This window comes from Verrucomicrobiia bacterium (assembly GCA_023953615.1).
GTDB lineage: Bacteria > Verrucomicrobiota > Verrucomicrobiia > Limisphaerales > JADLHS01 > JADLHS01.
In genome coordinates, this window is sequence record JAMLJH010000002.1 from 460118 (window position 1) to 690803 (window position 230686).

At 57.5% G+C, this 230686-nt stretch carries 218 protein-coding genes, 1 other RNA gene, 6 pseudogenes and 1 riboswitch (2 of these 226 cut by a window edge); of the genes and pseudogenes, 131 read left to right on the top strand and 94 right to left on the bottom strand.

Annotation, left to right across the window (positions count from 1 at the left end; all coding sequences use genetic code 11):
- Positions 1-348 carry the 3' end of a hybrid sensor histidine kinase/response regulator gene (locus tag M9920_12215; protein MCO5053056.1) on the top strand. 732 nt of this gene lie to the left of the window's left edge, so 348 of the gene's 1080 nt are visible here — the last part of the coding sequence; its start codon lies off the left edge, out of view; it ends in the stop codon at positions 346-348.
- A gap of 2 nt (positions 349-350) precedes the next feature.
- On the opposite strand, the gene M9920_12220 is transcribed toward M9920_12215, so the two are convergent.
- The 23 genes from M9920_12220 to thrC all read right to left on the bottom strand — a co-directional run bounded on the left by M9920_12220 (position 351) and on the right by thrC (position 12131).
- Positions 351-1262 (bottom strand): hypothetical protein, encoded by a 912-nt coding sequence (locus tag M9920_12220; protein ID MCO5053057.1) that lies wholly within the window; start codon positions 1260-1262, stop codon positions 351-353.
- Between the two features lie 93 nt (positions 1263-1355).
- Positions 1356-2255, bottom strand: coding sequence for a succinate--CoA ligase subunit alpha (sucD, locus tag M9920_12225; protein ID MCO5053058.1), 900 nt, complete (start codon positions 2253-2255; stop codon positions 1356-1358).
- 294 nt (positions 2256-2549) lie between these two features.
- The gene (locus tag M9920_12230; GenBank protein ID MCO5053059.1) at positions 2550-3011 is read right to left on the bottom strand and encodes a hypothetical protein; all 462 of its coding nucleotides are present in this window, start codon (positions 3009-3011) and stop codon (positions 2550-2552) included.
- Positions 3012-3305: 294 nt separating this feature from the next.
- Positions 3306-3569 (bottom strand): hypothetical protein, encoded by a 264-nt coding sequence (locus tag M9920_12235; protein ID MCO5053060.1) that lies wholly within the window; start codon positions 3567-3569, stop codon positions 3306-3308.
- 114 nt (positions 3570-3683) lie between these two features.
- A complete protein-coding gene (locus M9920_12240; GenBank protein MCO5053061.1) occupies positions 3684-4061 on the bottom strand; it encodes a hypothetical protein in 378 nt (125 codons plus the stop codon).
- A 12-nt stretch (positions 4062-4073) separates the two neighbouring features.
- The gene (gene sucC, locus M9920_12245; protein ID MCO5053062.1) at positions 4074-5279 is read right to left on the bottom strand and encodes an ADP-forming succinate--CoA ligase subunit beta; all 1206 of its coding nucleotides are present in this window, start codon (positions 5277-5279) and stop codon (positions 4074-4076) included.
- Between the two features lie 102 nt (positions 5280-5381).
- Positions 5382-6116: a prepilin-type N-terminal cleavage/methylation domain-containing protein gene (locus M9920_12250; protein MCO5053063.1), complete on the bottom strand. Its 735-nt coding sequence runs from the start codon at positions 6114-6116 to the stop codon at positions 5382-5384.
- Between the two features lie 25 nt (positions 6117-6141).
- Entirely contained in the window at positions 6142-6429 is a 288-nt protein-coding gene (locus tag M9920_12255; protein ID MCO5053064.1) for an NIL domain-containing protein, read from the bottom strand.
- Between the two features lie 110 nt (positions 6430-6539).
- Positions 6540-6815 carry a MoaD/ThiS family protein gene (locus M9920_12260; GenBank protein MCO5053065.1) on the bottom strand — a complete coding sequence of 92 codons (276 nt, stop codon included), beginning with the start codon at positions 6813-6815 and terminating at the stop codon, positions 6540-6542.
- A gap of 3 nt (positions 6816-6818) precedes the next feature.
- Positions 6819-7013 (bottom strand): hypothetical protein, encoded by a 195-nt coding sequence (locus tag M9920_12265; protein MCO5053066.1) that lies wholly within the window; start codon positions 7011-7013, stop codon positions 6819-6821.
- Entirely contained in the window at positions 7000-7482 is a 483-nt protein-coding gene (locus M9920_12270) for a type II toxin-antitoxin system VapC family toxin (protein ID MCO5053067.1), read from the bottom strand. Before M9920_12270 ends, M9920_12265 begins: the two co-directional genes overlap by 14 nt.
- Before the next feature lie 121 nt (positions 7483-7603).
- Entirely contained in the window at positions 7604-7981 is a 378-nt protein-coding gene (locus M9920_12275) for a PIN domain-containing protein (protein ID MCO5053068.1), read from the bottom strand.
- Entirely contained in the window at positions 7981-8244 is a 264-nt protein-coding gene (locus M9920_12280; protein ID MCO5053069.1) for a hypothetical protein, read from the bottom strand. Before M9920_12280 ends, M9920_12275 begins: the two co-directional genes overlap by 1 nt.
- A 142-nt stretch (positions 8245-8386) precedes the next feature.
- Positions 8387-8524 carry a hypothetical protein gene (locus tag M9920_12285; GenBank protein MCO5053070.1) on the bottom strand — a complete coding sequence of 46 codons (138 nt, stop codon included), beginning with the start codon at positions 8522-8524 and terminating at the stop codon, positions 8387-8389.
- Complete coding sequence (locus M9920_12290; protein ID MCO5053071.1) at positions 8521-8820, bottom strand: PIN domain-containing protein; 300 nt, start codon at positions 8818-8820, stop codon at positions 8521-8523. The genes M9920_12285 and M9920_12290 overlap by 4 nt, the downstream gene beginning before the upstream one ends.
- On the bottom strand, positions 8802-9041 hold the full coding sequence (locus M9920_12295; GenBank protein MCO5053072.1) for a hypothetical protein: 240 nt from the start codon (positions 9039-9041) through the stop codon (positions 8802-8804). The genes M9920_12290 and M9920_12295 overlap by 19 nt, the downstream gene beginning before the upstream one ends.
- The gene (locus M9920_12300; GenBank protein ID MCO5053073.1) at positions 9038-9178 is read right to left on the bottom strand and encodes a hypothetical protein; all 141 of its coding nucleotides are present in this window, start codon (positions 9176-9178) and stop codon (positions 9038-9040) included. Before M9920_12300 ends, M9920_12295 begins: the two co-directional genes overlap by 4 nt.
- Positions 9179-9196: 18 nt before the next feature.
- Positions 9197-9763 (bottom strand): SMI1/KNR4 family protein, encoded by a 567-nt coding sequence (locus M9920_12305; GenBank protein ID MCO5053074.1) that lies wholly within the window; start codon positions 9761-9763, stop codon positions 9197-9199.
- 93 nt (positions 9764-9856) lie between these two features.
- Complete coding sequence (locus M9920_12310; GenBank protein ID MCO5053075.1) at positions 9857-10072, bottom strand: DUF2283 domain-containing protein; 216 nt, start codon at positions 10070-10072, stop codon at positions 9857-9859.
- Positions 10069-10326, bottom strand: a complete 258-nt coding sequence (locus M9920_12315) for a DUF4258 domain-containing protein (protein MCO5053076.1) — start codon at positions 10324-10326, stop codon at positions 10069-10071. The genes M9920_12310 and M9920_12315 overlap by 4 nt, the downstream gene beginning before the upstream one ends.
- A gap of 83 nt (positions 10327-10409) precedes the next feature.
- On the bottom strand, positions 10410-10601 hold the full coding sequence (locus M9920_12320; GenBank protein MCO5053077.1) for a hypothetical protein: 192 nt from the start codon (positions 10599-10601) through the stop codon (positions 10410-10412).
- Positions 10594-10851, bottom strand: a complete 258-nt coding sequence (locus M9920_12325; GenBank protein ID MCO5053078.1) for a type II toxin-antitoxin system RelE/ParE family toxin — start codon at positions 10849-10851, stop codon at positions 10594-10596. The genes M9920_12320 and M9920_12325 overlap by 8 nt, the downstream gene beginning before the upstream one ends.
- A 20-nt stretch (positions 10852-10871) precedes the next feature.
- A complete protein-coding gene (gene thrC / locus M9920_12330) occupies positions 10872-12131 on the bottom strand; it encodes a threonine synthase (protein ID MCO5053079.1) in 1260 nt (419 codons plus the stop codon).
- Between the two features lie 168 nt (positions 12132-12299).
- Positions 12300-12438: riboswitch (SAM riboswitch) on the bottom strand.
- Positions 12439-12889: 451 nt separating this feature from the next.
- On the opposite strand from thrC, the gene M9920_12335 reads away from it, so the two are divergent.
- From M9920_12335 to M9920_12380, 10 genes are read left to right on the top strand one after another with little or no spacing between them, the layout of a single operon-like run.
- Positions 12890-13558: a cytochrome c family protein gene (locus tag M9920_12335; GenBank protein ID MCO5053080.1), complete on the top strand. Its 669-nt coding sequence runs from the start codon at positions 12890-12892 to the stop codon at positions 13556-13558.
- Entirely contained in the window at positions 13555-16878 is a 3324-nt protein-coding gene (locus M9920_12340) for a TAT-variant-translocated molybdopterin oxidoreductase (protein MCO5053081.1), read from the top strand. The genes M9920_12335 and M9920_12340 overlap by 4 nt, the downstream gene beginning before the upstream one ends.
- Positions 16878-18296 carry a polysulfide reductase NrfD gene (gene nrfD, locus M9920_12345; protein ID MCO5053082.1) on the top strand — a complete coding sequence of 473 codons (1419 nt, stop codon included), beginning with the start codon at positions 16878-16880 and terminating at the stop codon, positions 18294-18296. Before M9920_12340 ends, nrfD begins: the two co-directional genes overlap by 1 nt.
- Positions 18296-18835: a DUF3341 domain-containing protein gene (locus M9920_12350; protein MCO5053083.1), complete on the top strand. Its 540-nt coding sequence runs from the start codon at positions 18296-18298 to the stop codon at positions 18833-18835. Before nrfD ends, M9920_12350 begins: the two co-directional genes overlap by 1 nt.
- Positions 18835-19482 carry a cytochrome c gene (locus tag M9920_12355; protein ID MCO5053084.1) on the top strand — a complete coding sequence of 216 codons (648 nt, stop codon included), beginning with the start codon at positions 18835-18837 and terminating at the stop codon, positions 19480-19482. The genes M9920_12350 and M9920_12355 overlap by 1 nt, the downstream gene beginning before the upstream one ends.
- Positions 19483-19486: 4 nt before the next feature.
- Positions 19487-20776 (top strand): hypothetical protein, encoded by a 1290-nt coding sequence (locus tag M9920_12360; GenBank protein MCO5053085.1) that lies wholly within the window; start codon positions 19487-19489, stop codon positions 20774-20776.
- A complete protein-coding gene (locus tag M9920_12365) occupies positions 20776-21162 on the top strand; it encodes a hypothetical protein (GenBank protein MCO5053086.1) in 387 nt (128 codons plus the stop codon). The genes M9920_12360 and M9920_12365 overlap by 1 nt, the downstream gene beginning before the upstream one ends.
- Before the next feature lie 18 nt (positions 21163-21180).
- A complete protein-coding gene (locus M9920_12370) occupies positions 21181-22599 on the top strand; it encodes a cbb3-type cytochrome c oxidase subunit I (GenBank protein MCO5053087.1) in 1419 nt (472 codons plus the stop codon).
- Positions 22600-22610: 11 nt separating this feature from the next.
- Positions 22611-23468 (top strand): cbb3-type cytochrome c oxidase subunit II, encoded by an 858-nt coding sequence (locus M9920_12375; GenBank protein MCO5053088.1) that lies wholly within the window; start codon positions 22611-22613, stop codon positions 23466-23468.
- Positions 23465-24094 carry a cytochrome c gene (locus tag M9920_12380; GenBank protein ID MCO5053089.1) on the top strand — a complete coding sequence of 210 codons (630 nt, stop codon included), beginning with the start codon at positions 23465-23467 and terminating at the stop codon, positions 24092-24094. Before M9920_12375 ends, M9920_12380 begins: the two co-directional genes overlap by 4 nt.
- Here the strand turns inward: M9920_12380 and queG are convergent.
- From queG to M9920_12395, 3 genes are all read right to left on the bottom strand, one after another.
- Positions 24049-25212: a tRNA epoxyqueuosine(34) reductase QueG gene (gene queG / locus M9920_12385; protein ID MCO5053090.1), complete on the bottom strand. Its 1164-nt coding sequence runs from the start codon at positions 25210-25212 to the stop codon at positions 24049-24051. The genes M9920_12380 and queG overlap by 46 nt on opposite strands.
- A gap of 117 nt (positions 25213-25329) precedes the next feature.
- Positions 25330-25887: a shikimate kinase gene (locus tag M9920_12390; GenBank protein MCO5053091.1), complete on the bottom strand. Its 558-nt coding sequence runs from the start codon at positions 25885-25887 to the stop codon at positions 25330-25332.
- A 100-nt stretch (positions 25888-25987) separates the two neighbouring features.
- Positions 25988-26455: an Rrf2 family transcriptional regulator gene (locus tag M9920_12395; GenBank protein ID MCO5053092.1), complete on the bottom strand. Its 468-nt coding sequence runs from the start codon at positions 26453-26455 to the stop codon at positions 25988-25990.
- Positions 26456-26656: 201 nt separating this feature from the next.
- Between M9920_12395 and M9920_12400 the strand changes: the two genes are divergently transcribed.
- The 22 genes and pseudogenes from M9920_12400 (at position 26657) to M9920_12505 (ending at position 49483) form a co-directional block, all read left to right on the top strand.
- Entirely contained in the window at positions 26657-28045 is a 1389-nt protein-coding gene (locus M9920_12400; GenBank protein MCO5053093.1) for an OprO/OprP family phosphate-selective porin, read from the top strand.
- A gap of 24 nt (positions 28046-28069) precedes the next feature.
- Complete coding sequence (locus M9920_12405; protein ID MCO5053094.1) at positions 28070-29065, top strand: sulfate ABC transporter substrate-binding protein; 996 nt, start codon at positions 28070-28072, stop codon at positions 29063-29065.
- 114 nt (positions 29066-29179) lie between these two features.
- Positions 29180-29290, top strand: a pseudogene (locus tag M9920_12410) (sulfate ABC transporter permease subunit CysT).
- Positions 29291-29683: 393 nt separating this feature from the next.
- A pseudogene (cysT, locus tag M9920_12415) lies at positions 29684-30379 on the top strand (sulfate ABC transporter permease subunit CysT).
- 53 nt (positions 30380-30432) lie between these two features.
- A complete protein-coding gene (gene cysW, locus M9920_12420) occupies positions 30433-31329 on the top strand; it encodes a sulfate ABC transporter permease subunit CysW (protein ID MCO5053095.1) in 897 nt (298 codons plus the stop codon).
- An 81-nt stretch (positions 31330-31410) separates the two neighbouring features.
- Positions 31411-31770: a four helix bundle protein gene (locus tag M9920_12425; protein ID MCO5053096.1), complete on the top strand. Its 360-nt coding sequence runs from the start codon at positions 31411-31413 to the stop codon at positions 31768-31770.
- A gap of 48 nt (positions 31771-31818) precedes the next feature.
- Positions 31819-32922: an ABC transporter ATP-binding protein gene (locus M9920_12430; protein ID MCO5053097.1), complete on the top strand. Its 1104-nt coding sequence runs from the start codon at positions 31819-31821 to the stop codon at positions 32920-32922.
- A 261-nt stretch (positions 32923-33183) separates the two neighbouring features.
- Positions 33184-33498, top strand: coding sequence for a quaternary ammonium compound efflux SMR transporter SugE (sugE, locus tag M9920_12435; GenBank protein MCO5053098.1), 315 nt, complete (start codon positions 33184-33186; stop codon positions 33496-33498).
- A 188-nt stretch (positions 33499-33686) separates the two neighbouring features.
- Positions 33687-34292, top strand: a complete 606-nt coding sequence (locus M9920_12440) for an FHA domain-containing protein (protein MCO5053099.1) — start codon at positions 33687-33689, stop codon at positions 34290-34292.
- A gap of 381 nt (positions 34293-34673) precedes the next feature.
- A complete protein-coding gene (locus M9920_12445; protein MCO5053100.1) occupies positions 34674-34892 on the top strand; it encodes a hypothetical protein in 219 nt (72 codons plus the stop codon).
- A 5-nt stretch (positions 34893-34897) separates the two neighbouring features.
- A complete protein-coding gene (locus M9920_12450) occupies positions 34898-35467 on the top strand; it encodes a hypothetical protein (GenBank protein MCO5053101.1) in 570 nt (189 codons plus the stop codon).
- Between the two features lie 125 nt (positions 35468-35592).
- Positions 35593-37479, top strand: a complete 1887-nt coding sequence (locus tag M9920_12455) for an RHS repeat-associated core domain-containing protein (GenBank protein MCO5053102.1) — start codon at positions 35593-35595, stop codon at positions 37477-37479.
- 7 nt (positions 37480-37486) lie between these two features.
- On the top strand, positions 37487-37969 hold the full coding sequence (locus M9920_12460; GenBank protein ID MCO5053103.1) for a hypothetical protein: 483 nt from the start codon (positions 37487-37489) through the stop codon (positions 37967-37969).
- On the top strand, positions 37966-38277 hold the full coding sequence (locus M9920_12465) for a hypothetical protein (protein ID MCO5053104.1): 312 nt from the start codon (positions 37966-37968) through the stop codon (positions 38275-38277). Before M9920_12460 ends, M9920_12465 begins: the two co-directional genes overlap by 4 nt.
- 9 nt (positions 38278-38286) lie before the next feature.
- Positions 38287-38673 carry a hypothetical protein gene (locus M9920_12470; protein MCO5053105.1) on the top strand — a complete coding sequence of 129 codons (387 nt, stop codon included), beginning with the start codon at positions 38287-38289 and terminating at the stop codon, positions 38671-38673.
- A 233-nt stretch (positions 38674-38906) separates the two neighbouring features.
- Complete coding sequence (locus M9920_12475; protein MCO5053106.1) at positions 38907-39287, top strand: hypothetical protein; 381 nt, start codon at positions 38907-38909, stop codon at positions 39285-39287.
- Between the two features lie 77 nt (positions 39288-39364).
- On the top strand, positions 39365-39805 hold the full coding sequence (locus tag M9920_12480; GenBank protein ID MCO5053107.1) for a hypothetical protein: 441 nt from the start codon (positions 39365-39367) through the stop codon (positions 39803-39805).
- An 845-nt stretch (positions 39806-40650) separates the two neighbouring features.
- Entirely contained in the window at positions 40651-42219 is a 1569-nt protein-coding gene (locus M9920_12485; protein MCO5053108.1) for a hypothetical protein, read from the top strand.
- A 71-nt stretch (positions 42220-42290) separates the two neighbouring features.
- Complete coding sequence (cimA, locus tag M9920_12490; GenBank protein ID MCO5053109.1) at positions 42291-43877, top strand: citramalate synthase; 1587 nt, start codon at positions 42291-42293, stop codon at positions 43875-43877.
- Between the two features lie 13 nt (positions 43878-43890).
- Entirely contained in the window at positions 43891-44301 is a 411-nt protein-coding gene (locus tag M9920_12495; GenBank protein MCO5053110.1) for a GxxExxY protein, read from the top strand.
- A 45-nt stretch (positions 44302-44346) separates the two neighbouring features.
- Positions 44347-47991: a class I tRNA ligase family protein gene (locus M9920_12500; protein MCO5053111.1), complete on the top strand. Its 3645-nt coding sequence runs from the start codon at positions 44347-44349 to the stop codon at positions 47989-47991.
- 37 nt (positions 47992-48028) lie between these two features.
- Positions 48029-49483 (top strand): transglutaminase-like domain-containing protein, encoded by a 1455-nt coding sequence (locus M9920_12505; GenBank protein ID MCO5053112.1) that lies wholly within the window; start codon positions 48029-48031, stop codon positions 49481-49483.
- Here the strand turns inward: M9920_12505 and M9920_12510 are convergent, their stop codons facing one another.
- Positions 49484-51958, bottom strand: coding sequence for a ComEC/Rec2 family competence protein (locus M9920_12510; protein MCO5053113.1), 2475 nt, complete (start codon positions 51956-51958; stop codon positions 49484-49486). It lies immediately after the preceding gene.
- Between the two features lie 140 nt (positions 51959-52098).
- Here M9920_12510 and M9920_12515 point away from each other — a divergent pair, with 140 nt between their 5' ends.
- Positions 52099-52731, top strand: coding sequence for a redox-sensing transcriptional repressor Rex (locus tag M9920_12515; protein MCO5053114.1), 633 nt, complete (start codon positions 52099-52101; stop codon positions 52729-52731).
- A gap of 174 nt (positions 52732-52905) precedes the next feature.
- Entirely contained in the window at positions 52906-53196 is a 291-nt protein-coding gene (locus M9920_12520) for a hypothetical protein (protein MCO5053115.1), read from the top strand.
- Positions 53197-53268: 72 nt separating this feature from the next.
- On the opposite strand, the gene M9920_12525 is transcribed toward M9920_12520, so the two are convergent.
- A complete protein-coding gene (locus M9920_12525; GenBank protein MCO5053116.1) occupies positions 53269-53745 on the bottom strand; it encodes a DUF2314 domain-containing protein in 477 nt (158 codons plus the stop codon).
- 54 nt (positions 53746-53799) lie between these two features.
- On the bottom strand, positions 53800-55266 hold the full coding sequence (locus tag M9920_12530) for a DUF2330 domain-containing protein (GenBank protein ID MCO5053117.1): 1467 nt from the start codon (positions 55264-55266) through the stop codon (positions 53800-53802).
- 206 nt (positions 55267-55472) lie between these two features.
- On the opposite strand from M9920_12530, the gene M9920_12535 reads away from it, so the two are divergent.
- The 5 genes from M9920_12535 (at position 55473) to M9920_12555 (ending at position 63303) form a co-directional block, all read left to right on the top strand.
- Positions 55473-55901, top strand: a complete 429-nt coding sequence (locus M9920_12535) for a hypothetical protein (GenBank protein ID MCO5053118.1) — start codon at positions 55473-55475, stop codon at positions 55899-55901.
- Between the two features lie 164 nt (positions 55902-56065).
- A complete protein-coding gene (locus M9920_12540; GenBank protein ID MCO5053119.1) occupies positions 56066-57520 on the top strand; it encodes a hypothetical protein in 1455 nt (484 codons plus the stop codon).
- Between the two features lie 173 nt (positions 57521-57693).
- Positions 57694-58242, top strand: coding sequence for a peroxiredoxin (locus M9920_12545; GenBank protein MCO5053120.1), 549 nt, complete (start codon positions 57694-57696; stop codon positions 58240-58242).
- A 66-nt stretch (positions 58243-58308) separates the two neighbouring features.
- On the top strand, positions 58309-59691 hold the full coding sequence (locus tag M9920_12550) for a Gfo/Idh/MocA family oxidoreductase (GenBank protein ID MCO5053121.1): 1383 nt from the start codon (positions 58309-58311) through the stop codon (positions 59689-59691).
- Positions 59692-59721: 30 nt separating this feature from the next.
- Complete coding sequence (locus M9920_12555; protein ID MCO5053122.1) at positions 59722-63303, top strand: FG-GAP-like repeat-containing protein; 3582 nt, start codon at positions 59722-59724, stop codon at positions 63301-63303.
- Between the two features lie 36 nt (positions 63304-63339).
- Here the strand turns inward: M9920_12555 and M9920_12560 are convergent, their stop codons facing one another.
- The gene (locus tag M9920_12560; GenBank protein MCO5053123.1) at positions 63340-64818 is read right to left on the bottom strand and encodes a DUF4832 domain-containing protein; all 1479 of its coding nucleotides are present in this window, start codon (positions 64816-64818) and stop codon (positions 63340-63342) included.
- A 154-nt stretch (positions 64819-64972) separates the two neighbouring features.
- Between M9920_12560 and M9920_12565 the strand changes: the two genes are divergently transcribed.
- The 11 genes from M9920_12565 (at position 64973) to rplI (ending at position 73887) form a co-directional block, all read left to right on the top strand.
- On the top strand, positions 64973-66145 hold the full coding sequence (locus M9920_12565; GenBank protein MCO5053124.1) for a hypothetical protein: 1173 nt from the start codon (positions 64973-64975) through the stop codon (positions 66143-66145).
- Positions 66142-67503, top strand: a complete 1362-nt coding sequence (locus M9920_12570; protein ID MCO5053125.1) for a hypothetical protein — start codon at positions 66142-66144, stop codon at positions 67501-67503. Before M9920_12565 ends, M9920_12570 begins: the two co-directional genes overlap by 4 nt.
- Entirely contained in the window at positions 67500-67865 is a 366-nt protein-coding gene (gene queD, locus M9920_12575) for a 6-carboxytetrahydropterin synthase QueD (GenBank protein MCO5053126.1), read from the top strand. Before M9920_12570 ends, queD begins: the two co-directional genes overlap by 4 nt.
- The gene (locus M9920_12580) at positions 67862-68863 is read left to right on the top strand and encodes an FAD:protein FMN transferase (protein MCO5053127.1); all 1002 of its coding nucleotides are present in this window, start codon (positions 67862-67864) and stop codon (positions 68861-68863) included. The genes queD and M9920_12580 overlap by 4 nt, the downstream gene beginning before the upstream one ends.
- Before the next feature lie 65 nt (positions 68864-68928).
- Positions 68929-70011 carry a tRNA 2-thiouridine(34) synthase MnmA gene (mnmA, locus tag M9920_12585; GenBank protein ID MCO5053128.1) on the top strand — a complete coding sequence of 361 codons (1083 nt, stop codon included), beginning with the start codon at positions 68929-68931 and terminating at the stop codon, positions 70009-70011.
- 136 nt (positions 70012-70147) lie between these two features.
- Positions 70148-71092, top strand: coding sequence for a ribose-phosphate pyrophosphokinase (locus M9920_12590; GenBank protein ID MCO5053129.1), 945 nt, complete (start codon positions 70148-70150; stop codon positions 71090-71092).
- A gap of 105 nt (positions 71093-71197) precedes the next feature.
- Positions 71198-71815: a 50S ribosomal protein L25 gene (locus tag M9920_12595; protein ID MCO5053130.1), complete on the top strand. Its 618-nt coding sequence runs from the start codon at positions 71198-71200 to the stop codon at positions 71813-71815.
- Between the two features lie 49 nt (positions 71816-71864).
- The gene (gene pth, locus M9920_12600) at positions 71865-72473 is read left to right on the top strand and encodes an aminoacyl-tRNA hydrolase (protein ID MCO5053131.1); all 609 of its coding nucleotides are present in this window, start codon (positions 71865-71867) and stop codon (positions 72471-72473) included.
- Positions 72470-72775 carry a 30S ribosomal protein S6 gene (locus M9920_12605; GenBank protein MCO5053132.1) on the top strand — a complete coding sequence of 102 codons (306 nt, stop codon included), beginning with the start codon at positions 72470-72472 and terminating at the stop codon, positions 72773-72775. Before pth ends, M9920_12605 begins: the two co-directional genes overlap by 4 nt.
- Before the next feature lie 14 nt (positions 72776-72789).
- Entirely contained in the window at positions 72790-73245 is a 456-nt protein-coding gene (gene ssb, locus M9920_12610) for a single-stranded DNA-binding protein (GenBank protein MCO5053133.1), read from the top strand.
- A 30-nt stretch (positions 73246-73275) separates the two neighbouring features.
- Positions 73276-73887 carry a 50S ribosomal protein L9 gene (gene rplI / locus M9920_12615; protein MCO5053134.1) on the top strand — a complete coding sequence of 204 codons (612 nt, stop codon included), beginning with the start codon at positions 73276-73278 and terminating at the stop codon, positions 73885-73887.
- Positions 73888-74022: 135 nt separating this feature from the next.
- On the opposite strand, the gene M9920_12620 is transcribed toward rplI, so the two are convergent.
- The 3 genes from M9920_12620 to gatB form a co-directional block, all read right to left on the bottom strand.
- Positions 74023-76551, bottom strand: a complete 2529-nt coding sequence (locus tag M9920_12620) for a LamG domain-containing protein (GenBank protein MCO5053135.1) — start codon at positions 76549-76551, stop codon at positions 74023-74025.
- A 40-nt stretch (positions 76552-76591) separates the two neighbouring features.
- Positions 76592-77407, bottom strand: a complete 816-nt coding sequence (locus M9920_12625; GenBank protein ID MCO5053136.1) for a prepilin-type N-terminal cleavage/methylation domain-containing protein — start codon at positions 77405-77407, stop codon at positions 76592-76594.
- Between the two features lie 164 nt (positions 77408-77571).
- Positions 77572-79059 (bottom strand): Asp-tRNA(Asn)/Glu-tRNA(Gln) amidotransferase subunit GatB, encoded by a 1488-nt coding sequence (gatB, locus tag M9920_12630; protein MCO5053137.1) that lies wholly within the window; start codon positions 79057-79059, stop codon positions 77572-77574.
- Positions 79060-79503: 444 nt separating this feature from the next.
- On the opposite strand from gatB, the gene M9920_12635 reads away from it, so the two are divergent.
- Together M9920_12635 and pgl are read left to right on the top strand one after the other, a co-directional pair.
- Positions 79504-80493 (top strand): exo-alpha-sialidase, encoded by a 990-nt coding sequence (locus M9920_12635; protein ID MCO5053138.1) that lies wholly within the window; start codon positions 79504-79506, stop codon positions 80491-80493.
- A gap of 108 nt (positions 80494-80601) precedes the next feature.
- Positions 80602-81327: a 6-phosphogluconolactonase gene (gene pgl / locus M9920_12640; GenBank protein MCO5053139.1), complete on the top strand. Its 726-nt coding sequence runs from the start codon at positions 80602-80604 to the stop codon at positions 81325-81327.
- Here pgl and M9920_12645 read toward each other — a convergent pair.
- Positions 81324-82682, bottom strand: coding sequence for a 3-deoxy-D-manno-octulosonic acid transferase (locus M9920_12645; protein ID MCO5053140.1), 1359 nt, complete (start codon positions 82680-82682; stop codon positions 81324-81326). The genes pgl and M9920_12645 overlap by 4 nt on opposite strands.
- A 254-nt stretch (positions 82683-82936) precedes the next feature.
- Between M9920_12645 and M9920_12650 the strand changes: the two genes are divergently transcribed.
- The 6 genes from M9920_12650 to M9920_12675 all read left to right on the top strand — a co-directional run bounded on the left by M9920_12650 (position 82937) and on the right by M9920_12675 (position 86889).
- Positions 82937-83830: a hypothetical protein gene (locus M9920_12650; protein MCO5053141.1), complete on the top strand. Its 894-nt coding sequence runs from the start codon at positions 82937-82939 to the stop codon at positions 83828-83830.
- 206 nt (positions 83831-84036) lie between these two features.
- On the top strand, positions 84037-84282 hold the full coding sequence (gene rpmE, locus M9920_12655; GenBank protein ID MCO5053142.1) for a 50S ribosomal protein L31: 246 nt from the start codon (positions 84037-84039) through the stop codon (positions 84280-84282).
- A 133-nt stretch (positions 84283-84415) separates the two neighbouring features.
- Complete coding sequence (gene prfA / locus M9920_12660; GenBank protein ID MCO5053143.1) at positions 84416-85495, top strand: peptide chain release factor 1; 1080 nt, start codon at positions 84416-84418, stop codon at positions 85493-85495.
- 35 nt (positions 85496-85530) lie between these two features.
- Positions 85531-85908 (top strand): four helix bundle protein, encoded by a 378-nt coding sequence (locus M9920_12665; GenBank protein ID MCO5053144.1) that lies wholly within the window; start codon positions 85531-85533, stop codon positions 85906-85908.
- A 16-nt stretch (positions 85909-85924) separates the two neighbouring features.
- Complete coding sequence (locus M9920_12670) at positions 85925-86500, top strand: HAD-IA family hydrolase (protein ID MCO5053145.1); 576 nt, start codon at positions 85925-85927, stop codon at positions 86498-86500.
- A complete protein-coding gene (locus M9920_12675; protein ID MCO5053146.1) occupies positions 86497-86889 on the top strand; it encodes a hypothetical protein in 393 nt (130 codons plus the stop codon). Before M9920_12670 ends, M9920_12675 begins: the two co-directional genes overlap by 4 nt.
- Before the next feature lie 96 nt (positions 86890-86985).
- Here the strand turns inward: M9920_12675 and M9920_12680 are convergent, their stop codons facing one another.
- Entirely contained in the window at positions 86986-87477 is a 492-nt protein-coding gene (locus M9920_12680) for a restriction endonuclease (GenBank protein MCO5053147.1), read from the bottom strand.
- On the bottom strand, positions 87474-87701 hold the full coding sequence (locus tag M9920_12685) for a helix-turn-helix domain-containing protein (GenBank protein MCO5053148.1): 228 nt from the start codon (positions 87699-87701) through the stop codon (positions 87474-87476). The genes M9920_12680 and M9920_12685 overlap by 4 nt, the downstream gene beginning before the upstream one ends.
- Before the next feature lie 54 nt (positions 87702-87755).
- On the opposite strand from M9920_12685, the gene M9920_12690 reads away from it, so the two are divergent.
- The gene (locus tag M9920_12690) at positions 87756-88898 is read left to right on the top strand and encodes a site-specific DNA-methyltransferase (GenBank protein MCO5053149.1); all 1143 of its coding nucleotides are present in this window, start codon (positions 87756-87758) and stop codon (positions 88896-88898) included.
- Positions 88899-89086: 188 nt separating this feature from the next.
- Here the strand turns inward: M9920_12690 and M9920_12695 are convergent.
- The 6 genes and pseudogenes from M9920_12695 to M9920_12720 all read right to left on the bottom strand — a co-directional run bounded on the left by M9920_12695 (position 89087) and on the right by M9920_12720 (position 95929).
- Positions 89087-89206, bottom strand: a pseudogene (locus tag M9920_12695) (adenosylhomocysteinase).
- A gap of 106 nt (positions 89207-89312) precedes the next feature.
- A complete protein-coding gene (gene mpl, locus M9920_12700) occupies positions 89313-90707 on the bottom strand; it encodes a UDP-N-acetylmuramate:L-alanyl-gamma-D-glutamyl-meso-diaminopimelate ligase (GenBank protein MCO5053150.1) in 1395 nt (464 codons plus the stop codon).
- Between the two features lie 17 nt (positions 90708-90724).
- The gene (locus M9920_12705; GenBank protein MCO5053151.1) at positions 90725-91105 is read right to left on the bottom strand and encodes a hypothetical protein; all 381 of its coding nucleotides are present in this window, start codon (positions 91103-91105) and stop codon (positions 90725-90727) included.
- On the bottom strand, positions 91102-91680 hold the full coding sequence (locus tag M9920_12710; protein MCO5053152.1) for a DUF6036 family nucleotidyltransferase: 579 nt from the start codon (positions 91678-91680) through the stop codon (positions 91102-91104). The genes M9920_12705 and M9920_12710 overlap by 4 nt, the downstream gene beginning before the upstream one ends.
- A 174-nt stretch (positions 91681-91854) precedes the next feature.
- Positions 91855-94412: pseudogene (locus M9920_12715) on the bottom strand (hypothetical protein).
- 434 nt (positions 94413-94846) lie between these two features.
- Positions 94847-95929: an SGNH/GDSL hydrolase family protein gene (locus M9920_12720; GenBank protein ID MCO5053153.1), complete on the bottom strand. Its 1083-nt coding sequence runs from the start codon at positions 95927-95929 to the stop codon at positions 94847-94849.
- A gap of 125 nt (positions 95930-96054) precedes the next feature.
- On the opposite strand from M9920_12720, the gene M9920_12725 reads away from it, so the two are divergent.
- Positions 96055-97326, top strand: coding sequence for an outer membrane protein transport protein (locus M9920_12725; GenBank protein MCO5053154.1), 1272 nt, complete (start codon positions 96055-96057; stop codon positions 97324-97326).
- A gap of 10 nt (positions 97327-97336) precedes the next feature.
- Here M9920_12725 and M9920_12730 read toward each other — a convergent pair whose 3' ends face one another.
- From M9920_12730 to M9920_12750, 5 genes are all read right to left on the bottom strand, one after another.
- A complete protein-coding gene (locus M9920_12730; protein MCO5053155.1) occupies positions 97337-98221 on the bottom strand; it encodes a hypothetical protein in 885 nt (294 codons plus the stop codon).
- A 173-nt stretch (positions 98222-98394) separates the two neighbouring features.
- Positions 98395-98751 carry a hypothetical protein gene (locus M9920_12735; GenBank protein ID MCO5053156.1) on the bottom strand — a complete coding sequence of 119 codons (357 nt, stop codon included), beginning with the start codon at positions 98749-98751 and terminating at the stop codon, positions 98395-98397.
- Positions 98752-98755: 4 nt separating this feature from the next.
- On the bottom strand, positions 98756-99979 hold the full coding sequence (locus tag M9920_12740) for a hypothetical protein (protein MCO5053157.1): 1224 nt from the start codon (positions 99977-99979) through the stop codon (positions 98756-98758).
- A 43-nt stretch (positions 99980-100022) separates the two neighbouring features.
- Positions 100023-100271, bottom strand: a complete 249-nt coding sequence (locus M9920_12745) for a hypothetical protein (GenBank protein ID MCO5053158.1) — start codon at positions 100269-100271, stop codon at positions 100023-100025.
- Positions 100272-100522: 251 nt separating this feature from the next.
- The gene (locus tag M9920_12750; GenBank protein ID MCO5053159.1) at positions 100523-101569 is read right to left on the bottom strand and encodes a hypothetical protein; all 1047 of its coding nucleotides are present in this window, start codon (positions 101567-101569) and stop codon (positions 100523-100525) included.
- Positions 101570-101651: 82 nt separating this feature from the next.
- On the opposite strand from M9920_12750, the gene M9920_12755 reads away from it, so the two are divergent.
- The 3 genes from M9920_12755 (at position 101652) to M9920_12765 (ending at position 105698) form a co-directional block, all read left to right on the top strand.
- Complete coding sequence (locus M9920_12755) at positions 101652-102365, top strand: hypothetical protein (GenBank protein MCO5053160.1); 714 nt, start codon at positions 101652-101654, stop codon at positions 102363-102365.
- Positions 102366-102700: 335 nt separating this feature from the next.
- Positions 102701-103207: a hypothetical protein gene (locus tag M9920_12760; protein MCO5053161.1), complete on the top strand. Its 507-nt coding sequence runs from the start codon at positions 102701-102703 to the stop codon at positions 103205-103207.
- A gap of 196 nt (positions 103208-103403) precedes the next feature.
- Positions 103404-105698 (top strand): GH92 family glycosyl hydrolase, encoded by a 2295-nt coding sequence (locus M9920_12765; protein ID MCO5053162.1) that lies wholly within the window; start codon positions 103404-103406, stop codon positions 105696-105698.
- A gap of 20 nt (positions 105699-105718) precedes the next feature.
- Here the strand turns inward: M9920_12765 and M9920_12770 are convergent, their stop codons facing one another.
- The 9 genes from M9920_12770 to M9920_12810 form a co-directional block, all read right to left on the bottom strand.
- Entirely contained in the window at positions 105719-107965 is a 2247-nt protein-coding gene (locus M9920_12770) for a tetratricopeptide repeat protein (protein ID MCO5053163.1), read from the bottom strand.
- A gap of 77 nt (positions 107966-108042) precedes the next feature.
- Positions 108043-109548, bottom strand: coding sequence for a GDSL-type esterase/lipase family protein (locus M9920_12775; GenBank protein ID MCO5053164.1), 1506 nt, complete (start codon positions 109546-109548; stop codon positions 108043-108045).
- A gap of 59 nt (positions 109549-109607) precedes the next feature.
- Complete coding sequence (gene gluQRS, locus M9920_12780) at positions 109608-110513, bottom strand: tRNA glutamyl-Q(34) synthetase GluQRS (protein MCO5053165.1); 906 nt, start codon at positions 110511-110513, stop codon at positions 109608-109610.
- A 9-nt stretch (positions 110514-110522) separates the two neighbouring features.
- Complete coding sequence (locus M9920_12785) at positions 110523-111533, bottom strand: M23 family metallopeptidase (protein ID MCO5053166.1); 1011 nt, start codon at positions 111531-111533, stop codon at positions 110523-110525.
- A gap of 21 nt (positions 111534-111554) precedes the next feature.
- Positions 111555-112121 (bottom strand): hypothetical protein, encoded by a 567-nt coding sequence (locus M9920_12790; protein ID MCO5053167.1) that lies wholly within the window; start codon positions 112119-112121, stop codon positions 111555-111557.
- Positions 112122-112345: 224 nt separating this feature from the next.
- Positions 112346-112756 carry a YdgA family protein gene (locus M9920_12795; GenBank protein ID MCO5053168.1) on the bottom strand — a complete coding sequence of 137 codons (411 nt, stop codon included), beginning with the start codon at positions 112754-112756 and terminating at the stop codon, positions 112346-112348.
- 46 nt (positions 112757-112802) lie between these two features.
- Positions 112803-113822: a LacI family transcriptional regulator gene (locus M9920_12800; protein MCO5053169.1), complete on the bottom strand. Its 1020-nt coding sequence runs from the start codon at positions 113820-113822 to the stop codon at positions 112803-112805.
- A gap of 17 nt (positions 113823-113839) precedes the next feature.
- The gene (locus tag M9920_12805) at positions 113840-114724 is read right to left on the bottom strand and encodes an NAD(+)/NADH kinase (protein ID MCO5053170.1); all 885 of its coding nucleotides are present in this window, start codon (positions 114722-114724) and stop codon (positions 113840-113842) included.
- On the bottom strand, positions 114708-115451 hold the full coding sequence (locus tag M9920_12810) for a TlyA family RNA methyltransferase (GenBank protein MCO5053171.1): 744 nt from the start codon (positions 115449-115451) through the stop codon (positions 114708-114710). Before M9920_12810 ends, M9920_12805 begins: the two co-directional genes overlap by 17 nt.
- Before the next feature lie 423 nt (positions 115452-115874).
- Here M9920_12810 and M9920_12815 point away from each other — a divergent pair, with 423 nt between their 5' ends.
- The 3 genes from M9920_12815 to M9920_12825 are packed head-to-tail and all read left to right on the top strand — an operon-like array spanning position 115875 to position 119212.
- On the top strand, positions 115875-117947 hold the full coding sequence (locus tag M9920_12815; GenBank protein MCO5053172.1) for a His/Gly/Thr/Pro-type tRNA ligase C-terminal domain-containing protein: 2073 nt from the start codon (positions 115875-115877) through the stop codon (positions 117945-117947).
- Positions 117944-118372, top strand: coding sequence for a hypothetical protein (locus M9920_12820; GenBank protein MCO5053173.1), 429 nt, complete (start codon positions 117944-117946; stop codon positions 118370-118372). Before M9920_12815 ends, M9920_12820 begins: the two co-directional genes overlap by 4 nt.
- Positions 118373-118414: 42 nt before the next feature.
- Positions 118415-119212 (top strand): IS3 family transposase, encoded by a 798-nt coding sequence (locus M9920_12825; protein ID MCO5053174.1) that lies wholly within the window; start codon positions 118415-118417, stop codon positions 119210-119212.
- Between the two features lie 152 nt (positions 119213-119364).
- On the opposite strand, the gene M9920_12830 is transcribed toward M9920_12825, so the two are convergent.
- Positions 119365-119700 carry a hypothetical protein gene (locus tag M9920_12830; GenBank protein MCO5053175.1) on the bottom strand — a complete coding sequence of 112 codons (336 nt, stop codon included), beginning with the start codon at positions 119698-119700 and terminating at the stop codon, positions 119365-119367.
- A gap of 99 nt (positions 119701-119799) precedes the next feature.
- Here M9920_12830 and M9920_12835 point away from each other — a divergent pair, with 99 nt between their 5' ends.
- The 6 genes from M9920_12835 (at position 119800) to M9920_12860 (ending at position 123006) form a co-directional block, all read left to right on the top strand.
- A complete protein-coding gene (locus M9920_12835) occupies positions 119800-120609 on the top strand; it encodes a hypothetical protein (protein MCO5053176.1) in 810 nt (269 codons plus the stop codon).
- A gap of 43 nt (positions 120610-120652) precedes the next feature.
- A complete protein-coding gene (locus tag M9920_12840; GenBank protein MCO5053177.1) occupies positions 120653-120859 on the top strand; it encodes a hypothetical protein in 207 nt (68 codons plus the stop codon).
- A gap of 90 nt (positions 120860-120949) precedes the next feature.
- The gene (locus M9920_12845) at positions 120950-121123 is read left to right on the top strand and encodes a hypothetical protein (GenBank protein MCO5053178.1); all 174 of its coding nucleotides are present in this window, start codon (positions 120950-120952) and stop codon (positions 121121-121123) included.
- Positions 121124-121309: 186 nt separating this feature from the next.
- Entirely contained in the window at positions 121310-121780 is a 471-nt protein-coding gene (locus tag M9920_12850; protein MCO5053179.1) for a hypothetical protein, read from the top strand.
- Positions 121781-121782: 2 nt separating this feature from the next.
- A complete protein-coding gene (locus tag M9920_12855) occupies positions 121783-121950 on the top strand; it encodes a phosphomethylpyrimidine synthase ThiC (protein MCO5053180.1) in 168 nt (55 codons plus the stop codon).
- A 189-nt stretch (positions 121951-122139) separates the two neighbouring features.
- Positions 122140-123006 (top strand): site-specific DNA-methyltransferase, encoded by an 867-nt coding sequence (locus M9920_12860; protein MCO5053181.1) that lies wholly within the window; start codon positions 122140-122142, stop codon positions 123004-123006.
- Here M9920_12860 and M9920_12865 read toward each other — a convergent pair.
- Entirely contained in the window at positions 122988-123476 is a 489-nt protein-coding gene (locus M9920_12865; GenBank protein ID MCO5053182.1) for a hypothetical protein, read from the bottom strand. The two genes, M9920_12860 and M9920_12865, sit on opposite strands and share 19 nt — an antisense overlap.
- 152 nt (positions 123477-123628) lie before the next feature.
- Here M9920_12865 and M9920_12870 point away from each other — a divergent pair, with 152 nt between their 5' ends.
- The gene (locus tag M9920_12870) at positions 123629-123784 is read left to right on the top strand and encodes a hypothetical protein (protein MCO5053183.1); all 156 of its coding nucleotides are present in this window, start codon (positions 123629-123631) and stop codon (positions 123782-123784) included.
- An 18-nt stretch (positions 123785-123802) separates the two neighbouring features.
- Here M9920_12870 and M9920_12875 read toward each other — a convergent pair whose 3' ends face one another.
- The gene (locus M9920_12875) at positions 123803-124672 is read right to left on the bottom strand and encodes a hypothetical protein (protein MCO5053184.1); all 870 of its coding nucleotides are present in this window, start codon (positions 124670-124672) and stop codon (positions 123803-123805) included.
- A 265-nt stretch (positions 124673-124937) separates the two neighbouring features.
- On the opposite strand from M9920_12875, the gene M9920_12880 reads away from it, so the two are divergent.
- The 3 genes from M9920_12880 (at position 124938) to mnmE (ending at position 129529) form a co-directional block, all read left to right on the top strand.
- Positions 124938-126686, top strand: a complete 1749-nt coding sequence (locus tag M9920_12880) for a hypothetical protein (protein ID MCO5053185.1) — start codon at positions 124938-124940, stop codon at positions 126684-126686.
- 94 nt (positions 126687-126780) lie between these two features.
- Positions 126781-127923 (top strand): P1 family peptidase, encoded by a 1143-nt coding sequence (locus tag M9920_12885; protein MCO5053186.1) that lies wholly within the window; start codon positions 126781-126783, stop codon positions 127921-127923.
- A gap of 196 nt (positions 127924-128119) precedes the next feature.
- Positions 128120-129529, top strand: a complete 1410-nt coding sequence (mnmE, locus tag M9920_12890) for a tRNA uridine-5-carboxymethylaminomethyl(34) synthesis GTPase MnmE (GenBank protein ID MCO5053187.1) — start codon at positions 128120-128122, stop codon at positions 129527-129529.
- 22 nt (positions 129530-129551) lie between these two features.
- Here the strand turns inward: mnmE and M9920_12895 are convergent, their stop codons facing one another.
- The gene (locus M9920_12895; protein MCO5053188.1) at positions 129552-130199 is read right to left on the bottom strand and encodes an alpha/beta fold hydrolase; all 648 of its coding nucleotides are present in this window, start codon (positions 130197-130199) and stop codon (positions 129552-129554) included.
- Between the two features lie 599 nt (positions 130200-130798).
- On the opposite strand from M9920_12895, the gene M9920_12900 reads away from it, so the two are divergent.
- From M9920_12900 to M9920_12930, 7 genes are all read left to right on the top strand, one after another.
- Positions 130799-133087, top strand: a complete 2289-nt coding sequence (locus M9920_12900; protein MCO5053189.1) for a type I restriction-modification system subunit M — start codon at positions 130799-130801, stop codon at positions 133085-133087.
- Positions 133088-133094: 7 nt separating this feature from the next.
- Entirely contained in the window at positions 133095-134606 is a 1512-nt protein-coding gene (locus M9920_12905; protein MCO5053190.1) for a DUF4062 domain-containing protein, read from the top strand.
- Positions 134603-135637 carry a virulence RhuM family protein gene (locus tag M9920_12910; GenBank protein MCO5053191.1) on the top strand — a complete coding sequence of 345 codons (1035 nt, stop codon included), beginning with the start codon at positions 134603-134605 and terminating at the stop codon, positions 135635-135637. Before M9920_12905 ends, M9920_12910 begins: the two co-directional genes overlap by 4 nt.
- Positions 135634-137022 (top strand): restriction endonuclease subunit S, encoded by a 1389-nt coding sequence (locus M9920_12915; protein ID MCO5053192.1) that lies wholly within the window; start codon positions 135634-135636, stop codon positions 137020-137022. The genes M9920_12910 and M9920_12915 overlap by 4 nt, the downstream gene beginning before the upstream one ends.
- 10 nt (positions 137023-137032) lie before the next feature.
- The gene (locus M9920_12920; protein MCO5053193.1) at positions 137033-137848 is read left to right on the top strand and encodes a four helix bundle suffix domain-containing protein; all 816 of its coding nucleotides are present in this window, start codon (positions 137033-137035) and stop codon (positions 137846-137848) included.
- Positions 137848-140850 (top strand): type I restriction endonuclease subunit R, encoded by a 3003-nt coding sequence (locus M9920_12925; protein ID MCO5053194.1) that lies wholly within the window; start codon positions 137848-137850, stop codon positions 140848-140850. Before M9920_12920 ends, M9920_12925 begins: the two co-directional genes overlap by 1 nt.
- A 77-nt stretch (positions 140851-140927) precedes the next feature.
- A complete protein-coding gene (locus tag M9920_12930) occupies positions 140928-141380 on the top strand; it encodes an AP2 domain-containing protein (protein MCO5053195.1) in 453 nt (150 codons plus the stop codon).
- A 269-nt stretch (positions 141381-141649) separates the two neighbouring features.
- Here the strand turns inward: M9920_12930 and nadA are convergent, their stop codons facing one another.
- Positions 141650-142678, bottom strand: coding sequence for a quinolinate synthase NadA (gene nadA / locus M9920_12935; GenBank protein MCO5053196.1), 1029 nt, complete (start codon positions 142676-142678; stop codon positions 141650-141652).
- Positions 142679-142883: 205 nt separating this feature from the next.
- On the opposite strand from nadA, the gene M9920_12940 reads away from it, so the two are divergent.
- Entirely contained in the window at positions 142884-144542 is a 1659-nt protein-coding gene (locus tag M9920_12940) for a putative manganese-dependent inorganic diphosphatase (protein MCO5053197.1), read from the top strand.
- Between the two features lie 25 nt (positions 144543-144567).
- Here the strand turns inward: M9920_12940 and M9920_12945 are convergent, their stop codons facing one another.
- Both M9920_12945 and M9920_12950 read right to left on the bottom strand, forming a co-directional pair.
- Positions 144568-145659, bottom strand: a complete 1092-nt coding sequence (locus M9920_12945; protein MCO5053198.1) for an inorganic phosphate transporter — start codon at positions 145657-145659, stop codon at positions 144568-144570.
- 9 nt (positions 145660-145668) lie between these two features.
- On the bottom strand, positions 145669-146298 hold the full coding sequence (locus M9920_12950; GenBank protein ID MCO5053199.1) for a DUF47 family protein: 630 nt from the start codon (positions 146296-146298) through the stop codon (positions 145669-145671).
- A gap of 340 nt (positions 146299-146638) precedes the next feature.
- Here M9920_12950 and rpsL point away from each other — a divergent pair, with 340 nt between their 5' ends.
- The 7 genes from rpsL to recJ all read left to right on the top strand — a co-directional run bounded on the left by rpsL (position 146639) and on the right by recJ (position 155669).
- Positions 146639-147031 carry a 30S ribosomal protein S12 gene (rpsL, locus tag M9920_12955; protein MCO5053200.1) on the top strand — a complete coding sequence of 131 codons (393 nt, stop codon included), beginning with the start codon at positions 146639-146641 and terminating at the stop codon, positions 147029-147031.
- Between the two features lie 25 nt (positions 147032-147056).
- Positions 147057-147530 (top strand): 30S ribosomal protein S7, encoded by a 474-nt coding sequence (rpsG, locus tag M9920_12960; protein MCO5053201.1) that lies wholly within the window; start codon positions 147057-147059, stop codon positions 147528-147530.
- A gap of 66 nt (positions 147531-147596) precedes the next feature.
- A complete protein-coding gene (gene fusA, locus M9920_12965; GenBank protein MCO5053202.1) occupies positions 147597-149783 on the top strand; it encodes an elongation factor G in 2187 nt (728 codons plus the stop codon).
- 142 nt (positions 149784-149925) lie between these two features.
- Positions 149926-150267 (top strand): preprotein translocase subunit YajC, encoded by a 342-nt coding sequence (gene yajC, locus M9920_12970; protein ID MCO5053203.1) that lies wholly within the window; start codon positions 149926-149928, stop codon positions 150265-150267.
- An 8-nt stretch (positions 150268-150275) separates the two neighbouring features.
- Positions 150276-152810 carry a protein translocase subunit SecD gene (secD, locus tag M9920_12975; GenBank protein ID MCO5053204.1) on the top strand — a complete coding sequence of 845 codons (2535 nt, stop codon included), beginning with the start codon at positions 150276-150278 and terminating at the stop codon, positions 152808-152810.
- 102 nt (positions 152811-152912) lie between these two features.
- Positions 152913-153905, top strand: coding sequence for a TerC family protein (locus M9920_12980; protein ID MCO5053205.1), 993 nt, complete (start codon positions 152913-152915; stop codon positions 153903-153905).
- 12 nt (positions 153906-153917) lie between these two features.
- The gene (recJ, locus tag M9920_12985; GenBank protein MCO5053206.1) at positions 153918-155669 is read left to right on the top strand and encodes a single-stranded-DNA-specific exonuclease RecJ; all 1752 of its coding nucleotides are present in this window, start codon (positions 153918-153920) and stop codon (positions 155667-155669) included.
- A gap of 65 nt (positions 155670-155734) precedes the next feature.
- On the opposite strand, the gene M9920_12990 is transcribed toward recJ, so the two are convergent.
- From M9920_12990 to M9920_13000, 3 genes are all read right to left on the bottom strand, one after another.
- Entirely contained in the window at positions 155735-157807 is a 2073-nt protein-coding gene (locus tag M9920_12990) for an ATP-dependent helicase (GenBank protein MCO5053207.1), read from the bottom strand.
- 90 nt (positions 157808-157897) lie between these two features.
- Positions 157898-158542 carry an HAD family hydrolase gene (locus M9920_12995; GenBank protein MCO5053208.1) on the bottom strand — a complete coding sequence of 215 codons (645 nt, stop codon included), beginning with the start codon at positions 158540-158542 and terminating at the stop codon, positions 157898-157900.
- 92 nt (positions 158543-158634) lie between these two features.
- On the bottom strand, positions 158635-159489 hold the full coding sequence (locus M9920_13000) for a hypothetical protein (GenBank protein ID MCO5053209.1): 855 nt from the start codon (positions 159487-159489) through the stop codon (positions 158635-158637).
- 272 nt (positions 159490-159761) lie between these two features.
- On the opposite strand from M9920_13000, the gene M9920_13005 reads away from it, so the two are divergent.
- The 3 genes from M9920_13005 to M9920_13015 are packed head-to-tail and all read left to right on the top strand — an operon-like array spanning position 159762 to position 162407.
- Positions 159762-160811, top strand: a complete 1050-nt coding sequence (locus tag M9920_13005) for an ABC transporter substrate-binding protein (GenBank protein ID MCO5053210.1) — start codon at positions 159762-159764, stop codon at positions 160809-160811.
- The gene (locus tag M9920_13010; protein MCO5053211.1) at positions 160808-161605 is read left to right on the top strand and encodes an ABC transporter permease; all 798 of its coding nucleotides are present in this window, start codon (positions 160808-160810) and stop codon (positions 161603-161605) included. Before M9920_13005 ends, M9920_13010 begins: the two co-directional genes overlap by 4 nt.
- Positions 161592-162407 (top strand): ABC transporter ATP-binding protein, encoded by an 816-nt coding sequence (locus tag M9920_13015; GenBank protein ID MCO5053212.1) that lies wholly within the window; start codon positions 161592-161594, stop codon positions 162405-162407. Before M9920_13010 ends, M9920_13015 begins: the two co-directional genes overlap by 14 nt.
- A 30-nt stretch (positions 162408-162437) precedes the next feature.
- Here the strand turns inward: M9920_13015 and M9920_13020 are convergent, their stop codons facing one another.
- Positions 162438-163937 (bottom strand): long-chain fatty acid--CoA ligase, encoded by a 1500-nt coding sequence (locus M9920_13020; GenBank protein MCO5053213.1) that lies wholly within the window; start codon positions 163935-163937, stop codon positions 162438-162440.
- 60 nt (positions 163938-163997) lie between these two features.
- Here M9920_13020 and M9920_13025 point away from each other — a divergent pair, with 60 nt between their 5' ends.
- Positions 163998-165137, top strand: coding sequence for an HRDC domain-containing protein (locus M9920_13025; protein ID MCO5053214.1), 1140 nt, complete (start codon positions 163998-164000; stop codon positions 165135-165137).
- Here the strand turns inward: M9920_13025 and lnt are convergent.
- The 3 genes from lnt to M9920_13040 all read right to left on the bottom strand — a co-directional run bounded on the left by lnt (position 165128) and on the right by M9920_13040 (position 169282).
- Positions 165128-166774 carry an apolipoprotein N-acyltransferase gene (lnt, locus tag M9920_13030; protein MCO5053215.1) on the bottom strand — a complete coding sequence of 549 codons (1647 nt, stop codon included), beginning with the start codon at positions 166772-166774 and terminating at the stop codon, positions 165128-165130. The two genes, M9920_13025 and lnt, sit on opposite strands and share 10 nt — an antisense overlap.
- 160 nt (positions 166775-166934) lie before the next feature.
- Positions 166935-167831: an ornithine carbamoyltransferase gene (gene argF, locus M9920_13035; GenBank protein ID MCO5053216.1), complete on the bottom strand. Its 897-nt coding sequence runs from the start codon at positions 167829-167831 to the stop codon at positions 166935-166937.
- Between the two features lie 161 nt (positions 167832-167992).
- Entirely contained in the window at positions 167993-169282 is a 1290-nt protein-coding gene (locus tag M9920_13040) for an acetylornithine transaminase (protein MCO5053217.1), read from the bottom strand.
- A 199-nt stretch (positions 169283-169481) separates the two neighbouring features.
- Here M9920_13040 and M9920_13045 point away from each other — a divergent pair, with 199 nt between their 5' ends.
- The 5 genes from M9920_13045 (at position 169482) to M9920_13065 (ending at position 175868) form a co-directional block, all read left to right on the top strand.
- Positions 169482-170201, top strand: coding sequence for a hypothetical protein (locus M9920_13045; protein ID MCO5053218.1), 720 nt, complete (start codon positions 169482-169484; stop codon positions 170199-170201).
- Between the two features lie 65 nt (positions 170202-170266).
- Positions 170267-171481 carry a COX15/CtaA family protein gene (locus tag M9920_13050; GenBank protein MCO5053219.1) on the top strand — a complete coding sequence of 405 codons (1215 nt, stop codon included), beginning with the start codon at positions 170267-170269 and terminating at the stop codon, positions 171479-171481.
- Between the two features lie 6 nt (positions 171482-171487).
- Entirely contained in the window at positions 171488-172387 is a 900-nt protein-coding gene (gene cyoE, locus M9920_13055; GenBank protein MCO5053220.1) for a heme o synthase, read from the top strand.
- Between the two features lie 213 nt (positions 172388-172600).
- On the top strand, positions 172601-175174 hold the full coding sequence (locus M9920_13060) for a TIGR03790 family protein (protein MCO5053221.1): 2574 nt from the start codon (positions 172601-172603) through the stop codon (positions 175172-175174).
- A gap of 28 nt (positions 175175-175202) precedes the next feature.
- Entirely contained in the window at positions 175203-175868 is a 666-nt protein-coding gene (locus tag M9920_13065; protein MCO5053222.1) for a hypothetical protein, read from the top strand.
- A 13-nt stretch (positions 175869-175881) separates the two neighbouring features.
- Here M9920_13065 and M9920_13070 read toward each other — a convergent pair whose 3' ends face one another.
- Positions 175882-176892, bottom strand: coding sequence for a UPF0236 family protein (locus M9920_13070; protein ID MCO5053223.1), 1011 nt, complete (start codon positions 176890-176892; stop codon positions 175882-175884).
- Between the two features lie 23 nt (positions 176893-176915).
- Entirely contained in the window at positions 176916-177212 is a 297-nt protein-coding gene (locus tag M9920_13075; GenBank protein ID MCO5053224.1) for a hypothetical protein, read from the bottom strand.
- A gap of 67 nt (positions 177213-177279) precedes the next feature.
- Here M9920_13075 and M9920_13080 point away from each other — a divergent pair, with 67 nt between their 5' ends.
- On the top strand, positions 177280-178059 hold the full coding sequence (locus M9920_13080) for a S8 family serine peptidase (protein MCO5053225.1): 780 nt from the start codon (positions 177280-177282) through the stop codon (positions 178057-178059).
- A 21-nt stretch (positions 178060-178080) separates the two neighbouring features.
- Here M9920_13080 and M9920_13085 read toward each other — a convergent pair whose 3' ends face one another.
- Positions 178081-178236: a hypothetical protein gene (locus M9920_13085; GenBank protein MCO5053226.1), complete on the bottom strand. Its 156-nt coding sequence runs from the start codon at positions 178234-178236 to the stop codon at positions 178081-178083.
- Positions 178237-178481: 245 nt separating this feature from the next.
- Between M9920_13085 and M9920_13090 the strand changes: the two genes are divergently transcribed.
- Entirely contained in the window at positions 178482-178772 is a 291-nt protein-coding gene (locus M9920_13090) for a hypothetical protein (GenBank protein ID MCO5053227.1), read from the top strand.
- A gap of 61 nt (positions 178773-178833) precedes the next feature.
- On the opposite strand, the gene M9920_13095 is transcribed toward M9920_13090, so the two are convergent.
- On the bottom strand, positions 178834-180339 hold the full coding sequence (locus M9920_13095) for a family 10 glycosylhydrolase (protein ID MCO5053228.1): 1506 nt from the start codon (positions 180337-180339) through the stop codon (positions 178834-178836).
- Positions 180340-180515: 176 nt separating this feature from the next.
- Between M9920_13095 and M9920_13100 the strand changes: the two genes are divergently transcribed.
- Complete coding sequence (locus M9920_13100) at positions 180516-181961, top strand: Gfo/Idh/MocA family oxidoreductase (protein MCO5053229.1); 1446 nt, start codon at positions 180516-180518, stop codon at positions 181959-181961.
- A 142-nt stretch (positions 181962-182103) separates the two neighbouring features.
- Here M9920_13100 and pgm read toward each other — a convergent pair whose 3' ends face one another.
- A complete protein-coding gene (gene pgm, locus M9920_13105) occupies positions 182104-183744 on the bottom strand; it encodes a phosphoglucomutase (alpha-D-glucose-1,6-bisphosphate-dependent) (protein MCO5053230.1) in 1641 nt (546 codons plus the stop codon).
- A 206-nt stretch (positions 183745-183950) separates the two neighbouring features.
- On the opposite strand from pgm, the gene M9920_13110 reads away from it, so the two are divergent.
- The 3 genes from M9920_13110 to M9920_13120 all read left to right on the top strand — a co-directional run bounded on the left by M9920_13110 (position 183951) and on the right by M9920_13120 (position 185383).
- Positions 183951-184274, top strand: coding sequence for an EamA family transporter (locus tag M9920_13110; protein ID MCO5053231.1), 324 nt, complete (start codon positions 183951-183953; stop codon positions 184272-184274).
- Positions 184275-184302: 28 nt separating this feature from the next.
- Positions 184303-184845, top strand: a complete 543-nt coding sequence (locus tag M9920_13115; GenBank protein MCO5053232.1) for a DMT family transporter — start codon at positions 184303-184305, stop codon at positions 184843-184845.
- A 112-nt stretch (positions 184846-184957) separates the two neighbouring features.
- A complete protein-coding gene (locus M9920_13120) occupies positions 184958-185383 on the top strand; it encodes a hypothetical protein (protein ID MCO5053233.1) in 426 nt (141 codons plus the stop codon).
- A 23-nt stretch (positions 185384-185406) separates the two neighbouring features.
- On the opposite strand, the gene M9920_13125 is transcribed toward M9920_13120, so the two are convergent.
- Together M9920_13125 and M9920_13130 are read right to left on the bottom strand one after the other, a co-directional pair.
- Positions 185407-185736 (bottom strand): hypothetical protein, encoded by a 330-nt coding sequence (locus M9920_13125; GenBank protein MCO5053234.1) that lies wholly within the window; start codon positions 185734-185736, stop codon positions 185407-185409.
- Positions 185737-185788: 52 nt separating this feature from the next.
- Positions 185789-186490, bottom strand: a complete 702-nt coding sequence (locus M9920_13130) for a YggS family pyridoxal phosphate-dependent enzyme (GenBank protein ID MCO5053235.1) — start codon at positions 186488-186490, stop codon at positions 185789-185791.
- A 43-nt stretch (positions 186491-186533) separates the two neighbouring features.
- Here M9920_13130 and M9920_13135 point away from each other — a divergent pair, with 43 nt between their 5' ends.
- Positions 186534-186950 carry an EVE domain-containing protein gene (locus M9920_13135; protein MCO5053236.1) on the top strand — a complete coding sequence of 139 codons (417 nt, stop codon included), beginning with the start codon at positions 186534-186536 and terminating at the stop codon, positions 186948-186950.
- A gap of 109 nt (positions 186951-187059) precedes the next feature.
- Here the strand turns inward: M9920_13135 and M9920_13140 are convergent, their stop codons facing one another.
- The 13 genes from M9920_13140 to M9920_13200 all read right to left on the bottom strand — a co-directional run bounded on the left by M9920_13140 (position 187060) and on the right by M9920_13200 (position 200729).
- Positions 187060-187623, bottom strand: coding sequence for a hypothetical protein (locus M9920_13140; GenBank protein MCO5053237.1), 564 nt, complete (start codon positions 187621-187623; stop codon positions 187060-187062).
- A 37-nt stretch (positions 187624-187660) separates the two neighbouring features.
- Positions 187661-188068, bottom strand: a complete 408-nt coding sequence (locus M9920_13145) for a hypothetical protein (protein ID MCO5053238.1) — start codon at positions 188066-188068, stop codon at positions 187661-187663.
- A 145-nt stretch (positions 188069-188213) separates the two neighbouring features.
- The gene (locus tag M9920_13150; GenBank protein MCO5053239.1) at positions 188214-190319 is read right to left on the bottom strand and encodes a UvrD-helicase domain-containing protein; all 2106 of its coding nucleotides are present in this window, start codon (positions 190317-190319) and stop codon (positions 188214-188216) included.
- A gap of 107 nt (positions 190320-190426) precedes the next feature.
- Positions 190427-191350, bottom strand: a complete 924-nt coding sequence (locus tag M9920_13155; protein ID MCO5053240.1) for a bifunctional riboflavin kinase/FAD synthetase — start codon at positions 191348-191350, stop codon at positions 190427-190429.
- 105 nt (positions 191351-191455) lie between these two features.
- Positions 191456-192172, bottom strand: coding sequence for a tRNA pseudouridine(55) synthase TruB (gene truB, locus M9920_13160; GenBank protein MCO5053241.1), 717 nt, complete (start codon positions 192170-192172; stop codon positions 191456-191458).
- Positions 192173-192178: 6 nt separating this feature from the next.
- A complete protein-coding gene (locus M9920_13165) occupies positions 192179-193162 on the bottom strand; it encodes a bifunctional oligoribonuclease/PAP phosphatase NrnA (GenBank protein MCO5053242.1) in 984 nt (327 codons plus the stop codon).
- Positions 193162-193551, bottom strand: coding sequence for a 30S ribosome-binding factor RbfA (gene rbfA, locus M9920_13170; GenBank protein MCO5053243.1), 390 nt, complete (start codon positions 193549-193551; stop codon positions 193162-193164). The genes M9920_13165 and rbfA overlap by 1 nt, the downstream gene beginning before the upstream one ends.
- Before the next feature lie 17 nt (positions 193552-193568).
- Positions 193569-196103, bottom strand: coding sequence for a translation initiation factor IF-2 (infB, locus tag M9920_13175; protein MCO5053244.1), 2535 nt, complete (start codon positions 196101-196103; stop codon positions 193569-193571).
- Positions 196104-196188: 85 nt separating this feature from the next.
- Entirely contained in the window at positions 196189-197448 is a 1260-nt protein-coding gene (gene nusA / locus M9920_13180) for a transcription termination factor NusA (GenBank protein MCO5053245.1), read from the bottom strand.
- A gap of 229 nt (positions 197449-197677) precedes the next feature.
- Positions 197678-198154 (bottom strand): redoxin domain-containing protein, encoded by a 477-nt coding sequence (locus M9920_13185; GenBank protein ID MCO5053246.1) that lies wholly within the window; start codon positions 198152-198154, stop codon positions 197678-197680.
- 130 nt (positions 198155-198284) lie between these two features.
- A complete protein-coding gene (locus tag M9920_13190) occupies positions 198285-199295 on the bottom strand; it encodes a UPF0236 family protein (GenBank protein MCO5053247.1) in 1011 nt (336 codons plus the stop codon).
- A 23-nt stretch (positions 199296-199318) separates the two neighbouring features.
- The gene (locus tag M9920_13195) at positions 199319-199615 is read right to left on the bottom strand and encodes a hypothetical protein (protein ID MCO5053248.1); all 297 of its coding nucleotides are present in this window, start codon (positions 199613-199615) and stop codon (positions 199319-199321) included.
- 727 nt (positions 199616-200342) lie between these two features.
- Complete coding sequence (locus tag M9920_13200) at positions 200343-200729, bottom strand: rhodanese-like domain-containing protein (protein MCO5053249.1); 387 nt, start codon at positions 200727-200729, stop codon at positions 200343-200345.
- 450 nt (positions 200730-201179) lie between these two features.
- Between M9920_13200 and M9920_13205 the strand changes: the two are divergent.
- The 9 genes and pseudogenes from M9920_13205 (at position 201180) to bcp (ending at position 211830) form a co-directional block, all read left to right on the top strand.
- Positions 201180-201275: pseudogene (locus tag M9920_13205) on the top strand (prepilin-type N-terminal cleavage/methylation domain-containing protein).
- A 1468-nt stretch (positions 201276-202743) separates the two neighbouring features.
- Positions 202744-202848 (top strand): annotated as a pseudogene (locus M9920_13210) (prepilin-type N-terminal cleavage/methylation domain-containing protein).
- 1025 nt (positions 202849-203873) lie between these two features.
- Positions 203874-206198, top strand: a complete 2325-nt coding sequence (locus tag M9920_13215) for a YfhO family protein (GenBank protein ID MCO5053250.1) — start codon at positions 203874-203876, stop codon at positions 206196-206198.
- Between the two features lie 746 nt (positions 206199-206944).
- Positions 206945-207703, top strand: coding sequence for an ABC transporter ATP-binding protein (locus M9920_13220; protein MCO5053251.1), 759 nt, complete (start codon positions 206945-206947; stop codon positions 207701-207703).
- Positions 207700-208479 carry an ABC transporter permease gene (locus M9920_13225; protein MCO5053252.1) on the top strand — a complete coding sequence of 260 codons (780 nt, stop codon included), beginning with the start codon at positions 207700-207702 and terminating at the stop codon, positions 208477-208479. The genes M9920_13220 and M9920_13225 overlap by 4 nt, the downstream gene beginning before the upstream one ends.
- A complete protein-coding gene (locus M9920_13230; protein MCO5053253.1) occupies positions 208476-209351 on the top strand; it encodes a hypothetical protein in 876 nt (291 codons plus the stop codon). The genes M9920_13225 and M9920_13230 overlap by 4 nt, the downstream gene beginning before the upstream one ends.
- A gap of 635 nt (positions 209352-209986) precedes the next feature.
- Positions 209987-210772: a prepilin-type N-terminal cleavage/methylation domain-containing protein gene (locus M9920_13235; GenBank protein ID MCO5053254.1), complete on the top strand. Its 786-nt coding sequence runs from the start codon at positions 209987-209989 to the stop codon at positions 210770-210772.
- A 17-nt stretch (positions 210773-210789) separates the two neighbouring features.
- Entirely contained in the window at positions 210790-211200 is a 411-nt protein-coding gene (locus tag M9920_13240; GenBank protein MCO5053255.1) for a hypothetical protein, read from the top strand.
- Between the two features lie 156 nt (positions 211201-211356).
- Positions 211357-211830 carry a thioredoxin-dependent thiol peroxidase gene (gene bcp / locus M9920_13245; protein MCO5053256.1) on the top strand — a complete coding sequence of 158 codons (474 nt, stop codon included), beginning with the start codon at positions 211357-211359 and terminating at the stop codon, positions 211828-211830.
- On the opposite strand, the gene M9920_13250 is transcribed toward bcp, so the two are convergent.
- On the bottom strand, positions 211827-212933 hold the full coding sequence (locus M9920_13250) for a pyridoxal phosphate-dependent aminotransferase family protein (protein MCO5053257.1): 1107 nt from the start codon (positions 212931-212933) through the stop codon (positions 211827-211829). The two genes, bcp and M9920_13250, sit on opposite strands and share 4 nt — an antisense overlap.
- A 173-nt stretch (positions 212934-213106) precedes the next feature.
- Here M9920_13250 and rnpB point away from each other — a divergent pair.
- Both rnpB and M9920_13260 read left to right on the top strand, forming a co-directional pair.
- Positions 213107-213520: RNase P RNA component class A (gene rnpB, locus M9920_13255), an RNA gene on the top strand.
- Between the two features lie 160 nt (positions 213521-213680).
- Positions 213681-213968 carry a hypothetical protein gene (locus M9920_13260; protein ID MCO5053258.1) on the top strand — a complete coding sequence of 96 codons (288 nt, stop codon included), beginning with the start codon at positions 213681-213683 and terminating at the stop codon, positions 213966-213968.
- Between the two features lie 241 nt (positions 213969-214209).
- On the opposite strand, the gene M9920_13265 is transcribed toward M9920_13260, so the two are convergent.
- Complete coding sequence (locus M9920_13265) at positions 214210-214488, bottom strand: hypothetical protein (protein MCO5053259.1); 279 nt, start codon at positions 214486-214488, stop codon at positions 214210-214212.
- Between the two features lie 215 nt (positions 214489-214703).
- On the opposite strand from M9920_13265, the gene hrpB reads away from it, so the two are divergent.
- The 3 genes from hrpB to M9920_13280 all read left to right on the top strand — a co-directional run bounded on the left by hrpB (position 214704) and on the right by M9920_13280 (position 219578).
- Complete coding sequence (gene hrpB, locus M9920_13270) at positions 214704-217331, top strand: ATP-dependent helicase HrpB (protein ID MCO5053260.1); 2628 nt, start codon at positions 214704-214706, stop codon at positions 217329-217331.
- Positions 217331-217708: a hypothetical protein gene (locus tag M9920_13275; protein MCO5053261.1), complete on the top strand. Its 378-nt coding sequence runs from the start codon at positions 217331-217333 to the stop codon at positions 217706-217708. Before hrpB ends, M9920_13275 begins: the two co-directional genes overlap by 1 nt.
- A 235-nt stretch (positions 217709-217943) precedes the next feature.
- Positions 217944-219578, top strand: coding sequence for a hypothetical protein (locus M9920_13280; GenBank protein ID MCO5053262.1), 1635 nt, complete (start codon positions 217944-217946; stop codon positions 219576-219578).
- Here M9920_13280 and M9920_13285 read toward each other — a convergent pair whose 3' ends face one another.
- A complete protein-coding gene (locus M9920_13285) occupies positions 219579-220637 on the bottom strand; it encodes a DUF362 domain-containing protein (protein MCO5053263.1) in 1059 nt (352 codons plus the stop codon).
- Positions 220638-220685: 48 nt separating this feature from the next.
- Here M9920_13285 and M9920_13290 point away from each other — a divergent pair, with 48 nt between their 5' ends.
- From M9920_13290 to dnaG, 3 genes are all read left to right on the top strand, one after another.
- Positions 220686-222161 carry a tetratricopeptide repeat protein gene (locus M9920_13290; protein ID MCO5053264.1) on the top strand — a complete coding sequence of 492 codons (1476 nt, stop codon included), beginning with the start codon at positions 220686-220688 and terminating at the stop codon, positions 222159-222161.
- 65 nt (positions 222162-222226) lie between these two features.
- The gene (locus M9920_13295; protein MCO5053265.1) at positions 222227-222847 is read left to right on the top strand and encodes a CvpA family protein; all 621 of its coding nucleotides are present in this window, start codon (positions 222227-222229) and stop codon (positions 222845-222847) included.
- Positions 222848-222870: 23 nt separating this feature from the next.
- A complete protein-coding gene (gene dnaG / locus M9920_13300; protein MCO5053266.1) occupies positions 222871-224682 on the top strand; it encodes a DNA primase in 1812 nt (603 codons plus the stop codon).
- Positions 224683-224740: 58 nt separating this feature from the next.
- Here dnaG and M9920_13305 read toward each other — a convergent pair whose 3' ends face one another.
- On the bottom strand, positions 224741-225181 hold the full coding sequence (locus M9920_13305; GenBank protein MCO5053267.1) for a hypothetical protein: 441 nt from the start codon (positions 225179-225181) through the stop codon (positions 224741-224743).
- Between the two features lie 136 nt (positions 225182-225317).
- Between M9920_13305 and M9920_13310 the strand changes: the two genes are divergently transcribed.
- From M9920_13310 to M9920_13335, 6 genes are all read left to right on the top strand, one after another.
- Positions 225318-226154, top strand: a complete 837-nt coding sequence (locus tag M9920_13310; GenBank protein ID MCO5053268.1) for a cobalamin biosynthesis protein CbiX — start codon at positions 225318-225320, stop codon at positions 226152-226154.
- A complete protein-coding gene (locus M9920_13315) occupies positions 226151-227230 on the top strand; it encodes a Gfo/Idh/MocA family oxidoreductase (protein MCO5053269.1) in 1080 nt (359 codons plus the stop codon). The genes M9920_13310 and M9920_13315 overlap by 4 nt, the downstream gene beginning before the upstream one ends.
- A 59-nt stretch (positions 227231-227289) precedes the next feature.
- Entirely contained in the window at positions 227290-228180 is an 891-nt protein-coding gene (locus M9920_13320) for a prephenate dehydrogenase/arogenate dehydrogenase family protein (GenBank protein MCO5053270.1), read from the top strand.
- Positions 228181-228325: 145 nt separating this feature from the next.
- Entirely contained in the window at positions 228326-229714 is a 1389-nt protein-coding gene (locus M9920_13325) for a 3-phosphoshikimate 1-carboxyvinyltransferase (GenBank protein MCO5053271.1), read from the top strand.
- A gap of 105 nt (positions 229715-229819) precedes the next feature.
- Positions 229820-230476, top strand: coding sequence for a (d)CMP kinase (cmk, locus tag M9920_13330; GenBank protein ID MCO5053272.1), 657 nt, complete (start codon positions 229820-229822; stop codon positions 230474-230476).
- Positions 230473-230686: the 5' portion of a 1-acyl-sn-glycerol-3-phosphate acyltransferase gene (locus M9920_13335; protein MCO5053273.1), read on the top strand. Its footprint extends 440 nt past the window's final position; only the first 214 of its 654 coding nucleotides appear in the window; its start codon is at positions 230473-230475; its stop codon lies off the right edge, out of view. Before cmk ends, M9920_13335 begins: the two co-directional genes overlap by 4 nt.

The window sequence follows — 230686 nt, forward strand, 5'->3', positions numbered from 1 at the left end:
GTCCTCGTTGCCATTTCCGATGAGTACTGGGTGAAGTTGGTGGGCGAAATTATTCATAATGCGTTCCGCTTTTCTACCGCCGGCCAACCAGTCCACGTCAGCTTGATCACTTCCGGAGACCTCGCGGTATTACAGGTGACGGATCGGGGCCGCGGGATGAGCGCGGATCAAGTATCCCGCATCGGCGCGTTCATGCAGTTCGATCGCCACAAGCACGAGCAGCAGGGGTTGGGTTTGGGATTAACCATCGCCCGGCGGATTGCTGAACTGCACGGGGGCAGTTTGGTGGTGCAGAGCGAATTGAAGGCCGGCACCACGGTCACGGTAAAATTGCCACTTGCGACTTGAGCTTATCGCGTCGTGCGCGCGTAAAGGTCCACTAATCCTGGAAGGTTCACCAATCGTCCGTCCGGTTTGCCTGCCGCGTTGTAGCGCAGGGGAGTTTTGATTCCATTTTCCACCGCGTGCGCCACGAGCAGCGCCCCCGCAATGGCCACCACCGGCGCAAAATCAATCCGTCTGAATTGCAGCGGCAACCGGCGCAGCGGTTGCAACAACTGCCGTCCAATCTGGTCAAGATAACGCCAGAAAATGTGGCGACCGAAGAACACGTAAGTGTGAATTACGTAGAGCGCCAAAACAATTGCCAGAGGATATTTCAGCGTGAGATAGCTGCCCAGTCCGACCAGCAGCGCCTGTTCAATTCGGACCCCGGCGCTTGCCGGCGGCGGTAACAGGTGAAAGTGATTCAAGGGCCAGCTTGCCAGCCACCAAAGCGCGCTGACGACCAGCAGCGGCAGCAGCGCCTTTGACAAAAATGGCCAGTTGACGATTTTTCCAAGCTGGAGGTGCAACAGAAAACGGAAGGAGTCGGGTTCGGTCGTTGTGGTTTTCAGCGTGGAAAAAAACAAGGTCCAAATCAGAAACACCACCCACACGATGCCGAAACTGAAAACCGAATAGAGCAGCATGAGATTCGTACCGGTATCGGTGCGAAAGGGTACTGAGATCGGCCCGACATCAATTTTGCCCGTCCACCCGAGGGCGGCGCCAAAGGTTTCGTAAAGCGGCGCGCGCAAGAGCAGCAAGCCAATGAGCAGCAGGGGCAGATGCCAGCGTCGCAAGGGACGGTCTCCAGCCCGGCGGATCGTGCCCGTCAGCGTGGCGGGCCGGGTGCGGGCCACCAGATCAAAGCGGCGCGCCCGCCAGTTACACCAGAGTAACAGCCCGATCAGGTTTAGAATGAAATCGAGCAGGACCATGTAAGTTTTCGCATCTCCAGCGGGGCGGACCGTTAATCGGTCGGTTCACACGGTTTCCGTTTCCTCCGCCAGCGCGCTGGTGACCTTCGGCGCTTACATCATTTTCAACAAGGTTTCGGCCATGTCGCTGGGCGTCGCGGCAACGCCGATTCCGGCGGCACGGAAAGCAGCAATCTTGGCTTCCGCCGTGCCTTTGCCACCGCTGACAATCGCTCCCGCGTGCCCCATGCGGCGACCTGCCGGCGCGGTCGTGCCGGCGATGAATCCCGCCACCGGTTTTCGGCAATGCTTTGCGATCCATTCAGCGGCTTCTTCTTCCGCGCTGCCGCCGATTTCGCCGATCAAAATGATGCCGGTGGTTTCCGGGTCGTCATTGAACAGTTTGATGACATCCAGGTGCGACGTGCCATTCACCGGGTCGCCACCAATGCCGACGCAGGTGGATTGTCCCACGCCGCGCGAAGTAAGTTGCCACACCGCTTCATAGGTTAACGTGCCCGAGCGCGACACCACGCCGATGTTGCCTTTTTTGTGAATATAACCGGGCGAAATACCGATGCGACAGCCACCGTGCGAATCCGGGCCTGTGCCGGGTGTCACGATGCCGGGGCAATTCGGACCGATGAGCCGCGTGGTTTTACCTTCCATGGCGCGTTTCACCTTCACCATGTCGTTGACCGGAATGCCTTCGGTGATGGCGACGACGAGTTCGAGTCCGGCGTCCACGCCTTCGAGGATGGCATCGGCGGCGAAGGGCGGGGGCACGAACACGGCGCTGGCGGTTGCGCCCGTTTGTTTCACCGCTTCGGCCACGGTGTCGAAAATGGAAACTTTTTTGGCACCGTGCTCGAAGACTTGACCGCCTTTGCCGGGCGTGACGCCGGCGACGACTTGCGCGCCGTAATCAATGGAGAGTTGGGCGTGCCGCGCGCCGAAGCTGCCGGTGATGCCTTGAACGAGAACTTTGGTGTTGGGTTGAACGAGGATGGCCATGTCAAATTTACGATTTCAGATTTGTGATTTATGAGTCGGTCGCACGAATTGCTAAAAATCTAACAACTCGCACAGGCACAGTCAGCATTTCGTTTTCGGGTGTACCTTTGTGAGGAAGATGTAATCTTTCATTAGCCCCCGGCTTCAGCCGGATGTAACGGTCAGCAACAGAGAGAAACGGTTTCAACCGTTTCCCCACGCGGCTGGAGACAAAGCTGTTGAAACAGCTCTGCTGGGTCGTTGCGACCAACCCCGGGCTGAAGCCCGGGGCTAATGAGATACGCCAGGAACCTTTCATCGTAGGTTGAATAGGTAAAGAACCGCCGCCCATCCGCTCGGCATTTGGTCGGGGGGCGTGTTCAATTGCTTGCCGTATTTGACCATCTGCTTGAGAAAGAAATAAGAATGAAACGCCGCTTCAACTATCGGGCGTGTATGCCGAAGCCAGTTGTCGTTGTGTGCGAGTTCAAACTCATGGTCTGTTCCTTGGGCGACTATTTCAAGATACCAGGAATTCAGTGGCTGCCCTGGCAGCAATAGCGCGAACGCTTCTCGGATTTCAATCGTCATCAATTGCAATCCATACACCTTGAACGACTGGTGGTAGAAGCGATAGAAGCTGTCCTCCATTCCCCACTCGTCTTCCAGATTGGTCAGCATCACTTCCAATTTCGGCAGGTCGCGTTGGATGGCACGCAATAACTCGTCCGCCTTCTCGATTCTTTCAGCGGATTTATTCAAAAGCGTCGGCTTCATCTCACGTTGGGCAAAATCAAAGATGCCCAGCCTTCCGCTTGTGGATGCAAACCGTGTTGCTGTCTGGATCGAAAATCATCGCCATCTGGCACGACGGACATTCCCGGCCAACAGCCGGTGGTCAGCGCATACGAGCTAAATCCGGATTCAATCCACTGGCCTTCGCGCCTGGTCGCGGATTCTCTCGATCCACCTTTGTTAAACTTACGCATGCGAGGAATGTCCGTGACAGCGTAACAACAAAATGCGATTTCAGTGACTTTCAACATGACGGGCCTTTCGGTTGTTTGTGGTTCAGGAAAATAATTGGCGCGCGAGGGCGATGGGTGAACGCTTGAACAACTTGGTCGCGGACACTCGCAGCCGTCCCAGCAAACCTTGGCGGGCGACGGCCTCCCGCGCGACCGCATCGCGGAGCGCTTCGCATTCGCGCCGGGAACATTCGTGCCGCTGGGACAGTTCAATCATCTGTTTCTGCAATTTAATCAAGCGACGATACGACGCCAAGTCGTTCGCTACCGGCTTGGGTTGTTCCCATTGTTCGCCTTTCCGTGCCATTGCGCCCTGTTGACTATACCTGTGCTATATTTCGTAAAACTTCTGCGCTCACGCCATGTCAATGACGAGATAACAATTAAAAGCGATTTCGGTGACTTCAAGCATGATTCTATCTCATTCTGTAAGAACTCGCTCAATCCCTGACTTTGGGTGTTGGACGGCTAAGACCGCCGAAGCGATGTTGTTCACGCGAAGGTAGGCGCCAAGCATCTTCAATTGAGTCCAAGCGATCTCTTCCTGGACCTTGGACTGAACAGGCATCTTCCTGACTTCGAGGACGTAAGGCCATTCCGCCACTTCTGCGAATTGAACAGGATCGGAATTTCGATAAAGCACCAGTTGGCCTATATCCGGTGGCATCAAGTATCCCACAGGTGCTTTACCAGAATTATTTTCGAGATGTACGGGTGCATGCTCTTCCGAAGTGCGAAGCTCATTAAGTTTAGTGGTCAAGCGGTACATATCCATTTCGGTCTTGATCAAGAGCAACATATCCGTACGCCTTTACGAGGTTACCGCCTTTACCACCTTCTGCGCGGCGTCGGCCATCGTGTCGCCGGTGATGAGTGTGAGGCCGGATCCCGCCAAGGTTTTTTTGCCGGCGACGACGTTGTTGCCTTCGAGTCGCACGACGAGCGGCAGCTTTAATCCCGTTTCTCGCACGGCCGCAACGATGCCGCTGGCGATGATGTCGCAATCCATGATGCCGCCGAAGATGTTGACAAAAATGCCTTTCACATTCGGGTCTTGCAGGATGATTTTGAACGCGGCCGTGACCTGATCCTTGCTTGCGCCGCCGCCGACGTCGAGGAAGTTTGCGGGCATCCCCCCGTAATGCTGGATGATGTCCATCGTTGCCATCGCGAGACCAGCCCCGTTCACAAGGCAGGCGATGTTTCCGTCGAGCTTGATGTAATTCAGCGCATACTTGCTGGCTTCGATTTCCAACGGCGCTTCTTCGCCCAGATCACGCATCGCTTGAATATCTTTGTGACGATAGAGCGCATTATCATCGAGGCCGATCTTGGCGTCCACGCAGGACAACGTTTCCTTGCCATCCGCACCGACGACGATGCAGAGCGGGTTGATCTCCACCATGCTCGCGTCGCATTCCCACCACGTCTTGTAAACGCCCATGAGCAGTTTCACGCCGCTGTTGAAGGCGTCACCCTTCAAGCCGAGCGCCGCCGCGATTTTGCGCGCCTGATACGGCATGATACCGACGGCGGGGTCAATGTGTTCCTTGATGATTTTCTCGGGATGCTTCTCGGCGACTTCTTCGATGTCCATGCCGCCCTCGGTGCTAGCCATGAGGAGCGGACGCGACGTGGCGCGATCCAGCAGGACCGCAAGATAAAATTCTTTTTTGATTTCTTCCGCCGCTGCCACGAGCAGCTTTTTCACAAGGCGGCCGTCCGGTCCGGTCTGTTTGGTGACCAGCACCTGGCCGAGCATGGCCTGGGCTTTTTCATGAACTTCTGCCGCGCTTTTGCATAATTTCACGCCGCCTTGAAAGCCGCTCTTGAACGTGCCTTTACCGCGTCCGCCGGCATGGATCTGCGATTTCACCACGACGAGTTTATTGCCGCCGGCAAAAAGTTTTTCGGCGACCGCCTGAGCTTCCGCCGCCGTGGTGCAAACTTCACCGGGAGGCACCGTGACTCCGTGTTGAGCGAGTAATTGTTTGGCCTGATATTCGTGAATGTTCATTTCAAAAGCGGTTTTCATTGAACGCCGCTTTGGAAACAAAATCAATCTTTAACCCAAGCTGAAAGCTTGGTGATGCAGCGGCGTCGCGGTGGCGTGGCGGTTTTACCACCAGAGGTAATTGGGATCCGGAACGATATTTTCGTCGGCCGGCGAATAGTTTTCCGGGAAGGTAAAATAGACGGCGTGGCCATCCGCAAACGAAAGGTTCAGGATCCGTTTGCGGGTTCGGGTGTGCCACTGAGTGCGGCGATCGGAGGTGGGGCGATTGCCGTGGATGGGCCAATCGCCCACGATGACCTTGTTGTCCGTGCGGGTGAAGCGGCTCGATTTTACCGGCGGACTGATGTTGATCAGACTCTTGGCGGCGGTCACGTATTTCATCCGGAAACTATCCAGGGCAAAGGGCACGAGATAACTATTGCCGTAAGCCACCCAGACCGGGTCGCTCATGTTGTTGAGCGCATCGCCTTTATCGCGCGGACAGTGAAAGACCTGCAGGTTTTGCGCATAGACGTTTAGCGGGCGGTTGGTGGGCCAGACACTACTGGCAATATATTTCGGATCATTGCCACGCTGACCGCCGTACGTGGGCCAGTCATCATGGATGGGAAACGTGTCCGCGTTATCGTCCGCGTACAGGCGCATGGCCAGATTGATCTGCCGCAAATTATTCAGGCAATAAATCCGGGCGGCCCGGTCCTTGGCCGCGCTCAACGCGGGCAGCAACAGCGCCGCCAGGATGGCAATGATCGCGATGACCACCAACAGCTCGATCAACGTGAAGGCGAGCGTTGTTGCTTTGCGCGAGGCGGCAGCGTTGGCGGCGGGCGAGGACATGCTCGCAGTCTTTTCGGAGTCGAGTTTAATTGGCGATGACGCCAATCTCGACCGGCTCGACGCTGACGCCGGTTTTTTCCAGCCACTTGATGGCGGCCTTTACTTCCGCGCGTTCACCCGCCAGTTCCAAACACACAATGCCAATTTCGTCCGTAACGCTGGCTTGGCGGATATTGGTGACCAGTTGAAATTTCTGCCCCAACTGCCAGACGAGCGGTTTGGTGATGAGCCGGGGCGGATACATCAGCCAGAGACGCGTGCGTTGTGGCGTTTGCGGAGTGGTGCGAACTGATTTTTTCTTTTTGGCTGCCATGACAATTAATAGTTCAGAGTTAAAAATTCAAAAGGCCCGGGTAGATAGTGGCCGCCTCGTGCCCCGTTCGCCACTCGTAATTTTACCTGCTGCAGCTGGAGCGGTTGACTTTAACCGCCGGCGATTGCCGGAATGATGCTGATTTCGTCGCCGTCCTTGAGCGGGGTCTGTGAATTCTGGAGGAAGCGGATGTCTTCCTCGTTCACATAGATATTCACGAACCGGCGGACTTCGCCTTTTTCGTCCACCAACCGCTCGGCGATGCCGGGGTAGCGGGACTGCAATTCGGTGATCGCCTCGCCAATGGTGGCGGCGTTGACTTCGACCAGCTCCTCGTTGTGGGTCAACTTGCGGAGCGGCGTGGGGATGCGGACTTTCTTTGCCATAAATCAAGAATTAGTGCGGCGCTTTACGGGTAGCTTGGCGACAGGATGTTTTGAATTTTGTTCCCGTTTGCGGGTTTCGACAAACAGCTTGTCCAGGTCATGACCGTAAGACGCGGAAAGCGTATCCTTCGCACGCCACACTTCTTTGAGCACCAGATCGCCGGTTTCGTCTGTTGATTTAATGTCAGTCGCTTTCATAATCGCCATCCATCAGTTCTTCCGGCGTGCAAATGACCGGGAGCTCGAAACCTGCCGACTCCATCAAACGTCGCAACCTTGTCTGAATGGCTGCATTGGCGATGTGCCGACAGTTCCAACTCAAAAGTATATCCAGGTTATAGGCACTGGCGAGAGCAATATGCACGGCATCACGGTCAGCGGTGATGGGCAGGAGTCCTGAATGTTGAATCTTGCGGGCGACTTCCTTGATTTCATCGGTCGCTAAAAGTAACGGTACACTTTGCAGAGTTTTGAGGCGAAGTTGGGCCATGGCTGGCTCGCCAAACGCGACTTCATCCAGCACAACTTGCGAGGTGTAAAGTTCATGGCTGCCGCGTTTCATCTCCCACCAATCCTTGGTGAGCTGTTGGCGGGCGGCTTGCAGGAGGTCATGGGCCGGGCGCGCGACAATATAGCTCGGAATGGTGCTTTCGATGTAGATGCGCACGGTTTGCTGAATTGCAAATCACTCGCCAATGGTGGCGGCGTTGACTTCGACCAGCTCCTCGTTGTGGGTCAACTTGCGGAGCGGCGTGGGGATGCGGACTTTCTTTGCCATAAATTCAATTTCAATTTTTCAGCTTCAATCCTTGCGGAACAAACGGAGCAAAATCTTTCTCATTTTCGGTGGCCAACTCAGCGTTGGATGCAATCGCTGTGGCGGCGATCAAACAATCAAATCGCGAACCACGGCGACGACCAGTCTGATTGAACAACTGTGCCGCCAGGGCTGCGGTGGCTTTTTCAAACCCCACGACGTTCCCGCCAATAACTGTTTCCACCAAGGCGATTTCATTCGCGCTTACCGGTCCGTTCAAAAATTCCGTCCACGCTGGCGCGCTCGCCCCCCAAGTTTCCCCATCGGCCAGCCATTGATCCACATGGGCTGCCGGAGTCGCGCCGCGCACTACGAGACCGATCAGATAATTCGTATCCAGATGGATCATTATCGGCTGACATTTTCGTGGGCCAGACGTTCGGCATGTAATTCTCGTAGGTAGCTTTTAGCCAGACTGGATGTGAGCCGCGACCGGGATTGCAACCGTCGCAGCGCCTCGCGTCCTCTGGTGAGGTCTGTGGCGGTCTGGGAAACCGGTTGGAGTAAAACTGTGCAACCACCATCATTGATGGCGACCGCTTCGCCTTCAACAGCGCGGTGAACCCACTCTTTCAAGTTGCGGCTGGCTTCCTGCACAGTCAGAGTTTTCACGATTGCAACCTAACACGTTCAAATCTTGCCTGCCAAGCCGCAATCGCCAATGGTGGCGGCGTTGACTTCGACCAGCTCCTCGTTGTGGGGCAACTTACGGAGCGGCGAGGGGATGCGGACTTTCTTTGGCATAAATTTAATTTCAACTTTGCTTCGCTATGAGCTCTAGAAACTCGCTGGCGCGGACAATCTCAATGCTCTGAAACTTCTTCAAATCCAGTAAATCCTTGTCGCCACTGAGGACATAGGTTGCTTTGCCCGCAATGGCACATTCAATCACCGCATTGTCATCCGGGTCGCACGGCACCGCCTCAAGCGTCCTGGGATTTTGACGAGACGGACAAAGCTCAAATAGCGGGCGATTGTTTCGGCGCTTTGTTCGGCGGTAAAACCAAATTTGAGTTCCAGTTTCTCGGCCCACTCATCCATCAACTCGGCGCAAGTGACCGCTTGGATTTTTCCCGCTCGCGCCAGCTCCACACATTCAAATGGCTTGCCCCGCCAGCCGGTTGCTGAAAAAAGAATGTTAGTGTCAAAAACGACGGTAAGCGCCACAATCAATCCTCGTGCAACCATCGGTCCACGAATTCCTCACGTTGATCTTCGGAGAGGCGATCCCAGTTCAGTCCACGTTCAGCGCACTGACGACGTAATTGTGCCTCGGCGAAGCGCATCCGCTCCTCATGGCGGGTTTCCGCTTCCTCGGCCAAGGCCAGCAGGGCTTTGCGTTTGCGCGCGGAGGGCAACTGACGCACCAGCGACAGTACCTGATCGTCGGTTAATTCCAAAACGCTCATGTCGCAAAAATACCAGCAAATGCACGAATCACAACCTCACTCTGCGCTTCGCCAATGGTGGCGGCGTTGACTTCGACCAACTCCTCGTTGTGGGTCAACTTGCGGAGCGGCGTGGGGATGCGGGCTTTCTTTGCCATAAATCTTTTACTTGCCTGTTACTGTGTTGTGTAAGGTCGAAATGCTGGTTGTCTGATTGGGAAAAAATCTGGGGCAAAAGTTTTAGGTGAAATCTTTTCACTTATCAGGGAATCAAGAAAGCCTGTCAGCGTCATGTCAAATACATCATATTCTTCAGACAGTTTTCCGTCGAGACAGACGATCCGCCATGAATCTGGATTGCCCGAAGTCTGCCAACACAGAGTGCCCCCATTATCGTCATAACCAAATGCAAGCAGACCATCTGGAGCAGGATGTATTTGGAACGGTGCGTTATACTTGGGATACTTCCGTTGTTGCTCGCTGAATCCCGTGAATCGCATTTGCATCCATTCGCGCCAACTCTCTTGTGCTTGCGGATGCTTCCACTTGTAAAATGGATTCAGCACTCCGAAGAAATCACCCCACTGGCCAGCCCCATAGATTTGAATGTAGTCTTTGAAATCTTGGGGCAGCGGTGTGGCCATTTCGCACTCAATTTGCTGCCAAGCATCTGATGATCCGGGTGCAACCGGATTGACCGGCGGTGGCGCCAGCTTTATCAAGTTTTGAAGGGACTGATTCACAAATGCACGAAGACTACACCCTCACCTTTTCCGCACTCGCCAGCATCACATCAAACTTCCGCAGGCCCGGCTTGATTTCACGCGTCTTGTCCTTCATTGACTCAGGGCCACGCCTTCCAGTTGTACTTCGCGCACATTGGCTTTGCCGCCGAGGCGTTTTTGCGCGTCAAGGATTTCCACGCCCACCACGTTGCCGTCCTTGTCGTAATCAAGAATGACGCCGGGTTTGTCCTCGTCGCTCTCCTCAATAGGCGCGTTGCTGAAAAGCACGTGGAGCACGTCCACTTTGGAGTCGTAGATAACTTTCATGGCTTCCAGTATTTGTTGATTTTGCTCGTCCGGTACAACGTCACTACGATAGCAGGTTCCACGGTGTCGTCCACAATCACTCGCAGCAGAAACGTCCGGCCATCGCCGAAATCCACTTTGGATTGATAGGCCTTTCGCGGCGGATGTTCCGGCACGATTTGCTGCGGCTGGCGCAGAACGACTTCAACCGTTGCTCGCGGAATCTGCCGCAAGCTGAGTTCAGTTTCCGCGTGCTTGGAAAACTGAAAGTTCATCTTGGTTTACGCGCTGACCTTTTCCTCACTCGCCAGCATCGCCTCGAACTCCCGCAGGCTCGGCTTGATTTCACGCGTCTTGCTCAAGCGAGGCCCAGTTGTTTGCGAATTTCGTCGGTCGAATAAGAGCGTTTGCCTTTGTTCTGCGCACGCGCTTCCAGCACGTCGAGATAGTCGTGCAAATCCTCCACTTGCTCGCGCAGGGAGGAGATTTGTTTAATCACCAGTTTTCGCTGCTTTTGCGCAGTCGGTTTCTCTGCTATCGCATTACTCATAAACGTCCTTCCGGTTGCCGATTCTTTGAACCAAAATCCTGTCGCCAACCACGTCAAATAGAATCCGATAGTCGCCCATGCGCAACCTAAAAGCCACATCGGCATTTTGCAGCCGCTTGATGTTGCCGAGCAAACCTTGTTCAAGTCGCTGAATCTTCCGGAGAATTTGCTCCGCTTCCCGCTTCGGGATGGAACGTAAATCATCCAGCGCGGACTCCGCGTATTTGATTTGGTAGCGTTGAGCGGCCACGGGCTTTCTTTCAGCGCAGGTTACGCTGAGACTTTCTCCTCACTCGCCAGCATCGTCTCGAACTCCCGCAGGCTCGGCTTGATTTCGCGGGTCTTGCCGACGTGGCCCACGACGGCGTCGAGTGTTTTCAGGCCGTTGCCGGTGATGCAGAGGACGGCGGAATCATTCGCCGGAATTTTCCCGAACGCAATGAGTTTCTTCGCCACGCCCACGGTCACGCCGCCCGCCGTTTCCGCAAAGATGCCTTCGTGTTCGGCGAGTAGGCGGATGCCTTCGCGGATTTCGTCGTCGGTCACGTCGTCGGCCGCGCCGCCGGTTTCCTTCATCACGCGCAATGCGTAGAAGCCGTCCGCCGGCGTGCCGATGGCGAGCGATTTCGCAATCGTGTTCGGTTTGACGGGCTTGAAGAAATCCAGTCCCGCCTTTTGTGCGACCGAGATCGGCGAGCAACCGGTCGCCTGCGCGCCGTGAATGGAATACTTCGTTTCACTCACGAGGCCGAGTTTCACGAATTCCTGATAGCCTTTGTGAACCTTCGTCAGCAATGAGCCGGAGGCCATCGGCACGACGGTGTGTTGCGGGATTTTCCAGCCGAGTTGTTCGATGATTTCGTAAGCCTGACTCTTCGAGCCTTCGGCGTAGTAGGGGCGCATGTTCACGTTTACAAACGCCCAACCGAACTTACCCGCGATCTCGGCGCAGAGCCGGTTCACTTCGTCGTAATGACCTTTGATACCGATGACGTTCGCGCCATAAACGAGCGAGTTGACGACCTTGCCTTGTTCCAGATCGGACGGGATGAAGACGTAGGATTTCAGGCCCGCGCTCGCGGCATTGGCGGCGACGGAATTGGCGAGGTTGCCCGTGGACGCGCACGCGACGGTGGTGAAACCGAGTTCGCGCGAGCGGCTCAACGCGACGCTGACGACGCGGTCTTTGAACGAGAGCGTGGGGTAATTCACCGTGTCGTTCTTGATCCAGAGTTCGCGAATGCCAAGCGCTTTGGCGAGGCGATCCGCCTTCACGAGCGGCGTGAAACCGACTTGCGTGCCGACGGTGGGTTCATTTGCGACGGGCAGCAATTCGCGATAACGCCACATCGCCTTCGGGCGCGATTGGATGGCGGCCTTGGTCAAAGACTTCTTGATGCGGTCGTAGTCGTAGGCGACCTCGAGCGGGCCGAAGTCGAACTCGCAAACGTGGGTCGCTTCGAGCGGATATTCGCGGCCGCACTCGCGACACTTGAGCGCCTTCATGTAACCATCGTGTTTTTCACTCATAAATCTTTTCGTGGCGGCGACGCCCTCGTCGCAATGTTTCATCTATCTGTCATACTCGTAATTGGCGGCGAGGGCGTCGCCACCACGCTTAAGCGACGGGTCGTCGCTTCTACAGGCAAACAAAAAGCCCTGACTCATGGAGAGACAGGGCGGAAATTTTTTACGCTCATCTCATTTTTCTCGTCGGCTGCGTGGATTCAACATCCGCGCCTGCAGCGAGCTGGAATTGGCACCTGCATTGAAACTCGCGCTTCAACCGGTTGCCGTGGCGTCATCGGGCCAGTCCCTCAGCCACTCTACATGAGACCGTTGTTATCAACGGATGCGGATAGATTGATGAGGCGGTTAAACATTGTCAAAAGATTATTTCCGCACGGGTGTCGCGCTGAGAATCCGATCGAGTGGCCAAGCGCAGAGATTCGCAGGGCTGGCGATATTCGGTTGAGGGCGGCATGGACGATGAAGAAGCCGAATTACGAGAAAAAGTTGTTCAGTGAGTTTCCGAAACGGAGCGGTGGTGCGTTCATCAAAAACTTATTGGTTGCATTACTCCGACCGAAAGTAGTGAAAAATTTCACAAAGAGTCTTGCAGTCGGGTGAGGGGCTTAGTAATCATTTTTTGTCGTTGCGGGGTTGGTTGGGTTGAATTATTCCTTCCCCCGCGATTTTTTCCTGTGAAGTCGGCTTGGCGTTGAGCCGATTTTTCTATGGGTGTTTTGTATTCATTAGTTATTGCGACGGACTGAAAGCGATTTGCGATGTCAGCCATTTTTCCGAAGTGGACCAACAAGCTGCCGTTGATGATCATCATAGGCGGCACGTTGACAGCCGGAGCTGTCACGGCGGGCGTGTGGTATTATTTCACGCCGAAATATTTTCGAGTTGGCTATCAGCCCATCCAGCCGGTGGCCTTCTCTCATGCCACGCACGCGGGGCAATTGGGCATTGATTGCCGGTATTGCCATAGCGCGGTGGAAAAATCCTGGTTTTCCAACATCCCCTCCAGCTCGACGTGCATGAACTGCCACAACCAGGTGCTGAAGGACGATCCACGGCTGGCGCTGGTGCGCGAGAGCGCCGCCACCGGCAAGCCGATTCCGTGGGTGCAGATTCATCGCGTGCCGGATTTCGTGTATTTCAATCACGCGGTTCACGTCAACCGGGGCATCAGTTGTGTGGAATGTCATGGGCGCGTGGATCAAATGGAGGAAGTTTATCACGCCAAGCCGTTGAGCATGTCGTTCTGCCTGGATTGCCATAATAATCCCGCGTCCAAAGTGCGTCCGGCGGATAAGATTACCGATCTCAGTTGGACTCCCAGTGAAGATCCGAACGAAGCTGCCAAACGGCAGGAGGCCTTCGGCAAGAAGTTCGTCCACGATTTTCGCGTCGAGTCAATGAACAACTGTTCAGCCTGTCACCGATGAAAAATCCTCCTGCTCCTGATCGCCAACTCCAGTCCGGTCGCGTCTATTGGCGCGGCTTGGAGCAACTGTCCGAAACGCCCGAGTTCAAAGAGTTTTTGGAACGTGAATTTCCCGCGAACTCCGATGATTTCTCCGATCCGGTTTCGCGCCGCCACTTTGTCAAAATCATGTCCGCCTCGCTGGCGCTGGCCGGCATCGGGTTGGGCGCAACGGGTTGTCGGCGTCCGGAAGACAAGCTGATGCCCTTCGGCAAAGCGCCGGAGAATTACATCCACGGTACCGCGCAATATTTTGCCACCGCCATGCCGACGCGCAGCGGTGCGATTCCGCTCGTGGCCAAGTCGTATGAGGGTCGTCCGATCAAGCTGGAGGGCAATCCGCTGTTCCCTGGTGGCAACGGCGGCACGGATCAGTTTGCGCAGGCATCCATTCTGAATTTGTATGACCCCGACCGCGCCATGCGCTTCGCCAAAGGGGCGGGCGGGGGGCGCGCGGTGGCGACGGCCAGTGAAGCGACGGATTTTCTGGATGGGCAGGCGCGCCAGTTCAGTGCAAATCAGGGTCAAGGTTTGGCGATCCTGGTCGAGCAGACCCATTCGCCCTCGCGGGAGCGTTTGCGGCAGGAGATAACGAAGAAATTGCCGCAGGCCAAGTGGTACACCTACGACGCGGTGGACACGGGAATTTATCAGCGCGCCGCCAGTCAGGCGTTCGGCAAATCCGTGCGGCCCATTTTCCATTACGACGCGGCGGATACGATTTTGTCGCTTGATTGCGATTTCTTAGGGAACGAGGACGAAGCGTTCAGCAGCATTCGTAAATTCACGAGTCGCCGGAAAATTGCTTCGCCAAAAGATAAATTAAATCGGCTCTACTCGGTGGAATCGTTGTTCACGGTGACCGGCATGAACGCGGATCACCGGTTGCGCGTTCCGGCGAGCACGGTGCTTTCAGTCACTGCCGCGATTGCGGCTGAGCTGGGAATTGCCGTGGGTAATCTGGCGGCGGCGGCCAAATCGCAGGTGGATCCCAAATGGATTTCAGAATGTGCCAAGGACTTGAAGGCGAGCGCCGGTAAAGCGTTGGTCGTGGTGGGGGTGGGACAGCCGTTGGTGGCGCACCTGCTTGCTGCGGCCATCAATGAGAAGTTGGGGGCGATTGGGAAGACTTTGGCATTGGTTGAAGCGCCGTCCGTTATTTCTGCCGGGTTGAGTGAGTTGGCGCAGTCGTTGAACCGTGGTGAAGTGGAGACGCTGGCGATTCTTGGTGGAAATCCGGTGCATAACGCGCCTGCGGATTTGAATTGGGCCGCCACGCAGCGCAAAGCCAAAACGGTCGTTCGCCTGGGCTATTACGAAGATGAAACGGGCGAGCAGGCTGACTGGCATTTTCCCGAGACGCATTATCTGGAATCATGGAGTGACGCGCGCGCCAATGATGGCACGCTAGTGCCGATTCAGCCGCTGATTGCGCCGCTGTTTGGCGGGGTGACGGATCTGGAATTTTTGTCGCGGCTCGCTGGATTGGCGGAGCTAAACCCAAACCGGATCGTGCGCGCGACGTTTGCCAGCCTCACGGGCGATGCGTCTGAAGCGGCATGGAACAAGTTTCTCCATGATGGTTTCGCGGCTGGCAACGGGTTGAAGGCCGTCAGCGCGAGCGTGGTGAGTTCCGCGGTCAGCGCCGCCGTGCAGCAAGCCAATAGCGTGACTGTCGGCAAGGACAATTTGGAAGTCGTCCTGTATCGGGATGCGAAAGTGGACGATGGCCGCTTCGCCAACAACGGCTGGTTGCAGGAGTTGCCGGATCCCGTCACGAAGATTACCTGGGATAACGCGGTGTTGGTGAGCCGCAAGACGGCGCGCGAGTTGGGCGTACAAAACAACGAAGTCGTCGAGGTTTCCATTGGCGATCGAAAAGTGGTCGGGCCGATTTGGACGCAGCCCGGCATGGCGGATTTCTCGCTCGGCATGGCGATTGGTTACGGACGTCGCAAGGCGGGTCGGGTCGGCGTGGGCGCCGGGTTCGATGCCTATCCGTTGCTAAGCACCCAGACCGGCTATATCGCCACCGGCGCCAAAGTGCGCCGGCTCGGTCATAAATATCCGATTTCCTGCACGCAAACGCACTGGAGCATGGAAGGGCGGGCGATTGTCCGCGAGGCGAACCTGGATCAGTTCAAGACGCATCCGGATTTTGCGCAGCGGATGAACGCGCCGGAAGCGCCGGACGAATCGCCGATGTATCCCAATCCGTTGGACGATCCCAAGCGCCGATCGAAGTTACATCAGTGGGGCATGGCGATTGATCTCAACACTTGCGTCGGTTGCGGCGCGTGTGTGCTGGCCTGTCAGGCGGAAAATAATATTCCCATCGTCGGCAAGGATTTGGTGGCGCGCGGTCGCGAGATGCAGTGGATGCGGATTGACCGCTATTTCTCGGCGAGTTCCAAGGAACACACTTGGGGCCAGTGGTTCAATGACGAGACTTTCAAGCGCGATCAGGATCAGCAGTTCAACGAGTGGATTGACAACGTGCAGGCGGTGAACCAGCCGATGTTGTGCCAGCACTGTGAAGCCGCGCCGTGCGAAAACGTCTGCCCGGTCAACGCCACCGTGCATGACAGCGAGGGATTGAACGTGATGGTTTACAACCGGTGCGTCGGCACCCGGTATTGTTCCAACAACTGTCCGTACAAGGTGCGCCGTTACAATTACCTGGATTACAACAAGCGCCCGCTGTCCGAGTTGAAAGGCCCGTTCTACGCCACAGCGCTGTTGCACTCCACCGATGATGAATGGGACTTGAAGCGCTGGTGGCGCGACCCGGAATCCGGCATGCGTTCGGAGCAGGAGTGGGATTTGATCCGGATGCTCAAAAATCCGGACGTCACGGTTCGGATGCGGGGCGTCATGGAAAAATGCACGTTCTGCGTGCAACGCATCGAGGCCGCGAAAATCGCGCAAAAGATCAAAGCGGGCGAATCGGGCGACGTCGTGGTGCCCGACGGCGTCATCAAGACCGCCTGCGAACAGGCCTGTCCGGCCGGCGCGATTGTTTTTGGCAACACGTTGGACCCGAAGAGTCAGGTTTCGCAGCTCAAGGAGCAGCAGCGCAATTATGCGGTTCTGGACTTCCTGAAGACCAAGCCGCGGGTCACGTATCTCGCCAAGGTGCGCAATCCGAATCCGGCCATGCCGGATTACACCGCGCCGTTTACGTTCGAGGAATTTGAATTAAAGAATGGAAATCCATTTACTCATGGAGACAGTGAAACGTCGTCACATTCCGGCGCGAAGATTAACGAAGGAGCGCTCTGATGTCTGAAGCCGCCACACGCACAAAAGTGCCCGTCACTCCGCTGGAGTTGGTGCGGGAGCCGTTGGTTGCGAACCAGCGCAGTTTTGGCTGGATTTCCGACCGCGTCAGCGCCGTAACCGAGGGCCGGACGCCCAAATGGTGGTGGGCGGCGTTCGTGCCCAGCCTCTGTCTGCTCGGTTTATTGGGCGCCATGCTGTACTACCAAATCGCCACGGGCGTTGGCGTTTGGGGCAACCAACATCCCACGATGTGGGGCTGGGATATTGTCAATTTCGTGTGGTGGATCGGTATCGGCCACGCGGGCACGTTGATTTCCGCGATTCTCTATCTGCTGCGGCAGAAGTGGCGCACGGCGGTGAATCGCGCCGCCGAGGCCATGACCATTTTTGCGGTGATGTGCGCCGGCATTTATCCAGCCATCCACGTCGGCCGCGTCTGGTTTGACTGGTGGCTGTTTCCGATTCCCACCTATCAAGGTCTGTGGCCGCAATTCCGTTCGCCTTTGATGTGGGACGTGTTTGCGGTTTCCACTTATTTTACCGTCTCCGTTTTGTTCTGGTACGTGGGGCTGATTCCCGATCTCGCCATGTTGCGTGACCGGGCCAAGACCAAGATCAAACAATTCCTGTTCGGCCTGTTCTCGTTCGGCTGGACCGGCTCCAACCGGCACTGGAGCAACTACGAAAAGGCCTATTTGATTTTGGCCGGTCTCTCCACGCCGCTGGTGTTGTCCGTTCACTCGATCGTGTCGCTGGACTTCGCCGTCTCGCAGTTGCCGGGCTGGCACACCACCATCTTTCCGCCGTACTTCGTGGCGGGCGCGGTCTTCTCTGGGTTCGGCATGGTGCTGACGCTTTTGATTCCGCTGCGCAGCATGTGCCATCTGGAAGACATCATCACCAAGCGTCACATTGATGTGATGTGCAAGGTGACGCTGGCAACGGGCTGCATCGTCAGCTACGCCTACATCATGGAATTCATCATCGCCTGGTACAGCGGTTCGGCGATGGAGCGCTTCCACTTCATGAACCGCGCGCTGGGGCCGATGTGGTGGGGCTGGGTGATGATGATGAGCTGCAACATGCTTGTGCCGCAGTTGTTCTGGTTCAAAAAAATCCGCCAAAACCTGGTCGTGGTCTGGATTCTTTCGATCTTTGTGAACATCGGCATGTGGTTCGAGCGGTTCGTGATCGTGGTGGTGGGATTGTATCGCGATTTCCTTCCCTCCAGTTGGGATTATTACAAACCGACGTGGGTGGACGTTTGCACCTACCTCGGCACATTTGGCTTGTTCTTTACCTTGTTCCTATTGTTCATGCGCTTCCTACCCATGATCGCCGTATCAGAAATTAAAGGCGTTACGCCCCAGGCGGATCCGCATCATCCCGAGGCGGGCGTCAACGGAGGACATCATTGATGAGCACTCACGCAAAAGCTTTTGGCATTCTTGCTGAATTTGAAAATACCCCGACGGTATTACACGCGGCGGAAAAAATCCGCGACGCCGGCTTCCGCAAATGGGACGTGTTCACGCCGTTTCCCATCCACGGCATGGATCGCGCCATGGGCGTGAAAAACTCCAAGGTCGGCTGGTTCGCGTTCCTGGGCGGCGTGACCGGTTACACGACGGGCATGTTGATGATCTGGTGGATGAACGCGGTGGATTACCAAATCATCATCGGCGGCAAACCGATGTTCAGTCCGTTCGGCGCCTTCCCGCCTTCCTACGAATTAACCATTCTGTTCGGCGCGTTTGGCGCCATCGGCGGCATGTTATTCCTGAACCGCCTTCCGAAACTGCATCATCCGTTGCTGAAGCACCGTCGCTTTGCGTTGGTGACGCATGACAAGTTTTTCGTGGTGATCGAAACGTCCGATCCCAAGTATTCTGAAACCGAAACCCGCAAGCTGCTTGAAGGCGCCGGCAGCAAGCGCATCGAAATGGTGGAGGAATAATGCGCTACTTTATCATCACTTTGGGCATTTTGGTGCTGGGCGTCATGCTGATTGCCGGGCGGCGCGGAGATCTATCGCGCAATCGCCCGATCCAGATTTTCCCGGACATGAAGCGTCAGGCCAAGTTGCGCCCGCAAACCGCCAACGGATTTTTTCCGAACGGACTCAGTTCGCAATTGCCGCCCGACGGCACCATCGCCCAGGAAAAACCGCTGCAAGTGGCGGGACGCGAGGTTTACTCGTTTGAAGACGCGCCGATGAACACGGGGCGCCAGACCGGCACGACTAATTTCATTGAGTTGAATCCGTTCCCGATAACGGGTGGATTCCTCGCGCGCGGCGAACGCGAATTCAACATCTATTGCGCACCGTGCCACGGGAAGACCGGGGAAGGCACGGGCATCACCAAAAAAATTGGGGCGATGGCGGTGGTCGCCAACCTGCACGACAAGCGCATCGTTGAACTGACGGATGGGGAGGTCTTTCACATTATCAGTCATGGCAAGGGCGTGATGCAGGGGTATGCGTCACAAATTTCCGTCACCGATCGCTGGGCGATTGTCGGTTATTTGCGCGCGTTGCAGCTCAGCCAGCTCGGCACCGTGGATGACCTTTCACCGGAACTGCGGGCCACACTCAACAAGTAAGCGTATGAGTCAACAAGACGAATTTTCCAATACTGACCCGGTGGCCCGCCCGTTGGACTTGGCGCGCTGGCGCAACCTGCCGCTCAAGTTGATCGGCGCGGGTTTGCTCATCGGTTTGATCGGGCTGGGCGTTGCCCTGACCCGACAGGCGGCCACCAGTTTCCTGCTGGCGTATGTGGTGGCGTTCATGTTCCTGCTCAGCCTGGGCGCGGGCGCGTTGTTCCTGGTGCTGGTGCATCATTTGTTTGATGCGGGGTGGTCGGTGCCGATCCGCCGTTGTTGTGAACATCTTTCGGTCTCGGTCTTCAGTCTGGCGCCCGGGTTCTTTCTCCCCATCGGAATTTTTGCAAAACAGATTTATCCGTGGTTGAGCTGGAATCCGCATCTGAATCATGCGCTGCATGCCAAACAACCCGTTTTTACCACCACAGGTTTCTGGCTGGTATCCATCGGGACGCTGGCAATCCTCTGGTTTCTATCCTGGCGGTTGCGTTCGTTATCCGTCAGCCAGGATCAGGATGGGGCGGCGCATTGGACCCACAAGATGCGCGTGACGGCGTGCATCGGAATTTTCCTCTACGGCTTCTCGCTGACTTTCGGCGCGATCATGTGGATGAAGGCGTTGGAATTGGAATGGTTCTCCACCATGTATGGCGTGTATTACTTCGCCGGTTGCGTGTGGCTGGTCTTGGCGACGGTTTACGTCATTACGATGATTCTGGATCGGCAGGGCATCATCTCCGACGTGTTGCATGAGCACCAATACTACTACCTGGGATCGCTGCTGTTCGCGTTTACGGTGTTTTACGCCTACGTCACCTTCTCGCAGTATTTCATCATCTGGAATGCCAACATGCCCGAGGAAACGTTCTACTTCGTGGTGCGCGAAAAGGGCACCTGGTTCTGGGTGGGCATGGTCATTATTTTCGGGCATTTCTTCCTGCCGTTTCTCGCGCTGCTGCGCATTGATGTGAAGAGCAATTTTGCCATCATGGTCCCGCTGGCAATCTGGTCCTGGCTGATGCATTTCGTGGACATGATCTGGTGCGTGTTCCCGCCGCATTTCCGCGCGGGCTTCCCGGTGGGCTGGAGCTTCGTCGCGTTCGGTTTGACTGCGGCCATGGTTGGAGTTTTGATGCTGAAATTTTTGAAGGAGTTCAAGCGCACCGCGCCGTTCCCGCAAAAAGACCCGCGTCTGATCGAGGCGATGGGCCTGTATCATCCGACGGTTGCCCCAAGCGCCGCCGCGGGTGGCAGATTGGGGGCGACCGCGCCAACGGGAGGAAATCACTGATGACAGACGCCTACGAATCTGAAGGACACGGCTGCGGCAAGAATCTGCCGCGAATTCTCGCGGTGGTGAGCGCCTGTTTGATCTTCGCCGCGCTCGTGTGGAAGACCCGCCAGTACACCACGCCCGCGCCCTTGGATGCGCAACGCGCCGCGGAACGCGCCGCGGCTCTGGCCGAACTGCGCGGGGCGGAGGCGCAAACGCTCAATCATGTGGGCTGGGTGGATCAAGGCAAAGGGGTCGTGCGCTTGCCGATCGCCGACGCCATGAAGTTGGCCGAGCGCCAATGGCAAAACCCGGCGCAAGCTCGCGCGATTTTATTGGAACGGGTGGAAAAGGCGTTTTATGTGGCGCCACCACCACCGCCGCCGCCCAGTGACTTTGAATAAATTCCGGTTTGTGTCTCAATGACCGCGACTATTTCTCCAGTACCCGGCCCGATTGATCGTTCGTGCCGATTGCCGCTGTTTGCGCTCTTCGGTTGTGCCGCTGGCTGGCTGGTACTGAGTTCGATCTTCGGCTTGGCGGCCGCGATGACTTTTCATAATCCATCGCTGCTGGCCAATTGCCCGTTACTTACGTTTGGCCGGGCTTATCCAACTTGGGCGTATCTGTTCATCTACGGCTTCGGCGTTCCTACGGCTTGGGGAGCGGGCCTCTGGTTGATGGCCCGATTGGGGCGCATCAAGGCGATGAACCCAACCTTGATCACCGTGGGCGCAAAACTGTGGCATGTGGGCGTGCTGGTGGGGTTGATCGGCATATTGAGTGGAGACAATTCCGGTTTCGAGTGGCTCGAGTTGCCCCGCTACGCCGCCGTCATTCTGTTTCTGGCGTTCATGCTGATGACCGTCTGGCTGATCATGACTTGTTCCTGGCGGAACGAATCCAATCTCTATCCGTCCCAGTGGTTCGTTTTGGGCGCTGCGCTCTGGTTCATCTGGATTTTCTCCACGTCCGTTTTTCTGTTGCAAATGCACCCGGTTCGAGGCGTGGTGCAAGCCGCCATCGCTTGGTGGTTCGCGGGCAACCTGCTGAACGTCTGGCTGACGTTGGCGGGGCTGGCGGTGACCGTGTATGTGCTGCCCAAGCTCGCCGGAAAACCGTTGCACAGCTACTATCTGGCGCTGTTCATCTTCGTAACGGTGGCGTTGTTCGGCTCGTGGACCGGCCTGCCGGTGCATGCGCCGCTGCCTGCCTGGATGGGAGTCTTCAGCAGCACGGCGGCTGCGTTGATGATTGTGCCCGCGCTCGCCTTGGGCATTCTGGTGGTGAAAACCACGAGTGGTGAGGGACAGACCGCCTGCATGGGCGGCGTGCTTTGTTTCGCCAAGTTCGGCGCGTTCATGTTGGTTCTGGCAACGCTGGTTTCCGCTGTGGCCGCGTGTCCAGTGGTGGCCCGGACGACGGATTTTACCTGGTTTACGGAAGGGCAGATCATGCTGCGGCTTTACGGCTTTTTTGCCATGACCATGTTTGCCGCCGTGTATCACATTTTACCGCGCGTCTCCGGATTGGAGATCGGCCTGTGCCGCATTCGCGCGCATTTCTGGCTGGCCATGCCCGGGAGTTTGCTCCTGGCACTGCCGTTGCTCGTCGGTGGAGTGCGTCAGGGCTTGCGCCTGGCGGATGCCACGGTGCCGTTTGAAGCCACGGCGCAGGCGGCCGTGCTGTGGGTGCGGATCAGCACGTTGGGAGAAACCCTGATCGCGCTCGGCACCCTGGTCTTTTGCGTCAACGTCGGTTGGTTGATCCTGACGTATTATCGCACACTGCTGAAACAGCAGGTGGCGCTGGCGCTGCAACCTGTGGAGGTGAAGTCGTGAAGTCCGGCAGCATGGTATTTCTAACCGCCTTCGTTGCGCTGGCGATTTCGTGGAGCGGCTTCGTGCTGGTGACGCAACTGCAGTTGGGGCGCGTGGATCAGGCCAAGACCATTCCCGCCGGAGATGCTTATCCACTGGCGCGTTCCGGGCAGGCGATGCAGGGCGCGGAAGTTTATCGCTCGCTCGGTTGCGTTTATTGTCATAGCCGGCAGATCAATCAGCAGGGCACAACGGTTGAAGTCACTTTGGTCAATGCCGGAACGAACTCCGCCAACGTGTTGGACGCGATTCGAACGGTTGCGCCACAGTTTGGTCAGATTGAATCGCTGGCGAATGTTCCCAAGGTATTGGGGCAGGTGGCCGACACCGCCGCTGCGGATAGTCTGGTCACGGCCATTTCCGAGGCGGGTGGTCAGGCCACGGTGGAAATTTTGCCGAGCGGTCCGGACATCAGCCGCCACTGGGGTTCGCGTCGCAGCGTGGCGCAGGATTATATTTACGATCCGGTGGTGCAGCCGGGCATCCGCCGCTTCGGTCCCGACCTGACGGATGCGGGCCGCATGCACCCCGACGCACAATGGCAATTGTTGCACCTCTATGCGCCGAAAACGGTGGTGAAAGATTCCACCATGCCGGGTTACTGTTTTCTTTTTGAGCAACGCAAGCGGGGACGGAACCCAACGCCGGAGGCGCTGCCGTTGACCGGCGATTTTGCCCCTCCCGCCGGATATGAAATTGTTCCGACGGAAGCGGCCCGATCACTGGTGGCGTATTTGTTGAGTTTGCGGGCCGATGCGCCGCTGTATGAGTCACCGGTGACTCCGCCAGTCCCGCCGGCCACCAATGACGTTGCCGTTGTCACGAAATGAAAACCGATGCTTCCAACAAATCGGATCGAGCCGAAGCTGAACCCACGGTGGCGATGGCGCCCATTCCCGTGTGGTTGATGGCGGCACTGTTGGTCCTGTTGTATTTCGGCGCGTGGTATTTCGACCTGTACGGCGGTTGGTTCGACGCCAAAGTGTATGCCCCGTATCGGTCCATTCCGGACCTGGCGCGTTACCAGCCCAACAGCGATCCGGATGCAAATTTCATCGCCTTCGGCAAAAAGCTCTACGCCGCGAATTGCGCGGTTTGCCACATGGATACTGGCGTGGGCAATCCGGCAAACGGTTGTCCGCCTTTGATTGATTCCGAATGGGTTGACCACGAAACGCCGGATCGAATGATCATGCTGATTTCCAAGGGCTTGACCGGGCCAATTACGGTGAATGGCAAGGTGTACAATACCGGCACGATGTTGGCCGTGGGCGACTCATTGCCGGGTGATGAAAAGGAAAAATCTACGCAGATCGCCGCGATCGCATCCTACGTGCGACGTCATTTTGCCGATCTTCCGGGCGCGGTGAAACCCGCTCATGCCGAGGCGGTTCGCGCCAGCATCAAAGATCATCCCGGCAATTTTACGCCCGAGCAATTGCTGAAGGTCCCTTGAGCCGGTTGAGCGGTTGCGTCCGGCGCCGGATTTTTTGTGGCTTCACCACAACGCGCTTTGATGGCGGCAATGGCCCAGAGCGCGTGTTCGACGATCAGCGGCTCCACATCCTGCGCGGCTTTTTCCAAGGCGGGCAGGGCGCGTTCATCGCCGACATTTCCCAAGGCCACACACACGTTGCGTAAAACGCCGCGCCGTTTCGTGCGGATCAGCGGAGTTCCGGCGAAGCGTTGCTTAAAGCCGGCGTTGTCCAACGACAGTAATTCAATGAGGTCTTGAGTGCCCAGATTGGGTTGGGCGTGAGCCTTCATGATTTTTCCGGATTGCGCGAATTTATTCCACGGACAAGCGGCGAGACAATCGTCACAACCAAAAATGCGATTGCCAATCAGCGGCCGCAGCTCCACCGGAATGGCCCCTTTAAGCTCGATGGTCAGGTAGGAAATGCAGCGGCGCGCGTCCAGTTGGAACGGCGCGGTAATCGCGCCCGTCGGACAGGCGGTGATGCAACTGGTGCAGGTGCCGCAGCGGTTTTTTTCCGGCTCGTCGGGCGGCAGTTCCAGGGTCGTGATGATTTCCGCCAGAATGATCCAGTTGCTCAGTTTGCGGCTGATGACATTGTTGTGTTTGCCGATGAAACCGATGCCGGCGCGTTGCGCCATTTCGCGTTCCAAAATCGGCCCCGTATCCACGTACCACAACGATCGCGTTTCCGGCCCGCCTTGTGCATTCACAAATTCGTTGAGCGCCTTGAGCTGGTCCTTGAGCACATCGTGATAATCGGTGTAACGCGCGTAGCGGGCGATCACGCCGTGAGGCGAACCGGTCGGGGCGGGGGAGGTTGCGGCAGTTGAGTGGTCTTTGCTGTCGGAGCGAACTTCATTTTCGTCGGCGTACGAAATGGCCAAGGCGATGATGGTTTTGGCTCCGTTCAGGACCAGGTCCGGATTGACCCGTTTTTCTGCGTTGCGGGCCATCCATGCCATCTCGCCATTTTTATTGTCCTGCAGCCAGGCTTGGAAATACAACGCACCGGCGGTCGGGGCCGCAGTGGTAAAACGACAGTCGTCGAAACCCAATGCCAGCGCGTGCTGGCGGATCAGCTCTTTCATTTCCATAAAGCAAATTGAGCGTCGCAAGCGATGTGGCGGAGACGAAGCATTGCGATCATTTTATGGTTTTCAAATTGGGTTCGGTGTGGCGAAGTGGCAAGGGCGGCGGCGCGGTGCGGCGGTTCAAAGATTGGTGGGCGCGCGTTCACTCGTGGCCGGGCCGAGGCGGAATTGGTTGACAATCTGTTGGGCCACTTCCCGCGCGGAACGGAAGTCGCAGTTGATCAGAATGTCCGCCTGCCGGTAGAACGGTTCGCGTTCCGCAAGGAGCGCGCGGATTTTGCCGGAGGGGTCCGGATCATTCAGGAGTGGGCGATGGGACTGTTCGCGGACGCGATCGTAAATCCGTTCGGGCGAAGCCCAAAGACAGACGACCAAAGCGTGTGATTTGAGACTTTCCAGATTGGCCGGGTGGATCGGCAGCCCGCCGCCCGTGGCGATGACGGTGCGATCGCGATTCGCCAATTCGGTGACCAGTTGCGCCTCCAATTTGCGGAAGGTTGGTTCGCCGTGTTGCGCGAAAATTTCGGTTATCTTTTTACCGCAGCGTTGTTCGATCAGAAAGTCCGTATCGAGGAAATCGAATTTGAGCTGCTCGGCCAGCAATCGGCCCACGGTGGATTTACCGGTGCCCATGAAACCGATGAGGGCAAGATTCCGATAGTGACGCTCAGTGGACACGCGCACAGCTTAAAGGAATTTTACCCGCAAACCAATCGGAAAAGCGCGGTTGGACCGCTTGGGAGTGTCAGGAATTTTTTTTGAGAGGGAGGCGCGGATTTCAAATGACGAAGTCGTAGGAGTTTTGCGATTGCTGTTCGAGTTTGCGCGCGCGTTCCACCAGATCATTCAACGTGGTGTTTTCCATCATTTCGGCGACGCAATCGCGCACTTCTTTCATCACTCCGTGAATGGCGCAGCGCGCTTCGTCCGGGCAGGTGCATTTTTCGTAAAAGTATTTGCTGACACAACTGACCGGCGCCAATGGTCCCTCGATGTGACGGATGATTTCCGCGAGGCTGATCTGTTGCGGCGGACGCTTGAGCCGGTAGCCACCGGCAACGCCGCGCTTGCTCACGACCAGTCCGGCGGATTTGAGATCATTCAAGATTTGTTCCAGGAAGCGCTTGGGAATTTTCTGTTTGCTGGAGATCGCTTGAATCCGGATCACGGTATCGTCGTTCCGAAAATTATGGGCGAGCACCTGCATGGCGCGCAAAGCGTATTGGCCTCGGACCGTTAACTTCATACAAAAAGTTAGTAATCTACACACATGAAGTCAAGATTGGCCGGACAGTGCGGCTTGGGTGTTAGCATTATATTGTTCTAAATACATTGATTTACTGTAGATTTAATATAATCTCGTCGGTGCCAGGCATTTTAGGCTGTTATACGTCCGGTGATGGTAGGTGATAAGGACGAAGATCCAACGGATTGTCAGCTTCGCCAAATGAACGTAAAAATTATCGCAATCTTACTAATGGGAGCATGGATTGGAATCGGAGACGCGGTCGCGCAGCCGTCGGAGGTGGACGTAAACGCGCTGTTGCAACGATTGCAAGAATTGGAGCAGCGAGTGAAGCTCCTGGAGCGCAACGCGGAATTGAACCAGGAAGCCGCGACGGACCAGGCCCAAGCGGCGCCGACGGTTTCCGTCGGTGCCGACGGATTGGTGGTTCGTTCAGCGGATACCAATTTCGTGTTTGCCCTGCACGGCTTGTTGCAGGTGGACAGCCGGACGTTTTTTGATGACGGTGGCATTGCGGGCAATGATGGCTTTTTGCTCCGGCGCGCGCGGCCGATTTTTTCCGGCACGATCTATCGCGATTTTGATTTTAATTTCTCGCCGGACTTCGGCGGCCCCACCGTGCAGATTTTCGATGCCTACCTGCACTACCGGTATCAGCCGTGGTTACAGGCGCGCATCGGAAAATTCAAAACTCCCATCGGCTTGGAATATCTGCAGCCGGATCCGGTGACCGCGTTCAATGAGCGCGCCCTGCCAAGCGGGTTGGTGTCCGGTCGAGATGTTGGTTTCCAGCTTGGCGGCGAGGTCAACGGCGGGACGTTGAGTTACGCGGTGGGGATTTTCAACGGCTTGGGCGACGGCCGCAATTCCGGCAATATGGATTTTGACGACAGCAAGGAATTTGCGGGGCGGTTATTCACGTTGCCGTTTTTGCAAGGTGAAGTGGCTGGCTTGCGTGGTTTGGGTTTGGGCGTGGGCGGAAGCTGGACGGATTATTCCCCGGCGAGCGCAACCGGTTTGCCTGAGGGCCATGGCTATAACACGGTTGGGCAGCAACAATTTTTCGCTTACAACACGACGACGGTGGCTGACGGAGCGCACTGGCGGGTGGCGCCGCAGAGCTATTATTATTTCGGTCCGTTCAGTCTGCTGGGGGAATATACTCTCTCTGCGCTGAAGGTTCGTCAGACGGTCGCGCCGTTCCAATCCGCGCTGTTGCGTCACACGGGTTGGCAGGTGACGGTGGGTTGGGTGCTGACGGGCGAGGCGGCGGCGTTTAACGGCGTGACGCCGCGTCGCGCCTTTGATCCGCGCCATGGCAACTGGGGGGCGTTCCAGATTGTGGGTCGGTATGGTGAACTGAATCTGGATGAGGCGGCGTTTCCGATTTACGCCGATCCGGCAGCGGCCGCCAGGTCGGCGCAGGTCTGGACGGTGGGCTTGAACTGGTATCCCAACAAGAATCTGACCGTCAAAACCAGTTACGCGCGCACGACGTTTGACGGTGGCGGCACGGGCGCAACTCCGCTGGCTGCGATCACGCGGCAGCCGGAACAAGTGCTTTTCACCCGGGCGCAACTGTCATTCTAAATCAATTTCAAAAAGCCAAACCTAATGAGAACAATCTGGAGTCTGCTGTGGTTGGGAATCGCGCTCAGCGTTTCTGCCAAGGACGTCAAGTTGCTCAACGTCTCGTATGACCCGACCCGCGAGTTGTATCAGGAGTACAACGTCGCGTTCGCAAAATACTGGAAGGAAAAGACCGGCGTCACGGTGAAGATTGAGCAATCGCACGGCGGCTCGGGCAAACAGGCGCGCGCGGTGATTGATGGACTGGAAGCCGACGTGGTCACTCTTGCGTTGGCGTATGACATTGACGCCGTGGCGCGAAGAGCGCGCCTGCTGGCCCCTGACTGGCAAAAGCGATTGCCTCAAAATGCATCGCCCTACACTTCGACGATTGTGTTTCTTGTGCGCAAGGGCAATCCCAGGGGCATCAAGGATTGGGCGGACCTTGTGAAACCGGGCATTCGAATCATCCCGGCCAATCCGAAAACCTCGGGGGCGGCGCGTTGGACGTATCTCGCCGCTTGGGGTTACGCGTTGAAGCAGAATGGCGGCGATGAAACCAAGGCCCGGGCGTTCGTGCAACAGTTTTACAAGAACGTGCCGGTGCTGGATACCGGCGCGCGTGGCGCGACAACAACCTTCGTGCAACGCGGCATCGGCGACGTGCTCGTAGGCTGGGAAAACGAAGCCATCCTCTCGATGAAAGAATCGGGCCGCGGCGAATTTGAGCTGGTCGTGCCCTCCATCAGCATTCTGGCGGAGCCGCCGGTGGCGGTGGTGGATAAGAATGTCAAACGCCACGGCGCGACGGACGTGGCGCAGGCGTATCTCGAATATCTTTACACGCCGGAAGGGCAGGAGATTGCGGCCAAACATCACTTTCGACCGCGTCATCCAGCCCCGACCAGTCAATTTGCGGCCCAGTTCACGAAGCTGGAACTTTTCACAATTGACGACGTATTTGGCGGTTGGCAAAAGGCGCATAAGACGCACTTTGCCGATGGCGGTTTCTATGACCAAATTCAACAAGCCAACCGCTAGAAGCCCGATGGAATTGATGATTCGAATCTCAAAAAATCTCCGGCTTGGCGGCGGGATCGTTCGGGGCGAAAGGTTTTGCCGCTGATTTGATTTTACCTAGACTTTCGCGATCTGATGGCAGGAAAAAAAACTAATGTGCTCCCGGGCTTCGGCCTGACGATGGGATACACGGTGCTCTATCTGAGCTTGATCGTGTTGATTCCGATTGCCGCGCTTTTTCTGCGGGTGTTTCAGGCGGGCGCCAACACGGCGGCGTTCACCACCGCGGATTTCGACGATTTGCCCGAACTGATCGAGCGCGTTCAGGAGCATCCCGACCAACTCTCGCTGTTCCTCTGGGAAAAGTTGCCGGCGGCCACGCGCCAGCAAATCGCTGCCGACGGCGCGACCCAGGCCGTGGCGCAACAGGATTTCATCAGCGCCTTAAATCAACTGGTCGCGGGAGAGACGATTTACAGCGCCGCGCGGTTTGATGGAATCGTTCTGAGTGATAAAGCTCAATGGTATCTCCGGCACGGCGGCTCCGTGGAGTGGTTGAACCGGACGCTTTTGGAAGACGCCTTCCATTTCAACATCAACAAGAAAACGAACTGGGTGGACCTTTGGCTTTCGGCCGTAAGCCCGCGAGCGTTGGCTGCCTACCGATTGACGTTTGGCGCTTCTTTAATCGCGGCATTGATCAACGCGGTGTTTGGCACGCTGGTGGCCTGGGTATTGGTGCGCTACGAATTTTACGGACGTCGTTTCATTGATGCGCTGGTGGATTTTCCTTTTGCGTTACCAACCGCCGTGGCGGGTTTGACGCTGGCGAGTTTATTTGCTGCCAACGGTTGGCTGGGCGGATTTTTAGCGCAGACGACGGCGGACGGTCGGCGGGAGGGCATCACGCAGTACCTGTCGTGGTTTGGCGTGGTGGTCGCGTTGATTTTCGTGGGACTGCCGTTTGTGGTGCGCACCCTGCAACCCATTCTCAAAAATTTTGAACGTGAAGTTGAGGAAGCTTCCGCCATGCTCGGGGCCGGGCGGCTGCACACCTTTCGCAGCGTTATTTTGCCGTCTTTGCTGCCCTCGATTCTCACCGGATTTGCCCTGGCCTTTGCGCGTGCAATCGGAGAGTTCGGTTCGGTCATTTTTGTATCCAGCAACCTGCCGTATCGGAGCGAGATCGCCCCGTATCTCATCGTGGTGCGACTCGAACAATATGATTACTCGGGAGCCATGACGCTCGCGGTGGTGTTGTTGGTATTCTCTTTTGGTTTGTTGGTGGGCATCAACATCATCGAGCAATGGGCCGGCAAGTTTGTAAAGGAATGAGCCGCCACCTTCTGATCATGAAAAGCTTTTTGAGGTGAACCAGCGAGTGACGTATGGCCGGAATTCTGAAACGACAAAATATCACCGGGTGCGCAAAATCTCAGCGCGGCGCGGAGGAATCGGCGTTGACCAAGTGGATGCTCATCGGCGTCGCGATGGTTTTCTGTCTCGTGTTTCTGTTGCTACCGCTGGCCAACGTGTTTGTGCAGGCTTGCGCCAACGGCGTGGGCGGCTACTGGCGGGCCATATCGCATCCGGACGCCTGGGCGGCCATGAAACTCACCCTGTTGATCGCGGCCATCAGCGTGCCGCTGAATGTCATCTTTGGTCTGGCGGCGGCCTGGGCGATTGCCAAATTTGAATTCCGCGGCAAAGCCTTGCTCATCACGCTGATTGATCTGCCGTTTTCCGTGTCCCCGGTGGTGGCGGGGCTGATGTTCGTGGTCTTGTTCGGGTTGCAGGGTTACTTCGGAGCCTGGCTGCGCGAACATGATTTGCAAGTCATCTTTGCCGTGCCGGGGATGGTGCTGGCCACAGTGTTTGTCACGTTTCCGTTTGTCGCGCGCGAATTGATTCCCACGATGCAATCCACCGGCTCGGACCAGGAACACGCGGCGCTGGCGTTGGGGGCCAGCGGGTGGCAAACCTTCTGGCACGTCACGCTGCCCGGAGCCAAATGGGGTTTGCTGTACGGCGTGATTTTGTGCAACGCGCGAGCGATGGGCGAGTTTGGCGCCGTGCGCGTGGTCAGCGGCAATATCGCCGGTAAAACGCAGACCATGCCGTTGCGGGTCGAGAGTTTGAATGACGAGTTTCAAGGACAGGCGGCGTTTGCCGTCGCCAGTTTGTTGGCGTTGCTCGCCCTGGTGACCTTGGCGTTCAAGACCTTATTGGAATGGCGTCAACAGCGGGAATTTGAACGGGCGCAGCAGGAGCAAGTAGATGGTTGATGGTGGATGGTGGAAAGGCGGAGTCGGCGCGCGCGGCCCGGCCCGTCCGTGGCAGACCAGCGCTGGAACGAAAGGAAAAACATGTTTGTTTTTGAACGATTGGACACGTGGCGGAAGGCGATTGATTTCGCCGATTTGGTTTATCGGACGACCAGTTCCTTTCCCGGGGAGGAGCGCTTTGGTCTGACCAGCCAGATGCGCCGCGCGGCCGTCTCTGTTTCCTCGAACATTGCCGAGGGCAGTTCACGTTTTTCCAAGGCGGATTTTGCCCGGTTCCTGGAGCTTGCCACGGGCTCCGTTTTTGAAGTGGTTTCACAATCATTCCTCGCCCGGCAGCAGGGTTTCTTGAACGACGCCGATTTTCAAAAACTTTATGCTGCGGCGGAAGAACAAGGGCGCATGTTAAGCGGTTTGCGCAACTCACAGTTAAAGGCCAGATGATCGGCACGGCCGTCCCATCCACTATCCACCATCAACCCTCTACTTTCCATGAGCATCGAACTTAAACAGATCACCAAAAAATTTGGCGAAGTGACGGCCGTGGCGGAGGTGAACTTTACCGTCCAGGAAGGTGAATTGGTCGGTTTGCTGGGGCCCAGCGGCGGCGGCAAAACCACCGTGCTCCGCATGATTGCCGGACTGGAGGAGCCGACGGCCGGGGATATTTTTATTCGCGGACAACGGGTGAACGACGTGTCGGTCCGGCAGCGCAACATCGGCTTCGTGTTTCAAAATTATGCGTTGTTCCGGAACATGAACGTGTTCAAGAACATTGCGTTCGGCTTGAAGGTTAAAAAGTGGAAACGCGCCGACATCGTGGCGCGGGTCGGCGAATTGTTGGCGCAGTTTGATTTGCAAGGCTTGGACAAGCGTTATCCGCACCAGTTATCGGGCGGACAACGCCAGCGGGTGGCGATTGCGCGCGCCTTGGCGCCCAAGCCCAGCGTGTTGTTGCTGGACGAACCGTTCGGCGCCGTGGACGCGAAGATTCGCCAGGAGCTGCGGGAGTGGTTGGTCACCTTGCATCACGATCTGAACGTGACCACGATTTTTGTGACGCACGATCAGGAGGAGGCGATGGAAGTCTCCAACCGGATCGTCATTTTCTCGAAGGGCCGGCTCGAACAAACCGGGGCGCCGCGGGAAGTGTATGAACAGCCGGTCAACGAGTTTGTGGCGCGATTTGTCGGCGTGATGAATGTGTTGGAGGCGGAAGTGCAGGGCGGCGTGGCCCGCGTCAACGAATTGCAATTCATCACTCCTGGTTACGCTGAAGGCGCGCGCCTGCGTCTCGGTTTCCGTCCGTACGCCGTGCAAATTTCCACGAATCTGAATCTGCTTCCCTATCGCGCGGTCCTGCGGCGCACGTACTTCCTGGGGATCATGCTCCGGCTGGAATTGGAGCTGGCCAGTGGGCTGGTGCTGCGCAGTCGCATGACCAAGGAGGAGTATTCGCAGTTGGGACTATATGACGGAGTGAAAGTCTCTCTGCGGATCAAAAACTACCGGGTGCTGGCCACTGAACATTCCCGTCTGACTCCGGAGTTGGAATCCGAGTATCAACCGCCCCCGACCTTTGGCGAAAATATCTGAGCGCGGTTCTTTCCGCCGGATTGGCCGCCCGGCTCTACGACCGGCAAGAATGTCTGTCGCTACCGGCAAGCATCGGCGACCTCATCGCGTTTCCGAAGCTCGCGACCGGCGCAGATGCGGTGACGGGACAAAAGTACAGAGTGCATAAGCCATTGACCACCATCGTCTTTTGAACCAACCTGCTGCCTGTCTGCATCGGGGACGACCCCGACGCTTTAACCTGTAAAATCAGGGACGACCCTGGCAACCAAAAGAAGATGTATGTCATGGGTCATTCTTATCATCGCGGCGCTATTCGAAATCACCTGGGCGGTCAGCCTCAAATTCACTGATGGGTTTACTCGTTTGTGGCCGAGTGTGGGCACCATCGTCGCATTGGCCATCAGCGTTGGATTGCTTGGCGTCGCGACCAAGTCATTGCCTATTGGCACCGCGTATGCCGTTTGGACTGGAATTGGAGCGGTCGGCACGGTGCTCTGCGGCATCGCCTTTCTCGGAGACCCGACCACGCCGATCCGACTGGTGTGCGTTGGGTTCATCATTCTCGGCATCCTCGGCCTTAAAATCACCTCGTAAAAGTAACAGCCAATTCCGCTTGAGCCGATGACGCAAGGCCTCGGTCAGGGGCGGGTGGTTGGCTTCAAACCACCGCGACTTGCTTGCGCCAGACCGCGGGGCTGCCTCGCGAAAGGTTGCGCGGTCGGCAAAGTAATCGACAGAAACCCCGTCGGCTGTCAGCATGGCGCAAATCCAGCCAAGTCCGCATGGCGCGTTTGCGAAAACTGAATGACGGCGGCCCGGCCGAAATCCTGGAGTTGCACCTCGGAGCGAACCTCTTCGGGCGCGACCAGGAATGTGATTTTCCCATCAACCATGCGTCCGTGTCAGCGCGCCATTGTGAATTGATTTTATCCGCCGATGGAGTGTTATTGCGCGATTTCGATTCCACCAATGGCACTTTTGTCAACGATGCGCCGGTGCGTCAGGCGGTTTTGCTGCCCGGCCAAATCCTGCGGGTGGGCAGTGTGGCTTTCGTAGTCGAGGACGTGGAAGTAAAGATTACGATTCCGGCCATTGATCACGTCGTGCCGGCGCCGCCCGTGGTTTTGCCCGATGGGGTGATGCTCTGCCAACGCCATCCGAACGCCAAAGTGACCCATCGCTGCTCGCACTGTCATTCCGTCTTGTGCGACCACTGTGTCACGCGAATCCGCCGCAAAGGCGGCAAGACACTTAAACTTTGCAAGCTGTGCAGTCATCCGGTTGCGGCGCTGGATTCCGACTGGTCCAAGTCGAAATCGTTTTGGTCCAAGCTCCGGCGCATCGCCACGCATAAATTCCCTTTTATCCACCGTGGAAAATCTGAATGACGACGGATCAGGTTCATGGGTAAATGGTCCATAGCCCATTGAAGCCACCATCAGGAAAACAGACATTGAATAGCGGCCGCGCCGGAGTGAGTCGGCCACCCGCGCCTGCTGCGCAGCTTGGCCGGAAAGATGCAGTTGGCCCAGGTGGAACGGCCAACTTGGCCGTTCTGGGCGGCAACCTGCCGCCCAGCCGAGCGCACGGAGATCGCACACCATGGGGTTCGTACTATTTGCGTTCGACTATCGGGCTGGTAGCCCGACAGAGCGGGCCAGTGGCCCGTTCCACCCAAACTCCAATCGAACCGTTCCGGCTTAGGTGCTGCGGAGTTTGAGTTGAATTGAAAGTTGGTTTGAGTTGAAATGGCCAATAAGTAATCGCGCATGAAGTTGTTGAATCAATACACCAGCCGCGAGGTGCCGGGGTTTGTGAACGTGCTGCGCACGGCCACGAACACGGCGACGGTTAGTTTGTGGAGCAAGGACAGCACGGCGTTGTTCACGCCTACCACGCGCAAGGGAGATTCGTGCTTTCAGTCTTCGCAACGCGGGACGCCTGTTCAACGCGATACTGGCTCAACCACTAATCCTTGGATTCCATAATTCGTATGCGGACTGGCATCGTGACAAAACTTGTTGGAACATTGCTTCGAGTAGTGGTGCTCTCACCTGCTCTCATGATTTTGGGCGCAGCGATTGAAAGTGTGTATCGCCCAAGCTTGTGGATTACGCCCATGAGCCGTTTCTGGTATTTGCCTTTGTTCAGCGGCCTCTTTGCACTCCTTTGCATACTTCCCTATCCGGACATTTTGTTCAAAAGGGCGGTCAAGCCACTTGTTCTCGGCGTGATTCTTTTGGTCTGCGCCTTCAAACTCCGTCACGAGTTTTTGCCGTTTCATTACGCCGCGCCGGAGTTGGCGAACCATCCTGCATATGTGGCCGAATTCGAGGCGGCGAAAAAAGAGCCGAACGGTTTGGGCTTTTCCTCAGAACGCAAAGAAGGAGGAAGGCTGCTTTGGATAGTCAACAAAGCCAACTATACCCCGCAGAACATCGTCATCATGGGAAGTTTTTGTCTAGTGCCACTCATTTTGTTCCTTCTGAGAAACCATGAGGTTTGTCGCGGCATCACTTGGCGCAACTTCACATTGCCGCCGCAAAAGGTCACAGCCAAATGAACCGTAATAAAGGGAAGTGAACCGTACGCGACCAACCACTGCACTGAACGTGCCATGAATTTTGCACTGGCGCAGCGTTCCGGCTGCACCCGGTGGCGTATTCGTATCTTGCCAATTCACCGTTGGTGGAGAAACTGTGGTTCACGAACAACACGACGCTGCGGATGACGACGACCAAGAGTTATGATTATCTGAACCGGTTGACGGGCAACACCAGCGCCGCCGGTGGCTCGAATGTGGCGGTGTTCAATTACGCCAACAACGCGGCCAACCAGCGCACGGCCATCACCAACGTGGACAGTTCCCGCTGGGTGTATCAGTACGACGCCCTCGGACAGGTGGTTTCCGGCCGGAAGTATTGGAGTGACGGCACACCCGTTGCGGGGCAGCAGTTCGAGTATGGCTTTGATGACATTGGCAACCGGAAGAGCGCGGCGGCGGGCGGAGATGCCGTGGGCGCCAACCTGCGTTACGCCAGTTACACGGCCAACAACTTGAATCAATACACCAGCCGCGAGGTGCCGGGGTTTGTGAATGTGTTGGGGACGGCCACCAATACTGCCACGGTTTCGTTGTGGGGTGACAATGGGGCGTACAGTGCGACGTCGCGCAAGGGGGATTATTTCCGGGGCGAACTGGGCGTAACCAACACGGCCAATCCGGTGTGGTTGACCATCACCAATCTGGCGGTGCTCAATAACGGCAGCAACCCGGACATTGTGACCAATACGATTGGGAAGACCTACGTGGCCAAAACCCCCGAGGCGTTTTACTACGACCTGGACGGCAATCTGACCAACGATGGCCACTGGACCTACACATGGGACGCCGAGAACCGATTGACCAAGGTGGAAAGTCTGAGTGGTGCGCCTACGGCTTCCAAACGCAAAGTGGTTTGGGAGTTTGACGGCAAAGGGCGGCGCATCCGGCAAACGACCTACAATGGTAGCAGTGGCAGTTACGTAGCGACTGAAGACTTGAAGTTCCTTGCGGACGGCTGGCGGCATATTGCCGAACTCAACGCCACGAACAATGCGCTGCTGCGCTCTTACTCTTGGGGACTGGATATGGGCCGGACACTGGATGCTGCGGGGGGCGTGGGGGGCTTGCTGATGTTGAGCAGCGTGGCCAATGGCGTGCATTTTTATGCTTATGATGGCAACGGAAATGTCGCTGCTTTGGTGAAAACCACCGACGGTAGCGTGAGCGCGAATTACGAGTATGACCCCTTTGGCGGCGTCTTGCGCAGCACGGGATTGATGGCGGATGAGAACCGCTTCCAGTTCTCGACAAAGCGAACTGATCGCACAACCGACCTTGAACTGTACGAATATCGCGTGCGGCATTTTATCTGGTTGAGCCGGGATCCAATCGAGGAGGATGGAGGTGAAAATTTGTATGGTTTTGCATGTAACAACGGCATAGGACTGATTGACCCCATTGGCCTAAAGGCGATTCGGCTCGCTTTCGGATTTGATTCAAGCGCTAGAGCCGATAAGAAGACAATGGCCTTTATACTTGAAAGCGTAATCTATTTAAAAACGAAACTTAGTGAATGTGCTAAAAAAGCGGATTGCGATTGTCCCGACCTAAAAGGCGATTTCACCGTTGCGACATCATACGACTACGATACTAAAAACAAACCAAAGCCAACCGACAACGATTACGACATGGACACGAGCGATCGTCAACTGAGAGACGATAATCTCGGGAAAATCAAAATTGCCAATTACACAATCCGGATTCTGATTACGAGATCATCAATTCACCAAACTTGGCTCGGGGAGCGCACTGGGGCACGCGCAAATACTGATAAGAACGGCACATTGTTGGCTGTCGGTTTAGCTGTGCCACATACGATAGCCCATGAAATTGGGCACTTTGCTGGTTATGTCGGCGACGCTCCTGGTGATACTTCTCATGCCAAAGACGTGGAGAATTTGATGCACTCCCCCGGGGGAGAAAAAGTTGATTGTCAATGGTGTCAAAAAGTTTCGGCTTTAGCGAAATAAGACAATTATGTTTAAGCAAGTCATCATCGTTCTGATTTTGGGCTGCCTTTTGGGCTGCGAAAGGCAAAGACAAAGTGTTTCAAAAACAGACGGGAAAATAGCACCAAGCACATTTATGCTTTCAAACGACAGCGAAATTAGGGTTCTGATATACCAACACCTGATTCGGAATTTGCTCCCATCCGGATCGAATCTTGTATTTTTTGTCAAACTAAACGAGGAAGAAAAGCGCCTATTGTTGTCGCGGGTGGAAGGCGGCGAAATCAAGTCCCCTTCGGAAGCAAAACGGAGTTCGGACGGTCCATTTGTCGACAAGGCTACTGGAGCAAATGGTGTTGCTTTGGAAATCAAGAGCTTGAGTGTTGAGGGGCAGAAAGCTCACGTACGTGCAGGTTATTTTGCCACTGCTGGGATTGTATTCGATTTCGAGTTGGAGAGGGATACAGCGTGGAAAATCATGAAGTGCAGTTCTCCCAACATTACGGAGTGAATAGCGCCAAAGATTATCTGAATCCGTTGACCGGCATCACGAGTGCCGCCGGCGGCTCGAACGTGGCCGTGTTCAATTACGCCAACAACTTGGCCAACCAGCGCACGGCCATCACCAACGTGGACAATTCGCGGTGGGTGTATCAATACGACTCTCTCGGGCAGGTGGTTTCCGGCAAGAAGTATTGGAGCGATGGCACACCCGTTGCGGGGCAGCAGTTCGAGTATGGCTTTGATGACATTGGCAACCGGAAGAGCGCGGCGGCGGGCGGGGATGCCGTGGGCGCCAACCTGCGTTACGCCAGTTGATTGAACGTTATGTTGAAGTCGCGAGGCATCCAAGTTTTGAGTTTAATGCTTGTAGTTTCGTCCATTGGACGCGCCGGGGATCAACAGGCGGCGGCGGAAGCTGTCGCTGGGAAAATCCTGGGGAAGGTCAACTTGGAGGACTATGGCGGAAACCCAGATGGCATGGAGTTCTCAAGTGATGGGAAACGTATTCTGTGTTGGTGGCTTCCACAGCCCTCTGTTGGTGATTACGACAAAATCCTCGGTCGGTCCGTTGTTTTTGACCTTGCAGGCGCGGCGGTAGCGTCTGCAACTGATTCCGGTCAGCATCTTGCTGCGGAGCAGATTATGCAGTTCCCGACCACAGCATCGCGCCAACATTTTGCGTGGTTCCTGACAGCAATGCTCTTGCCTTAATAAGAGGGCATTGGCTTGAAATCACCGCATTCCGAAAGTAAGTTGAACTCGCCACGCCAACCAATGCAGCCACGCTTCAAAATCTTGCACTGGCGCAGCATCCGGGTTTACGAACCCGCTCAAATGCGGAAAGCTGGTGAACAATGTTTGGTTCACGAACCACACGACGCTGCGGATGACGACGATCAAGAGTTATGATTAACCGGCTTCACGCTCTGGTTCACTCCGAAACCATGAACAAGATGAATGTTTTCTGTTGCCCTCATGTTCACCGGTTATCTTATGCGATTCTGGCAGGAACGGTACTCTTGCCAGTGCTTTTCGTAACCGGGTGTGTTGCGCCTAGGATCATCAACAAGGGGGACTTTGACCGCTTAACCCAGCGTCAAGGGATGGGACATTTTTATTACATTGGAAGCGATGCCGGGTTTCACTACTTTGCCAGTTCCTACTTCACTGAACGAACCGGGTTCTACCGCTATCCCAAAACTGACTATCTAATAACTTCCACTTTTCCCAAGACAAAACAGGAATCACAGTGGATTCCTTTTTTGTTTGATCTGAACACCAACACCAAAGGGTTTAAGGGTGAACCGCGACAACCAATCAAGTAAACCTGCTGGTCAGGCTGCGGATGACGACGACCAAAAGTTATGATTATCTGAATCGGTTGAGCCAATGCTCGAAGTGTTTGGCCGTTTTGCTGTTGAGCAGCATTCTGGTGTCGTGTTCGCCCGAAACGCCTGCTCCGAAAGCGGTGACAATTTCTCGGCTGAAGAATGTGCAGCGCGCCATTCAGGTTCTTGAAGAAGCAAATCGAGCGACCATCGGTCAGCAACTGCATGGAATTTCGGGAGACACAACGCTTCAACGCAAATGGGAACTCTTGCTTTTGGAGGACGCTGGGCGGTTGCAGATGGAGGAGAAAGACATTCGGGAGTTCCTCTGCCGCGATGGCTACGGAAACCTATTGAACGTGGACTTCACGACCAATGTCGTCGCGCATGGGGCTTCGCCAGGACTGACAAGTACGGCCTGCGATGTGGTTGTGTGGTCGAGCGGGCGCAATGGAACAAACGAATTCGGCAACGGAGACGATGTTGTCTGGTCGCCACCGACGGCGAGCAGGTGAACGCAAACCCGCTGATGGCTCGAATGTAGCGGGGTTCAATGGGTGACTTCTGAGTTTGGGCTTGTCTGATCACGCTGTCCTTGGTGGGCGTGTGGGGGTAGGTGCAGTTGGCGAGACGCCAACCGCCGGCACACGCGAGGCGCGTATGCTCCCCCAAACCTACGCTCACATCGTCACGACCTTCATAAATCGTAAATCGTGAATCGTCTTCCTATATTCTGTCGCGCTTTGTCTTCGATCTACCATCCTTCATCTTCTATCGTCGTTTTGTAATGTTACCCGTGAACGGGGCTTGACTGTTTGGATTGCCGATGGCGTTGGACGCATCAGGTCCAACTCTTGAGTCGGAACGATGCAGTGGATTCGGGGAGCGCATCCGCCTCGGATGCAGTTCGACGCGCCTCGCGGCGAACACCGGATGATTCGGATTAGGCTAAGCCGGTGTGATTCGATTGGAGTTTGGGTGGAACGGTCCACTGGCCCGTTCGGTCGGGCTACCAGCCCGGCAGTCGGACGCCAAGAGTGCGAAACCGATGGGGTGCGATCTCCGTGTACTCGGCTGGGCGGCAGGTTGCCGCCCAGAACGGCCAAGTTGGCCGTCCCACCTGAATCAACCGCATCGTTCCGGTTAAGCTGGTGCGGTTTCTGTCGGACGCGGCGTCCGCCAGCACACGCGAGGCGCGTATGTTTCCTGGTCGCAGTTGCACCCCGCGCGCTGAGGCTTGTGGTAGCGGTGCAGATAGTTCTGGTTGCGGGCGAGGGCGAAGTGTAGAACAAGGCGGATTCAGTCGCCTTGATGGAGAGTGGTCACGGCGTTCAACACACGAATTAAGATCCGATCAGCCATGAACAAAAAATCAAAAAGAAAGCGGTCGCAATCGGGCGTCAGCCGTCGCGAGGCCATCAAGGGATTTTTGGGAGTCGGCGCCCTTTCCGCGTTGGCGGGTTGCGCCACGTCGTCTGATTCGTCTTCGCGCGTAAAAACTGGTGCGGGCCTTCTGCGCCGGGAGAATCAACGTCTCGGCACTCGCGATTGGATGCTGACCACCACGCGGATTGATCCGGCCACCCAATATCGGTGTCCCTGGATCGAGGGGTATTGTTCCCACACCAGCATCCGGTCGGGCGAGCGACTCAAGCTTTACGTCAGCACCAATCCAGCGTCGGCGTTTCGATTGGAGCTGTTTCGCATGGGTTACTACGGCGGCGCTGGGGCGCGGCAGGTTGCGAGTCTCGGTCCGTTCGCCGGGCAGACCCAACCCGATCCTCCGGTCGGACCCAAGCGCGTGCGTGATTGCCGGTGGGAAGCCAGCACGGAGCTGACAATTCCGGCGGATTGGCCCAGCGGCATTTACGTCGGCAAACTGACCGCCGCGCGCGACGGGCTGCAAAGTTATGTCATTTTCATCGTGCGGGATGATCGTCCGGCGGATTTGATTTATCAGTGTTCTGATACGACCTGGCAGGCGTACAACCGCTGGCCGGACCGATACGCCCTCTACAATGACGACGAGAATCAGTGGTATTGGGGCGGCGACGTGCAGGTAAGTTTCAATCGGCCGTACGGAAAATACTGTCAGATTGTGGATGCGCCGTTATCCACCGGCACGGGTGATTTTTTCCTCTGGGAATTTCCGTTTGTTTACTGGTTGGAAGCGCAGGGCTACGACGTCACTTACACTTCCAATTTCGACACCCATTCCGATCCACGCGGTCTGTTGCGCGCGAAAGGTTTTCTCTCGGTCGGGCACGATGAATATTACACCATCGAGATGTTCCGGAATTTGCAGGCGGCAATGCGCGCCGGAGTGAGTCTGGGCTTTTTCTCGGGCAACACTTGTTGCGGTCGCATTCTGCTTGCGCCGGACGCGGGCGGAATTCCCCGCCGCGCGTTTGAACGCATCGGCGTGTTCGGCCCACCCGCCGGGATGCGCGATTTTGTGGCCATGAAAACGCTGTTGCACGAACGACCGTACGCCAATGAATTGGTCGGCGCGCACAGCACGGGGGTGGTGACCGGCGGCGCGGACTGGGTGTGCGTGAAGCCGGAGCACTGGATTTTTGCGGGCACGGGCCTGCAGCGGGGCGAGGGGATTCCCGGTCTGGTGGGTTGGGAATGGCATGGCGATCCGGCGGACATTCCGGGTCTGGAAATTGTGGCCAGCGCGCCCACCCAGGATAAACCCGGCTCGCCCAATGGCGGCGTGTTCACGGCCACGGTTTATCCCGGACCCAAAAGGAATTTCGTCTTCAACGCCTCCACCTGCTGGTGGGCCGATGGATTGAGCGAGCCGCCGGGTTACGTGCGACCCTCGGTTTACACGTCTCCCCAGGGACCGGATCCGCGGGTCCAGCGGATCACGCGCAACATCCTGGATCGCATGATTCAGCCGCCGGGCGGAGCTGGACGGTAATACGAGTCGCGCTTCCGCTTCCGGAGGGGAGCGGGTTTGGAGTTTGCCAATGTGCCGGTTTTCCGCGCATAATGTCCATCCGTAACTACGGATGTTTCATGAAATCTCGAGTTGAAATCTACGATACGACGCTGCGCGATGGCGCGCAGGGTGAAGGCATAAATTTTTCGGTGGGCGATAAATTGCGCATTGCCGAGAAGCTGGATTCATTCGGGATTCATTACATTGAGGGCGGCTGGCCGGGGAGCAATCCCAAGGACTTGGAATTTTTTCAGCAGGCCGCGCGCCGCAAGTGGAAGCACACCAAGATCGCCGCTTTCAGCATGACGCGCCGTAAAGGGGTGACGGTGGAGCGCGATGAATTGATGCGGCTGATTCTCGAGGCGGAAACGCCCGTCGTCACCATCGTGGGCAAGACCTGGCTGTTGCACGTTACCGAGGTGTTGCGGGTCAAGCCGGACGAAAATCTCGCCATGATCCGCGATACCATCCGTTACCTGAAAGATCAGGGTAAAAAAGTGTTCTACGACGCGGAGCACAGCTTTGATGGTTACGCCGCCGAACCCGAGTACGCGCTGGCGACGTGGCAGGCGGCGGAGCAGGCGGGCGCCGATTGCCTGGTGCTGTGTGATACGAACGGCGGACGATTGCCCAGCGAGATTGCGCGGACGGTGGCTTTGGCGAGATCGAAATTGAAGTGCGCCATCGGCATTCACACGCACGATGATTGCGGATTTGGCGTGGCCAATGCGATCGCGGCGGTGGAAGCGGGGGCCGCGCAGGTGCAGGGCACCATCAACGGCTTTGGTGAACGTACCGGGAATTGCAATTTGACCAGCGTGATTCCCACGTTGGCGCTGAAGATGGGCGTTTCCAGCGTGGCGGCCCGTTCCTTGCCGAAACTCAAAAAGCTTTCCGAGTTCGTAAATGAAGTGGCCAATATCCGTTCCAATTCGCGCGCGCCGTGGGTGGGTGAATCCGCGTTTGCGCATAAGGGCGGTATGCACGTGCATGCGATCGAGCGCCTGACGAAAAGCTACGAGCACATCAATCCCGAGGCGGTGGGCAATGTCCGGCGCGTGCTGGTCAGTGACATGTCGGGGCGCACGAATGTCTTGATGAAGGCCAAGGAACTCGGTTTCCAGTTGACGCCAGACATGCCGGAATTGAAGGCCATGACGGCGCGGATCAAACAATTGGAAAGCGAAGGTTACGAGTACGAGGCGGCGGAAGGTTCGCTGGCGTTGCTGATTGGGAACGCGCTGAAGCGGCGTGAAAAGCCGTTTTTGGTCAATGCGTATCACGTTTCCATGCGGCGTGATGGTCCGGACAACATTTGCGAGGCCACGATCAAAGTTCACGTTGGCGCCGAGGAATCGCACACCGTGGCGGATGGCGACGGACCGGTGAACGCCTTGGATGAGGCGTTGCGCCTGGCGCTGGCCCGGTTTTTCCCGAAATTGAAAAACATCGCTTTGACCGACTACAAAGTGCGCATCATCAACGGCACGACCGGCACCGCCGCCAAGACGCGGGTGTTGATCACCTCCAGCGACGGCAAGCGCGAGTGGGGCACGGTTGGCGTGAGCAAAAACATCATCGAAGCAAGTCTCCAAGCCTTGGTGGATTCGATGGAGTATGCGCTGCTGAAGAAGTAATGTTTAACCACGGATGGACACGGATTCTAAAATTGATCTGCAACATCCCGAAAACACCAAGCTGCTGCTCAAAGAGGAGACGCATCAGATTCTCGGGTGTGCGTTTGCTGTCTTAAACGAAATTGGCCACGGTTTCCATGAGAAGGTTTATGAGAATGCGCTGGTGGTTGAGTTCAAGGTGCGTGGCATTCCCTACGAACAGCAAAAGCGTTTTCCGATCATCTACAAAGGCGTCTTGGTCGCTGAGTTTGTCCCGGACCTGATAGCGTTCCGTTCGGTCATCGTGGACACCAAAGTGATCGAGAAAATTACCGATCACGAGCGCGGTCGGATGAACAACTATTTGAAGATTACAAAACTACGGGTTGGCCTGACGCTGAATTTTAAAACTCCGCGTCTCGAATGGGATCGGCTGGTTTTATGATTTCATCCGTGTTTATCCGTGTCCATTCGTGGTTAAAATTTTAGCATGAGTGAGATTCCCAAAGCATACGAACCCCAATCTGTTGAGGACAAATGGTACGACTTCTGGCTGAAGCAAGGTTGCTTCACCGCCGATCCCGCGCGCGTCAGCGAAAAGCGTCCCGCGTACGCCATCGTGATTCCGCCGCCGAACGTCACGGGCATGTTGCACATGGGGCACGTGCTCAACAACACCATCCAGGACATTCTCAGTCGCAAGGCGCGCATGGATGGCAAGGAAGTCCTCTGGTTGCCGGGCACGGATCACGCCGGCATCGCCACGCAGGTGATGGTGGAAAAACAACTCAAGAAGGAGGAAAAGAAATCGCGGCACGATCTCGGGCGCGAAGAATTTCTCAAACGCGTCTGGGCGTGGAAAGAGAAGCACGGCGGCATCATCATCAACCAGCTCAAGAAACTCGGTTGCTCGTGTGATTGGACGCGCGAACGGTTCACGATGGATGCGGAGTATTCGCGCTGCGTGCAGAAGGTTTTTGTCGAGTTATACCGGAAAGGTCTGATCTATCGCGGCAAACGGATGGTCAACTGGTGTCCGGTATCGCAAACCGCGCTCTCGGATGAGGAAGTGGAAATGAAACCGCAAAAGGGTTTCATGTATTACTTCAAGGTGCAGGTGGTAGATGCGACGCCTTCGTCGCATGACAAAGTGGTCGCGACGTCTGCGGCGCTGGTTGCAGAAAAGCGCGACGGGGGCGTCGCGACCACCTCCGGCGACGGGGGCGTCGCCGCTACGTGGCTCACCATTGCCACCACGCGACCGGAAACCATTCCCGCCGATACCGCGGTGGCGGTGAATCCGAAGGACCCGCGTTACGCGCATCTCATCGGCAAACACGTTTATCGGGCTTTGCCGCTCGATCAACCGAAAGAGCAACGGATCATTCCCATTATCGGTGATGAGCAGGTGGATTTTGAATTCGGCACCGGCGTGTTGAAGGTGACTCCCGCTCACGACAAGACCGACTTCGAGATCGGGCAACGCCACCAACTGCCGTTGATTGACATCATCACGCCGGACGGAAAGATGGCGGCCGGAGCCGGAGCGGATCTGGTCGGATTGGATCGGTTTGTGGCCCGGAAAAAATCCGTCGAACTCCTGGAAGCTGCGGGCACCCTGGTTAAAACCGAACCTTACGAGAATAACGTGGGTTTCAGCCAACGCGCCGGTGTGCCGATTGAGCCGCGGCTGAGCGAGCAATGGTTTTTGAAGTATCCGGCGGTGGAGCAATCCAAGGCGTGCGTGGAGCAGGTTGCAACGGGGAGCACGCCCGCCCCGGGCGTGGCTGACCGCGCCCTCGCGGGCAGCATTGGTGGGGTGAAAGAATCTGGAAGTGTTGCTACGTCCGCGCGGGCTCGTGCGGCAGACGGGGCGTCCGCCGCTGCACGCGAGGCGCGTGCGCTCCCCGGCAAAATGCGGTTTCATCCGCAGCGGTGGGCGAAGGTTTATGACCACTGGCTGACGAACATTCAGGACTGGTGCATCAGCCGTCAGCTTTGGTGGGGGCATCGGATTCCGGTGTGGTACAACCGACCGGGCCTGGCGATCTTGAACCAAAAGAGCGTGGTCGTGGTTGAGGTGGATCAGACGCCGATTCCGCACAGCACCGTACGGGTTGCCCGGGAGGCGGCCTGGCAGCATCTCGAAGAGCAGGGTTGGCTAAATCAGTCATTTCGCAATTTGGATACCGGTTATGATTTCATTGTCACCCGGGCCGGACTCAAGCATGCCTTCAGTCATCCGGGAGTCGAAAATGTCGTCGCGGCCACGGTTCTCCCGGATTTGATTCGTACGGCGATTTTTGTTGGTGAGACCTGGCACGAACCACGGATTCCAGAAATTAAACGGGTGCTGCAGTTGTTTGCCGCCATGCGTTTCGAGGGGGCGCTGGTCGCGGTGAAGATAACCGTAAAGGAATATCAGGATGGTTCACGCGTTTACGATCATGAGACGGAAAAAATTAGAGCGTCTGACGGTCAATCTCTGGGGCGGCGCTCCGCGGACGGAGTGTTGCGCGACCAGCCTACATCAGACGCTGGAGTACCTTTACGCCAGTTGATCCGGGACGTCAACCGCGAGGGTGCTTTTACACGAGTCCAAGAGAGCCAGCCGGGCGACGGTTGGGAACAAGACCCCGATGTCCTCGACACATGGTTCAGTTCCTGGCTCTGGCCGTTTGCCACGATGGGGTGGCCCGAGCAGACCGAGACGTTGAAGAAATTTTACCCGACCACCGATCTCGTCACCGGGCCGGACATCATTTTCTTCTGGGTCGCGCGCATGATCATGGCGGGCTACGAGTTCATGGGAGATTTGCCGTTCCGCAACGTCTATTTCACCGGCATCATCCGCGACAAGCAGGGGCGTAAGATGTCCAAGACGCTCGGCAATTCGCCCGACCCGCTCGAACTCATCGCGAAATACGGCGCGGATGCGTTGCGCTTCGGCACGATGCGGAGCGCGCCGCTTGGTCAGGACGTGTTGTTCGACGAGAAGGACGTCGAACTGGGCCGCAACTTCTGCAACAAGCTGTGGAACGCGTGTCGCTTCCGGCAAATGGTCGGTGGCCAAGGTGGCGGCGACGCCTCGTCGCCGCAGGGCAGGGAACGCGACGGGGGCGTCGCGGCCACTTCCGGCGATGGGGGCATCGCCGCCACGCGCACGACTACCTACGAAGTGCAGGGTGAAATCAATCCGGCGTTGCTGACCAACGATGATAAATGGATTTTGCTCAAGCTGAGTCAGGCGATTCAGGAAATCACCACGGCCTTGCACACCTATAATTTCAGCACGGCGGTACAAACGCTCTACCGATTCTTTTGGAACGAGTATTGTGATTGGTACGTGGAGGCGAGCAAGGCGGTGTTGACGCGGCCCGTTACAACGTTGAATCGTGAAAACGTTACAACAGAGGACGCGGTAACGTTGCAATGCTTTAACGATGTAACAGCACAACAAGCCAATACCCTCGCCGTGATTGACTTTGTCCTGAGCCATACGCTGCGGTTGTTTCATCCGTTTCTACCGTTCATCACCGAGGAGTTGTGGCACGGGATGGGTTACGCCACTGACATGCCCGAGCATCAAGGCGGTCAAACCATCATGAACGCGCCGTGGCCCAAACCGTTTGACGCGGATTTTTGCGAGGCGTACGGGTTGGATGAAGCGCATCTGGAGTTTGCCAGCCAGAAATATGAGGTCGTGACGCTGGGGCGCAATCTCCGCCGTATTGGCAACATTCAATCCGGCAAAAAGGTGAAGTTCGTGCTCAAGCCGAGTCGCGAAATTCCCGCGCCCGATGGTGAAGTGATCAAACTACTGCTCAACGCCGAAGCCCTGGATTTTGCGGAAGATTATGTGGCGAAGAAGGGAACGCCGACGGTGCATACCGCGTTCGGGGATTTATATCTGCCGTTGGACGGATTGATTGACGTGGCGGCGGAACGGGCGCGGTTGACGAAGGAGAAGGAGAAGATTCAACTCGAGATCACCAAGGTGGAACAGAAGCTGGCCAATCCCAATTTCACCCAACGGGCGCCGGCGGAGGTGTTGCGCGATCACGAACAGCGCCTGGCGGATTGGAAGGAAAAATTGGCGCACGTTAAGATGGCGCTGGAGGCTCTGGGTACGTAAGCTGCGCAAGTTGACCAACCAAAAACGGAGAACGCTTATGAAACGCTGGATCGGATTTTTGAGTTTATGGCTGCTGCTCGTCGCGCCCGTCGCCGGCGAACCAGCCGCGGTCATTCGCGCCAGCATGTTGGAAGCCCAAGGTCGGTTTCTGGCGGCGTCCAACACGCTTTACACGGCGGCGGCTGATTCCGCGCTGAGCGCGGCGGAGCGGCGGCGGCTGGCGTTTGAACTCGATCGGCTGGAGCGCATCCGCAAGGATTATCCCTTCACTCAGGCCAGCTTGTTCAAACGCTTGCAAGATGCCGTGCGGGATTTGACGGAAAGCGAGTTTGAAACCTGGGTGGCCAAGGGCTGGTTTGATGCGCGCGATTTCGACGGTGAACGGCGTTACATGAGCGCGAGCGTCAGCAATTTGTTCTTTCGTCATCCGGAGTTGAATCCGCGCCGGTTGCCACTTCGAGATACGAGCAAACACGATCAAGCCAGTCTGGCCACCTGTCGCGCGATCCGTAAGGCTGCGCGTCAGGAAGGGCGACCTTATGTGTTGTCCAAGCGGTTGAATGCGGTCATGACCGTGACCGTGGACGCGGACGCGGTGCCGGATGGAGAAGTGGTTCGCGCGTGGTTGCCGATTCCCCGCGAGTACCCGTTTCAACAGGGTTTTGCGTTGCTGAACACCTCCTCGCCGGTGCGACATCTGGATGGTGCGGACAGCTCGATTCGGTCGGTTTATCTGGAACAAAAAGCGCAGGCGGGCGCGCCCACCAGGTTCAGCATCGAATACGAGTATAAAATTTCCGGCGTGTCATTTGACATCAATCCGGAACGGGTGCGCCGCGTGGACGCACTGGACCCCGCCTTGAAACCGTTTTTACGGGAGGAACTGCACGTCGCGTTCACTCCGGAAATGCGCGCGCTGTCGAAGAAAATTCTGGGCGATGAAACCAATCCGGCGCGGCAAGCCAAGCGGATTTACGATTGGATCGCGGAGCACATCCAATACAGCTACGCGTTGGAGTATTCCACGATTCGAAATATCAGCGATTACTGTCGCGACAAAAGTTACGGGGATTGCGGGCAGGAGGCGTTGTTGTTCATCACGCTCTGTCGGCTGAACGGTATTCCGGCGCGCTGGCAATCCGGTTGGAATCTGTTTCCCGGCGTGAAAGGCATTCATGATTGGTGCGAAATGTATCTCGCGCCGTACGGCTGGATGCCGGTGGATCCGTACAAGGGAATTTTCGCCATGCAATACGCGCCGACCTTGACTCCGGAGGAAAAGCATGAGGTGCGGGATTTTTACTTTGGTGGTTTGGATTACTACCGCATGGCGGCGAACAGCGCGCATAGCCAGGTGTTGACGCCGCCCAAGCAATCCTTCCGTTCCGACACCGTGGACTTCCAGCGCGGCGAAGTGGAATGGGGCACGAACAATCTTTACTTCGATGAATACAGTTACGGCTTGCAGATTCGCGAAGTGCCGACGCCGTAATCACCACTCCCGATCCGCCGTGACGGGCCGGGGTTGCGGACGGTCTGGTGTCATCGCCGGTAATTTTTCCAACTCGAAGGTTTGGCCGTCCGCGGTGGCCAGTTTGCAACCGTCTGGTCGGAAGGAAATTGTGACCGCCCCCACGGTTCGGGTGTAGAGCGTGAGCACGCGGCGCGGTTCAAGACGCGCTTTCAATTCCAAGCTCGCCCGCGCGGTTGCGGGGAAGTCTGAATCCGCCACAATGATCACGCGTGGTTGGATGGCGTCGAGGAGCGCATCGGTCAGCGCTTCGGTTTGCTCCGGCAGACCGGCGACGAGCAGGTCCGAGCGGAGCTGCTGGCCTTCGCGTTCCAACAGCAAATTCTGACCCAGCCGTCCCAGGTCCGAGAGCAACAGGATGGTTGCCCCGTAAAATTCCGCCTGTCGCACCAGAGCGCCATCATCAGCTTGGGTGAAGCTGTCCGTTGGCGCGGGGTGTAAAATCCGCCACGGCGGGAGAAAGTCGCCGCGCGCGCTGGTTTTCAGATGGAACGATTCGCTTTGCAAATCCGCCACAATCCGCCGGTAAATCGGCGAGCGAAACCGGAGCGGACTGACGAAAACTTCACGGCATCGAAATTCGTCGAGCAGCAATTCCGTACCGCCAACCTGTCGCAAGTCCCCGTGCGTGAGCAGGAGTCGCGGCAGTTGCGTGACGCCTTGGGCGCGTAAAAACGGACGGGTGACATACACGACGGAATTGCTGTTGCCGCAGTCCACCAACCAATCCTGCGATTTCCCGGCGGCATCGAAGTATTCGGCATGACCGCCCGCGAACGGCAGGACGGTGAGTGTGAAGTTGCGGCGCTCGCCGAGCCATTGACCGCCGTAATACAGGCCGAGCGCGCCCAGAATGATCAAAGTGCGTTGGCGGCGTCCGGGTCGCCACAGCCAGCCGCTCATAAAACCGGTAAGCAAACCATAATAGACGATGAACGTGAACAGACTGGGCGCGCGCACGAAAGCGTAGGCGCCGGGAATGAGCGTGGCCCAGTCGCGCAGTTTAATCATGCCCAGCATCCAGAACCACGCCGCGTGATTGAACAACTCGCTGAGCCACGGCCACCACGCGCCGCACAGCAGACTGCCCAAATTGCACGCCAGCGCCAGACTGCTCAGCGGCACGATGAGCAAGTTGGCCAGCAGCGTCACGGGACTGAAAATGTGGAAGTAATACGCGGTTAACGGCAGCGCGCCCAGCCAGGCGGCGAGCGAAGTCGCAAAGCTCATGGCCGCGGCCCGGAGCAGCCAGCGCCGGGTGCGTTTCCAGCGGGGAATGACTTCCGGCGGCAGCAGTGGATCGTACGCGAGTCGTTGATCCAGCCAGCGTTGTAGTGGAGGCACGAATAACGCAATGCTGAGAACCACGAAAAAGGAAAGCTGGAAGCTGGCTTGAAATAATTGTTGCGGCTGCCAGAGCAGGATGATGAAGGCCGCGGCGGCCAACGAGTTCAACAGATCACTTGGTCGCGCCAACGCCCAGCCGCCGACGACGATGGTCATCATGAGCGTTGAGCGGATTGCGGACGGTTGCCAGCCCGTCGCCGCAGTGTAAAACCAGAGCAGGGGAATCACCACCAAACCGCACCCGCCGCGCGGCACGCGCAACCCCCGCAGCAGGCTCACCAGAATTCCGGCGATCAACGCGATGTGCAGTCCGGAAATGGCGAAGATGTGCATCGTGCCGGTTTTCATGAATGGCTCGCTCACTTCGCCGGTGAGCGCCGTCTTCCAGCCGAGCGTCATGGCCCAGAGCAATCGCAGCGGTTCATCGGGCGCGGGCAGCCCATAAGCCAGTTGATTTTTGGCCCAGGCAATAAAGCGGTCGGCCAACGGCGGGGTGACATTCGGATTCAATCCGTGCCAGTCTGCGGCGGTGGTTTTCAATTGATAGTAAATGTTCTGCCGCGCGAGGTACGTGCGGTAATTGAACAAGCCATCGGCCATCGCGCTGGGCGGCGGTCCCAGCACGCCATAAATTTCGACTTCCTCGCCGCCGAAAAGCGGTTGCGTCAATTCACCTTGCGTGGTGACCAGGACCTGTCCGAAAGCCGGTTTCCATTCGTCGTTGGTGCGCAGTGCCGAAACTCGCAACGTAACCAAGGTGCGGACGAGTTCTTTTCCGTCATGTTCATGCAGCCGCAAGTTTGGGGTTTCCGATAACGTGCCGCGGACCGTGGCGAGCACCGGGGCCTCGGTCAGTTGCTGGCGTAGATCGTCTGGTGCTATCGGCGTGGTGAGTCGCAGCAGATTGGTCATTCCAAGCCCGATCAGGAACAGCCCCAGCAGCGGGGCGCGCCAGCCACGCTGGCTCCACCCGACGAGAAGGAGAAGGAAACAAATCCCGAACAGCAACGGCAGGGGCGGGCTGACGATTTCCGCCAGCAACAGCCCGCTCGCATAATACAACGCCACCGGGATTAGAGGGCGTTTCATGACGACCGCAGTTAAGCAGACCGCCGGCGCGCCGTCACGTCCCGTTTTTGATTCATTTTGATCCGTCAAACCCGTGGCGATTGAAAAAATCCGGCCCCTCGCATTGCCACCGTTCCGGTCGCGGTTTACTTTGGCGCACCTTGAAGAAGCTCAAGCGACCAGAAATTCCGCGCAAAACGGTGTACCGCCTGTCCACCTATCTGCGCTGTCTGGCGCCGTTGCGCGAACAAGCGGCGCAGACCATTTCCAGTGAAGCCCTGGCCAAAGCCGCCGGGGTCAAACCCACGCAACTGCGGAAAGACCTCGCCTATTTTGGCACGTTCGGCACGCGCGGTCTCGGCTACGACGTGCAGGATTTGTATCAACAAATCACCAATGAGCTGGGCGCTTCCCGTCTGCGTCCCGCCATCCTGATCGGCCTGGGTAACCTGGGGATGGCGTTGCTTTCCTACCGCGGATTTGAAAAGGAGGGGTTTGAAATCCTGGCGGCCTTCGACATTGAACCCGGTCGGCGGCGAAACAAAGAGATCAAGCGCCCCGTGTATGGGATGGATCAGTTGGCGGAATTTGTCCGCGCCCGTGAAGTGAAGATGGCCATTCTCACCGTGCCCGCGGAGGCCGCTCAGGAGGTGGTGAATCAATTGGTTCGCTGCGGGGTGCTGGGCATCTTAAATTTTTCGCCGGTGGTCCTGCACGTTCCCGAGAGCGTCATGGTCAACAATGTGAACCTGGCCATTGAACTGGAAAACTTGAGCTATTTTATCCGCGAATAAACCCGGCCTCAGCCGGTGCGAAGCAAGCCAGTGACCTCATTGTGGCCGCCGCGAAGTCGCGGCGGTCTGCGGTACGGAAGGGGACGGGTCGTTGTTGATTGGAGTGGTTTATTTGGGGCTGGTTGGTCTGGGTAGGAAGCCGCTACTTACGTGCTCGTGCAAATAGCGTTCGTTATGGAAAAGCAATACGTAGAACTACTCTTTGTTTACTTGGGAATGATGCTGATCGCTGGCAGCGCGCTAGTGTGGGTGATTTTTATCCGGGACTTTATTCGGAAACATGGAGGCAAGCCATCGTTCGCTTTGTTCAATTGGAGTCCGATTTTTGACTATCGAAAGGCAAGGCTGATTGCAAAAAGAGCGGGCCGTGTGCCTTGGTTTCTTCGTCTCTTCGAGGCGATGTTAACAGCAGCTTTTTTGATTGTGATCGTGTTGATGGTTCGGCTTGTGATTGAGTTCGGATGAATAACTGCCGGTTGTTCCACACACCAGTGAATCAGAATCCGGCTCTTGCCACCACTGGTTTGACGACTTCACTCACGGGGCCACCATCGCTTGCTTGAACGCCTCGACTTGCTCCGGCGGCATATACTTAAATCGCGGTGGCATTGTCCACAGACCGGCATATTTCCCGTCCCGCATGTAACTCCAGTCGGTAATGTCCGCCGTTGGAATCTCAATCCGGTCGCCAAGTTTCACGTTCGTCACAATCTTCGGGACCTGGCTGAGGGTGACGATCGTGCTGCCGTGATGCGGCTCGAAAGTGGTGATGTTAAAGTGTTCGACGCGGCCGTGGTCGGTGATTCTGACGATGAGCGTAAAGTTGCTCTCTCCGTGCGTTCGATGGTCAAAAGTTTGCCAAAACTCTGGCAGCGTCTCCTGCGCCTTGGCAATGGCCGAAACCATCTCGGGATCGCTGTCTTCCACGAAACCCTTGTCCCGGTGCGTGCAACCGGAAATCCATACTGCCAGAACCGCGATCATCAGCGGAGCGATTTGTGCGGTGCGTTTCATAGTAAAGAAATCAAATGGCCGACGACCGGTCGGCGTGGCAACCGCTTCGGGCGGCTATCCACCGGCCATAGGTGGGAGGATAATGTCCACTTTGGGCAGCAACCAGAAAACTCCCAAACCCACGATCAGAGCGACCAGGATTATTCGCCCCCTCCACCGGGTAATGAATTTATCATCCACACCCCAGCCACCCCGGCTGACGCCGACGAGCAACCAGCCAAGCGTTCCCAGCGGCACGGCTACATTCAGGGCGACAATAGCGGCGCCGACCCGGCTATAAACGGTGGCGCCTCGGGACGAAAATCTTTGCCAGGTGATTTGCGCGTCGGTCTCCATCTGGCGTGGAGTCAGCGTTGCGGATAAAAGCGTGCCAACGGCAGCCGGGCCAATATGGTTCAACACCTCGGAATCGCGCGGGCGCAACCATGATTTCCAGCGCTTCACCGCATCCGGCGGCATGTTTTTCGCCACGCGATCACAACGGACGGTGCGGAAATGCGGAGCGGCGGCACGCGCCTCGCCGAAGACATACAGGTCAATCGAGCAGTTGCCATTATCCACGCCCGTCAGCTTCAGCGGATAGATGGGTTGATCCGTGGCGAACGTAAAGGCCAGCGGATGCGCGGCGGTCACCGCGTCGGTCGAATTCTCGCGCTGGATTTTGCTGGCGACGAATACCCAACCGCGTTGCACGTAGTCCTGCACCACGGAAGCCACCGAGGGCGGCGCGGCGAATCCATTATTTTCCAACCAATCCAGCACCGCGCGGGGGTTGGTCCCGCGGAGGGTGGTTGCTTCAAAGAGGCCGGCGCGTTGCACGGATAAAACCGTCACCCCGGCTGGGGCGGTGGGCGCTGCGTCCGAGTCCGCACTCAAGGTTTGCACCAGACCGAATTGCTCCAGGTGAAGGGTGGCCGTCATCCAAACGGCCAGCAACATGGCCACCAACACGACGCTGGTGAAGCTCGCGCTGGATCGGGTGAAGAGGCGCACCGCCAGCAGGAACACCAGCGCCAGGCCACCTAACAGCGGGCTTTTCCCCAGGAAGCCCACGCCCAGGGCTAACAGCAGACACAACGGCAAATCCAACCCCCAATCCGCGTCGTCCTTGAACGACCGCCAGGCCAGCCAGGCGACTCCGCAGACAAACAGCACGCCAAGGTAATAGTGATGCACGTAATGGAGCAGGCGCGGTTGAAAGGCCGCGCGTAACGCGGGAAAAAAGCTTTCTGAAACCGCCTCCACCTTCGGCTCGGCCGGCAAGGGGACGACCCAGCCAAAGTTCGTTCCGGCTCCGAGAAACGCCGTCTCAATCACCAGACATTCGATTCCGTCACGGTGATAAATGAGCGCCTGCTGGTTGGGAATCTCAACCCGCACCTGGGCTTCCGGTCGGGCGAACACTTTGCCATCCGCCCATCCGGTCGCCGCCGAAATCAGCCACGCGGTAAGTGTCGCCCAGCGCGCGAAAGTTTGCATGGGGTATTGGTAGCGCAACCGCACCCGGATGTCACCAACCATCCGCGCTCGATCTGGCTGGCCGGATCAGGGGCGGAACCGACCCCGCGACCGATGCGTTTTGCGGCAGATCAAGCGACAAAATCCGAGGCGTGTTTTCCGAAATCCTGGTTGGACAGAGGCTTGCAAAGTCCCCATAGTTTTGGCGATAAAACATGACGTTAAACTCCACCCAAAAATTGTCGGGTAACTGATTGTTAGGGAAAAATATGAGTCTATTTGTTTACACAGGTCAACTCGCTGACGGGAAGCCAAAAAGCGGAAAAATCACAGCGAAATCAGAGAAAGAAGCCCGAGACCAGATTGCTACGAAACATAAAGTAGTCAAAATCTTCTCAATTAAGGCTCAGGCTGAGCCAGCACGCGCACCGCAATCAGCTCAGAAGACCAAAGCATTATCAAAGCTTCAGAAGATGCTTTACCTCCAGCATGGTCGCTGTTTCTTTTGCGGCGAAGTACTGCTTGAAAACAAGGCGAGCATTGAGCACCTGAATCCCAAGGCGAAGGGAGGTACCAATACAGAAGATAACGAGGTAGTTTGTCATGCTACATTAAACCAGACTTTCGGGAGCATGGATTTGAAGAGGAAGTTTGAATTTATTCTCCGCCAAGAGGGAGCATTTAAGTGCCCGCCGTAAAATGGCCATAAGGAGGAGACTGATGCTCTAACCCCCAAAAGATTGCAAATGACTGAGACGCGGAGCGGTTGTTGGTGGTGGTGCGGGTGTGATTGCCACGAGCGTCCTTTCCACCCGTAGTTGAATCTGTCCGACGAGCTTTTCTGAGTTCAGCCCACGATGACATGACTGTGAAACAAGAGTGTTCAAAACAAGGAATCGAGTCGCCGGACGATTGGTCTTGGTCGGCAGCTTCCAGTTTCAAACGGCGCGCTCCTGGCCGCCTTGGAGCGGCGTTCCTTGCTTTGCTCCTCGGAGGTGCGTTTGCCGTGCGCGCCGCCGAGCGCGTCGCGGTCAGCGCCGCTCCGATCAAACGTGCGGGAGTCGTCCGGGTGGTGGATCACGGGTTGCAGGATGACGCCGGGCCGTTTCTCGGGTTGGGAGTTTCCTATTTCACGGCGCTGTGGCGCTGTCGCTACGACCGACCGCGCTTGGAAAGTGATTTGCACTTTCTTTCCCGTCAGGGATTCAACTATTACCGCCTGCTTTCGATGGTGGGCTGGCACTCAGCGTGGAGTGGCTTGGAAATTGCCCCCGTGTCGTTCACGAATCGCACCGGCCAATTGGTGGCGGCCTGGCCCGACTATTGGCGACAACTGGAGGAGTTGATTGACCTGGGCTACGACCGTCATGGTTTGCGCGCGCAAATCACACTTTTTGCCGACGCGCAACTCATGCCGCAACGAGCGGAGCGGATGGAACACCTGCGCCGGCTGCTGACCGAGGTGGTGCCGGGGCGGGAGCAGAAAATCATCCTCATCGAAGTGGCCAACGAAGCGTGGCAAAATGGATTCCCCGGTGACGCCGGCACGCAGGAATTGCGTGAGTTCACCCGATACCTGGCGGAACGGACGGCCATTCCGATTGCGACAACTTCCAATCACGAGAACGAGTTCGAGCAAGTGTACGCCCACAGCGCCGCCGACATTGCGACGTGGCATTTCAGTCGTGATCGGGCGGACGGCGGTTGGAAGCCGGTTTATGATTGTTGGGATTTGGGCGCGCGTCCAGGTTTCCCGCCCGTGAGCAGCAACGAACCCATTGGCCCGGGAGCCTCGGTGGCGAGTGAAACTTCGGACATCCGACTGGTGCTGGCGGCGGCGTTTGCTTATGTGGCGAAACTGCCGATGTACGTTTTCCACTCGCAAGCGGGAGTATTCGGAAAAACGAGTTTTGAAGACACACCGGCGATCACCAAATTCCGTGATCTGATACAGATTCTCCCGGCGGATTTACCCGCCTGGCGGCGTAACGACGGCAAGGAACAGGACGCGCCCTTCACGGTGTTTGCCGGAGGCGAGCCGAATCAATACGTCACGGAACGTCCCGCCAGTCGCGATGGGTGTGTGCGTAATGTCGGCAGCCGGAAGGAAGATCGCTTTGTCTGTGTGCCCATCGGCATCCGACCGGAGGGACTTCAGCTTGAGGCGCGCACGACTCTGGAAATGGACGTCATCCATCCGCTCACGGGAACAATTTTTCGCTCGGCCAAAATGAAACGAGACGAACGCATCATTCTGCCACCCGGGCCGGGCGGCTGGATTTTGCTGGGGCGCGATACGGCGCTGTCGAGGTCATAACCAACCCGACGCGCACCTCCGTGCGGTCGCCGTGTTTGTGGTAATGCAACTCCGAATCGTCTAAACGTCGGCGGCGGCGAGGTGCGTCACGTTTGGCGTGGCGTGGTGTTAATTATCAGGGGATCAGGAAATTTGGCGATTGCCAGTTGGCATAGCCCGTCTAACTTTTGCTTATGCAAAATCAATGGTTGCAGAAACTCCGAATGGCTGGGCTGGCAGTCTTGGTAAGTCTGCTCGTTCCCAGTTCCGGCTTCGCGCAGAAGCAAGCGGCGAAACTACGTGCTGGCGACGTGGCCCCGCCGGTCGCGGGCCTGGATCAGGATGGTCAGGAATGGAAATTGGCGAGCGCGAAGGGGGAGAAGGTGGTGCTGCTTTATTTCTATCCGAAGGACGACACGCCAGGTTGCACTCAGGAAGCGTGCGGTTTGCGGGATCGCATGGGCGAATTGAAAACGCAGGGGGTGGAAGTGGTCGGCGTGAGCTTTGATGACGCCGCGAGCCACCGCCAATTTATTGCGAAGCATGATTTGAACTTTCGGTTGCTCGCGGATACCGATGGGAAAATTGCCGACGCTTACGGAGCGCGTCAGCCCGGACAATCTCGCGCGCGTCGGGTGAGTTTTCTCATCGGTAAAGATGGTAAAATTTTACACGTTACGGATTCGCCCTCGGCTGAAGTGCATTTGCGGGAAATGCGGGAGGCCACGGCGAAGTTGAAGTGAGCGCGGGGGCCGGTCGCGGCGTTGTTTGATTGCCGGTTGCGCTTCCCGGACGTAGCTTTGAATCCCATGGCAAGATCATCAGTCACCATCAGCCGGCGTAAATTTCTGCAACGCAGCGCCACGACTCTGGCTGCGGCCACCTTGCCGACCATCATCCCCGCCACCGCCTTGGGGCGCGGCGGCGTGTTGGCGCCGAGTGAGCGAATCGGCATGGGATTTATTGGCCTGGGCGGGCAGGGGACGGGACATTTGCTTGGCGGCGCGTGGACTTATGTCGCGGGCGGTTACGTTTCGCGCGGTGACGTGCAAGTGCTGGCGGTGTGCGATGTGCGCGCGGAACGGCGTGAATCCGCGCAACTCCGCTGTAACGAGTTTTACGCGGCGCAGCTAAATCAGCCGAACTACAATGGCGTCCGCGCGTACGAAGATTTTCTGCAAGTGTTGGCGCGACCTGACATTGACGCCGTGTTACTGGCGCTGCCGTACCATTGGGCGGCGCCCATGGCGCTCCTGGCCGCGCAAGCGGGGAAGGATGTGTATTGCGAAAAGCCCATCGCCATCACCATTGATCTGGCGCGGCAATTGACACAGACCTGTCGGCGTTTTGGTCGCATCTATCAGGCGGGCACGCAACAACGTTCCGAGTACGAAGGCAAGTTCCGCCAGGCCTGCGAGCTGGTTCGCAACGGTCGCATTGGCCAGCTCAAGGAGGTTTACGCGTATCGCCAGCCGGGCGCGTTTTTTCCGACGCAATGGACTTCCGAATCGAGCGTGCCCGTTCCAGCGGGCTTGAATTGGGAGCGTTGGTTGGGGCCGTTGCCGTGGCGGCCTTTCGGCGGCGAAGCGGGGCACGCGCTCCCCGGTGTTTTTATCGGCGACCTGAATTGGAGTCCGCACCATTACGATTTTATCCAATGGGTCGTGAATCCTGATCCGCTCGCGCCGGTGGAAGTCGAATTTCTACCTGGCCCCGCCACCACGTCCGCCGGTGATTTTCCAGGCGGCGCCGCGGGGCGACCCGAGGACGGTCAGGTGCGTTATCATTACGCAAACGGCGTGGTGGTTCACTCGACGGAATATCCCGGTGAAACGGTGGGCAATGTCGGCGGCGCTTGTTTTGTCGGCACCCAAGGGCGGTTGGCCGTGGATCGGGTCAGCCTGGTGACTTACCCGGAACGGATTCTCAAGACGCCGTTGCAACCAACCGACGCGCGCGTGGAACAAAATCGCGGTCACTCGGATAATTTCCTCGAGTGCGTGCGGTCGCGTCGTCCGACGATCTGCAATCCCACTGTGGCCGCGCAAAGCATGACCTCGATTCTCATCGGCGGGATTGCCATGGCGCTCCGCCGTTCCGTGAAATGGGATCCGGCCCGGGGTGAGTTTTCCGGAGATGCAGAGGCGAATCGTCTGCTGGCTTACACGCCGCGTCCGCCGTGGCCATTTTAACTTCCGCACCATGTCGCTCCATTTCCTCCCATGAAAATGCAATTTTTATCCCGTTGGTTTTTGATTGGTTTGCTGGTTCTCGGCGGCGGTCAACTTCAGGCAGCGAACGAGACGGCGTTGATTGAGGTATTACGGTCGTCCGCGAACGCCGTCGAAAAATGCAACGCCTGCGCGCAGTTGCGGGTCGTCGGCACGGCGCAATCCGTACCCGCGTTGGCCGCACTGCTGACGAATGAAGCCGTCGCGCACGCGGCACGTTACGCTTTGGAAGCGATTCCCGGCGCGGAAGCAGGCGCCGCTTTGCGCACCGCTTTGGGGCAAACAACCGGGATGTTCAAAGTCGGGGTGATTCAATCGCTTGGCCATCGGCGCGACCCGCAAGCCTTGCCTTTGCTCGCACCGCTGCTGGCCGATGCGGACGCGCCGATCACCACCGCTGCGGCGGCTGCACTCGGAGAACTGGGAGGAGTCGAAGCCACGGCGGCATTGAAGGCGGCAGCGGCGGCGTCAACCAAGGAAGCCCGCCTCGAAATTGACGAGGCACTACTGCGCTGTGCGGAAAAATTTTTAGCCGCCGGTGATTCAAACCAGTCTGTGGCGATTTATGGCGATTTAGCGAACGACAACATGCCAGCGCAAATTCGGATTGCCGCCTGGCGCGGTTTGGTGCTGGCGCAGCCGGACCAGCGGGTTGCTTTGATCAGTCAATCGCTGGCGAACCCGGAGAGCTTGACTCATGCGGCTGCCTTGCAACTGTTGCGCGAGTTGTCCGATGCGCAGGTGATTGAAGCGGCCCGGCGACAATGGGACAAGTTACCGTCGGAATCGCAAGCGGCCCTGGTGGACGCCAGCGTTCGGGCGGGAAAAAATTCAGTCGCGATCATCCATGCGGCGGCGCGCAGTCCGGAACTCAATGTACGCCTCGCTGCCTGGGAAGCGCTGGCACAGACGAGCGACGTTGCGCTCTTGCCGGAGTTGGCACAGGCAACCGCTTCCGCGCAGCCCGAAGAGCAGTCCGTCGCGCGCGCGGCGTTGGCGCAACTGCACGGTCCGGGAGTGGCCTCGGCACTGCGACAGCAGATTGAGCAAGGAACGCCGCCGGTCAAAGCGGCGTTGCTGCGCGCGTTGGGCGAGCGCAGCGATCGGACGGCGACGGATCTGTTATTGCGTTACGCCGAGAATCCCGAGGTGACGGTGCGCCGGGCGGCGTTGGGCGCTTTGCAACAACTGGCCGTGCCTGACACGTTTGCGCCGTTGCTGGAGATTGTCGCTCGGACGAAATCCGCCGCGGAACGAAGTCCGGTGATGGCGGCCTTGTTCGCCATCGGTCAAACGACTTCGGATCGCGAGACCCCAACGCGACAGGTCATGGACCGGATGGAACAACTGCCGGTTGATCAGCGCGTCGCTTTGTTGCCGTTGTTAGTGGAACTGGCGACGCCGAGCGCCTTGTCGGCTGTAGCCGCGCTCAGTCGTGCGCCGGACGTCACGCTGGCGCGCGAGGGAATCCGCGCTTTGTCGGAATGGCCGAACGCCGCCGCCGCGCCGATTTTATTCGACCTGGCGAAGAGCGGTCCTGAAGCCACGCAACGGTTGGTGGCCTTAAGTGGAGGCATTACCGTGGCGGAGCAAGAGCCGAATCTCGACGCTCGCTTCAAGTTGTTGCAACAGGCGCTGGCTTTGGCGCAACGTCCGGAAGAAAAACGGCAAGCGCTCGGGGCGTTGGGTCAGATTCCAACTCCCGCGGCGTTGCAAATCGTGTTGGGCGTTTTGGCGGATCCCGATCTGGCCAACGAAGCGGGTTTGGCCGCCATGAACATCGCGGAAAAGCTTGCGGCTGCGCAGTCGCAACTGGCGGCAGAAGCCGCCGCTCAAGTGTTACGGCATAGTCAATCACCCGCGGTTCTCAAGCGGGCTTGGGCGTTGCGGTCGCCCGCCGGCATCACCGCGCCATTCATTCAAGATTGGTTGGTGTGCGGTCCGTTTCGCGTGGCCGGTGTGACCGGAGCCACGGCTATTTTCGATGTCGCCTTTAGCCCGGAAGCGCCGGAAGCGGTGGTGGATTGGAAACCGTTGCCGCGCGCGGATCTGGCGAACCTGGCGTTGTTCTTTCCGAACCAGACGGATTGCGTGGCTTATCTCAAGGCCGAAATAAATGCTCCCGAAGCTCGTCCCGCCGTGCTGTTGCTGGGCAGCGATGATGGGGTGAAAGCCTGGCTCAACGGCGCGGAGGTCCATCGCAACAATGTGGATCGCGGTTTGGTGGCGGACCAAGACGTGGCGCTGGTTGAATTGAAACAAGGCGTCAATGAGCTGCGGTTGAAAATCACCCAGGGCGCGGGTGGATGGGTGGCTTGCGCGCGCCTCGTCGGGATGGAGGGGCAGCCCATTCCCGGACTCACCGTGAAAGAGCAGGGCGGGGCGGCGGCCGCAGCCGCACCGGTGGTGCGACCAGCGGTGCCCGCGTTGTTGCCCCGACGGGATCCGTTTCGCAAGCTGCAACTCTCCGATCAATTTTATGCCGAGGGTGCCGCCTGCGCCGATTTCAATCAGGACGGTCAGTTGGATATTGTGGCCGGGCCGTTCTGGTATGCGGGACCGGACTTCACCCAGCGCCATGAGTACCGACCCGCGCAGACATTTGATCCGCGTGATTACTCCGATAATTTTTTGACCTACACCGGTGATTTCAATGGCGACGGGCGGCCGGACGTTCTATGCATTCCGTATCCCGGCAAGGAGGGCTATTGGTATGAAAATCCGGGCGCGGTGGCCGGGCCTTGGCCCCGGCATCTTTATTACCCGATGGTGGGGAACGAATCTCCGAGCCTTGCCGATATGAATGGCGACGGGCGACCGGAACTGATTTTCAACAACGATGGTTACATCGGTTACGCGGCCTACCAGCTCGCGAAGCCGGAGGCGCCGTGGACGTTTCACGCGGTTTCCCCAAGACACGAGCGTTACCAGCGGTTCACGCACGGAATTGGCGCCGGCGATTTGAATGGCGATGGCCGCATGGATCTGCTCGAAGCGGCGGGTTGGTGGGAACAACCCGTGAACGCGGCGGTTGATGCGCCTTGGATTTTTCATCCGCACCAATTTGCCGAAGCGGCGTCGCACATGCTCGTCACCGACGTGGATGGGGATGGGTTGAACGATGTGATTTGCTCCTGGCACTGTCACCTGTACGGTTTGCTCTGGTGGCAGCAACAGCGCGCCGCCGGCGGAAACATCACCTGGCAGCGGCACGAAATTCTTTCGCCTCATCCTGACGTGACGTCGAATCAATTCCGGTTCAGTCAACCGCACTCGATGGCGTTGGCGGACATGAACGGCGATGGTTTGATGGATTTTGTCACCGGCAAACGGTTTTGGGCGCACGGTCCCACGGGCGATCAGGAGCCGGATGCGCCCGCCATTGTTTGCTGGTTTGAACTGTGGCGCGACGCCAACGGCTCCGCGCGGTTTGTTCCGCATCTGATTGACGATGATTCCGGCGTCGGCACGGAGGTCACGGTGGCGGATTTGAATGCGGACGGTCGTCCGGATGTGATTGTGGCCAATAAAAAAGGCGTCTTCGCGCACTTCAACGAGTTGCCGCGGCGCTGAGTTGCGGGGGCGCGGCGCTGGCGAAATGCCACGGAACTATTGGCGTTCCGTCACGAGCATCCGGCCCAGTTGGTAGCGGCGTTGTCCGTCATCGCCCGCCAGCGGCAGTGCGATGGTGGGAGTGCCATCTCGTTGCCCTACCGAGATGAAGACTTCGTAAGGGCCGGATTTGGTCGCGGGCGCGAACCGGGCAAACGGGTCCACGTACGCGCGACTGATGGTGAACTCCGCAGTGTGATCGGTGGTGGAAATGTTGTCCGGTGGCCCGGGTTGAAGTTGCCGGAGATCGAAGTCTTCCGCCACGTTCACGGAAACGATGCCGCCTTTGGCGTCCTTCAAAGTCAGCGCCCAAAATCCGCCGCCGTAGCAGGGCGCAACGCCGGCGTTCGCCCATTTCGTGCTCACCGTGAAAGCGGCGCCCAAGGGCACTTCGGCGGGCCAGGCGATTTCGCGCAGTTGCAAACGATAGCCGAGCCGGCGGTTGATGCGCTGGATGAGTTCGCGGTTTTCGTTCAGTTCTTCGCGCGGCCACCAATGGATCGAGAGGTAGCTGGCGTGATAATCTTCCACCGCTTTCAACAACAGCGAACCATCGCCCCAGGCGTTGCGCAGTTTCGAGCTGCCATAATGTTCGTGCTCCAGAATGACCGGCAGCGTGGGCCAGAAGGCTTCCGCCATTTCGGCGTGATACCAGGAATGTGGCGGCGGTTGAACCATGATGCTGTCGTCGCGCAGGGTGACGCCGCGAGCGCGGGCGTAATCCATGATGGGGAAATCGCGTCCGGGCCGATCATGTCCGGCGGCATCATCGCTGAGGCAGAGCTGGGTGTGTCGAAAATGTTTCACGTGCAGATCAATGTGGCGCTGCGCCGCCGCCAGCGTTTGTGCCTCGGTCAACTGACTGCTCATCAGCGTGTGCGCTTCGCCCCAAAGCCCGAACGTGCCGATGTCAATGAACGCCACGTTGGGATTGCCATCGTACCGCCGCGCCATCGCGCTCAGAAAGTTTTCCAGCTTTTGCAGATAAATCGGATCGAGGAAATCCGGGTCCCACTGCGGCCCGTCGGCTTTGGGTCCCTCTCCGAATTGGTAGGGAACGCCTTTGGCCCCGGCGGCTTTCACCCATTCGGGCGTGGCGTAACGCATCCAATTTTCAGAGGTCGTGATGCGGAAGGCGACGCGTTTGCCTTTGGCGATCCAGCGTTGGGCTGGCGTGTCGAGCAACGACCAGTTGAACTTGCCCTCCTCCGGTTCGAGGAATCCCCAGGGCACGCGCAAATAAACCACCGACAGCCCGGGCCAGTCGTCCAACGTGTCGCTGGGCGCGAGCTTCGAGCCGTAGTTTTCCAGCAGGTTGGAAAAGAAATGAAAGGTCCAGCCCATGCCCGGATTGACCAGCACCGCGCCGGTGTCTTTGGGATGCACGACACAATTCGTTGGCGCGGCCCCAATACGGGTGGCGGCGAGTAGAACAACCAGGAAACAAAAATTTCTAACAATGCGCTTAACGGTCACGGCTTAATGTCTAGGTGAAACCACCGCTCGTGGCAATCCAAGGAGTACGAATGGAAACAGTGGCGGCGTTACAAAGAGATTGTCGCGCAACGTTCCTTTGCTAAACTGCCGACTCAGGCTGTGGCGGAAAACCAGCCTGTCAATAAAAACCGCAATGACCACGGACCTTTCCAATTTTGCCCGGCGCGTGCGCGATTTCATCCAGCGCTGCGCGACCGGTTTTTCTGCCGCCTCCGAGCCCGGATCGCGGGACTCGGAGTTCAATGATTTGGCGGTGGCGTTGTTTCGGTTGCAGTTTTCAGGCAACGCGCCGTACCGGCGTTGGTGTGAAGCGCAGGGAGTCACTGCGGAAGCGGTCACGCAATGGGGGCAAATTCCCGCCGTGCCGACCGCCGCGTTCAAGGAATGGGATTTGACCTGTCTCACGCCGGCGGAACGGACGCGGGTGTTTCATTCGAGCGGGACCACCACGCAGCAGCCCAGCCGACACTTTCATCATGCGGATTCGTTGGCGCTTTACGAAGCGTCGTTGTGGCCGTGGCTGAAGCGGCATCTGCCGCTCACCGCCACGAAAGCGCGTTTCCTTTCGTTGACGCCCAGTACGGAACAAGCGCCCCATTCGTCCCTGGTTCACATGTTTGATTTTGCGCGGCAAAAAATGGGCGCGTCGGCGAATGGCTTCGTTGGCCAGACCGATGCCGACGGCACCTGGTGGTTGGATTTTGATCGCGCCTTTGCCTTGCTCGGAGGCTCAACGACAGCGTGCGCGGTAAAAGGTAACACCGACTCGCAGCCGTGGTTGGTTTTGGGAACGGCGTTTTCGTTCGTGCAATTGTTGGATGAAATGGAACGACGTGACGGTCGTCTGTGTTTGCCGAACGGTTCGTTCGTGCTCGAAACTGGTGGTTACAAGGGACGTTCGCGGGCGCTGCCCAAGGCCAGCTTGTATCAACTGATCGCCGAGCGATTGGGGGTTCCGGAAACCAACATCATTTGCGAATACGGAATGAGCGAGTTGAGTTCACAAGCCTACGACTTGATGGGGCGACCCGGCGCCGCTGAAGCTTCACTGGATGCACGAGAGTCGTCCCGGCGTCGGGTCTTTCAGTTTCCGCCGTGGGCAAGAGTGCGCGTGATTTCACCCGAGACAGGTCAGGAAGTGGATGAAGGTGAAACCGGCTTGTTGCAAATTTTTGATCTGGCCAATGTGTTTTCCGTGCTGGCGGTGCAAACCGAGGATTTAGCGGTCCGCCGGTCGTTCGGATTTGAATTACTCGGTCGCGCGGTGGCGGCTGAACCACGCGGTTGCTCGCTGATGTCCGCATGAACCTGCCTCATTATTTTCTGGCCGACCTGCCCGCCTCGGCGACGCTCACGCCGAAGTTGCTGGCGGAAGCGTGCGACGCTTTGAAACGCAATCGGCACGACTATCTGGCGCAACGTTCCACCGACGAAATCATCGGCGTGTTGACCGAAATGGCCGCGAGTTGGTTGCAGTCGGATGATGAGCTGCGGCGGCTGGCGTTGGAGTTCGGTCCGCCACAGTTGGGCTTCAGTCGCGAGACCCTGGCGCACGGTTTGGATGAATTCTTCCGTCAGTTGACGCGGGAAAATTTTGAGCGGCTGTTGGAACAGGATTTTGGTGACGTGCAGCGGTTGGATGAATGGGGCGCGACCCGGGCGGAATGGGCCGGCGGAAAAACGGCCATGGCTACCGGTCCGGAACTGTTGGTTCACATTGCGGCGGGAAACATTCCCAATCCGACGCTGACGAGCATGAGCTTCGGTCTGCTCGTGCGTTCCGCGCAGGTGGTGAAATGCGCGAGCGGGACCACCTTGTTGCCGCGGTTATTCGCCCACTCGCTTTATCGAATTGAACCGAAGTTGGCCGCGAGTCTGGAAGTGGTTGAATGGCCCGGTGGCGCGACGGAACTGGAACACGTTCTGTGGACGACGGCGGATTGCGTCACGGCCACCGGACAGGATGAGACGCTGGCTCAGATTCGACGCGAGTTGCCATCCCATGTGCGCTTCCTGGGTTACGGGCATCGGTTGAGTTTCGGTTACATTGCCAGGGACATGCTCACCTCGGCGCAATTGAAAAAAACTGTCAGTGACGCGGCAGCGGACGTGGTGGCCTGGGATCAATTAGGCTGCCTATCGCCGCATGTGTTTTTTGTGCAAACGGGCGGCATCGCCACTCCGGAGCAGTTTGCTGCGCAACTGGCCGAAGTGTTGGCGCATCACGAACAAACGCAGCCTCGCGGCGCGCTGCCGGTGGGCGCGGCGGCGACCATTGCGGCGCGACGACAGATTTACGCCATGCGCGCGGCGCAGAGCGATCGGACGCGCGTTTGGCAAAGCGAAGATTCCACGGCCTGGACCGTGGTGTGCGAAGCGGAGGCGCCGTTCCCGATTTCCTGCCTGCACCGGTTCATTCACATTCGGCCGGTGAATGACGCGGCGGAGGTGTTGCAAGTGGCCGATGCGCAGCGTCGGCAGATTTCCACCGTGGGACTGGCCGTGCCGCGTTCGCAATTTCCGACGCTGGCCCGGCAATTGGGGCGTTGGGGGGCCAGCCGGATTTGCGCGCTGGGACAGATGCAACGCCCGCCGCTCACTTGGCGGCATGACGGTCGTCCGGCGTTGGCGGATTTGGTGACGTGGACGGATTGTGAATCATGAAAATTGAGTTGAGAAAATCGTTTCAGTTTGAGGCGGCGCACCATTTGCCGTTGGTGCCGAAAACGCACAAGTGTCGTCGTTTGCACGGGCACAGTTTCAAAGTGGAGCTGGTGGTGGCGGGCGAGTGCGATCCGAAGCTGGGCTGGTTGATGGATTACGCGGAGATCACCGCGGCGTTCAAACCGGTCTGGAAAAAATTGGATCATTTCTATTTGAATGAAATTCCCGGATTGGAAAATCCCACCAGCGAAGTGTTGGCGGCTTGGATCTGGGGCAAACTGAAACGTCGGCTGCCATTGCTCAAGGAAGTCGTGGTGGCGGAGACGTGCAACGCCCGCGCCGTTTATCGAGGTGAAGCATGAGCTTGTTTCGTTTGAGCGGCATTGCGGTTTTGTTGCTGATCACTCTGCTGCTGGGATGTCGGGCGGAGCCAACGCCGGAATGGGAACGTTTTCAATTTCAGCATCCGGCCATGGGCACATTGTTCACCATTACCCTTTACGCCACGAACGCGGTCAGCGCCCGGACGGCCGCTGATGCCGCGTTTGCGCGCGTGACGGTTTTGGATGACATGCTGACCGATTACGACGCTGAAAGTGAACTGATGCGGTTGTGCCAGCAGCCGGTTGGGCAACCGGTGCCGGTGAGTCCGGAGTTGTTCGCGGTGTTGGCCGAGGCGTGTCGGGTGGCGGAACTGAGCGGCGGCGCGTTGGACCCGACGGTGGGGCCGATCGTGCGGTTATGGCGGCGCGCGCGGCGTACGCAGATTTTACCAACCAGCGAACAAATTGCCCATGCCCGTCAAGCGGTGGGGTGGCGAAAATTGGCGCTGGACGCGCAACAACACACGGTGACTTTGCTCGCGACCAACATGCAATTGGATTTGGGCAGCATTGCCAAGGGATATGCCGCCGACGCAGCGTTGACCGTGTTGCGCCAACACGGAACGGCGCGCGCGCTGGTGGCGGCCAGTGGCGACATTGCGGCGGGGGAGTCGCCGCCTGGGCAGGCAGGCTGGCGGGTTTCCATCGGCACCCCGTTTCAGCGTGAGGGCGAAGCTCGAACCTTGCTGTTGACCAATGCCGCCGTTTCCACGGCCGGAGACACCGAACAATTTGTGATCATTAACGGGGTGCGTTATTCGCATATTGTGGACCCGCGCACGGGGATGGGATTGACCAATCGCTGTCAGGTTTCGGTGATCGCGGCGCACGCAATGCAAACGGATGCCTTTGACACGGCGACCAGCATTTTGGGAGTGACGGCGGGACGGAGGCTCATCGAGTCGCAGCCGGGTTTGTCCGCCATCATTTATCAGGAAACCGCGACGGGCGTGGAAATGGTGGAAGTGAACCGTTAAGCGAAGCCGGGTGTGGTTGGAGCGAATTCTTGCGACGATGGTGATTGCTTCTATACTGGCGCACTATGGTGGCACCGAAAAAACAGCGGGTGATTTGCGGCATGAGCGGAGGCGTGGATTCCTCGGCAACCGCCGCGCTGTTGCAGGCGCAGGGCTACGACGTGATTGGCGTCACGTTGAAACTGTGGCCGCAAGACTGTGTGAACCGCGCGGAGGACAAGTGCTGCGGCCCGCAAGCGGTGACCGATGCGCGTTCCGTTTGTCATCAACTGGGCATTCCTTATTACCTGATTGACGAATCGGGAGAGTTTCAGAAGCACGTCATCCAGTATTTTGCCGACGAATACAAGGCGGGGCGCACGCCGAATCCCTGCGTGATGTGCAATCAGAATCTCAAGTTTGGCCGGTTGATTGACCGCGCCAACCAGTTGGGGGCGGATTACATCGCGACGGGACATTTCGCGCGGGTTGAGCGCGCGGCCAACGGTCGGATGCTGCTTAAGCGCGGTCGTGATCTGCACAAGGACCAAAGTTATTTCCTGTTCTCCCTCCGTCAGGATCAGTTGGCGCGCGCCATGTTTCCGCTCGGGGAAAAGACCAAGAGCGACACGCGCGAGGTGGCGCGGCATTGTCACCTGAAAACGGCGGACAAGGTCGAGAGCATGGAGATCTGCTTTGTGCCGGATAATGACTACGGCGGATTCCTCCGGCAATCCAAGCTGGTGGAAAACACGCGCGGTGACATCGTGGATATTCACGGTCGTGTGCTCGGTCAGCATGAAGGGGTGGCGTTCTACACCATTGGTCAGCGCAAGGGGTTGGGCATCTCCTCATCCAAACCGTTGTACGTGGTGGAATTGGACGCCGGGCGAAATCGCGTCGTGGTGGGCGATGATTCACTGCTGGCGCGCGCTGAATTTACCGTGCGCGATTGCAATTGGATTCCGTGGGAAACGCCTCCGGCCAATTGCGAAGTCACGGTGAAGATTCGCTACAACCATCCGGGCACTGCCGCCACGGTGACCTTTCTGGATTCCGGTCGGGCGCAAGTGAAGTTGACCGAACCGCAACGCGCCATCACTCCGGGGCAGGCCGCGGTTTTTTATCAGGAGGATTTGGTGGTGGGCGGCGGCTGGATTTGCCGCTGAACGCCCGGCGGGAAATTTTCCATTGGCGGTCAAACATTCACCTTGCGCCAGCGGGTTGGGTTGCTAGAGTTCTCCTCGCTCTACGCCCGGCTTCCGGGCGGTTTTCATTTAAGTATCAGCCTGAACCGGTAAATTTGTGAAAATTTTCAGTGGAACTGCCAATCGGCCGCTGGCGTATGCCATTTGCGATTACATCGGTATCCGCCTCGGTAAGTGCAGCGTCAAGGCCTTTCCCGATGGCGAGACCTTCGTAAAGATCGAGGAGAACGTGCGCGGCGAAGACGTCTTTGTCGTGCAACCGACTTCACCGCCGACGAACCATCATTTGATGGAACTCTTCATCATGATGGATGCGCTGCGCCGTTCCAGCGCCAATCGAATCACCGCCGTGCTGCCGTTTTATGGCTACGCGCGGCAGGATCGCAAAGATCAACCGCGCGTGCCGATCACCGCCAAACTGGTGGCAAATTTATTGGTGGCAGCCGGGGCGAACCGGGTGCTGACGATGGATTTGCACGCGCAGCAGATTCAAGGGTTTTTCGATATTCCAGTGGATCATCTCTATGCTGCCCCGGTAATTTACAAGTATTTGCACAAAAAGCGGCTCAAGGACCTTGTCGTCGTTAGTCCCGATGTTGGAGGATTGAAAATGGCCTATGCCTATTCGCAACATTTCTCAGCGGCACTGGCCATCATTGCCAAACGTCGGAAAAGCGCGACGGAAGTGGAATCCACCACCATCATTGGCGAGGTTCGGGGCAAAAATGTGCTGCTCGTGGATGACTTGACTGAAACGGCAGGAACACTGACCAAAGGCGCGGAATTGCTCAGGAAAAAGGGCGCGAAGAGCATTGTCGCCTGTGTTTCCCACGCGATTTTGGGGGATACGGGCATCGAAAGATTGCGTAAATCGGCGATTGACGAGTTGATTACAACTGATACAGTCGTGCGCCCGACAATTCGGGGAGTGAAAATCACCACTTTATCGGTGGCGGGTTTGTTGGGTGAAGCCATCAAGCGAATCCATAATAATTCGTCAGTGACCTCGTTGTTTGAAGCCAATGGCGGTCGCACCAGTTAAGACGTTTGCCGGAAAATTTTTGATATGAAATCATTGCCATTCAATGCTTTTGTGCGCTCGCAAGTGCGGCGCACCGGACTGAAAAAATTGCGCGCCACGGGTCGCGTGCCCGCCACGATTTACGGTGGAAAATCCAAAGCCGAAAACCTGGAAGTGGTCGGGGCTGAGTTGAACGACCTGCTTCACCGTTCCCACTCGGAAAACATTTTGGTAGATCTCGAGGTCGAAAAAACAAAACGCCTCGCATTGGTTCAGGAAGTTCAGCATCACCCGTTGAGTGGTAAAGTCGTACATGTGGATTTCCGAGAGGTGAGCGAGACGGAGCCGGTTGTCATCAATGTGCCTGTTGATACCTTCGGCGAGGCTTCCGGCGTCAAGAATAGTGGCGGTGTGCTCGAACACATCATTTTTAAACTACGGGTTCGGGCTTTGCCCAAGCAACTACCGGATCGGATTGTTGTGGAGGTCACGGAACTCGAAGTGGGACAGACCATCCACGTCGGCGATCTCAAACTGCCTGAGGGCGTGGAAGTGATTGGCAACAAACTGGCCCCGGTGGTTTCTGTCGTGAAGTCCAAGGCTGAAGCGGAACCCGTGGCGGCTGAGACGGCTGCTGCTGGCGAAGTTGAAATGACGAAGGAAAAGAAAGACGCGGCCGCAGCGCCTGCCGCCAAGGGGGCCGCAGCGAAGCCGGATGCCAAAGCCGCTCCGGCCAAGAAATAATTGTTTGTTGTTGCGCTCCGCGATGGGCGGATAGCAACGCCTCCGGCGCATGGAAGATTGGCGTCTTATCGTGGGATTGGGCAATCCCGGGACGGAATACGCCAGGACGCGGCATAATGCGGGGTTTATGTTGCTCGATCAACTGGCGGCCAGTTGGCGGGTAACGTGGCGGGATGAGAAAAAGTTTCAGTCGCGTTTGGGCAAAACGGAACGGAGCGGCTGGCGCTTGTTGATGTGCCAGCCCCAGACGTTCATGAATTTAAGTGGTATTGCGGTTGGAACGCTGGTGAAGTTTTATCAGTTGCCGCTCGAACATTTGCTGGTGGTGGTGGATGATGCGGACTTGCCACTGGGGCAGATTCGCCTGCGACCGGACGGCAGCAGCGGCGGGCATCATGGATTGGAATCCATTGAGCAGCATTTGGGTTCGCGCCAATACGCCCGATTGCGAATTGGCATTGGGCGACAGAACGAGCGGCGGGAGATTTCGGGTCACGTTCTGGGCCGCCTGAGTGGCGAAGAACTGACGGTGATGGAAAGGGTTTTAATCCGGGCGCAGGCCCAGGTAGAGTGTTGGCTGGATCGCGGGTTGCAGTCGGCCATGAGTCAATTTAACGGGGCGGTAACCGACCCGAACAACGAAGGAACGAAGCAGTGAAACGATACGAAGGTTTATTCATCTTGAATACGGCGGGTAAGGAAGATGGCGTCAAAGACGCCCTCGACAAAATTTCCGCTGAGATCGCCGAAGCGGGCGGCCACATTGAAACCGTGCAGAAAATGGAGCGCAAAACTTTTGCGCGAGTGGCGGACAAACGACACAGCAGTGGCTTTTACGCCAACGTGATTTTTAACAGCACCCCGGCCACGGTCGTTGCGTTACGCAATAAATTCGTACGTAACGACGAGGTGTTCCGGGTGATCTTCACCCATTCACCCGCGCCCAAAGCGGCGCAGTAACCCGCAAGCAGGCCATGGCCAGTTTTAATAAAGTCATCTTGGTGGGGAATTTGACGCGCGACCCGGATCTGCGTTACACCCCCAAGGGCACGGCCATTGCCAAAATCGGCGTTGCGGTGAATCGCGTCTGGACCAATGACGCCGGCGAGCGCAAGGAGGAAGTCACGTTCGTGGACGTGGATATCTTTGGCCGCACGGCGGAGAATGTCGGCAAGTACATGCGCAAAGGCCGCCCGATTCTCATCGAAGGCCGATTGCGCCTCGATCAATGGGACGATAAACAAACCGGTCAAAAAAAGAGCAAGCTCGGGGTGGTGGCGGAGACCGTGCAATTTCTTGGCAGTGCGGGTGGAGGCGGTGGTGAAGGCGAGGAAGGTTCCAGTCGCCGCCCCAGCGCTCCGGCCGCGCCTCCAGTCAATGAAGGTGGAGACGGCGATGCCCCGCTGGAGAGCGACGACGTTCCCTTCTGAAAATATTAAGTAGTTTCAACGAACATTTTTATGGCAAAGACAGAAGTCATTCTTACACACAACATCGTCGGTTTGGGCGGTGAATCGGATCAGGTTAAAGTTGCCGCCGGTTACGCCCGCAATTACCTCCTTCCGCAACGCCTGGCCATTCCGTTAAGCGCCGGGAATAAGCGCCGCCTCGAGGCCCTGCGCCAGCGCCGCGCCCAGCGGGAAGCTCATGAGTACAATACCATGACGGAACTTGCCAAGAGTCTGACCAAGCTGGTTTGTCTGGTGAAGGTCAAGACCGGTGAGGACGGCAAATTGTTTGGCGCCGTCACCGCCGGCATGATTGCCGATGAGTTGAAGCAACAATTTGATGTCGTGCTGGATCGCCGCAAGATTCACCTCGAGCACCCGATCAAGGTATTGGGTGAGCATGAGGTTGAATTGCATCTGCACGCGGAAGTGAAGGGCGTACTCCAGGTGCGCGTGGAAAGCACTACTCCGATCGCGGTTGCTCCAGCCGAAACCGCGCCGAGTGCCGAAGCGCCGAAAACTGAGAAACGGGGCAAGCGCGCAGGAAAAGAAGAGGCGGCTTCGGGTGAAAAAGCCAAAGCCGATAAAGCGCCGAAAAGCGACAAGAAGGTCAAAAAGGGATAAGCATCCCGATCAACATTTCAAAGCCCGGCTCTCGCCGGGCTTTTTCATTTATGGGATGGCCCTGCGTTCGGGCGCAAAAAATTCGCCGGTGCAGAGTGACTGCACCGGCGAACGCGGAATCAAAGGTGGGCCTGATTAATTGCCCTGCACGCGGTAAAACATGGCGCCACTGTTGATGGTGTCGCTGGCTTCCGTGCCGTTGACGGTACTCCCCACGTTCTCCCAATCGCCTGCATCAAGAGCACTACGGCGTTGGAGTTGATAAGGGGCCAAGCCGCCTTCCCAGTGGATTGTGACCTGGTTATTTTCCGTGGTGATGCTAGTGATGCGGAGTCCCGAGGTGATGTTCATGTCGTCAATGAGAGCGCCGACCTGATTAGCGCCTCGGAAAACCCGGATTTGACGGAAACTATCAGAGGCGGCGGAGTAGAACGGCACGGGATTGAGGTTTTGGCGGACGTCGTCCACGTAGAAGTTGTAGGTGCGCGCGGCGTAATCCAGCTCGAATTTCAAGTGATACCAGTTGGTGGAATCCCAGGTTAAACCCGTGGGCACCCAACCGCCGGAAACCAAGCCGTAGTCAATGCTGGTATTGGGGCCGAAGCGCACTCCCGCGGCTCGGGTGCCAGCGGCATTTTCCACGGTGATGAAGATATTGCCGTTGACCGGGCCAGCCAGCGGTCGCGCCCAGAAGTCAAAGGTGATGTTTTGCGTATTCTCGAGTCCGGCGATTGGGCGAATCGAGGAACTGCCCGCTCCACTTAATCCGACAACCAGCGCTTGATTGCCGCTGTGGACGAAATCGCCTGCGGTCAATCCGGCGGCACTGAGTTCGGCGGCAATTTCAGTCGCGGTCAGTACGCGGGCGGCGTCCGTGTTGGCGTCCGTGACCCAATTGTTTTGTCCGTCCAGCGCTCCTACGGCGTACGTTGGGGCTTCGAAATCAATCAAGCCGGGCGTCGGCGTCCATTGCAAGCGTGCCGCATACGATTCGACCACGCCGACCGCATTGGTGACCATCAGGCTGTAAAAACCAAGATCGTTGGCGGTGATGTTGTTCAGCGTCAAGGTTGTGGTTTGCTCGTCAAGCGGCGTGCCCACTGGATCGGCCAGGTGCTCGCGATAATACCAGCGCACGGACACGGGCGTGTCTGAATGTGGCGCGGCCGTAAACACTACCGTGTCGCCCAAATTAGCCGTTGTGTTGGTTGGGTGCGAGGCCAGCGTGGGGAACGTGGCCAGTCCGGGAATCGCCGGAAAATCAAGTTCGGCTGCGCTCAAGGCGTTGTTGTCAATGATCACCCGGTCCAGTGAACCGCGGAAGAAAGCGGTGTCACTTTCTTTGCCAATGGTCAGTGGACTCGCCGGGTTAGCCGTTGCGGAGCCTCCGTCTTTGGTGCGAGCCACGGTTTGTCGCAGGATTCCATCAAGGTAGAAGTGAAGCTGTGCATTGCCATAATCCATGACGGCGGCAACGTGATGCCAGCGATTGTCATTGGGAACGATGACCGAGGAGGCAAAATCCGCATTGCCATATAACGTGGTGTGCAAGCCTCGATCCACATTGATGGAAAGTGACACCTGCGGGGTCGGGTTGGCGGTGCGGTAGATGACTCGTCGCGCGTCAATTCCCGTGGTGGGAAGTTTGACCCACGCCTGCAACGTGTAACTGTTGCCGTTCACGCTCAGATCCAGGGGCGCCGCTCCGGGGAAGGTGATGTATTGACGAATAGAAAAAGTCTGGTTCAAGAAATCCAGCGAAAAATCACCGGCTTGTCCGGTTGGCGAATCACTGGACCACGCGGGCCCGGTTTGGGCGGCCAGGAAGGCGGGCGCTGGCTCGGCCGGAAGCTCGGGAGCTATCGCGTTCTTGCAGGGGAAATTGGCTTCGTCAAAGTTGTAACTGATCAAAGTCGAAGGCAGAGGCGCTTTTACTGTGGCGGCGACGTTATCAAGATCGGATGCCGTCAACAGCGCGTGGTGAATGCGAATTCGGTCGAAGGCCGCCACGGTGCCATTGCCCGTACCTTCCGATCCCAGCCCCAAGTACTGATTTAACGGGGCACGGGCGCTGACGCTATTGGTGTATTCGACAAAGGTTTCGTCACCATTGACATAGAAATGCACGCCAACCCCTGGCTCCCAGGCGGCCGCCGCATGCACCCACTGATCGGTGGGCAACATTCCCGTTACCGTATTGGTGATGTCCGCGATGCCGAACAGCGTGAATACCTGCCAACCGCCTTTCAGGCCCATCTTGTAAGAACTGCCGTAGGCGACCATTCCTTGTGCTGCCAGAGCGGCCGTGCTGCCATCAATATAAATCCAGGTTTCCATAGTGATCGGTCCCTCACGGATATCGAGCACTGGCGTGGCGGAAGCATCCGCAATCAAGAATGCTGTTCCGGAATTGGTGAGGCAGCGGTCTCCTGGCAGTCCGGAAGGGGATGCGTCCATCAGTTGCGCGTAATCCACATTGGGATCAAAGGCCTGACCGAGGTTGCCGAGCAAACCGGTGTTGGGGTCGGTGGTGGTGTAGCCCGCGCCTTCACTGAAGTCGAAGCGAGCGAGTTGATCCGCGTAGGCGGCGGGTAGTAGCGCCAAGCCGACAGCCACCAGGGCGGCGGCGGAGACGCGGTTTAGGGAACGGTATCTTTTCTTCATAAGTATGATTTGATGTTCTGGGATTAAGCAGTGAGACGGATCAAAGTTTTTGCGAAGTACGCTCCAGCAACCAACGCAAGTCGGCGCTGTTCGGCGCCGGCACCCGACCGGTGGGGTTGGGCGTCAAAAACGGGCCGTCGTGCCACCGCTTTATTTCTGAGTGGCCGTCGGCGAAGGAAAAGCTGCACGACCGGCCATGTTGGATGCCGGGGTGATCAATCAGCGACATGGCGCGAGGGTTGTCATAATTCCCCAAATCCACGACAAAAAATGCGTCATTGATCAACGTGGGACGTTCGTCCAGCAAAACCCAGGTCATGGCTGGATTGATGATGGCGCTGTATTTGCGAAAGAGGCGAAATCGTTTGGCATCGGTCCACATGCCGTAATAATCCGGAGCGGTTTCGCCATTGCCGCCCACCATGTAATTCATGGACATGCTGCGGACGTGTTTGGTGCGGTCTTCCGGGCATTTCCACAGTTTGTGGCTATTGGCGCCGTATTTGGCCAGCGGACTGATGTCGAAATAAATCGTATTCGTCGGGTCCGACACCATGTTTCCCTGCACCCAGGTGTACGGCGTCAGGGCATTTTGCACCGCGCCTCCGTACGCGAACAACAAGTTGTCATTGGCATCTTCGGTGTACATGCGCCAAGCCAGGGTCAATTGGCGGTGATTGTTGAGGCACGAGATGCCGTGCGCTTTCTGTTTGGCCCGACTCAAGGCCGGCAGCAGCATCGCGGCGAGAATGGCGATGATGGCAATGACCACCAGTAGTTCAATCAACGTGAAGCCACGGCGTTCGCGTGGAACGGGGTGTGACCGGTTTATAATGGTTTGATGAGGCGTTGACATTTGATGTGTTTAACTTTTTCGGAAACCGGGGTTCCGTCGGTTATACGATACGTATAATGGAAAACCGCTGAGAAAACAAGCCTCGGAGCGGTTTATTCGCAACGCAAGCATCCGTGAAGCCGGTTCTGGCCGGATAACGCCACGGCCTGCGCCGCACGAGGAAGTTATTGGCCTTTTAATTTTCGCTCCAGGATTTCGCCCACCAGGATTGGGTTGGCTTTGCCTCTGCTCAATTTCATTACCTGCCCCTTGAGTGAATTGAGTGCCGCAGTTTTTCCAGATTGGTAATCCGCCACGATTTTCGCGTTGGCCGCGATGGCTTCCTCACAAAATTTCTCGATTGTCACCGTGTCGCTGACCTGGGCCAGACCCTTCTCCTTGACGACCGCATCCGGCGCTTTGCCAGTGGCGAACATTTCCGCAAAGACCTGCTGCGCGGCGGAACTGCTGATGGTTTTGGCTTCAACGAGGTGGATCAGTTCCAGCAAGGCTTCCGGTTGAAATTTCAAATCCGCCAGGCCGGATAATTTCATGTCCTCAATTTCCAAACCGAGGGCTGCCTGCTCGGCCTTTTCGGCGTTGTTCAACTCGGAGAGTTGCGCCAAAAGATTATTGATGAGCCAGTTGGCTGCGGACTTGGGGTTTTTTGCCCGGGGCGCAATCGTTTCAAAATACTGACTCAAGGCTGGATTGCCTTTGAACACTTCGGCATCGGTCGTAGGCAAATGGTAATCGCGCATCAGCCGCTGTTTGCGGATCAGCGGCAGCTCAATCACGCGCGCCTTCACGCCCGCCAGCCAATCAGCACCGGGCACCAATGGCATGAGGTCCGGGTCCGGAAAATAACGGTAATCGTGCGCGTCCTCCTTGGTGCGCATTTGCTCGGTGATGCCCGCCACGTCATCCCAGCGGCGGGTGGATTGCGGCAATTTTTCGCCGCGAGACAGAGCCTCAATCTGGCGCGGAATTTCATGCTCCAAGGCGCGGCGCACTCCCGAGAAACTGTTCATGTTTTTGATCTCAATTTTCGAGCCGAGCCGCGTGCTGCCTCGCGGACGCACACTCACGTTGACGTCGCAGCGCACCATGCCTTTTTCCATGTCGCAGTCGCTGATGCCGCCCTGACGCAAAATTTCGGTCAACGCATTGAGATAGGCGTAAGCCATATCCGCACTGGTGAGATCGGGTTCGGAGACGATCTCCAGCAAGGGCACGCCGGCCCGGTTAAAATCCACGCCGCTATGCCGTTCAAAGTGCGTGTTCTTGCCGACGTCCTCTTCCAGGTGCGCGCGAGTGATGCGCACTTTTTCCGTCCGCCCGTTCCATTCAAATTCCACAAAACCGTTCACCGTGCTGGGTTTGTCGTATTGGGTGATTTGATAATTCTTGGCGACGTCCGGATAGAAATAGCTTTTGCGATCGAACTTGGCGAAGCCCGGCACCTCGCAATTCAGCAGGTAACCGGTCAGCACGGTTAGGCGGATGGCTTCCTCATTGGGCACGGGCAACACGCCGGGCATTCCGAGGCAAACCGGGCAAACGTTGGTGTTCGGCTCCGCGCCAAACGTGTTGGCGCAACCGCACCACATCTTGGATTTCGTTTTGAGTTGGACGTGGGTTTCCAGTCCGATTACCGCTTCGTATTCCGTCATGGCGGGTAGAGTTTAACCACGAACCGACGCGCAGGAACACGAATTTTTCATCACTGCTGCGATTGAACGACATGGGACGATTATAGCGGTTTAATTAAAGTTGTCGCCGTGGCCCCGAACGAGTGTAACCCCATGAAGGTGGGGTCCGGATGGGGAATGGCGCCTCTGTCCGCGAGGTTTTGGACTGCGGCAGTCCCCTGCCGCTTTCCGATCGCGTGCTGCTGATTCCACAGCGGCAGAAGACTGCCGCAGTTCAAAGCGCGGTCGCGCCGGTGCTCGTCCCGAACCCAGAGCGGTCGTCCGTTTGACCCCAACGCTTGGCTTGAGGTTGGAAGGCCCGCTGCGTCATGTCAGCGGTTATAGAAATACTTAAATATACGGCAGAGCGCTTCGAGGCGCGCTTGTCGGCTGGACGAAGCCTACGCTGCCGTTGATACTCGTCCGATGAAAACGGTTCTGGTGGCATTTCTGTCCTTGGCCTCGCTGGTCGCCAGTGCGGCTCAACCCGAAATCGTCTCGGTGCAAAAAATCTGGGATCAAGGCGCGCACAACGCGTTCACCGATATCATCCGCTTTCAAGATCGCTGGTTTTGCTGTTTCCGCGAGGCGGCGGCGCATGTGGGCGGCGACGGTGAATTGCGGATTCTGGAATCAGCGGATGGTGAACGCTGGCAGTCTGCGGCGTTGCTCGTAGAAACGGGAATTGATCTGCGCGATCCCAAACTTTCCATCACGTCCGCGGGGCAATTGATGCTCGTGGCGGGCGGCTCGATTTATCGCGGCACGAAGAAATTACAGGGCGCACAACCGCGAGTGGCCTTCTCGAAAGATGGACGGGATTGGTCGTCGCCGCGGCAGGTGCTGGTGAATGGCGAATGGTTGTGGCGGGTTACCTGGCATGAGGGGCAGGCGTATGGCGTGTCTTATCACGTCGCGCTGCAATCGCCAGACTCCCGACCGCCACTCCAGTTGTTCCGCAGCGCGAACGGATCGGATTGGAAATCCCTCGCTACATTCGACCTGACCGGCTTTCCCAATGAGGCCACGCTCCGCTTTTTGCGCGACGGCACGGCGCTGATGTTGGTGCGTCGCGATGCAAGCGATCAAGGAGCGTGGATTGGTTCCAGTCGCGCGCCCTATTCGGATTGGAAGTTTACGCCCACGCCGGTGCGGATTGGCGGACCGAATTTCATCGAGCTGCCGGACGGGACTCTGGTGGCCAGCGGACGGGATTATGCCGCGGGCAAAGTTACCTGCGCCCTGTTCGAGATGACCCACGATAGTTTAAAGTCGGTCCTGGCCTTGCCGAGTGGTGGCGATTGCAGCTATCCCGGCTTGGTTTGGCATGACGGATGGCTCTGGGTCAGCTACTACTCATCGCATGAAGGCAAATCCAGCATTTACCTGGCGAAAGTGAAGTGGCCGCTGCGTTAGCGACGAATCGAAGCCCATCACTTCATCAATCAGCGCTTCGTCTCATTCCTCGATCGGAGACCCTTCGCGCTTGCTGCGAGTGCGCTTGAAACCTAACTTGCGTTCCGAATGAACCGATTTCAGGTCGTTAAATTTTCCACGCCGGATGAGCTGGCGCATGAAGTGGCGAAACTTTGGCTGCAAGAACTGGCCCAAAGCGCGGCGGCAAAGCGACCGCACTTCGTCGCCCTGTCGGGCGGTCGCATTACACTGAGGTTTTTCGCCGAAGTCATCCAGCAATCGCCCGCGTTTCAGCTCTCGTGGCGGGACGTGCATTTCTTTTGGGCTGATGAGCGTTGCGTACCTCCTGACGATCCCGAGAGCAGCTATGGCGTGGCGCGCGCTAAATTTTTTCAACCACTCGGCCTGGCCGATGCGCAGATTCATCGCGTACGCGGGGAGCTGGCGCCAACGCAAGCTGCGGTTCAGGCCGAAGCAGAGCTTAAACAGCTGGTGCCGCAGAATGTCGCCGGACAACCGACGCTCGATTTGATTTTCCTCGGCATGGGCGAGGACGGTCATGTAGCGTCCCTGTTTCCGCGCGAAACCGAAAGTGAACGGAACGATCCCGCTATTTACCGGGTCATTGAAAATTCTCCCAAACCACCGCCGACCCGGGTGACGCTGGGTTATCCCGCGATCTGCGCCGCCCGGCAGGTATGGGTGCTCGCCTCCGGTTCGGGAAAAGAAGCAGCGCTGCGAGAATCACTGATGACAATGGGCACAACGCCATTGGCCCGTGTGTTGCAACAACGCGCACCCACACGCATTTTTACGGAGTTGCCGACGCCTTAATGCGGCGTCGGATTTTCCACCGCTTCAGTCTCCTTGGGCGCAACATAAAGCCCGCTGCCTTCCAGTCCGGCCACGATCATGTCCACGGTGCGTTCAACCGCACCGCGACTTTTCTGCGCAATTATCGCTCCGTTTTGCCCGAGTTGTTCCCGTTGCTTGGGCTGCGTCAATAGTTGTTCCAAGGTGGTTTCCAATTCCTTTGCGTCGTGAACTTGGCGGGCCGCCTGAGCCGTCAGCAGCACGTTCACCACGTCCCGGAAGTTCTGCATGTTTGGCCCAAACACCGTGGCTTTCCCGAGCGCGCACGGTTCGATGGGATTCTGGCCGCCGCGCGCGGTGAGACTTTTGCCCACGAACACCACGGTGGCGTGTTCGTAGAAGGCTCGTAATTCGCCGGTGGTGTTCACGATCAAGCAATCTCCCACGCTCGCGCGGTCGTTCCTGTGATCACGTAAATCTGTTCGCAGCGCATAACCAATCTTGAGCGATTGCACCACGCGTTCCACTTCCCGGGTGCGTTCGAAGTGTCGCGGCACCAGCACGAGAAACAGGTCGGGAATCCGTTGTCGCAAGCGGAGAAAAATCTCTCCCAACAAGGCTTCCTCACCGTCATGCGTGCTGCCGCAAACAAGAACGGGCGCTCCTGCGCGCGCGCCTGCTTGCGTCAGCAGCGCGGGCACATCGGGATGGTGGACTTCGGTGGCGTGCGCCGCGTCAAATTTCAAGCTGCCGGTCACCCGCACCGCTTCGGGCCGACAACCGACGGCTTGCAGGCGTTTCGCGTCCGCCTCGGACTGCGCGCCCACGCCGTTGAAGGTGGCAAACAGGGAGCGAAACAGAAAACCGTAGCGTCGGTAACGGCGGAACGAGCGATCGGACATGCGGGCGTTGACCAGAAAGAGCGGAGTGCGTTGGGATCTGACGCGCCAGATGAAGTTGGGCCAGATTTCGGCTTCCACCAGCACAATCGCCGAGGGATGCACCACCGCCTGAGCGCGGGCCACGTAACTGCGGCGGTCAATCGGGTAGTAAATTTTGCTGATGCTGGTGGGCAGCCGTTTTTTTAATTCGCCCATGCCGGTGGTGGTGGTGGTCGAGACGACGATTTTGGCGTTGGGCAGGCGGGCTTCAAGCGCGTGGATGAGTTGAATGCACAGCCCGACTTCACCCACGCTGACGGCGTGCAACCAGAGCGTTTGGCGATTGGTCAGCGCCTGCTTTAACTTGGTATCGTATTGGGCGAACCGTTCGCCGAAACCTTTGAACCAATTACCCCGACGCCAGAGTCGCCAAAAGTAATACGGCGCGCTGACAATGAAGCCAAACAGGAACAGAATGTTGTAAAGAGTGCGCACGCGCGGCCAACAAGTTGTCGGGAGGACAGTTTCGGAAAAATCAGCCGAGCGTAAAGAAAATGTTTTTGAAAGTCCCGGCGACGAGTTGCCTTGGGCGCGGTTTGGTTTTCAAGCCGAATGATTCTGCCGCTGGCTTCCCTGGGGCAAAACAATAATGCGGACAAAGGGCCATCCTCCCGGTTGACACGGCCTTTTGGTGCGAGCAGAATCGGACTGTGCCCTGAGCGTTGCTTGCGTCGAGAGATTCGAGGGGCATGCCGGAAACCATTATGTTGATGCGATCACTATTCCTCGCCGGCTCGCTGATCTTGCTCACGTCTTGCGCCTCTTCTGAGCCATTCGTGATGAAACCGCTGCGTGAGGATGATCCAAAAGGTCTCAAACTGCCGCGGGGTGTTCCACGCGGGGTTGATTCCGAGGGCAATGTGGTTTCGTTAGATTACCGGTTTACCACGCCAGAATACGAGCGCGCGGCCATCCAATTGGTGTTGCAGGAGGCTAATCGGGTGGCGGAAGACATGCGGTTTGATGATGAAGTGTTGCCCATCACGGAAACCAATGTAATCCATGTACGCGTCTCGCCCTTTGGTTTCAGTTATAAATTCAACGTGTTAGGGGGAGTCGTTTACACGTCAAACTACATTTATAAAATTGGCCGAGCCAACAAATTCAGCGGACTGGTGGTGGCTAACTATGACCAAACCTGTCTGAAACTAAACAAGGCGCTTGTACCTTTGGAGCAAATGGATACCAATGCCGCCTTTCAGTTGGCGACGCAGTGGCTGACGGTTGCTGGCGTTGACGTGCCTAGATTGAATCGAGAGTGTAAGGCGCAGGTGGCCGTTTCTCCGCACTGGAGTGGTCTTGGGAAACTCGGTAATGCGCCAACAAGGGATTTCGCGCCGATATACTTCGTGTGGTGGACGCCGTACGATGATCGTGTCAAATTTGGCGGAGCGAGTGTGGAGCTTTTTCTTCCAACGAAAAAACTGCTGCAGCTAGATGTTCGCGAATCAAAATACGTTTTGCGAAACCCGGTGGTCTTCACCAATCTCGATTCGTTTTTTCCTGGAACTGGCCGGGTCACTGTTTTCCCCAAGAAAGCACTCGGCCCTGTTTACTACAGGCTTGACCATAATGGACCGTGAAGCTCGCCGAAACAAAACGTGGTCACGCAATGGCTGACTACGGCGCGGGATGGCCATCGCGGTTTTGAATCAAGACTGCGGGACATGCTGAGCCGGATCGCTCTCTTGATGACTATCGCCGGGAGGTCGGTTCGCTCGGAACAGTCCCAAGTCCCTTAAAATCCCTCTTGTCAGTCGGCTTGGCCCTGCTATTTTGTCCGCTCTTTATGAGAGTTGACATTCATCCGAAGTACGTGGATGCGGAAATCCGATGTGCCTGTGGCAACGTGATCAAGACGCGTTCCACCAAGTCCACGGTCATCGTCGGCATCTGCAACGTGTGCCATCCGTTCTACACGGGGCAGCAGAAGTTTGTGGATACGGCCGGGCGCGTGGACAAGTTCCAACAACGCGCCGCCAAGACCGCCGCCGCCCAGGCCGCGTTCGAGGCCGGCAAAAAGAAAAAGAAATAGCGCTTTTCCTTCCACCGCCCGCTTTTCCTCGCCGGAAGCAGCGGGCGGTTTCTTTTTTGGTGGCGACATTCATGAGAATGTGGCGCATCAATTTCAGCAGCCCGCGTTCGCACGAACGCCGCCACGGTGAACAATGGATTTCAAACCGCATATTGAAAAATTCCGTCGTCGCTTTGCGGAAGTGGAAGCTTCGCTCAGCGAGCCGACGCTTTTTGATCATCCGCAGCGCGCGCAAGAGCTGACCCGGGAGTACGCGCGCTTGAAGGATTTGGTGACTGCCGGAGTCGCTTATGTGAAAGCGCAGAATGATCTCGCGGAGAATCGGGCGCTGCTCGCGAGTGAACCTGCCGAATCCGAGCTGGCGCAACTGGCCCGGGAAGAGGTGGCGCGGTTGGAAACCGAAACCGAGCAGCTCGGACAACAATTGCGGTTTGGTTTGGTGCCGCCCGAGCCGACGGATTCCCGGAATACCATCGTGGAAATTCGCGCGGGAGCGGGCGGTTCGGAGTCCGCGTTGTTCGCCGCTGATTTGTATCGGATGTACACGCGCTACGCCGAGGCGCGCGGTTGGAAGGTTGAGACGATGGATGCCAACCCTTCCGATCTTGGCGGTTTCAAGGAAATTGTTTTTCAGATCAGCGGTCAGGATGTGTTCAAGACGTTGAAACACGAGAGCGGCGTGCATCGCGTGCAGCGCGTGCCCGCCACGGAAGCGCAAGGGCGCATTCACACCAGCACCGCCACGGTGGCCGTGCTGCCCGAAGCCGAGGAAGTGGACGTGGAAATCAAGCCGGACGATATCGAGGTCAGCGTGTGTCGCGCCTCCGGCAAAGGCGGGCAGGGGGTGAACACCACCGATTCCGCCGTGCAAATCCACCATAAAGCCAGCGGCCTGATTGTGCGCATCGCCGACGAGCGTTCGCAGATCAAGAATCGCGCCAAGGCGATGACCGTACTGCGTTCGCGTTTGCTCGAACGCAAGATTGCCGAGGAAAACGCCAAGTACGCCGCCGACCGCAAAAGTCAGGTGGGCACGGGCGAGCGCAACGAGAAAATCCGTACTTACAATTTTCCGCAGAACCGCGTCACGGATCATCGCATCGAAATTACGCTCTATAATTTGTCGAACTTCATTGACGGCGACATGGACGGCCTGATCGTTCCGCTCATGACGAATGAGATGGAGGAAAAGTTGAAGGCGTTGAGGGTATGAATTCTGAATTCAGGAGCCAGAAGCCAGAAGCTGAAATGCCCTCGGAGCAGCGCGCGCCAGCGCGAAGTTTTGAGCAACTTATCGTCTGGCGGAAGGCGCATCAATTGGTTCTTGCTGCTTACCGGTTCACTGAGAATTTCCCGCGCAAGGAAACCTACGGACTGACCTCGCAACTGCGTCGGGCGGCGGTTTCCGTTCCTGCGAATATTGCGGAAGGCTTCAAGAAGCGGAGTCGCGCCGACAAAGCCCGATTCTTGAATATCGCCCAGGGTTCGCTTGAAGAATGTCGTTACTATTTTATTCTCGCACGGGATTTGAATTACGGCGACACAACCGAACTGGTTTCACAACTTGCTGAAGTCAGCAAATTGCTTGAAGCCTACGCGGCAAAAATTCTGACTTCCGGCTTCTGAATTCTGACTCCTATTTATGACTCCCCAAGGATTGATTTTTGATTGTGATGGCACGCTGGCCAACACCATGCCGCTGCACTGGCGCGCGTGGCAGATGGTGATTCGACGACATGGATTGGTCTTTCCTGAAGACCGTTTCTATTCACTCGGCGGCGTGCCCTCGCGCGACATCCTCAAAATGCTTGCCCAGGAACAAGGCCGCTCGCTGGATCACATTGCGGTGGCGCATGAAAAAGAGGAGGCGTATCTGCCGTTGATGGCCGAGGTGGAACCCATTCACGCGGTCGTTGAAATCGCCCGGACGCATCACGGTAAAATTCCCCTGGCCGTCGCGTCCGGCGGAACGCAGGCCATCGTCGGCAAGGTGCTCGAGCACCTGGGGATTCGTGAATGGTTCGATGCGATCGTGACCAGCGAAATGGTGATGAAACAAAAACCCGCGCCGGATATTTTTCTGGAAGCCGCCCGGCGCATCGGGGTGAAACCGGAATTCTGTCGCGCGTACGAGGATACGGAGTTGGGGTTGCAAGCCATCCGCGCCGCCGGCATGGAAGCCGTGGATGTGCGCCAATGGCATCGAACGAATCCGTGAATTCCAGCGTCGTCATCGAACCGGTTACGTTCTTCACCGACGCGCGCGGCCAGGTAATCGAGCCGATTGGCGAGCCGGAAATTCATGCGCAACGCAACTGCCACGTGGCGCTCACCGCTCCCGGGGCCATTCGTGGCAATCACTTTCACCGCCAGCATACGGAAATTTTCGTGCTGCTGGGACCGGCGCTCGTGCGTTTGCGTGAGGCGGGAATCATCCGCGACGTGACCGTACCGGACGGGCAGGCGATGCGCTTTACCGTGCCGCCGTTGGTTGCTCACGCGATGAAAAATATCGGGTCGCGACCGATGCTCTTGATGGCCTTCAGCACCGTGCCGCACGATCCGGGCAATCCCGACACCTACCGGGACATCCTGATCGAAAGTTGAAGCACTAAAATACGAATAGATTTTTGAAGAGGAAAAATACCGACGGCTTGATCCTTACCGTCTCCAACCTCGATATTCGTCTGGGAATTAACCATATCATACCTTGGATTTTTGGTACACCAGTTTGCCTTGTTTAATGACGAACTTCACTGGAATCTTCGGGTTGTTAATATCCTTTCCGCCCGACTCGTGCCACTTGGCTTCCCATTTGGTGAAGTAAGGTTCGAGACTTGCGGGTTTCATCCGGTAGATTGCCTGCAACTCAATGCCCTCGTAAATGGCAAACACCCAATCCACCTGCCGATACTTTGAGAGGATCGTCGGATTCATGTGGTGATGCGTCGAGAAGCTCTGCGTCAATAATGTGTTAACCGACTTCAATTCGTATTCACGCCCGTAACTATCGTGAGCATCATTTCCTTCACGGCTACCAAGACCTTGGAGTCCGGTGATTAATAGCAACTGCAGCAACTTTCCGCCGTTGTCTTGGAAGATGTCACCGATGCCGTGCTTGGAAGCGAGGGCTTGGTACTCACGAATGTAAGGAAACAATCGGTCCAACTCCGCTTTGTCGGGGTGCGACTTCACGACTTGCCTTTTTGTAGCAACGCGGGCAGCGCCACTTCCACCGCTGCGGCTAACCGCTCCATATTGTCAATCGAGACATTTCGTTCCGCTCGCTCGACCGAACCGACATAAGTGCGATGCAAATCTGCCAGTTCTGCTAAATCCTCCTGAGACAGTCCCTTCGTCAGTCTTGCCTTACGTAGGTTTTCAGCGAAAATGTGGCGGGCTGATAGTTTGGTTTTCAACGGCGGCAGATTATCGCGGTTGACGACTTTACGGCTACAGCCTTAAAGTAGCGCATGATATTGGACCAACATACGCCTGCCTACCTCACCAACCGAGGTGCGGCGTATTGCGGCGACTCGCTTGATCTGCTCACGGCACTACCGGATTCCAGCGTCAACCTTGTCCTCACCAGCCCGCCGTTCGCCCTCCAGCGTGAGAAAGAATATGGGAACAAAGCGCAGCGAGAATACGTCGCTTGGCTCGCGAATTTCGCTCGACTCGTTCATCGCAAGCTCAAGGACGACGGTAGTTTTGTGCTCGACCTCGGCGGCGCTTATGAATCCGGTTGGCCCACCCGCAGCCTGTACAATTTCCGCGTTCCGATTTATTTTTGTGACGAACTTGATTTCCACCTCGCGGAGGATTTTTATTGGTTCAATCCGTCGAAACTCCCTAGTCCCATCGAATGGGTCAACAAACGCAAACTCCGCGCGAAAGACGCTGTCAACACCGTCTGGTGGTTCGGCAAAACCCGCTCGCCTAAAGCCAATGTGTCCAAAGTGCTCACCGAATACAGCGACCGGATGAAGAAACTACTCGAAGACCCGGAAGGCTTCTACACGCCCAAGAAACGTCCGTCCGGCCACGACATCGGCAAAGCCTTCGGTAAGAACAATGGTGGCGCAATTCCACCCAATCTTCTGCAAATCCCGAACTCCGAGTCCAATAGCAGCTACCTGCGCGGCTGCAAGACGGTTGGCGTGAAAGGTCACCCCGCCCGTTTCCCGGCGAAGCTGCCGGAGTTCTTCATCCGTTTTCTCACCGAACCGGGGGATCTCGTGGTGGACATCTTCGCCGGATCGAACACGACCGGCTGGGTGGCTGAGTGCGAAGGCCGCCAATGGCTCGCCTTCGACGAACGCCTAGATTACCTCGCCTCGTCCTCGTTCCGTTTTTTTTCGGACGCGGCCACGAACGCTGAACTCAAGACTGCATACGACGCGATTCTCCTTGGTAAAATCGCCGATCTGCGGCGCGACGTTTTTCAAGTCGTGCAACTCACGCCGCGCAACGGCAATGTCCACAAACCCGCAACGCCGACGCAAGGAGTGTTGGTACTGGCGGAGGCAGCCGTTGGTTCAACTCAACGAGCAAATTATTCAGCCGAGCATGCTTCATCTGTTCGAGGGAAAGGATCAGGCAATGCCCGCAGTTAAGGTCAAATCTGTTGATTCGTTAGGAGTATAGAAGCACGGACGACGAACTTAGCCACGTTGAACGGCATAAAATACTGTCACGGCGATTTAAGGATTTTTTATCCAAGCCTCGAAAGTAAAATCAAGATCTGCATTTAAAAGGTGAGCGGTAAACCGTCCGCCTTTCGCATGCTTCAGATTGAATTCGCTCAGTAGCGGTAGTGCTCAGGCTCGTGTCGCCCTTTCCCCGGCACGCCGAGGTAATCATCTCGTTTCCGCGAAGATTCGGTCAATTTCACGCCGATGCGCTCAACGCATAGGTGTCCCCGTCCGTAATTTGTTTATTAGCTGGACGGTAAAGCGCCGGTTTTGTTGACGCTGCGGTTGATCAGGGCTGGCGTCAGTCGAGGCCAACACACGACGTCGTTGTGGCTGTTAGCGTTGCTCAAACCGCGCGAGCAGTTTTTGATGGATGTCATCGAAGCCGCCGTTGCTGAAAACGCAAACGACATCGCCCGGTTGCACCTGGGTTGCCGCGTGCGCCACGATGGCCTCGGCGTTGGCAAGATAAGCGGCGTTTTTACCACCGGCCCGGAGATCGTTCATCAACTGTTCGGGGTTCAATCGCTCCTCGGGTTGGAGCAATTCCAAACGCGCAATTTGCGCGATGATGACGCCGTCCGCGTCGGCGAACGAAGCTGCGAGTTCGTGTTGAAACACATTGCGACGCGTCGTGTTGCTGCGCGGCTCGAAGATGGCCCAGATTTTTTCCTTCGCGTACTTCACCCGCAGCGCGCGGAGCGTTTCGCGAATCGCCGTCGGATGATGACCGAAATCGTCAATCACCGTCACCCCCCCGGCGATGCCGCGCACTTCCAGCCGGCGGCGGATGCCTTTGAACGTGTCGAACGCGCTCTGGATTTCTTTATTGGTCAGGCCGCAATGTTTGGCGGCGGCGACCACCGCCAACGCGTTGCGCACGTTGAGTTCGCCGATCAGGTTGATGTGAAATTTGGCGCTCGGGATTTCAAACTCGCTCGCCGTCGGCCCCAGCCGGATGTTGGTGGCGCGTACCGCATTGTTTTCGCCGAGACCGAATCGCTTCACCGGGCAGAAGCTCACATTGAGCAGCGGCGCGAGATTCGGATCGTCACCGTTCCCGAGTAAAAGGCCATTGCGCGGGACGAGCCGGATGAAATGCGAAAATGTTTTCTGCACCGCCGCGAGACTTTCGAAAATATCCGCGTGATCAAACTCGAGGTTGTTCACGATGGCGACTTCGGGCAGGTAATGGATGAACTTGCTGCGCTTGTCGAAGAACGCGGTGTCGTATTCGTCGCCTTCGATGATGAACCATTCGCTGTCTGTGAACCGCGCCCCCTGGCCGAGATTGGTCGGAATCCCGCCGATGAGGAAACTCGGGTTGCGGCCATTGTGCTCGAACACCCACGCGAGCAACGAGGTCGTGGTGGTTTTGCCGTGCGTGCCGCTGACGACCAGGCAGCGCTTGCCGCGAATGAAAAACTCGCGCAACAAATCCGGCAGCGAACAAAAGCGCAGTTTGTGATCGAGTGCATATTCCGCCTCGGGATTGCCACGCGAAATGGCGTTGCCGATGACGACGAGATCGGGTTGGTGCGCGAGATTGCGCTCCGCATAACCGTTCACCACCTCGATCTGACGCTCGGCCAGGAACGTGGACATGGGCGGATAAACGTTCTGATCCGAGCCGGTGACCTGATAGCCCTTTTCCTGCAACGCGGCGGCGGTGGCGGCCATCGCCGTGCCCCCGATGCCCACGAAATGAACTGATTGAATTTCCGCAAACATAATTGAAATTGAAACGCTCAGGCCCGGGTCAGCGCGTTCTCACTGACGAACAGATTGCGCGACCGAAACGCGGCCGGACTTTCCAGCAGCAACACCGCTCGCAGGGAATCGAGAGAAGAAGCAAACCAGGGCCGACGCAGAAAGCGTTGCTCCGCCCGAACCCAGGCTGGCTCTGGAAGATTGAATTTCCACGCCAGCCATTCCGCCGTGGCGGCTAGATAAGCGTCTTCGATTGCGCCAAGTTGCGGAATTTTTTCCGCCAGTGGTGCCGGCGCGGTGGCAATCGCTTCCGGCTGCGGATGGGCATAAAAGCCGTCCAGAAAATTACGCAGAGAGAAATCGAAAGATTCCCCGTGCGCGGTGAGTCGCGCCACTTCAGCCAGCGTTTGCGGAATCATACCTTGCCCTCCGCGAACAATCCTTCCACGAGATATTGTGCCTTCACGGGAATCTGGTTTTTGGGATAATACGCCGCGACGATGTCCATGACTGCCGCCGCCGTTGCCAGCTTGAGGTGGCGAATCAAAAAGAGAATGTCCGTTACGTCGTCCGCTTCGCCCGCCATCGAGCCGATGCGCGAGGCCATGCACTTCATCGCCAGCAGATATTCCGGCGTGGGCATGGTCAAACGCAGGTGGGGAAATTGCGGCAGACTGCCGGTGATGGTTTCATGCCGGGCCGAGACAGAACCTTTGGCCGCGTCATTCAACCACGTTTCGGGCAGATTATTGCTGGCGGCGATCTGCCGGGCGGCGGCGCGAATCATCTGAGTTGGCTGAAAAATCGCGTCCACATCTTTGGTGGAAGGTCGGGCCGCAAATGCCAGCACCATGACCGTGCCGCCGAACAAGCACAATTCACCCGTGACCTGACGCTGCGCCAACTCATCCGAGAGCGCTTGCAGCGCCTTCAGAATCGTCTCGCGGGTCAACGTGTTCAACGAACCAGCCATGTCGGGCAAGACGATAGGCAAATTTCGCAGTCAGGAAAGCCGGAAGTATTCACAATCCTCAGTTGCGAAACGGCCCATTACTCCGCGTGCGCCGTTCCGGAAGGTTCTCCACGTTCGCGGCGGGCCGGGGACCGCCCGCCCTACCTTTGTAGTCGTAAAGTAAATCGTGGATTTTGGGGAGGAGTTGTTGGCGGTTTATGACCGACGGCGTTTGGCCTTGGGCGCCACCGGTAGCAATGGCGCGGTGAGTTTTTCGTAGCGCGCGAACAAAAATTCCACCCGCTCGCGATCCGAGTGAAACGGTTCGGGGCGATAGCATTTCTCCACGGCACGATCCAGTTCCGTGTGCGCCTTGAGTAATTCGGGCGGCATGGCGAGCGGATCGTAAAGGTCGGCCAGCGTGGCGGTTTTGGAGTGCGGTGACTCGTCACCGCACTCCATAAACTTCTCGCGCGCGGCGAGCACGGCCCGCGCTTTTTCTTCCACCCGCGCTCGCTGCTCCGCATTCGCGTTCGGCCACGGGAAATTGTTGTAGTCCAGTTTGATTGAATACTGAAAACGAGATTCCAACCTCCCGCTGACTTGGCGCAACCAAGCCATGTGCATTTCTGAAGTCAAAACTCCAAAGTGGAAGGGCGTCGCGTCGCACAGAATTCTGACTTTATTTCCACAGAGCACGTCAGGCCGCATGAAGCCAATCGGAATATATCTCCGACGTTCAGAACTCACCTCGGGAATCACCAAAAAGTCTTTCTTCGGGAAATACTCAACGTGAAATCTCGTTGGCGTCTCAGCGAGCTTTCGTGTCGGCGCGCTCTTGCTGGCGAGGCGAACTTTGCGCACGTTTTCGACTCGTTCCAAAGCGTGTGGCATCTGGCGAAGTTCGGTGGGTGAACAGTCGCCAAGCCAGAGGCACCAACGTTCAATCCCGTTGATGAATTCTTCCGATCCGATCCAGCGGCGGAAGAATTTCTTGGCGGCGGGCTCGACTTTCAGAAAGTCGGCCTTTTCTTCCGGCGTGAAAAGATAGTTCCCGCCATCAATCGGCTTGTTGCCGATTCCCATTTCGGGAACATCGCTGATCGGTTTCGAGCGATTCGTAATGGCGAGGTCAGAACCTTCGACAAGATACGGGCTGATGTTCTTTGCCGATAAAACGGTGATTGTGTCCGTTGGTTGGTAGGGCGCGTCACTCCGTGCGCGCCGTTTCGGGAGGTGATCTGCACTCGCGGCGGGCAGAGGACTGCCCGCCCTACCTTCATAGTCGTAAATACGCTTGTTAGTTGTATCAAAAGCCGCAAATCCGATGATGACCACATGAACATGCGCCTTGCCGCGCGCTTCGCTGACCCACGCAAAAGTGCGATGGGCAAAGTGAATCTTCAGTTTGAATTGCCGAAACAGATGATTCCAAAGCGTGCCGACTTGTTCGCCTTGTGAAATGGAATTCGTGGAAACGAAGCCGACAATGATGCGCGTGCTCTGAATGTATTCGGCGGCTTTGAAATACCAGCCGGTCACGTAATCAAGCAGCCCGCTGCTCTCCGCATCGCCGGCGATGGCGTCCATTTCAGCGCGTTGCTCATCGGATTGGAATTTCGCTCCCACAAACGGTGGATTGCCGAGGACGTAGCTGCACTTCTCCGGCGGCAGGACGGTTTTCCAGTCGAGCCGGAGCGCGTTGGCGCAATGGATGTGCGGCGATTTTTTGAGCGGCAGGCGCTGGTAAAGCTGGCCGAAGGCTTCGGACACTTTCAGGTTCATCTGATGGTCCATTAGCCACAGCGCGACTTCGGCGATACGCGCCGGCCATTCGCCGATCTCGATGCCGTAGAACTGGTCCACGTCCACCTGCGAGAGTTTGTTGATGTCCGCTAGCGTGAATTCGGTCTGTTTGCCGAAGAGTTCCTTGAGGGTTTCGAGTTCAAGCTGGCGCAGTTCGCGATAGCCGATGACGAGGAAGTTGCCGCAGCCGCAGGCAGGGTCGAAGAACGTGAGCTTGCAGAGTTTGGCGTGGAATTCTTCGAGGCGCGCCTTGCGTCCGGTGGATTTGTCTTTCTGCCGTTGCTCAAACTCGGCGCGGAGGTCGTCGAGGAACAGCGAGCGGATGACTTTGAGGATGTCGCGCTCGCTGGTGTAGTGCGCGCCAAACGTTCCAAATCGTGGCCGGTGTAGCCGCCCGCCTCCAGCGCATCGTGTAACTCGCCCATGATCTGGACGGCTTCGATATTGACCGGGTCTTCCTCTTGAAGCGTGTGTTGCTTGTAGCCGGGAATGAAGGCGAAGTGCTGGACGTGTTTGTGAAATTCCGCGAGCGGAAAGGTGTGCGTGGTGCCGCGCTTCTGGTCGAACAACGGCAGGTCGCGTTGTTCCTCCGGCTCCAGATCGTGAATGGCGATGCGCGCAAAGTCGGAGACGATGATGTAGCGCGGGATTTCGTCGCGGCGGCGGGGATCGGCGGCGAGTTCGCGGAGGTATTGAAACGCCTGCGTCTCAGCCTTGCGCAAATCTTCGCCGAACGATTTGTGTTCGACGAGCATGATGCCCGGCCAGAAGAGGTCAATGCGCCCGTAGTCGCCGGAGATTTTCTTGACGGATTCCTCGAAGCTGGCGACGACGCGACGTTTGATGCCGAAGACTTGAAAGAATTCGTTCCAGAAAGTCTGTTTCTCCGCACTCTCGCTTTTGACGCCGGCCCAATCGCGAGAAAATTTGATCGCGTTGTGCCGGATTTCGTTCCAGGAAATCGGCATGGCTGTTCGCTCGCGCGCGAATCAGCCCTGTTAAGAATGGCGGTGTTTCGGAGAGGGATGTGTGTGCCTGAAATAGAAGGGGCGTGACCTACTCACGCTCCATCACAGGCACGGACATGCCCTCAACGAAACGCTTGCAGGCACGCCCGATTGGGCGTGCTTTGCGAAGCGCCGTTCGTTGAGTCGAAATTGTCCGTTTCGTGATGAACAGCAGCCGAAGCTACGCGAAATGATTTTGGTTAAATTGGTTTTCTGGTCTTTAGTTTATTATTCGGACGCGGCAAGTTTGCGAAAAGAGGCAACGCGAGACAAGCACGGGGATTTTGTCGCGCAGCAAAGCGGGAAGCGGCGCGGATTCTGGCGGGCGGCGCCGGCGAACTGCTGTCGCTCGAAAAACAAACGGATGGCGTAACTGTTGCCTCAAACCCTTCAGCTCACGGCCAGGACCACGCAAACGGAAATCGCAACCGATAAAACCGGGCGGGCGGATCCGCCGGCAAGAGTATGATCTCGGAATCACTGGTCGAGGCAAGGAAGGCGACGGAGTTCCAATGTGCCAGATCCGCAGATGCTTCCACCCAACCACTCAAACCAATGGGCAGGCTCGCGGAAGTCAATTGATTGCTCGCGCCGAGCGACTCGAGCGCAGTAATCCGGGCGGGCGCCAGCAATTGCAGAGTGACATCGGCAATCACCGCCTGGGCGCGCGCGGAGGGATCGAGATAGTCCCAGAAAAGATAGTCCGCGCCCGGTCCGGTCAGTGATTTGTTCGACAAGGCCGGATCGCTTAACGCGTCAATGGGTTCTCCGTTCGCGAGGGCACCCGTCAAACCATAATCCTCCGGATGGGCCACAAAATTTTCGAGCAGTTGAAAAATATCCGGGGAAACAATCCGCAAATCCGGCAGGGTCTGCTGCGCCTGCTCGATCAAGGCGGCCAACTGAAGATTAAAATCCAGCACGCGCTGTCGGATGAAACTTTTGCTCGCCGCCGCGAGCCCGTTGTAAAACGGCACGCGGGTTAAATCCGCCGCGTTGGGCAGGATCAACGTGCGCGCGCCTTTTTGATAAAGCGTCTCAATCGCCACCCAATGATTGGAGAGCGAGAGGTTGATGGCATTGGTCCAGGTCGCGAGGTTGTTTGCCGTGTAGGGCGCGTATTGCGTAATGGCGTACACAAAGTCCGCGTCCGCCACCCAGACGAGAAAAAGCGCGGTGGCCGCATCGGGCGGCGCGGCAAAGTTGTTCAAGTTGGCGACGAGATTCGGACTGTAATGCCCGAAGAATGACCAGTTCTTGTCCGCGTCGTAGGCGAGGCCCAAACGCTCGCTCAAAACTTCGATCCACACCCGACCGTTGCAATAGCGATTTCCATAATAAAAGGCGCCGCCCGGTCCATTGGTCGTGGTGCAAACGCCGTCGCCGAAGGCGTAAAGCGAGGTGAACGAGCCACCGAAGGCCGTCGGACTAAAAGCCAGAAGCCAGACACCTAGTCCCCATTGCACGAGCCGGCTCATGCTCTCCAAGCTATCCGGCGGCGGCGCAAAGTAAAGTCACGAAGCGGCGGGTTTCGGCATGGAACCTTCTTGCTCCCAACCCGTGCGCCGTGTAATTACCGAGCCAATTTGAGCGGCTTCCCGGAATGAAACTCAAGCCATCGGCAATGCTATTCGCGACCGCCCTCGGACTGCTCGCGCCGTCCTGGCTGCTCGCGAACGGAATGCGTCTGGTGAGCCAGGACGGTTTTGCCGCGGCGCGGGGTGAAGCGTTTGTCGCCACGGCGGACAACGCCTCCGCTGTTTATTACAATCCAGCGGGCCTCACCCAATCCGGGACGCACGATTTCCGCTTGGGCATTTACGGGTTGTATCTGGATCCCGCCTACGAACCGCCGGTGGGCGCGCCGAACCACGGTCAAACTTACCACCTCAAAAACAACGTCGCGGCGGCACCGCAATTTTTCTACGCGCACAACCTGGCCTCCGTGCCGGTGAGCTTGGGCGTCGGGCTTTATGCGCCTTACGGCGCCAGCGTAAACTGGCCGGATGACACCGGCTTTCGCTCGGTCGGCACCAAGGCAAAGCTGACCTACCTCCGATTCAATCCGGCGGCGGCGGTCGAGTTGCCGTTGGGATTTTCGCTCGGAGCGGGGTTGATGGTGGATTACGGCGACATCCAGCTCGAACAAGGTTTGTTGCGCACCGCGACCCCGTTTGCCAATAACTTTCTCTTTCGCGGCGACGACTTCAGCCTCGGCTACAACGTGGGTTTGCTCTGGCGGGTGCATGAAAAAATTTCCCTCGGCGCCACCTGGCGCAGCCCGACGTCGTTCACGATGAACGGTCACACCAAGTTTGAACAGCAACCGATCATTCAACCCACGCGACTGGATGCCGAAGCCGACTTCAAATTCCCGCTGACCGTGGCGTTCGGGATTTCGTTCCGGCCGACCCCGAAATGGAATCTGGAGATCAACGCGGACTACACGGACTGGAGTTGTCTCGGAACGATTTTGCTCCGTCAAAAAGCGCCACCGCCGTTTCCCGTGCAGCAAAACATTCCGGTTTCGATGGCATGGCAGGCCAGTTGGAATTATTGCGCTGGCGTCACGCGCTATTTGGAACAAGGCTGGCGCGTCAGTGCGGGTTATCTCTTCAACGAAAGCTCCGTACCGGACACTTACTACTCGCCGCTCGCCGCCGACCTGGACCGCCACTTTTTCAGTTTGGGCGTCGGGCGCAGCGGAGGCCGATATGATTTCGATTTCACCTACCAACTGGGTTACGGTCCGGAGCATCGCGTCACCGGCAGCACCCCTTCGTCCCAACCCGGCCTGTTCACCGGTCAAACCGCCGATGGCACCTATAAATTCATGAGTCACGCGGTGCTGGTGACCTTGGGCGTTCATTTCTGAACGCGTCGCGCTACTGGTGTGACTCTGGCAGTAGCGATGTCAGTCGCTGCCGCGCCCAATTGGCGCGAATGGCCAAACTCTGCACCAGCGCGGCAACCAAACCTGATCCATGCGCCGCGTTCGGCAGAAAAGTAACCCAAGCGAGTCCCGCCGGACCAACACCCCAAGCCCCCAGATGATGGCAACCGGTCTCGTCGGTAATCTCCGCGCGATTCAGTTCAATCGCCATTCTGGGGGCCAACGCTTCGTCCAGTTTTTCCGGCAGAGTCAGTCGGAAGAACACGCCATTGCCCAGCAGGGGATGGGATTCCGCTGAGCTGACTTGAATCAAGGCGGTCCGTTCACAAGTCGCCGCGACTTGTTTGGTTGGCGGCACTTCGCAAGTGAAACCAGTTTCACTCGCCGTTCCGATCCACCTCAGCTTTTTTACCAACGCCAACGCTTGCGCGTAGTCAGCACCGGTAACGCTCGGGGGTATCAGTCCCATCGGAAAATACACCTGAGCAATGATGTCCAGCATGTTGTCCTTGTTCTGGCGCGCGCGGCCATGGGCAGGTTTCGATGCGTTAATCTGACCCCCGAAGCTTCCCGACATGCGCCCATTGGCAATAACGGATCCCCAGGCCGCCTGCAACGCCACGGCATGCGTTAAAAGCGGCTGCACCCAGTGGACGTTTCCCGCGTGAACCCAGGCGGAACAATAAAGGCTGATGGTTTGCTCCACCGGATCGTATTGCAGCGAACTCAAGGAAGCGTCGGTGTTGCGAAACGCAAGGGTTTTTATCGCCTTCCGATCAAGCGAAACTTTTTTCAACACGTCGGTGCGGGCGTGGACGCGCGTGACCACCAAGCCGCGGTCCTGCAACGGTTCGTCGCTCCAGACGGTTTGTTTCACCCGGTGCCCCCACCAACAGAAACCGCGCGGACGGCTTTCGCTCCACTCGGCGTCTATTTGTAGCTGATCATGGATGAAGTTAATTACTGAGGACGCGACATCATTCGGTTCACATAGACTTTTGCTCTTCATAAGGATCTTCCTTTCGATTTTTCAGTTGGTTTCAATCTTGTTTAACTGCGTTTGGCCTTTCCCAAACGCCATCTGGTCACTTCTCTCTGCAGTGCCATAACGGCAGCCTTGAACTGCGTTTCCCGCCCGGATGGCACCCGTTTGCGCATCCGCTTGATGAGCTCGGCCACGGGTGTTTCGTAGGGCAGACAGAGAACTGTGTCGCTCCCGGCACGCAGACAAATATCCGTGCCGCCAAACTGCGGTACTGCCAGTAACGCCAGCGTTGGCGTGAGTCGAATACGGAATCGCCAACCCGCATCCGGACCGGAAGCGGTCAGCATGAGAATTGCGCCGGACGGCAGATGAAAGTCGAGGTCCAGCGGATTGCGCGCGTTTGTTTCAAGTTTCAGGTTCATGATCTTAATTGCGGTAAAGAATGTTGCGATTAACAGATTCACGTTCGGTTCGGGAAATTTCCAAGGGCAGTTCCAACTGTCTCTCGTTCCTCAACCCCCGACACTTGCGCCGGGCTCGGGATCGCACTCGAGATGGCCGCCATTCCGACCACGGAATCCAGATGGCGAAGTGGACGAACAGCGCCACGCGCAGCAGCTCTTCGCCATAAAAACCCGGTTCACCGATCTCGAAGAAGTCTCGTTGCCACCGCTTGAATGCGGGCAATAAAGTGAGCGGCTGAACCGCGTCCAAACCCGACAACACGGTCCGCATGGCGTTGATGAAATCTTGTCGTTCTTTTCCTTCAGCCTCCCTGAAAATCTGCTCCAACAACTTTGGCTGCTCTCGTCGCACGCGCTTGCCGTAATTGATCGCGTGGGTAATCCATTCGATCAAATCCAGGTCCGAAGCTCGCACCTCGTTTTCACTCGTCACTCCGAATGCCCCGAGCTGTTCGCGTAAAAAGTTCTGAAACAACGCGCACTCTGTCGGACGCTTTGAGGAAATTCTGGGTGTCAAGCGCACCAACGGATGCTCCAACCGCTCGTACAAATTCACCCCAACCGCCTCGGCGGGCGCTATCAAACAGTGTTGCCAAAGCTGGTTGCTGAACTGCAGGCGGACATCCGGTGGAATGACTTCATAAAAATCCTCGGATTCGGGATCAAGGAAACGCACGGTGGCCGCCGCGTAACCGGCGCGTAGTGATTTCAACGCCATCACCGCGAAATTTTCATCTTGTCTATCCGGGCGGATCGTGCCCTGCTGCTGTTCTATCACGCAACTGAAAGCTCGTTCCAGCGCCGCCCCGCTGGCGCTCGGGCAACCGGCAAATCCCCGGAGTATCTGCAGCCGCTGCAAGGAATGTCGCAGCTCGTGGTCAGGCAGCACCTCCGACTGAAGTTCGGGATGTTGAATTCCCAGGTCGTAACCGGAGAAGAACGCTTGGTACATCCAATCATTGAGCAATTTGAGGTGGCGCGGTATTTGCAGAACCGACGCCTCGCGCACGAAAGGAAACAAAATCTCGACGCTGCGGAATTCCAATTCCGTGGTTCCGGCGGATAGAAAGTAGCGACACAGCGGGTCTTCCAGCCTCAGATAAGGCTGCGCGGATTGATCTTGTTCCGCCAATTGTTGTTCGCGGGTGACGAACTTCGTTTTGACGCCGGTCTCGGAGGCTCGCATGAGCAGTTTAACATTAGTCATTTGCTGCAATTAGGGTTGAGGGTTAACCGTTGGCCAAAGCGGGACATATCGAAGCGGTGGGCGCGGCACTGGGCAGCACCGCGAAAAGAAAATCACGGATTTCGCGCGCCTCGATTAGATCGGAAGTTCCCAGGGTGACGCGCAAGCGACGCTTGGTGAAATCGGGCTGGTGAAGGGTAAAATGACACCACCATGTGCCGTGGTTGTTCCACAGATGATGGTTGGCGTTGCCGCGAACGCGGCGGGTAGCGAGAACGGATGGTTGTTTCATTGCTGTATGTTGTTTAGTGGTTTCCGAGTGCATACATCAGCCATGAAACAAAAAAGCCGTCGCTACAGGCGACGGCATCAGGTTTCCAAGGAGAAAGGTTTCGGGAACACAGGGTTTCCGCACATCCGCCGTTGCGTTTGCTACGGCGAAAAGCACCTTGGCTTCTCCGGCCAGGTTGCTGGATTCAGACCTTCGTCTGAACCTCTCTGATGCCTACACTCAAACTTAAAAAGAACTGCGACCACCATCGCTCACCCACTTGAATTTTCAAGCGCGATTTGTGTCATAAATTTCACCGGATCAACCCTCCGCAATAATCCGGAAAGCGCACTGCTGGAGACCGGTGACACGACAAAGATTCTGCTTGAGACTAAGGTCAGGTCGGTATAGTTTTTCCACTTGCCCTTGGGTGGAAGCACCTGAAGCGGCTCATACTTGATGTCCAAGTCCGCTTCATAAGACTCGCCCTGTTTGTTTTGGCCTTGAATGCGGTGTCGCCCCTTGACCGGGGCTTTCTTCATTGCCGCGGCCACGGTAGTGCCGGCGTCCTCCGCCAACCGGTTCACACAGGTGCGAACCAGAAAGTTGGTTCCCAACTCGTCGGCCAAGCTGAACAGCTCAAAGATGTCGCTCTCCCGATCCCCGATATGCACACAGTCACGGGGATCGCTGGTCAGCGCCGTCGCTTGGCGCAGGTTCTCCAACCAGCGGAAGCTCTCCTTTTCCTCGATGGGCACCCGGGTCGGGTTGATCTTCCTTTTCAGGGCATCGCAGCCCTTGAATTGTTTGCGGCTCCAGAACTTGATGGCCGCCAGTCCGAGCGGCAGTCCATCCAGCGTGACGGCCAGACTGCTGTGCATCAAAATGCCGCGTACGGTAAAGTGTTTCAGGCGTCCATCCTTATCCTTGCCGCAGGCAGGTCGGCTCAAGATTCCGATCTTCGAGTCCTTCGCTCGCTGAAAGGAGAATTCACAGGTGTCGTGGAGCATCAAAATCTTTTGGTCGGTCCGTGCCAACCGGCCACGGGTGGCTTGGAAATGACCCGCCATGATCTGGTCCTCGCTCACCTCCTCGTTGGCGAAAAAGCGGTAAGCCGCTTTGGTGTTGGCCCAGTCCTGACAGGCATAAGGGATACTTTTGCCAATTCCCGCGGACATCATCCCCAGTAGTTTGCCGAACCGCTTGGCAAGTCGCACATCCTTAAAATGGCAGCCTCCCACTTCATTATCAATCCAGGGGCTGTGGGTCGAGTCGTTGGTGGTTCGCTCTGACTTGGTGGCTGCGGTTTTGGTTTGCATCCCAATTATCCACCACAACTGTCGATATTTGTACATTTTATTCGTAAAGAATTTTCATTCTTCACCAAATAGTTGTGGGTAATTGAAAGAAACTTGGGCCGCTTACAAAAATGTATCTAAAAGCGAAAAGCGTCCCAAATTGGTGAGGCTAATCGTAATCTGGGGATCAACTGCTTTATCGCTGTTCGCTTTACCGTTTACATATTGGGAAACTGTCGCCTCGGAAAGAACATCGTTCGCAATAAGACAAGTGGCCTCGAACGCTGCTGACAAGGCTGCCGCCTTGGATCCGAAAAATCAGCCGATTAGAACCATCGAAGGCTACGCGTTCTTACACTTGCGGGGTACAAATTTGTTGCATCAAGCACCACAAGATGTCCCGTATGGGTACTTGTTTACAGGCCAATTTCCTCACGTCAACTCGAATCAATGGAAAATCCAGTTGATTACGGCAAAGCCAACGTCGTTTTTCGGGCAGAATGACATGACGCTCGCTTTTGAATTTAAAATGAATCCGATGCATCCGCTTTACAACGCATCGGCAGACACAGCCGGAGCAATCGAAAATTGGGATGTAGTTTGGATTGACTGTGGAGTAATTGGTTACGATCGAGAACTAATAGACGGGTGGGCAACTGTGACGATAAACTCAATATCGACAAGAAAGTGGCTTTTCCCTCCCCAAATCTCATACACATCTTCGTTCACGAGTATGGCAACTAAGGACGGGTATAAGTTGTACCCTCTAGGACAAGCTGGCAGCAGGAGCGATTTATTTGAAGGAGGGGCAAAATAGAAAACACAAAAATTTCCGGCACGAATGAGCCGTTCCAATGTCCAATCATCGTCCCAATACAGAGGCAACTGTCCGCCAAAAATTCTCCTACCCGGCGTGCGGGGCAGCGGCAGAATGGAATCCGGTTAAGCAATCGCTCGTCTGCCCGTTCTGCGGCACGACAGAATCCGAAATCAAAGGCAAGGGAATGAACGGCAAGGGAATAATTTCAAAAATGTATTCCGTATTGGACGTTCGACGCGCGGGCCCACGCGCAGTGGACCGCCGAATCCGGTTATTACTATTACGAAACGGAGTACTACACGGACGCCAATGGCAAACGGCAAAGTCGGCAGGTGCGTAAAATCCGCTGGGAATGGTCTTCTGGTGCCGTACGCCATTTCTTCGATGACGAACTCGTTCCCGCCTCGCGCGGGGTGCAACCCGATTTGCTCCGTCGGATCGAACCGTTCCCCACGCAGCAACTCACTCCCTACAACGCGGGATTTCTTTCTGGCTGGGTGGTGGAGCGGTATCAGATTGACCTGATCAGCGCCGCCCAGCGCGCCCGGGCCGCGATGGACCAAATGTTGCGAGCGCTTTGCGGCGCGCAAGTGCCCGGCGACACCTATCGCAACCTGAACGTGAGCGCGAATTATTCGGAGCAAACCTTCAAGCACATCCTGGTGCCGGTCTGGCTGCTGAGTTATCATTACGGCGCGAAAGCCTTTCAAGTGGTCATCAATGGTTTTACCGGCACGATTGCCGGCCATTACCCGAAGAGCTGGGTGAAAATTTTCTTCGCCGTGCTGGCCGGATTGATTTTGCTCGGCGTGATCGTGCTGATTGCCTATCGGCAATAGGGCGATGGTTGGTCGCGCGCATCACTCCGCAGTGTGTCGTCGTGGCGGTTCGGAACGCGATGGAGTCAGTCAGCAGCGGGCAGGGGAGTGTTCGCCTACCTTGGGGCGAGCAGGTCTGGTATCGGCCTGTGGTGATTTGAAGGTGCGATTTTGAATCTTGAATTGGCTTGGAGTTGCAGCGGATATTAGTCGCGTTATGAAGAAGATCTTTTGGTTGGCGCTGGCCCTGTTGATTGGCTGGAATGGCAGGAGCAGTTGGGCGGCACCGTCGCCGGTTCACCTCGCCAATCCGTTGCAGGGTACGGATTCGGTGGGTAGTTATTCCCACGGCAACACTTATCCGGCGATTGCCTTGCCGTTCCCCATGAACGTCTGGGCGCCGTACACGCAGCCGCAGCGCGACTCGTTTTTCTACCAATACCGGCAATCGAAAATTCGCGGCATCCGCCAGACGCATCAACCGAGTCCGTGGATTGGGGATTACGCCAATTTCGCCCTGATGCCGGTCACCGGGAAATTGGCGGTGAACGAGGAGGAACGGGCGTCGGAGTTCCGCCATGAATCCGAACTGGCCCAGCCCGGTTATTACCGGGTGCGTTTGGATACCTGGCAGGCGACGGCGGAGGTGACGCCGACCGACCGAGCGGCGCGCTTTCGTTTCACTTACGAAAACGAGGACGCCGCCTACGTGGTGTTGGACGCATTCAACAATGGCTCCAGCGTCACCATTTTGCCGGAAGCAAACCGGATCATTGGAGTTTGCCGCAACAACAATGGCGGGGTGCCGAATAATTTCTCGAATTATTTCGTGATTGAATTTGATCGTCCGTTTACCGCGTTCGGCGTGTGGACTCCGGAGGGCGTTCGCGCCGGTCAAAAGCAGTTGACCGCCCAGCACGTCGGGGCGTTTGTGCAATTCGAGGCCCGGACGAACCGCGTGGTGAATTGCAAGGTGGCTTCGTCCTATATCAGTCCCGAGCAGGCGGAACGCAATCTGGCGCGGGAGATTGGCGCGGCGGATTTTGACGCGGTGCGGGAGCGCGCCGAAGCCGCGTGGAATGCGTTGATGGGGCGTTTGCAGGTAACGGGGGGCACGGAGGAGGAGCAACGCACCTTTTACAGCGCGGTTTATCGCAGTTTTTTATTTCCGCATCGGATGCACGAATTGGACGCGCAAGAGCGTCCGGTGTATTTCAGTCCCTACGATGGACAAGTTCACGCGGGTTTCATGTACACCGATACAGGTTACTGGGATACGTTCCGCGCCTCGCACCCGCTTTACAATTTGCTCGTGCCGGAAATCAGCGCCGAGATCATGCAAAGCTTGGTGGCGGCGTATCAGCAAAGCGGCTTCCTGCCGTCCTGGTCCAGCCCCGGCCACCGGGATTGCATGATCGGCAATCACGCTTTCTCGCTGTTGGCGGATGCGTGGGTGAAAGGGATCACGAATTTCGATGCGCGCACGGCGTTGGACGCGATGGTGCATGACGCCAACACGCAGGCCCCCGAGCGTTGCCGCTCGATCGGACGCGACGGCGCGGCGTTCTATCATGAGCACGGCTACGTGCCGACGCGCTATCGCGAAGCCACGGCCAAGACGCTGGAGTTTGCGTATGACGATTTCTGCGCGGCCGTGTTGGCGCAGGCGCAAGGTCAGGTGAACGACGCGGCGGCGTTTCTCACCAGCGCCATGAATTACACGAATGTTTTTGATCCGCAGGTGGGTTTCATGCGTGGTCGCAATGAGGACGGAAGCTGGCGCGCAAAGTTTGATCCCACCGAATGGGGCGGTCCGTTCACGGAAGGCAACGCCTGGCACTGGACGTGGAGCGTGTTTCATGATGTGCCGGGATTGATCCAATTGCTGGGCGGCGACGAAGCGTTCGGTAAAAAACTGGACGGCGTCTTTTACACGCCACCGGACGTGAACGTAGGCAGTTACGGCACGATGATTCACGAGATGACCGAGATGGTGGCGGCCAACATGGGCCAATACGCGCACGGCAACCAGCCGATCCAGCACATGCTGTATCTTTACAATTACGCCGGGCAACCGTGGAAGACACAGGCGCGGGTGCGCGAAGCGTTGGCGCGTTTGTATCATTCGACTCCGGACGGTTTTTGCGGCGACGAAGACACGGGGCAAATGTCGGCGTGGTACGTGTTCAGCGCGCTGGGATTTTATCCCGTCTGCCCGGGCACGACCGAATATATCATTGGCAGTCCGTTGTTTGATCGCGTGACGATTGCGCTGCCGCAGGGGAAACAATTCGTCGTTACGGCAAAGCGCAATGGCCCGCTGCGTCCCTACATTGAAGGCGCGACGCTAAACGGGACGATTTTTGAAAAAACATTTCTGACCCACGAGCAGATTGCCGGCGGTGGCGAACTGGTGTTCAACATGACCTCCGCTCCGAATTACAAATGGGCGGTGTCACCAGAAAGCCGGCCCGGCTCAGCGCTGGAGTCATTGCGTCAAGCCAACCGATGACGCACCGGAGCGATAGCAGATCAGTTGGCGCGCAGTTGCTTCAGGTATTGCGCCGCCGCTTGATTTGAAGGGTCAAGGCGCAGGGTTTGGCGGAACTGCTCAATCGCTTCGGGCAGCCGCCGCTCCTTCGCCAGCGCAATGCCAAGATTCAAATGGGCCAGCGTGTGGTCGGGTTTGAGCCGGATTACGGCGGCGAATTGTTCCCGCGCTCCGCTCAGGTCGTTGCGCATGGCCAGTTCCACGCCCAAGAGATAGCGCGCCTCCCAGAAATCAGAACGCAACTGGATGGCCTGGCGCAGACTGGTCATGGCCACCTCGCGCTGCCCCAAAGCGGCCTGCGCTTCGGCCAAATCCAGATACAGTCGCGCGTTGTCCGGTTGCTGGGCGAGGGCGGGCTGGATTTGTGCGAGCGCGGCGGCGGGCCGATTTTGCCGGAGCAAAACCCGCCCAAGTTCCACCTGGGCATCCGGGAGATCGGCGCGAAGCTGCAGCGCGCGATGAAATTGAGTCTCAGCTTCTTCAAGCCGCCCAAGTCGCGCCAAAACTCTGCCCAGGTAAAAAGCGGGGCCGAAGTGGTAGGGCAATAATGCTCCCACCTGTTGCCATTCCGTTGCGGCCGCGGTCAGGTCGCCAGTGTCTTCCAAGAGTTTGGCGAAGTTGCCTCGGATGGAAAAATCATCGGGACGGCGCTGCAGCGTCCGCGTGTAAGTGCCGAGGGCGACAGGCAGCGCGTTGGAATTCATTTGCGATCGGAGAGTTTGCAATTCCTGCTCCAGGCTGGCCAGTTGGTTGGAGTGATTGAGTTGCTGCGTGAAAGGCGGACGCTGCTCGCGTTGCCACACATTTTGGAAGACGCGGTAACGATCCCACGGGGTGACGGCTAGTTGTTGTTCGCAATCCGCCGGGGTCGGCCAATCCGGTACGGTGGACCCCTCCTGGCGTGCGGTCAGCCAACGCGGCGCGGACTCCGCAATGAGCCGGGCCAGTCGTTCGTTGCCGGCAAAGTTAAAATGAACGTGCTCGTAGAACATTTCCGCTCCCGGGATGGGGCCGAGTTCGTGGGCCACATCCAGCAAACTGACCTGCTCATTGGCAAACGCCGTAGCGGTTTGCCGGATGATTTCGTTTTGCGTCGCCGTCGTGCGGAACGGCAGCGCATCCAGATTTCTGGCTCGCTCGAAACAACTCCGGGCGGCATCCAGTTGGTTTAAGGCCAAATGACAGCGCCCCAATCGAAATTGCAGTTCGGCGTATTCGCCGTCGAGCGCCGCCGCTTTTTCGTATTGGGCCAACGCCGCGCTCCAGTTTTGGGTCGCCTCCAAGTTCGCGCCGGCTTGGATAAGCGTCTCCCAGTTGCCGCTTTGGGCGGCATCGAATTGCGGCGCGTGCAGCGAGGCGAACGGGGCGCAATCCTTCAGGTTGCTGGCCACCGTGCAGAGGAGTACTGGAATTTGGCGCTGACGCGCGAGGCGTAAAATGGCTTCGAGATTGGCGCGAAAATTCTCATCGGTCCGCCGGCGCCCGGAATCTTCCGGTCGGGTTTTGGCCTCCAGAAACATGCGCATGCCTTGCCAGGCGGCCGGCGGAGCGGCACTGGTCCAATCCCGGTGAATCAGCGCATCCAGTAATTGTCCGGTTCGAGTGGCTTTCAAAACCAGGCTCGCGCGGATGAGAAATCGCGGGGGCGCTTTGGGGCCGAAGACCGTCGCGGCGCCGTACGGCCCGACCACCTCATTGTTTCCCATGTAAATGATCCAGAGATCGCCGTCGCGTTGGGCGCAATCTTGTGCGATGGGCAGCAGCGCGTGGGAATTGATGGCCGTCATGGCGGCGCAAATCACTTCAAACTGCCGGTCCGGGAAACGCTCCCGTAACAGAACTTCGAGATACCGGCCAAAACCAAAAGCCGGTTCAGGATCGCCCAGGGCGGCTGATTCACCCAGGATGAAGATGCGAAAGGTATTGCGGTCTTTGACGGCGGGAAAAACCGTGGGCGCCGGAACTCGTGCGAGTGAACGCGGGAAAAAGCGCAAACCAAAATCGTCGTTGGCCACCCAGACGTCGCGCCCGCCGATTTGCGCTTTACGAAAAAAACTGGTGGTGTAGCCGTAACCCGCCAGCCGCAGCGCCAATTCCAATCCGCCCAACAACAGAACGGGAATCAGTGTGGCCGCGAGGAGCTTATACCACTTTTCGCGTCCGCTCCGGAGCGTTGGACGTTGCTTCGGCGGTGCCGCTCGAATTGCGGATCGAGACTTGCGCTTCACACATCAGACTGTGGCAGAGAATCCATCCGAAGAAAATTCAAATGGGGAGCCGCGCGGCCTGCGCTTCGGCCCAGGCTCTATCGCATCAACACCGGCCGGACTTGTTCCGCCATCAATTTATAACCGTCCGCGTTGAAATGTAAGCGGTCGTTGCGAAACAGTTCGGGGCGGATGTGTCCGTTGGCATCGAAAGTAAAATCGAACACGTCGAGGTATTTTACTTTGGGCTGCGTTTTGGCGTAGGCGGCGACCAGTTCATTCAAGGCGCGTTCCCGGGCGGCGGAATTCCATCGGCTCGGACTGTTGTTCCACGCCATAAAGACGATTTCCGTTTCGGGCAGGCGCGTATGCACGGTGGTTACGAAATCCTTGAAATCATTGAACGTGCTCTCGGCGCTTTTGCCGCCTTGCAGGTCGTTGCCGCCGGAGCGGAAGATGATCTGGCGTGGTGCGTAGGGGAAAATAATGCGTTCGGCAAAATGCGTGGCATCCACGATTTCCGAGCCGCCGAAGCCGCGATTAATCACCGGTAACCCGGGAAAATCCTGCGCGAGGGTGCTCCACAAGCGGATCGTCGAAGAGCCGGTGAACAAAATCCCGTGCCGGGGTGGCGGATTGGTTTTATCTTCCGCAGCGAAACCCGCCATGTCTTTATCCCAGATGCTAAAGTTGCGTTGATCGGGAACGATCCAGCGATTGAAACGCATCCAGTCGGCGCAGCGTTCCGGCCATTCGGCGGTGGGGCCATAGCGTGGATCGTGGCTCGCGCCATGTTGGCCCGCCGCGTAAGCGTGCAGTTCCGACGGCACTTCGGCTTGGCGTAATGCCGCGTAGAACGCCAGTGAATTTTCGATGGGCACGGTTGTATCGCCCATGGTGGCCACCAGGAAAACCGGTGGCGTGTTCGGCCGAACGTGCTGCTCCAAAGAGAGCGCTTGGATTTGCGCGGGGGTCGGTTCGTCACCCAACAAAGCCTGACGGGAACCCTTGTGAGCGAATGGATCTTCCAAGGTGATGACCGGATAGATGAGCGCGGCGAAGTTGGGGCGGGCGTCCACCGCATCCAACGCGTGCCCGGTTTTGCCTTCCGGGGCATCCCATAAAGTCGCGGCGCAAGCGGCCAGATGACCTCCCGCCGAGCTGCCCATCACGCCGATGCGCTGCGGGATGATGCCAAATTCATCCGCGCGCGAACGCACGATCCGAATGGCGCGCAAAATGTCTTGCAACGGCGCGGGATGTCCGTAGTCCGAGAGCCGATACTTGAGGACGAATACCGTAAGGCCCAGGGAATTCAACCATTGTGCGTCACGGATGCCTTCACCCACCGTCACGTAACCGCCGCCGGGCGCGTAGATGATTGCCGCTCCCGTGGATTGAGCCACGTCGGGCGCGTACATCGTCATCGTGGGAATCTGCACGTGGCGGAAGCGGTTTTGTTCCCGGACCTCCACCGCGTCGGATTTCAAGTTCGGCACGCCCTCGGGCCACAGAGGAATGACCTGCGGTTCCGCCGCGAACAAATTCAGCGGCAGGCCACAGAAAAGGAAAACCGCCAGTCGTCGAAAGCAAGCTAATCGCATGAACTCATTTTGGGCGTTGCGCGTGTGACGGCAATCAAAAGTTTTCTCGGCCGGTTGAATCAGTGGGCGAAATTGCCCCACGTGGCGCGGAGCGTCTCGGGCGCGGCGCCGCTCTGCCGCAAAGTTTGCAAGCTCAGCGCGGCATGGCGTTTGGCCAGCCGTTGGCCGTGGTCATCCAGCATCAGTTCGCAGTGATAAAAGCGCGGGGCCGCGAGTTTGAGCGCGCGATACAGCAGGAGTTGCCGCGCGGTGGACTTCAGTAAATCCGCGCCGCGCACGACTTCGGTGATTTGCATGGCCGCGTCGTCCACAACGCATGCGAGCTGATACGCCGGCACATTATCCGGTCGCCAAACGACGAAATCTCCGAAGTCTTTTCCGGCCACAAATTTTTGCGAACCGAGATTCCCATCGTCGAAACTGATTATCTCGCCGTCAGGAACGCGGAAGCGAATCGAAGGTCGGCGTGGAGCCGGGGCGTTCGCGCCGGGCGCCGACCGGGCGTTTTCGAAGTTAGGCCACGGAAGGTGCTGGTCGCGACAAAAGCCAGGATAGAGCGGTTCATCATCGTCTTCCGGATGCGGGGCATGAACGGCCGCCGCGATGTCCTGGCGCGAGCAGTGGCAACCATAGACGAAGCCGCCTGCGCGCAATTGTTCGAGCGCCTCGCGATAGTGAGGCCATCGCTGGCTTTGGGCGTAAGGCGCCCACCGCCCGCCGCAATCCGGTCCTTCACTCCACGCGAACCCGAACCAGCGCAAGTCGTCGTACATCGCGGCGATAAATTCCGGTTTGCAGCGCACTTGATCCAGATCGTCATTGCGCAAAATCAGCGCCCCACCCGCCGCGCGGGACCGCTCTTGCGCGATCCAGAACGTGCGCGCATGGCCGAGATGCAGGTGGCCGGTGGGCGACGGCGCAATCCGTCCGCGATAGGAAACCCGGGCAGCGGCAGGCGCAGTCATGCGAACGGTTTAATAGGTGAGCAAGCTGATCAAATCCAGTCCGCGTTGCGTCAGTTCCCAACGGTCCTGACGTTGCGTTACCAAACGGCGACAGGGATTTTGCCGATACTCCACGCGGTTTACGGAGAGCAATTGCACCGCCGCCTGGCTTTTGATTTCAGCCGCCGGGCGCGGGGTGGCGGCAATGGGAATGCCCATGAAATTCAGCTTGAGTTCGTAACCGGCCACGTCTTGCGGATCCGCGGCGGCGGACGGTTGCACGAGCGCGGCGTAACGGTGCAACCACGGAAAGTCGGTCTTGCGGACCAGGACGCGGCACAGTTCGGGTTGCTGTTGCAGCCACCGCACCAGATTGAAGTTCGTTCCCAATTTACGCTGCTCCAGCAACACGGCTTGCGGGTCAAGACCGAGCAGATTTTGGCCGTTCCACTGGCCGTGGTCATTGCGCTGTTTGGGAGCGTGTTGCTGATGCCAGGCCGCAAAGTGGTCATTTAACATCACGTTCAACTCGAAATGAACGTGGGCGCGTTCTTTGGAAATGCCTTCGCGGGTGTTGGCCGTCCGCCCCATGATGGCGATGGTCTCGCCGGATTTTACCTCGTTTCCGATTACGAGGTCTTTGCGGATTTCCCGCAGGTGCGCGTAGAGCGAATAAATTTCCAACCCCTCCACCAGATGGCGGATCACCAGATAATTGCCGTAGTTGGAAAGCGCCGGTTTGCGGTTGAGATAAACCACCGTGCCGTCCGCTGTGGCCAGGACGGGATCAATCGGCTCGCCTTTTCCGTCGCGTTGCCGGCAGCGGATGTCGAGTCCCTCGTGTAATTGCCAGCCGCCGGTGCGGACGCAGCCAAAGGAACCACTCGGCCACGGCTTGCCCACGGTGGGGACAAAAAAGCGCGCGCCGCCTCCGTCCGCGTCGTAGAGCGCATGGTTGGCGGTGGGCAATTGAAAAGGTTGCGCGAGGGAGAGCGTGGCCCCGGCCAGACCGGCCAGCGTGCCCAAAAAATACTTCAACATGAAACGGGTTTGCCGACGGAGTCAGTTGGTTGGCGCGGCGCTAAACTTGCCGCTGAATGACCCGTCCTGGTCCTTGAATCCGGCGACGTTATTCCAACCCTGCACCATGGCTTTGGCTTCAGCACGGTCGGCATCCGGCGTGAACGAGAGCACGCCGTCGCGGATGGGTTTGGTGATCAAGGGCGCGGCGATCCAGCGATCAAAGACGTTGGTGCTGATGCGGAACTGGGCGCGCACCGCCAGCCGGCGGCGGAGATTGGAGGCGGTGTATTGCTCCAGCAACCACTGGCCCTGCTGGTTGAATTTAATCATGATCAAAAAATTATCATCCGTATCAATGAGCTGCGCGGCAAGAATCTGGGACTCGTACAGGAAAGGTTGTTTTTCAACATTGATCGTCATGGGCGCGGCGCGCAGCACCTGGACGGACTCACTTTGACCGGGCGGCAGGAGGTTCGTTTCCACGTGGAGGCGCAACAGTGCGGGAGACTTTTCCGCCTTTTTTTCCGGCGATTGACAGCCCACCAGCGCCGCCGCGCCGGCGACCAGCAGCACTTTGAGATTGAATTGCACCAACCGACTCACCATAGTGGCGACACCAAATCGTAATACGAAAGCAAAGTAAAGACTTAGTATGGGAAAACAATCGAACAAGATCATCAAACGGAAACGCGCCCGCGCTTACTTGAAACGGAAGAAAGCCACGGTTAAGGCCAAGCGCAAAAAAGCGTCCGCCTGAGTTTTTTGACAACGACAAAGCCGTCCGTTAAGGACGGCTTTTTTGTCGAATAGAACAGGTGAAGAAAAACGGGTTAATTGGAACGGATAAAATCGTCCGCATCCAGGACAGTGCTGTCATCAAACCGGCGGTTCGGTCCGGCGGAGCGGATTAGTACGCCGCCCTCGGTAAAGTAAATTCGCAACGGGGTGCCCCAAGGGTCCACGTATTCGCCCTTATCGTTCAACTCGGTTTTGCGCCCCACCAAAATGATCACGTTTTTGCTGTTCTCACCCTGTAAGGCCTTCGCAATTTGAGCGTTGCTCCCATTCGGATACGAGCCAACGCGTTCCTTGTATTTTTGCAGGCCGATAAAGAGGTTTTCGACATCCTGATTAAACTGCGCGGTTTTGGCGTTGGCGCGCAAAGTTTTCCAGGCGCTCGTGGCCCAGAGCGCTCCGCAGAACACCGTAATGACTCCAATAACGGTCAGAATCTTCTTCATGCCGCTGGAGAGCAGGCGTGATACCAAGTATTGCGGCGGGCGGCGGCTATTTCGCGGGCACTGGCGGAGCGGCGGTGCTGGCGCGAGGCACCAATTCCGCCGGTAACCGCCGGTTTTCCACCGCCTTGCCTTGCAGCAATTGCAGCATCATTTCCACCGCCACAATGCCCATCCGGTATTTCGGCTGGCGCGCGGTGGTCAGCGGGACGCGAAAATGTTTGGCCAGCAGACCGTTGCCAAATCCCGCCACCGACAAATCCTGCGGGATGCGCAATCCTTGTTGTTGCAACGTCTCGACGCAACCGATGGCCACCAAATCATTCGCGGCTTGGATGGCCGTTGCCGCGCATTTCTCGTTGGCGAATTGAAGTGTCGCTTTCGCGCCATCTTCAATCGTGCTGCCCGCGTGAAAGACGAGGGCGTCATCCACTTCCAGATTGGCTTCGCGGTGCGCGCGCCGAAAACCTTCGTAGCGTTCCTGCGCCCAAAGTGCGGGGAGCGGTCCCGTGAAATAGGCGATGCGGCGATGTCCCAATTCCAGCAGGTGCCGCGTCACCGCCTGGCTGGCGGGCAATTCATCCGTTTGCACACACGGGAATTGATTGCAGAACGCCGCGGGCGAACCCAGCACCACCGTGGGCGTTTTGCTCGCGGTCAGGGCTTGATAAATTTTGCCGGTGCTTTCCATGCGGTACACCGGCGCGACAAAAATTCCATCCACCCGTCGCGCCAACAGGCGCCGGATGCAGAGTTCTTCGCGCTCAATTTTGTCGTGCGTGTGGCACAACAGTACGTCGTAACCGCTTTCGCGGGCGCGTTCTTCCACCGCATAAATCAACCGATAAAACACGGGATCGGTCGTGGAAGGAACCACCAAGCCGAACAGTTTGGTGGCACGGGTGCGCAGGCTTTGCGCGCTCGAATCGGGCACATACCCCATCTCTTTGGCCGTGGCCTTGATGAGATTCCGCGTTTTGGCGGCGACATCTGGTTGATCCCGCAACGCCTTGGAAACAGTCATCACTGAAACCCCGACCCGGGCCGCTATGTCAACAAGTCGAACCATGACTTTGGGTTGGTAAATTAAAAATTCGTTCCGCGCCAGTGTAACTTGCGGCGTAACGCGGCAAAAAAGGAACTGTCCGCCAGGTGGATTAACCGGGTCGTGTGCCGGCTGCGTTGCACCACGACTTCATCGCCCGGCGACAGGCTGCCGATGATTTCGCCATCGGCGCTCAGCAACATCCGCGCGCGCGAATTGGCCGGGCGGATGCGGATTTTCGCGCTCAACGGAACGATGAGCGAACGGTTCGTCAACGTGTGAGGGCAAATGGGCGTTAACGCAAAAACTTCGGCCGTGGGTAAAACCACCGCGCCACCCGCCGCCAGTGAATAGGCGGTCGAACCCGTGGGCGAACTGACAATCAAACCGTCACACCGATACCGCGTCAGCGGGTCCTGGTTCACGTCCACCTCCAGATCAATCAAGCGCGCCACTTCGCCGCGTCCCACCACGATGTCGTTGAGCGCCAGTTGCCGCAGCTTGCGCCCGGCGACCAGGGCATTGGCTTCGATCAGCGCCCGTTGCTCGAATTTGAAGCTGCCCCGCCAGATGAGACTCAGCGCCACTTCCAATTCCGAAGAGGGCACTTCCGTGAGAAAACCCAGCCCGCCGATGTTCACTCCCAGCAACGGCGTGGGAATGCCTGCCGTCTGCCGCGCGATCCGTAGCATCGTGCCGTCGCCGCCGAAGACGATCAACAAATCCACCGTCTGCGCCAGCGCCTCGATCGAGTCGCAAACTTTGATCTGGAGGCGCGAACGCCGGGCCGTCTGGGCGTCGGTGTAAAGCGATCGTTTGGTGGCTTGAATCAGTTGCGCGGCGCGATGCACCACCTGCGCGCACGCCGCCTTGTCGGGATTGCCGATCAATCCGACCCGCCGAAATTTGTCAGTTGTTTTTTTCAATTAAAATCAGAAATTCCTTGTTGCCTGCCGGACCGAGCAGCGGCGAGGTCGTCATTCCCACCCAGCTCCAACCCGGTTGCGTTGCAATGAAAGTCTTTATTTCCTCAAGCACCCGTTCATGCACTTCCGGATCGGTAATGACGCCCGCCCCACGATCCGCCTCCGCTTTTCCGGCCTCGAACTGTGGTTTGACCAGCGCGATGAGTTTACCGCCGGAGCGCAGCAAAGCAACGGCTGGCGGCAGAATTTTTTGCAGCGAAATGAACGAACAATCAATCACCACCAGGTCCACCGGTGCAAACGGCGGCGGCATGGCGGCCGGGGTGAGGTGCCGCGCATTGGTTTTTTCCATCACCACCACGCGCGGGTCCTGGCGCAGTTTCCACGCGAGTTGACCGTGCCCCACGTCCACCGCATACACCAACGCCGCGCCCGCCTGCAACAGACAATCCGTGAAGCCTCCCGTCGAAGCGCCGAAATCAATCGCGCGACAACCCTGCGCGGACACCTGAAAATGCTCCAATGCGTGCGCCAGCTTGAGTCCGCCGCGACTGACAAACGGCTCGCGCGACGCCAAAGCCAGCTCTGTCTTGCCGCCGACCGCATCGCTGGGCTTGCGCGCCGGCTGACCGTTGACCAACACCTGACCCGCCATCACCAGACGTTTGGCCTGTTCGCGACTCGCGCAAAGGCCGCGCTCCACCAACGCCTGATCCACCCGCATCATGCCGGCAGGTTAAACTCCCGCCGCGAAAAAATCACGCTCGAACCCGGACTGCCCCTGACAACCGGTCGGTGTGATCCCCCCGCCACCAATCGGCGCTTGCGTTGTAATTGACGGGGCAACCTTTGGAATGAGCCGGGTGTCTCGTGCGGATCGGGTGGAAGAATTTTGCGGCGCGAGCCTTATTCCCGATGTGGCTCAAGAGGATCTGATGCGGCGGATGTAGCCAGTAAACGTGCCCTCGGCGAGCCGGTTAAATTGAGATTTCAAAGCGGTTCGCGGACGGCTATTTTCTCCGCCATGTCTGTGATTTTGATAGACAAAGATTTTTTGGCCAGCGCGACGGCTGTCAGGCCCGGCGCCGCGACCACGGAGATGGTTGCCGCATTTTTGCGGCGGAATTGCTCTTTAGCCTAGATTGAATTTATGCCCGACGAGAATCAACAATCGAACCCACCCCGTCCGCCGCAGCCGAACGCAGATCGCAAAACGCTCGATGATCGCGCGAAGATGACCGAACTGGAACGCCTCCGGCACTCGTGCGCCCACGTCATGGCCACCGCCATTCTGCGGCTCTGGCCCGAGGCTCAATTTGCCGCCGGGCCGCCCGTTGAAAACGGCTTCTATTACGACGTGGATTTGCCGCATCGGATTTCACCCGAGGATTTTGCCACGATCGAGGCCGAGATGAAAAAGGAGATCAAGGCGAATAATCCGTTTGAAAGAATCGAGGTCAGCCGCGAAGAGGCGCAAAGAGACGCAAAAAGCGGAAGACTTGGCGGGTTAACCGAGCGGCCCGGCAATCCTAGCAAGTTCAAGATTGGCAACCTGGAAGCCATTCCCGAAGGCGAGCCGATCACCTACTACAAAAATGGCGATTTCGTTGACCTCTGCGCCGGACCGCACGTGATGCGCACCGGGAACATCGGCGCTTTCAAGCTCACTCACGTAGCCAGCGCCTACTACAAAGGCGATGAACGCAATCCGCAACTCCAGCGCATCTACGGCACGGCGTTCAAGAACAAGACGCAGCTCGACGAGTATTTCAAAATGCTCGAAGAGGCGAAGCGTCGCGATCATCGCAAGATCGGCGCGGAGATGGGGCTGTTCGCGATTGACACGGAATACGTCGGACCGGGCATGCCGCTGTGGTTGCCGAAAGGCACGGTGCTGGTGGAGGAACTGGAAAAGCTCGCGAAAGAAACGGAATTTGCCGCCGGCTACGTCCGCGTCCGCACGCCGCATTTGGCGAAGGAAAAAATGTATAAAACCTCCGGCCACCTGCCGTATTACGCGGAGTCAATGTTCCCCGCGATGCAGCTTCCACTTGAGGGTTCTGCAAAAGCAGCACATGAAGCAAGGGTCAAAGGAGCTTTGCTCTTTGTAGGTAGTCTAAATGGAAAGCTTGATGAGGTCCGAAAAACGAAGGAGTCAAATCCTGACTCCGATGAGGCATACGCAAATTACGAAAAAGTTGAAGCTGAGTATTTGAAAGCCTGTGATGAATACACGGAATTGAACAAGGGAAGTTCTGACGAACGTTACTACCTCAAAGCCATGAACTGCCCGCATCATCACCGCATTTTTGCGGCGGAGCCGCGCAGCTATCGCGACTTGCCGCTGCGCCTCGCGGAATACGGTTGCTGCTATCGCTACGAGCAATCGGGCGAGTTGTTCGGCCTCATGCGGGTGCGATCGCTCAATATGAACGACGCGCACATCTATTGCACCGAAGAGCAATTTGAAGCCGAGTTCAACGCGGTGAACGAGATGTATCTCAAGTATTTCAAGATTTTTGGCATCGAGAAATACGTGATGCGTTTCAGCAAACACAGCCGGGAAGGGCTGGGCAAAAAGTACGTCAACGAACCGGAGTTGTGGCTCAAGACCGAGGACATGGTGCGCAACGTCCTGAAAAGTTCGGGTATCAATTACGTCGAGGTCGAAAACGAGGCGGCGTTCTACGGGCCGAAGATTGACGTGCAGGTGTGGAGCGTCATTGGCCGCGAGTTCACGCTGGCGACGAATCAGGTGGACTTCGCCGTGCCCGCCAAGTTTGGTCTGACGTATCGCGACAAGGATAATACCAACAAGACGCCGTTGTGCATCCATCGCGCGCCGCTGGGCACGCACGAGCGGTTCATCGGTTTTCTCATCGAGCATTACGCGGGCAACTTCCCGCTCTGGCTCGCTCCGGATCAGGTGCGCGTCATCACGCTCAATGACGACGCGGCGTTGATTGACTATGGCCGGTCCCTCGTGAACGAACTGCGCGCGAATCAAGTGCGCGTTGATTCCGATTTCGGCGCCACGCCGTTCAAGGCGAAAATCGCGGATGCGGAAAAACTGCGCGTCCACACCATGCTCATCATCGGCGCGCGGGATCTGGAAGCAGGGAATGTTTCCGTGCGTCTGCACCATGGCGGCCCACAAGGCGCGAAGCCGAAGGCGGAAGTCATCGCGGACATTCTGGCGGACATCAAAGAGCGGAGGGCTTGAATTGGCTGCTCCTCGTTTCGCGCTTGCCGCAATTTCAACAAAAGAACTATTCTCGCGTCATTGTGAAAGCGGCAACTGCAATCTTTCTCGCCGTTTGTCTCGCAGTCGCAGCCGCGAGTGTCAGTGCCGCAGACCAAAAGCCATCGAATAGGCCCGCAGCAAATTCCGAAACGAACGCTGCAAATTTCAAGCAACCGCGCACGCTCGCCGAACTTCTGGCGCTTCCGCCCGATCAGCTTGAAAAAGTTGACATCGCACTCATCAATCTTCTGTGCGCCGAAGGACTGCGCGTTCATGTATGCGGCAGTCCGCGATTGGGAATGGCCTATCACGCATACTCTGACAGCCTTTCGCCTTCGCATACTGGCTTCCAAACGTGGTATGGGCCGTGGAAAGCTCCCCTTAAATTGAGCCAGGTGTTATGAGAGACTTGGGCGGCGCGAAGCGCCGCCCAGAACTCTGATAGCATGAAACGAACACGACACCGTCCTGAACAAATAGTGACGAAGCTCCATCAAGCGGCCACGGAACTGGCCGGGGGCAAGAAGATTGAGGAAGTCTGCAAGAGCTTGGCGATCAGCCCGGCGACGTATCACCGCTGGCAAGCGCAATACGGCGGGGCGGATGTGAACACCGTGAAGGAACTCAAAGCCTTGAAAGAGGAAAACGCCCGGCTCAAGCGGCTGGTGGGGACGAGTGCGAACGGCAGCCAGCGGCGCGTGGCGACGCGACCCAACGAAGTGTGGAGCTACGATTTTGTGAGCGACCAGACGAGCGACGGGCGGCGGTTGAGGTTTTTGTGCGTGGTGGACGAGTTTACGCGGGAATGTCTGGCGTTGGCAGTGCGGCGCAGTTTCCGGGCCAAGGAAGTGATTGCGGTGCTGGCGGGATTGATCGCCCAGCGCGGCGTGCCCGCGCATTTGCGGAGCGACAACGGGCCGGAGTTTGTGGCCCAAGCCGTGCAGGCGTGGCTGAAAGCCAACGCGATTGGGGCGCTGTATATCGCGCCGGGCAGTCCGTGGGAGAATGCGTATGTGGAATCGTTCAACAGCCGGTTGCGGGACGAACATCTGAACCGCGAAGAATTTGCCTCCCTGTTGGAGGCGCAAGTCCTGGCCGCCGGGTGGCGGCGGGACTACAACGAAGCGAGGCCGCACTCGGCGCTGGAGTATCTGGCACCGGCGGTATTCGCGGCGCGCTGGCGCGCTCCGGTCGGGGCTACGCCCCTCCCTGCGCACGCCAGCGCGGAAACCCTGAAACCATGAACCAAAACTCTCATTGCACTTGGATCAACAAATGGGGGCTTGCCAGCCGTGGGAAGGATATTTGGTATTTGGTGCTTCCGGTTACTGGAATTATGTTCAACAGCACGAAGCAGGTGAAACAATGCAGGTTTACCAAGGAATGCGCGACTCGGTTAAAGGTTCAGTGAGCGGGCAATTCCAAGGAACATTGGATGAAATCTTAAAACCGTGAAAGTTCCCGCCACTGTCGTTGGAATTGGTTTGAGCGTGTTTTGCATAGTCGTCGGTTTTTTTAGCGGATTGATTCTTGCCGGATGGGGGATTTGCGCTGTTGATTTTTCGTGGGGATTAGTCGGTGGAGTTGCGACAGTCGCTTTTTTACTATCGCTTGCGGCAGGAGCAGCCATTCCTAAATGCTGGTGGTTGTCTGCTATTTTGTTTTCAATTCCCATTTGCTTGCCGTTTGTAACCAGAGAATGGTCGCGAGGTGTTGCCTCCGTGATTTGCATTGTGACAGCATTCGTCGCTGCACGCTTGGGTCGCTATTGGAAACTTCAAACGGCGGCAAGCCCAAAATAGCCAAACAGAATGAAGGCGAAAGGCCGACTATGAACGCCATTCAAAAAGTCGTTCTCACCATCACCGCTACAATCATCGCTGTTGCCGACGCCCACGCTGGCCGCTGGCTTTCTCACGACCCGATTCAAGAAGGCGCAGGTTTTGTAGAGCGTGATTCAATGCCAATGATTGATTTTATCGGGAGCGAACCGAATCTTTATGCGTTCATCGGCAATGCGCCAATAAACTACATTGATCCCTTTGGGTTGGAGCGAATTGAACTTTGGGTGTCTGCTTTTATCAGCCCAAGCGAAATTCAATTTTGGTATTACTCGAATCGTCGCGCATTCTGGCATGGGGATGATCGTGGTTTTAATCCGGGAACTAGGCCCATGTCGTCCCGTGCGTGGCATTGGGTTGTCGTCGAAACTGATCCGAGTAAAAATCCAAGGGTTGCGAACATTTCAGGATCTGGTTTAACGACCGTTACCACTTACACAGCGTTCGGCATTGAAACAACCCGAACTGGACTTGCTGATCCACCGCCCGTTGCAACCATAACAAGAAACGGCTGCAAACTGAATGTGAGCTTGTCGGCGAATTCCGGGAATCCTTTGATTTTCGGAGCACCGCACATCAAATACTCATACGACTTTGTTTTCGATGTGGAAAAAGGACAGATGACCGTTTCAGGGTCGCACGGAGCGTTTCCGTGGCACGAAGTCACCACAACCAAAGGGCAAGCAGAACAATTTAGTCCTGCCCCCGGCTCATCGCCATGGGATCTCCGCAAACCACCAACTCCCATTACAGCCAAAATGTTCACGATAGAAAAGTATCCCTGCTGTGAAACAAAATAGGCGCAAAGTTGGGATCGTAAGAGGCATCGCAATATTATTTGCGATGGAAGTTCTGTTTTTTTTATTTGCCTACATAGCTGCATTCATAGATATCGCATCAAACGACGGAATGCATGAAGGTTTTCGCATGGCGTCTGGCGTGTTTTATGGTTGGTTCGCATTTGTTGTGCTCGGTTTGATTGCGTGGGCGGTCTGCATGTTAATTTTGATTTTCATCAGCAGAAACCGGTTGCCAGAACAGCAAAAGTGACCGGGCTTGGGTTAGAACTGAATTCATTTTGCCAAACCAGCGGAAAGTTTTACCCAAGTTGAACCAAGTTATCGCCAGAAGACCGAGGACATGGTGCGGCGCGTGTTGCAGGAGAGTGACACCATGCTCATCATCGGCGCGCGGGATCTGGAAGTGGGGAATGTTTCCGTGCGTCTGCACCATGGCGGCCCACAAGGCGCCAAACCGAAGGCGGAAATCATCGCAAAGATTCTGGCGGACATCAAAGAGCGAAGGGCAGGATGAAAATTGTCCTCGATATCCAACTCCCCGAAGGGGTCGCCCGCCAACTGCGCGAGTGCGCGGCCCGTGAGGGCGTGACGGTAGAGCAACTGATGTCTTCCGCTGCGGCGGAAAAGTCGGTAGAGTGATGACTCAACCCACAGATAATGGCGGATGGGAAATCTTGGCCAACTTTAACATCACACTTAAATGCAAAGGGTCGATTGGAGGCGAAAAAGCTCATCCGGCAATCAATATTGTCAACGGTCCGGGCAATCCGTTTACGACGAGCTTTCCACCGTCGAACAGATGAAACGCTTTGCGCACCTCCCATTTGTTTTGGCAGTGCTACTATTCGGTAATCTGGGCTGTTCGCGTAAAAGCGATTCGGCTGAAGGGCAACACCACGAGACAATGACGACTTTTATTACTCTTAAGCCTCTGAGCACCATAACGAATGCCGCACCATTCCGAGCGACGGTCGTTTCGAAGCAAATCGAGAAACGGCCAAATGGAGATGGCACGATTGCGAGTGTAGAATTACGAATGCCGGACAAAACGGTTTTTGCAATTGGCCAAAGCAGAGCAACACTGATTGAAATTGAGTTTTTGAGCACTCTCGAAGTTGGTCGGGAGTATTCCTTTCCGGATGTCTTTACGGAGTGGGAAAAGCAGCGATAGCTTTGGCCGCGAGCATCATAGCCACCTACGATGTTTCGTTTTCAATCGGTGATGGCTTGCGTCCCGGTTCAATTGCCGACGCCAACGAGGCGGCGTTCTATGGCCCGAAGATTGATGTGCAGGTGTGGAGCGTCATTGGTCGCGAATTCATTCACCAGCCCGTTTTTTGAACCTGTGGCTGCCATGGATATAGAGAACGGAGTTGCAGTCTCGTGTGATTAAACATGAAAACCCTCGACCGCCAAAAGCTGGATGTTGTCCACCAGATGCGGAGCAATCCCGCGTTGCGGGATTGCTGCGGCCAGTTCGCGCCAGAGTTTATCATTTCAATGGCCAACGAAACGTGGTAATACAGCGTCATGCGCAACATTGATTCAGCCATCGGGAAGATTTTTCAAGGCGATGCGCTGTCGTTCATGCGCGAATTGCCCGGCGAGTCGTTTGACCTCGTGATTTGCGACGGGCCTTACGCGGTCACAACGCACGAGTGGGACAACGTACGGGATATCCAGCACTTCAATCTCGAATTGCTAAAAGCTTTTTCCCGGCTGCTCAAACCCGGCGGCGTGGCCTATTTGTTCGGCAAACCGGAGTGCGTGGATTTCATTGATTACCGTCCGTGGCTGACGCTGCAATCCAAGCTGGTGTGGTATCAGCCCAGCCGGCTGGCGCAGGGGCGGATTTCCTATACGAACAATTACGACGTGATTTGCTACTTCACTAAGGGGAAGGCGAAGACGTTCAACCTCGACGATATCCGGGTGCCGCAATTGGTGGAGTTGGAGCATCGGCTGCGCTGCGAGCGTGTGCCATCCGTGCGCAATGGTAAGTATGGCAAAACGGCGTTCCATCCCGACGGCAAAAATCCAGGCGACGTGTGGGGCGACATCAAGCAGCTCACCTACAAGTCGAAGGAACTCGTCAGCCGCGAAATGCTGAACACGATTCAGAAACCGGAACGGCTGATGGAGCGCTTGGTCAAAGCCAGTTCGAAGCTCGGCGACCTGGTGTTTGATCCTTTTTGCGGGGTGGGAACTGTACCGGTGGTTTGCGAGCGGCTTCGGCGAGGATTCGTCGCATGTGAAATCAATCCTAATTACCGTCGGATTGCGGAGGAACGGATTGCGAAGGCAGCGATTGGTAATGAGTCGTCGGAGAACCTTTTTGATTTAGCAGGCACGGTGCGAACCGGGAAATCGGTGACTTCTCAGGTCTGCGTGGTGTGAACGACTTTGCCGTTTTGTTGCGCCCATTTGATGGTGAAACCCACATGGGAAATTTCATTCCGGCTCGCATCCAATTGTCGTTCAGCCTCGCGTAACATCACGGCTACAGGTATTTCGTAAATGGTGATGACGGCCAATGGGTCTTCCTTGTCGAAGATCGCACAGTAAATCGCGGAGTTGCGCGTGATCCGTTCTAGTGATTTTGCCCGCTTGTCCGCCGGTGACTTGAACATACGGTCGAGTTGAAACGTGCCGCCATCGAAACAGGAAAGATACTCAAATTTCCGGTTTGGATTTGCCGGATCGTAAGCATCGGGTTCGTGTTTCGTACGATGGACTTCGTGGCCGAGAATGTCCGCAACCACCAACTCCTTCACAAGACCCGGCTGAAGCAGGTTTTTGAAACCATGCTGGGCGGCAATTTCTTGCGCTTTACGAACGTAGTTAATGATCTGAGCGATGTAGTTCACAGAACGTGCCGCAGGGTATCACTTCGGGTTTCCCTGTCGAGGGCTCAAGACATCGGCAGAGAGCTATCACATGGTGTTCGACGAACCAGGATTGATGTGTTCGCGGACTGCGGCAATAAAGCGGTCGATTTTATGATATACGGATTCATCGAATGCGTGTCATAACGCTGCGGATCAATGATTGTGCGCGGGACGTGGAAGCGGGGAATGTTTCTGTGCGTCTGCACCATGGCGGCCCACAAGGCGCCAAGCCGAAGGCGGAAGTCGTAGCGAAAATCCTGGCGGACATCCGGGAGCGGAAGGGGTAATCGAGACCCGGACTCGTCTTAAGCGTTGGTGAGTTCGTTCAGGCGATACCTGAGGCGCGGCAATGGCACAATATGAACCAACGCGGCAGCGGCGGTTCCGGTCGGCTCCATGGAGCCGACCTTGCCGACTACGTCTTGGAACTCCTCCAATGTCTGACCGAGGCGGGCGTTGAACTCGGCCGTTTCCGCAGCCACCACGGTTTCTTTTCTGGCTTGATTGACAAATTCGTCGTCCGAAGCCGCCGCATTGGCGCCGTGGTTGGCGAAGAATTCGGCAAAGTCCGCAATCACCGAAAGCGTTGTGGGAATGTCCAACACGATCGCGGTCTTGCGGCGTGGGTTCAAAGCGAGGCGGGCAAAAATCGGACGGGGTCGTCCCGCGACCGCGACCTTGAGTTCCTGCCATTCATATTCGGAGTTACTTTCTTTGGCCAAAGATTTGAGCCATTCCTCGTGCCGCTCCGGATTCACATCCGCGAGGGTTGTCGGAATCCCAATCAACACGCCACCGATCCGGTAGTCTCCGAATCGGATCACCTCGGTATGAATCGGGTGATGGCGATCCCGGATGGCCAGAATCAACGGGCGGATGAAGTTGAAGTAATATCCGGCGGCCAGACCGCGGGCGAGATTGTAGGACTCCGTTTCCGACCGCGCGCTATCAACGCGCCTGAAGATCAGAATCGCCGCCAGCACAAACGCTCCGAGGCCGCCGAGAATGGATGCGAGCGGTTCGAGCCAGTTGGACGCGTCTTGTGCCGTTCCTCTCGCAAGACCATCCCAAAGCCACCAAATGGAAAAGGCAAAGGAAGCGGCGAGAAACAGGGCTCCCTGCCACGGCCAGGCGGTGAGAATGATCTTCCAGCGGGGATTTGGCTTCGGTCGCATCGCCCCAATTCTTGAGGTCAAACCGGCTGAAGCAAGAATCAATTTTACCATGCAAGAGATGGATTGGAATTGATTACCGGCGCCGCGGCGCTGGTATTACGCGGCGACCAAGTCTGGCTTGAAAAATAGGATCGCGCGTTCCCGGACAAGCTGGGCATTTTTCTCGCCGCTGCTGACGAGGTCGTTATGAAATTCGTGGTTGCGCTTTGGGCATGTTCGAAGAATCCGACTCGCCGCGCGCACGCGGATGCGTCACGATGCTTTCATGCGACTGAAGTTGCGCCTCATCTCGTTGCTGCCAGTTCTGGTGTGGATATCACTATCCGCTACCGGCCAGGTCACGGATTCATGTGACCCGATCCGAACCTTCGCTGACGGCAAACAGCCGTTGCGCGAGATTTTTGTCTCGCCTGTGGGAAACAACTCCACCGGGAATGGCACTCAGGCGAATCCCTACAAAACCATCGGCCGCGCTTTGCAGGGGGTGCAGCCCGGCGATGCCATTCGGCTGTTGCCCGGCAATCACGTGGCCGGTAATTCGATTGGAAACTTTGCTGGAACGGCGGAGTCGCCTATTTGGATTGGCGGTGTGCCGGGGCAACCTCGTCCGGTAATCAGTGGCGGCGGCACGGCCATTCAGCTTTCAAAAGTTCGTTACGTGGTTCTGGAAAATCTCGAAGTCAGCGGCGCGACCGCCAATGGCATCAACTGCGATGACGGCGGCGATTACGCAAACAGCAACGCAACACATCACGTCATGTTCCGCAATCTTTACTTTCACGACATCGGCACGGGCGGCAACAACGATGGTTTGAAACTTTCGGGCGTGAACGATTACTTCGTGCTCGATTGCGAATTCGCCCGAATGAGCGCGGGAGGCAGCGGCATTGATCACGTGGGGTGTCATCGCGGGTTGATCGCGCGCTGCGCGTTCACGGACGCGGGCAGCAATTCGATTCAATGCAAGGGCGGCAGTGAAGACCTGGAGATCCGTTGGAATCGCTTTACCAACGGCGGCGCTCGCGCCATCAACATCGGCGGCTCGACCGGCTTCGAGTATTTCCGTCCACCGCTTGATCCCGCCGGACCGAACTCGGAATCCCGGAACATTCGGGTGATTGCGAATCTGTTTCGCGGGTCCGAGGCGCCCGTGGCGTTCGTCGGCACGGTCCATTCGCTGGTCGCGAACAACACCATCATCGAGCCAGCCCGCTGGGTGTTGCGCATTCTGCAGGAGACCGTTTCCAGCGGCGGTTACACGTTTTTGTCCTGTGGCAGCAATCAATTCGTCAACAACCTGATTTACTTTGATCGCTCGCAAATCAGCACGTTTGTGAACGTGGGCGCAGATACGGACGCCGCATCGTTCCGGTTTGCGAACAACCTCTGGTATGCGTTCAATCAACCCGGCCAATCGCAGCCATCACTGCCCGTGGCGGAAACGAACGGGGTTTATGGACTCGACCCGTTGTTCGCGGATGCGGCTGCGGGGGATTTCGCGGTCGCGACCAACAGTCCGGCCGCAGCCAAGGGGCAGCGTTTGCCCAAAGTGTGGGCGGACAACCTGGAGCATTGCTACGCCAATCCGCCAAGCATCGGCGCGTTCGAAGCGAAACCACCGCGTCCGGATCGCGTGGATGCGGATGGTGATTTCATGCCGGATTTGTGGGAGGCGGACAATGGGCTGGACCGTGACGATCCCAACGACGCCGCGCTTGATGCGGACAATGACGGCTTGAGTAATTTCGCCGAATACCTGGCCGGCACGAACCCCAACGATTCCCAATCAGTATTTGCGTTACGCTCGCCGCAACTTGCGGACGGCAGCTTCTTGTTCCGCTACGCAACCGTCCCGGGCCGGACGTATCGCGTGCAAACGCGTGATCCGGTCAGCGTCGCGCCATGGATGGATGCCGCCATAACCGATGGGACGGGGGATGACCTTGAGTTTCGCGAATTGGTCTCAACTGCTGCGCGGATGTTTCGGGTGAGAGTTGAACTGGCCACGGAATAAGCCGGTTGCCGGGCGTTGGGTAATGAAATAATGAAAACCGCAGTGCGTCCGCTTTTTTAATGCAAATCGAGACGCGGGGCGTTAAGTAATCGGCATGATGAATTCGACGTGCGCCTTCCGACTGACCGTCATGGCTGCATTGGTTTCCTTGGCCACCGCTTTGCCCACCCGCGCGGATGATTCGCCGCCGCGCCCGCGAGCGCGTGAGGTGGGAATTATCATCGGCGACCTGCCTACCGGACCGCTGAATGCAATCACGGATGTGTCCGGCGTGCGTGTGGGTCAGGTCACGATTCGCGAGGGCGAACGCATCAATACGGGCGTCACGGCCATTTTGCCGCACGCGGGAAATGTATTTCAGGATCGGGTGCCGGCAGCCATTTTTGTCGGGAACGGTTTTGGAAAACTGTTGGGCGTGACGCAGGTGGAGGAATTGGGTGAGTTGGAAACTCCCATTCTGCTGACCGGCACGCTGAGCGTCTGGAAGGCGGCGGACGCGCTGGTGGATTGGATGCTGCGTCAGCCCGGCATGGAGGCGGTGCGGTCCATCAATCCCGTGGTTGGTGAAACAAATGACGGTTTCCTGAGCGATATTCGGGCGCGCCCCGTCCGGCCTGAACACGTCGTGCGCGCTTTGGAAACGGCGCAAAGCGGAGCAGTTGCCGAGGGAACGGTTGGCGCCGGCACCGGCACAACGGCTTTCGGTTTCAAGGGCGGTATCGGTACGAGTTCCCGGCAATTACCTCACGCGCAGGGCGGCTATGTCGTCGGAGTGCTGGTGCAAAGTAATTTCGGCGGGGATCTGACGGTGGCGGGAGTAAAGATCGAACCTGAATTGGAAAAGCGGGCGAAAGCCGCGAATCCCGCGGGCGACGGCAGCATCATGATGATTGTGGCGACGGATGCGCCGTTGAGCGCGCGAAATTTGAAACGTCTGGCCGCGCGCACCATGGTGGGGTTGGCGCGCACCGGTTCGAGTCTGTCCAATGGTTCGGGCGATTACGCGATTGCTTTTTCAACGGCTCCGGAATGTCGTCGGCGCAACGGCGAGAACCAACATGCGGTCGTCGAATTGTCGAATGAAGCGATGTCGCCATTATTCCGCGCGGTGGCGGAGGCCACGGAAGAGGCGATTCTCAATTCCCTGTTTTGCGCCACGACGGTCAAAGGTCATCGCGGCACGGCCAAGGCGTTGCCGGTGGAGCCAGTGCGGGAAATGGTGACGCGCCGGCGGTAGGGATTCGCCGTTGGGGCCTTAAAAACGACCACCCGCAACAGCGTTAGTGTTGCGGGCGTTCGGCGTTTTGTATTCAGACTTTTGCAAAACCTCCTCGCCAGTAGAGTGGGATATTCCGCGCGACGCCGCGCTCCGGCGATTGCGAAAGATTTGCGGTGACTTGCGGGAAGCGGGCGCAGGCCGCAAACTCCAATTCATGTGGGACGATACCATTGCCGCCATTGCCACGCCGTTGGGCGAGGGCGGATTGGCGGTCATTCGGATTTCCGGAAAAACCGCGCTGAGCGTGGCGGATCGCGTGTTTGTGCCGGTTGGCAAAAGTTCGTCCAAACCGAGCGCGGCCCCGAGCCACACGATTCAGTACGGTCACGCGATGCGCGCTGGCGCGCGAGTGGACGAAGTGCTTTGCGCGGTGCTGCGCGCGCCGCGCACGTTCACGCGCGAGGACGTGGTGGAACTCACGTGTCACGGCGGCATTCTGGCGAGCAAAACGGTTCTCGATACCGTGCTCGAATGTGGGGCGCGTTTGGCGCAACCGGGTGAATTCACGCAGCGCGCTTTTCTCAACGGACGGATTGATCTGGCGCAGGCGGAAGCGGTGGCGGATTTGATTCACGCGCGCACCGGACTGGCTTTGAGCGCGGCCAACGAGCAGTTGGCGGGCAAGTTGTCGCAACGCATCAATCGGTTGCGCGATGAACTGATGCGCACGCTGGCGCACATCGAGGCGTATCTGGATTTTCCGGAGGAAGACATTGCGCCGGACACGCACGCACAACTGATCGGGCGTCTGGCGGGCGCAATCGAGTGGGTCACGGAGCTGTTGCGCACCGCACCGGAGGGACAGCTTTTGCGACGCGGCATTCGGGCGGCGATCATCGGCCGGCCCAACGCCGGCAAATCCAGTTTGCTGAATCAATTGCTGGGGCACGATCGCGCCATCGTTTCCCACGTACCGGGAACGACGCGGGACACGATTGAAGAAACGGCGAACGTGCGCGGCATTCCCGTGGTGTTTATTGACACGGCGGGATTGCGCGAGGTGCAGGATGAAATCGAGAGCGAAGGGGTGCGACGCAGTCGCGCCGCGTTGGCGCGGGCCGAATTGATTTTACACGTGTTGGATGCCAGCGAGCCGTTGCATGAGGCGGATGCACAATTGTTGCGCGAGTTCGCCGGAAAGAATCGGATCGTTATCCGCAACAAAATGGATCTGCCGGCGCAGTTGATTTTACCACCTGCCGTCCGGAGTCACGCTACTGAGGAAACATCCGTAGAATCCGAGACCACGCCGCTGGTTGATATTTCCAGCAAAACCGGAGCGGGACTGGAGGCGCTGAAAGAAGCGATCCAAGCTGCGGTTTGGTCGGGACGGGTGACGGCGGAGACGGCTCAGGTGACCATCAACGCGCGGCATGAAGACGCGCTAAAACGCGCGAAGGTGAGTTTGCAATTGGCATTGGACGCTTTGCGGGCGGAGGCTTCGTTGGAATTTGTAGCCCTGGATTTGCGCCAGGGCATTAACGCGATTGGCGAGATTGTGGGCAAGACGACCACGGAAGATTTGTTGGATGCCGTCTTCAGCCAATTCTGCATCGGAAAATAATGGCGGCACGGCCGATCGCGATTCAGTGCTGAAACCGGCCTTCCCGGAGGAACTGGAGCGTTTGCTGGATGACCGTTTTATTCTTCATCATGAACGGATGCGACGTCGGCAGCACCAGATGATCGGCCATGCCCTCCAGTTTGGTGCGCGCCACGGAGACCTTGCCATCATCTGAACCGGGAATGAGCAGGAAACTGTTGATCCAGTTGATGGAACGGTTGCCGGCGATGATGCCGATTTCCGCGTCGGGGGTGCCGAGTTGACGCGGCGTTGAATCCGCCAACGTGCCCAGTTCGCTGCCCGCAGGACCGTTGATTTTGCGAAACAACCACCACGAACCCAGGTGATCCACGATCTCGCTGCCTTGATTGGGCGGCCCCAGCATGACGATGCGGCCGACGTCGGGTTGCGGATGGCGCCCGAGGTAATCGCGAATCAAAATGCCGCCGAGAGAATGACTGACGAAATGAATGTGGGTGGCCCCGGCGTTGCGCGCGTCCCGCAGCGCCGGGGTGAGCACGGCTTCACTCAGATTGGCGATGGTGTTGGTGCGGGAGGGATAATCCAGATTCCAGACGCGGTAGCCCGCCTGGATCAGTGCCTTTTCCATCGGGCGCATCGAAGCGCTCGAGCGACACAAACCGTGGAGCAGAATGACGTGTTCATTCATGGGCGCCGCCAAGATGGGGAGCGAAAGCAGCGCGGTCAAAGCGCAAAACAAAGTGGCTGGCAACCGACCGAAGCCCGGCCAGGGCGACCGATGATAGCCCAGGGCAAAGCGCAGCGACGCCCTGGGTTGGCGTTTCACAAAATTTCCCAAGCCCTGAAAGGGCGATAATAACCACGGTTTCTTCGTGAGGTTGAAGAGCATATAGTGATCATCAACCCAGAGCTACCAGCCCGTCCACTCGACGATGACAAGATGCGTAATCATGTTCTGCCTGCAATGCTCCGACGGTAGGACGCTCCGGGAAACAGGTCAATCGGCAATGATGTTGGTGCTGTGCCGATTGGGTTTCGCTCTGACCGGGCTGGGTTTGTTTTGGATCGGTGAATCCAGCCCCGATCACATTCGCGTCCGATTCGTGACTTGCGTAAGGCCAGTTTCTGCTTACGCTTCTCGGTAAGCTTTTCATGGGCAAATCAACGGCGTCAAAAAAATCCAGTTTCGATAATTACGGCCTCAACTTTGAAGCTCAGCTTTGGGCCGCCGCCGATAAAATGCGCGCCGAGCCGCGAAATGCCGCCGCTGAAAATTTTCAGTCATAAATGGACCAAGCCACTCACAACAAAATCGTCTCTTTCATCTGGGGCATTGCCGACGATGTCCTCCGCGACCTATTCGTTCGCGGCAAATACCGCGATGTTATTTTACCAATGTGCGTCATTCGCCGTCTCGACGCCGTGCTTGAGCCGACAAAAAAGGCGGTGCTCGAAACCAAGGCCAGGCTCGATAAGTTAAAAATCACCGAGCAGCAGGCCGCGCTTTGCGCTGCCGCCGGGCAATCGTTCTACAACACGTCCAAATTCACCCTGCGCGACCTCAAATCGCGCGGCAGTCAACAACAGCTTCAGCAGGATTTTCTGGATTACCTCGACGGCTTTTCCTCCAACGTGCAGGACATCCTGACGAATTTCGAGTTCCGCGACCGCGTGCCGCGTCTGTCCAAGGCCGACGCCCTCGGCACGCTCATCGCCAAGTTTCTCGATCCCGACATGGATCTCAGTCCGCACGGCATTGACAACCATGCGATGGGCACGGTCTTCGAGGAACTGGTCCGCAAATTCAACGAGGAAAACAACGAGGAAGCGGGCGAACACTGGACGCCGCGCGATGCCGTGAAGCTCATGGCCGATCTCATCTTTCTGCCCGTGGCCGACAAGATCAAATCCGGCGGTTACCTGCTTTACGATGGCGCATGCGGCACGGGCGGCATGTTGACCGTGGCGGAAGAAACCATGCGCGCCCGCGCCAGCGGCAAAAAGGACATCGTCACGCACCTTTACGGCCAGGAAATCAGCCCCGAGACCTACGCCATCTGCAAGGCCGACATGCTGCTCAAAGGCGAAGGCGAAAACGCCGACCGCATCGTCGGCGGCGCGGAATGGTCCACGCTCGCGCACGACGCCTTTCCCGCGATGGAATTTGATTTCATGCTCTCCAATCCGCCCTACGGCAAAAGCTGGAAGAAGGATTTGGAAGCGATGGGCGGCAAGGACGGGATGCGCGACCCGCGTTTCAAGGTGATGCACGACGGCGAGGAACTTTCCCTCGTCACGCGCTCCAGTGACGGCCAGTTGCTTTTCCTCGCCAATCTGGTGGCCAAGATGAATCACCAGACACCGCTCGGCAGCCGCATGGCGGAAGTTCACAACGGCTCGTCGCTGTTCACCGGCGACGCCGGACAGGGCGAGAGCAACATCCGCCGCTGGCTCATCGAGAACGACTGGCTCGAAGCCATCGTCGCGCTGCCGCTGAACCTGTTCTATAACACCGGCATCGCCACCTATGTCTGGGTAATTTCCAATCGGAAGCAGGGCACGAAACGCGAAGGCAAGGTGCAGCTCATTGACGCCACGCAATGGTTCAAGCCGCTCCGCAAAAATCTCGGCAAGAAAAACTGCGAACTCGCGCCCGACGACATCCAGCGCATCTGCGATACCTACCTCGCGTTCCAGGAAACTGAACAGTCGAAGATTTTTCCGAATAAAGCATTCGGCTATTGGAAAGTGACCGTCGAGCGGCCCGTGCGATTGCACAGCCAGCTTACGATGAAAGCCATCGAAGCCCTGCGGTTCGCTTCCGGTGACGAAGAGTTGCGCGCGGAGCTTTATGAGGAATTTGGGGAGGCGTTGTTTGAGGAGTGGCCGGAGGTGCAGGCTGCCGTGGAAAAGTGGCTGGCCGAGCAGTTGGACGGGTCGGACGAATCGGATGAGGACAGCGCCAAGAAAACCCTGCCGGAGCGCACCCGGAAAAAACTGCTCGATGCGAAGACCTGGGAACGTGACGGACGACTCGTCGAAACCGCTACGGCCTTGCGCCAGGAACTGGGTGGCGACCTGTTTGAAGACCACAATCTTTTCCGCAACCGTGTGAACGAAGCGTTGGAGAAACTGAAGCTCAAACTCTCCGCCAGCGACCTGAAACTGATTTTGCGCGCCGTGAGCTGGCGTGTGGAAACCGCTCCGCCCGTGATCGCAAAGGTACGACCGGTCGGACGGGGTCAAGCAAACGCGTTGCATGGGGTTTACGCAGCAGAAGTGCGCGGCAAGCCCGCGTTGGTGGAATACGAACCCGACTCCGATCTGCGCGACACCGAGCAAGTGCCGCTGCTCGAACCCGGCGGCATCGAAGCCTTCATCCGTCGCGAAGTGCTGCCCTACACGCCCGATGCGTGGATTGACGAATCCGCCACCAAGATGGGTTACGAGATTTCCTTCACGCGCCACTTCTACCAACCGCAACCGCTGCGCTCGCTCGACGAAATCAGCGCGGACATCGTGGCCCTGGAAAAGGAAACCGAAGGATTGCTCGGCGAAATCGTTGGCGCAAAATAAGAGCGGGATGAACGAACGCATCTTCATCAGCAGCGTGCAGAAGGAACTGGCGGAAGAACGCTGCGGCATCCGGGATTACCTTCGCGGTGACGCCCTGTTCCGCCGTTTCTTCGACGTTTTTCTGTTTGAAGAACTGCCCGCCTCCGACCGCCGGGCCGATGAGGTTTATCTCGACGAAGTCGAACGGTGCGCGATTTACGTCGGTTTGTTCGGTCAGGAATATGGCCATGAAAATGCCGCCGGACTGTCGCCCACCGAACGTGAATTCAATCAGGCCACCCATCTTGGCAAACCCCGCTTCATTTATGTGAAGGGCGAAAATGATCAGCATCGTCACCCGAAAATGCGGAAGCTCATCAGCCGGGCGGGCGCACAATTGATTCGCCGCCGGTTTAATGACATCACCGACCTGAACGCGGCGCTCTACGCCAGTCTGGTCGAGCACCTGGAACGCACCGGACGCTTGCGCACCCGCCCGTTCGACGCGGCAGCCTGTCCCGCTGCCACTCTCGACGACCTGTCCCCGGATAAGGTGAAGTGGTTTCTCGGTCTGGCCGGGCGCGAACGGCAATATCCGCTGCGCGAAGACACGCCCCTCGCCCAGACCTTGGCCCACCTCAACCTGCTCGACGCCGGCCAGCCCAGCCACGCCGCCGTCCTCTTGTTCGCCAGACAGCCACAGCGCTTCCTGCTCACGTCCGAAGTCAAGTGCCTGCACTTTCACGGCACGGAAGTCGGAAAACCAATTCCCTCCTACCAGATTTACAAAGGCACAGTCTTCGAACTCGTGGATCAGGCCGTGGACTTCGTCATGTCCAAAATCACCCGCGCTGTGGGCACGCGCGCGCTTGGCCCGCAAGCGCCAGTCGAATACGAACTACCCCGCGAAGCCGTCGCCGAGGCCATCGTCAACGCCGTGACGCATCGCGATTACGCCAGCAACGCGAGCGTGCAGGTCATGCTCTTTGCCAACCGGCTGGAAATCTGGAATCCCGGCGAACTCCCGCTCGCCCTGTCCATTCCGCAATTGAGCCGGCCACACGCCTCCATTCCCCGCAACCCGCTCATTGCCGAGCCGATGTTTTTGGCCCATTACGCCGAAAAAGCCGGCAGTGGCATCCTCGACATGATTGCCCGCTGCCGCCGGGCCGGATTGCGCGCGCCTGAATTCCGTCAGGACGGCGGGCTATTTAACCAGACTCTGTGGCGGCGAAAAACGCAAGTCACCCCCGAAGTCACCCCCGAAGTCACCCCCGAAGTCACCCCCGAAGTCACCCCCGAAGTCGCGGGCTTGCTGCAAATCATCAAGGGCGAGATGAGCCGGGCCGAGCTAATGACCCGGCTGGACTTGAAAGACGAAAAACATTTCCGGGAACATTACCAGCAGTCAGCCGTGGCTTTGGGGCTTATCGAAATGACCCGGCCGGAAGCACCCCAAAGCCGCCTTCAGAAATACCGGCTCACCGCCAAAGGCCGCACCTGGCTCGCCCGCCATAAATCCAACGGAGGCGCGAAATGAGCGACGACCCGCCAGCATCCAGCCTCGTCCTTTATCAGACCGAAGATGGCCGCACGCGCATCCAATGCCGATTCCAGAATGAAACCGTGTGGCTGTCGCAGGCTCTCATCGCGGAACTGTTCCAAGTCACCGTGCCGACGGTGAACGAGCATTTGAAAGGCATCTTTGCCGAGGGAGAACTGGCGGCAGCGGCAACTATTCGGAATTTCCGAATAGTTCGAACCGAGGGCCGCCGCGAGGTGACGCGGGACATCGAACACTACAACCTGGACGCCATTCTGGCCGTGGGCTTCCGGGTGCGCAGCCATCGGGGCACGCAGTTCCGGCAGTGGGCCATCGGCCGCTTGAACGAGTATCTGGTGAAAGGGTTCACCATGGACGACGAGCGGCTCAAGAATCCCCCGGGCAAGGGGCAGAAGGATTACTTCGACGAACAACTGGAGCGCATCCGCGACATCCGATCGTCCGAACGGCGCTTCTACCAGAAGGTGCTGGATATTTACGCGACGAGTGTGGACTACACGCCAGACACGGAGATGTCGCAGCGCTTCTTCGCCACGGTGCAGAACAAGATGCACTGGGCGGCGCACGGGCAGACCGCGGCGGAGGTGATTCACGCGCGGGTGGATGCCGGAAAGCCGTTCATGGGATTACAGACGACGCGTCCCGGCGGGATCATCCGCAAGGAGGATGTCTCCATCGCCAAGAACTATCTCGACGCGGAGGAACTCGGCACGCTGAACCGCATCGTGAACGCCTACATCGAATTCGCCGAACTGCGGGCGCTGCAACGCAAGGCGATGACGATGCGGGATTGGATCGCGAAGCTCGATGAGTTCTTGAAACTCTCGGAGCACGAATTGCTGGATCACGCGGGCAAAACCACCGCCGAGCAGGCACAGATCAAGGCGGAGCTGGAATACGACCGCTACCGGAAGCTGCTGGATGCGCAACCGCGCGCGGTGGACCTGGATTTTGACAAAGCGGTGAAGAAACTCTCCCAGCGCAAACCCAAGGGAGGCGCGAAATGATGGCCGGCCTCAAGCCTTACCCGGAATACAAGGATTCTGGTCAAGCGTGGCTGGCCGCCGTTCCGCGTCATTGGTCAGTGCTGCCCAATCGCGCCATGTTCAACGAGGTAAAAGACCGTGGCTATGCAGATGAGCAAATGCTTTCCGTGACGATCACGCGCGGCATTGTTCCGCAAAAGGCTTTGCTTGCCGATAGCTCGAAGAAGGACAGTTCCAACCAGGACAAATCAAAATACAAACTCGTTCAGCCTCGCGACATCGCCTACAACAAGATGCGGGCATGGCAGGGTGCGGTTGGTGCGTCGGAACTTCGTGGCATCATCAGTCCCGCCTACGTTGTGATGCGGTTGCGGGATTCCAAGAATCTACCGCGTTACATCCATCATCTTTACCGCACGCCGCAGTTTGCCAAAGAAGCGGAGCGTTGGTCTTACGGCATTACGTCCGACATGTGGAGTCTCCGTCCGGAGCACTTCAAATTGATTTGCACTCCACAGCCGCCGCTGGACGAGCAGGCGGCGATTGTGCGGTTTCTGGACCACGCGAACGGGCGGATTGAGCGGTGCATTCGGGCGAAGCAGAAGCTCATGGCGCTGCTCAACGAGCAGAAGCAGGCCATCATCCACCGCGCCGTCACCCGCGGTTTGAATCCCAACGTCCCCCTCAAACCCTCCGGCATCCCCTGGCTCGGCAACATCCCGAAGCATTGGGAAGTTTTGCGCGCGAAGTATCTTTTCCGCGAAGTTGATGACCGTTCGATAAACGGCGACGAAGAACTTCTTTCCGTCTCGCACATTACAGGAGTCACGCCGCGCAGTCAGAAGAACATCACAATGTTCAAAGCACAATCGTATGTAGGTCACAAGATGTGCCGACCGGGCGACCTCGTCGTTAATACAATGTGGGCATGGATGGCTGCCTTCGGCGTTTCAGAACACACAGGAATCATAAGCCCTGCCTACGCAGTTTACCGTCCACGCAACGCAGAGCGCATTGTCGGCGGCTATATTGATGGGATTCTTCGCACTCAGCCTTACATTGCAAACATTCGCTGTCGTTCAACAGGTGTTCGGGCGTCGCGTTTGCGACTTTATCCAGAAGAGTTCTTTCGTCTTCCAATCGTGCTACCAAAAGCAACCGAGCAGAAACAAATCGTGGAGCGAATTGCTGTTGAAACAAAACAACTCAACATTGCCCTCGCCCGCGCCGCACGCGAAATCGAATTGCTGCGGGAATACCGGACGCGGCTGGTGGCGGACGTGGTGACGGGCAAGCTGGACGTGCGCGCCGCCGCCCGCCAGTTGCCGGAAAGCGCGCCGGAGGCGCGGGAGGCGGAGGAGCAGTTGGATGGTTCTGACTCGTCCGACGAGGGACAAATGGATTAACTTGTGCGCCATGAATCCGCCAGGAAACCAACCGTCCGAAAAACCGAGCGTGCTGCTGCCCAGCGGCGGTTATCGCAAGCTGCGGAGTTACAAGGTGGCGGAGGCGGTGTATGACGCGACGGTGGTGTTCTGTCGCCGGTTTTACGCGGAGGACCGCCGGATGACGGATCAGATGGTGCAGGCGGCGCGGAGCGGGGTGCGGAACATCAGTGAGGGCAGCGGCATGGCCGCGACCTCGCGCAAGAGCGAGATGAAACTCACCAACGTGGCGCGGGCGAGTCTGTCGGATGAGTTGCTGCGGGATTACGAGAGTTTTTTGCGTCAGAACGGATTGCGGGTCTGGCCGAAGGATTGCCGGGAGGCGCTGGCGATGCGGGCGCGGCTGGCGGAAGACCGGGCAGCGGTGCGGCCAGCCGGGCGTCCGGGGACGGTGCGATTGACCGGGTTGTTTGGGTTGTCGGAGTTCGTGGAGCGGGCCGCGCCGGAACTGGCGGCCAACGCGATGTTGTGCGCGGTGAACCAGGCGGCCTACCTGTTGAAACGGCAACTGGAAAACCAGGGCGAGACGTTTGTGGAGAAAGGCGGGTTCACGGAGAAATTGTATGGGGCGCGGAAACGAACCAAGTCTGACTGGTCGGACGGTACGGACACACCACCAGCCTGTCCGCGCTGCGGCAAGCCCATGAAGCTGCGCACGGTGCGAAGCGGCGCGAAGGCGGGGCGGCAGTTTTGGGGTTGCACGGGCTACCCGGAGTGCGAGGGGACAAAGCCGATTTTTGGATCGGACCGGTCGGACGGGGCGGACAAACAACGGAAGAAAACCTGATGCCTACTGACACCAGCGAGAAAGGACTTGAAACACTAATCATGCGCCACATGACCGGCGGGGACGGGCTGGCTTTTGCCGGGGATGGCACATTCGCGGAAACGCCGGATGCGCTCGCCGCGCAGAAGGCCACCGGCAGCGGTTGGCTGGCGGGAAATCCCAAAGACTTCGATCGCGCTTACGCGTTGGATGTACCGCAGCTTTTCCAATTCCTGCAAGCCACGCAGCCGGAGGCGTTCAAGAAAATCGGCACGGCCGATTACCAGGACGCGAAAGACATCACGCGGCAGAAGTTTCTGGCGCGGCTCTCCAATGAGATCGGCAAGCGCGGCGTGATTGATGTGTTGCGCAAGGGCATCGAGGACGGCCCGCTGCATTTTGATTTGTTCTTCGGCACGCCCTCGCCGGGCAACGCGAAGGCAACGGCGTTGTTCGCTAAAAACCGGTTCAGCATCACACGCCAGTTGCGTTACAGCCGGGATGAACAGCGGCGCGCGCTGGATTTGTGCCTGTTCATCAACGGCCTGCCCATCGCCACGTTCGAGTTGAAGAACAGCCTGACGAAGCAGACGGTCGAGGACGCGGTGGAGCAGTATCGTCGTGACCGCGACCCGCGCGAGAAATTGTTCGAGTTCGGGCGGTGCGTGGTGCATTTCGCGGTGGACGACGGCGAGGTGCGGATGTGCAGCGAGTTGCGCGGCAAAGGCTCGTGGTTTCTGCCGTTCAACAAAGGTTGGGACGATGGCGCGGGCAATCCGCCGAATCCGAACGGCTTGAAGACGGATTATCTGTGGAAGGAAGTGCTCACGCCGGGCAGCCTGACGAACATCCTCGAAGGTTACGCGCAGATCGTGGAGGAGAAGAATCCCCGGACCGGCAAGAAGAAGCGCAAGCAGGTGTTCCCGCGTTATCATCAGCTCGACGTGGTGCGCAAGCTGTTGGTGGACGTGGCAACGCACGGTTCGGGTCAGCGGTATCTCATCCAACATTCGGCGGGCAGCGGCAAATCCAATTCCATCGCGTGGCTGGCGCATCAACTCGTTGGCGTGAAGCGCAACGAAAAGGAAGTTTTTGATTCCGTGATTGTGGTGACGGACCGGCGGATTCTGGACGACCAGATTCAGCGAACCGTTAAACAGTTCATGCAGGTGGGCGCGACCGTCGGGCACGCGGAACATTCCGGCGATTTGCGGAAGTTCATCGAGAGCGGGAAGAAGATCATCATCAGCACGGTGCAGAAGTTTCCGTTCATCCTCGATGAAATCGCGAAGGAGGAGAAGGCAAAGAAGTTCGCCATCATCATTGACGAGGCGCACAGCAGCCAGGGCGGCAAGACTTCCGCCGCGATGAGCGCGGCATTGGCCGACCCGGAAGACACGGTGAACGATGCGTTGGAGAAGCGCATGGCCGCGCGCAAGATGCTGGCGAACGCGAGCTACTTCGCGTTCACCGCCACGCCGAAGCCGAAGACGTTGCAGATGTTCGGCAAGGCGCTGCCACCGGACGCCGACGGCAAGGTGAAGCACGATCCGTTTCACAGTTACACGATGAAGCAGGCGATTCAGGAGCGCTTCATTCTCGACGTGCTCAAGAGCTACACGCCGGTGGACAGTTATTACAAGCTGGTGAAGAAGATCGAGGGCGACCCGGAGTTCGACGTGAAGAAGGCGCAGAAGAAATTGCGGAAATACGTCGAGAGCCACGACCACGCCATCCGGTTGAAGGCGGAAATCATGGTGGACCATTTTCATAATCAGGTGATGGCACTGAACAAGATCGGCGGCAAGGCGCGGGCCATGATTGTGTGCAACGGCGTTGAGCGCGCCATCCAGTATTTCCACGCGTTCAAGGAGTATCTTGAAGAACGCAAGAGTCCGTATCTGCCCATCGTCGCCTTCTCCGGCGAACACGAGTTCAAAGGCGTGAAATCAACGGAGTTGTCCTTGAATGGGTTTTTCAGTGGTGACATCGCGACAAAAATTCAAGAAGACCCGTATCGCTTTCTGATCTGCGCGGACAAATTTCAGACGGGCTATGACGAACCGCTCTTGCACACGATGTATGTGGACAAACCGCTGGCGGGAATCAAGGCGGTGCAAACGCTGTCACGCCTCAACCGGGCGCATCCCGAAAAGCATGACGTGTTCGTGTTGGATTTCCAGAACAACACCGAAACGATCACGTTTGCCTTCGCGGATTATTACCGCACCACGGTGTTGAGCGAGGAAACCGACCCGAATAAATTGCACGACTTGAAAGCGGCGCTGGACAACGCCCAGGTTTATGCGCCGGAACAGGTGCGGGCGCTGGTGGATTTGTTCCTCACCGGCGCGGAGCGGGACAAGCTCGACCCGATGCTTGATGTGTGCGTGGCGGTTTACCAAGAGAAGCTGGATGAAGATGAACAGGTAAGTTTCAAAGGCAAGGCCAAGGCGTTCGCGCGCACCTATGATTTTCTGGCGTCCGTCATGCCGTATCCGATGCGCGAGTGGGAGAAGCTATCCATTGTTTTGAACCTGCTCATTCCGAAATTGCCCGCGCCAAAAGAGGAGGACTTGTCCAAGGGGATTCTGGAAGCCATTGACATGGACAGCTACCGCGTCGAGAAAAAGGCGGTGATGAAGATTGCGGTGGCGGATGAGAACGCGGAGATTGCGCCCGTATCAGTCGAAGCGGGCGGGCACAAACTTGCGCCAGAAATGGATCGCCTGAGCAATATTTTGAAGACGTTCAACGAACATTTCGGTACGTTGTTCAATGACAGCGATCGGATCGCGAAGCGCATCAAAGATGAAATCGCGCCCAAGGTGGCCGCCAATCCGGCCTATCAAAATGCCAGACAAAACACACCGCACACGGCGCGACTGGCCCATGACAAGGCGTTGGGAAAGATCATGCAGATGTTCTTGAAAGATGACACGGAGGTTTACAAGCAATTCGTGGAGAATGAATCGTTCCGGCGTTCCGTGACGGACATGGTGTATGCGCTGACCAATGAGTGATATTTTCCCTCCCAAACCGCGCCACGAATTTTTCGCGCCGTGGGAAGAGACTTTGAAGAAGTAAGCCATGAATAACCATGAATAAGTTTTCCGCCACCCCAGGCATCTGCCGGATTGATCAACCGCACAAGTATAACCACGGTTTCTTCGTGCGATTGGCGCGGCGGAAAAAGATTCATTCCGCCTTCTTCGCGGACAAGAAATACGGCGGGAAAGAAGCGGCGTTCGCCGCCGCGCAGGACCATTACCGCAAACTGCGGATTGAACTGGGCGAGCCAGAACCCCGCTCCCGGCTGTTTTGGGAGGAAGTGCGCCGCCGCCAGGGGCGCTCGGGGCTCCATGGGGTGCGGCGGATCATTGATCGCCGCGTCAAGCCGTGGCGCAAGTATTGGAAGGCGACGTGGAGTCCGAAGCCGTATGTGGTCGCGCGCAAACAATTTTCCATCCGCAAACACGGCGAAGCGGAGGCCCGACGGCTCGCCATTCAGGCTTGGCGCGATGGATTAAGGAGCATGACCGAAGCCCGGTAAGGGCGACCGATGATAGCCCAGGGCAAAGCGCAGCGACGCCCTGGGTATGCGTCCCCCAAATTCCCCAAGCCCCGAAAGGGCGATACAATCTCGTTTGGAGAATGGTGTTGGCGCGCAACACCGTCTTCATGACTCGGGGAGCCGGGTGCGGTCATTAAGGAAGCGATACTTTAACCACGAATGGACACCAATCAACACGAATGTCCCGCCCAATGGTCTTGATTTTATTGGTGTTCATTCGTGGTTGATTTGAATGGTTCAGCGTTTCCTTAAGCGGGGCGCGCGCAGATTTCCAACATGCGATCAATCGGCAGGCGCGCGCGTTGGAGCACGTCTTCCGGTAATTCGACCCGGGGCGCGAGGTTTTTCATGCAGTCGCGCACTTTCTCAAGTGTGTTCATCTTCATGAATTTGCACTCGCTGCAGCGGCAGCGGTCGGCGGGCATGTTGTTCACGTCTTCCGTGGGCGTGCAGAAAAACTGCTTGTCCGGACATTCCTTTTGCAGGCGCGTGATGATCCCGGATTCGGTGACGATGACGAACTGTTTGGCCGGATCAGTTTTGCAGAAATCAATCATCTTCTGCGTCGAGCAGACGATGTCGGCCAGTTGGCGGACTTCGCGCAAGCTCTCCGGATGCACCACGATTTTGGCGTCCGGATATTTTTTCCGAGCGCGGAGTAGGGCGGCACGTTGGAAATCTACGTGCAGGTAACAGTTGCCCTTCCATAAGGTCATCGGCCGACCGGTCTGCTCGATCACCCATTCGCCAAGATTTTGGTCGGGCACGAACAGCAAGTCCTTGTCTTTGGGCGCGGCCCGGACGATTTTTTCGGCGCTGCCACTAGTGACAATCACGTCGGATAGCGCTTTCACTGCCGCGCTACAGTTGATGTAGGCGATGGTCCAAAAGTTCGGATTGGTGGCCTGCAATTCGGCGAGTTTGGGCGCGGGGCAACTGGCTTCCAACGAGCAACCCGCATTTTTGTCCGGCAGGACGACGATTTTATCCGGGTTAAGAATCTTGGCGGTCTCGGCCATGAAATGCACGCCGCAGAAGACGATGACGCGGGCGTCCGTGCGCGCGGCTTGCTGGGCGAGGCCGAGCGAGTCGCCGACGTAATCCGCGACTTCCTGGATTTCGGCGACCTGATAATTATGCGCGAGGATGACGGCGTTGAGTTGCTTCTTGAGTTCGAACACTTCCGCGGCCAGCGGCCCGAATTTTTCCGGACTCATAGCCGGGCGCAATTGCAGTTCGCCCAAGTCCACCGGCTCGACTTCGCTAGTTACAGTCATGGGCACAAAGTATGAGTGAAAGTCAGGCCCGTCAATCTTGGGTGAAGTGCGGCTTGACCGCAGCAGTGTGGGTGCGGATACGGGTCGCCAACCCTGACCGAATGTGAAATGCGCCGCCGCCCCCGGTCGTGAACGGACAATCTCGTTGTGCCTCCGTTTTCCTTGAAATAGTCGCATTACCGACTTACCCTGCGCGCTTTGTCGCATGAATGAAATTCTGGTCATTGGACATCGTAATCCGGATACGGATGCGATCTGTTCCGCCATTGGTTACGCGGAGTTTAAGCGCCGCACCGGCATGCCGGAAGCGGTGGCGGCGCGTTGTGGTGATACCAACGACCGGATTGATTTTGTCCTGAACGAGTTTGGCGTTGCGGCCCCGAAGTTCGTCGCGGACGTCTCGCCCAAGGTGCGCGACGTGATGCAAACGCGCATTCTCAGTGTGACGCCGGAGACCACGGCTGCGGCGGCCTTGGGTTTGATGGATGAACGCGGCGTTCGGATTTTGCCGGTGCTCGATGACGACCGCAGGTGTCGCGGATTGTTGTCGTTGTTCAAGCTGAGCAAGTTTCTGTTTCCGGCCGCCAATCGGTTGGTGGATTCGCGGCGGGTGTTGTCGTCGTTGTCCAATCTGGCGCAGACCTTGCATGGGGACTTGCTGATTGCACATGATCCGGATCAGGAGGAAGACCTGACGCTGATGATCGGCGCCATGAGCGTGGAATCTTTTTCGCGACGGCTCGATACTTTCGCGCGAAATAAACTGATCATCGTGGTGGGGGATCGCTGGGACATTCAAAATCTGGCGATTCGCGAAGGGGTGCGCGCGTTGGTGGTGACGGGCGGTTTGAAGGTGGAGGAAAAAACCTTCGCCGCCGCCCGGGAGAAAAAAATCAGTTTGATTTCGTCGCCGCACGATACCGCCACCACGGCGGCGTTGTGTCGCGCGGCGGTGGCGGTGCGACATGTGTTGAATGAGGAATTCCAGAGCTTTCGCGAACATGCGCCGCTGACCGCCGTGCGCGATGAGGCCGCCGGATCGGGGTACAAGATTTTTCCCGTGTTGGATCAACAGGGCGAGACGGTGGGGATTTTATCCAAAACGGATTTCCTCAAGACGGTGAATCGCAAGCTGATCCTGGTGGACCACAACGAGCTTTCGCAGGCCGTGCCGGGCGCGGAGGAAGTCGAGATTTTGGAGATCATTGACCATCATCGCATCAGTCCGATGAGCACGGACCAGCCGATTTTGTTTCGGAACGAACCCGTCGGCTCAACCAGCACCATCGTGGCGGATTGCTTTTTCCGGCAGGGCGTGGAATTGCCCAAGGCGATCGCCGGATTGTTGCTGGCGGGATTGGTTTCCGACACCTTGAATCTGACTTCGCCGACGACCACGGCGCGCGATGTGGAAGTGTTGCGAAAGCTGGAAGAGGTGGCCGCCGTCAATGCGCGGACGTTCACCGAAAAGCTGTTCGCCTCGGGATCGCTGTTGACGTTGCAAGCCGCGCCCAAGGCCATCACCACGGATTGCAAGGAATACGCCGAAGGCCGCCAGTCCTTCAGTGTGGCGCAGATTGAGGAGACGGGTTTTGATCAGTTCTGGAAGCGCAAACAAGAGTTGCTGACGGCGTTGGCGGATTATCGGCTGCGCCATCAGTACCTGTTCTCGGCGTTGCTTGTGACGGATGTGACCACGCAGAATTCTCTACTGGTGGTGGCGGGCAATGACGATTTCCTGGCCCGCATTGATTATCCAAAACTGGAGTCCGGCATTTTCAATCTGCGAACGGTGGTGTCCCGGAAAAAACAGTTGTTGCCGTTCCTCACGCATTGTTTGCGGCGGTTGCGGGTTGAGAGCTGAACGCTCTTCGCGCCAGCGTCGAGAGCTACATGGCCCCGAGGCTTTTGGCGGCCAGCACCAATGCGTAGGCCACCAAGCCGCTGGCGGGAATGGTCAGTAGCCACGCCCAAACAATCCGTTCCACCACCTTAAGGCGAAGGTGATTGAATCCCTTGGCGCAACCGACGCCCATGATTGAGGTCGTGATGGCGTGCGTGGTGGAAACGGGCATGCCGAAGTGGGCGGCGGCCAGCAATACCGAGGCGCCGGTGGCTTCAGCGGCGAAGCCGTGGACCGGATGCAGTTTGACCATTTTGTGCCCCAGGGTTTTGATGATGCGCCAACCGCCGACGGCTGTGCCGGCGCACATGGTCAGGGCGCAGACGATTTTGATCCAGGTGGCGATGGGCAGAGATTCACCGGCGGGGACATCCGGCGTTTTCAGAAAGCTCAACCACTCCGGGAGATGGTGAAAAGCGCCGCCGGTGGTGGCGGCAACGAGGGCCAGGGCAATGATGCCCATGGTCTTTTGGGCGTCATTCGTACCGTGGCTGTAACCCATGTAGGCGGCGCTGAGCAATTGCAATTTTCCAAAGGTGCGATTCACCGTGGTCGGCCGCCAGTTGCGCAGGAGCAAGTACAGCAGGCCCATGCAGCCGAAGCCAAAGACGAAACCCAAAACCGGAGAGATCACCATGGGGACGACAACTTTCCACAAGATGCCCTTGCCCAACCACCAATGTTCGGCGTTGGGAATGGACCAGATGATGACGGACCAATCGTTGCCGGCGGCGGCCAGGCACGCGCCGCAAAGGCCGCCCACCAAGGCGTGGGAGGAACTGGAGGGTAATCCCGCCCACCAGGTGATGAGGTTCCAGATGATGGCCGCGATGAGCGCGCCACACAGCACCGACATGGTGGCGATCTTTGAGTCCACCAAACCGGAGGCCATCGTGGTGGCCACGGCCGTCCCATGAAAAGCCCCGACCAGGTTGGTCACGGCGGCCAGCATCACGGCCTGGCGCGGCGAGAGAACCTTGGTGGCCACCACGGTGGCGATGGAATTGGCCGTGTCGTGGAAGCCGTTGATGTAATTAAACAAGAGCGCCACGAAGATGACGGTCACAATGAGAGTCATCGGCGTGAATCAGGAGTTTTTGAGCACCACTTGCATGACCACGTTGCCGACATCCCGGCACCGGTCAATCACCTTTTCGATCAACTCGTATAAGTCCCGCAGGACCATGGCGCGCAAGGGCTCGTATTTGCCTTCGTAGAGTTCACGCAGGAAGCCGTTGATCACCTTGTCCGCCTCCCCTTCGACGTTGCGTAGTTTGTCGTTGAGTTGCTTCATGGTTTCCATGTCATCAATCGCCTTGAGCTGTTCCACCATTTGGTGGACCGTGGCGGTGGCTTTTTCGAGCATCTCGGCTTGTTTGGAAAAATCAACTCCCTCGACGTGCGCTCCGGCCATGAGAAAACGGGTGCCCAGCTTTTCCGCGCTCTTGGGAATCTTGTACAGCCCGCGCGCGATGGCTTCGATGTCCTCGCGCTCCAGGCCGGTGACAAAGGTATGCACCAGTTCTTCGTTGATCTGCTCGAAGATTTTTTTCTCCATCCGCCGGGCCAGGGCGAGCGCATCCAGGGTTTCAGTGCCGCGCGACGATTCCATCAATTCAATTACGAGGCGGATGCTTTCGTGAGCTTCGCGGGCGGCCGCTTGAAGTAATTCCTGGAATTTATCGCCTTTGCCGAACAACTGTTGGAAAGAAAACATGCGCAGGCTAGTTGTCGCCAAACCAGCCCGGAAAGTCCATTAAAAACATTGTGAATCCGCCATCCATCTTCGACCCCGCACCGAATCGGGCCTGGTGCGGTCGGTTTTCGATGGCTGGGTCGAAATGGATTTGGTGGTGGCAACAACATCTTTCGGGCGGCTGGGCTATCCAAGGGGGAGGCGCAATTCCGGCTCATCCATATGGGCGCGGACGGAAAAGCGCGCATCCGGGCGTTTTTGGTAAAAAAACTTGTTGCGAGTGAATCGGCGTTTGTTAATCTCTCGCTTCCGTTTATCTGGCGGTAAACAAGCTCCCAGCAACGGTTGAAGAATTTAGCAAATGCCGACAATCAATCAGTTGGTCCGCAAGGGCCGCAATAAAATCAAGTACCAGTCCAAGTCTCCGGCGCTGGAAAGAGCGCCGTTTCGTCGTGGCGTCTGCGTTCAGGTGATGACGCGTACGCCCAAGAAACCGAACTCCGCCATGCGGAAGGTGGCCAAGGTCCGGTTGACCAATGGTTATGAGGTCATTGCCTACATTCCCGATGAGGGGCACAACTTGCAGGAGCACTCGATTGTTTTGATTCGAGGCGGTCGGGTGAAGGATCTGCCCGGCGTGCGCTACCATATCGTCCGGGGCACGTTGGATGCCGCTGGCGTGGAAAAGCGGCGCGTCAGCCGTTCCAAGTATGGCGTCAAGCGTCCGAAGGAAGCCAAGGCCGCCGCGAAGTAATCCTCAGGAGATTTTTTAGAAAGCTATGTCACGTCGTCGTCAAGCCACCAAACGTCCGTTGGTTCAGGATGGAAAATATCAGAGTACGCTGGTCTCGCGGCTCGTTAACACGGTGATGATTTCTGGAAAGAAAAGCACCGCGCAGCGCATTGTGTATCGCGCGTTTGATCAACTCTCGGAGAAGAATCCCGCCAGCGATCCGGTGGAGATTCTGCAACGGGCCGTGGATAATGCCAAACCGCGGATTGAAACCAAGGCGCGTCGCGTGGGCGGCGCCACCTATCAGGTGCCGTTGGAAGTATCCTCGGATCGGCAGGTGGCTCTCGCGTTGCGTTGGATTGTGGGCTTTGCCGACGGCCGTAAAGGCACTTCCATGAGCCAGGCGCTGGCCGCTGAGATCATGGAGGCGTTTCAAGGGCAGGGCGGCGCCATCCGCAAGCGGGACGACGTTCACAAAATGGCGCAAGCGAACAAGGCCTTCGCCCACTTCCGTTGGTAGGCTCCAGATTTTAACACGCCCCGGGAGCCATTGGCTCGGGGCGTTTTTTTTACCACAGACATAATTATGACCGCACCTGTAGCAGAAACGAAATCGTTGAATTCGCCCAACCGCGAATACACGCTGGAACACACCCGTAATATCGGCATTGCCGCGCACATTGACGCCGGCAAGACGACGACGACCGAGCGCATCCTGTTTTTTACCGGCGTCACGCACAAAATCGGGGACGTGGATGACGGCAACACGGTGACGGACTGGATGGCGCAGGAAAAGGAGCGGGGCATTACGATCACCTCGGCCGCGGTCACCTGCTTCTGGACGCAAAAAGCTGAGGCGGGTTTGTACAAGTCCTTTGAAGGTGTCGGACAACGCATCAACATCATTGACACTCCCGGTCATGTGGATTTCACCGCGGAGGTCGAGCGCTCGATGCGCGTACTGGACGGCGCCGTGGCGGTGTTCTGTGGGGTTGCCGGAGTGCAGCCGCAATCGGAAACCGTGTGGCGGCAGGCCACCAAATACAAGGTGCCGCGGATCGCCTTCGTCAACAAAATGGATCGCACCGGGGCCAACTTTGCCAATGTCATCAACGACATGCGGACCAAGTTGAAGGCCAACGCTTATCCGATCATGCTGCCCATTGGCGCGGAGGATAAACTCGAGGGCGTGATTGATGTCGTTAACCAAAAAGCCATCGTGTGGGGAGTTGGTGAAGCGCAAAATGAAGGCTTGAAATACGAGGTTCGGGACTTGGCCCCTGAGCAACAGGAGCGCGCGAAAACCGCCCTGGCAGAGTTGGTGGACGCAGTTTCCAACAAGGACGATACCATCGCGGAATTGGTGCTCGAGGAAAAGCCGGTGGATGCGGCGTCGCTCAAGGCGGCCATTCGGCGGCTTACCTGCAAAATGGAATTGGTTCCAGTGTTGTGCGGTTCGTCGTTCAAGAAGAAAGGCGTGCAGCCGCTCGTGGATGCGGTCGTGGATTATTTGCCCAGCCCGCTGGATATTCCGTCGGCGCAAGGTATCGAGCCGGGCACGGATAATCCGGTCGAAGTGCCCACCAGCGATAACGAGAAATTCTGTTCGCTGGCGTTCAAGCTCTGGACGGACCCGTATGCCGGCAAGCTGGTGTTCTTCCGCGTTTACTCCGGCACCGTGGGTAAAGGAGATTCAATTTACAATCCGCGCACTCGCAAGCGCGAACGGGTGAGCCGTTTGATGGTGATTCAAGGGGGCGAACGAAAAGACGTGGACCGGGTTTATTCCGGCGAAATTGCTTCGCTGGTCGGGTTGCGCAACATCACCACGGGCGACACGCTGTGCGATGAGGCGTTTGATGTAACCCTCGAACCGCCGACCTTCCCCGAACCCGTCATCAGCATGGCCATCGAACCGAAGACCAAGGCGGATCGCGATAAGATGTCCGAAGGATTGCAGCGCCTGGCGGAGGAAGATCCGACGTTCCGTTGCTTCACCAATGAAGAAACCGGGCAGTTGATCATCGCGGGCATGGGCGAGTTGCATCTCGAAATCATCCGCGACCGTTTGATGCGCGAGTTCAAGGTGGAAGCCAATGCGGGCGCGCCGCAGATTGCGTATCGGGAAACCATCACGCAATCGAGCGACGGTGAAGGCAAGTTCATCCGGCAATCCGGTGGGCGCGGTCAATACGGCCATGCCTGCATCCAAGTGCAGCCCAACGAGCGTGGCAAGGGGATCGAGATCGAGAATAAGATCGTGGGCGGAACGATTCCGAAGGAATACATACCTGCGGTGATTGACGGAATTGAGGAAGCCATCAAAGGCGGCGTTTACGCTGGTTACCAGGTCATTGACCTCAAGGTGCAGGTTGTGGATGGCTCGTTCCATGAAGTGGACTCGAACGAACTGGCCTTCAAGATGGCGGGTATTTTTGCATTGAAAGACGCCTTCAAGAAAGCCGGCCCAATCCTGCTGGAGCCGATCATGAAGGTCGAAGTCACCACGCCGGATGAATATCAGGGTGATTTGCTGGGCGACATCAATCGTCGTCGCGGCGTCATCAACGGCATTGAAGCGAAGCAAGGGCTGACCATTTTGAACGCGCAGGTGCCGTTGGCGGAAATGTTCGGCTATGCGACGGCCATCCGCTCGCTTTCAAAAGGCCGCGCTTCCTACTCCATGGAGCCGCTGACATTCGAGCAGGTGCCCAACAGCATCGCCGAGAAAATTCTGGATACGGCCAAAGCCCGACCGGCAGCGCGGAGTTAAGCGTTGCCCGCGCTGGTTGATTTCAAAGGCCGCGTTTCGCGGCCTTTTTTGTCGGTTTATCCGCACAACCAAGCGGAGATTCTTTGTAATACGCTTGCTAACGGTCGCGATTTTCTTAAATTGAACCTCCGTTTATTCAAATATGGACTGTGATTTATTTCCGGCGGTTTTCGCCGACGCCAGCGCAACACAAACTACGGCTCAACCCTGGACGATGCTGCCGATGTTGGTGTTGATGGTGGTCATGATTGGGTTCATGTTTTTCTCCCAGTCCAAAAAAGCCAAACAGCACGCCGCCATGCTCAAGACCATCAAACCCGGTGACAAAGTGCTCACCTCGAGCGGAATCATTGGCGTGGTGCTTTCCATTCGTGACAGCACGCTGACGTTGCGCTCCGCCGATGCCAAGTTGGAATTGACGCGGTCGGCGGTGGCCGAAATCACCGAGCGCGGCAGCAAGTCCGAGTCTAAAAGCGAGTCCTGATTTTTCCCATGATCCGAAATAAATTCTGGCGGTTGACCATTGTCATCCTACTCATTCTCTGGTCGCTTTACGAAACGTATCCTCCCACCACGGGCGATCTGATCGCGCAGTTTCAGAAGCAGGCGCGGGTTATTCCCGGGGACACCACCATTTCCAACATCGTTTCCACCGCGCGCGAGTTGGAAAAGACCGTGCCGAACAAACAATACGGCAATCTGCTGGAGGCGGTGGGCACGAATGACATCGCGGGCTTCTTCCCGTTTAACGCCGCGGGCCAACCTAATCCGACCACTTACATCCTGAACCGCCTGCAACGCGAGGTGGCGGGCCGGATCAAACTCGGACTGGATTTGCGGGGCGGCACCTCGTTCCTCATGGAATTGGATACGAGTGTGCTTTCGACCAACGACACCGCCGGAGCGGTTTCTCAAGCGGTGGAAGTGATTCGGAAACGGGTGGACCGATTCGGCGTGGCCGAGCCGGTGATTTTGCCGCAGGGCGACAACCGGATTCTGGTGCAACTGCCGGGGCTTTCGGAGGATGACCGGAATCGCGCCGTTACCAATTTGCAGAAAACCGCTTTTTTGGAATTTCGCCTCGCGCACGAACGCACGGATGAATTGGTGCAAACGGGAGAAATTCCTCCGGGTTACGAGTTGCTCAAACGGCGGGAACACACCACCCAGGGCGAGCGGCTCGAGCAGGTGGTGGTGAAGCGCAAGGGCGAACCCGGGCTGACCGGCAACATCATTAAAAAAGCCGCAGCCATGCGCGGCAACATGGGCGAGCTGGAAATTGATTTTGAATTGACGCCCACCGGCGCGGAACGGTTCGCCGAAGTCACCAAGGAAAACAAAGGCCGCCGCCTGGCCATTGTGCTGGATGGACAATTATATTCCGCGCCCAACATCAACGAGCCAATTCTGACGGGAAGCGGACGGATTACGGGCAATTTTGATGTTGGCAGCGCGCGCGAGCTGGCGGGAGTGATGGAAAATCCGCTCAAAGCGCCGTTGCGCTTGCTGTCCTCGAAGAACGTGGACCCGACCCTCGGTAAAGACTCGATCCGGAGCGGGATGACGGCGTCCGCAATAGGCGTCATTCTCGTGGTGTTGCTCATGTTGGTCTATTACCGGGTGGCGGGGGTGATTGCCAATATCGCGCTGCTGACGAACATCGTCATCTTGCTCGGAGTCATGTGCGCCATCGGCGCGACCTTCACTCTGCCGGGCATCGCGGGAATCGTGTTGACCATCGGGATGGCGGTGGACGCCAACGTACTCATTTATGAGCGCATTCGAGAGGAAAAGGAGAAGGGCAAATCGTTGCGCGGGGCCATTGCCGCCGGCTATGACCGGGCCTTCAGCACGATTTTTGACTCGAACCTCACGACTCTGATCGCTTCCGTGATTTTGATATTCATGGGCACCGCCTCGGTGAAAGGTTTCGGCGTGACGCTGACGATTGGTGTGACCGCGAGCTTGTTCACGGCACTGGTCGTCACCCGCTTGATCTTTGACTGGTTGCTGGCCAAGAACTTGATCAAGGACATTAAGATGATGCACCTGGTGCGTACGTCCAAAGTGGACTTTATCAAGTGGGCCAAACCGCTGGCGATCACCAGTGTGTCAATCATGGTGATTGGCCTTGGCTTCGGGGTTTACAAAGGAAACCGGATTTACGGCGTCGAGTTTACGGGCGGCGACACGATTCAGCTCTCGGTGAATCAGGCGCACTTGGTGGATACCGCGAAATTGCGGGCGGCGGTTGATGAGCTTAAGGTGGGCGAATCCATGATCAGCTACCAATCCGATTTGGGCAGCGGGGTGAAAGCGCTGCAATTGACCTTGCGCGGCAGTGAGTCGGCGGGAAGTGAAAACGTCAACGATGTTGACAAGCTGGTGGTGGAAAAATTGCAAGCCACTTTTCCTGAATCCGAATTTGTGGTGAAGAGCATTGACAAGGTCGGGCCGCTGGTGGGCAAGGAAATCCGCAACAGCGCCATCACCTCCATTTTATTGGCACTCTTCGGAATCCTGGTCTATGTCGCCTTCCGTTATGAATTCTCCTTCGCCGTCGCGGCGGTCGTCGCCATTTTGCACGACATTTTAATCACGGCGGGCATTTATTTCATGACGCCGCGGGAGCTGAACAGCACCGTCATTGCGGCGCTGCTGACCATCGTCGGTTTCTCCATCAACGACACCATCGTGATCTTCGACCGAATCCGGGAAGATTTGCGGCTGGGCGTGCGCGGCTCCTTCCGCGAGGTGATCAATCAAGCGGTCAATCAGACTTTGAGCCGAACCTTGATCACGACCGGCACCGTGGTGTTGGCGACGCTTGCGCTCTACATTTTTGGCGGTGGGCCGGTGAACGACTTTGCCTTCACTTTCCTCGTGGGCAGCATCGTCGGAACGTACTCGACCATTTATATTGCGAGCGCCTTGGTGCTGTGGTGGCACAAGGGGCAACGTCCGGCGCTGGGCAGTGCGCCCGTGGTTTCCTCCGGGGGCGGCGCCACGGCGGCGGCCAAGGCTTGAGCAGCCGGGTTGGTCCATTCCAATCCACGTTTTAATTGTAATTCCCATCCGCTCCGAGATGGGGATGATAGGGTTGCTCGTGGCGCGAAAGGCGACTGAATCATGACTGACACTCTCACTATCAATCCTTGGTACTGGGGTGGATTCTTGGTCTGCATCCTGTTCTTTCTGGCCCTGGACCTCGGCGTTTTTCATAAACAGGCCCACGTCGTAAAATTCAAGGAAGCCCTGAGCTGGACCTGCTTGTGGGTGGTTCTCTCCCTGGCCTTTGGTTTGTTCCTGGCGCCGCATCTCATTCCCGGTTGGGAAAAGCGGGAGACGGTGGAATTCATCACCGGCTACGTGATTGAGCTTTCGCTTTCCCTGGATAATGTCTTCGTCATCGCGCTGATCTTCAGTTATTTCCGCGTGCCTGCGCCTTATCAGCATCGCGTGTTGTTCTGGGGCATTTTAGGCGCGTTGCTCATGCGCGGCGTAATGATCGCCGCCGGCGCCGCCTTCATCAGAAAATTCAGTTGGGCGCTCTATCTGCTGGGAGCGTTCCTGATTTTTACCGGCATCAAAATGTTGTTCTCCGGTCACGATGGCGTTCACCCGCAAAAAAATCTGGCGCTCAGATTCGTGCAAAAATTCCTCCCCACCACCGCCGATTTTCACGGCCAGAAGTTTGTCATCCGCGAGCGAGGCCATTTGATGCTGACGCCGCTGGCTCTGGTGCTGTTGATGGTTGAGACCACCGATTTAATTTTTGCGTTGGATTCCATTCCCGCCGTGTTTGCCATCACCACGCAGCCGTTCATTGTTTTCACCTCAAACGTCTTTGCCATCCTCGGTTTGCGCTCGCTTTACTTTGTCCTGGCCGGCGCCATCAGTTACTTCCGTTATCTCAAAGTGGGATTGGCCTTCGTGCTCGTGTTCATTGGCGTGAAGATGCTGCTCGCGCCCTCCGGCTCCGAGCCGCTGTGGTTCCAAGTCCATATCAGCAGCAACGTCTCGCTGATGGTCGTGGCGGGCATCATCGCCATTTCCATGGTGCTTTCAGTCCTTTCCAAGTGGCGCGAAAAACAGACTCGCCGAAACCGCCCGGAGTCGTGACTCTGTAGCCCCATGAAATACCGATGGTTGCCCACACCCTCCCAACCCTTGTTGGTTGAGCCGTTGGCGTCGCGGTTGAACCTTTCCCCGCTGTTGACGCAGTGTTTGATCAATCGCGGCTTGAGCACACCCGCCGCCATTCAGCGCTTCTTGCAACCGCGATTGCGCCACCTGGCCGATCCCTTTCTGTTGCCCGACATGGATCAGGCGGTGATCCGCCTGCTTCACGCCCGTGCGCTGGGAGAATCACTGGTGATTTTTGGTGATTACGACGTGGACGGCGTCACCTCCAGCACGTTATTGCTGCAAACGCTGCGCGCCTTGGGCTGGGCGGTGAACGCGTATCTGCCCCGCCGGCTGGATGAAGGCTACGGCTTGAGTCGCGAGGGCGTGGAAAATTGCCTGCACAAATATCCCGCCAAAATTTTATTGGCGGTGGATTGCGGCTCCACGGCCGGCGAAACCATCGCCTGGCTGAACGCTCGCGGCGTGGATGTCATTGTGCTGGATCATCACCAGATCTCGACGCCGGCGCCGCCCGCCCTGGCGTTGGTCAATCCCCGCGCGGCTTCGCCGGACACCGCGAGGCCTGACGGTGAAGCGATGGGCTCGTTCACCGAATTGTGCTCGGTGGGACTGGCTTTCAAACTGGCGCACGCGCTGGTCAAGCGCGGTCGGGAAATCAATCTGCCGGGCGCGAACGACTTTGACGTGCGCACTTTTCTGGATTTGGTGGCGCTGGGCACGGTGGCGGATCTGGTCCCTCTGATCGGCGAAAACCGGATTTTGGTTGCGGCCGGTTTTGAACGATTGAACACCACCCGCCGTCCGGGACTGATGGCCCTGAAGCAGGTCGCGCAGTCTCCCGAAGTGCTCGACACCTTCGACATTGGTTTTCAACTCGCGCCGCGCCTCAACGCCTCGGGCCGCCTGGAAACTGCGGAAGATTCGTTGCACTTGTTGCTGGCCGAAACGATGGACGAAGCGCTGCCGCTCGCGCAGCGCTTGGATTCGCAAAATCGCGAACGCCAGAAAATTGAGCGCACCATCGTCGAGGAAGTGTCCGCGCAAATTCGCGCGCGCTTCAATCCGGAAACGGATTTCGTCATCGTGGAAGGGCAGTTGCATTGGCACATCGGCGTGGTGGGGGTGGTGTCCGCGCGCGTTTTGCAGGAGTTTTATCGGCCCACGTTTATCATTGGCGGTGAAGGCGAGAACTGGCGTGGTTCGGGCCGGAGCGTTGCGGGCTTCGATCTGGCCATGGCGTTGCGCGAATGTGACGATCTGCTCGTGCGCCACGGCGGCCACGCGATGGCGGCGGGAGTCACCATCCAACCGGACCGGTTGGACGCGTTTCGCGCGCGGTTGAATGACATCGCGCGGCGCACGTTGAAGCGGGAGGATTTGCAACCGCCCCTGCGCCTGGATGCCGCAGTGAAGTTGGAAGACCTTTCGCTGGCGCTGCTGACCGAATTGGAACAGATGAAGCCGATGGGGCAGGAAAATCCGCCGCTGCAATTCTATGCCACCAATCTATCGCACCAGCGCCCGCTGCGTCGGGTGGGAGCCGAGCGACAACACGTCAAAATGTGGGTGACGGATGGTTCGGTTTCGCACGAAGCCATTTGGTGGAACGCCGGGAATGGCCACCTGCCGGTGGGACGGTTTGATCTCGCCTTCGTGCCGCGCATCAACGAATACAAGGAACGTCGCTCGGTGCAGTTGAAAGTCTTGGATTGGCGGCCAGCCGCAACGGCGCGTTGAGTCAACGACGGCGTTGCCTGGCCCGTGCCGACGAAGTTATCCCTGCGCCCGTGGCATTTTCCGATTCATCCAAACGACTGGAGATTCCATTCATCCAACAGATCTTTCGGAATTTCGCTGAGGAAGCGTGAAGGCTGTTGCAGCGTTACGCCTTCTCCGCCAAAACCGGCGCGCAATAGCGGATAGCAGAGGTATAACTCATTCTTGGCGCGCGTAATGGTCACGTAAAACAGGCGGCGCTCTTCCTCCAACCCGGCGTCGGTTTCCATGGAACGAGCCGAGGGGAAGAGTCCGTCACACAACATGATGCTGAAGACCACGTCGAACTCGAGTCCCTTGGCCTGATGGATGGTGGACAAGCGGATCTTCTCGTCATCCCGATCGGGCGTTTGCTGATGGTCCTCGGCTTCGACATTGGTGAGCAACGCCATTTGGGTCAGAAATTCCGCCACCGTGGCGAATTGTTGCGCAAAGACGCCGAGCTGTTTCAGGTCGTCGAGCCGGGAGCGATAGTTGGCAAAGTTTTCCTTCAGATAATCGTCGTAGCCGGCTTCGATGGTCACGGCAATCATTTTGGCGGCATGGTTGCGCACGTCCGCCGATTCGAGTTGCGCAATGGTCGTAACGAATTGCGCCCAAGCCAAAGCTGTCTTCTTGGGAACCACCGTCGCGCATTTTTGCAGGGCCACCGCCAACGACGGAACCACGGATGAGTTTGAATCCGCCTCCGCCGGGGCTTCGGATGTCGCGGCGGGTGTTTGGCTGATTTCGGCGGCGGGCAGGGCGGCCGAGAAATGTTTCCACAACTTTTCGGCGCCTTTGCCGCCGATGCCCCGCAGCAGCAACACCAGGCGTTTGAAGGATAATTCGTCGCGCGGATTGGTGACGAATTTGAGATGGGCCGCGATGTCCTTGATGTGCGCCTGCTCGAAAAAGCGGATGCCGCTGGTAATGCTGAACGGGATGTTGTGGCGCGTCAGCTCGAGTTGCAGTTCGAGCGCGTGGAAATGGGAACGATACAGCACGGCCATGCGGTTCAGTGGCGTGCCCGCGTCGCGCAGCTCCAGTGCGCGTTGGGCGACAAAGGTCGCCTGCTGTCCGGCATCCTGACACGCAACCAGCACCGGTTTATCGCCGGGCTTGCGGGCGGGCGTCAGCACTTTGGTGAACTGTTCGGTGTTGGCCGCAATGGCCGCATTCGCTACTCGTAAAATTTCCGGCGTGCTGCGGTAATTGGTTTCAATCCGATAAATTTTCGCCTGGGGGTACCGGTCGGTAAATTTGAGAATATTTTGGAAATCAGCCCCGCGCCACGCATAGATGCTTTGCGCGTCGTCGCCGACCGCCATGACGTTTTTGGTGCGGGCCGCCAGCAGATCAATCAAGTGGCTTTGCAGTTTGTTCGTATCCTGATACTCATCCACGAGAATGAATTGAAAGCGCCGCTGGTAAAGCTCGCAGATCTCCGGTTGGGTTTGCAACAGTTGCAGCCAGAGGCTCAGCAGGTCATCAAAGTCCATGGCGTTGGTGGCGCGTTTGCGGGCCACGTAGCTTTGCCCCACGGCTTCAATTTGCGGCGCGAGTGTATCGAAGTAGCCGTACTCCGTACCCAGAATTTCCGCGACTGATTTTTGGCGATTCAATGCGAGCGAAAAAATATCGCCCAACACCTCGGGCTTGGGAAAGCGCGTGGCCTTGATATCAATCTGGGCCTCCGTGATGCAGGTGCCGATCAGATGCCGGGCGTCTTCGCGATCCAGGATGGTGAAATCGCGACCGAAGCCGAGCTGCGGCGCATGCAGTCGCAAAATCCGGTTGCCGATGGAGTGAAAGGTGCCGCCCCAGAGCGCGGTCAATTCCTGCCCGAGCAGCTCGGCGACGCGCCGCATCATTTCACCCGCCGCCTTGTTCGTGAACGTCAGCAGCAGAATGCGGTCGGCGGGAATGCCTTGTTCGAGCAGGTAGGCAACGCGATAAATTAACGTGCGGGTCTTGCCCGAGCCTGCGCCGGCGATGACGAGCGCCGCTCCGGGCGGAGCGGTGACGGCGGCACATTGCTGGGGATTCAGTTCCTTGGCGTAATCAATCGCGAGTTGGACCTCGGATTGAAACGGCCGCAGGACGTAATCACGCGACATACGGACAGCGTAGGGGACGTGGCCTCCATTTCCAAGATTCGGAATGAGGGCGACGGCATTTAATTCATCGCGGAGAAACGGTGGTCAAACTCAGGCACGCCGGGTGGCGCAAAGCGCCTTTAGTTCGTGCAAATCACGAACGCGATGCGTTGCCGCATCCGCAGGCGGCACGCCAGGACGAAGGATTTGGACGGTGGTAATGCCCAATTGATTGCCGGCGGCGATTTCGGAATCGGGATTATCGCCCACCACAAGAACTTCGTCCGGCTTCAACTGATGCTCCCTCAGAATCGTTTCAAAGATTGGGCGCTTGCCTTGAGTCGGACCTGCGTCAATCGCATCAATGAGAATATCGGTGAATCGCGCGGTCAGGCCGAGTGCGCGCACTTTGCTGGCCTGCAACCGACGAAAGCCCGACGTAACGAGAAAAAGTTTTCCCGGCAGGTCTTCGAGCACTGCAAGGTCGCCGTAGCCGTGCAACGGTTGGGTGATTTCCAGTTGGCTAAAACCGCGATAACCAGCGGTGCGCATTGCCGATGAAAATCCATATTTCTCCGCCACGAAATCGAAGGGGAAACGCCAACAGTCCGTGAACGCCGCCTCCAGATCAGCGGAGGGCACGTCACCCTGATTGGCCTCACGAATGGCGTTGAAAATCGGTGCCACGATGGCCGCGCCGATCTCGGTCGCCGCCGCCAGACAACTATCCAGATCAAAAATCAAAGCCTTGATCATGAGCAGATGATGCGGCGAAATCGGCGCAGGAGCAAATGTGGCGACGAACCTTGCGGATTGGAGTGGGGAGCGTTGCGCTGACTCGCGAAGCCTCAGCGCTTGGCGGCGAACTGGCTCTCAATGCGCTCGATGTTGGCGTCAATTTGTTCGATGTACCAATTGCGACCGTCGGGGTAAGGGTCGTTCAAGAAGCGGTACAGGCCGTCAAACTCCTTTTGTAATTTCGGCAGTACGTAATCGCGCCAGAACGCGGGAGTACGGGAAATCAATTCCTCCGCGCCGCCAAACTTGGTGATGAAATCGGTGTGGCCGCGGTCGTGGCGGGCGGCTTCCTGAAATTCGGCGTGCAGGATCGGCAGTTTCTCCACGTAATCCTTGGCGGCCATTTGCCCCAGCAAATCTGCCGTGCCCAACGCGTGGCCGACCAGCCGCTCTTCCGCGCTCAGAAAAGAAATGCTTTCCAAGAATACATCTATGCCGGTGCAGCGGATCATATTCTGCACCGCGCGGATGTCGGCGAGGGGGAAGGCCTTGCGGGCCAGGAGTTGATTGGTAAATTCGAGGCTGCGCAAAACGTGCGTCGCCGTATATTTCGCTCCCGTGCCCTCCAGATCATGACGACGTTTCAAGTAACCCGTGTCGTGCAGCAGGATGCCGATCAGACCGCGCTCGAAGTTGTGCTGTGAAATCGTCGGGGTGGCTCCGGCCTTGGCGCGGCAGTGGAGCAGCCGAACGAAGCACAACGTGCCTTGCAAGGTATGCTCCAAATCGTGGTAGCGCGCATCGCTGGCCTGGTAATCCGGATGTTGCCCGGAGAAGCTGTCTTCCACCCAGCCGAAGACGCGATTCACGAATTGCGGATCGCCTTCAGGGTACATGCTCAGATACGCCGTTTGTACTTCGGATTTGACGGCGCGCGGATCGTCGGTGGCCACTATTGTGAACATGCTCGGTCACGATAGAGAAAACCACGGAGCAATGCAGCTAGGAATTGCCCGGAATCCACTCGGGAATTCTGCGGAAATCCCGTCGTGTCGCACCACGGCTTCGCCGCATGATGGCCCGGGTTCAAAGTTGGGTTCCGGCTGGGGATTATGGCGTAAAATCCTCGAAATCACCTTGCCAACACTGCGCGGCGGCAGCGGTCGGACTTTGCGCGCGTCTCAGCGCTTCCCAAATAAGATTTTATTTCAACCACCGTTCAGGCAGACTGAAACGGGTGCGTTTAGGTAAATCCATTGTTGGAACGGCGGTGCTGTGGTTGATTGCGATCACGGTGCTGCACGGCGCGTTGAACTTGCAGTGGTTCAAGCGCAAACCCGCGGGAAGCGCCCGGGAGCAGCAATTGGGCGTGGGCTTCATTCCCGTCACCTGCCACCTGACCTGTCCGGTGACCGATTACATTAATCGCAATATTGAAGGACACGGATTCTTTCAACCGTTACGCTTCAGCGGGTTTGCGGAACTGAAGGAGATGTTCCTCGGCCGTCCCGAGGAGATGCCGGCCACGTTCATTCTCGCGCCGATGGCCATCGCGTTGCGGGAACAGGGCGTGAAAATCAAGATCGTCCATTTGGGGCATCGCGACGGCACGGCGGTGGTGGTGCATAAGGATTCCAATATCTTTCACACGGCGGATTTGCGCGGCAAGACCATTGCCATTCCGGGGCGGTATGCGAATCAAAAGCTCATTTTGTATCGCGAGCTGAAGAAGGTGGGCCTGACCTTTAACGACGTGACGGTGCTGGAGATGCCGCCACCGGACATGCCGGCAGCACTGCAAACCCGCTCGGTGGATGCGATCACTTCCGGCGAGCCGTTCATGGGGCAGACCGAGTTGGACGGTTACGGTCGGGTTTTGTTCCAGGCGAAAGATGTCTGGCCGGGTTTCATTTCTTGCGTGCTGGCGGTGCATGAAAGCGCCATTCAAACCCGCCGCGCCGAAATTCAACGGCTCGTGGACGGCATTGCGTCCAGCGGCAAATGGATTGATCAAAGTTTGACCAATCGCCTGGACGCCGCGCAGTTCGTGGCCAAGAATTATTACAATCAGAACCCGCGCTTGCTCAGTTACGTGCTCAGCAAACCGCCGGATCGCGTGACTTACAGCCGCCTCCAGCCGTTGCGCCCGGACTTCGAAGAGATCGAACGACTGGCCAAAGAAGCCGGTATGCTTAACGGCACGGCGCATTTCGATGATTATGTGGACGACTCCTTCGCACCCGAGTCGGAAGCGATCCACGTCCCGTCCTTTCAGGTGAAGAAGTGAGCACGAATCCCAATCGCACCGGAAATTCCGCCGCCTGGTTGGGCGCCCACGTCGGTTTGCCCGCACTGGTGGTCGTTGGGTTTCTGGTGGGCTGGCATCTGGCGGTGCGCTGGTCGGGTAGCGATTTGTTCCCAACCCCGCTGGAAGTGTTTTATGGGATCGTGGAATTGGCGCGCCACGGATTGCTGGTGAAATACATCGTTGCGTCGTTGTTTCGGGTGAGCTGGGGGTTCAGTTGCGCCGTGGTGGTGGGCATTCCGTTGGGATTGATGCTGGGCTGGTTTCGTCCCGCGTTTCTGGCGATCAATCCCATGATCCAGATTTTGCGTCCAATCTCGCCCATCGCCTGGATTCCAGTGGCCATCCTTTGGTTTGGGGTCAAGGATAGCGCGCCGATCTTTCTGATTTTTCTCGCGAGCGTTTTTCCCATCACCGTTTCGGCCATGGCCGCCGTGCAGAACATGCAATCCGTTTATATCCGGGCGGCGCAGAATTTTGGGTTGCGCGGTTTTCGGTTGTTTCGTCGCGTCATCTTTCCGGCGGCGCTGCCGCAAATCATCACCGGGGTCCGCATCGCCTTGGGCGTGGCCTGGCTGGTGGTGGTGGCGGCGGAAATGATCGCCGTCAATTCGGGGCTGGGCTACCTCATCATTGACGCGCGCAATGCCGGCAAGCGTTACGATTTGGTGGTGGCGGGCATGGTCTTAATCGGTATCATCGGTCTGTTCCTGGATTTGTTGGTGCGACGTTTGGAGAAATTCGATGAAGTGCGGTGGGGATATGGACAACAGTGAACGGCTGATTCAGGTGCGCGATACGTGGATGTCTTTTCCCGGCAAGACGCCGGGGCAGGCGATCCACGTTTTGGAAAACGTGAATTTCGATATTCGAGCGGGCGAGTTCGTTTGTATTGTCGGGCCTTCCGGTTGTGGCAAATCCACGCTGCTCAACATCCTCGGCGGGTTTCTCAAGGAAACGCGCGGCGTGGTGCGGGTGGAGGGTGAACTGGTGGCGGGACCGGACCCGGGGCGCATCTTTGTTTTTCAGGAGAACGGCGTTTTTCCGTGGCTGACCGTGGAGCAGAATGTCGGCTTCGGTTTGTTATCTCGGCCTGAAACCGAACGCGCGGAGCGGGTGAAACACTATCTGCAGATGGTGGGTTTGACCGGTTTCGAAACGGCGTACCCGCGTGAACTTTCCGGTGGAATGCGGCAGCGGGTGGAGATCGCCCGCGCTTTGGCGGCTGAGGCGCGCGTGCTTTACATGGACGAGCCGTTTGGTGCGCTCGATTTTTTAACGCGTCTCAAAATGCGCAACGACTTGATCCGCATCTGGCAGGCCGAGCACAAGACCATCATTTTTGTTACGCACGACATCGAGGAAGCGGTGCAACTGGCGGATCGCGTTTTGGTGATGAGCCGGCGTCCGGCCACCGTGCAGGCGGAGGTGACGGTTGACTTGCCGCGTCCGCGTGATTTGGATACGTCCGAGTATCTCGCCACGCGCGACCAGATTTTTTCCATCATGGGCATGGACGCCTACGGGGACGAACGGGAGGTTTCACCGCGCGCGCCAGCGCTGGCCAACGAGTCGTGAGGCTCCCGGATTGCCGGGGGTGTGGCGGCTTCAAGCGCCGGCCAGCTTGCGCAGTTCGGTCTTTAAGATTTTTCCGGTGGCGTTCCGCGGCAGTGCGGGCACGACGGTGATGTGGCGCGGGATTTTGTAAGTGGCCAGGCGTTCGCGCAGAAATCTCACCAGTGCCGTTTCGTCCAGAGTGGTCCCGTCGGCAGTGGCGACGTAAGCGACCGGTTGTTCACCTTTACGCGCGTCGGTGACGCCGATGACCGCCGCCTCTTTCACGCCGGGGAATTGATAAATCACTTCCTCGACCTCGCGCGGATAGACGTTGATGCCATTGACGAGCAGCATGTCTTTCTTGCGATCCGTGATGAAGAAATAACCTTCGTCATCGCGATAACCGATATCGCCCGTCAACAGCCAGCCGTCCCGGAGCGCACGCGCGGTTTCCGCGGGGTTGTTCCAGTAACCCAACATGACGTTGCCGCCGCGCACGCAGAGTTCACCAGTCGTGTTGGGGCCTAAAATGTTGCCCTCGTCATCTTGAATCGTGAGTTCCAGATTGGGCAACGGCAGACCGATCGAGCCGGGCTTGCGCACACCGTGCAGCGGGTTTTTCGACACCACCGGGCTTGCTTCGCTCAGGCCGTAACCTTCGATCAACGGGATGTGGTGCTTGGCTTCAAAGTCCTTCAGCACTTGAACCGGCAACGGCGCCGCACCGCTGACGCAAAGTCGGAAGGGGAGTTTGGCGGGCAACTGCGCATGGGTGAGGGTTCGATAAAACTGTGGAATGGCCGGTAACACCGTGGCTTGGCGCTGATACATCTCCCGCAACATCTGCTGCGGTTGATTCAACGATTTGATCAACACCATGCTGCCGCCCACGAGCATCGGCAGCAACATGCCCACCGTCATCATGTAACTGTGGAACAACGGCAAAAAGACGGCATAGCGATCGGATTCCATGGCTTCGAGCACCTTCTGACAGCCCGCCACGTTGTGCAGCAGATTGCCGTGGGAAAGCATGGCGCCCTTGGGTTTGCCGGTGGTGCCGGAGGTGTAAATGATGACGGCCAGATCCGATTCGGCGCGTTGCCGAGCGGCGTCCGGCAGCGACGGAGTTCCTTGCGGTGCTGGTTGTGTGAAGGCCGTCAGGGTTTCCACCTTGGCGATTTGCAAACCCGGACGACTTGCCGCCAGCGTTGCCGCCGCCGCTCCCAATTCCTCATCCGTAATCAGCAGGTTAATACCCGCGTCTTCGAGGATGAAGCTGACCTCGGCAGGTTTCAGAAAGTTATTGATCGGCACCACGGCGGCGCCCGTTGCGAGAATGCCAAAATACGAGGGAACAAACTCGGGCCGGTTTTTCAGCCAGAGCGCCACGCGGTCGCCGGATTTGACGCCGAATTTCCCGGTCAATTCTGTCGCCACGGCCAGCGCTTGAGCCCAGATCGCGCCAAAGGTGAATTCGCTGGTGTCCCAGTAAATCGCGATTTTGCCGGCGCGCGTTTGCACGGATTGGGCGAAGGCCTCAGATAAATTCATGGGCGAAACTGTAAACTTTTTGGCCGTCGGTTTGCAAGGTTGCTCGACGGGGTGCGACGGATGGCGCGGCGGATTTCTGATCCGGCTCTGGAAAACGATTTTGACTTTGAGGGTATCTTTGGCCTTTTATGGCGCGGCGTGATTGATACGGAAGAGAAGTTGGCGGGGCTGGTACCGGCGCTGCGGGCGGCGGATTGGCTGGCGGTGGACACCGAGGCGGACAGTTTGCACGCTTACCCGGAAAAAATTTGCCTGATCCAAATCACGACGGGCATCGGCGACCGTTTGATTGATCCGCTCGCCGTCGGAGACCTCAGCCCCTTGCTCCAGGCGCTGGCCGGTCACCAACTCATCATGCACGCGGCGGATTACGACATGCGGCTGCTCTTCAAGCATCACGCGTTCAAGCCCGACGCGATTTTTGACACGATGCTGGCGGCGCGGTTACTCGGCTACCGCGAGTTTGGACTTGGCGCTTTGGCGGAACAAATCCTAGGCATCAAACTGGACAAGGGACCACAGAAAGCGGATTGGGCGCGGCGACCGTTGACCGAGCGCATGATCACTTACGCGCTCAACGACACGCACCATCTCAAGCTGCTGGCGAATCATTTGACTCGCGCGTTGACCGAGAAGCATCGGCTCGACTGGCATCGCGAATGGTGCGCGCGTTTAATCGAAGAATGTACGCGGCCATCTGAAGAGGACCCCGATCGCGTGTGGCGGATCAAGGGCGCGCATGCGTTGAACCGCGCCGGCTTGGCGGTGTTGCGAGCGTTATGGCACTGGCGCGAAGGCGAGGCGCTCAGGGCCAATCGCCCTCCATTTTTTATTCTCGCGCACGAGAAGTTGATTGCTCTGGCGCAAGCGGCGGTGACTCAGCAGTCTTTGGAATTGGTATTTCCACGTCATCTTTCACCCCGACGACGGGAGGGGATTAGCAAAACGGTTCACGCCGCGCTCAAGCAATCGCCTGACGCGTTTCCACAAATTTTGCGCAACCGCACGCGGCGTCCATCCGAAGCCGAGCGCCGTCGTTATCAGGAATTGGAAGCGCGGCGCGATCGGGCGGCGCAGGCCTTGGGCCTGGAAGCTTCAATCGTCGCCAATCGCACCCTGCTGGGAGAATTGGCGCACGACTGGGATCAGCACGCGCCGCAATTGATGAACTGGCAGCGCGCGTTGTTGGATCACGCCTGACGCCGTTTACGGAAGGGTTTGAAACGCTCCAAGAGCAAAATTCCGCACCACGCCACGCAGCTCCAACCGAAACGGTCGCCGACGGCGTTGTAAAGCGTTGGAGCGCGTTTAGCCGCCGGCGCGTAAGTGACCCGCCAATGGGCGAATCCCGGGCCGTATTCGCTGCCTTCCGCATCTTGAAAGACTTCACGCATCCGTCCCGCCGCGTCGAACCAGCACGTCACTCCGTTGTTACAGGCGCGCAGCAGCGGCACGCCATTTTCCACCGCGCGAAAGGCTGCGCTGGCCGCCTGTTGCCATTGCGCGGCGCCGTCGCCGAACCAGCCGTCGTTGGTCAGGTTCACCAATAAATCAGTTTCCGCATTTACATGTTCGCGAACGTGGTGAGGAAAGACATCCTCGAAGCAAATCAACGGCGCGAGGCGGGTGTGCGCCGGTGCGACCAATTCGGTTTCTGGATCGGGAGAGTCCTCATAGTCAGGAACGTCGTGCGTGGCAAAGGGGTGTTCCAAATTGAATTGTGTCACTTCCCGTCCGGGGGTGTAGGCGCCGGTGATGGGCGTGAACCACTTCACGAACGGCAGGTAGTCAATCAAAGGGACGTATTCACCGAAGATCACGAGCTGGCGTTTGTGATAACTGCCGGTAAGCGCGCCCGCCGGGTTTAGCCACAGGGCGGAATTGAAGACTTCCCAGGCGTTGCTGCTCGTCGTCTGGCCGAGCTTCGGTCGCACTTCGTCCGCGCAGAACAGCATCCAGACGTGGCGGTGCCGCACCAGATTCGTGATGGTTGCAAACGTGTCGTAGTCCAGATCGGGCACTGCGGCTTCGGGCCAGAGCAGCAGGTCGGTTTTGTTCGTTAGCGCGGTTTTCGTTAATGACACGAGGTGGTCAAAACGGGCCGAGTTTTCGTCCGGATTCCAAATCATGGTCTGTGGCACGGACGGTTGAACCAACGTGACGCGCAATGCCGCTTCCTCGGCCGGCATTTGGTGGAGTCGCGACAGTCCTTGATTGAAGACGACGATAACAACGATCAGGGGGAAGATGATTTCGCCCAGCCAGATGTAGCGCGTGGTGGGATTGCGCAGCAATGTTCCGACGCTGGAATAGAACGCCAGCGCCATCCACACGACGAGGAAGGAAACTCCGTAAACGCCGGTGACGGCGGCGATTTGGATGAGCGGCGTCAACTCCCATTGCGTCGCGCCCAGAGGCGACCAGGGGAAACCGCTGAACAAGCGGGAGCGAATCATTTCCAATGCCACCCACGCCGCGGCGCCGCTCAGACACCAGAAGCAACGCCACAACCAGGTGCCGCGTCCAATCCGCCCCGCCAGAAACCAAACCCAGGTGGCCGGGTAGATCGCCAGAAAAGCGCATAACGCCGCCCAGCCGAGTATGGGAAAGCCGGTGACGGGAATCGCCAGCAACCAGCTCAGTGTGGTCAGCCAGAATACCAGACCGCTGAGATAGCCGATGCGCCAGGCCGCACCCGGAGTCAACCCATGCGCGCTGGCCAGCAGCAACGCCGGACCGACCCAAGCCGCCCCGGCTAAATTGAACTTGGGAAAAGCGAGAGCCAGCACCACTCCCGCCAACACGGCGAGCAGATGGCGATGGAATTTTCTAATCAACGCCAGGACCTTCAATCACTTGAGCTTGCGCGAATTGAGGCGTCCAACGCAAGCCGCCGGAATCGGAAAGAGTGGTGGCGTGCCATTCAGCCGGATGTTTCGGCGACAACAAAGCCGAATTACGAGGCGATGCAATCACCGCTCGCGCCGGTTCATCGGTTCAACTGACCGCCCACTTGAGTACGGCTTTCTGGGCGTGCAGGCGGTTCTCGGCTTGAGTGAAAATCGTGTCGGCGTGCGCTTCAAAAGTTTCGTCGTCAATTTCCTTGCCGCGATAGGCAGGGAGGCAGTGCATGACGAGGGCGTCGGGCTGGGCGAGTTTCACCAAGGCGCGATTGATTTGATAATGTTTCAGCACTTTCGTGCGGGCGGCGGCTTCGGCTTCTTTGCCCATGGAAACCCAGACGTCAGTGTAAAGCACATCGGCGTTACGCGCGGCGGCTCGCAGGTCGGTCGTGCAAATGATATTTCCCCCCGCGCGCTTTAGCAGCGTCGGGCTGGGTTGGAATTTTTTAGGCGCAGCGATACGTAATTCGAATCCCAGTTTGGCCGCGGCAAAAATCCAGGAGATGGGCACGTTGCAGGCGCCATCACCGATGAAGGTGACGACCAAACCGCGCAGTGATTTGCGCTTCTCCAGAATCGTTTGCAGGTCGGCGAGGATCTGGCACGGATGCTCCTGATCCGTCAGCGCGTTGATGGTGGGAATTTTGGCGTAGCGCGCAAAGTCTTCCACGTCGGTTTGGGCGAAGGTGCGGAAAATCGCGCCGTGGATCATGCGGCCCATGACGCGGGCGGTATCTTTGATTGGTTCGCCGCGCCCCATTTGAATGTCCAGGGTGTTAAGAAACATCGGGCGCCCGCCAAGTTCGCTGACTCCGACCTCGAAGGAGATCCGCGTCCGGGTCGAGGCTTTGGCGAAAATCAGCGCCCATGTCTGGCCGGCCAGTGGCTTGGCGCGGTGATGGCCGCGGGTGCGTTTCATCACAACGGCGTCAGCGAGAATTGCGTTTATGTCGCGCAGCGAAAGCTGCTCAATGCTTAACAAATGTTTCACGTTCTTTGGTAATCAAGGCGTATGGCCCGGTCTTAATCAGTCAGAGACAATACTTTATAGTGGCGAGTGACTGCAGATTCAAGTTTGGTGAAGCTCGAGCGGCATTTTATCAAAGCGGTTGGCGACGTTTTTTAACGCTGAAATGGACGCTCGCAAATCCCTTATGCGTCAAGTGCGGCGGCGACCTTGGCGATAATCGCCAGTCCCTCTTCCGCGTCCGCTTTGGACAAATTCAGCGCCGGAAGAATCCGCAGCACGCGCATGCCGGCGGGGATCAACAGAAGTCCGGCCTCCTGCATTTTCGCGGTCATGACGGCTGCGGGCGTTTTTCCGGCGACGTTGAGCGACGGAACGTCGTCGGCGAGTTCCAGTCCCAGGATCAAACCAAAACCACGGACGCCGCGAAATAGTCGGGGATGTTGCTGGATGATTTTTTGCAAACCCGCGGTGAGGAACTCGCCCATGCGTCGCGCGTTGTCCGCGAGTTTTTCGTTTTCAATGACGGACAAAACCTTGAGCGCCACCGCGCAGGCCAGGGGAGAGCCGCCATAAGTCGTGGCGTGCGTTCCGGGACTGAGCAGATCCGCATACGGTGCGCGCGCCCAAAACGCGCCGATGGGAAACCCTCCGCCGAGTGATTTGGCCATGGAGACACCGTCGGGCAAAAATTTTTCACCGCCGGGTGTGTTTTCCAAAATCCGTTGAAAACTTTGAAAACGGCCGCTCCGAAAATGACCGCTTTGCACACAATCCAAAAGCAGGAGCAGTTTTTTCTCGTCGCACAACGCGCGTAGCCCGAGCAGATATTCCGCCGTCGCGGGGGTCACTCCGCCTTCGCCTTGAACGTCCTCCACCAAAATGGCGACGGTGGCCGGTGAGAGCGCCGCTCGCATCGCGGCCAGGTCGTTGTAGGGCACCTGGCGGAAGCCGGCGACCATGGGTTCAAACCCTTTTTTCACCTTGTCTTGTCCGGTCGCGGCGATCCCCGCCAGCGTGCGGCCGTGAAAGGAATTGACCGTCGTGAGGATTTCGAACCGGCCTTCGTCGTGACCGAATTTTCGCGCGAGCTTGAACAAGCCTTCATTGGCTTCGCCGCCGCTGTTGGCAAAGAAACATTTCCCCGGACCAATCAATCGAACCAGCGCCTGGGCCAGTCGCCCTTGAGGTTCGGTATAATAGAGATTTGAAACGTGAATGAGTCGGCGCGCCTGCTCGGTGAGCGCCTCCACCATGGCCGGGTGCGCGTGGCCCAATGAGCAGACGGCAATGCCGCCACCGAGATCGAGATAGCGGCGGCCGTTGACATCGTAAACGTGGCTGCCGCTGCCGTGACTCAGGGTGAGATCGAGCCGGCCATAACTCGGAATGACGTTCTGGTTGAATAGCTCGCGGATTTTTGCGTCTGTGGTGTTGTGGGAAATCGGGTGAGATGGAAGAGCAGTTTCGTTCATGCTGGATCAGCGATAAAAGTTGGATGTTCAGGGATTGTTACCGGTCAGGAAAAGCGAAATCAGCGATTGAATTATCGGGTCAATTAGCTGGCATCAAAACTAAAATGAGCTTGAATGAATATAGATTCGAATACTTGCCTGAAATCCCATCGGTTGATAAGATGCCCTGTTGGTTTTAGAAATACCAGAACTTAAAAATATGAAATTGAATCGAACACTCGCCGCAGTCGGTAGCCTGGCTATCGCGTTTCAAATGGCGACGGCTGGAAATATCACTGGGAAAGTTACACTGGTCGGCAACCCGCCGCCAGAGAAGGAAATCACGCCGCTCAAAGACGACGCGCAGTGCGGCAAGTTGCATCCGGGACCGACACCCAAAACGCAATTTTTCGTGGTGGGACCGAACAAGGAATTGTCCGATGTAGTGGTCGTGTTGCAAGGCGACAGTCTCAAGGGTAAATCCACCGGCGCCACGGCTGGCCCCGCTGAGTTGGATCAAATCGGATGTATTTACACGCCGCAGATTCTTGCGGTGCAGACCGGTCAGAAAATCGTGGTAAAAAATTCTGACCCGGTGATGCACAACGTGCATACCACGCCGACGGCTGCGGGGAACAAGGAAGAGAATCGCGCGCAGTTGGCTGGTGGACCGGACCTCACCTTTGTAATTCCGAATGCGGAAGAGTTCCTGCGCTTCAAATGCGACGTGCATCCGTGGATGTTTGCCTGGGTGACCGTGGTGGATCATCCCTATTTCGCGGTGACGGGCACGGATGGTTCGTTCACGATCAAAGACGTGCCGCCCGGCAAATACAAGCTGGTGGCCTACCATCGGAAAGCCGCTCCCAAGGGTATTGTGAAGGACATTGAAGTAACGGCCGACGGTGCGAAAGTGGATTTCGCGGCCGAAGTAAAGTGAAGTAGTTGCTTTCAGAAAACCGCTGTGGTCAGGACCGCAGCGGTTTTCTTTTTCCGGCGCGCCTCATGGTTTCTTCTGCAACCGCATATAAGCCGTGGTTACATCGCTTTGCGGTGTTCACGGCGCTGGCCACTTTGGGGCTGGTGGGCATGGGCGGGTTGGTCACCAGTCACGGCGTGGGCATGGCGGTGCCTGACTGGCCGACCAGTTACGGTTACAACATGTTTGCGCTGCCGATTTCCACCTGGCTGACTGGCGGGATTTTTCATGAACACACCCACCGTTTATGGGCCTCGCTGGTGGGCCTCTTGGTGGTGGCGCTGACGCGCTGGTTGGGCGGAAAAAAATCCCAACTGCCGCTGCTCTTCATCGGGCTTGCGGAAATTTTACTGGGGCTGGCTTTATTGAGATTGGGCGCCGATTGGAAAGGCGCGGGGCATTTTCTTTCAGGAATCGGCGGTGTGGTTTTGCTGGCGGGATTGGTCTGGACGAAAAACCACGCTGCACCCGACCGTCTGCCAATGCTGATCTGGATCGCCTTTGGTTTGGTGCAGTTGCAAGGTTTGCTCGGCGGTTTGCGGGTGGTGTTGGATGCCGGCGTTTTTGCCGGGGTGCGACTCGGCACCATTTTGGGAATCTTCCACGGCTGCTTGGGACAATTGTTCCTTGTGTTGATGGCGGTTATTGCCTTGATGACCAGTCGCTGGTGGCACGCCCCCTCCGCGCAGATCACTTCGTTTCGGGCGCGGCCCTGGTTCGTGGCGGCCACGACTCTGATATTTTTGCAACTTCTCCTCGGTGCGACCATGCGCCATCAACATGCGGGTCTGAGCATCCCCGATTTTCCGCTGGCCTACGGAAAAATCTGGCCGGACATGAGTTCCGCCGCCGTGGCCGAATATAATTTGAAGCGGCTCGAAGTGACCGCGGTGAACCCCATTACCGCCTTTCAAATTGAACTGCAACTGGCGCATCGCATTGTTGCTTTGCTGATTTTGGCGGCCGTGGGGCGGTGCGTTTGGCTGGCGCGCGATCGCGCGATGAAACGATTGGCGCAATGCTGGTTGGGATTAATTTTAGTGCAGGTGGCGCTGGGGGCATGGACGATTTGGTCCAACAAAGCCGCCGACGTGGCCACCGGACACGTTTTGGTCGGCGCACTTTCGCTCGTGACAGGCGGGTTCGGTTGTTTTATTTATTACCGGCGTTTTGCTTGCGGCGAAGCTCCCGGTTCGATGGCTCATTCTCCCTCGACCCCGCCTCGTTCCGTCACGACGTAATTGTAGATGAACTCTGTAATACCAGGAATTACCAGCGCGACTTCGACCAAAGGATGGATTTCCGTCTATGCGGATTTGGTCAAAGCGCGATTGGTTCTGATGGTGTTGGTCACCACCTTGGCGGGCGCGTATCTCGGTTGTGACCAATTTGGTGCGGAGTACGTAATAATTTTCCACGCCGTATTGGGCACCGCGTTGATCGCGGGTGGCGCGGCCGCATTGAATCAATTTTTAGAGCGCGAGCACGATGCGCGGATGCGGCGTACTGCGGGGCGCCCGCTGCCCTCGGGCCGATTGCAACCCTTGACGGTGATGTTGTTTGGCGGCACTTGTGCATTGATGGGAACGATCTACCTCGCCGCGTTGGTCAATCCGCTGACCTGCGTGCTGGGAGTCATTTCCTTCATCAGCTATTTGTTCATTTACACGCCGCTAAAGCGTCTGACCTGGTGGAACACTGCGGTGGGGACCGTTCCCGGCGCGCTACCCTGTTTGATGGGCTGGACGGCGACGCGCGGTCAATTGAGCACCGAAGCGTGGGTGTTGTTTGCCATCATTGTGCTCTGGCAATTGCCGCACTTCTGCGCCATTGCCTGGATTTACAAGGATGATTACGCCCGCGCCGGCTACAAAATGGTATCGGTGGTGGAACCAAGCGGCGATCGCGCCGCACAACAGGCGATCGGCAATGCTGCGGTGTTGTTGTTGGTCAGTCTCATGCCGACGTTGGTGCATTTGGCGGGGTGGTTGTATTTTGCGGCGGCTCTGGGGCTGGGCGGATTGTACCTGCTGCGCTCGATTCAGTTCGCGCGAACTTTGGATATGCGCAGTGCCAAAAAATTGTTTCGCACCTCGATCGTTTACCTCGCGTTATTATTAGTGGCGCTGGCCATTGATAAACAATAAGGCAACCTCACCAAAACGGATTTGCTCCCATTCGGGCGTGGCCCTTGTTCCCAGGTTCCATCAAGGGTGGATCTGCGGTGATGCAAATCAGGCTGCTTCGCGTTCATGAAAGTTTCCGAAATACAGTAATCGCCAACTGGGTGTCGCTTGGTTCTCATTCTTTACCCGTGCCGCTGATTCTGTCACTCTGCGCGAGTGACCGTTTATTGCCGCATGGTGATCGTAGGACTTGTTGTCTTGGCGCTGCGCGCCTTCGCCGGCGGGAGCGGCTTGAACACATTCGTGGTGGTTAATCAGAACAGCACAAACTCCGTCGAGCTGGGAAATTATTATTGTGAGCGGCGAGGCGTGCCCGCACAGAATCTATTGCGGATCAATTGGCCGGGTGGCAACACCACTTGGACGCGGTCGGAGTTTGAAAGCGCTTTACGCGCACCGCTGCTCAATGCGCTGGCTGACCGGCGGTTGACCAATCAAATTGAGTATCTCGTCCTGTGCATGGACCTTCCGTATCAGGTGACGGAGACCACGGGAAATCCGGTCACTAGCGGCGTGAACAGCACCACGTCGGTTTTATTTTATGGGTTTCATCCGGATGGCTGCATCAATTGCCCTGGAGGGTTGCCCTCGTGCAATCTGCCGACGGAAACCACTAATCGTTACGCGGGCAGTGAAGGGATTTTCCGATACACGCCGCCAATCAACCCGAATAGCAATTCCTGGCTGGCGTTTTTATTAACCGCTCCCGATCTCGCCCGCGCCAAGGCGGTGGTGGACTTGGGAGTGGCGGCGGATGGTTCGCTGCCGACGCAACCGGTTTTCCTGACCAAAAGTTCGGACAAAATCCGCAACCTGCGCTACCTCCAGGCGGATGACGTTGTTTTCAACACCCGAATTGATGGCAATCGCCCGATTGTGCAGACCAATACTTCGAGTCCCCTGGGATTGGGGGCAATGTCCGGTTTGCAGATTGGCAAACAAGTGTTCACGGTGACCGATCTGGAGGCAGCGCCCGGAGCAATGATTGATAACCTCACGTCCTACGGCGGGATTCTTTTTAATTATACGGAACACACCACCGCGATGGATTTTATCCGGCACGGCGCCACGGCCAGTTACGGCACGATCGTTGAGCCGTGCGCCTACGCGGAAAAATTTCCAGCCGCGCAAAACTATTTTTATCAAGCGCGCGGATTTTCCATCGCGGAAGGTTATTACCAGAGCGTGACCAACCCTTATCAGGGCATTCTGGTTGGCGAACCGCTGGCGGCGCCCTTCGCCGTTCCCGGATCGGGAAATTGGATTGGGCTGCCGGATGAAGCTCCGCTGCACGGCGATACCAATCTGACACTGCATCTGGAGTCACCGACGTGGGCGCGGCCTTTCCAGCAGGTGGATTTGTTTGTGGACGGCAACTGGTTTACGACGGTGAGCCACCTCTTGCCGCAAGCCGGCAATCGCCTTTCGACCACCATCAATAATATTCCGGTGCATTACGAAGTTCCGCCCGAGGCGACAATTCAATCCGTGGTCACGGGATTGGTTGCGCAGTTAAATGCCGTCACCAATTCGACCAAGGTTCGAGCGGTGGCGCACGGAGATCGAGTCGAATTACAAAGTTTGAATCTCAACGCCAGCGGTTCGAACGTGACGATCAGCGTGGGCAGCGCGCAAAAAGCTGAAGAACCTCTCACCACGTTTATCCGCGCCAGTCGCAGCACCTTTTTGGATACCGCCGCGGTGGGGTTGCTGCAATTCGAGGTGATGGGGCAGGTCGTGGAGGAGGACTACCTGGGATTGACCGTCACGCTTACAAACGGCGCCACCACTACAATTACGTTGACCAATCAAGCGCCTCCCAGCGGGAATTCGGTCGCCGATCTGCAAACCTTGGTGCAAAATTTAATTACTGGGATCAACACCCATCCGGCGCTGACTGGGCCGGATGGTGTGCAAGCGGAAGACTTGGTGGTCATGATGAACGGTAACATTCCTTACGCGCAATTCAATCTGCGCGCGCGGCATCACGGGTGGCCTGCGGCACAAATTCAGGCGCAGTTGCTGGGGACATTCACTCTGCATCCGGAGACATCCAAACGACTGGAGGATAATCTCAACGATCTGCGACCGCGCAATCATCTGTACCTCACCGCCGGACTGACCAATTGGAATTTAATTGTTCCGCTGAATACCCAACCGTTGCCGGATGGCAACCATGAACTGCTGGCGGTGGCTTACGAAGGCAGTCACGTGCGGACACAGACGCGCGCGACACAAAACATCCGCGTGACGAATAATGACTGGGCGGCAACCCTGACCCCGCTGCTCGGCGGCAGCACGACGGCGTTGGAAGCGACGCTGGAATTTGGGGTGGCAGTGAACACCAACGAGGTGGCCATGATTGAACTATTTAGCACGGGCGGTTCGCTTGGCGTTGTTCAAAATTCAAATCAGGCGACTTTTTCGGTTGCCGCGGTTGATCTGGGCATCGGGTTACATCCAATCCATGCCCTGGTCACGCGAACTGACGGAACGCAATTCCGCACTGAAACCTTTTGGACGCGGATTGTCGGGCGCGAAATGCCGTTCACTTTGACCGTAACCGAGCCGTTCCCAACCATCACCTGGCCTGCGGCTGCCGGTCGAACGTATCAAATTCTTACCACCACCAATCTGAACCAGCCTTTTGCTGCGCGGGCGACGGTTACTCCCACGAATGCGCTCGGGCAGTGGTTCGATACGGCGGTCTTGAACCAACAACGATTTTATTTGGTTAAAACGCCTTGAGGCGTATTGTGAAGCCGTGACTTTGCAAATGCAGCCGGGCCTTTGGGGATGGAGCCGCCCAGTGTTCAAGCGGTGCGGGTTGCTGCTGTGTTTCGGGCTGGGATTGACTGCGGCGACGGCGCTGGGAAATTCCAACTCCTTAAACTGGGATCGCGCCAGTGGCACCGTCACTGCGGATCTGCAAAAAGTGAGGCTCATGGAGCTGTTGGAGGACATCGCCGGCCAATCTGGTTGGCAGGTCTTCGTGGAGCCAGACGATAATTTTCAGACCTCGGCAAAATTCCAAAACCTGCGCACGGGTGAAGCGTTACGACGATTGTTCGGCAGTATTAATTACGCGGTGGTACCGCAGACGAACGGCGTGCCGCGGCTTTACGTCTTTCGCACCGCCATGCAGAACGCGGTGCGATCAGTGACCGAGTCCAAGACCGTGCGCAAACCGGAAGCGCGCCGGGTGCCGAATGAGTTGGTTCTGCGTTTGAAGCCGGGCACCGACGCGGAAGCGCTCGCCAAATTGTTGGGTGGCAAAATTGTGGGAACCATTCCTGAATTGAACGCTTATCGAATCCAGTTTGACGATGAAGCGGCAACGGAATCGGCCCGTAGCCAATTAGCCGGAAATCCGGAGGTGGTCGGGGTGGAAGATAATTATTACGTGGATCTGCCACAAGCACCGCAATCGTTGAGGGTGTGATTGGAAGTGACGGTCAATTGAGGCCGAGTTTTGGCGTGGACCAGTAGCGCGACCAGAGTTGGTTGGCGCGGGCCACGCGTAGGCCTAGCATGGCTTCGGCGTTGGTTTCCTTCCACCAACTGCCCGCCAGTTTGAGCCGTTGTTGAATCACATGCCGATGGCCGCTTTCAATCTCGCCGGAGCCGATCTCCAGTCCCGCCGTCCGTGCGCCCGCATAGTCCAGATGCGCCCGCCGTTCGCTCAAGTAGCGGTACGCCGCCCGCACGGGCGCGGTCGGCACGCCTTCGGGTTCGAGGTGCGCAGTCAACGCCCGCAGCACGGCCGACACCTTGTTTTCCAGCAACCGGCTTTGTTGGCGGCGGCGCCAGCGTTCGGGATTTTTGGGGTGAATCACCGTCGCGGCCGCCGCGAGGTATTCGCTCACGTGGTAGAAGTCCAACAAGTAATCACCTTGCGCGCCGAACTGTTCCTGGAACTGGGTGAGAATCCAGGCCGCCCCGTCGCCCACCCCATGGACGTGCGTGCGTGCGCCCAGCCCGGCGGCTTGGGCCGTGGCCCGCCACATCGCGCCAGCCAGCGTCACGCTGCCCAAGGTGGCGCCGTAGCAGGGCGTGGCCGAGTCTTTGGGCCGAGCCAGACACAAACGCGCTTCGCGCCAGATGAGTTGTTTGCCGCAGCGACGATCTTCGCTGTGGGTGGGCGGCACCATGATGGGAATCAGACTGCCGTCCAGTTGCGTGACCAGCGTGCGGACCGCGCGTTTGGGCGGCGTGACGGCCAAGGCGCTGATCCGCGCCCCGTGCGCCAAGGTGTGCTGGCGCACCGCTGTGGCCGTCACGTCCAGCCCGTAGTGTTCCCGCACGCGTTGAGCGGCGCGGGCAAAACTTTCCTCGGCCCCGAAATCCACCAGCGCCCGTTGCAACCGCCGCGAACGGCCGCGCGGATTCACCCTGGCCCGTTGGCAGAAGGGGCGCAACAACCGGCCGCGCCGGCCCAGCCGCCATTGCGTCTCCTGGACTTCCACCCACCCAAAGGTGGTCTGCCACGTCAGTCTTTTTTTTTACCGTAGTGAATGGCATCCGGATGGCGCTGGGGCACCTGGGCTTGGGTGTGGGCCTCGGCTTCGCGGGCCCACTGGCCCAAAAGCTCCTGAGCCAATTGGCGCACCTGCGCGCTCACGCGCGCTTCGGCTTCATCGGCGGTGCAGTCGTCGGTGACGGATTGGTCGAGCGTATCGGCCAGTTCGTGCAGCCGTGCCAGCACGTCGGGCCGATGCGCCAACCGCTCTTCCAGGGATCGGCGGGAAGGGGAAACGTTTTTGGATTTCGGTCGTTCATCGTTCATGAACCACTTCAAATATACAAAATCGTTCCAAGGCGCCAGGGCTAAATCACTTACAAAAAATTAGCCTTTGACCGTCACTTCCAATCACACCCAATCGTTGACGGGACTGGCCGCGCTATCGCCGCGCTTGAGTTTGGACCCGGCGCGAGCAGACGGCAACAACGTGGTGGTGGCGTTTGTGGATACGACATTGCAACCACTCGGACCGCTGGAACAATTTGTGAAAGAGCGCATCTCCGTAGCCGGTGAGGCCGCGTTGAATGATGGCGTGCCGACCCACGCCACCGCGATGGTGAGCGATTTTTATCAAGTCATCGAAAGTTCAGGTAACGGCAGCACTTCGGTGCGCGTCATTTCGGTGGATGTGTTCGGCGCAACCGGGTCAGCCAATACCTTTAACGTCGCGTTGGGATTGATCACCGCTGGAAATCAAAGCCCCTACCTGATTAATGCCAGCCTGGGCGGCTATGGTGACAGCCCCGTTTTGCGAGATGCCGTGCAACAATTATCGCAGCATAACATTCCGGTTTTCGCGGCGATCGGGAACGATGCGAGCACCACCCCGTTTTATCCAGCGGCCTATCCGGAAGTTATCTCCGTAACCGCGCTTCAGCGGAGCGGGGAATTGGCGAATTACGCCAACCGGGGAACTGTCGCCGACCTGGCGGCTCCCGGAATGGTTGTTTTTGGCTATAACGGATTGGTTTTTGGCTCGCAAGGAACCTCTGTGTCGTCGGCTTCTGCCGCCGGCGTGGCGGCGGGAATAGCGGCGGCCACCGGCGATCCGTGGAGTAAAATTATTTCGACGTTGCAGAAAACGTTGGCGGTACCGGGGGCAGGGAAATAGCTCCGCATCGGGAGCAGTGAATCAGTGCGCGGCACAGCCGATTTTACCGAAAATCACGGCATAAACCGCAATCGCTCCCAGCAAAAGCGCTGGTTTTCCTTGCACCAACAGTAAAATGCCCCAAACGAAAGCGGTAATCAGAGCCAGATGCACCACGATGGCTGCGGTCAACTTCATGTCCGTGATGTTACCAACTAATCTCCTCGACGCAAGGAATGGTTCGCTACAGAGGCGATATAGCGATATGCGCCTTGTGGCTCACTGGCAAATTCCTCATCCCGTCTGAACCAGTCCGACCCCGTCAAAACGGTATTAATTTGCTTGCTAATTTTATGAAGATTGTTTAATTTCCGTGTCATTCACTGGCTGCCGGCTGTTCGCGGCAGATAACGTAAGTTACGTCAAAACTAAAATCCGCGATCATGAAAAAAACATTATTGATTGTAAGCATGCTGCTGTTCGGGCTGACGTTTGCCGTTCATGCCGATGAAACTGCGGCCAAGAAAAGCGAACGCGCAAAGCGCACCAAGTTGACCACAGAACAGCAGACGCTGCGGAAGCAGTTGATCGAGAAATACGATACCAACAAAAACCGTCGCTTGGACAAGACCGAGCGCTCGAAGATGAGCGCAGAGGATTCCAAGAAATGGGAGAGCGTCAGCGCCCCGGCCAAGTCCAAGGCCGCCACTGACTCCAAGAAGGCAAAGGAATAAGCCGTAATTGTTCCGCCGTTCTTTTATTCAAGCTCCAGTCCGACCCTCGGATTGGAGTTTTTTATTTGGCGGTGTGGAGGTTGCGAACCGCGGGTCGGCTGAGTTTGCCGGTCCGGCTCACCGCCGTGACGGCAATGGCCTCAACCTCTGGCGACTTGACGTCGGCAGAGCGAACTCCGCCGGGAAAAATCTCCGTGCGCCAGCGTTGATTGCGTCGGGCTTGAACCACCCATAATGCTGGCGTGGAATTGTCACCGTGGCTCCAGCTTACCCGGCCCGGCTGGCGCTCGTTAATGTTCAAAGTCGGTGGTTGTGGTTCGGCGCCACCCAACCAGGGCACGGCTGGAATCAGGGCTGGCTCAGCGTAACTCGTCCGCGCCAGCTTGGTTTTCAGGTCGTTGTTCTTCATGAGGCTTTTCATGTTCCAATGAATGTGCCCCGCACTGACCGGTTGTTTCGCCGCCAAACCAATTTGCGCCAGAATTTCCTCCGCAGGCCATTCCCGCGCGGTCTTGGTGGTATTCAGGCCCGGCCAGATGTGGCGTTGCCGGGGATTTTGTTGATTCCACCAATCCAGCAAAATTGGGAAACTCTGTTCCGGGGCGTTGATGCTCCAATAGAGTTGCGGCGCAAAATAGTCCAACCAGCCGTTCATCAACCATTGGCGCGCGTCGGCGTAGAGGCGGGCATACGCGTCAAAACCCTTGATGGAAGGCGGATGACCGGGCCGCCAGATTCCGAAAGGGCTGACTCCGAATTTTACCCACGGCTTGGTCGCCTTGATGGACTCGTTGACGCGCTTGACGAACTGATTGACGTTTTCACGTCGCCAATCATCACGGCTCAACCCGCTGCGGACTCCATACTTTTGCCAGCTTGCTTCGTCCGGGAAGGGTAAATTATTGCCGCGCGCATCCTTTTCCTCGTACGGATAGAAATAATCATCGAAGTGAACGCCATCCACGTCGTAGCGCTTGACGACGTCCAGCACGACGTTGAGCGAATAATCCCGCACCGCCGGCTCGCCGGGGTCCAGCCAGAGGTAGCGGCCATATTTGCGCACCAACTCAGGATGCGTTTTGCTGATGTGAGTGGATGCGACGGGGGAGAACGCATTGAAATGATGCGCGCGATAGGGATTAAACCAAGCGTGCAATTCCAAGCCGCGCCGGTGAGCCTCGGTCACCGCGAACGCCAGCGGGTCGTAGAAGGGCGCGGGCGGGCGGCCCATCTGACCGGTGAGATATTCCGACCACGGCTCCAATTTTGAGGCGTACAACGCATCGCAAGCCGGGCGCACTTGCAGGATGATCGCGTTCATTTTCAGTTGCGCCGCCTGGTTCAGCAGGGCCAGCAACTCCGCCTTTTGCTCGGCGACCGGCAATCCGGGCTTGGACGGCCAGTCAATGTTGCCAACGCTGGCCACCCAGGCGCCGCGAAATTCGCGCCGTGGCGGTGGTGGTGATGACGTTGATTGCGAGACGCCGTTTGAAGACGCCAGCGCCAGCAGGACGACTCCGCCAAGCAAGGCTGGGAAGAATTGTATCCTGGAAAAACGGAGTTTCACCCGGTGGAAATACCAATTTGGGTGGGTCGCTTCAACCTTGAACCCGTCGGTTCAACGAATTCTTCGAAAAGTTTGATTGTCTTCCCCGGATGATTGTCAATATGTTGTCGCACACATTTAATCGAATAAGCGTGTTGGCGAAAGCCGTCAGAGCCATTCATTGAGACAATTAAAACATGATGCATATCAAGCCCACCACTACGGAGACCATCGGTCAGTCACTAACGCGCCGTTCATTTCTTAAGCGCTCGGCGGCCACCGCCGGAGTCTTGTCGGTCGCGCCGTTCAACATTCTCACGGCGGCCAATGCCGGCGACCAGATCCGCTGCGTGCAAATCGGCTGCGGTTCGCGCGGCATGTCGCATCTCAACGCGGTGTTGAAGGAGAACATCGTGGCCCTGGTGGACGTGGATGAAAAACGCCATGCGGTGGCCAAAAAATTATTGCAGGGGAAAAATCACGATCCGGAGAAAATCAAAACCTTCACGGATTACCGTCGAATGTTTGATGCGCTCGGCAAGGATTTTGACGCCGTGTTCATCGCCAGTCCGAACCATCATCACGCCCTGCCGTCCCTGATCGCCATGCAACTGGGCAAGCACGTGTATTGCGAGAAACCGGTCTGCCACGACATTGGCGAAGCGCGGGCGATGCGCGCCATGGCGGCGCGAACGAAAGTCGCGACGCAGATGGGCACACAAGGCCATTGCGAGGATGGCTACCGCAAATTATGCGAGTACATCTGGAGCGGAGTGATTGGTAAAGTTACGGAAACGCACAGTTGGACCGATCGCTCCAATGGCGGCGTCGGCCCGCGTCCCCCCACAGAACCCGTTCCCGAAGGAATGAATTGGGACGCCTGGATCGGGCCGGCCCCCTATCGTGATTTTCACGGTGATCTGCATCCGCACGAATGGCACGGGTGGTATGACTTCGGCAATGGTTCGATTGGCAACATGGGCTGCCACGTTTTGGACGGCGTCTATTGGGCGTTGAAGGTGCAGCATCCCACCAGCATTGAAGTCGAACAACTGCGCGGCGGCAGTGACGAGCGTTACCCCACCGGTTCGCGAGTGCGTTGGGACATCCCGGCGCGCGGCGAGATGCCCGCGCTCAAGGCGTATTGGTATGAGGGACTGAACCCTTCCACTCAGGGCGCGGCCGACGGGGTGTTGCGCACCGCCAAAGGAGCGAACCGCTATCTGCCCCAACACCTGTTGGAGTTGATTAAAAAGTATCCCGATGAGGAGCTTGATAGTGGCGACAGCGGCAGCATTTACATTGGAGAGAAAGGCGTTATTTACACCGGCACCTACGGCAATCGCATGCACCTTGTGCCCTATGCGAAAATGAAGGAAACCCCGGAGCCGCCCCAGATGCTGCCGCGTCCGAAAGGAGTATTCGTGGATTTCCTGGATGCCATCAGGGCCGGTAAGACTGAAACTGCGTCCAACTTCGATTACGGGACTCAACTAACGGAATTTGTTTTGTTGGCCAATCTCGCGATGCACGCGGGTGCGGGCAACAAGGTGATGTGGGACGGTCCGGGAATGAAAGTTACCAACATCCCTGAGTTGAACGCGTGGGTAACCCGAAAAAATCGCGCGGGCTGGAACGCTTGATGGCGTAGGGCTGTCGCAGTTCAAGATGCTGCCGTACGGAGGTCCGACGCCTGACGTCGGCGGCTACTGGAATACGCGAAACGTTCCGATACCTGGGTAAGCTGGCTCGAATACCAAGTTGATCGGCTGCGCTTGATGGAGATCAACGCAAGGCGAGATCGAGTATCTGCTGCGCCTCGGCAATAATGCTTTCGAGATGCGTGCCGCCCTTGAAACTTTCCGCGTATATTTTGTAAATGTTTTCCGTGCCCGAGGGACGCGCCGCGAACCATCCATTTTCAGCGCAAACTTTCAAACCGCCGATTTCTGCCTGATTGCCGGGGGCGCGGGTCAGTTTTTGAGTGATGGCTTCTCCGGCCAGTGTGCTCGTGGTCACCGCATCTGGCGTCAGTTTTTTGAACGCGCGTTTTTGCTCCGGCGTCGTCGGCACGTCAATGCGTCGGTAACTTGGCGCGCCAAATTTGCGGGTCAGTTCATTGTAGTGTTCGCCCGGGTCTTTGCCGGTCGTTGCGCAAATCTCAGCTGCCAGCAGGCCGAGGATCAACCCATCTTTATCCGTGCTCCAGACGCGTCCATCGTGGCGCAGGAAACTTGCGCCGGCGCTTTCTTCACCGCCAAAGCATACCGACCCGTCCGCCAGTCCGGGGGCAAACCACTTGAAACCAACGGGCACTTCCATGAGCCGCCGCTCTCGCGCTGCGACCACGCGATCTATAATGCCGCTGCTGACCAGCGTCTTGCCAATGGCCGACGTCTTCTTCCAGTGCGGGCGATGCGTCAGCAGGTAATCTATCGCGACCGCAAGATAATGATTGGGGTTCAGCAAGCCACTGGTTGGAGTGACGATGCCGTGCCGATCGGAATCGGGGTCGTTGCCGAACGCTACATCGAATTTGTCTTTTAATTTCACCAGTCCAGCCATGGCGTCCGGGCTGGAGCAGTCCATGCGGATTTTGCCGTCGTGATCCACGGTCATGAAGCCGAATTGCGGGTCCACCTTGGTATTCACCACCGTGATGTTTAATCCATACGCCTCGATTACCGGTTGCCAGTAGGCCAGCGCCGCGCCGCCAAGTGGATCTATTCCAATGCGCACCCCCGCGCGGTGGATCGCCGCCAGGTCAATGACTTCCGCCAATGTGCTGACGTACGGAGTGATGAAATCAAACTGATGCACATTCTCCGCGCGCCGGACCGCTGCCACCGTCAGTCGCCGCACTTCCCGGTTGTTGCCGCGCAGGATTTCATTGGCCCGGTTCTGCACCCAAGTCGTGATGTCTGTATCCGCCGGGCCGCCGTTGGGAGGATTGTATTTGAACCCGCCGTCTTCCGGCGGGTTGTGCGAAGGAGTAATCACAATGCCATCCGCCAAACCGTTCGCGCGTCCCCGGTTATAGGTCAAAATGGCGTGGGAGATGGATGGCGTGGGAGTGAATCCGTCATTCTGCTGAACAAAAACGTCCACCTCATTGGCCGCCAATACTTCCAATGCCGTGCGTTCAGCCCAGGTCGAGGCCGCGTGCGTATCTTTACCCAGGTAGAGCGGCCCGCTGATGTCGTGGCGCTTCCGATACTCGCAAATGGCTTGAGTGATCGCGAGGATATGCGTTTCCGTGAACGTGCCATGAAACGGCGAACCGCGATGCCCGCTTGTGCCGAAGCTAACGAGCTGATTGGGGTTCGTTACGTCAGGTTTCCGCTCATGGTAATCGCGTTCCAGTTGAGCGACGTCCATGAGTAAGTTGGCGGGAGCCGGTTGACCCGCAAGCGCGTTGGTTGCCATGACGACAGGAAATCAAACCAGGGACTTGCGCGCAAAACCAAAGTTGTCCGGAAGTTTGATTGCGTGCGGCTTCAAAATGTGAGGCAGCCCTTTCCGCCGTTGAAGTTGAAAACGCAGGGAAACGCGGACTGGAAATTTCCAACCCCGTTCGGCTAAGCTCATTCGCACTGAGGAATCGCTGCCATTCAAATCTTGCGCCGGGGCTGGTGTTGGCCGTCACGCTGTGGGGCGGCACCAACGTCGGGACGAAATGGTTGGTGGGATTCTGGCCGCCGATCTTCACCGGAAGCACCCGATTTTTCTTTGCGGGCCTCCTGCTGCTGCTGGTCATGCGTTGGACGCCGTGGCTGGGGGCTTTGACGCCCCGATCCCGCGAGGTAAATCGCTCCCTGTGGTGGCGGGGTGGATTGAGTCTTGCGCTCTACACGGCGGTCTTCAACTATGCGCTGCGGTTTACTTCGGCATCGCACGTGGCGTTGTATCTCGGCACGTGCTCCCGTTTGGGCGTTGTTATGGGAAGCTTATGCTGAAGGCGCCCGCATCAACTGGCGGCGTTGGATGGCCGCCTTGCTCGCGGTCAGCGGTGTGGTGGTGTTGCTCTGGCCTTCGCTGGTCGGCAGCAGCTTCCACGTCAGCCTGCCGGGAGAACTGCTCGGCATCATTGCCAGTGTGCTTTGGACCAATTACGGGTGGCAAAGTCGCAGATTTTCCGCCGGCCTGCACAGCGTCGAAATCTCCGCCCACACGATGTGGCGGGCGGGACTGTTGTTGCTACCGATTGCTCTGGGAGAAGTGATGCCCCGGCGACTGCCCGTGACCGCGTCGCTGCTCGGAGTGCAGAGTTTTTGCATTCTGGCTGGCGGCGCGCTGGCTTACGCGTTGTGGAATCGAGCTTTAACGCACTGGCCAACCGGCCGCGTTTTGTTGTTCAACAACTTGATTCCCGTAACGACCATGCTCTGGGCCTATTTTTGTTTGGGCGAACCAATTACCCCGACCTTTCTCGGCGCTCTCGGATTGATCGGAGCGGGGGTGTTATTGGGCCAGGGCAAATTCCGGTTTGGCGGGGACCACCGTTCGGACGCGAACCCGCAACATTAAACCCGCAACGAGCCGGATTCCGTCGGTCGAGCGCACTACGAACAATTGCCGGGGCGCGCTTTTCCGTGAAACGTGAATTGACCCGCAAGAGCGCTCTCGCTTTACTGTCGCCATGAAATTCGGTTACCTCGCGTTGCTAATGGTTGGTGGAATTGTTGCAGGCTGTGTCACCAGGCAACCGGACGCAAAGTTTTCAGATCCAACGGCGTTGTCCGGAACGGAGGCAGGCGAAGCATCCGCGACCGCCACCGAGACTGCGGCGATCAGTTCGCAACCATCATCGGAAAAGCCCAAGTTGCTGGTGACTCCGGAATCGCGGTTGCTGGGTAGCGTGGTAACTTTCAATCAGGCCGGACGTTTTGTGGTGCTCGATTTTCCGCCGGGCCGGATGCCCTCGCAAGAACAAACCCTCTTTGTTTATCGGCAAGGCCTCAAAGTGGGTGAAGTGCGGGTAACCGGTCCGGAGCGCGATCATAATACCGTGGCTGATTTGACCTCCGGTGAGGCGGCCAAGGGAGATGAAGTGCGCGATCAATAACGGCGACGGAATTTTGTCGTGAGCTAGGTCTGCTCTTCCTTCGAAGCTTTTTGCCCCATGGCCTTCACGGTGCTCGGCAGCGCGTTCCGCTGGTACGGCGAGTGCAAGTTAAAATAGATGCCGCAGAGCGGACGCGTCGTATCGCTCTGGCTCAAAATGATCGTGACCTGTTTATCCAGGGCGATGCCGTGGCGCATTCCGGGAGCGCGGTTTTGATAGGCGGCAATCGCCTTGGTCATCAGCGATTTCATGGCGGCCTCAAAATCTTCCGGTGTTTTTTCCAAGCAGACAATGAACTTGGCGTACGCCTTCACGGCGGCGCTGATTTCTTTTTTGAACGTCTCGATCGTCACTGGGACTAGCGTAGCGTGAAACAGGGTTTGGTGAAGTAAAAATCTGCTGGGATCAAGTGGCGGCGATCCGCAGCGCCCGGCGTTCGCCGAACAACGCCGTACCGATGCGCACGATGGTGGCGCCCTCCTCGATGGCGACTTCAAAATCGCCGCTCATGCCCATGCTCAAGTGCGGCAGCGGCGCGCCCAGTTCCGCTTCCACTCGTTGTTTGAGTTCGCGCAATTTGCGAAAGTGCGGTCGCGATTTTTCAGCGACGGGAGTGAAAGGCGGAATGGCCATCAAACCGTGAAGCTCGAGGCGGGGCAGGGCGTTGATGGCTTTCAGGTCGGCCAACAACTGTCCGGGTTGATATCCGAACTTGCTGCTCTCACCCGCGACGTTCACCTCGAGCAGAATGGGCGTCGTCTTGCCCAGTTGCTCGGCGCGTTTGTTGATTTCCTGGGCGAGCGCCAGGCGGTCCACGCTTTGAATCATTTCAAACAGCTCCACGGCGTCGCGGCATTTGTTCGATTGCAAATGACCAATCAAATGCCAGTGCGCCTGGCGCGGCGAATTCGGAATTTTCGCTTTTGCTTCCTGGACTTTATTCTCGCCAAAGCAAACCAAGCCCGCCGCCACCGCTTCCCGGATCGTTTCAGCCGGATGGGTTTTGGACACCGCCAGCAACTGGACGGAGCCCGTGGCGCGTCCCGATCGGCGACAGGCTTCCTGAATGCGAGATCGGATCAAAACCAGATTTTCACTCAAACTCACGATCCAACTTTACGGTGAAAACCGGCCAACGTAAATTCCTTCCATGCAGTACTGGCTCGTCAAATCCGAACCCGAAGCTTACTCCTGGGCGCAATTCGTCCGTGATGGCCAAACCGCGTGGACGGGAGTGCGGAATTACCAGGCCCGCAACCATCTGCGCGCCATGAAGCGGGGCGATCGCGTTTTCTTTTATCACAGCGTGGAAGGGCGCGAGGTGGTTGGTGTCGCCAGGGTCGTACAAGAATTTTACGCAGACCCGACCGCCGAAGCGGGGGACTGGTCTTGCGTGGATCTTGCGCCGATTCGCGCCTTGGCTCGACCGGTTTCTCTGGCCGCGCTCAAAGCCGATCGCCAGCTCAAGACTCTGCCGCTGATCAAACAATCCCGACTATCGGTATCACCCGTGAACGAAACTCAAGCCCAACGACTACTGGAGTTGGGTAAAATCAAGATGGATTGATCCCAGCCCGATGGGGTGGATTGAAGTTCCTCGCAAGCCTCAATTGAGGCGGGTGGAAATGCCGCCGCCGTCCGTGCGTGGAGTAATGGACAATGCTTTTGGCCGTGCGCTACGCCCCTTTGGAAAGCGTCGCGAGTGAGGCGAATGGATCAGGTGTCGGACGATGGCGATCCTGCCAGGCGCGCCAGCCGACCCAACCCGCCGCCGCCACCATTCCGATCCAACCAATTGTTTGCAGGATCGTGGCGATCGTGGTGTCGTAGGCCAGCAGGTTCCAGCGGTTGAGGATGCGATGCCAATCGTGATCGCCCCCGCCGACCAGCGGCAGCACTTGCGCGCGCGCATCGGCCAGGTAGCGGGCAACGTTCAACCAGTTTTCAAAAAACCAAATCCACGCGCCCGCGAAGGAAAGCGTCTGATTTTTACGCCAAAAATGGACGGCCAGTGCCACGGGGAAAAATAACTGTCCGATGGTGCCGCCATAGGTTTCCAGGCGGTTGCTCAATAAACCGATCAGGGGGTGTCCCGCTTCGTGGAATAGCAGGTTCGCGTGGTCAACGAGGAAAACGAATCCAGGTTCGGAAAAGAAAATCAGCAGGAAAAATAGTCCGAGTCCGATGCCAAATCCGACCAGCCGACCGAGGGTGACGATGCTCCATGGTTTTGCCGCCATGTCCGGATCTGAGCCGGATGTGTGCCAGAGGAATGGTTTAATCCCCCTTGCTGCCGCCGGCACCGCCAAACGGAGCGTGGCCTTGATACTCCAGTAACGGGCCAGCGTTGGCCATTTGTTCGGCTGTTTCTGGTTCGCTATCCAAATCAATGGTGCCAAAATCCTGGCCGCTTTGCTTCAGTGCTGAACGAATGGCCGGGGAGAACCAAAAGCGCTGTTTGCCGCTGGAGTTTTTGCTGCCTTCCTTGATCAGGCGGAAGTGGCCGGTGTCATTGGATTCCAACACGTTCCGCTCCACCAGTTGGCGGAGACTCGGCACGGCCCAATGCTCATCTTCCCGGTAACGCCACTTGCCTCCGGCGCGGCGGCAAATTTCCTTCCGCGAAACGAAATCATCAGGTGACTGTTTCAGGTATTGGCAGATGAGTGTTTGATCGGCGTCCATAATTCAATTACGCGATCACTTTACCCCGCCCGGTTGAATCCACCATGAGAGGATGCCGGATTTGGCGCTCCGGAAAAACGAAACTTTATCCCCGGGAATTTCCCTGGGCCGTTGATTTTTGGGGTTGGCGCGAAGGCGGTCGCAGTTACTGAACGGCCTGGCGCATGGCCGCAAACAGGTTCTTGCCCGTGTCCTGCGAGACCGGTTTCTTGTTTTTCCCGGATTCGATCTCGATCAGTTCCGGCGGAAATTCCTTGAGAAATTGCGATGGGTGGCAGGGCAGGACCTGCCCGTATTTTTTACGACCGGCGCAATGACTCATGGTCAAGCTGGCCATCGCGCGGGTCACGGCCACATAGAGCAACCGGCGTTCTTCATCCAACGTGCCTTCGGTCTTGGAGCGCGAGTGCGGGAGCAAACCCTCCTCCAGACCCACCAGGTAAACGTGCGGAAACTCCAGGCCTTTGCACGAGTGAATGGTAATCAGCGTCACGGCGTTGTGAGCGGTTTCCTGGTCGTCCTCCCGATTCGTATCGAGCGTGACGGTTTCCAGAAATTCGAGCAGTTGATCCGACAAAGGCGTGCCCGGCGTGACGTGATCGTCCATTGTCGCGATAAAATCCTTCAGGTTGCGCACGCGGTTTTCCGCGGATTCAGGCTGCTTCTCCAGCCGCCGCAATTCAGCATAATAACCGAGTTGCGTCAGCAGTTGGTCCGTCCAGGCCGCGAGCGAACCGTTACTCACATCCGGCGCGGCTTGCGGACCATCTGACGTGCGGACGGACGATGGCGTTCCCAAATGTTTCAGCGCGCTTTGGTGTTGTTCGACCAGCGTGACAAAGGACGCAATGGCGCTTTGCGTTCGCGCGGGTAACGCGGTCGTGGCCACGGGATTCTTCATGGTGGCAAAGACCGAGCTGCCGCGTTCCTGGCTGGCCGCGAGCAGTTGTTCCCTGGTGACATCGCTCAATCCGCGCGCCGGCACGTTGGCGATGCGCAACAGGCTGATGTCATCGTGCGGATTGAGGAACGTCTTCAGGTAGGCGAGCAGATCGCGAATTTCGCGCCGATCAAAAAAGCTTTGCCCGCCAATCAGATGATAGCGCACCCCGGCGGCGCGCAGGGCCGTTTCCAGAGGGCGCGATTGCTGATTCGTGCGGAACAGAATGGCGTGATCCGACCAGGGCGTTCGCTGCGCCAGCCGCTTGAATTCTATGGCGGCGACCGTTTCCCGGGCCTCCTCTTCATCGGTCGCAAAGTGGCGGAGTAAAACCTTCGCGCCCGTGCCTTTCGTTGACCAGAGCGTTTTGGCCCGCCGTCGGACGTTGTTCTTAATGAGCGCGTTGGCGGCGGTCAGGATGGTATTGGTCGAGCGATAATTCTGCTCCAGCTTGATGAGTTTTACCTCGGGGAAATGCTGCTCCAAATTGAGCAGGTTTGCGATTTCCGCGCCGCGCCAACCGTAAATGCTTTGGTCGTCGTCGCCCACCACGCAAAAATTGCGGTGCTTTTGGGTCAAGGCGTGGACCAGCTCGAACTGCGCCGCGTTGGTGTCCTGATACTCGTCCACCATGACGTAGCGATATTGTTGGCGACAGGCTTCCAGCGCGTCGGCGTGTTCGCGAAACAACCGCAGCGTCAGCAAAATCAGATCGTCGAAATCCACCGCGTTACAGGCGCGCAGGGCGGATTCGTAACGTCGGGCGATGTGTTGCGCGAGCGCATGGGCTTCCGAGTCGGCTCCGGCGAGAGCGCGGCCACCGCTGTTCTTGAACCGGCTCAACAAGGTCAGGACGGCGGCAGGGTCGGCCTTCTCGCCGCGAGTCGAAATACTGGCGAGAATTTTTTTGACCGCGCCGAGTTGCTCCGACTCGTCATAAATGACGAAGTCGCGTTTGTAGCCGAGTTTTTCAATGTGTCGCCGCAAGATTCGCACGCAGAGCGAGTGGAAGGTGCAGATGGTCGGACGTTGGCGCGCAGTTGAAGCCCGATCAGAACCGTTGGCCGCTGAGGCTGTCAGGGATTTCGGAAGGAGCGGGCGGATACGCGCCTGCATTTCGCGCGCGGCCTTGTTGGTAAACGTGACGGCGAGAATGTTTTCCGGGGCGATCTTGCGTCGAATCAAATAGGCGATCCGGTGGGTGATCACGCGCGTCTTGCCCGTGCCCGCGCCCGCCAAGATCAGCACCGGACCGTTGATGGTTTCAACGGCCAAACGTTGCGGCGGATTGAGCGTGCTGAGATCAAACATGACGTGGAGGATTGATCATGGCCAATCCGCACCCGCAGCATTGTCTGGCGACGGAACCGGGGACGATTGGGGAGGCGGGAACTGGTTCATGGCACGGTGTAATCGAATTAAAAGGCCGCGCGCGCGGCGAGCACGTCTCGTTGAATTTGCGCCTGGAGAATTTCGAGCGAGGCGAAGCGCTGCTCATCGCGCAGCTTGTTCACCAGAGTTACCTCCAGTTCTTCACCGTAAAGGTCGCCCTGAAAATCGAGCAAATGCACTTCAACGCGCGGCCCCGGATCGGGCTGTTGGAGCGTGGGGCGAATGCCGATGTTGACCGCCGCCCGCAAGGTTTGCCGCCCCAGTTGGACGGCGGCGGCGTAAACTCCTTGCGGCGGCAGCAGCCTTTCGGTCGTATCGAGATTCGCGGTGGGGAAACCGATCTGATGTCCCAACTGATCTCCGTGGACGACGCGGCCCGCGATGGCGTAGGGGCGTCCGAGCATTTGACTCGCGGCCTCGAAATGTCCCGCGCGAATGGTCTTGCGAATCCGCGTGCTGCTGACGATTTGACCCGCCAGGGAAATCGCCGCCAGACCATGCACCTGAAATTGCAGCTCGCGACCCAAACGGCGGAGCAGGGGAACGTCGCCGCTTCGCTTATGGCCAAACAAAAAATCCGCCCCCACGCAGATGCTCTGGATCGTCCCCAGCTCGCGCCGCAACTGGCGAACGAACGCTTCGCCGGTCAACTGACTGAACTCGCGGTCGAAAGGAATTTCAAGCAACGCCTCGGCGCCGAGAGCTTCAATCGCTCGTTGTTTTTGCGGGCCTGAATAGATCAGTGGCGGCACGCGACTGGGCGCGACGATGGCGTTCGGATGCCGATCGAAAGTAATCACCAGCGCCACGGCGCCGGACTGCTGCGCGTCGCTGACCGTCTGCCGGATGATCTGTTGATGACCGAGATGCACGCCATCAAAAACCCCGATGGCCAGGCAGATTTTGCGCTGGCCTGGTTCGAGGTCTCTGGCGGCGTGAATGAGCTTCATCAACGGCAAGCTCCATTATGATAAAAAGTCAGATGCAAATTAAGAACGAAGTTGAATTTCCCGTGGCGCGAAAGTTTGGCGTCCTGGGAGGATGCGGTTTCAAATTCAAGCCGAACCGACCAATTTCAGAAAAGGAATCACGCGCTTTTCCAATGCGGCGGTTGATGCGTTCAGCAGCGCGTCCAGCGCGATGGCGTCGGCAACGTCAAATTGACCCGAAACGGTGCGGCGCAAGGCCGTCAAATGCGCGCCACAACCGAGGCGCTCCCCCAGATCGTGAGCGATCTTGCGGATGTAAGTGCCCTTGGTGCAGGCCAGTTTGAATTTGCCCAGCGGTTCGGTGTATTCCGTGAAGCGGAAGCTGTAGATGTGGATGAGGCGCGCTTCGCGTTCCACTTCCACGCCTTTGCGCGCGAGTTTGTACAGCGGCACGCCCGCCTTCTTGATTGCCGAAACCATCGGTGGCGTCTGCATTTGGTCGCCGAGAAAAGTCGCCGCTTCCGCGTTCAATTGTTCCAACGTCAGCGGCGGCACCGGCAGGGAAGCGATCAATTGTCCGGCGGCATCGTGGCTGTCCGTGCTTTCGCCGAATTTGATCGTGCCGGCATAAACTTTGTCGTCCCCCATCAGGCGTTCGGATAACTTGGTGCCGCGACCGAGAACGATGATCAGCAGGCCGGTGGCGTTGGGGTCCAAAGTGCCGCAATGCCCGACTTTTTTCAGACCAAACTGGCGACGGATGGCGTCCACCACATCGTGTGAAGTGGGGCCGGCCGGTTTATCAACGAGCAGCGCGCCATCGAGCGCGGAGAAATCTTGCATGGGCGGTCAGGTTGCGGAATTGATGGCTTTTTTAATCGCGGCAATGACGCGGCGCTGAATGGCCATTGGCCGGCCCGTAATCAAGGCGCCCGCTGCCGCCGAGTGGCCGCCGCCGCCGAATTGGCGGCAAATGTCGTTCACATTCACGCGCTTGCTTTTCGAGCGCAGACTGATCCGGATTTGTTCCGGCTCGAATTCCTCGAAGACACAGGCGACCACGACCGGTTCAATGGCCCGGATATGATCAATCAATCCTTCGGTGTCGCTGCTGCCCGCGCCCGTGCGCGCGAGGTCCACTTTTTTCAACCAAAAATAGGCGACGCGATCATCGTGGGTCAGTTTGAATTTATTGTAAACGTGCTTGAGCAGGCGCACCCGGGCGAGCGGGAACGATTGATAAACCTCCTGACAGATCCGGGCGAGATTCGCGCCATGCGTCACCAGTTCCGCGCCGACGTGGAACGTGCCGGGACGGGTGCTGGCGTATTGAAATGAGCCGGTATCGGTGCTGACGGCGGTGAACAGGCAATCCGCAATGGCCTTCGTGACGGGCCAACCCGCGGTCTTCATCAAGTGATAGATCAGTTCCCCGGTGGAGGGTTCGCGCGCCGAGACCCAGTTGATGTCGCCGTAGCGCGTGTTGCTTTCGTGATGGTCAATGTTGATCAACCGCCGGCGCTGACGGACGAATCGGGCCACCGTGCCCAGCCGTTCCAGGCTCGCGCAATCCACCGCGATCACCAGATCAAATTGCTGGCCGGCCTTCGGTTTGGCGAAGTGATGGGCGGGATCCAGAAACCGGTATTTCAACGGCATCGCGTCCTGATTCCAGCAGACGACCTGCTTGCCGTCGGCCCGCAAAGCCTGCATCAATCCCAGTTGTGAGCCGATGCAATCGCCATCCGGGCGCAGGTGTCCGACGATGCAGATCGTCTCGGCCTGTTTGATGGTGGTGAGAATTTCTTCGATGAGTTTCGCCTGCGATTTCATTAACGGTCGGACGGCTGGTTGTCTGGTGATGAAGCGTCGGGTGCGGATGCGTTTTCGAGTTCGGTCAAAATTTGCATGACGCGATCGCCACGGGCGATGGCGTCATCCACCACGAATCTAAGTTTTGGCGTGTACTTGAGGACGACGGACGCGGCCACGAGTTCCTGGATGCGAACGCGCTGTTCCTCCAACCGGAGCCGCCCACGTTTTTGCTGGTCCGCGTTTCCCAGGATGCTGAAATACACGACTGCGGATTTCAGGTCGCCGGAACATTCGACGTCGTTCACCGATATCAGGCCGACGTCCTCGAGGTTGAATTCGCGGCGGATGGCCTCGCCGATCGCGCGCTTCAATAGCTCGCGGACTCGCTGGTGTCGCAGACTGGGCATGGCAGGCGTCGGCGCGGTCAGAGTTTTTGCGCCACCTTTTCCACCGTGTAACACTCGATGATGTCGCCCTCGGCAATCTCGGTGAAGCCTTCAATGCGAATGCCGCACTCGAGGCCCGCGCGCACCTCGTTGACTTCATCCTGAAACCGGCGGAGGGACTGGGTGACGCCCTCGTAAATGACATCCTTCCGCCGGCGCACGCGGACTTTGCCGCGCGCGATGCGGCCGCTGGTGACCATCGAGCCGGCCACCGGAGTGCCTTTGGAGAGATTGAAAACCTGGCGCACTTCCGCGGCGCCGATCACGACTTCCTTGCTCAACGGGTCCAGCAAACCCGCCATGCCGGCTTTTACTTCGTCAATCAGTTCATAAATGATGGCGTACAGTTTGATCTGCACGTTGGCGTGCTTCGCCTTCTCCGCGGCCGAACTGCTGAGGCGCGTGTGAAAACCAAGAATGATACCCTTGGACGCCGAGGCGAGCGCCACGTCACTTTCAGTGATCGCGCCCACGTCGCTGTGGATGACCTCGAGCGAAACCTTATCGCTTTCGATTTTGTTCAACGCGTCAACGATCGCTTCCACCGAGCCTTGGGTATCCGCCTTGACGACAACCTTCAAAATCTTGCTCTGTTGCTCGTCCAGGGTGGCGAACAAGTTTTCCAAAGTAACCTTGGCGCGCGCTTCCAAATCTTCCGCCCGTCCGGCCAACCGCCGTTCCTCGGCCAGTTCGCGAGCCGCGCGTTCGTCGTCCACAACGCTGAATTCCGCGCCGGCTTCGGGCACCCCGTTCAGTCCCAGCACGCGGACCGCCATGGACGGGGTGGCGGCTTCGAGGCGGTTGCCTTCATCGTTGATGAGCGCTCGCACCTTGCCGTAGAACTCATCGCAAATGATGATATCGCCCCGGTGCAAGGTGCCCTTGCGCACGAGTACGGTGGCCATGGGGCCGCCGGGTTCGATGCCCGATTCAATCACGTTGCCCTTGGCGTTGCGGTCGGGATTGGCCTTCAATTCCAACAAGTCGGCCTGGAGCAAAATCATCTCCAGCAATTTGTCCACGCCCTGCTTGGTCAGCGCGGAGCAATCCACGAAAATCGTCTCGCCGCCCCAATCATCCGGCGTCAGCCCTTTTTCCTGCAATTGCTGGCGCACCTTCAATGGATTGGCGTTCGGATGATCGCATTTATTGACCGCGACCAGGATGGGAACATTGGCGGCTTTGGCGTGGTTTAACGCTTCCATGGTTTGCGGCATCACGCCGTCATTCGCGGCCACCACCAGGACGACGATATCGGTGACGTTCGCGCCCCGCGCACGCATCGAGCTGAAAGCGGCGTGACCGGGGGTGTCCAGAAAAGTGATCTGCTGAAGCTCGTTTTTACGTTCCGGATGCGGGAATGAAATCGTGTAAGCCCCGATGCGCTGCGTGATTCCGCCCGCCTCGCCGGCGGCCACGTTGGCTTTGCGGATGACATCGAGCAGCGAAGTTTTGCCGTGATCCACATGGCCCATGATGGTGACAACGGGGGGGCGCGGTTTGAGCTGCTCGGGTTTGTCCTCGATGTCTATTTCGATCTTCTTGACCGGTGCGTGAACCTGACCCTCGCCTTTGGCGCGTTTTTCAACTTCAAATTTAACCCCGTATTTGGCGCAAATCTGCACCGCCGTTTTTTCCTCGACCGCCTGATTGACGGTGGCGAAGACGCCCGCTTCCATCAAATCCGCGATGATCTTGAACGGCTTTTGCTTGAGCGCCTCCGCCAGTTCCCGCACGACGATCGGCGGTTTGAGCGTGACGACTTGTGCGTTGGCCGGCAGCGCGGGTTTGGCGCCGCCGGACTTTGTGTGGTCGGCTGGTTTCCCGCCCGGCGCACCCCGACGGAAGGATTCCGTGTGGCCACCGCGTGCCCCGGCGCCGCGTTGAAATTGCTGCGCGCCTCCGCGTCGCGTGAATTCAGTGGCTCCGGTCGTCCCGGTGCGGGCGGAGCCGCGCCCGCCGCGTTCAGTGGAACGGGGTTGAGGCCGCGGCGTTAATTGAATGAATCCGACCTTTTGTCCAATCTGCGGTTTGGGCGGCTCGGGTGGTGGCGGCGGGACCACCGGCGCCTCGGGTGGCGCTTCCACGGGTGCATCGGATCCGGAGGCTGCGTCTGGTTCGGTCACCGTCGGCGCAACGGGCGCTGTTATCTCCGAGACGACGGGTGTGAGGTCTTCCGCCGGCGGAGACGTGGGAATGATTTCGTCCGGAGCCGGAGCGGTGGCAACCGGTGCTTCTGGCGGCGGCTCGGGCGCCTTGATGATTTCGATTTTCGGTTCGGCGGGAGGGGGCGGCGGCTCGGGCGTGGTGACGGTGGTGGTGGTGACCGGCTTCAGTTTTGCCGTGGCTTCAGGGAACGCCCGGCAAAGCTGCTCTTCGAGATATTCCGCGGTGATTTTATCGAGCGAACTGGAGGCGGCTTTAGCGGTGATGCCCAATTCCTTCGCTTTGGCGAGGATCTGTTTGCTTTCCAAGCCAAGCTTCTTCGAGATTTCGTAAATACGTACGGGCATAATTTTTCAACACAAACCGCGGCGGTGCGCTAATCGTTGTCACAGTTCAGACCCCCGGCCGGCGGCTGTGCGCGGATACCGCATATCAAACATTCAGGGTGCGGCGCAAGGATTCGGCGCGAGCGGCGTTCAAAATGGACTCCGCCTGATCGCCAATTTGCGGGATCTCCCGCAAATCTTCCTCGTCCGCCAGTAACAAATCTTCCAGCCGCGTTAAACCGGAATGAACCAGTGCGTCCGCTTGTTCGCGGCTGATTCCTTCGATTGCCGCCAACTGTTCAACGGCTTCGGCCACCTTTTCCTCGAAGCCCTTGCTCACGACCACTTCCGCTTCAATATCCACCTGCCAGCCGGTGAGTTTGGAGGTGAGCCGGGCGTTTTGACCGCGCTTACCGATGGCCAGCGACAATTGGTCTTCGCTCACCATGATTTTTACGCGCCGGTTCGCTTCGTCTATTTCAAAGGTCTTCAACTTGGCCGGGGCCAGGGCGTTCGTCACGTAGTCGCGGATGTTGGGCGACCACTTGATGATGTCCACCTTTTCGTTATTCAGTTCGCGCACGATGTTTTTCACCCGCTGCCCGCGCAGGCCCACACAGGCGCCCACGGGGTCCACTTTCTCATCGCGGGTATAAACCGCGAGCTTCGTGCGGAAACCGGCTTCGCGGGCAATGCCTTTAATTTCGATGGTGCCATCGCTGATTTCCGAAACCTCCACCTGAAACAGCTTGATGACAAACCGCGGGTCCGCCCGGGAGAGAATGATTTCCGGGCCGTGCGGGCCTTGCTCGACGGCTTTGACGTAGCAACGAATCCGCTCGCCAATTTGATATTCCTCGGTCGGCACGCGCTCCTTGTTGGGCAGCAACGCCTCGTATTTGCCCAGGTCAACAAAAACGTCGGAGCGCTCGAAACGCCGCACCGAACCGCTGATGATGTCGCCCACGCGATCCTTGAATTCGGAGAAGATCATCGCCTTCTCCGCCCGGCGCACCTGCTGCATCAAGGCTTGCTTGGCGTATTGCGCCGCAATGCGACCGAAGCCCGTTGGCGTTACCTCGACCTCCAGTTCGTCCCCCAGCTTCGCGTCCGGGTTAAGTCGTCGCGCGTCAAATTGCGAAATCTGGTCGTGCTTGGAGATCACCTTTTCCACGACGAACAATTTGGCCCACGCCTTGATGCTACCGCTCTTGGAATCCACAGTGACGCGCAGTTCGCGCGCCGGGCCGACGGCTTTTTTCGCCGCCGAAAGCAACGCTTCTTCCACCGCGTTCACCAGCACGTCCCGGCTGATGCCTTTTTCGCGCTCGTAAAATTCTAGTCCTGCTAAAATGTCAGCATTCATGGCCAATCACTCGCTCTCATGTTTCTCCCCACGCGGGGAACAAAAAAGTCGGCAGAGGTTATTCTTCCGACTTCGCGTGCCAGCTGATGCCAGCGTCAAACTTTACCGTTAAGCTGCACCGTAGAGAAGCTTCCTCCACGCGTCAAGCTTGCTTTTCCCTGAAAACCAAAATTCTTGGAGCGGAAACCAATTCCACTCCAAGAATGATCCGGTCCGAAATCGGTTGCGGCTATTTCAGCTTCGCCAAAGTCGCTTTCACCTGCTCGAAATTGGGCAGGTCGTGCGGCGTCGGCGTTTGCTCCGCGTATTGCACCACGCCGTTTTTATCAATGACAAAAGCCGCGCGCGCCGCGGTATCGCCCAAACCCAGCAAATTCGGGAACAAGACCCCGTAAGCCTTCGTGGTTTCCTTGTTTAGATCGCTGGCCAGCGTGATCCCGATGTTTTCCTTCTGCGCCCACGCCAACTGGGCAAACGGGCTGTCCACGCTGATCGCGATCACGTCCGCGTTCAAATCCTTGTAAGCGTTCAATCCCGCCGTCACCCCGCACAGTTCCGAAGTGCAAACGCCGGTGAAGGCCAGCGGAAAGAACAGCAAAACCGTGTTCTTCTTGCCTAAATTATTGCTGAGTTTGACTTCAACATCGGCGGGCGACTTGGATTTCAGGCTAAACTCTGGAGCTTTGCTTCCCACGGCTATTGGCATAATCGTTTCCTTTTCCTTTTCTATTCTAAGATTTAATTTTCAAATGATTCTACAAACCATTAACAGCATTAACAGATGCAGCCGGACTGTCAAACGTCCATTCCCTCCAGGGTGTGATTGGAAGTGACGGTCAATTGAGGCCGAGTTTTGGCGTGGACCAGTAGCGCGACCAGAGTTGGTTGGCGCGGGCCACGCGTAGGCCTAGCATGGCTTCGGCGTTGGTTTCCTTCCACCAACTGCCCGCCAGTTTGAGCCGTTGTTGAATCACATGCCGATGGCCGCTTTCAATCTCGCCGGAGCCGATCTCCAGTCCCGCCGTCCGTGCGCCCGCATAGTCCAGATGCGCCCGCCGTTCGCTCAAGTAGCGGTACGCCGCCCGCACGGGCGCGGTCGGCACGCCTTCGGGTTCGAGGTGCGCAGTCAACGCCCGCAGCACGGCCGACACCTTGTTTTCCAGCAACCGGCTTTGTTGGCGGCGGCGCCAGCGTTCGGGATTTTTGGGGTGAATCACCGTCGCGGCCGCCGCGAGGTATTCGCTCACGTGGTAGAAGTCCAACAAGTAATCACCTTGCGCGCCGAACTGTTCCTGGAACTGGGTGAGAATCCAGGCCGCCCCGTCGCCCACCCCATGGACGTGCGTGCGTGCGCCCAGCCCGGCGGCTTGGGCCGTGGCCCGCCACATCGCGCCAGCCAGCGTCACGCTGCCCAAGGTGGCGCCGTAGCAGGGCGTGGCCGAGTCTTTGGGCCGAGCCAGACACAAACGCGCTTCGCGCCAGATGAGTTGTTTGCCGCAGCGACGATCTTCGCTGTGGGTGGGCGGCACCATGATGGGAATCAGACTGCCGTCCAGTTGCGTGACCAGCGTGCGGACCGCGCGTTTGGGCGGCGTGACGGCCAAGGCGCTGATCCGCGCCCCGTGCGCCAAGGTGTGCTGGCGCACCGCTGTGGCCGTCACGTCCAGCCCGTAGTGTTCCCGCACGCGTTGAGCGGCGCGGGCAAAACTTTCCTCGGCCCCGAAATCCACCAGCGCCCGTTGCAACCGCCGCGAACGGCCGCGCGGATTCACCCTGGCCCGTTGGCAGAAGGGGCGCAACAACCGGCCGCGCCGGCCCAGCCGCCATTGCGTCTCCTGGACTTCCACCCACCCAAAGGTGGTCTGCCACGTCAGTCTTTTTTTTTACCGTAGTGAATGGCATCCGGATGGCGCTGGGGCACCTGGGCTTGGGTGTGGGCCTCGGCTTCGCGGGCCCACTGGCCCAAAAGCTCCTGAGCCAATTGGCGCACCTGCGCGCTCACGCGCGCTTCGGCTTCATCGGCGGTGCAGTCGTCGGTGACGGATTGGTCGAGCGTATCGGCCAGTTCGTGCAGCCGTGCCAGCACGTCGGGCCGATGCGCCAACCGCTCTTCCAGGGATCGGCGGGAAGGGGAAACGTTTTTGGATTTCGGTCGTTCATCGTTCATGAACCACTTCAAATATACAAAATCGTTCCAAGGCGCCAGGGCTAAATCACTTACAAAAAATTAGCCTTTGACCGTCACTTCCAATCACACCCTTCCCTCCATTCTACCTGCCACTGCGTTGCAAACGGGTTTGGTATGTAGCGGCGGTCTATGACCGTCGCACTCCAAGCGCCGTGATGGAATTGAGGGAAAGCCTTGGCCACAGAGACACCGAGACGCGGAGGATGGTGGATAGTGGATAGATAATGGAGGATGGCGATAATTCCCGTTCGCGTATTTTGTGTATTTCGCGATTATATTTTCTCTAACCGACAAGATGACAGGATGGACAGGATAAGGTGGGATTGAAGCCGCAAAGAACTCAAAGAGCGCAAAGAAATGCCCTTATTTTTGCGCCCTATGCGCTTTTTTGCGGCTATCCTTCTGAAACGTTTCCCGTTCGCACGTTTCGCAGCCCATTCCATCCTGATCATCCGGCAATCCTGTCCGTTGGAGGCGGCAGGGATGTCGTCCGCGAGGGCGCGAACGACCACCGCCGAGGGCGGCGATGCTCCCTCAATTCCCATTCCTCTGTCCTTGAGTTGCGGCGGTCATAGAGCGCCGCTACATCTCTGCCGCGCGCTTTTTTCAAGGCAGCTCGTGCGCCGGTTCGCGCGCCCCGGCGGCCGCCCCATGTTTTCAGACGTGAAGCGAGCCGCCGGGAGTGATCGTCCATTCCGCGCGCCGGCTATTTCGACTTTTCCAATTTTTCGCCGGCGGCTTTCCAGCCTTGAATTCCCGCCGACATGTACTTGACGTTGGTGTAGCCCAATTTGACCGCCGCCTGGGCCGCCTCTTTATACGCCAGGCACTTGGGATGCCCGCAGTACGCCACGATCAATGTGTTCTTATCCGCCGGTAGCACGCTGGGGAGTTTGTTTTCAATTTCGGCGAAATTCAAAGCTCCCGGGACGCGCCCGCGTTTAAAGGACGCCGTACCATTCGCGTCAATAATCACGGCCGTCTTGGTTTCAACGAGCGCCTTGACCTCCTTAACCGAGAGATCGGCGAATTCGACCGCGAACCCAGTCGCGACCCCGATGGTGATGATGAACAGCGCCAGTAATTTTTTCATGATTTTCAGTCGTTGTTGGTTTTTGAGGATGATGACAATTCCACGAGTTTGGACGATTTGCACCTGCCGGATGCCCACCGCGAGAGCCACCTCCGTGAATCTCTTTTGCCACCGGTTAGCACCTTAACGGCATCAAACCGGGACGCAACTTAAAAGACCGGGAAATTTCACGCCGGTTGACGTGGCAGAAGACCTGTCGCTGCGGAAGTCTCCCCCGTCGCAACTTTGTGTCTGATCTGGTGATTGTGTCTCGGGACATGTCTCAGACCGAGACACGCCGCTGCGAGAGGCGCTCGGGTGATTTACGGAAGTTGGATGGGCAAAGTTTCGTCCCGCCGCCGCAGGTTGCGCGTTGCAAACGGATAAAAGTCCGCTACGCTGGACAAAAATCGAGGTTCTGGACCAGTTTCAGGCCGAAAATGACGGGTTTAAGTCAAAGGAAATGGAGCGATGAAAATTCAAGCAAAGCAAAATGCCGGCTTTACGCTGGTGGAAATCATGATTGTGGTGGCGATTATCGGGATGTTGGCGGCCATCGCCATCCCCAACATGATCAAAGCCCGCAATACCGCCCAGGCCAATGCCTGCATCGCCAATATGCGGCAGATTGACAATGCCATTCAGCAATACGCCCTGGAAAACAACAAGCGCGATGCTGATCCGGTCACTGCGGATAACATTCGGGAATACATCAAAGACAAGATCATGCCCGTGTGCCCGGCGGGAAATGTGGATTACGTTTTGGGCGGTACCGTGGCCTCCGTGCCCAGTGTGACTTGCCCCAATGAAAACAGCACCCCGCCGCACCGTTTGGGACGCCAAGTCGGCCATTAAGCAAACGCTGAATCGTTCAGATTCAACCACGGATACACACGGATGAACCCCAATAAAATCAAGGCCATTGTGCGGGGCATTCGTGTTGATTGGTGAAGAAGCGATGTAGCGGCGGTCTATGACCGTCACTGACTCAAGGGCAGGGGAATAAACGACAAAGGAATGGCTTCCAATCGTTAAATCGTTAAATCGTTAAATGGCGCGGGCTGGGTCTATTCTCCATCCACTATCCACTATCCTCCATCTACTGCGTCTCAGTGGCTAGTCTTGGGGGACAGGATTACCGGATGATCAGGATGGGATGAACCGCGAAATACGCGAACGGGAAAGGCTTGAGGGATAGCCGCAAAAAAGCGCATAAGGCGCAAAAATAAAGGCATTTCTCTGCGGTCTTGGCGGATTCAATTCCGCCTTATCCTGGCCATCCTGTCATCTTGTCGGTTAAAGAAAATATAACCGCGAAATACACAAAATACGCGAACGGAAATTATCGCCATCCACCATCCACTATCCACCATCCTCCGTGCCTCCGCGTCTCGGTGCCTCAGTGGCTAGTCTTGGTGGACAGGATTACCGGATGATCAGGATGGGATGAACCACGAAATACGCGAACGGGGAAGGCTTGGGAAGGATAGCCGCAAAAAAGCGCATAAAGCGCAAAAAAACAAAGGCATTTCTTTGCGATCTTTGAGTTCTCTGCGGTTTTAGTCTCGTCCCATTCTCTGCGTCTCGGTGCCTCAGTGGCTAAGTCTTTCCCTCAATTCCGTCACGGCGGATGAAGAAAATATAACCGCGAAATACACGGACGGGAATTATCGCCATCCACCATCCACTATCCTCCATCCTCCGTGCCTCCGCGTCTCAGTGGCTAAGCCTTTCCCTCAGTTCCATTACGGCGTATGAAGTGCGACGGTCATAGACCGCCGCTACATAATCACAATGGATTTCTTTGTGATCTTAATCCCGACCCATCCGGTAATCCTGTCACTTCTTTGCGATCTTTGCGGCTTTAATTAAACCCCGGGGCGAACCGGGTGGAACCCGGGGTAACTCTGATTGGCATTGGCGCTGCTAAGGGAAGGGCACGCGGTTGCAGCAGGCAATCAGGTGAACACCAACCGCAATTGTATAACCCGCCTGCTGCTGTGTTCACGCCGCTAACAGAAAGAACAGAACAACTATGAAGATCAATACCTCCCGTAAAGCGGGTTTCACGCTGGTCGAAATCATGATCGTGGTGGCCATCATCGGCCTCTTGGCTGCGATCGCCATTCCGAACTTCGTGAAAGCACGCGAAACGTCCCGCACGAATGCGTGTATCAACAACCTCCGCCAGATTGACGGAGCGAAGCAACAGTGGGCACTGGAAACCAGTGCCGCTCCGACTGCGACGCCGGATGCTACTGCCCTTTATGGATCAACTAACTACATTACTGTAGCACCGACATGCCCGGCTGGAGGTACGTACACCATCGGAGCGCTTACGGCTTCTCCGAGTTGCACTGTGGCGACTCACAAATTGCCGAATGCGATTCCCTGATCTGAACTTAGATTTAATCTAAAATCACAAGCCGGCTCGGGAGCCATTCCGAGCCGGTTTTTCGTTTTAATGTAGCGGCGGTCTATGACCGTCGCCAACTTTAGCGCCGTTAGAGCATTTTAAGTATTCCTATAACCGCCGACATGACGAGCGGGTTTCCCAACCTCAAGCCAAGCGTTGGGGTCAAACGGACAACCGCCCTGGGCTCGGGACGAGCACCGGCGCGACCGGTGATGTGGTCATCTCATCCTCTGCGTCTCGGTGTCTCTGTGGCTAGTCGTGGGCGTGGGCGTGGGCGACAGGATTGCAGGATGATCAGGATGGATGAACTGCGAAAACACGCGAACGGGAATTATCGCCATCCTCCATCCTCTCCGCCTCTGCGCCTCGGTGGCAAATTCTTTTCCTCAATTCCATCACCGCGTATGAAGTGCGACGGTCATAGACCGCCGCTACATATAATCGCAATGGATTTTCTTGCGGCTTCAATCCCACCTTATCCTGTCCATCCTGTCATCCTGTCGGTCAGACAACCGGTGGGATGCGCTCCGCCCAAAAAATATGACACGGTGTCTCATCCTGATGAGACCTGCGTGCTATAATCCGATAAATCACGCTCACGGGTTGCGGCTCTGATTCTGGCACGAACATTTCTATGCCCATTTGTCGCAAGCTGTTCTCCAAATCGGACGTAGCGATGAAAAACCATCATAACTGATAGGGATTAATCTGGACTCAGCTTTGTGGAGAGAAAAACTGAATTGTTCCTAATGGACTGCACCAACGACGACCGCCCAACATCCGCCAAGAGCTTGCTCGCCAAAATGCGCGAGCACTTTTTATCTCCTTGGGGATTGGTTCTGACCATAGCCACCGTTTTATTCGCTTTGTACCCGGGAGTGGTGTTAGGCACGAATACTTTCTATTTTCAAGACTACGGGGTTTTCACGTATCCAGTAGTTCATTATATCCGAGAATCGTTTTGGAATGGAGAGGTGCCGCTTTGGAATCCGTTGATAAATTGTGGTGTGCCGTTTCTGGCACAATGGAATACCGGGGTTCTCTATCCGCTGTCCGTGTTCTATCTCATTTTTCCGCTGCCGTGGTCCTTGAATGTTTTTTTATTGGGCCACCTGATCATCGCAGGGTTGGGAATGTATTATCTGGCGCACCATTGGACGCAGAATCAATTAGCGGCTTTTGTTGCGGGGCTGGCCTTCGGGCTGAATGGATTGATGCTGAACTGTCTGCTGTGGACGAGCAATCTGGCGGCATTAGCCTGGCAGCCGTGGGTGATCTTGTTCGTCGGTTACGCTTGGCGACAAGGCGGCTTCCGCCGGTTAAGTCTCGCGGCATTGGCCGCCGGAATTCAAATGCTATCCGGTGCGCCGGAAATCATCATCTTCACCTGGACCATTATCCTGGCGCTGTGGTTGGTGGAAGTGGCGCGGAGTCGCAGGGGCTTTTGGGTGGGTTGGCGGCGCTTGACCGTGCTGGTGATTTTCGTATCTGGATTGGCGGCGGTGCAGCTATTGCCGTTGTTTGAACTGATCCGACATTCTGATCGTGGAATGTCGTACGAATATGCCAACGCCTGGCCATTGCCTTTGTGGGGAGTAGCAAACTTTTTTGTGCCCCAAGTCCATGCACTCCAATCGGCTCTAGGTACGTACCATTTGGCGGATCAGTTTTGGACGAAATCCTATTATCCCGGTATTGGTGTGATGCTGCTGGTTTTTGTGGGCCTGGGACGGGTCAAAAATCGTTACTTCTGGGTTCTGGCCGCCGGGGGATTCATGGCAATGCTCCTGGCTTTTGGAAGCGAGGGAAAAATTTATGATTGGGTGAAGCAGGTGTTTCCATTCATCAGTTTTGCCCGCTACCCGATCAAGTTTGTCTCGGCCACCGTGTTTGCATTACCCCTGCTGGCGGCATTTGCCATCAACAGTTTTCGTCTTGATAAAGATGACAATGGACGCCGGGTTCTGCTGGTGTCCGGAGTGTTGGTTGTCGTAGTAATTTTAGCGAGCTTATGGAGTGCTTCACTTGACCTTCGGGAAGATGAGGATTGGAATGTAACATTACGAGATGGTTTGATTCGGATAGGGTTTCTGGTCGGTTTCATCTTAGTCGGTTGGGGTTGGTTGCGAGCGAAGAAAGGCGAATTACGAAAGAAATGGGGATTGGCCTTGGTTGGTTTGATGGCTCTGGATTTCGCGACCGTTGGGTTACGCATGCACCCCGTAACGACCACGCGCGTATTTGGTCCGTTAGAGTTAAATATGACGCAACGCCCGCAGTTGGGAAGAGATCGAGCGATCTTATGCGGCGGGGCTAGAGCATCGTTGATTTTCGGAACGATGAAGGATCCGGTAGCGTACTGCGTGACGTTGCGAGGAGGATTAAGTCTCAACTGTAACCTGTTGGAGCATATTCCCAAAGTGGACGGGTTTTCCTCGCTTGGAATTAAAGAGTATACAGAAATTTTGCACATTATTAATCAAAGTGCTGTCAGTATAGCTAAGCCACTTGCGGATTTTGTGGGAGCCGGTCAGGTGCTGTTTCCAGATAAACTTTATGAGTGGCAGGCGCGAACCAATGTGTTGCCATTGGTCACGGCGGGCCAGCGTCCGGTCTTTGCCGATCAAGAAACCACCTTGCGGGTGTTGGCCAGTGATGAGTTTGCCCCGAAGCAGGAGGTCTATTTACCTTTGGAGTCGCAAGGGAAAATTTCTGTCGCCGGTCACGCGGACGCACAGATTTTGGAGCCGAAATATGCGGCACATAAAATCACCTTTACCGTCGAGACCGATGCGCCGACCGTGGCGGTGATCGCGCAGACGTTTTATCCCAATTGGCGCGCGACGGTGGATGGTAAGTCTGTACAGCTTTGGCGCGCGAATCATGCGTTTCAAACGTTGGCAGTTCCGACCGGACGACATGACGTGGTGCTGACCTATCAGGATACGAACTTCAAGATCGGGGCGGTTATTTCCGGGATTACTTTGGTCGGCTGTCTGGCTGGTTTGATGGGCTTTAGTTCCGCGAATCGCCGCAAACGGTGCTTGGAGAAGATCTGTAGCGGCGGTCTATGACCGTCGCCAACTTTAGCGCCGTTAGAGCATTTTAAGTATTCCTATAACCGCCGACATGACGAGCGGGTTTCCCAACCTCAAGCCAAGCGTTGGGGTCAAACGGACGACCGCCCTTGGTTCGGGACGAGCACCGGCGCGACCGGTAATGTGGTCAACCGCCAGCTCGCTCCGGGGAACCATTGGCAGCGGAATAAAGTCCGAGGCGTTCCCGGAGCGCGGACGGTCTCCGTCCGCAGCGCGTGAACGGGAAGATCGGCTTTGCGGATCAATCAACGCCTTTTAGTCTGGCGCAGCGCTGCGGGCGCGGGACCGCCCGCGCTCCGTTCCCAGCGCCAGCGGCGCGGCATCTGTGTGGAAACTCACCCGCAACAAATCACAAGCTCCGTAGGAGCGGCAGAAGCCTGCCGCAGTCCAAAACCTCGCGGACAGAGGCGCCACGGCGCATGAAGTGCGACGGTCATAGACCGCCGCTACATATAATCGCAATGGATTTTCTTGCGGCTTCAATCCCACCTTATCCTGTCCATCCGGTCATCCTGTCACCTTTTTGTGCTCTTTGCGTTCTTTGCGGCTTTCCATAAAATTGACAGGGAATGTTCCGCACTCGTGATGCTTCCGTCTGTGGCGGGGTTGTTTTGGGGTGGCTGGTGTTTATCGCGGACTGTGGCGTGTGGGATGCTTCCCGAGTTGACCTGGAAATGAAAATCCGGTACTCGCAGTGAAGTGCGCTTCCGGAGGTTCGCCGTATGAGTGTGATTTTGAAGGTGGAAAATTTGCGGGTGGAATATCCCGGCGGGAAGTTGCGTCAGCCCGCCAAAGTTGCGCTGCAAGGACTGAATCTTCAGGTGACCCAAGGTGAAGTGTTCGGTTTCCTGGGACCAAACGGCGCGGGCAAAACCACCACGATGAACGTGTTGCTCGGGTTCATTCCCCCGACTTCGGGCAGCGCCGCGTTGTTTGGCATAGATGTGCGACAACCCATCGCCCGGCAACGCATCGGGTACCTGCCCGAGCTGACGTATTACTACAAGTTTCTGACCGCCGAAGAGTTGCTGCGCTTCTACGCCAAGTTGTTTGGTTTGTCCCGAGCGGAGACGGATTTGCGGATTGAAAAACTGATCGCCTTGGTGGAATTGGAGCACGCGGCGAAACGTCCGATCAAAACTTATTCCAAGGGGATGCGACAACGAGTGGGCCTGGCGCAGGCGTTGATCAACAATCCGGACCTGCTGATTTTGGACGAACCGACCAGTGGTCTGGATCCATTGGGACGCATGAAGGTGCGCGAAATTATTCAGCGGCTTAAAAACGAGGGCAAAACCGTTTTCTTCTCTTCACACGAGATGGGTGAAGTGGAAACGGTGTGCGATCACGTGGCGATTTTGCATCAGGGCGAATTGAAAGCCACGGGGGTGGTGGCGGATTTGGTGGCGCAGTATCACGCGGACAATTTGGAGCAGGTCTTTCTGAAAATTGTGGGCTATCAACCGCAGGAGGTCGCATGAGCCGCATTTGGGCCGTGGCCATGGTGGTCATCAAGGAGTTGTATCGGCGCAAGGATTTCTACGTGCTCTTTGTGCTGACGGCGTTGCTGACGCTGGGCGCGTTGTCGGTTAATTTTTTCGATGACCCGAAAATCATCCGTTACGTCAAAGACATCTGTCTGCTGTTGATCTGGCTTTCCACGTTGATCATCACCATTGTCACCACGGCGCGACAGCTCCCGGCGGAGCGGGAGGATCGCACCATCTTTCCGTTGCTGGCGAAGCCAGTATCGCGGGGGCAGGTGATTGCCGGAAAATTCCTCGGCTGCTGGCTGGCCAGCGGTCTGGCGTTGCTGGTGTTTTATGTTTTCTTTGTGGCGGTCACGGGATTGCGCGAGCCGCATTTGATGTGGGGCGCGTATGTGAAATCCATGGTCCTGCATTGGATGATGCTGGCCATGGTGGTTGGCTTGACTCTGTTAGGCTCGGTTATTTTCACGGCGGTATCTTCAAACGTCACGATCTGTCTCGTGGCCATTTTCGGCATTTTGTTTATCGGCGAGCACCTGGCGAAATTGGCGGTCAAACAGGCCGAACCCGTGCGGGCCATCACCTATACGCTCTTCTATTGTATTCCGCATATTGAACTCTTTGATGTGCGGCGACAGATCGTCAACGATCAACCGCTGCCGGGCTGGCTGGATTGTGGCCTGGCGTCGCTTTACGCGGCGGCTTACGCCGGGGTGTTGCTGTATGCCACGTGGCTGCTCTTCCGGCGCAAGAGTCTCAGCACATGAAAGCCGTTTCGCCCAAGTTATTATTTCCATTTCTGATCGTGCTCGCCTACACGCTGGGGACGGTGACGTATTCGCGCGCCGTCGGCCGAGCGGCCATCGGCGCGAGCGACGAGGGCGCTTTTAAGAAACTGCTGGGCGATGGCCGGCGTTTATTTGCGGGACAATTTGTCGAAATGGCGGATGTGTATTTTCACAGCGGAATGTACCCCTCCATTTTTGACCGAGCCAACCAGCCGACCACCAAAGCGGTTACGGGCGCCGTGGATGACCACGACGATCATGACGGTGAAGAACATGATCATGAGGAGCACGAGGACGAACACGCTGCCGCGATGACGCCAGTGGCGGAGAATTGGCTGGAAGCGTTCATTCACCGGTTCCGGATCACGAAACATTCGCATCTGACGGAAGGCAACGAGCGGGAAATTCTGCCCTGGCTGAAACTGGCCATCGAGTTGGACCCGCAAAACATCGAGACGTACACGACGGCCGCGTATTGGTTGCGTCGCAGTTTGCAACGTCCGGAAGAAGCGGAAGCGGTGTTGCGCGAGGGTTTGCGCAATAATCCGACGAACTACGAGTTGTTGTTTGAAATGGGCAAGCTCTACAAGGAGAGCAAACAAGATCACGAGCGGGCGCGGAATCTCTGGCTGGCGGCGTTGCAGTGCTGGCAGAAACAGGACGATGCGGCGCGGGAAGCGAACGGGCGCGACCTGGCGAAGATTGCGAGCAATCTGGGCGAGTTGGATGAGGAGGACGAAAATTATTCGCAGGCAATTCAAGACTTGGAACTGGCCAAATCGGTGTCGCCCCATCCCGAAGCAATTCAAGCGTGGATCGAGCGGATTCGCGCGAAGCAATCGGCTCCGTAGGAAGCTTAGCCGGAACGGTTCGATTGGAGTTTGGCTGGACCGGGCCCGATAGCCAAACGCAAAGCGTGCGAACCCAATGGCGTGCGATCTCCGTGGGCGACAGGTTGCCGCCCAGAACGGTCAAACGCCTCTGTCCGCGAGGTTTTGGAGTGCGGCAGGCTTCTGCCGCTGTGGAATCATCGGCCCGCGATCGAAAAGCGGCAGAAGCCTGCCGCAGTCCAAGACGCGGTCGCGCCGGTGCTCGCCCCGAACTAAGGGCGGTCGTCCGTTTGACCCCAACGCTTGGCTTGAGGTTGGAGGGCCCGCTGCGTCATGTCGGCGGCTATAGGAATACTTAAAATGCGCTAACTCTTTTCCTCAATTCCATCACGGCGTATGAAGTGCGGCGGTCATAGACCGCCGCTACATAGTCGCGACGGATTTCCTCGCGGTCTTCTTCAGCCTCGCCAGAGCAATTTTTCCCATTGGAGTCATTCTGAATAGTGACGGCCACGCTTCCCAATTTCGATGGCCAACCCAATAAATTTGAGTTGACGAATTGCGGAAATTGGCAACAGTCTGGTCCGACAACCACAACCGGGCGTGATACCGATAAGTTAAACGGACCTAAAACTCGTATGAACCGAAGCCATCGTATGCATTACCGCGCTATTCGTAGTGCAACCACCGTTGCCGGGCCGGGCTGGCGTGGCGCTGCCTTCACCTTGATTGAACTATTGGTGGTGATTGCAATTATCGCCATCCTGGCGGCCATGCTGCTCCCGGCGTTGGCCAGCGCCAAAGCCAAAGCTCAACAAACGCGTTGTTTGAACAACCTCAAGCAAATCGGGTTGAGCCATAACCTGTATATCACCGAGTCCAACGACCGTATCGCCCCGCCCAATTGTGGTGGAGAAAGTGGGGCGCGCGATTCGAGAATGCCGGCGGGCTGGCTGTATAAACCCGGCGCCGCTTTGCCGGGAGTTCCGGGGCCGAACGCCACCAATGGTCCGACTCAGGGGCTCTATTATCATACGCTCAACAATTGGTCGCTTTACATGTGCCCGCTGCATCGGACCAACCTGCTCGCGTGGCGACTCGCCAACATTAAATTCACGAGTTACCTGATGAATGGCGCGGTGATCAATGGCGCGGGGAGTTTTGATTGGTCGGCTGGTTTGCTGGGGAAAACTTACCAGAACTCCGCGTTCAAGGGCACCGATATGCTGTTCTGGGAGACCGATGAGAAAGATAGCGGTAATTTCAACGACGGCGCCAGCAAGCCCAGCGAGGGATTAACCGAGCGCCATTCCACCGGAGCGATGTTCGCTTATTTCGACGGCCACGCTGATTATGTGAAGTGGAAAAAGTGGGCTCAATTGATCGCGGACCCGCAGAAAAACAGCCTTTGGTGCTATCCTAAATCCGCCAACGGGCGCTGATTCAAACTTAACGCGCCATGAAAAAATCGTTAGTTTCCATTTCCTCCTGGTTAATCGCGCTTTGGCTGCTGGGGGCCTGCCACAAGTCTCCCACGCCGGATTCCATGGTGAGCGAACTTGAAAAAGCGTTTCCGGCGACCACTGCGGAGACCGGTGGCGCGGCGTCAGCCGTTTCCAATCCAACCCCCACGGCGGCGGTTGACGCGTTGGTCCAGACCGCTTTGACTGCTGCGCGGGCCAACGACTACGCCGGGGGCGTCATCGCGTTGCAAACCGCGCAAGAGCGGCCCGGAATCACCGCCAACCAGGTGGAAGTGGTGCAGCGCGCGAAACAAGCCCTGATTGCCGATCTGCAACGCCGCGCCGGGAATGGCGATCAACAGGCGCTGGCACAACTCAAGGCGATTGAACGGACGCGCTCGCAGTAGTGGCAACGGAGTCATCGTGACGCTGGTTGCCAGCCTCGCGGCGCGAGCTACTGGACGCATCACTTTGCAATTGTCGCTACTCCGCCCGGTCAGATGCACGGTTCTTCCTCGACCAAAACCTTTGCCCGGAGCGGTCGCTTGAGTCACACTCGCCTGGTGGCAGCTGCATTGAAGCTCAAACTGAAGGAAGGGGATGTCGCGCCCGATTTTACCGCGACCACCGATGCCGGGAAGACCGTAACGCTGGCCGATTTCAAGGGGCGCAACGTCATTCTTTATTTTTATCCCAAGGACGATACGCCCGGTTGCACCCGAGAAGCGTGCGAATTTCGCGATCAATTCGCCGCGTTCAAGCGGAAACGCGCGGTGGTGCTGGGCGTGAGTGTGGATCCCGTCAAGGCGCACATGAAGTTCGTCGCCAAATACCAACTGCCGTTCCCGTTGCTGGCCGATGTGGATCGGAAAATCGTCACGGACTACGGGGTGTGGGGCACCAAGACGTTCATGGGACGAAAGTACGAGGGAACGCATCGCGTCACCTTTCTGATTGGGCCGGATGGACGGATCAAAAAAATCTGGCCACAGGTCAAACCCGCCGAACACGCCACCGAGGTTTTGGCCGCGCTTTAATCCGCCACCAGCGGCGCGAAGGGCACGAGCGTTTCGATCAGTTGCCGCAATTGCGCGGTCGTGTGGGCGCTGGAAATGACAAATCGAAAATAACCGCCCGCCGGCGAGCCGGGATAATGCAAGAACGGCGGCAGTATCTTTCGTTGCCGCAACGCGCGTTTGAGCTGCGTATTGGCGCGGGCTGAGCGTAATTGCACGGGCATGATCGGCCCGGGGAATTCGCAATGGGGAAAGCCATGCGTGCGCAATGCGCTTTTGACGCGTTGGGTGTTGGCCACAAGGCGTGTCAGCAGACGGGGTTTAGTTTCCAACCGGCGCAACGCAATCAGTGCCGCGTGTGCCAGCGGCAACGGCAGGGGCGTGCTGCCCATGAACAAGTGCGTTTGCCGCAACTTATCTCGCAGCCAGCGTGGTCCAAGTATGGCCCCGCCGTACGTGCCGAACGCTTTACTCAACGTCAGGGTTTGCACCACTCGCTGGCGATTGACTTGCTCGGCTTCAAGACTGCCGCGACCCGTTGCGCCCACCGTCCCGACTCCGTGCGCGTCATCCACCACCACCAATCCGTTTTTCGGCAGAAGACGCAGATAATCCGCCAACGGCGCAATCGAACCGTTGTTGGCATACAGGCCATCCGTCAACACGAGCGGACGCGCGGCGCGACCACATCGTTGCAGCGCCGCCGCAAGTCGGGCGGGATTACGATGGGCAAAACGCCGCACCGGACAGGACAACAAAGCGGACGCATCCACCAGACTGATGTGCGCGCGTTCATCGAGAAGCGCATGAGTGAATTGTCCCGCCAATGCCTGCGCCACCATCAGATTCGTGACGTAACCGGAGTTGGTGAGCAAGGCGGTTTCGGCGTTGAAAAATCGGGCGAGTTGATTTTCCAAGCGACCGTAAAGCTCGTGATTGCCGGTGGTGCAACGCGAGGCCGCGACGCTTAAACCGTAGCGCCGCAGACCAGTGGTGATGGCTTGCTGGATTCGCGGATTCGCGGTCAGCCGATGATAATCGCATCCGCCGAAAAACGAGAGGACTTGACCGCGGTGTCGGACATACGTGCGGCGCACCGATTGCATGGACTCACCCATCTGCATGATGGAACGCTAACAAGTCGTTCCCGGGTGCGGCGAGAAAAGTTTGGTGGCTCAACCGCTGGCGTCGCTGGTTGAGCGTTTTCGTTGGCAGGTTTTGCGACGAGGTTTTTGCGGTTCATCAGGATGGGTTCGGCTTGTGGCTACTGGGAAGGTGACGTAGGTTGGGCGCGGTCCGGGAAGAGTGGAGAATCGCTCGCAGCGCAAGTTGCGGGAGGAAAGTCCGAACACCATAGAGCGCGATGCCGCGTAACGGGAATCAAGGTCGCAAGATCGAGGTTGCCGATACACGCGGGCAGCGACGACGCGAGTTGTCCTGACGGAAAGTGCCACAGAAAACAGACAGCCTGGCGCGGCAGCGATGTCGTTCCGGGTGATGGTGAAAAGGTGCGGTAAGAGCGCACCGCGCGAAGCGCAAGCGACGCGGCACGGAAAACCCCATCGGGTGCAAGGCCAAATAGGAGACCGAGAAATGGCTCGTTTCGCGTTCGCGAAAGCGGACAGGTTTCGGGTATCGGCCGCTCAGATAAATGGTTCTCGCTCCTTCGTCAGAAGGGGAACAGAATTCGGCTTACAGCTCTTTCCGGACCGCTGGAATTTTTCTCCCATTGCGCCCCGGCGCAGACGACGAGGCAGAGGTTCAACGGCGCGGAGTTGGCAGGCGCGACGGGCTTTTGCAAACTGACGTCAGGTCACACGAGCTGGCGATTAGAAAGTGGGAGCACATCGGTTTTGTGAGCACAGAGGCGCATGATGAAGATCAAAAATTTGCGAGGCCAATGTCAGCATTGCGGCAAGCCGATTGAGTTTCATGCGGAACATGCGGGTTCGACGGCGGAATGTCCGCATTGTGGTCGGCAGACGGAATTGTGGCTGGTAACGCCGCAAGAGGAAGCGCCACCGCAACGCAAACGCGCAATCGTATTTTTCATACTCTCCCTGGTGATCTTGGCGGTGGGCTTGGTGGCGCTGCGTTGGGTGTTTCTGCGCGCGCAAAGTCGGGCTGCACCCGCGCCCGCATCAGAACGCCAGCGTTGATGATTTTTTAACCACGGATGGACACGAAGGAACACGAATGAGGAATCGTTACATGGTTAAATCGTTAAATCGTTGCAGCGGGCGATGCGCTTGGGGCTATCAACCATCAACCAAAAATTAACCACGAATGGATACGGATGGAGAACGGCTTTACGCGAATTTCACTGATTGACGCGAATTTGCCGAGTTGTTCCATCTGCGGTTCGATGGCGGCACCCTTAGACTGTGAACATCGTTATCACTAAATTTGTGACATAGCGTGAAGCACGATAGCCGTGCCACCTGCCAGACCGGATAAGACGCCAACTAAAAGACTCCACCAAATGCGACGTGCGCTCAGAAACGAACCGAGGACAAGCGCGCCAAGTGAAATCATCAATAACAAGCCGATGCTACCTGAAATGGTTCCGGGAAACTTCTGCCAGCCACCAATCCATAGTGCCATGCCAAGCAAGGCAAGCAACGATGCCGCGCCCGACGCCAGCGCATTCCTGCAATGAAGTGAGATTTGCGAAGTCATGACTCGAACACACCTAACTATTTAAACGCGAACGGCGGTTCATATGATGAAATCATGGTCATGTAAGCCACGGGGGCAATACAAAATTCGTGGACGCGCTGCGCCTCTCCGTTGAATTCTCCCAGCCGTGTTTATCCGTGTCCATCCGTGGTTAAAAATCGGGCCGCTCTGTTTTCGCGTCGCCTTTTTGCCGCCCTTTGCGTATTCAGATAGGGATGTCGGAGCGTCTGCCCATTTATGAAATCGAGTCGGATTTGGTCGCGACGTTGCGCGCGACGCCCCGGCTCGTGCTGCAAGCGCCAACGGGTTCAGGCAAATCCACTCAGGTGCCGCAGATGCTGTTGAAACACGGTTTGCTGGGCACGGGGCAGGCCGTGATTTTACAACCGCGCCGCCTCGCCGCCCGGATGTTGGCGCGACGGGTGGCCGCGGAACTCAACGTCCCGCTCGGCCAGGAGGTTGGTTACCAAGTGCGCCTGGAAAGCCAGGTCAGTGCGGCGACGCGCCTCAAGTTTGAAACCGAGGGAATTTTGCTGCGGCAACTGATCACCGATCCCAAGTTGACCGGCGTCAGTGCGATCCTTTTCGACGAGTTCCATGAGCGACACCTTTACGGCGACATCACCCTGGCGCGCGCCCTGGACTTGCAGGAACAGCACCGACCGGACCTGCTGATTATCGTGATGTCGGCCACGCTGAACGCCGATGAATTGGAGGATTACCTTTCCGTGCGCCGGACCCGCAACGGGGCGTCGCCGGCAATTCAGTCGGCCCCCTGCGGCGTGTTACGCGCCGCCGGACGCACTTATCCGGTGGAGGTTTCCTATCTGCCGCACCGGCTTGGGGCGCATCCGCCGCCGCCGTGGGAATTGGCTGCCGACGCGTTTCGCGGGTTCGTTGCTTCGGGTGGGCAAGGGGATGTGCTGGTGTTCATGCCGGGCGCGTACGAGATCGCGCAAACCATTCAGGCCATTCGCGATCTGCCCGAGTCGCGCGGTTATCTGGTGCTGCCGTTGCACGGTGAATTGCCGCCGCACGATCAGGATGCCGCCGTGACGCAACAGGCCCGCCCCAAGGTGGTGGTTTCCACCAACGTGGCGGAAACCTCGGTGACGATTGATGGCGTGCGTCTGGTGATTGATTCCGGGTTGGCGCGAGTGGCGCGTTACGACGCGAACCGTGGCCTCAACACCTTGCTGATTGAAAAAATCTCGCAGGCCAGTTGCGAGCAACGGGCCGGACGCGCGGGGCGTACCGCGCCGGGGCGGTGCCTCCGGCTTTGGTCGCGAGCGGAACATGATGAGCGTCCGCCGCAGGAGCTGCCGGAGATCAAGCGACTCGATTTATCCGAGGTCGTGCTCACGCTCAAAGCGGCGGGCGTCGAGGATTTACGCGAATTTCGCTGGCTCGAGAAACCGGATGAAATGGCGCTCACGCATGCCGAGGCCTTGTTGGTGGATTTGGGGGCGTTAAAAAATGCGGCGGCGGTGGACGGCGGTGCGGAGGAGGCCGCTCCTCGGTCGCTGTTACAAATCACCGAGCTGGGCCGCAAGATGCTTGCGTTTCCCATGCACCCGCGTTATTCGCGCCTCTTGCTGGCGGCGCAGGAATACCGTTGCGTGCATCAGGCGTGTTTGATTGCGGCTTTGACGCAAGGGCGCGATTTATTGTTGCGCGGCGGAGGCAAGGACGTGCGTAACGATCGCGACGATTTGCTCGGTGAAAAGGCCAGTTCCGACTTTTGGATTCTGATGCGAGCCTGGACTTACGCGCAGAAGAATCAATTCCGCATCGAGGCGTGTCGGCGACTGGGCATCCACGCCGTCACGGCGCGACAGGTGGGGCCGTTGTTCGAGCAGTTCCTGGGCATCGCGAAAGCCGAAGGATTGGACGTGACCCCACGCGAGGCGCCGGATGCGGCATTGCAAAAGTGCATTCTGATCGGGTTCAGCGACCGGGTGGCGCGGCGGCTGGATCGCGGTACGTTGCGTTGCGAACTGGTGCGAGGCCGGCGGGGTTTGTTGGCGCGTGAAAGTGTGGTGAGCCAGGCGGAGTTGTTGGTCGCGGCCGAAATTCGTGAAGTAGAACAACGCGATGGTGAAGTGAACACGCTGCTTTCGCTCGCCACCGCCATCGAGTTGGACTGGCTGCGCGAATTATTTCCGGGCGACTTTGATACGGAGGTGCATGCGCAATGGGACGCCCAGACCCGGCGGGTGCAGGCGGCGGAGTTGGTGCGTTTTCGTGGTCTGGCCATCAGCGCGAAACGCGTCGAGCCGCCTCCGGCGGAAGTGGCGGCCCGGTTGCTGGCCGCAGAAATTCAAGCGGGACGCCTGGAGTTGCCGCTCTGGGATCATGGTGTTGAGCAGTGGTTGTTACGATTGAAATTTCTGGAGCAGCATTGCCCGGATTTACAATTGCCGCCGATCACCGAGGACGACCAGCGCGCCATCGTGGAGCAGCTTTGTCACGGCGCCTCCAGTTTTAAAGAAGTGAAGGAGCGTCCGGTAAAACCGGTGGTAATGTCGTGGCTGTCGGCGGCGCAACGCGAGTTGCTGGATCGGCACGCGCCCGAGCGGTTGAAGTTATCGAATGGCCGCACGCCCAAGGTGACCTACGCGGCGGGTTGCGCGCCGTTCATTTCGTTGCGCATTCAGGAGCTTTACGAGGTGACCCAAACGCCGAAAATTGCGCTGGGGCGCGTGCCGGTGACAGTGCATATTCTGACGCCGGGGATGAAGCCGATTCAAGTGACGTCGGACTTGGCGAACTTTTGGCGCGAGCATTATCCGAAAATCAAATCGGAACTGCAGCGGCGTTATCCCAAACACGAATGGCGTTGATGAGAGACTGGTTTCAACAAGCGAATCGTTGGTTCCGTCCGGCGCGGTTGCCCGGTTGGCGCATCGCCTTGGCGCTATTGGTGGCGGTTACCGCGGATGGTTTGCAGATTCCACTGCAGGTCCCGCCGTTTCCTGAGATCATTGATGTGGTGGCGATGTTGCTGACGAGCTTATTGATCGGTTTCCATCTGCTCCTGTTGCCGACGTTTGCCATCGAGTTTGTGCCGGTGGTCGGGTTGCTGCCCACCTGGACCGGATGCGTGATTGCCGTAATCACTTTGCGCCGCCGCGAAGAAACCCGGGCATCGGATCCACCGGCAACCGACGAGTCCAAGCCGCCACAGATCACTACGGAATCGTCCGAATCGGAGCATTGATTTGCGGGGATTGCGCGTTTGGCGCGGCGGGATGAGACTCACCCGGTTGGCGTGGTGACCTCACCAGGCTGAAAAACGTCGAAACTTTACGAGATAAGTCCGCCGGAAGGACTTGGGTTGGAAGGGAAGTTGCTACTTCAGACGGTTGGTGAAGAATCAGAGTATGCAATCAGAAGGAACAACTCAGCCCGCAACTGTCGTATTAAACCCGGCGTCAACCAGATGGTTTTTGGTAATGGGATTGGCCTTGCTGCTGACTGCGGCGGGAGCGTTTCGGAGTTTGGCCCAAAACAATTTTTCGCCGGCGGCTTTGCCGACGCGCCCGCTGATGCCGGCTTTATCCGTTCCGGAGGGAGTGCGCGGTGAGGCGGCGATTACAGCGCTGGGCGACCAACTACCCGCGGTGGCGGCGCACTATCGGAAAACGGAAACGGAACTGCGCGCCGTTCTGCGGCGGGATCACGATCTTCGATTGGATGCGACCGGTCGGTTGGCTTATTCCTGCGCTGGGTTGTTGGTCGCGCCGGGCGATCCGGAAACTGCAGAGGATGAACCGTTGCCGGAGCCGCTCGCGCCGCTGGATCAGACGTTTCTGTTGCACAGCAAACCGGATTCGACCAAGAAAATCTTTCTGGATTTTGACGGTCACGTTTTGACGAATAACGCGTGGACCAAAAATTACAATAACGGCGCGAACATCGTAGCGCCGCCTTGGTCCAAGGACAACGATCCCACCACGTTTAATACCGAGGAACAGACGATCATTCAGCAAATCTGGTTGCGAGTGGCGGAGGATTACGCGCCGTTTGATGTGGACGTAACCACGGAATACCCCGGCGAAGCGGCGCTGACGCGATCGAATAGCGCGGATAACAATTACGGCATTCGCGCCCTGGTGAGTCCGATCAGCAGTTATATTGGCAATTACGGTGGTATCGCCTACGTGGGAGTTTTCGACAGCACCGGTGACAACTATAAACCCGCGCTCATTTTTCCGGAGAAGTTGAGTAACAATGAAAAGAACATCGCCGAAGCCATCAGTCATGAAGTGGGTCACACGTTGGGGTTAAGTCACGACGGCACCAGCACCAAGGAATACTATTCGGGGCACAACAATTGGGCGCCGATCATGGGTACGGGCTACTCGAAACCGATTACGCAGTGGAGTCGGGGCGAATACGCCGACGCCAGCAATACGCAGGATGATTACGTGGTGATGCAGCAGAACGGCCTGGTTTATCGCGTGGATGCGCATGGCGATAATTTCAGCCTGGCTACGTGGTTGAGCGGTGTTGACTCGACCAACACCGGGCGGTTGGAGCGGGCCGGAGACTTGGATTTCTTTGCCTTCGAGAGCAGTGCTGGTTCGGCGAAGTTCACCGTCGGGACTTGGGAACGCGGTCCCAATGTGCATTTTCTTTTGAAGCTCTACGACGCGCAACACACGTTGCTCGTGAGTCAGCAGACGGCGGATCTCTCCACCGGCGTGCAACCTGTCGTCGTTCAACGAACGCTCGCGGCAGGCACGTATTACCTCAGTCTGGAAGGGGTCGGCTCGGGGGATCCGATGACGACGGGGTATTCGAGCTACGGCTCTTGTGGAAATTACACGCTGACTGTGAAGTTACCCGATCCACCCGCCGTGGCCACCACTCCTGCCGCCCTGACGTGGAGCGTCAGCAATGGAGTTCTTGAGATAAGCTGGCCGTCCGATCACACCGGCTGGCGGCTGGAAGCGCAAACCAATCCGCCCGGGACGGGAGTCGGTTCCAGTTGGCAGAATGTGGCGGGCGCAACGGCGACCAATCGCGTTTTCATACCTTACGAACCGGCGGCGGGCAGCGTCTTTTTTCGCTTGGTGTATCCGTGATTATTTCACGAAATCGGTTTTGATCCTGCTCACATCCGCGCGGCCCAATTCCAACAGGGCGGCATTGCGATACAATTCCGGGTTGGGACGAAAATTGGGCGCTTTGGCCTGGCGACGCTGCGCCTCAAGCTCCTTGAGCGACAGCACATCAAGCGCGACGGGGTCGCGGCTGAAACGCAATTGATTCAGCACCGCCGAATAATGCAGCAACCCGCGTTGCCCGCCTTCGTATTGGCAGATCAAGGCGTCGGTGATGTTGAAAACGACTTTATCGCCCACGGCTGGGAGCGCGTAAATCTCCGGCACGGCGACGGCCAGTCGCGTGACGGAGCCTTCGAAGCGCAGCACATTATCGGTGCTGCCCATGGCGAGACTGTACAGGTTGCCACAAACCCCGGCTTCGTTGTGGTTCAACAGCGGAGTAATGTTGATGATCTTGGTCAGTTCCTGGGAAACCAGTTTGGAAACGAATGATTTGCGGCCGACGCCTTCGTCCTTTCTGCCAAATTCCAAATCGCCATAAACCAGACTACCGATGATCGGCGAATCGTAACTGTTGGTTTCATCCCAGCCCGCGGCGGTTGCTCCGGCCACGCGCACGCCCAGCGAATTCGCCAGAGCAAAAAATCCGGCGGCGCGCAGATCGGCTTCCTCGCGGTCCCAGACCACGATGTTGCTGGCGCTGATTCCGGCGGCGATCAATTCCTGAGCTACCGCCGCCACAACCGCCGGGCGCGTGCCACTGAACGTGCCGGGCTTGGAATACACCTTTAATCCAACGACATCCTGGCGGGTGATCAAGCTTAACCAGGCGGCGGAAACACTCGTCGCGCCCGCGCTGTGCAGCACGCCTTGCCGCACCATGGCGGACACGCGTTCGGGTCGTGGCTCGAAGGCGTCCGTGGCTTCAGCATCCGTGACGATGGTGACCGTGGCGACATGATTGGAGTCGTAATCCGTGGTGTAGAATTGCGCTTCGGCACTCGGGGCGATTAGAAACCACAATCCAACCAGCGCGAGTTGCATCAGGAGCAGAACCCGCCTTGGCCCGGTGGACATGAGTGCGTTTCTTGACACGTCAGGAAGCGGATGGTACCACGAGACGGGATGCTCGCCACTAAAAACCGGACGCAAGCGCTCGGACTGGCCTGGTTGGGAACCTTGTTGTTCCTGGCCGCTTGCTCGCGTTCGGATTCGAGTGCGCTGCTGGCGGGGAAAAAGTTGTTGGATGCGGGTAAAAATGAGCCGGCCATCGCCCTCCTGGAGCGAGCGACGCAAATGAGTCCCACCAACGCCGCCGCGTGGAATTACCTCGGCGTGGCGTATCATCAGACCGGCCAATGGACCAATGCCGTGAATGCCTACGCCCACGCCTTGCGCTGGAATCGGGAGCTGCTGGAGGTTCGGTTCAATCTTGGTTGCCTGTGGTTGGAGCAGAATCGTTGGGCGGAGGCAAAATCCGAATTGACCGCCTACACCTTGCGTCGCGGCGAGGACGGCGTGGGCTGGGCGAAATTGGGCGTGGCCCAATATCAATTGCGCGAAGCTGCCGCTGCGGAGAAAAGTTTTCAAACCGCCCTTCGTTTGCAGAACACCAATGCCGAGGCATGGAACGGCCTGGGTTTGTTGCAGGCGCAACGCAGCCATTGGCGCAACGCCACCGAGTCCTTTGCAACCGCCTTGAAGTGGTCGCCGCATTATCCGGCGGCATTGTTGAACCTGGCGGTGGCTGAACAACAACAAGGCCATAACGCCGAGGCGGTGCGGCTCTATCACGAGTACTTGGGCACGCAGCCTCGTCCTGCGGATTGGGAAGCGGTGGCGACCGTGGTGGAAGCGTTGTCGCCAACCCGGAGCGCGCCGCCGTCGCCGGCGACGAATAATCCTCCAACCAACGTGGGAACAACGACTGGTGTTGTGGCGCGTTCCACAACGTCGAATGTAAAAGAAACCGCTCCGCCCAAACCGCCGCCGGTGACGAACACCGTTACCGCCCCCGCACCGCCCAAGACGGAAACCATTGCGTCCACCTCGCGGACCGCGAGTCGTGTGGCGCCCACGCGCGGGGCAACGCAGTTGATATCCGAACCGGTGACCAAGCCCGAGTCAAATCACCTTCACGCCGCGCAGTTGGCGCTCCAAGCCGGGCAGCAGGCGCAACGCGACCGGCGGTTGGCCGACGCCGCGCAGGCGTATCGCCGCGCTATCGCGCTCGAACCCGGCATGTTTGAAGCGCATTATTGTCTTGGATTAGCGGCTTATGAGCTGCGCGATTTTAGCGCCGCCTCTCAAGCGTGGGCGGCGGCCTTGCGATTGCGTTCCACGTCTGCGGATACCCGCTACAATTACGCCCTTTCGTTGAAGGCGGAGGCAAAATACGCGCAGGCGATCACCGAGCTGGAGCGCCTGGTGACCCTGCATCCGGATGAGGCACGCGGACACTTGATGTTGGGCATTCTTTATTCGGAACGAATCATTGACGTTCCAAAGGCGCGCCTGCATTTCAACCGGGTTTTACAACTGGAACCCCAAAATTCCCAAGCCCCGGCCATCCGCTCCTGGCTGGCCAGCCATCCGGGGTGAACGTGGCACGACTCTCGCTGATTTGACCCGGACGATTGACCCCTCCGGGGTCGAGTCCAGTAATTATGAACTCGAGTTCAAGTTTGCCGGTTAATTGGTTCGATCTCTTTGTGCTGATCATGCTCGCGGCCGGTTACATCCGCGGCAAGAAGCGCGGCATGTCGCAGGAATTTCTGACCGTGCTGAAATGGGTGGCGTTGATGTTGCTCGCGGCGATTGCCTATCAACCCTTGGGACTGTGGCTCGATTCGGTGGCGCATCTCGGCAAGCTTTGGTCGTTTATCATCGCCTACGTGGTCACGGCGCTGCTGGTGTTGCTCGCTTTCGTGGCGGTCAATCGAACCTTGGGCGCGCGCTTGAAGGGCACGGACACCTTCGGCAAGGCGGAATTTTATCTGGCGATTCCCGCGGGCATTCTGCGGTTCGCCTGCATCGTCGTGGTGCTCGCGGCCTTGTTGAACGCGCGATATTATTCCACGGCGGAGGTCAAGGCGTCGCAAAAGTACGATCTGGACAATTACGGCAGCAATTTTTTCCCCCGACTCTACAGTGTGCAGGACGATGTCTTCGTCCATTCCTTCACCGGGAAGCAGTTGAAAACCTATCTGGGATTTCTGCTGATTGAACCGACCCCGGCGATTTCAGGTCCGCCGACCACCACGGCGCGCAAAGAGTTTACCTGGTAATGAACTCGGACTAGACTGGCCGCGTGGCCGGGTTGATCTCCGAAAACACCCTCGAACGAGTTCGCGCCGCCAGTGACATTGTGGATGTCATTGGCAGCTATCTGCCATTAAAACGCGCCGGCGCCAACTTTGTGGCGCTCTGCCCGTTTCATAAGGAAAAATCGCCCAGTTTCAACGTCAATCCGCACAAGCAGATTTTCCACTGCTTCGGTTGCCACAAGGGCGGGGACGTATTCACCTTCGTCAAGGAATACGAAAACATCGGTTTTGTTGACGCCGTGCGGCGGCTGGCGGACCGCGCCCGAATTCCACTGGAGTTGGATGCGGATCCCGCCGCCCGGCAGACGCGGCACATCAAGGATCAATTGCTGCAAATTCACGAGCAAATCACGCAACGCTGGCAAGCCTGTCTGGCCAACGAGGCGGCGGGGCAGGCCGCGCGCGATTACCTGGCGCAACGCGGTCTTTCTGCCGAAGCCATCAAGCAGTTCCGGCTGGGCGCGGCGCCCGAAGCCTGGGACGACACGGTGAACTGGGCCAAAGGCAAGGGCCTCGATCTCGCGGTGATGGAGCAGGCCGGATTGATTTTGAAGAAGGAGGAAACGGGCCGGCACTACGACCGCTTTCGGGGTCGTTTGATGTTTCCCATCTGCGACGAGCAAGGGCGTGTGATTGGTTTCAGCGGTCGCATTTTGTCCAACGACGACAAAGCCGCCAAGTACGTCAACTCTCCCGAGACGCCGATCTTCACCAAGAGCAAGGTGTTTTATGCGCTCGATAAATCCAAGCGCAGCATCCTGGACGCCGGCTTTGCCGTCGTGTGCGAAGGGCAGCTTGACGCCATCGCCTGCCACTTGGCCGGAGTGCGGAACGTCGTGGCGCCGCAGGGCACGGCGTTCACCGATCAGCACGCGCGGATTCTCAAGCGTTACGCGGATGAAGTGGTGCTGTGTTTTGATTCCGATCAGGCCGGACAAAACGCCATCGTGCGGTCGTTGGATCATCTGCTCGCGTCGGGGCTGGCGATCCGTGTTGCCGTCGTGCCCGCGCCGCATGATCCGGACAGTTTCATCAAGGCCAATGGTGCGGCCGCCTTTCAACGATTGATCGCGAACGCCGTCGGTTTTTTCGATTTCTACCTGGACCGACTTTGTCGCGTCAACGACGTCACGACCGATCGCGGGCGATTGACCGTTGTGCGCAGCATGGGGGAGGCGGTGCGCAAAACGGGCCATACCGTGTTGTTGGATAATTACGCGCAGCAGACGGCGCTACGGCTCGGGGTGCAGCCGGACGCGGTGCGGCAGGAGTTTAATAAACTCACCGCGACCGCTCATCCGGCGGATGATTATGCTGATGCCGAAGCCGCCAGCGAAGCGACGGTAGAGCCAGAATTACCACCACCGGCGATGATCGAGTCCTGGCTGCTGAAACTGGCCTTGCAGCATGAGCCGGGATTGGACTGGTTGGTGGCGCATTTGGACCCGGCCTGGATTCAACATTCCCACGTGCGCAACGTGGTGACGCGACGTCTGAAAGCGCATCAGGAGAGCACCTGGCGCGGCTTGGCGGCGCTGTTGGATGAGTGCGAATCTCCCGCGTTGGCCAGCTTGATCACGCAATGGATCGCCGATGAACGCGAGCTGCCTAATCCGGACCAACAACTGGCCGATGTGGTTTTGCGTATCCGGAATCAATTCGCGGATCAGCAGATCGCCACCTTGCTTCAACAGTTGAGCCAACCCGGAATTACCGATGCGCAAAATTTGCAGTTACTGGGCAATCTGCAACAGTGGCGTCAGTATAAGCAACAACCGCTCGGCCCATTGACGTAAAAAGCAAACGGCGCGAGTGGTTGTCCACCCGCGCCGCGTAAGTAAAGTATTTGCGAACTTACTTCGCGCCTTGTTCCACCCAGGCTCGCACCAGACTGACCTGTTCCTTGGTCAGCGGCGCGATCTTCGCCTTGTTGTCCTTGGGCGGCATCCAATCATCTTCGTCGTCGGGCAGGTTGGCAATGTTGCGCAATAACACGCTCTTCTCGCTCTTTCCCGGGACGATCACCGCCCCGTGCTTTGAACCCGCCATGATGTGCTCCAGCGAGTCCAGTCGCAGCCGCGCTTTATCACGCTTTTCGCCGTGGCAACCCGTGCAGGACTTGTCGAAAATGGTTTTGATATCCTTGGCGTAAGTAACGCCCGTTTTGGTGGCGGCAGGCGGCAGCTTGTCCACGTCCACCTGACGTTCCTCGGCTTGAGATGAACTCAGAATCAGAGTCATCGCCAATCCCACCAGCACCGCCCCGCCTCGCTTCAAGATATTTTGATATTTCATGGTTTTTATTAAAAGCCGTGAAATTGGAATGAAAGATCGAGTCGCTGTCAAAGAGAATTAGCAACAATTAGTAACAAACTGCACGAATGGTAATGGCCGCCTTGCGAGGCGCGGCCGATTCAGTTACCCCTACGGCGTGAGTGCGGAGCCATTTTGGGATGCGACGCTGGTCCTGCTGGGGCACGGTACGACGCGCAATGAAAATTCCCAGTTGCCAGTCTGGCAACATGCCGAGGAATTGCGGCGGCGCGGAATGTTCGCTGCCGTTCATCCCGCCTTTTGGAAACAGACCCCGCAAGTCCAATCCGTCCTGACCACGATCAAAACGCCGCGGGCCTTCCTGGTCCCGCTGCTGATCAGTGAGGGATATTTCGCGAATGAAGTGATTCCACAGGCCCTGGGTTTTTCCAATCGGGCCACGCTGCAATTGGAAAATACGCGGGTGCATTATTGTCAGCCGGTGGGGACGCACCCGGGGATGGCCCGGATTTTAATGAACCGCGCCACCGAGGTCGTCGCGCAGTTTCCGTTTCCGTATGCGCCAAAGCCCAATAACTTGACGTTGTTCATCGCCGGACACGGCACGCCGCGGCATCCACAATCGCGACAGGCCGTCGAGCAACAGGCGAGTGCGATCCGCGCGTTGCACCGGTATGCCGAGGTGCGGGACGTTTATCTCGATGAAGCGCCGTACATCAAAGGCTGCCAGCAGTTGGCGTCCACGCGCGCGGTTGTCGTGGTGCCGTTTTTCATCGGCGATGGGTTGCATGTGGTGGAAGATATTCCCGTGCTGCTGGGTGAGCCGGAACGTCTGGTGAAAGAACGGCTGGCCGCCGGCCAGCCGACTTGGCGTAATCCATCCGAGAAGCACGGCAAACTGACTTGGTACGCGCCCGCCGTGGGGCGCGCGCCAGAGCTTGGCGAAATCATCCTCGAACGGGTGCGTGAAGCGGACGCGAGAACGACAACATGAAACAACTGCGTTGGGGCATTTTAGGCGCGGCCAACATTGCGCGAAAAAACTGGCGCGCGATCCGGCATAGTGGCAACGCCACGTTGACCGCGGTGGCGAGTCGCGATCCGCAACGCGCCCGTGCCTTTGTGGACGCGTGCCAGAGTGTGGAGCCGTTCACGCCTGAGCCGGTGATCTACAATGATTATGACGAGTTGATCGCTTCGCCGCAGGTGGATGCGGTTTACGTTCCGCTGCCAACCGGGCGGCGTCAGGAATGGATTCTTCGCGCCGCCAAAGCCGGCAAGCACATTTTGAGCGAAAAACCCTGCGCCATCCGACTTGCCGATTTGGAGGAGATTCTGACCGTGTGCCGCGAGCGGCGCGTGCAATACATGGACGGCGTGATGTTTACCCATAATCGGCGGCTGCAACAGTTGCGGCAGGTGTTGGACGATGGGGTGTCGGTCGGGGATTTGCGGCGCATCACCTCGCACTTCAGTTTTTTGGGCGACGCCGATTTTTTCCGCAATGCGATTCAAATGGACCATTCGCTCGAACCCCTCGGTTGCCTCGGCGATCTGGGCTGGTACAGCATTCGACTCGCGTTGTGGGCGGTGAATTGGCAGTCGCCGCAGTCCGTTTCGGGGCGGATTTTGGAACAAGTCAGGGATGTTTCGGGTCAAGCCACCGTGGCCACGGCATTTTCCGGAGAACTGATTTTTCCCGGAGGCGTCTCGACGGATTTTTATTGTTCCTTCGTGGCGGAGAACAGTCAGTGGGCGACGCTGGCCGGCACGAAAGGTTACGTGCGAATTCCGGATTTTGTGCTGCCTTTTACAAACAGCACTCTGGCGTTCGAGACGAATCAAATCCAGGCCAGCGCGCAGGGATGCGACTGGTGTTTGGAGCACACGGCGCGCGCCGTGCCATTCATCGAGTTGGAAACCAATCCCGCGACGGCGCAGGAGACGAACATGTTCCGTCATTTCAGCCGGCAGGTGTTATCCGGACGACTTAATGAGGACTGGCCGCGCGCCGCCTGGCTCACCCAACAAGTTACCAACGCTTGCATGGACGCAGCTTTGCAGCGTTAATCTGACCGCGGCTAAAACAATCTTTCGTTGCGACGCCATTTTTCGCTACTCTGCGTCACGTGCGATTTCGAAAAGTAACCATCATCGGTGTGGGTTTGCTGGGCGGCTCGATTGGCCTTGCCTTGCGCCGCCGCAAACTGGCTGGAGAGATCGCTGGTTACGTGCGCCGTGAGGCCAGCATCGCTGAATGTGAACGGGCGGGAGCGACCGATTACGCCACCACGGATTTGCTGGCGGCGGTTTCGGGCGCGGATTTGATTGTGCTTTGCACGCCGCTGGCGCAGATGAAATCGCTCACCCAGCAGATGCTTCCCGCGCTGAAGCGCGGCGCGATTGTCACCGACGTGGGCAGCGTGAAAACGAGCGTGGTGCGGGATGTGGAAGTGTTGCTCCACCAGGCGGGCGCGTATTTTGTCGGCAGTCATCCGATGGCGGGCAGCGAGAAGCAAGGGGTGCTGGCAGCACGCGCGGATTTGTTTGCTGACGCGATTTGTGTGTTGACCCCGACCCGGAAGACCCATCCCGCCGCGTTGCGAAAGGTGGAAACGCTCTGGAAAAATCTGGGCGCGCGGTTGCTGCGCACGACGCCGGAGGCGCACGACGCTTTGGTCAGTCGTTCCAGTCATTTGCCGCATCTGCTGGCGGCGACGCTGACGAACCTCGTGTTGAATCCCAAACTGCCGAAAGAACAAGTCAAACTTTGCGCCACGGGTTTTCGCGATACGACACGTATCGCCTCGGGTTCGCCGGAGATGTGGCGGGACATCGTGCTGGCCAACCGGGAACAGCTTCGCTTAACGCTGGATAGCTTTGTCCGGGAACTGCAAGCTGTGCAGGGGTTGTTGCGGAAAAAACGCAAGCACGCGGATGAAATCCTGGGGCTGTTCCAAACCGCGAAAACCCGACGCGACAACTGGTGCGCGTGCGGTGCGTCACCTTCTCAAGAATAATATCAATCACGGATGAACACCGATAAACACGGATTATTTCGACGCGAATTACGCGAAAGGTCGCGAATTCAATTCGTGTTAATTCGTGAAATTCGCGTCAAGGCTGTTTCCCATTCGTGTTCATCCGGGTCCATCCGTGGTTAAAATGGCCTTACCTGATCTCATTGAAATCGTCCCGCTGGAAAAACCGGTGCGCGCGGAAATCACCGTGCCGGGATCGAAAAGCATCACGAATCGCGCGCTCATTCTGGCGGCGCTGGCGGACGGCAAGGTGACGCTGACCGGCGCGCTCTGGAGCGAGGATACACAGGTGATGACCGATTGTTTGCAGAAGCTCGGTTTTGAAATTCGCGTGGAGAATGACCCGGCGGAGTTTTGCAATCGTATCATCACGGTGAAAGGGCAGGGTGGGAAAATTCCTCGCGCGGGTACGGCAGAGCAACCGCTGGAATTATTCGTCGGCAATGCGGGCACGGCGGCGCGGTTTTTGGCGGCAATGGTTTGCCTTGGCGATGGCGTGTACCGCTTGCACGGCGTGCCGCGGATGCACGAGCGTCCGCAGGCGGAATTGTTTCAAGCGTTGCGTGAGCTGGGTTATCGCGTCGAATCGGAAAAGGGAAATGACAAATTGCCGGTAATCATCAGCCACAGAGCCACCGAGCGCACCGCGAAAAAATCCGACGCTGTGCCTCTGCGGCAAAAAACCTGCAGGGTCAGTATTGCAGAAAGTTCGCAGTTTGCGTCGGCGTTGCTGCTTTCCGCCAAGCGCGGGGGCTGGGAAGTGAAGGTGGCGGGCGAGGATGCCGAGGAAGTGCCGTACGTCACGATGACGGAAAAATTGGTGGAAGTATTTCCGTGGAAGGGCGGAACATTTCAGATTGAGCCGGACGCGAGCAGCGGGAGTTATTTTTGGGCGGCGGGATGGCTTGTAACTGTTTTTGAGTTATTTTTTTCAATCACGCGTGCCGGCGATTGGAAGGGTTCGCCAATCATCGTTCGGGATTGGCCGACGACAGGCTGGCAATTAGATGCCGAGTTTCCGGATTTCCTCCCGTTCCCGGAGTCAATTTCGCGTGCTCACCAGCTAGCTGACAGCATCATGACGGCTATTGTTGTTGCTGCCGACAAACAGGCGGCTTGTGGGTGGGGTCGGACAGAGACCCGAACGACTATTTCTTTTACTGACCTTGGCCGCCTGCGGGTTCAAGAATGTGAGCGCGTCGTTGCGCTGCGAACGGAATTGACCAAGTGCGGCGCGAAGGTGATCGAGGAAGGTGACACGTTGACGGTTTATCCGTCCAAGCTGCACGGCGCGGAGATTGAGACGTATGATGATCATCGCATGGCGATGTGTTTCGCCATTCTGGGATTGAAAGTGCCGGGCATAAAACTCAAGAATCCTGCTTGTGTAAAAAAGACGTTCCCCAATTTTTTTCAAAAACTTGCCGCGCCGCCGCCGCACGGTCTGGGCGTGGAGATTCGCGACGGGCACACGGGACGGAAGCTGGAAGAGGACGAGCTGTTTGCGGATTGAGCGGTTGAGCGAGCGTTGCAACGGCAACTCGCCACAACGGATTCTCCCGTGCGGGCGGCGATGCGGCGACGTTTTAACAATTTAACGCGGTAACGATTTAACGAAGTGAAAAAACATCCCATCGTCATTGCCATTGACGGCACGAGCGCGAGTGGCAAGAGCACCAATGCCAAACTGGTTGCGAAAGCGCTCGGCTACGTTTATGTGGACACCGGCGCGATGTATCGCACGCTGGCCTGGTACTGTCTCCGGAACCAGATTGATTATCACAACCCCAAGGCGGTGGCGGCGGCGTGTCGCCGATGGAAAGCCAAACTGGAAGTTGTGGACGAGCGGGTGCGGCTCACGGTGGATGGCTATTTTCCCGAGAAGGAAATTCGCGAATCAAATGTCAGCATGGTGGTATCACTCGTCGCCACCGTGCCGAAGGTGCGCGAGTGGATGAAGAAAACGCAGCGCGATTGCCTCCAGTTCGGCAACCTCGTGATGGAGGGGCGCGATATCGGCACGAATGTTTTTCCCGAGACGGATTACAAATACTACCTCGACGCGCAAATTGAGGAGCGCACCAAACGCCGTCAGGCGGAAGGCGTGAATGAAAATCTCGCCGCGCGGGATCAGCGCGACAGCCAGCGCGCCGCGGCGCCCTTGATGATTGCGCTGGGCGCGAAAGTCATCAACAACTCGAACCTGACGGCGGCGCAGACGAGCGGGATGTTGATCAAGGATATTCAAGAACGGTTGAAGGCGGACGGGCGATGAATCCGGTTTACTTTCTGGGTTGGTGTTTTTTTCGGTTGACCTACCGGCTGTATTGCCGGGCGGAATGGTTTAATCCCGAGCGCGTGCCGGATTCGGGGCCGCTCATTTTAGCCGCCAACCACGCGAGTATCATTGACCCGCCGCTGGTGGGCACGGGACTGAACCGCGGCATCAGCTATCTCGCGCGCGAATCGCTCTTTCGTTTTCCCG

What these genes read in the sequence shown, in the direction of transcription:
- M9920_12505 (MCO5053112.1), top strand. Translation starts at nt 48,029, where the DNA reads ATGAAACGCTGGATCGGATTTTTGAGTTTATGGCTGCTGCTCGTCGCG.
- M9920_13200 (MCO5053249.1), bottom strand. Translation starts at nt 200,729, where the DNA reads ATGAAAAAATTACTGGCGCTGTTCATCATCACCATCGGGGTCGCGACT.
- M9920_12880 (MCO5053185.1), top strand. Translation starts at nt 124,938, where the DNA reads ATGCGACTGAAGTTGCGCCTCATCTCGTTGCTGCCAGTTCTGGTGTGG.
- gatB (MCO5053137.1), bottom strand. Translation starts at nt 79,059, where the DNA reads ATGACGGAATACGAAGCGGTAATCGGACTGGAAACCCACGTCCAACTC.
- M9920_12440 (MCO5053099.1), top strand. Translation starts at nt 33,687, where the DNA reads ATGGCGCGTTTGCGAAAACTGAATGACGGCGGCCCGGCCGAAATCCTG.
- M9920_12830 (MCO5053175.1), bottom strand. Translation starts at nt 119,700, where the DNA reads ATGCAAATCACGGAGGCAACACCTCGCGACCATTCTCTGGTTACAAAC.
- M9920_12315 (MCO5053076.1), bottom strand. Translation starts at nt 10,326, where the DNA reads ATGAACTTTCAGTTTTCCAAGCACGCGGAAACTGAACTCAGCTTGCGG.
- M9920_12875 (MCO5053184.1), bottom strand. Translation starts at nt 124,672, where the DNA reads ATGCGACCGAAGCCAAATCCCCGCTGGAAGATCATTCTCACCGCCTGG.
- M9920_12240 (MCO5053061.1), bottom strand. Translation starts at nt 4,061, where the DNA reads ATGTTGCTCTTGATCAAGACCGAAATGGATATGTACCGCTTGACCACT.
- rpmE (MCO5053142.1), top strand. Translation starts at nt 84,037, where the DNA reads ATGAGAGTTGACATTCATCCGAAGTACGTGGATGCGGAAATCCGATGT.
- M9920_13275 (MCO5053261.1), top strand. Translation starts at nt 217,331, where the DNA reads ATGAGAGACTGGTTTCAACAAGCGAATCGTTGGTTCCGTCCGGCGCGG.
- sugE (MCO5053098.1), top strand. Translation starts at nt 33,184, where the DNA reads ATGTCATGGGTCATTCTTATCATCGCGGCGCTATTCGAAATCACCTGG.
- M9920_12230 (MCO5053059.1), bottom strand. Translation starts at nt 3,011, where the DNA reads ATGAAGCCGACGCTTTTGAATAAATCCGCTGAAAGAATCGAGAAGGCG.
- queD (MCO5053126.1), top strand. Translation starts at nt 67,500, where the DNA reads ATGAAAATTGAGTTGAGAAAATCGTTTCAGTTTGAGGCGGCGCACCAT.
- M9920_12735 (MCO5053156.1), bottom strand. Translation starts at nt 98,751, where the DNA reads ATGAACCTGAAACTTGAAACAAACGCGCGCAATCCGCTGGACCTCGAC.
- M9920_13060 (MCO5053221.1), top strand. Translation starts at nt 172,601, where the DNA reads ATGGTGATCGTAGGACTTGTTGTCTTGGCGCTGCGCGCCTTCGCCGGC.
- gluQRS (MCO5053165.1), bottom strand. Translation starts at nt 110,513, where the DNA reads ATGACTGCGCCTGCCGCTGCCCGGGTTTCCTATCGCGGACGGATTGCG.
- M9920_12915 (MCO5053192.1), top strand. Translation starts at nt 135,634, where the DNA reads ATGATGGCCGGCCTCAAGCCTTACCCGGAATACAAGGATTCTGGTCAA.
- M9920_13100 (MCO5053229.1), top strand. Translation starts at nt 180,516, where the DNA reads ATGATGCATATCAAGCCCACCACTACGGAGACCATCGGTCAGTCACTA.
- yajC (MCO5053203.1), top strand. Translation starts at nt 149,926, where the DNA reads ATGGACTGTGATTTATTTCCGGCGGTTTTCGCCGACGCCAGCGCAACA.
- M9920_12800 (MCO5053169.1), bottom strand. Translation starts at nt 113,822, where the DNA reads ATGGTTCGACTTGTTGACATAGCGGCCCGGGTCGGGGTTTCAGTGATG.
- M9920_13295 (MCO5053265.1), top strand. Translation starts at nt 222,227, where the DNA reads ATGAACTCGAGTTCAAGTTTGCCGGTTAATTGGTTCGATCTCTTTGTG.
- M9920_12400 (MCO5053093.1), top strand. Translation starts at nt 26,657, where the DNA reads ATGAACGTAAAAATTATCGCAATCTTACTAATGGGAGCATGGATTGGA.
- M9920_12265 (MCO5053066.1), bottom strand. Translation starts at nt 7,013, where the DNA reads ATGAAAGCGACTGACATTAAATCAACAGACGAAACCGGCGATCTGGTG.
- M9920_12950 (MCO5053199.1), bottom strand. Translation starts at nt 146,298, where the DNA reads ATGTTTTCTTTCCAACAGTTGTTCGGCAAAGGCGATAAATTCCAGGAA.
- M9920_13215 (MCO5053250.1), top strand. Translation starts at nt 203,874, where the DNA reads ATGGACTGCACCAACGACGACCGCCCAACATCCGCCAAGAGCTTGCTC.
- M9920_12460 (MCO5053103.1), top strand. Translation starts at nt 37,487, where the DNA reads ATGTTTAAGCAAGTCATCATCGTTCTGATTTTGGGCTGCCTTTTGGGC.
- M9920_12670 (MCO5053145.1), top strand. Translation starts at nt 85,925, where the DNA reads ATGACTCCCCAAGGATTGATTTTTGATTGTGATGGCACGCTGGCCAAC.
- M9920_12690 (MCO5053149.1), top strand. Translation starts at nt 87,756, where the DNA reads ATGATATTGGACCAACATACGCCTGCCTACCTCACCAACCGAGGTGCG.
- sucD (MCO5053058.1), bottom strand. Translation starts at nt 2,255, where the DNA reads ATGGCCATCCTCGTTCAACCCAACACCAAAGTTCTCGTTCAAGGCATC.
- M9920_12450 (MCO5053101.1), top strand. Translation starts at nt 34,898, where the DNA reads ATGCGGACTGGCATCGTGACAAAACTTGTTGGAACATTGCTTCGAGTA.
- rbfA (MCO5053243.1), bottom strand. Translation starts at nt 193,551, where the DNA reads ATGCCCAGTCTGCGACACCAGCGAGTCCGCGAGCTATTGAAGCGCGCG.
- M9920_12425 (MCO5053096.1), top strand. Translation starts at nt 31,411, where the DNA reads ATGTTTGTTTTTGAACGATTGGACACGTGGCGGAAGGCGATTGATTTC.
- M9920_12810 (MCO5053171.1), bottom strand. Translation starts at nt 115,451, where the DNA reads ATGATGCGGGTGGATCAGGCGTTGGTGGAGCGCGGCCTTTGCGCGAGT.
- thrC (MCO5053079.1), bottom strand. Translation starts at nt 12,131, where the DNA reads ATGAGTGAAAAACACGATGGTTACATGAAGGCGCTCAAGTGTCGCGAG.
- cimA (MCO5053109.1), top strand. Translation starts at nt 42,291, where the DNA reads ATGTCCATCCGTAACTACGGATGTTTCATGAAATCTCGAGTTGAAATC.
- prfA (MCO5053143.1), top strand. Translation starts at nt 84,416, where the DNA reads ATGGATTTCAAACCGCATATTGAAAAATTCCGTCGTCGCTTTGCGGAA.
- M9920_13260 (MCO5053258.1), top strand. Translation starts at nt 213,681, where the DNA reads ATGATGAAGATCAAAAATTTGCGAGGCCAATGTCAGCATTGCGGCAAG.
- M9920_13165 (MCO5053242.1), bottom strand. Translation starts at nt 193,162, where the DNA reads ATGAAATCGCAGGCGAAACTCATCGAAGAAATTCTCACCACCATCAAA.
- M9920_12530 (MCO5053117.1), bottom strand. Translation starts at nt 55,266, where the DNA reads ATGGTTGGTGACATCCGGGTGCGGTTGCGCTACCAATACCCCATGCAA.
- M9920_12295 (MCO5053072.1), bottom strand. Translation starts at nt 9,041, where the DNA reads ATGAGCGTTTTGGAATTAACCGACGATCAGGTACTGTCGCTGGTGCGT.
- M9920_12650 (MCO5053141.1), top strand. Translation starts at nt 82,937, where the DNA reads ATGCCGGAAACCATTATGTTGATGCGATCACTATTCCTCGCCGGCTCG.
- M9920_12745 (MCO5053158.1), bottom strand. Translation starts at nt 100,271, where the DNA reads ATGAAACAACCATCCGTTCTCGCTACCCGCCGCGTTCGCGGCAACGCC.
- M9920_12905 (MCO5053190.1), top strand. Translation starts at nt 133,095, where the DNA reads ATGAACGAACGCATCTTCATCAGCAGCGTGCAGAAGGAACTGGCGGAA.
- M9920_13235 (MCO5053254.1), top strand. Translation starts at nt 209,987, where the DNA reads ATGCATTACCGCGCTATTCGTAGTGCAACCACCGTTGCCGGGCCGGGC.
- M9920_12815 (MCO5053172.1), top strand. Translation starts at nt 115,875, where the DNA reads ATGCCCGACGAGAATCAACAATCGAACCCACCCCGTCCGCCGCAGCCG.
- M9920_12310 (MCO5053075.1), bottom strand. Translation starts at nt 10,072, where the DNA reads ATGAAAGTTATCTACGACTCCAAAGTGGACGTGCTCCACGTGCTTTTC.
- M9920_13085 (MCO5053226.1), bottom strand. Translation starts at nt 178,236, where the DNA reads ATGAAGTTGACCGCAGCCATCGTGGTGCATCTGGCTCTGATTACCGCT.
- M9920_13290 (MCO5053264.1), top strand. Translation starts at nt 220,686, where the DNA reads ATGCTCGCCACTAAAAACCGGACGCAAGCGCTCGGACTGGCCTGGTTG.
- M9920_13135 (MCO5053236.1), top strand. Translation starts at nt 186,534, where the DNA reads ATGCAGTACTGGCTCGTCAAATCCGAACCCGAAGCTTACTCCTGGGCG.
- M9920_13025 (MCO5053214.1), top strand. Translation starts at nt 163,998, where the DNA reads ATGGCGCGGCGGATTTCTGATCCGGCTCTGGAAAACGATTTTGACTTT.
- M9920_12570 (MCO5053125.1), top strand. Translation starts at nt 66,142, where the DNA reads ATGAACCTGCCTCATTATTTTCTGGCCGACCTGCCCGCCTCGGCGACG.
- M9920_12920 (MCO5053193.1), top strand. Translation starts at nt 137,033, where the DNA reads ATGAATCCGCCAGGAAACCAACCGTCCGAAAAACCGAGCGTGCTGCTG.
- rpsG (MCO5053201.1), top strand. Translation starts at nt 147,057, where the DNA reads ATGTCACGTCGTCGTCAAGCCACCAAACGTCCGTTGGTTCAGGATGGA.
- M9920_12885 (MCO5053186.1), top strand. Translation starts at nt 126,781, where the DNA reads ATGATGAATTCGACGTGCGCCTTCCGACTGACCGTCATGGCTGCATTG.
- M9920_12870 (MCO5053183.1), top strand. Translation starts at nt 123,629, where the DNA reads ATGCGTGTCATAACGCTGCGGATCAATGATTGTGCGCGGGACGTGGAA.
- M9920_12900 (MCO5053189.1), top strand. Translation starts at nt 130,799, where the DNA reads ATGGACCAAGCCACTCACAACAAAATCGTCTCTTTCATCTGGGGCATT.
- M9920_12725 (MCO5053154.1), top strand. Translation starts at nt 96,055, where the DNA reads ATGAAACTCAAGCCATCGGCAATGCTATTCGCGACCGCCCTCGGACTG.
- M9920_12925 (MCO5053194.1), top strand. Translation starts at nt 137,848, where the DNA reads ATGCCTACTGACACCAGCGAGAAAGGACTTGAAACACTAATCATGCGC.
- M9920_12580 (MCO5053127.1), top strand. Translation starts at nt 67,862, where the DNA reads ATGAGCTTGTTTCGTTTGAGCGGCATTGCGGTTTTGTTGCTGATCACT.
- M9920_12520 (MCO5053115.1), top strand. Translation starts at nt 52,906, where the DNA reads ATGGAAAAGCAATACGTAGAACTACTCTTTGTTTACTTGGGAATGATG.
- M9920_12550 (MCO5053121.1), top strand. Translation starts at nt 58,309, where the DNA reads ATGGCAAGATCATCAGTCACCATCAGCCGGCGTAAATTTCTGCAACGC.
- M9920_13115 (MCO5053232.1), top strand. Translation starts at nt 184,303, where the DNA reads ATGGCCGCCTTGCTCGCGGTCAGCGGTGTGGTGGTGTTGCTCTGGCCT.
- M9920_12845 (MCO5053178.1), top strand. Translation starts at nt 120,950, where the DNA reads ATGGTGCGGCGCGTGTTGCAGGAGAGTGACACCATGCTCATCATCGGC.
- M9920_13120 (MCO5053233.1), top strand. Translation starts at nt 184,958, where the DNA reads ATGAAATTCGGTTACCTCGCGTTGCTAATGGTTGGTGGAATTGTTGCA.
- M9920_12940 (MCO5053197.1), top strand. Translation starts at nt 142,884, where the DNA reads ATGAATGAAATTCTGGTCATTGGACATCGTAATCCGGATACGGATGCG.
- M9920_12355 (MCO5053084.1), top strand. Translation starts at nt 18,835, where the DNA reads ATGCGCTACTTTATCATCACTTTGGGCATTTTGGTGCTGGGCGTCATG.
- M9920_13090 (MCO5053227.1), top strand. Translation starts at nt 178,482, where the DNA reads ATGAAAAAAACATTATTGATTGTAAGCATGCTGCTGTTCGGGCTGACG.
- M9920_13145 (MCO5053238.1), bottom strand. Translation starts at nt 188,068, where the DNA reads ATGGACGCCGATCAAACACTCATCTGCCAATACCTGAAACAGTCACCT.
- queG (MCO5053090.1), bottom strand. Translation starts at nt 25,212, where the DNA reads ATGGAAATGAAAGAGCTGATCCGCCAGCACGCGCTGGCATTGGGTTTC.
- nadA (MCO5053196.1), bottom strand. Translation starts at nt 142,678, where the DNA reads ATGACTGTAACTAGCGAAGTCGAGCCGGTGGACTTGGGCGAACTGCAA.
- M9920_12375 (MCO5053088.1), top strand. Translation starts at nt 22,611, where the DNA reads ATGGTATTTCTAACCGCCTTCGTTGCGCTGGCGATTTCGTGGAGCGGC.
- M9920_13315 (MCO5053269.1), top strand. Translation starts at nt 226,151, where the DNA reads ATGAAACAACTGCGTTGGGGCATTTTAGGCGCGGCCAACATTGCGCGA.
- pth (MCO5053131.1), top strand. Translation starts at nt 71,865, where the DNA reads ATGGAAGATTGGCGTCTTATCGTGGGATTGGGCAATCCCGGGACGGAA.
- M9920_12275 (MCO5053068.1), bottom strand. Translation starts at nt 7,981, where the DNA reads ATGATCCATCTGGATACGAATTATCTGATCGGTCTCGTAGTGCGCGGC.
- M9920_12545 (MCO5053120.1), top strand. Translation starts at nt 57,694, where the DNA reads ATGCAAAATCAATGGTTGCAGAAACTCCGAATGGCTGGGCTGGCAGTC.
- rpsL (MCO5053200.1), top strand. Translation starts at nt 146,639, where the DNA reads ATGCCGACAATCAATCAGTTGGTCCGCAAGGGCCGCAATAAAATCAAG.
- M9920_12540 (MCO5053119.1), top strand. Translation starts at nt 56,066, where the DNA reads ATGACTGTGAAACAAGAGTGTTCAAAACAAGGAATCGAGTCGCCGGAC.
- M9920_12235 (MCO5053060.1), bottom strand. Translation starts at nt 3,569, where the DNA reads ATGGCACGGAAAGGCGAACAATGGGAACAACCCAAGCCGGTAGCGAAC.
- M9920_13015 (MCO5053212.1), top strand. Translation starts at nt 161,592, where the DNA reads ATGGACAACAGTGAACGGCTGATTCAGGTGCGCGATACGTGGATGTCT.
- M9920_12665 (MCO5053144.1), top strand. Translation starts at nt 85,531, where the DNA reads ATGCCCTCGGAGCAGCGCGCGCCAGCGCGAAGTTTTGAGCAACTTATC.
- M9920_13265 (MCO5053259.1), bottom strand. Translation starts at nt 214,488, where the DNA reads ATGACTTCGCAAATCTCACTTCATTGCAGGAATGCGCTGGCGTCGGGC.
- M9920_13230 (MCO5053253.1), top strand. Translation starts at nt 208,476, where the DNA reads ATGAAAGCCGTTTCGCCCAAGTTATTATTTCCATTTCTGATCGTGCTC.
- M9920_13050 (MCO5053219.1), top strand. Translation starts at nt 170,267, where the DNA reads ATGGTTTCTTCTGCAACCGCATATAAGCCGTGGTTACATCGCTTTGCG.
- M9920_12500 (MCO5053111.1), top strand. Translation starts at nt 44,347, where the DNA reads ATGAGTGAGATTCCCAAAGCATACGAACCCCAATCTGTTGAGGACAAA.
- mnmE (MCO5053187.1), top strand. Translation starts at nt 128,120, where the DNA reads ATGTGGGACGATACCATTGCCGCCATTGCCACGCCGTTGGGCGAGGGC.
- M9920_12910 (MCO5053191.1), top strand. Translation starts at nt 134,603, where the DNA reads ATGAGCGACGACCCGCCAGCATCCAGCCTCGTCCTTTATCAGACCGAA.
- rplI (MCO5053134.1), top strand. Translation starts at nt 73,276, where the DNA reads ATGGCAAAGACAGAAGTCATTCTTACACACAACATCGTCGGTTTGGGC.
- M9920_12405 (MCO5053094.1), top strand. Translation starts at nt 28,070, where the DNA reads ATGAGAACAATCTGGAGTCTGCTGTGGTTGGGAATCGCGCTCAGCGTT.
- M9920_12765 (MCO5053162.1), top strand. Translation starts at nt 103,404, where the DNA reads ATGAAGAAGATCTTTTGGTTGGCGCTGGCCCTGTTGATTGGCTGGAAT.
- M9920_13225 (MCO5053252.1), top strand. Translation starts at nt 207,700, where the DNA reads ATGAGCCGCATTTGGGCCGTGGCCATGGTGGTCATCAAGGAGTTGTAT.
- M9920_12290 (MCO5053071.1), bottom strand. Translation starts at nt 8,820, where the DNA reads ATGGTTGCACGAGGATTGATTGTGGCGCTTACCGTCGTTTTTGACACT.
- M9920_12510 (MCO5053113.1), bottom strand. Translation starts at nt 51,958, where the DNA reads ATGAAACGCCCTCTAATCCCGGTGGCGTTGTATTATGCGAGCGGGCTG.
- nusA (MCO5053245.1), bottom strand. Translation starts at nt 197,448, where the DNA reads ATGAATGCTGACATTTTAGCAGGACTAGAATTTTACGAGCGCGAAAAA.
- M9920_13220 (MCO5053251.1), top strand. Translation starts at nt 206,945, where the DNA reads ATGAGTGTGATTTTGAAGGTGGAAAATTTGCGGGTGGAATATCCCGGC.
- M9920_12565 (MCO5053124.1), top strand. Translation starts at nt 64,973, where the DNA reads ATGACCACGGACCTTTCCAATTTTGCCCGGCGCGTGCGCGATTTCATC.
- M9920_12705 (MCO5053151.1), bottom strand. Translation starts at nt 91,105, where the DNA reads ATGATTCCGCAAACGCTGGCTGAAGTGGCGCGACTCACCGCGCACGGG.
- M9920_13280 (MCO5053262.1), top strand. Translation starts at nt 217,944, where the DNA reads ATGGGATTGGCCTTGCTGCTGACTGCGGCGGGAGCGTTTCGGAGTTTG.
- M9920_12995 (MCO5053208.1), bottom strand. Translation starts at nt 158,542, where the DNA reads ATGATCAAGGCTTTGATTTTTGATCTGGATAGTTGTCTGGCGGCGGCG.
- M9920_12525 (MCO5053116.1), bottom strand. Translation starts at nt 53,745, where the DNA reads ATGAAACGCACCGCACAAATCGCTCCGCTGATGATCGCGGTTCTGGCA.
- M9920_12360 (MCO5053085.1), top strand. Translation starts at nt 19,487, where the DNA reads ATGAGTCAACAAGACGAATTTTCCAATACTGACCCGGTGGCCCGCCCG.
- secD (MCO5053204.1), top strand. Translation starts at nt 150,276, where the DNA reads ATGATCCGAAATAAATTCTGGCGGTTGACCATTGTCATCCTACTCATT.
- M9920_12555 (MCO5053122.1), top strand. Translation starts at nt 59,722, where the DNA reads ATGAAAATGCAATTTTTATCCCGTTGGTTTTTGATTGGTTTGCTGGTT.
- M9920_12990 (MCO5053207.1), bottom strand. Translation starts at nt 157,807, where the DNA reads ATGTCGCGTGATTACGTCCTGCGGCCGTTTCAATCCGAGGTCCAACTC.
- M9920_12980 (MCO5053205.1), top strand. Translation starts at nt 152,913, where the DNA reads ATGACTGACACTCTCACTATCAATCCTTGGTACTGGGGTGGATTCTTG.
- M9920_12620 (MCO5053135.1), bottom strand. Translation starts at nt 76,551, where the DNA reads ATGAAGAAAAGATACCGTTCCCTAAACCGCGTCTCCGCCGCCGCCCTG.
- fusA (MCO5053202.1), top strand. Translation starts at nt 147,597, where the DNA reads ATGACCGCACCTGTAGCAGAAACGAAATCGTTGAATTCGCCCAACCGC.
- M9920_12335 (MCO5053080.1), top strand. Translation starts at nt 12,890, where the DNA reads ATGTCAGCCATTTTTCCGAAGTGGACCAACAAGCTGCCGTTGATGATC.
- M9920_13065 (MCO5053222.1), top strand. Translation starts at nt 175,203, where the DNA reads ATGCAGCCGGGCCTTTGGGGATGGAGCCGCCCAGTGTTCAAGCGGTGC.
- ssb (MCO5053133.1), top strand. Translation starts at nt 72,790, where the DNA reads ATGGCCAGTTTTAATAAAGTCATCTTGGTGGGGAATTTGACGCGCGAC.
- M9920_12850 (MCO5053179.1), top strand. Translation starts at nt 121,310, where the DNA reads ATGCAAAGGGTCGATTGGAGGCGAAAAAGCTCATCCGGCAATCAATAT.
- mpl (MCO5053150.1), bottom strand. Translation starts at nt 90,707, where the DNA reads ATGTTTGCGGAAATTCAATCAGTTCATTTCGTGGGCATCGGGGGCACG.
- M9920_12720 (MCO5053153.1), bottom strand. Translation starts at nt 95,929, where the DNA reads ATGAGCCGGCTCGTGCAATGGGGACTAGGTGTCTGGCTTCTGGCTTTT.
- M9920_13325 (MCO5053271.1), top strand. Translation starts at nt 228,326, where the DNA reads ATGGCCTTACCTGATCTCATTGAAATCGTCCCGCTGGAAAAACCGGTG.
- M9920_12775 (MCO5053164.1), bottom strand. Translation starts at nt 109,548, where the DNA reads ATGCGATTAGCTTGCTTTCGACGACTGGCGGTTTTCCTTTTCTGTGGC.
- M9920_12860 (MCO5053181.1), top strand. Translation starts at nt 122,140, where the DNA reads ATGCGCAACATTGATTCAGCCATCGGGAAGATTTTTCAAGGCGATGCG.
- M9920_12795 (MCO5053168.1), bottom strand. Translation starts at nt 112,756, where the DNA reads ATGAAGAAGATTCTGACCGTTATTGGAGTCATTACGGTGTTCTGCGGA.
- cyoE (MCO5053220.1), top strand. Translation starts at nt 171,488, where the DNA reads ATGAACTCTGTAATACCAGGAATTACCAGCGCGACTTCGACCAAAGGA.
- M9920_13040 (MCO5053217.1), bottom strand. Translation starts at nt 169,282, where the DNA reads ATGAACGAAACTGCTCTTCCATCTCACCCGATTTCCCACAACACCACA.
- M9920_13285 (MCO5053263.1), bottom strand. Translation starts at nt 220,637, where the DNA reads ATGTCCACCGGGCCAAGGCGGGTTCTGCTCCTGATGCAACTCGCGCTG.
- M9920_12945 (MCO5053198.1), bottom strand. Translation starts at nt 145,659, where the DNA reads ATGACTCTCATTGTGACCGTCATCTTCGTGGCGCTCTTGTTTAATTAC.
- M9920_13305 (MCO5053267.1), bottom strand. Translation starts at nt 225,181, where the DNA reads ATGAAATATCAAAATATCTTGAAGCGAGGCGGGGCGGTGCTGGTGGGA.
- infB (MCO5053244.1), bottom strand. Translation starts at nt 196,103, where the DNA reads ATGCCCGTACGTATTTACGAAATCTCGAAGAAGCTTGGCTTGGAAAGC.
- M9920_12475 (MCO5053106.1), top strand. Translation starts at nt 38,907, where the DNA reads ATGAACAAGATGAATGTTTTCTGTTGCCCTCATGTTCACCGGTTATCT.
- M9920_12790 (MCO5053167.1), bottom strand. Translation starts at nt 112,121, where the DNA reads ATGGTGAGTCGGTTGGTGCAATTCAATCTCAAAGTGCTGCTGGTCGCC.
- M9920_12370 (MCO5053087.1), top strand. Translation starts at nt 21,181, where the DNA reads ATGACCGCGACTATTTCTCCAGTACCCGGCCCGATTGATCGTTCGTGC.
- M9920_12485 (MCO5053108.1), top strand. Translation starts at nt 40,651, where the DNA reads ATGAACAAAAAATCAAAAAGAAAGCGGTCGCAATCGGGCGTCAGCCGT.
- M9920_12785 (MCO5053166.1), bottom strand. Translation starts at nt 111,533, where the DNA reads ATGTTGAAGTATTTTTTGGGCACGCTGGCCGGTCTGGCCGGGGCCACG.
- M9920_12255 (MCO5053064.1), bottom strand. Translation starts at nt 6,429, where the DNA reads ATGGCAGCCAAAAAGAAAAAATCAGTTCGCACCACTCCGCAAACGCCA.
- M9920_13155 (MCO5053240.1), bottom strand. Translation starts at nt 191,350, where the DNA reads ATGAAGCTCATTCACGCCGCCAGAGACCTCGAACCAGGCCAGCGCAAA.
- recJ (MCO5053206.1), top strand. Translation starts at nt 153,918, where the DNA reads ATGAAATACCGATGGTTGCCCACACCCTCCCAACCCTTGTTGGTTGAG.
- M9920_13020 (MCO5053213.1), bottom strand. Translation starts at nt 163,937, where the DNA reads ATGAATTTATCTGAGGCCTTCGCCCAATCCGTGCAAACGCGCGCCGGC.
- M9920_12340 (MCO5053081.1), top strand. Translation starts at nt 13,555, where the DNA reads ATGAAAAATCCTCCTGCTCCTGATCGCCAACTCCAGTCCGGTCGCGTC.
- M9920_12430 (MCO5053097.1), top strand. Translation starts at nt 31,819, where the DNA reads ATGAGCATCGAACTTAAACAGATCACCAAAAAATTTGGCGAAGTGACG.
- M9920_13075 (MCO5053224.1), bottom strand. Translation starts at nt 177,212, where the DNA reads ATGAACGATGAACGACCGAAATCCAAAAACGTTTCCCCTTCCCGCCGA.
- M9920_12350 (MCO5053083.1), top strand. Translation starts at nt 18,296, where the DNA reads ATGAGCACTCACGCAAAAGCTTTTGGCATTCTTGCTGAATTTGAAAAT.
- M9920_13150 (MCO5053239.1), bottom strand. Translation starts at nt 190,319, where the DNA reads ATGTTTGATCTCAGCACGCTCAATCCGCCGCAACGTTTGGCCGTTGAA.
- pgm (MCO5053230.1), bottom strand. Translation starts at nt 183,744, where the DNA reads ATGGCAACCAACGCGCTTGCGGGTCAACCGGCTCCCGCCAACTTACTC.
- hrpB (MCO5053260.1), top strand. Translation starts at nt 214,704, where the DNA reads ATGTCGGAGCGTCTGCCCATTTATGAAATCGAGTCGGATTTGGTCGCG.
- pgl (MCO5053139.1), top strand. Translation starts at nt 80,602, where the DNA reads ATGAACCGATTTCAGGTCGTTAAATTTTCCACGCCGGATGAGCTGGCG.
- M9920_12320 (MCO5053077.1), bottom strand. Translation starts at nt 10,601, where the DNA reads ATGAGTAATGCGATAGCAGAGAAACCGACTGCGCAAAAGCAGCGAAAA.
- M9920_12535 (MCO5053118.1), top strand. Translation starts at nt 55,473, where the DNA reads ATGAGTCTATTTGTTTACACAGGTCAACTCGCTGACGGGAAGCCAAAA.
- M9920_12635 (MCO5053138.1), top strand. Translation starts at nt 79,504, where the DNA reads ATGAAAACGGTTCTGGTGGCATTTCTGTCCTTGGCCTCGCTGGTCGCC.
- M9920_13000 (MCO5053209.1), bottom strand. Translation starts at nt 159,489, where the DNA reads ATGTTCACAATAGTGGCCACCGACGATCCGCGCGCCGTCAAATCCGAA.
- M9920_12825 (MCO5053174.1), top strand. Translation starts at nt 118,415, where the DNA reads ATGAAACGAACACGACACCGTCCTGAACAAATAGTGACGAAGCTCCAT.
- M9920_13185 (MCO5053246.1), bottom strand. Translation starts at nt 198,154, where the DNA reads ATGCCAATAGCCGTGGGAAGCAAAGCTCCAGAGTTTAGCCTGAAATCC.
- M9920_12835 (MCO5053176.1), top strand. Translation starts at nt 119,800, where the DNA reads ATGAACGCCATTCAAAAAGTCGTTCTCACCATCACCGCTACAATCATC.
- M9920_12895 (MCO5053188.1), bottom strand. Translation starts at nt 130,199, where the DNA reads ATGAATGAACACGTCATTCTGCTCCACGGTTTGTGTCGCTCGAGCGCT.
- M9920_12395 (MCO5053092.1), bottom strand. Translation starts at nt 26,455, where the DNA reads ATGAAGTTAACGGTCCGAGGCCAATACGCTTTGCGCGCCATGCAGGTG.
- M9920_12300 (MCO5053073.1), bottom strand. Translation starts at nt 9,178, where the DNA reads ATGGCAAAGAAAGCCCGCATCCCCACGCCGCTCCGCAAGTTGACCCAC.
- M9920_12380 (MCO5053089.1), top strand. Translation starts at nt 23,465, where the DNA reads ATGAAAACCGATGCTTCCAACAAATCGGATCGAGCCGAAGCTGAACCC.
- M9920_13140 (MCO5053237.1), bottom strand. Translation starts at nt 187,623, where the DNA reads ATGGCGGCAAAACCATGGAGCATCGTCACCCTCGGTCGGCTGGTCGGA.
- M9920_13195 (MCO5053248.1), bottom strand. Translation starts at nt 199,615, where the DNA reads ATGAACGATGAACGACCGAAATCCAAAAACGTTTCCCCTTCCCGCCGA.
- M9920_12625 (MCO5053136.1), bottom strand. Translation starts at nt 77,407, where the DNA reads ATGTCAACGCCTCATCAAACCATTATAAACCGGTCACACCCCGTTCCA.
- nrfD (MCO5053082.1), top strand. Translation starts at nt 16,878, where the DNA reads ATGTCTGAAGCCGCCACACGCACAAAAGTGCCCGTCACTCCGCTGGAG.
- M9920_12260 (MCO5053065.1), bottom strand. Translation starts at nt 6,815, where the DNA reads ATGGCAAAGAAAGTCCGCATCCCCACGCCGCTCCGCAAGTTGACCCAC.
- truB (MCO5053241.1), bottom strand. Translation starts at nt 192,172, where the DNA reads ATGCAAGATTTCTCCGCGCTCGATGGCGCGCTGCTCGTTGATAAACCG.
- M9920_12840 (MCO5053177.1), top strand. Translation starts at nt 120,653, where the DNA reads ATGGAAGTTCTGTTTTTTTTATTTGCCTACATAGCTGCATTCATAGAT.
- cysW (MCO5053095.1), top strand. Translation starts at nt 30,433, where the DNA reads ATGGCCGGAATTCTGAAACGACAAAATATCACCGGGTGCGCAAAATCT.
- M9920_12445 (MCO5053100.1), top strand. Translation starts at nt 34,674, where the DNA reads ATGAAGTTGTTGAATCAATACACCAGCCGCGAGGTGCCGGGGTTTGTG.
- M9920_12495 (MCO5053110.1), top strand. Translation starts at nt 43,891, where the DNA reads ATGGACACGGATTCTAAAATTGATCTGCAACATCCCGAAAACACCAAG.
- M9920_12470 (MCO5053105.1), top strand. Translation starts at nt 38,287, where the DNA reads ATGTTGAAGTCGCGAGGCATCCAAGTTTTGAGTTTAATGCTTGTAGTT.
- mnmA (MCO5053128.1), top strand. Translation starts at nt 68,929, where the DNA reads ATGGTGGCACCGAAAAAACAGCGGGTGATTTGCGGCATGAGCGGAGGC.
- M9920_13240 (MCO5053255.1), top strand. Translation starts at nt 210,790, where the DNA reads ATGAAAAAATCGTTAGTTTCCATTTCCTCCTGGTTAATCGCGCTTTGG.
- M9920_12930 (MCO5053195.1), top strand. Translation starts at nt 140,928, where the DNA reads ATGAATAAGTTTTCCGCCACCCCAGGCATCTGCCGGATTGATCAACCG.
- M9920_12250 (MCO5053063.1), bottom strand. Translation starts at nt 6,116, where the DNA reads ATGTCCTCGCCCGCCGCCAACGCTGCCGCCTCGCGCAAAGCAACAACG.
- M9920_12750 (MCO5053159.1), bottom strand. Translation starts at nt 101,569, where the DNA reads ATGCAAACCAAAACCGCAGCCACCAAGTCAGAGCGAACCACCAACGAC.
- M9920_13250 (MCO5053257.1), bottom strand. Translation starts at nt 212,933, where the DNA reads ATGCAGATGGGTGAGTCCATGCAATCGGTGCGCCGCACGTATGTCCGA.
- M9920_13045 (MCO5053218.1), top strand. Translation starts at nt 169,482, where the DNA reads ATGAAATTGAATCGAACACTCGCCGCAGTCGGTAGCCTGGCTATCGCG.
- M9920_12365 (MCO5053086.1), top strand. Translation starts at nt 20,776, where the DNA reads ATGACAGACGCCTACGAATCTGAAGGACACGGCTGCGGCAAGAATCTG.
- sucC (MCO5053062.1), bottom strand. Translation starts at nt 5,279, where the DNA reads ATGAACATTCACGAATATCAGGCCAAACAATTACTCGCTCAACACGGA.
- M9920_12220 (MCO5053057.1), bottom strand. Translation starts at nt 1,262, where the DNA reads ATGGTCCTGCTCGATTTCATTCTAAACCTGATCGGGCTGTTACTCTGG.
- M9920_12740 (MCO5053157.1), bottom strand. Translation starts at nt 99,979, where the DNA reads ATGCGAGCCTCCGAGACCGGCGTCAAAACGAAGTTCGTCACCCGCGAA.